This window comes from Methanoplanus endosymbiosus, assembly GCF_024662215.1.
Lineage (GTDB): Archaea > Halobacteriota > Methanomicrobia > Methanomicrobiales > Methanomicrobiaceae > Methanoplanus > Methanoplanus endosymbiosus.
On the sequence record NZ_CP096115.1, the window covers coordinates 345,311 to 575,996 of the forward strand.

Below are 230,686 nucleotides of genomic sequence, written 5' to 3' on the forward strand. Positions count from 1 at the left end.
ATTCTGGGATTTAAAAGGGGAGTTTACAATTCCGCTGTTTTTAAGGGACCTGCATATTGCGGCAACAACTGTGCTTTTTCCTGCGTGGGAAGAAGTTCCAAGGATCATGAGGGACATATTCAGTAATTTATATGATCTGCTCTTAATTTGAGTATTTGTCTTTTGTTTCCCGGAAAAAATACCTGCGGGTTTTGCTTTGACAGATGTGAATTATCATGACTATGGTGAATTTCCGGCTGGTTTTAACAGGGTTCATTTTGCGCGTATCTCAATCGGAAGAGATCTGACGGATATTTTTTACAATTCTTTTATTACATGAGTATTCTGTATAGGAATTGCTGTAACCTGCATGCCAACAAATATATAACCCGAATATTAACGTATCAGGTAATGACTGGTGGTATTTGTCCGAAATGCGGACTGCCAAAAGAACTGTGTATCTGTGAAGAAGTTGCCAAGGAGCAGCAGCAGATCAGTGTAAAGATCAATAAAAGGCGTTATGGAAAAGAAGTAACCGTTGTAGACGGTCTGGACCCTTACGATATAGATCTGGAAGAGCTTCAGAAATTCCTGAAGGGAAAACTTGCCTGTGGTGGCACAATTAAGGGCAATTCTATTGAACTTCAGGGTAACCACCGTGAAAGGGTCAAGAAGTTACTTCTTGACAAGGGATATAAACTTGATAATATAAATTGATCTTTTTTGGAATCAATACAGGCATTTTAAGCTGATTTTTTTGGCATTTGCCAAAATATTGTTTTGTACAGATGTTTGGAATGCCCGCATGATTTGCAGGCAATGATCTTCCCACTGCCGGGTTATCCGGCAGGAAATGGAAAATCAGATTATTTTATGTACTGTCATTACTGAAAGTAAAATTACGATCTAACTGGCAGAAAGCCCATGACTTTAGCCATGGGATAAATACTTTCATAATGCTCTTCTATCTCCGGATCTCTTCTGTAACTCTGACATAAATGTGTACTCTTTTTCCCGGCCAAGACTCTGTACAGTTTGATGCCGCATAAAAATATGGAATTATATAAAGAATCTGAATGACACCCATGCAATGAGCAGCATTATCAGTGAATATTTCAGGCCGGAAAGAGCACTTCCTTCACCCATCTGCCCTGCAACAAGTCCGGAGAAGAAACCCTGAATCATAGCGGCATGAGAAAAAATTCTCCTGTATAGTCCCATATCAACAGACCCACCAAAAGACATTCCGGGCGTATCCCCTCCTGAAGAGGCTGAGGCTGCCTCACCGGCTTCGGCCATTGTATCAAGAAATGTACCTGTCATAATTGCAATAACAAACAGAAAAACAAGGAATGATACAAGAACTATCACCACATATATCATCATATTATTTCTCCTTTCGTCTGCAAGGTTTACAAATTCGTAGGAGTCGTTTGCTGCTGCGTTTAAAACCTCACTGACATTTCCTCCTGCTTTGCTCGCCTTTGCAATAAGATCAACACTTCTTCTTGCAAGCGGAGTGCCGAGATTTTCGCCAAATCTGTATATTGCCTCAACAAAAGGGACATTCCAGGAGATTTCATTGTCCAGTTTTTTTATGTGCTGTGTAAGGCCGCCGTAATCTCCATTTGCTACCGAATGTATGGCAGTAGGCAATGTCATACCGCTCTCGTTCATTCCGGCAACATCCCTGAAAAAATTCGGAAGCGCAACTTCAATGTTTTTTATTCTCATTCCTTCTTTAGTATAAAAAAATGCAAGCGGAGTAAGTGCGACTACGAGCGTGATTACAAAGATATCATCTATAAATGTCGATGTAATCAGTGATTTTATTCCGTAATCTCTTACAGTTGTTATAAATCCGGCAAGAAAAATGATTATTGCTGCGGGTACTGAGACAATTAGAATATTGAGTGGATTTTCGGTCAGGAATTTCAGCGGATTGTGAATAATTCTGTTAATCCCTGTTTTTGCCTTTCGCCTGCTTTCTATCTTATTCAGAATTTCATCCTGTTTTGGATCTGTATCCGAGATCTGATCTTTTTTATCCTTCTTTTTAAATAGTCTCATTTCAGACCTCAGGAGTCATAGAATCTATAAGTATCACAAACATTATACTGCCCATCGGAATTATTCCATATATTACAGCATAGAGAAACAACGGATTTGAAGACCCGCTTATAGTTGACATTATTGACTGAAGAATAATGAGGAATAATGTGCCTGCAACAAGTGCAGTAACATATGATTCTGAGATCAGGCCAAGCGTTTCAAGAAATGTCTTCTGCTCCTGCCTGTTTTCCCTTGTGTACTGTCCGGCTTTGTTTCTGAAATAATCAGAAAGATTACTGCCGCTGGATATGCTTGCAACAGCACCCTGATAAAAATCCTTCATTCTGGCGCTTGGTGTATATTGTCCTGCTATTCTTAAAGCTTCAACAAGATCTTTACCAAATATATCCACATCGCGTGCAACAAATCTTGCCTCTACTGAACTTTCGCCATATATCGGACTTTCTCCAAGGAGCCTGAATACTTCTGCCGGTGTTATCCCTGCTGTGGACATTGCAGTAATATAATTTATTGCATATGGGAGGGTTGCATCAATATTTCTCTTTCTTTCTTTTGCCAGTATTCCGGGATAAATTAAAAACAGAGAGTAGGTAACCCCCCCAAATATCAGAAGTGAGAGTATTACAACCAGAACTGTGCCTATTATAAGATTATACTGGCTGAGGGTGACGACTATGTCAGGAACCTCTCCGCGGTAAACTACCAGACTGGGGAGTTTTAAGGCATATGTGATAATTCCGATGACAAATGCCATAAGAAGTCCTGCAACTATTGCTGAAACATATGCTGTTGCGAGATATGCCTCAAATGGCGTTTTCATTCTGGCTTTTACCATATCAGTTCTGAGAGAGAGATAATCATCCCTCTTTTTCCTGGCGCGGTCGCCCATAAGGTTGAAACAAAATCTCTCCAAACTATTCATACAGATCAGTCCTTACTAGATTCATTATTGTATCAGGATCTCTGTAATACGACATCAGAACTTTTCCGACATCCTTGTAATTCCTGAGTTTCTTAATTCTCATCCATTCAAGAATTTCCTGCCTCCGTTTTAATTCCTCGCGAATTCTCTCTTCGTTCCACCCACGCTCTTCCATTATTTCTTCAAGTATGTATGATTTCCCGGAATAACGGATTTCATCCGTTGCAGGATACCATTTGAAGACATCATTTGTGATTAATTCGCGTGTTCTTGGATCGATGTCCAGAATTTCTATCAGTTGTTTGTTTCTTCTTATTCTCTGACCTCCGACTCTTGACTGAACCTGAACACTGACAAGATGAAGGGCATTTAACATATTTCTTGGTACATTTAGAGGTGGATTTTCAAGTCTGTGGACAACACTTGCAACTGAGTCTGCATGCATGGTTGCATATGTGATATGACCGGTACTCATGGCCTGGAACAGGGTCAGGGCTTCATTTCCTCTCACTTCACCCACAATGATGTATTCCGGTCTTTGCCTGAGTGCGGCCCTCAGGAGTTCATACATATCAATTGAACCCTTACCATCTGAGTCAAATGACTCCCTGGTGATGCTTGGAATCCAGTTTTGATGCGGAAGTTTTAGTTCCCTTGTATCTTCAAGTGATACAATTTTTGCAAGAGGGGGTATAAACAGAGATATTGCATTCAGTGTTGTGGTCTTTCCGGAGGCAGTTCCACCTGCAAAGATACATGATTTTCCGCCCTCTACTGCAAGCCAGATATACGCGATTGAAAGGGGTGTAAATGTTCCCCATTCAATGAGATCTGTTGGTGTAATAGGTTCTTCCTTGAATTTTCTTATTGTAAATGTAGAGCCGTTTGCAGTAACTTCAGTTCCAAGAGTCATCTGTATTCTTGAACCGTCAGACATTGTGGCATCAAGCATCGGTTCTGCAATTGATATATATTTTCCAGCTCTTTGTGCAAGCCTTGTTACAAAAGAATCCAGACTTATGCTATTTTCATATGAAAGGGTTGTCTCCATTGATTCATAATTTGAGTGATAAATAAATATTGGAGTATTAAGTCCATCACATGATATGTCCTCAATAAATTTATCATGCATAATCGGGTCAATAAGACCATCTCCAAGGAATTCCTTATAAATTTGATATAATATTTTTGCCTTAGTGGGAGGATCTGTTTTAATTCCATAATCAGATATTATATCCGAGACTGACACTTTTAAAATCTCATATGATTCTTCTTTAGTGATGTCTTTTGTATTTACATCAAGAGTTTCAAATAATCTCTGTTTGATCTCTTTGAATAGTTCTTCTTCTGCTTTATTAAGGAAAGGTTCAATCACATTATATATATATTCATTTGTATTTTTGTCATACACAATTCTTACATATGCATAAGGCTCATTTACCGGATATAATTCAACTTCCTCAAGTCCTTCCACATTTTCAGAATTAAATGAGAGATCTACAATTGAACCATGAACAGAAGGATTATATTCTGCCTGATATACTTTTTCTGGCTTTTTAAACCTGGAAAAAAACTTCCCTGAGGGTTTGGTTTCTCCGGAAATCTGATCCTTCTTCTTTCTTTTAAAATCTGTTAATCTGCCGGAGAGAACCGTTTTTTCATCAGGGAAATTTTTTATGTAAATTGAATCAATTTTGGAGAGAATCTCTTCCTTTTCTTCCGGCAAAAAGGCCTTATCTTTTGATTTAAACTTAAAATCTTCAAGTTCAAAAGTTGCACCTTCCGGAAGAATAAGATCTGAAAATTCCTCATTTGAAGAATATGAAATCTCCTTATCTTCAAATTCTTCTTTCCCGGACCACCTTGTTTTTTTTGCAGGAGGATATATTTTTATTCCTTTATTTTCAGGAGATTCTGCATTTATTCTTTTTTCAAAGTCCTGTATCTTATATTCTGTAGCATTTTCATCCGCTTCTGCCACTACGCCGGAATCTTCAGGTTCTTCTTTGTATTCTTCATCCGCTTCTGCTAATACGCCGGAATCTTCCGGTTCTTCTTTGTATTTTTCATCTGATTCTGTTACTACGCCGGAATCTTCAGGTTCTTCAGGTTTTTCAGTGCTTACCACTTCATTTATTCTGGTTTCAGTTTCCTTTCCGATTTCTTCTCCGGCTTCTGCTACTACACCAGAATCTTCAGTTTTTTCAGGCTGTCCTTCGTGATCGTCTTTTTCAGCCGGATTTCTTTCTGATTTTTTCTCCTGGCTTAAGCTGTACCTGCCGGCAAGCTCATGCAGTTCTGAAGAGATTCCAAAACTGACCTTTGAAGACGTTATCTCTTCATTTTCTTCATTTTCTTCAGTTTTAATTTCAGTTCTAATATTGACAGGGGTTATTCCGGCAGAATGTTCAGGCAGTAATTCATCTGATTCTTCATCTGACAGTTCTTTATATCCCTCAGGTTTTTCAGAATCATCATCTGCTTCAGGCTTACGATATATATTATCATCAGATAATTCCTCTTTATCCCCTTCATTTCCGGCATACACTCTGTGTATAATCCGGTTTTTTTCGTTGACAGAATTTTGGGAGTCTTTTAAATGTTCTTTAATGCCAGTTTTTTCTTCAGCTGTTCTGATTTTTTTTAAAATATCTTCAAGGCTTTTTTCAGCCTGAATTTTATCAGGCTGCTTTTCCGGACTGCTTACTAATAAATTACTTAATTCCGGTTTACTCTTATCAGGATCATCTTTCTTTGGATTGTCTGGTATAAGGTTATTTAAATAAGATTTGTCATTTTTATTTCCGGAAAGTACATCCACATTACTTCTGCCAATTAATTCCTCGATATTATTTTTATTTTCAATTGGAATATTTATTAAAATTTCTTCTTCCGGGTTACTGTTTTTTCTGGATTTCCTTTTAAATAGTGATTTAAATCCCTTATTTTTCTCTTCATCAGACATATTTTCTCCGGTTATAATTCTATTCTGAAATATTCATCCGGACCAGATATTGATAATTTGGTCTTAAAATCAGTATGATCTTTTATCATAACAGTACATATATAATCTCCTCTTGGAATCACAAATGCTGCCATTCCTGAAGACGGTGTTATTGCATGGCTGTATGAGGCTCTTCCTTTTTTTTTCATAATTACTTTGGCACCTTCAGCCGGATTATCATTTAAATTAACATAAATGACAACTTTTGATGTTTTAATTCCAAAATTTCCCATATGTGGAACTGCACTTTCATCCATGTGCTCATTTAAAATACTATTTTTATATATTCTTGATCTGGATATTACAGATGAGGCAAGCTTTTCCCCGATTACAAATACTCTGAAGTTCAGTGATTTATCAAGTTTGTAAAGGGCTTTATCTCCATAAAGGATACCTAATTTATCTATAAATACTGCCCCTTCAATTTCTCCGCTTTCTGAAATTAAAAGCAGTCCGGTTTCATCATTTTCTGACAATATTATGGCTGACAAATTATTGTCATAAATATATCTGAGCATATTGTTATAGGAATATTCCCCCACATATTCTGAATTTTTTAGAATTTTTTCAAGTTCCTGAGTAATTTCCATTTTATTCCCCATAAGGACATTATTCTATCCGGGTACTCCCGTATTGATACCATGCTGGTTTAGAACAATTTATCCGGATAATTTATTGATGATAATCTGTATTATCTGACAGATTAATATCACTTTTTGTACCTGAAGGTGCACTATATTATATTTTACTTTGTCAAAACTATAATACAGATGCAGTATATTGAGCCTCTGGTTATCTCATCGGTTGTTGTAATAATAACCCTTCTATATGCGTCATACAGAGATATTCTTGAGCGGCGGGTGGCCTTTAAGACATGGTACCCTATGCTGGCTGTCGGAATTCCAATGACATTGTGGGCTTACCTGATCTTTTTTGGCATTCAGACACGCTTTGCCACGGGTATGATCATCATGACTGTGATCTTCTCTTTAATGTTTTACTTCATGTCAGCATATCTTCATCTTTTTGGAGGTGCAGATGCCTGGGCAATGATCTTTATATCCATATTAATTCCATTCTATCCCCTACAGCCATTATGGGGAGTTCCGCCATACCAGTTTTTCCCATTCAGTGTTTTTGTAAATGCAGTTATTCTGAATCTTGCAGTGCCGGTGGCACTGCTGTTTTATAATATTCTAAAGGGCAATATAGCACCTCTCAAATACATGATGATAGGTTATCCGGTAAAAGGAGACTCCCTTACTGACCATTATGGATTTATTATGGAAGAATTTGAAGAGGACGGTGATGAGATCAAAAGACGTTTTGTGACATATGGCGGCTCACTAAAACGGATGGTTAAAGGGAAGAGAAGGATGTACACCGTAGATATAAGAAAAAATCCTGAGGATTATTCTGAAGAAATCAGACTGTATAAAAAAGCAGGATCTGTCTGGATCTCCTATGCAGTTCCTTTTATCATCCCAATCACTGCCGGATTTATTACAGCGCTGATATTTGGAGATATTCTCATTACATTGATCAATATTCTTTTAGGCATTTAAAAATTGATAAAATAAATCACAAGTCATTTTCTGAGAGAGTAATTCAGAATCATACAATAATATTATTTACAGGTGTTTAAATGGAAATTAAGTACAATGACAATGGCCTTGTTCCTGTTATCGTTCAGGACTATAATACAAAGGCTATACTGATGCTTGCGTATGCCAACAAAGAAGCGATCTCCCTGACCAGAGAAACAGGATTTGCCCATTATTATTCAAGAAGCCGGAGAAAGATGTGGAAGAAAGGCGAGGAGAGTGGGCATACACAGGAGATCGTCAGGATTCTTAAAGACTGCGACTGCGACACTTTAATATACCAGGTTCACCAAAAAGGGGCACCGTGTCATACCGGATACGATTCATGCTTCTACAGAACGATTGAAGGGGAGGTTATCGGCAAAAAAATGTTTGATCCTGATAAGGTCTATTCCGGTTCAAAAAAAGACTGATCTTAATTCCGGATAATTATAATTTATATCTTTTTCTGTTAGTATGACTCTATTAAATTAATTATGTATTAATTACATGAGTTTATACGGTGGTTTTTTAATGAAACTTGTACCAGATACCAGCGTCGTCATAGACGGACGCATCACTTCGATGATTAAAGAATCGAGTGAATATAAAGGGGCCACAATAATTGTTCCAGAGGCCGTAATAGCAGAATTGGAGGCACAGGCAAACCAGGGGCGTGAAATAGGTTTCAGCGGTCTTACCGAGCTTCAGGAATTATCAAAACTTGCAGAAGAGGAAATAATTGTTCTTAAATATGAAGGTGTAAGACCAAGCCTTGATCAGGTTAAACTTGCAAGCGGCGGAGAAATTGATGCTCTAATAAGGAAAGTTGCTCTTGATAATGAAGATGCAAAATTTATAACCAGCGATATTGTCCAGTCAGAAGTCGGAAAGGCAAAAGGTCTGGATGTACTCTATCTCAAACCACAGTCAGGTGAATTTTCACCACTATCAATAGACAAATATTTTGATGAAAATACACTTGCAGTCTTTTTAAAAGAGAGGGCAAAACCTGTGGCAAAGAAGGGATCATTAAAAGAGAGCACTCTTGAAATTCTAAGTGAAGATCCTGTATCCGAATATGAACTCAGAAGAATTTCACTTGAGATTCTTGAAAGAGCAAAGAGGGACCCTGACGGTTTTATTGAGCTTGAAAAGAGAGGAATTACCATTGTTCAGATTGGTTCAATGAGAATTTCAATTGCGAGAAAACCTTTCTCAGACGGAATGGAAATAAACGCCGTAAGGCCTATTGTTGACCGGAAACTTTCTGACTACACTCACTCTGATATTATAGCCAAAAGGCTTCTTGAAGGGCGGCAGGGAATGCTGATTGTGGGAATGCCAGGCACCGGAAAGACAACCCTTGCACAGAGTGTTGCTATATTTTTATCAGATAAAGAATACTCTGTCAAGACGATGGAAGCGCCAAGGGATATTCAGGTTCCGGATGAGATTACACAGTACACTGCGCTTGACGGAAGTATGGAGAATACCGGAGAGGTGATGCTTCTGATAAGGCCGGATTATGTAATCTTTGATGAACTCAGAAAGAGCGATGACTTCAGTGTCTTTGCTGATATGCGCCTTGCGGGTATTAACATGGTTGGCGTTTTACATGCAGATGATGTTGAAGATGCACTTCAGAGAGTAATAAGCAGAACAGGATTTGGAGTAATTCCACAGATAATTGACACAATTGTCTATGTCAGTGAAGGAGATGTCTCCGGAATATATGATCTTAAATTTGAGATCAAAGTTCCGGATGCGATTCCTGATGATGAAGAGGATTTCATGTCAAGGCCTGTAATTTCTGTCAGGAATATTATCAGTAAAAAGACTGTATCCGAGATATTCCTTTATGAGGGAGAGACTATCTTCTTTTCAGGAGAAAGTGAATCTGAATCATTATCATCAGGAAAAGAATCTGAAGCACCGGAAACTGAAGCACCTCCGGAGGAGGACATCTCCGTTAAGCTTGTGGAGCGTGAAATCCAAAGAGAGATAGGAAGATTCACTGAGGGCGTTGTGGATGTCAGAATGCAGAATGACAGCAAGGCAGTAGTATATATTGACGACCGTGATGTGCCGGCAGCAATAGGCAAAGGCGGAAAGAATGTAGCTGCCATTGTAAACAAACTCAGCATTGGCATAGACATAAAACCAAAGAGTGAACTGCCTTCAAAGGAAATAAGTGAAGAAAAGGAGAAGCCCGCAGTTTCGCTTCCAAAAACTCCAGACAAAAACGGAAAGGGCAATGGTCTTGATATTCGTTTTGATAAGAAATATCTGATCATTCATACTCCGGAGAACAACGGAAAAATAGTTGATGTCTTTGGCGGAAGAGAATATCTCTTTACTGCTACTGTAAATGAAGACGGTGATATTCATATGTCAAAGAATAACAGCATAGCACAGGAAATGATAAGAAGATATAATGAAGGGGAAGAGATCAGGCTGAGACCTGTATAAAATTATTTTTTTGGAGTGAGCGTAAGTGAGCAGGTTTGAAACAGAAGTTTACGAAGATAATTACAGAGAGTCCTGGTCGCATATATTTGAGGCTGATCCGGGCGAGGCAGACAAATTCTATCTAAATGTCGCATATCCCTACCCCAGCGGAGCAATGCATGTCGGGCACGGAAGGACATATATTGTGCCTGATGTCATTGCACGTTTTTGGAGAATGAAAGGAAAGCACGTCCTTTTTCCTATGGCATTCCATGTCACAGGAACGCCTGTTATAGGAATTTCCAGGAGGATTGCAAATGGGGATGAGAAGACAATAAAGCTGTACAGTGAACTTTACAGAGTTCCTGCTGATATTTTGGATAGATTCACTGATCCTGATGAGATTGTAAGATATTTCAGCAATGAATATGAGCGCGTAATGAGGTCATGCGGTCTTTCAATCGACTGGAGGAGGCGTTTTACCACAGTCTATCCTCAGTACAGCAAATTCATTGAATGGCAGTATCTGCACCTTATGGAACAGAACCGTGTCATCAGGGGTGCACATCCGGTAAAATACTGTCCGCAGTGCGACAATCCTGTAGGCGACCATGATCTTTTAGAAGGAGAAAAAGCAGAGATTGTCAAATATGTCCTTGTAATGTTTAAATGGGGCGAATATACAATTCCCTGCGCCACACTCAGGCCCGAAACAACATATGGTGTAACAAACCTCTGGATTAATCCGGATGTTATATACAAAAAAGTTACTGTTGATGGGCAGAAATGGATTTTGTCCCCTGAAGCGGCAGATAAAATCCATCTTCAGGATCATGAGCTTACAATAGAGGGAGAGATTTCCGGCAGTGAGCTGATAGATGAGAAAGTTTCCCATCCGTTTTCAGGAGAAGTGCCCATTCTTCCGGCAACCTTTGTGGACCCTGATATGGCCACCGGAATCGTGATGAGTGTCCCTGCCCATGCGCCTTTTGACTATATTGCACTTCGTGATCTTCAGAGCAGTGGTAAATATACGGACATTGCACCGGTTGCTCTCATCAGTGTGAGCGGTTATGGCGAATTCCCTGCAAAGGACGCTGTTGAAAAATCCGGAATTAAAGATCAGAATGACCCCGGCATGGAAACCTTAACACAGGAAGTGTACAGTGCTGAGTTCGCATCCGGAAGAATGCTCCCACAGTATGGCGGCCAGCCTGTCAGGGTGGCGCGCGATGAATTTTCTGCAATCATGCTTGAGCAGCATGGCTCAATGGCAATGTATGACTTTGATGTCAGGGATATCATGTGCCGCTGCGGAGGCAGGGTTTATGTCAGAATTCTGAAAGATCAGTGGTTCCTGAAGTACAGTGATCCTGAATGGAAAGAGGAAGTTCATGAGCAGATAGGAAAAATAAATCTTGTACCTGCTGAAGTCCGTGCAGAATTTGACAGGACTGTTGACTGGCTTAAAGACTGGGCATGTACCAGGAAAGTCGGTCTCGGAACAAAACTTCCGTGGGACAAGAACTGGCTTGTTGAGCCGCTCTCTGACTCCACAATCTATATGGCATTTTATACAATTGCCCATAAGCTTGTAAATCTGGATGCAGAGAAACTGACTCCTGAGGTATTTGATTATATATTCCTCGGAAAGGGCAGTCCGGCAGATCTTCCTCTTGAGGAGGAGACTGTATCTGATCTCAGGTCCGAATTCTTATACTGGTACCCGTATGATTTCAGATTCTCGGCAAAGGATTTAATCTCAAATCATCTGACATTCCAGTTATTCCACCACAAAGCACTCTTCCCCGAAGAACTTCAGCCAAAAGGAATGGTTGTCTTTGGCATGGGCCTGTTAGAGGGTGCAAAGATGTCTTCATCCAAAGGAAATGTAATACTTCTTGAGGATGCAGTACAGGAAGTCGGTGCCGATACTGTCAGAATGTTCCTTGTTGGCAGTGCAGAACCCTGGCAGGACTTTGACTGGAGAAAAGAGCTTGTATCTTCAACAAGGAAACAGATCGAGCGTTTCTGGAATACGATACATGAAGGCATTGATTCAAAAGAAAGCTATCCGGTGGACAGGTGGCTCATCTCAAGAACGCAGGAGAGAATTAAAAATACTAACTTCTGCATGGAATCATTCCAGACAAGGCAGGCACTTCAGGAGGCATATTTCGGAATTGAGTCTGATCTCAAATGGTACCGCCGCCGCCTGCCTGAGAATGTCAGATCGTCATCTGCAATTTCAGAGATAAGTTCTGCATGGATAAGACTTCTTGCACCGTTCATTCCGTTTACTGCACAGAAACTCTGGGAGATTACCGGAAATGAGGGTGAGATTGCCTTTGCAAAATGGCCTGTGGCTGAAGAAGCAAAGACGGACATCTCACTTGAACTGTCAGAAGAGCTTCTTGCAAGGACAGTTGAAGATGTTGAATCTATCCTGAAGCTCATCCAGATTGACGCTGAGAAGATTATTCTCATTATTGCACCGGACTGGAAGCGTGATGTCTTTGAGATGATTGCAAAATCGGAGAACAAAAAGAAGGTAATCTCTGAGATCATGAAAGATGAGGGTATGAGGAAGCGCGGCAAGGATGCAACTGATGCTGCAAAGCAGATTACAAATCTTATACACAGGCTTCCGCCATGGCTTACATTAAGAATTGCTGAAAACAGTATGGATGAATACTCTGTATTTGAGTCAGCTGCTGAATTTTTGAGGCATGAATTTAATCTGCCTGTTGAGGTTGTCCGCGCTGATGACTATCCGGGCAAAAAATCCGGCCAGGCATTGCCATTTAAACCGGCAATTGTAATTGAATAATTAAAATTATCCTTTTTTTAAACGATCAGAATAAGCAGACGGTTGGTTTAGACACCAAATTTCCGTTGAAAAAAACAGAGTTTATTTTTAATCAGGTTTAATTACCTGCTTTTCTTTGCTGCATCTGCTGCTTTCTTTTTCCTCTCTTTTGTATTGTAACCGGTTACAAATTCCAGATATTTATTGTATTTTCTTGAAGTTTCAAGGACTATTTTGTCTGCTTCTTCTTCAGGAAGATTGTCATACAGAGTTATATCAGATTCAGTATCAACAACAATGGTTTTTTCATTTTCTCCGAGTTTTACAGACAGCTTCCTGAATGCACCGCTGCTTATGGTAAGAACACCATCATTATCTTCAGGTTTTATACCAAATGATTCCTCCAGACCATCATACATCCTTTCCTTTAAGCCTTCTTTAAATCCTCTTTTAATTTGATATTCCTGCATACCTAACTATCTGTCGTTAAAGTTAATCAGATTTTTTGAATGTCATTTGTTGTGGAGAAACTGTTTTGTGAACATTATATTTTGCCGGAATGAAATTCAGATAAATAATATCACCGATACGACTATAATCAAAGTCAGTATAAGATATTAATTGAGTAATCAGATAATGAGGTGTTTTTATTGGAAGATATTACTATTATATCAAAACCACCATCCGACCGTGGAATTAAAGGTATAGTCGGTTTTCCGGGGAGTGGACTGGTGGGCAGTATCTCTGTTCAGTATCTTGTGGATAATGCAGGATTCAACTATATTGGCAGCATTACAAGTAAGTATTTCCCGCCAATTACTATGATGATCGAAGGTGTCATCAATGCACCCGTAAGAATTTATGAAAAAGATAATATTGTCGCTTTTGTTGCCGATATTCCGATCCATCCTTCGATATGCTATGAAATTTCATATAAGATTATTGAATGGCTTATGGAATATGACCTAAAGGAGATTGTTGTAATTGCCGGGCTTATCACTAATATGCCTGAAAAGAGGGTATTTGGTGTCGGCACTGAAACAGAAGTACTTGATATTATCAAAGACAAAGCAGAAATTCTGCCTATGGGCAGTATTTCCGGCATTCCGGGAAGTATTCTGACAGAGTGTAAAATCAGAAATATTCCGGCTGTCGGACTTTTGGGTGAGACTGTCAATACTCCGGACCCCAGATCTTCAGTCTCGGTTTTGAGTGTAATAAATGATCTCTATGGTTTTGATGTTGATGTCAATCCCCTTATGGAGCAGGCTGAGGAGATTGAGGCATCCATGCAGAAGATGGCAGAACAGGTGCGCGATACAGAGGATTCAGGGGCGCCAAAGAAAGAGCATCTTCCGATGTACGGGTGATTTAAATGATTATTTCAGCATTAACGGGAATTTCTCCAAATATAATTACTGAGCTAAAGAAGGGTAAACCAAGAACTCTTGAGTTATACAGCGCTCATAATATCATTACGCTGACTGACATTCTCCCCGGAGATCATATATTTATGACCGATGTTGATCTTGATGATGTCTGCACAGGTGACAGGGGAATAATTGCAGAGGTTCAGTCAATCAATATTACTATGAAGAGAATGACTGAATGGATTAATCCTTTATTCTGTGAGGAAAAAGAGAGAATGTCTGCCCGTATAAAGCTCAAATATATAGATGTGGCTCTTGCAAAGAGAGTTGAGGGCCGAGAATGGGCAAAACCAACATCTGTCTGCCTGTATGAATCTTCGGTTTACCATGCCGGATAAATCCATTCATTTTTTCAAAGTAAAAAAAGAGCATTTATATGGTACAAATACCAATCTAATAGAGCAGAAGATGACTGCATGGATCTGTGGCTTAGCCAGGATATAGCGCCGGGCTTCTAACCCGGATGTCGGGGGTTCGAATCCCTCCAGGTCCGCTCGTTTTTCTAATTTTATCGGGGTTATTATTACAGTCTGCTGACTATAAAGTACAATTTGTTTTAAACCAATAATTCGACTTTTTCTGAGATAGGATAATATTTTTGCTGAATTTTGGAAAAAAGTGTTTTTTGTTTTTTAATCTGTTGGTGCTGAATTATAATACCTTTGTTCCGGCCTCCACATCCCTTAAGGATGTCAGAAGTGATGCGTCATCCCCTGCCGCAAGTATCATGCCGTTTGATTCCACGCCAAAGAGTTTTGCCGGTTTAAGATTAGTCACTACAACCACGCTTTTGCCAATCAGTTCTTCCGGCGTGTAAAACTGTGCAATTCCGGATACTACCTGCCTTTTTTCATCGCCGAGATCAACCTGTATCTTAAGAAGTTTCTTTGATCCTTCAATCTGTTCAGCTTCGTAAATTTTTGCGACTTTAAGTTCAACTTTTGCAAATTCGTCAATTGTTATCATATTATCTTCCTTATTCTGTCTGTTTTCCTTTCTTACTGCTTCTTCGATTCTGACATTCAGTATCTTCTCACATTCCTCCACCTTCCCGTCCTCAATTTTTTCAAAGAGAATGGCAGGTTTTGGAAGTTTTTCAGTTTCAAAACCGGTTACTGCCTCAGATAGGTTCTGATCCTTAAGCAGAGTTGTAAATCCTAACATCTCCCAGGCCTTCTGCGCTTTCTCCGGGATTAAAGAATCAAAGAGTATTACAAGACCTTTTGCAATCTGAAGGCAGTTTCTGATAACTTTTTCAGCCTCCTTTGGGTCATCCTTTATCAGTTTCCAGGGGGCGTTATTCTGGATGTATATATTGCCATATGAAGCCAGAGACATTACTGAATCCACTGCGGACTTGAATTCATAACTGCGTATTGCAGCTTCAGTTTCCGTTATGGCTTCTTCAATTCTCCTGGTTATTTCTTCATCAGGGTTGTAATCCGGAACTCCGCCAAGTTTTTTTGAGGCGAAGTGCAGGGTTCTGTAGAGGAAATTTCCAAAAGTATCGACAAGCTCATTGTTTACACGCGCCTGGTATTCCTTCCATGAGAAGTTCAGTTCTTTTGTATGGCTTGTGTAGGAGAGTATGTAATATCTCAGATAGTCAGGAGAGAGGCCAAGGTCAAGATAATCATCATTTGTCCAGACGACATATCCGCGGCTTTTGGAAAATGTCTTATCATCTATCTTCACCATCCCGCTTGCCACTACAGCATCCGGCTTTGAATATCCGGCACCTTCCAGAAGAGCCGGCCAGAATACGCAGTGGTGGTATATAATGTCCTGACCGATGAAATGAGTGACCGGTGCATCTCCCTTCCAGAATTGCTCCCAGTTGCCGCCGGTCTTCTCTGCCCACTCCTCTGTAAAGGCCATGTAGCCTATAGGTGCATCAACCCATACATAAACCACAAGATCATCATGTCCGGGGAATTTTACACCCCATTTCAGAGTTCTGGTGATACACCAGTCATGAAGACCTTCTTTGATCCAGCCAGAGGCATAGTTTCTGGCATTCGATGTGCCTTTGAGATTTGGAAGATAATCTTCAAACATATCATTGAAATCTGATAATTTAAAGAAAAAGTGCTCCTGATCGCGCAGTTCAGCTCTGCCTCCGCAGATTTTGCATACCGGATCTTTGATCTCACCAGGTTCAAGGTGTTTCCCGCAACCCTGATCGCACTCATCGCCACGTGCTCTTTCACCGCAGAATGGACAGATTCCTTCCACATATCTGTCCGGCAGGAACATATCACATTCCGGGCAGTAGCTCTGGCTTATTATCTTTTTATAGATATGATCATTTTTGATGAGCTTCTCAACGACTTCTTTGGTTCTTGCATGATTTGCCGGATCATCTGTCATGCCAAATCTGTCAAAACCGATGAGCATTTTTTTAAAGGTCTCATCAAAATGCCTGTGATATCTCTCAGACATTTCACGCGGGGTTATCCCCTCTGCCTCGGCACTGATTACTATCGGAGTTCCGTGGTTGTCTGAACCGCAGACAAAGACAACTTCATCCCCGCAGTGGCGCAGAAACCTGACATAAAAATCAGCAGGCACATATGTGCGCAAATGTCCTATGTGGCATGGGCCGTTTGTGTACGGCAGTCCGCATGTCACAAGAACCGGTGTATCACTCATGCCTATTTTTTTAGCTTTTGATGTTATAAATACATAAATATCAGATGAAAAAAAAAGTAGCCCTGAAAACAGAATCCTTTGGTGCAGAGGATATTAAAAATCCGGATATAAAAGAACTCTCAGCGTGGATCTCAGGCCAGCGCAGAGTATCCTGTGACCTGATAACATATAAGACTGAAACTCTCCTTAAATCACAGAAAAATATTGACAGACCATGCACAGGTGGAGTATTTTACAGAAAAAGAATTGAAGAGTCTATTGACGGTCTTAAAGGTGGATTTTTAAAGTCAGAACCTGATCTGTCAAAGGAAGACCTGATCTATGATGCCAGGAGGGTTGCAAAGATCAGAAAAAGGGCGCGTGTCGCACTACCATCACCCCTCTCCCTTGGCATTGAGGATGTTTATTACGGAGATCATGAGGAGTTTGTATCATCATTATGCGAAATATATTCAAAGCTGATGAGAGAGCAGAGGGATGCCGGGGTTTTGAGCCATATTATCATAGCTGACAGGTTCAGCCCGGTTGAACTTGAAGAATTATCAAAGTCAAAAACGTCCTTTTTTTCACCTTTAGCCAATGCTTCCGTATTGTCTTTGATACTGGATTACAGGCAGGATATTGCTATTTATCCAAATAAAATTCCGGTGATAAAAGAGATAATGAACAGATATGAAGTAAATTCGCTGACTGTGATTGATGGTGAGAAAAGTCATTTTAAGGAATTAATGAATTATTTTGACCCTGAAAATGTCATATCCGGAGGTTTTGAAAAGCCCGGAAATCCGGATTACTGGAAAAAAATATCGGAATTTTCCGAATTAGAACTATAATTTATTATTACTTTGGGAAATAAGTGACTTAACTTTCTGCAATTATTTTTTCAGATTTTTGTGAAAGAATTTTAAAATATCTGCTCTTTTTTAATAGTTTAAAGACCATTTTATCTGTAAATTTAAAATCAAAATTCCCCCCGGCAGCAGGTGGGTGCCCGCCTCCGTTAAACTCCTTTGCTATCAGGTGACTTACAGGCGGTTCTGATCTTATTGAAAATCTTCCGTTTTCAGAGACTATTACTTCTATATCTGTCCCCATCCTGTCCCTGATTGCATGGGCAGTTTCACTTGGGTATCCATACAGAGGAGCAAAGGCAATTTTGTATTTACCACTGTATATCTTCGTTTTTTTGATGCTCTTCTCAATTGCTTCGTTTCTTTCCTTCTCAATATGTGAATATATCCGTTCGATCTCTTCATCGATCATTATGCCTTCTGTAAGGCGGTCACGCACATAATTCAGGTTTTTCCTTTTGGAGCAGACCTCTCCAAGAATTTTTGACCTTGGATCATTATGCTTCCAGAGGTCATAATCACAGACAACCTTTGCAATCTCTGATGAGGATTTGTCTCCAGGCATCAGGTCCTTTGCAACAATTCCTGTTGCGCATACCGATGTGTCCACCTGAAGGTATTCAACAAGATCTTCTGTCTCCTTAATTTCCTCATCTGTCCACCTGTGATGATCACGCCATTCAATCTTCCACCCTTTTGAGACGGCTTTTCTGACATATCTGTCAATTCCTTTCTGATAGCCAAGATCTGAAATGCTGAGTATGTCCCCTTTTCCTTCGGTTTCTGAGATGTTTTTTAAATTACTGATAAAACCTCCGACTGACGACCAGACGGTGAATATATCTCCTCCGTATTTTCTTCTGTGGATTGCATCACATCCGGCAGCATCCAGATCGTTGTGGGTCAGGTGAACAATACCCGATCTTCTCTGCCTCACTGCACTGATAAATTTCTCTTTCTTATCTTTTTTTTCTTATTATTGCCCATCTGATACTCCTGACTATTATTCTACCATGTACCTGATAAAATCAGGGTTTTCCTGGTAATATTTATGTTTTCTTCTCCGGGATATTATCTCCGGCAACTGATGATCCGGGGGTTTACACTGTTATTTATTTTGAAATAATGGAGTATATTGTTATGCGTGCTTATCTGTTTGCTGCGGCCCGGTCTGAAAAGCTGATGCAGCATTCCGCGTTCAGGCATGATTAGGGGGTTTTTTGAACAAAATAATGATCACCTCCGGAGATCATATTTTACAATTCCGGTTTAAAATCAAATCATTTATTAGTCCGGACATCCCATTCTATTTGCTCACATGAGTAAGTAAGCCTCAATAGCTCAGCCTGGGAGAGCGCCAGACTGAAGATCTGGTTGTCCCCGGTTCAAATCCGGGTTGAGGCATCCCGGCAACATGGTTCAAAGCCCTGTTGTTTAAACACACACTTTTCGTAAATTTTTCTGTTAATCTTTTTTATCTATTAATAATTTTCAGTTCTCACTCATCAGATTATTGTTATCAAAATCCCGGAAGACAAAATTATTCATTAAATAGATCAAAAACTGCTCTGATGAAAAACCCTTTTCATGTTATGCTGATTCCGACATTAGGATGTCCGGCAAACTGCGAATACTGCTGGAGTTCTGAGGTGGGTTCTCCGGTTATGCCCATTGAGACAGTTAAGGAGATTGTTGAATGGCTTAAGGACTTCAGAAAAGATGACCGGGTGACTATTACATTTCATGGAGGTGAACCTCTGCTTGCAGGCGAGGAATTTTACAGGCAGGCACTCCCTCTGCTTTCCGAAGGTCTAAGCCACCTCAGTCCTGAATTTGCAATACAGAGCAATCTCTGGCTTATGACAACCGAAATGGCAAAGATCTTTGCAGAATACAGTGTACCTGTAGGCTCAAGCATAGACGGACCTGAGGAGATCAATGATGTTCAGAGGGGAAAGGGATATTACAGAAAAACCCTCGAGGGATATAAAATTGCAGTTGAAAACGGACTTAATGTCAGATTCATCTGCACCTTTACAAATCAGTCCACAAAGAGAAAGGAAGAGATCTTTGAATTCTTCTATGAAAACGGCCTTGTGCTGAAACTTCACCCGGCACTTCCCTCGTTAAGAGGCAGTGATCCTGATAAATGGGCGCTGCCACCTGAGGAGTACGGCGAACTGTTAGTATATCTTCTGGACATGGCACTTGAACATCTGGATGATATGGAGATTATGAACATCAATGATCTCTGCCGGGGTGTCTTTACAAGAAGGGGTAATGTATGTACATTTGCCGACTGCATGGGGACAACCTTTGCAATCGGGCCTGACGGTGCAATTTATCCCTGTTATCGTTTTGTAGGCATGCCTGAGTATGTCATGGGCAATGTATATGATCATCCGACAGTAGAAGATCTCTCTGAATCTCCAGCCTGGAAACTGATGTATGAGTTTAAGGATTATGTTGATTCTGCATGCAGTGAATGCAGACATATAAGGTACTGCCGTGGCGGCTGTCCATATAATGCAATAGTTCCCTGCGGCGGAAAGGTTGCCGGAGTTGATCCACATTGTCCGGCATATAAGAGAATATATGATGAGATAACTGACCGTATGGATGACGAAATGTTCAATTCACCACCTCCCGGAATGTCTCCTTTTGGCGCGATGAACGGCGAAAAAACAGCCCCCGGAGTGATGTCACTTATCAGAAAAATTGTCATGAATCAGTAGGAGTTCCAGCAGGAATTCCGGCTGATAATCCGGATTTTTCCGATAAAAACGTCAGTTGGTCAGTAATTCCGGAATATAATTCCCTCTCTTTTCAGTCCGGATTTATAAATTCCGGTGAGATGATTAAAATTCCGGTGACAAATAAAGCAGGGAAATTTACGAAGTGTTTCTGGGCATTACTGGGATTTTTACAGTAAATGTACTGCCAATGTCCTTTTCTGAGGAGACAAGAATTTCTCCGCCATGGAGTTTGATATATTTTTTGGCAATCGAGAGATCCAGACCGATTCTTCCGTATTCACGGCTTAATGAGCTGAGATTGTCTATATAAAACGGCTCAAATATGAGTGCCAGTGATTCATCGGCGATTCCTTTTCCATTGTCAGTAATTTCAATGTAACTATAACTTTCATCCTTTCTGAAACCTATCTCAACAATCCTTGGATCTTCATTGTATTTTACTGCGTTTGAAATGATTCCGTTTAATACCTGGTATATTCTGTCTCTGTCAGCACATATTACTGCATCTGTATTTATTTTGTTGACAATGTCCGCATTGTCAGAATAATGACCAATATTAATAATTTTTTCAGTCATTTCATGCAGTTTAATTTCAGAGATCAGAAGGTTAACGGGGTAATTTTCACATATGCCCATCTCAAGTATTCTCTCAACTATTACGCACTCCCTCTCAACACTGCTGAGACATTTTCTGAGCATATCAGCACTGTACTCGTTTAGGCCTGAATCTTCAGGGTCATCCAGCAGAAGATTCAGATATCCGACAATAGGCTGAAGAGGTGTGCGCAGTTCATGTGCGGCATTGTTTACAAAAAAATTCCATCTGTGCATTTCGGGATTTATTCCGGAGTTACCAGTCTCCTTAAATGTCTCACCATGACTGTTCCGGATGAATTCAACAGTGCCGATAACACCTATAATTTTGCCTGCTGAATCATTCAGAGGTCCTGATATAACAGAACAGGATTTTTTCAAGCCATCAGATGTGGTGATATAAGACTTAAATGAATTTGTATCCCCTGAACGGATAGTATTTTCAGTGTATTTTATACACTCCTCATCTGTGCAGTTACCAAGTATCTGTGACAGATATCTACCGGATAATGACTCTTCACTTATGTTATTTTCCTCTGCTTTTGACCAGTGGATCTTAAATATTTTTCCGGTTTTATCGAGCATGAAGAAAATATTATCAGATGAGTCAACAAACCGCCTGAATAGTTCCCTCTCTTCAACTGCATGTCTCTTCTCCCTCTCACTCTCTGTAATATCACAGAAGGTGCATTCAATACTGCCCTCTTCATTATCCTGCACTGATGTTATAAGGAATATTCTTTCTTCATTTCCAAAACATTTTACTATTATTTTTTCATTGATTCTGCCGGGTTTATCTATGATTTTATTTGCTCTTGAACTGTCAAGCCCCAGATTGCAGAGAAATACTGCAAGGTTTGTATTAATCAGCTCTTTATGTTTCTGACCGGAAATATTACAGATTTTTGGATTGGCATCAATAATATTCAGATCAGATGCTTCAACAATGAGTATCCCGTTCTTTGAATTGTTAAAATAACCAAAATATCTAAAATTAAAAAGGCCGGAAGTTTTAGCAATATATGTGGACGCAAGACCAACCCAGAAGAATAATGCGGTGTTAATTCCTGCAATGAAAGGGTCAATTATGAGGCCCTGATAATAAAAGTATGTTACAGCAAGTAAAAAACCTGTAATTATCAGAACTGATGCCAGTATTCCACGTTTTGGGTACCAGATTGTGATAAGAATTATTGGTATGTAGTACAACTGGGGTATGAGAAATATCACTGCTTCATATGTACCGGAAAAATTGAACTGGAAATATATTGTTGTTATCAGAACTGAGAATATAATCAGGCATGTTATAACCAAGAGTTTTACGATGTCCTTCTGTTCAATGGAACTAAATAGTCCGGACTTTGCCACTGTATTGGTAAAACTCATTTATATTATATCTTTAATTATCTCTTTTAAAGTTAATGTATGTATTCATTACTGCATATCCATAATGTCGATCAAAACATGATCTCCGTATAAAACCAATTTAGTTATACTGCACTAAAGACAAATACAGATTTGAAATGAGACCTTTTGTTTTTGTTAATCTTGCAATGAGTGCAGACGGTAAGCTTTCCACAACTGAAAGAAGGCAGGTAAAAATTTCCGGTAAGAGCGATTTTCTGCGTGTTGATGAAATTAAAGCCGGAAGTGACGCAATTATGGTTGGAATCGGGACTGTTACTGCCGATGATCCATCACTTACAGTAAAATCCGAGAAACTAAAGAAGGAGAGGACTGAGCGCGGGTGTGAGGAAAACCCAATCAGGATTGTTATTGACAGTGAAGGCAGAACTCCTGAAAATGCAGAAATCCTTCATAAAGGCCCTGGCAGAAGAATAATTGCAGTCTCTGAAAAGGCATCTGACAAGAATCTTGAACGTTTAAGTCCATATGCAGATATAATTGTAGCCGGTAAAGATAAGGTTGATCTCGCAGGAGTCATGGAAGCCCTCTCAGATATTGATGTGAAAAGAGTGATGGTTGAAGGTGGTGGTACTCTAATCTGGTCCCTATTTGAAGAGGATCTGATTGATGAATTTTACACCTGTATAGGCAATATTATAATCGGAGGAGATAGCGCCCCCACACCTGCGGACGGCACTGGTTTTATCAAGGAAGAAAATTTCACCAGGCTTGAATTAATTGATATGGAGAAGGCCGATGAAGGTGTTCTTCTCAGGTGGAGAGTTAAAAGGTAATATTTCCGGAATAAAACCCGTTTTTTTAAATCCGGAATTATAGCGACATGATAATGACAATGACTGTGTCATCACTATCTCAGGTTTTTGCTCTGCCTGACATACCTCCATGACTAAAGTCACGGGCTTTCTGCATGCCTATTATAAAAAGGAGTCACTCACTTATTGTCTGTTCTCTCCCTGTATTTCAGCAGTTCATCATATATCCTGTAATTTTTTCCGTTTACGTAATAAGCCTCCACTAATATTCTGTCATCGCCCTTTGTTCCCTCTTCAATGATGAGTTCTGAATTTACATCTCCGCTGATCTGTTTTTCAATGATTTCACCATTGGAAAGATATGCCGTAACCTTCAGGTAATCGACCATATACTGCCCGGCACCACCATTTGAAGTTACTGTTATCTCCCCGGTTATTGGATCTTTAACTGCCCCTGCATGAACCTGGAGATTGTCAGGAACAGTTTCTACTGGCAGTGGATTAAGAGAGAAACCTTCAGGAACTCCTGAAGATGATGCCACAGTTGCAGCAGAATTTGTCCCCGTTCCGTCCGGACTGATCTGTGAAGAATCCGAGCATCCGGCGGAGAGAAGAAATACTATAATCAGCAGTAACGCCGGAAAAATATACTTTATGCTCATGATTTAAAATAGCTCATATCATATTTTAAACTTATCTGCTCTTGGCACAGTCGGATTTTTCAGATATATGTCTGAAACAGACAATACCAGCTTAAATCAGATGAAAAACTAATTTGTGTTTTAAAATGATCAGCCACCACTGATTTTTCAGACAGTGTCCTGTTTTCTCCTGTTTTTCCGGTAGTTTTTTTGTGAGATAATTCAATGATAAATGATGAAAGTAGCTGACTGGGAGATAAAACTCGGAGTTATTCTTATATGTATTACTCTGACAGTATATTCCTTAAAATTCATAATACTGCAAAATCCCGGAGATACAGTCAATTATATCTTTAATTCTCTTGGTTTTCTGCCGATGAATGTTCTTCTGGTAACAGTTGTGCTGAATAAACTTCTTTCAATAAGGTCAAAGAAGGATAAACTGGACAAACTGAATATGGTCATAGGCACGTTCTTCTCTGAAGTCGGAAGCGGCCTGATGTCAGAACTGTCATCCAGAGATCCGGCAATTGATGAGATAAGAAAAGAGCTTGTAATAAAGAGTGATTTTTCAGAGGCTGATTTTGAGAGAGTCAGAAAGAATATTAAGTCTCACAGTTTTTCAGTAAATATTTCAGATATTGATATAGTTTCGCTTGAGAACTATCTGAGAGGAAAAAGGGATTTTATGATGAGACTCCTTGAAAATCCTGTTCTTCTTGAACATGAAGATTTTACTGAGCTTTTAAGGGCAGTATTTCATCTTGAAGAGGAGCTGCAGTGCCGTGATGACTTAACATCTCTGATATGCACAGATTCAGACCACCTTACCGGAGATATAAACCGGGCATATGGAAAACTTGTATTTCAGTGGCTGGATTATATGTCTCACCTTCAGGAACGCTATCCATATCTCTTCTCCCTGATGATCAGGACAAATCCGTTTGACCTGAATGCCTCTCCGGTTGTGAAATAAATATTTTTTTTGCATAAATTATTTATGCATACCCAAACCATTTCCAGACTGGAGATTTAGGTAAATGGGTCTGGATTTTTCAGTTATTATCGGCGGTAAAGCCGGTGAGGGAATCAGCAGTGCAGGGCTGACAATTGCCAGGATATTCTCACGGCTTGGTTACTATGTTTATATGGATTTTGATCATCCTTCACTTATCAAAGGCGGCCATAACTTCTCTGTAATCAGGGCATCTGAAGAAAAGACTGGTTCGCTAAGAGAGGGAATTGATATTCTGATTGCACTTGATAAAAATACCGTTAATATTCATAAAAAACGGCTCAAACCGGAATCAACATTAATTTTTGATTCCGACAGTGTAAAAAAAGTTTCAGGGACACCAGTTCCGGCAAAGCAGATCGTTATAGATTCAGGCGGAATTCCGGTTATGATAAACTCATGCCTGCTGGGTGCATTTTGCAGAACCATCGGGCTTGAACGCGGATTCACCCGTTCAGTTATCAGAGATGAAATGCCCGTAAAAACTGAAAAAAATCTTGAGATTGCCATGAAAGGATATGATTATGTCTCAGAATTATGTAATATTCCTGACATCTCTGAAGCAGCCGGACGGAAAAAAATATTATCCGGAAATGAAGCAGTTGCACTTGGGCTTGTTTATGCCGGACTTGATGCCTATATTTCTTATCCTATGTCTCCGGCTTCCGGAATCCTGCACTTTCTCGCCGGAAATTCAGATAGTTTCGGGATAAAGGTTATACATCCCGAAGGGGAGATCGCTGCCGTTTTAATGGCAGAAGGCTTTGCATGCGCCGGCAGGAAGGCTGCAACCGGAACGTCGGGAGGTGGGTTCTGTCTGATGACAGAGGGGCTTAGCTATGCCGGAATTGCAGAAATTCCTCTGGTTATAGTTCTGGCACAGAGGCAGTCGCCAGGTACGGGAGCGCCGACATATAATGCACAGAGCGATCTTTTATTTGCATCATATGCAGGACATGGTGAATTTCCCAGGTTTATTGCTGCGCCTGCGAATTCCATGCAGGCATTCTCATGGTCTGTAATTGCAATGGATATCGCCTGGGATTTCCAGATCCCCTCAATAATCCTTATGGACAGAACTGTATGTGAAGGCATTTACACATTTGAATGCGATCTCTCTTCAGCCGGCGAAATTTCAGAAAACAGGAATATATCTGAATCTTCTGTTATTCATTCAGTGCCAAAAGGTGAGAAATATGAGAGATATGCAGACTCAGAAGACGGAGTCTCCCCATTTGCGCCATTAGGAACAAAAAATGCCGTAGTCAAGATCAATGGCAAAACTCATTTCCGGTCCGGAATTTCAACAGGTGATCCTGAAATGCTTCAGTGGCTTGCCGACAAGAGAGAGAAGAAGGAAAATTCCTTAAAATCTGCACTTGATAAAATAAAATGTGTTCATGCAGGAGGTACATCTGATTCAGAGACTGCACTGATCTGCTGGGGTTCTTTATCAATGCTCTGTGAGGAGGTTGCAGAAAAGTTTTCCTTAAAACTCATACAGCCGGTTGTTATGGTTCCGTTCCCTGAAAAAGAGATGAAAAAGGAACTTTCCGGAATTAAGAGAATAATTATTGCGGAGGACAATTCAACCGGACAGCTATCCCTGATTCTGAAAGGGATGGGTATTCATGCAGATAAACAGATTCTAAGTTACAAAGGCAGGCAGATGACTGTTGAGGAACTGAGTTCAAAGATATCAGAGGTGCTGTAAATGACCGGAGAACAGCACCATAATACTCCGGAGGTGATGTAAATGGTAAAAAACCTGATTACAAGTGAACAGAATACCTGGTGCATGGGCTGCGGGAATTTCTCGGTTGAACACAGCTTAAAAGAAGTATTTGCAGGCATGAGGGACGATAGTAAGAGCCTCGATGAGGTTGTTTTAGTTGCCGGAATCGGATGCCATGGTAAAATTGCCGATTATCTCAATGTAAATTCAGTTTATTCCCTTCATGGACGGGCAATTCCCTTCGCAACCGGAATTAAGCTTGCTGATAATAATCTTAAGGTCATATGCTGCGTTGGTGACGGGGATGCCTATGCAGAAGGACTTGAACACCTCATATTTGCCGCAAAAAGAAATATTGATATTACGGTTATTGTTCATGACAACCGGGTGTACGGCCTGACAACGGGGCAGTACACACCTACATCCCCATATCATTTTAAGGGGAGATCCACACCGGGCGGTTCTCCTGAAAGGCCGGTAAATCCCCTGAGTTTAATGCTTGTAAGCGGAGCCACATATATTGCCCGGAGTTATTCCGGAAGAAAAGAGCACCTCGCCGGAATTATCAGGGCCGGTATTGAGCATAAAGGATTTTCATATATTGAAGTACTCCAGATCTGTGCAAGTTATTGTGATATGACTGATTCTTATGAGGAGAAGACAGAGATCCGCAATAATGAAAACCTTACATCTTATTCCGGTGCGGAAGAGATAATAAATATCTGGAATTATGATAACGGTAAAGAGATTCCACTGGGAGAATTTTACCAGGTGAATAAATCTGCATATGAAGATGAATTCTCTCCGGTCTCTGATGTTAATTCCGGAAAAACTTCTGTAACAGAGTTTCTGGACGGAATCTGAGGATTATAGTGTGAATATAACTGTGATTTATCCACAGAATCAGGTAATTATTACGCTGAAAATCTGATTAATTCACCGGATATATTTCCGGTGGAAAAATTATTATATCATCGTGCTCAATCAGAAAATCAAAGGGATAAGAGGCTGAAAAAAATGGCGATGAATCCAAAAATTGAGAAAGAGCTTAATGAGCAGATCATGTGGGAATTGTATTCGTCCTATATGTATCTATCAATGTCGTCCTGGTATGAGTCTATTGGACTTAAGGGCTTTGCAAACTGGGAGTCTGTTCAGGCTCAGGAAGAACTTGAACATGCAATGAAGTTTTACAGTTATATTATTTCAAGAGGCGGAAGGGTGAAACTTCAGGCAATAAAGGAACCCCCAACAGAGTGGGAATCCCCTCTTGATGCCTTTGAGGCATCCCTGGAGCATGAGAAATTTGTAACCTCCAGAATTAACCTCCTTGTTGATCTTGCAATTGAAGAACGGGATCATCCGACAAATAACATGCTTCAGTGGTATGTTGATGAACAGGTTGAGGAGGAGGCAAATGCAGAGGAAATTCTGAACCAGCTCAGACTTATGGGGGTTCAGGGAAATTCAGGCCTGCTCTATATGCTTGATAAGGAACTTGCAACGCGGGTTTATACTCCTCCTGCCACAGATAAGAAGAACTGAATTCAGGGATACTGGTATGCCGGTCAGGGAAGTTTTTTTTAATTTCCCCGTGATTACCGGCAGATCAGATCATCATCTTTTATTATTCCGGATTTAATCAGGTTTATGGTGCTTAATCTCCATCTGGTTCTGTCAGGGCGTTTTTCTGTTTTTTGACTGATATGCCACACACTCTGTATAAATTCCGTCATTTTCTCTGCCAATACCATATAATTTTAAGGTTACTCAGGTTGAATTAAGAAGAATAATTTCGGAGTATATTCAAGTGACAGGTCAGTTTGTTCCAAAAAAAGTATTTTTCACATCCGGCGCTGGTTCTCATCCGGATAAGCTGACATCTTTTGAGATGGCATTAAGACAGGCATCAATCCACTGCTACAATATCGTTGAGGTAAGTTCAATATTACCACCCAAATGCAGGATTATACCTAAAGATGAAGGTGTCGGGATGCTGTTTCCGGGTAGTATTACATTTGCAATTCTCTCCCGTCTGTCATCCAGTGAGGCAGGAAGGAGAATAACTGCATCGGTAGGTATGGCAATTCCACGTGATGTTGATAACGACTGGGGGTATTTTGCAGAATATCAGAGTTTTGATGAAAGTAAAGAGACTGCCGGTGCCTATGCAGAAAAAATTGCAGACAATATGTACAGGAGCATCTCTGATAAGGTTCCTGAGAAGACTATGAACAGAACCAAATCAGCAGTTGTAAATGATGATGGTGACTGGTCAACAGTCCTTGCGGCAGCTGTTTTCATAATGGAATAATCTATTTCTCAGTTTTTTTAAATTTTCAGCCGGAAAAATCTATTTCTTCCCGCCGGAATTCACCTGATTTTTCGATCTTTGGCCGGCAGTATCAGCTCTCTGATCGCAGAACCTGAAGCATCTTTTCTGAAATTTCTGCCGGATTAATTACGGCTTAAAAAAAGAATATTATTAAATTAATATGATCTTGCAACCAGTGCCGGCTTTCCGGCTTTTTTGCAGATTATACATTCGCCTTCGCTGTCGCCGATGTATTCAGATCTTATCTCATTGCCTAGTATGCTTACGTTTAATCTCTTTTCGATCTCATTGGCACACTCTTCACATCCACACCAGTGGACAACAGCAACACCGTCTTCAACTGCTTTTCCGGCCTCATCAGGTGTATCTGCATGCCTTATCTTCTCCTTTACTGTCTCCTCAGCTCTGTTAAGAAGGCTTTCACCAAATGTTTCAAGACTTATCTTTACCTCTTCCGTAATATTTTCACGGCTCAGGCTGGCTTTATCTCCGAGGCGGTTTGCTGACATAACAACATTGTTGTCAATATCTCTGGGGCCCAATTCAAGCCTTAGGGGGACACCCTTCATCTCCCAGTGGTAATATTTTGCGCCGGGCCTGAGTGGCCGATCATCGATCTTTACCCTGAGTCCTGCGTCCTTTAACTCCTTCTCAAGAGCTTTTGCAGATTCCAGGATCTCATCGGCCCTCTTCTTCATAATAATAGGAACAATAACAACCTGCACCGGTGCCATTTCAGGCGGAAGTACAAGGCCCTTGTCATCCCCGTGAACGGATATGAGTGCCGCAATGCACCTCTCTGAGATGCCATAGCAGGTCTGGAATGCCAGCTTCTGATCTCCATTCTCATCCTCAAAACTGATGTCAAAGGTCTTTGAGAAATTATCACCCAGATGGTGCACAGTGCCGACCTGAAGCGTTCTTCCGTCAGGCATAATCGCATCGGCTGCCATGGTGTAATCCGCGCCCGGAAATTTGTCCCAGTCCGGTCTTTTGGAGATTATCACCGGAACACAGAGCCTACGGTAAAACTCAGTGTAGATTTTAATGGCATCTTCAACCTGATTCTTTGCATCCTCCCAGGTTGCATGAACTGTGTGTGCCTCTTTAAACGATGTAATCTCACGCAGACGTATCAGAGGTCTGGTATGCTTTGTCTCGTACCTGAATGTATTGACAATCTGGTACAGCTTTAACGGAAGGTCAGCATGTGATCTCACCCACAGCGCATACATAGGATAGATTGCAGTCTCACTGGTCGGCCTTAATGCAAGAGGCACATCAAGTTCGGATGTCCCTCCGTGAGTAACCCAGTAAACCTCTTCTTCAAAACCCTTGATATGCTCCGCTTCCTTCATGAATTCGTTTTCCGGAATTAAAAGCGGAAAGAGCGTTTCCTCGTGATCCCTGTCAAGAAGCTCTCTCAATACTGAATATACAGCCTTACGGACTGCAAAACCATGCGGGTACCAGACATAAACACCCTTAACCGGGTACCTGACATCCATCACCTCAGCGCGCCAGAGTATTTCATTGTACCATTCGCTGAACGTTTCTTTTGAAGGCAATGTGCCCTTCTCTTCGGACATGTATGAAAAACTCCTAAATACTAACTAAATTTATGATTTGAGGCGTAATAAATGCCTCTGTGATTGCCGCAGCAATGAGAAGCGGTATAACAGTCATAACGAATATTTTTCCCAGCCTTCCGGCCTCAGCTGCTGCATCACCGCGTCCTCTGAATTCTCTCCAGATGGATTCGGACAGTATAAATCCAAGTCCTGCTGCCGTTATGAATGCCGGAATTTCAAATATACCATGGGGAATAATTCCGGCCAAAACCACCGGCAGACCCTTCTCAATCATTGTAAACTGAAGGACAAAACCAACAATAATTCCGTTTGTCATCAGAATAAACATCGTAACAATGCCAAATGTTGCACCACCGATGAAGAGCAGAACGGATGCCTCTGTATTGTTTATAAAGAGATTTATGGCCAGTAGTGCACTGTTGTCAGTTAAAATCGGCAGAAACACATTCTGGCTTATAGTCTCAACCATCGCCTTACCGGATTCAGGATTCTGCGAAAAAGCAAGTGCTCCGAATATTAAAAATAAAAAGAAAAAAGAGAGAGAAAAAATAAATGCCCTCTTAAGATTACCTTCAAACATACAGAATCATCCTGACCATATCCCTGATTCCGGGGGCCATTCCAACCATTATCATTGCAAGAATTATCAGATGCCACAGTGCTTTGTTACCATCTTTTCTGTACATCTCAAGGATATAAATCGCAGGAATTACTACTACAAGCTTCAGTCCGAACATTGAAAATGCAGTTCCGGTTGCCTCAATCAGTGCAGAGCCTACAACATGCTGTTCAACATATGCTATCTCATGGAGATCGATTCCAAAGCTCGTGGCGCTGGCATCAAGCATATGCCCGAATATCAGCAGTTTGTAGAGAATATCGGATGCAAAATCCCATTTAAAGACGTATTTTATCACTGCCCAGACTGCTGCTGATGATGCAAAAGCCATAGCCAGAATAAAAACCATAACCAATATGTGAATGCCTGAAACAGTCATTCCATACCAGACAAGCGGGATGAGTGAAGCAATAACGGCGATTATTCCTCCGGCTGCGAAACCATGAGTATATCTCCTGATAATTCCCTTCTTTTCGAGAAATCTGGATATTATCAGGGCAATTATTGCATAGAAGAATATTGCAAAGAATATCACCGGAGTTATCAGCAGAACATACCACGGGTACGGAATAATTCCTGTATCCTCTACAACCCTGAGCGTTCCTCCAAGTACAACATAGGGAATTACTGCAAGAATAAAATCCCTGTCAATTGAGATCCCTGTCTTTTCAAGCCATCTGTACACAAGATATACCGAAAGTATCAGTATCAGGGCGTAGGTAAGGGTGTCAACAATCGTATAGGCCTCACCGTTCACAATCGGACCTACATAATATTTGTATATAAAATCCCCTATCATTTATTGATAAAATAATGAGCGCAGAAGGTATAAAAGTACTCAAAAAACCGCAATTTGACAAATCCAAATGGCTTCAGATGCCTCGCGATGTCATAATCGGTCATGATTCGGTGGAACAGATTCCAAAAGTCTGTGAAGATCTGAGAACCGGCAATTCTGCGCTGATAATATCCGGCAGAAATACCATGAAAGCCGCAGGAGGGCGTGTCCGGGATCTTTTAGAAGAGAAATATGACGTATCTGTCTTTATAATTGATGCAATATCAGAACAGAGCATAGTGGACGCTGAAGATGCCGCATCTGATTCCGATTTTCTAATAGGTGTGGGAGGCGGAAAACCGATAGATGTAGCTAAAATTGCCTCATATAATCTTGAAAAACATTTTATCAGTGTCCCTACAGCGGCATCCCATGACGGGATCGCCTCTTCGCGTGCGTCAGTACCGATTGAAGGGGGCAGGGTCTCGCTGGATGCGCACCCTCCGATTGCAATCGTGGCTGATACTGCAATAGTTTCAAAGGCACCGCACAGGCTTACTGCATCAGGGTGCGCAGATGTCATCTCCAATTATACAGCCATTCTTGACTGGGAACTGGCACACAGACTGAGGGGCGAGACTATCAGTGAATATGCCATTGCTCTCTCAAAGATGACAGCAGAAATTCTTGTAAAAAATGCAAACGTGATAAAACCCGGTTCTGAAGAAGGGGCATGGATGGTCTTAAAGGCGCTCTTCTCGTCCGGAATTGCGATGAGTATTGCAGGTTCATCAAGGCCTGCAAGCGGCGGTGAGCACAAGTTCAGCCACGCGCTGGACATACTGTCTCCCAACATCGGTCTTCACGGGGAGCAGTGCGGGATAGGTTCAATAATGACAATGTACCTGCATGGCGGAGACTGGCGGTGGATAAGAAACTCCCTTCGCGCAATTGGTGCACCAGTAACTCCAAAGGAACTTGGCATTGAGGATGAAGTTGCAGTTGAGGCTCTTATGATGGCACGAAATATCCGCCCGGAAAGATTTACTGTTCTTGATATGGGCCTTGAAAGGGACTGTGCCGAAAAACTTGTAAAAATGCTTTACAAGGATTAAATTCTATTAGAAATAATATAGAAATAATCTGTCTGCTTAAAGGGAGTTACTGAAAATATGTCTGAAAATGCTGTAATTATAACGCTGATTGGCAAAAACCTCACAGAAATGGGCCTTGAATTTATTTATAAAGGGGAACTTGAAACATGCGAAGGATGCAGGATGTTTAAGGTCTGCAATAATCTGGTACCAAAAAGAAGATATCGCATTGTCGGAATCAGGGGAAATACAGTCCATTCCTGTAATATCCATAACTCCGGAGTCTGTGCTGTAGAGGTCATTGAACCTCCGGTCATTGCCCTCATTGAATCAAAACGGGCAATTCCAAAATCTGAAATAATATTCAATCAGACATGCCCGAATCTCACATGCGAACTTTACGACCTCTGTTTTCCGGAAGGTGTAATTGAGGGTGAACGATATCTTGTATCGGGAGTATTTGAGGAGAACGATCAGCCATGTGCGATGAGCCGGAAGTTAAGAAAAGTTGAACTGACACCACTCTGAAAGAAATTTCCGGTTTGTTGCAGGATTCAGAAAAACAGCTCCCCACTTCACCCTACATTTATCACCATCCAAGAATATATTCGCCAGAGGTTTATTTTTCAGAGACTTCTGCAAGTTCAAAAGCCGTTTTTTGGATCTCTTCCCTGATTATCAGCCTGCACAGCCATCTTTCCGGGATGGAACTATAGCCATATTCAGCGCCGCACAATGCTCCGGTAATTGCAGCTATGGTATCAGTGTCGCCTCCGACAGATGCTGCATCTGAAACCGCCTCTTCAAATGAATTTCCCTGCATAAAAAAAGCGACTGCACAGTGCGTTGCATCCAGCGCATCAATGGAAGGATTAAGTCTTATTTTCTTAAGCTGCGAAAGTTTTCCCAGTACGTCTTCATTTCTGCATTCTGAAAGTGCGCGATAGTATGCCTCTCTCCTGTTACAGCCCCTGCACATGCAGCTAATCATCAGATTCACAAAAGCCGAGCATTCACAGGCCACAGGATGATAATGTGTCATCTGTGAATAAAGAATACTCATGGTCCTGACTTTTGCCGGACTGTAGAAAATCCCCACCGGCGCACCCCTCATAACACTGCCGTCTGTCCTCCCGCCCCCTGCTTCGTAAACCTCTTTAGAGATGCGAAATGCAGATTTGCCAGCTAATACTGCTTCAAATACTTTTGCAGATGTAGGGCCGAAGAAGTTCCTGTGAATCCTGAAACTTTCAGCCATTAAGAGCGCAGTTTCATCATATACGAGTTTTCCATACTTAATCAGCGATTTTGCGACTGCTAAGGCAAGATATGTGTCATCTGTAACCTCTCCGCCCTTCAGTTTATGCACACCCCCCGGAATTATATCATATACTGGCTTATTTTCCGGTTTTAAGCCCTCAAAGGCCGCACCTAACGCATCGCCAACAGATAAACCCACCAGTGCCCCCGCTTTTTTCATTATCTCTGATATAAAGCTCACCAATAAATTATATGTGGTTTCGGCTGAACTAAATCTTAAGGATTGGTGATCTAGTGCAGAAAGAGGAATTACTACATCTACACATGCTTTTAGTTCAGGTAAAAAAATATTATGAGTCCATAAACTGTGACGAAGTTCTGACCGAGAGATATGACAATCTAAAAATATCGCCGGTTCATATCCACAAGAACAAGATCTGTCATAAAGAGGCCATTTTAACTCTTGGTGATGAACTTGTCGGATATATTCGGAGCAGAGGTATGCCCGCGGTTGAATACTTACCGGGTGCAGGTTCAGAAGAGGTTGCTGTTGAACACTGACCCCAAAAATCAGGATTTTGTTTTAAGGGAATTAATCTCCCGAATTTTATCGGAAGCCAAAGATGCTTCAGATGTTCCGCGAATAAAGACATCTGTTGCAAAAAAGTACAGGCTTCATTCTATCCCGCGCAATTCAGAGATCTTTGTTTCTGCGACTGAGGAAGAGAAGACACTTCTAAGACCTATAATTCAGGTTAAACCCTCAAGAACCATCTCCGGAGTTGCACCTGTGGCAGTTATGACCTCGCCGCATACATGCCCCCATGGAATATGTCTGCCATGCCCCGGAGGTCCAAATCATCCGTTTAAATCACCACAGAGTTATACCGGTGAGGAACCGGCGGCTCTTAGGGGCAGACAGCTTGAATATCAGCCTTATGTTCAGGTTCAGACAAGGCTCAGACAGTTTGAGATGCTTGGTCATCACATTGACAAAGCCGAGCTTATTGTGATGGGCGGTACGATGACTGCGAGGGATACTGACTATCAGGAATGGTTTATGAGATCCTGCATCCGTGCAATGAATGAATATGGTTCAGAAGACAGAGGAGATATATTCACATTTGAAGAGCTTTGCAGGGAGAATGAAACATCCAATGTACGGTGCATTGCAGTAACCTTTGAAACAAGACCTGACTGGTGCAGAAAAGAGCACATTGACAGCATGCTTTCACTTGGAGTTACAAAAGTTGAAATCGGTGTGCAGCAGCTTGATGACCGGATTTTAGACTTCAACAGAAGGGGTCATCACGTAAGTGAATCTGTAAAAGCTAACAGACTTCTGCGCGATGCAGGAATTAAGGTTGGTTTTCATATCATGCCAAATCTTCCATCGGCAACGATTGAGGATGATATGAAGATGTTTGACACTCTCTTTACTGATGAAAGATTCTGCCCCGACTTTCTGAAGATATATCCGACACTTGTAACCCCGGGTTCGGAGATTGAGGATATGTGGAAGAAAGGAGATTATGATGTCTATGATGAGGACAAACTCGTTGATCTCGTAGCTTATGGCAAATCCTGCCTTCCTGAATATGTGCGCCTGCAGAGGGTTCAGCGTGACATTCCCGCAAAGCTGATCGTTGCCGGATCGCACTTCAGTAATTTCAGACAGCTTGCGGGCAGCAGACTGACTGAAAAGGGCGGGAAGTGCCACTGCATACGGTGCAGGGAAGCCGGAAGAAACAGAATAGATGAAGAACCGCATATTGAGGTGACTGAATATCCATGCTGTGGCGGCAGGGAATTTTTCATTCAGTTCACTGCAAATGATGCGCTCATTGGTTTTGCAAGGCTCAGGCTTCCGAACATGCCCTGGAAGAATGAACTTAAAGGTGCGGCACTGCTCAGGGAACTCCACGTGTACGGCTCTGTTGTGCCGATATCCGGTTCTGCCGGAGACGGAGAGTGGCAGCATAAGAACTTTGGTGATCGCCTCCTCAAACACGCAGAGAGTATTGCAGCGGAGAATGGCTATGAAAAGATTGCTGTGATGAGCGGAATCGGTGTCAGGCCATATTATCTGAAGAGGGGCTACAGAAGAATCGGCCCTTATATGGTGAAGGAAATCCGATGAATGCCGCAACTCTGGAATATTTAAAACAGAATTTCCAGAATTACTACAAAAAAGCCACAATAGAGATACCTCCGGCTCTTGAACAGCGAGAATGGGGATTCATATTTTTTGATACTTCCGACGAGGTAAGGATGAAGCGCCACATATCATTCAGCTCAAAGCCTGAAGTTGAGAATTATCTCCGCGCCATGATTCCACGCCATGTCTATCATTCGACAGCATACTACCGCACTCCGTCAGCAGGGACAATGCCCGATAAGGAATGGTGCGGAGCAGATCTTATATTTGATCTTGATGCCGACCACATAGTCCGGGGCGCATATGATCTGATGCTTGCCCGTGTGAAGGAGGAGGTATTCAAACTCATTGCTATGCTGCGCGATGAACTTGGTTTTTCAGAAAAGGATATGTTCCTTGTCTTCTCCGGAGGAAGGGGCTATCATATCCATATCAGGAACCTTGAGGTTTTGGGCTGGAGCAGTGCTGAGAGGCGCGGGATTGTTGATTATGTCTGCGGGACAGGAATTGATCCGCAGATTATGCTAAAGTCCCGTATGTCCGGTTCAGGATGGCCTGAGAGGTACAGAGAGATCCTCTCTGAGTACCTTGCCGGCCTCTCTTCCGTAGAAAAAAAGAGCGCAGTCAAAAAAATTACTGCACTCAGAGGAATTGGTGAAAAATCCGCTCTGAACTTCATTGAATCATCTCCGGCATTATCAAAGGCCCTAACATCAGGCAGGGAAGGCATTGTTCTCTCCGAAACGCAGAAAAAGGTATTTGAGGTACTTAAAGGAGATTCAGAAGAATTTAAAGAGATATTTAACAAACGTGCTGTCCTGACCGATGAACCGGTTACAACTGATATAAAACGCCTTATACGGATGCCCGGATCGCTTCACGGCGGAAGTTCGATGAGAGTTGTGTCAATGCCGGTCTCCGAACTTGACGGGTTTGATCCTCTGACCGATGCAGTGGTATTTGGTGAGGACGAGATCATTGTCGATTCAAAATTCCCTGTGACAATGCCCATACTTGGAAATAAATATTCTCTCGATAAAGGAATAAACAGAGTACCTGAAGCACTGGCCCTCTTTCTATGCGCAAGAGGAATTGCTGAGTATTCAGGTGCTAAAAGGTAAATTGGCAGGCAAATATTGTTCGGCACATGCAATATGGACCTTGATTATTTAAGGCTCATAGTACTTGATGAGAGAGGGAGCGGAAAGTTATCCGAAATTCCGGATGACATCTATAGCGAAGCGCTTGAATATCTGTCAGAGCTGTACTCTGAAGCAAGTTCAATTGATCACTTCATGACTGAGCGCGGAAGTGAACTGCTGAATGAGATAGAGAGTGTTCAGGCTACTCTGCAGGATATTACAAACCAGAGGATAAGAAAAATAATAAAGCTCGCTGAAATTCAGGCAGACTGCGGCAGAACCGATAAAGAAGAACTCAAAAGGATGCTTCCTCCTGAAGAGGAGATGTATGACAAAATTCTTCTTGCAATTGGCGAATGCCGCAGGAAATTTACAGAGCCGGAATTTCTGAGAGCAACAAAGAAAAGCGCGGGTGGAAATGTGCAGCCTCCGCCCTGCGTGGACGAGGTTATATCACACGACAATTATGCTGCCGAAATTATTCCTCAGAATGACGGAATTATACAAAACGAGTCCGAATATGTGCCCACATCAGAAATATCCTCCCCGGAAAAGGGTGGAGATATTGAATATGAACCGGTTTATATCATTGATAAAATTGATTCTTTTATGGGCATTGACGGCAGAATATATAATCTCTCAGCAGAAGATGTTGTTACACTTCCCAGGAAAAATGCTGAAGTCCTTTATAATCGCAACATAGCCTTAAATATAGGCATTAGCAAATGATAATGGGATTTAACAGGTAAATCAAATATCTGATATACGTCTGTAATTGCCGCTTCAATGCTCCAATAATTGTAGCGGCTTATTTCCAAAGAACAGGGGCCTGATATTTTATGAAAATGCCAGTAAAATTCAAAACATATTGTCCGTACTGCAGAACCCATGAGGTTCACGAAGTAGAGAAAGTAAAGAAAGGCCGCGATCTACACTTACACTGGATTGACAGGCAGAAGGCACGCAGAAGTAAAGTAGGAAATATGGGTAAGTTCTCAAAAGTGCCTGGTGGAGACAAACCTACAAAAAGAATCAATGTGAGATACCGCTGCACAAAATGTGGCAAGGCGCACCTTCGCGCTGGTGTCAAAGCAGGAAAATTCGAGCTTACGGAGTGATTTAAGAATGGTTCGTGTAAACAGAGAAAACAGATCAAAATTTTATACAGTGAAATGCCCGGACTGCGAAAATGAACAGAAGATCTTTCAGAGGGCAAGCTCAGTCGTGGACTGTGTTGTCTGCGGAAAGATTCTTGCAGAGCCAAAGGGCGGAAATGCGGATATAAAGGCAGAGATTATTGCCGAACACGAGTAATATTAACTATGTACGAGAGAGAATGGCCGGACGAAGGTGAACTTGTAGTATGCACGGTTACAAATGTGAAAGATTTTGTCTCATTTGTTTCACTTGATGAATACGATGACCGTGAAGGTCTGATACCTATTGCTGAGATTGCACGTGGATGGATTAAGCACATACGTGATTATGTCCGTGAAGGGCAGAAGGTTGTGTGTAAGGTTCTCAACGTGAACAAAAGCCGCGGGCACATAGATCTCTCTCTGAAAGATGTTAACGATCATCAGCGCAAGGAAAAGATCCATGAGTGGAAGAATGAGCAGAAGGCAGAGAAATGGGTTGGATTTATATCCGAAAAATCCGGTGTTCCTGCTGAAGAGATTATCTCAAAATTCTTCCCGGAATATGGCGCGCTTTTCCCTCCTTTTGAAGATGTGCTGATCGATGAGGAGAAAACACTTTCAAAACTCAAACTTGATGAAAGTGTTGCAAAGGCTTTTGTTGAAGTTGCAAATGAAAATGTAAAACTTCCTAAAGTTACTATCTCCGGCACTCTCGTTCTGACATCCGATAAACCTGACGGTGTTAATGTTATAAGAAGGGCACTCAGAAGTGCACAGCCAAAGATCGAAGGAGTCGAACTTGAGCTTGTGTACGTTGGTGCCCCGAAATACCGTGTAAAGGTGACTGCACCGGATTATAAATCCGCTGAAAATGCAATCAACAAGGTTGCAAAAGCAGCAATTGGTGTTATGGAGCGGGCAGAGGGTGAAGGTAAATTCATCAGAAAGCAGCGTTCCGGTAAAAACTGATTAGACAGTTTAAATGACCAGACACATAAGATGCTGTCCTAAGGACAGCAGATATTCTCTTTCCTCTGTCTGTCCTGTTTGTGGTGGCAGTACTGTTATTGCACACCCCCCGCGTTTTTCTCCTCAGGACAGGTATGGGAAATACAGGAGGGAGGTTAGAAGAAATGAAGGATATAACTATTGATTTTTTTGAAGAGAATCCTGAAGACAACAGATGCGATATAATGATCGAAGGTCTTCCGGGTGTGGGGCAGGTGGGTAAACTCGTAGCAGAGCACCTGATTGAAGAACTTGGTGCAGAAAAGGTAGCTGAGATCCAGTCTGTTTTCTTCCCTCCGCAGGTTATTATTGATGAAACCGGCGTAGCACATATGCCAAACAACGAAATTTTCAGATATTCCGGAGAAGGAGTTAGTATTCTCTTTCTGACAGGAGATTTTCAGAGCAGTTCATCTGAAGGTCATTATCTGATGACTGATGCATATCTGGATGTCGCTGAGAAATACGGAGTTAAACGAATATACACCCTTGGTGGATATGGCGTAGGGCACCTCATAGATGAGATCAGGGTTTTAGCCGCAGTGAACGGTGAAACTCTGAGAGATGAGGTTGAAAAAGCCGGCGCGATATTTGCAAAGGAAGAACCAGGCGGGGGCATAATCGGAGCATCAGGTCTTCTGTTAGGTCTTGGTGCCAGAAAGGGAATTGAAGGGATCTGCCTTATGGGCGAGACCTCCGGATATCTCGTAGATCCGAAAAGTTCCTCCAGTGTTCTTGAGGTTCTTTCAAAATTAACCGGAATAGAAGTTGATCCAACAAAACTTGTTGAAAGGGCGGATGAAATGGAAGTCTTTGTTGAACGCCTAAAAGCTATGGATCAGCAGAAATCCGATGAAGAACTGAGTTATATCGGTTAAAGAGGATCATTTAAATGATTCTTAATGCTGATTTTCATATTCATTCTCTTTTTTCAATGGCGGCTTCAAAGAGTATGAAGCCTCAGAAATTACTTGATTCCTGTGTTGTTAAGGGCATTGATGTAATTGGCAGCGGTGATGCCATACACCCGAAATGGCGGAATATGTGGGATGATTCAGATATTGACTATCGTGGTGTGACCGTTATTCCGACAGCCGAAGTTGAAGGAAAGGGAAAGGTGCACCATCTTATTCTGATGAAGGATTTTGAGACCGCAGAAAATATTTATTCTGATATGGCTCCCTTCAGTAAGAATATCAGTACCGGAGGCCGCCCACATGTAGCTCTCACCGGTGAAAAGATAGCTGAGATCGTTCATAATAATGGCGGATATGTCGGCCCTGCTCATGCCTTTACTCCATGGACCGGGATGTACGGCAGATTTGACAGTATTACTGAATGTTATGGCGATGAGCCTGTGGATCTTCTTGAGCTTGGCCTTTCAGCGGATTCTTCCTATGCCGCCGGAATTGAAGAACTTAAAGGTATCCCGTTTCTCTCTAATTCCGATGCGCACAGCCCCGCAGTGAATAAGATTGCAAGGGAATTCAACAGGATTGATGTAAACAATAATTCTGTAAAAGATATTATCTCAGCCGTTCTGAATAACAGAATAGTTCTCAATGCAGGTTTTTTCCCTGAGGAGGGAAAATACAACCGGACAGCATGCTCACGCTGTTTCAGACAGTTCAGTGCCGCAGAGGCAGAACACTGCAAATGGAGATGTCCGGATGACGGCGGTGCGATAAAGAGAGGAGTTTATGACCGGGCAAAGTATCTCTCAAAAGAGGGATTTACTACAGAACGGCCGGATTATATCCATATCGTTCCGCTTGGTGAGATAATCAGTAATGTCCTTAAAACCTCTTCTCCCAATACAAAGGGCTGCCTGAAGCTTTATGATGAGTTCATCCGGAAATTTGACAATGAGATAAATGCCCTGTTAAATGCCGATACCGGTGATTTGTCAGAGTTAAATGAAGGAGTTGGTTTTGCTGTGGAGAAGTTCAGGAGAGGTGAAATTATTCTTAATCCCGGCGGCGGCGGAATTTACGGGACTTTTGAAATCCCACAAAAATGAAAGAGATTTTTTTGGAATATTTAAATAACTCAGATATTTATTTTATTCATCTTTTTGGTTGCCGGCGCTTTCAACAATCTGACCGGTAATCTGTTTTCTGATCTCCCTGATTTCATCTAGAGCAGAGTCTCTTCGTTTAAAGTCGCCTCTTTCATGTGCTGAAGCAGCAATATCAGTAAGTTGTATGAGGAGAGAAAAAGTATCTTTATCCTCAAGGAGTTTCCTGGAAAACATCTTTTTTATGAGTTTTGTTTTCTCTATGATATATATATTGGGTAAATGCCGCGACTTTCTGTATGCCGGAAAATATCATCTTTCGGAATATTTCACTGCATTATTAACAAATGCCTCTGCAAATCTGTCTGTAAAATATACATGAGTATATCCTCCTATTGTATTTCCTGAGTATATCCCGTCTCTTCCGTCTTCAATCCCCTTCCCGCGTGTTAACTCCATGGCAAATTTTGTGTCAGAATCACAGTTAAGTTTTGTATAATGAAATTCATGTCCTTTAACTGAAATTCCGGATGGCAAAGGAGAGTCTTCTGCCCTGCATGTAGCCTCAACATATCCAAGTGCCTGAAACCTGTTCATTTTCACTGCATCTGCCGGAAGGATTCCGCACATATCTGACTTTCTGCCTTCGTAATCAATACTCCTTGAGAGATAGATCAGTCCGCCGCACTCTGCATAGATAGGCATATCATCATCAGCACACTTTTTAATCAGAGTGCGGCACTTTGATTTCTCAAGCTTTTCCATATAGATCTCAGGGTAACCTCCACCGAAATATAGTGCATCAACTGCGGGCATCTCATCTTTCATCGGGCTGAAATAAATGATATCTGCTCCGTATTTTTCAAGCCTGTCAAAATTATCCTGATAATAAAAGTTAAAGGCACTGTCATATGCAACTCCTATTCTTGCCTTTTTATCTGTATTGGTACTTATTGAATTTTCAGAATTTCTGAGTGGTACAGGGATTTCTTCTCCTGTTCCTGCAATCTCAATAATTCTCTTTAGATCTGTATTATCCTCTATTATCTGTGTAAACGCCGCTGGTGATTCTTCAGGTGGTGTTTCATGAGCCATTTTAAGACCAAGATGTCGGCTGTTAAGTGATTTTTCCCTCTCCCAGGGAATCCATCCTACAGCCTCTCTCTTAAGTGATGCACTAATCATTGCCCTGTGCCTCTCACTGCCGATCCGGTTGAAGATTACACCTTCAACTCTGACATTTCTGTCAAATTCTGTAAATCCAAGGACTGAAGCGTTTGCACTTCTTGAAGATCCTTTAACATCAACAATGAGAATTACCGGAGCATTGAGTATTTTTGCAACGTGGGCGGTGCTCCCGGCATCTGTTCCTTCAAGGCCGTCATACAGGCCCATAACACCTTCAATAACAGAGATGTCAGCATCCTTTGAGGCATCAGCAAATGTTCTTAAGACACCATCCTCACCCATCATAAAAGGGTCAAGGTTTCTTGACACCCTGCCACATATATCTGTATGGTGTGTCGGGTCTATAAAGTCCGGACCAACCTTAAATGGCTGAACCCTAAGTCCTCTTTTTTTCAGTGCAGACATAATTGCGGATGAGATGGTTGTCTTCCCGCACCCGCTATGCGTTCCTGCAATAATTATTGTTGGTGTCATCTCCGGTTATTCCTTAAATTTGTTCTTTTTAATGTTATGTTATTACTTCCAAATACAATTTATTTTGATCTAATTTAATTAATAATGGTATTGAGGAGAACCAAAGAAAGAGGTGGATTTTAATTTAAAATCCGGCCACAATATTGAGGTTATTGAAGTTATGCAGGAAATTCATGGCCCTGCCGTATAATCTCCCGCAATCACTACAAAAAGTCCGGATCTGTTTTTTGGCGGACTTTGCACATTTCCGGAGGTAATTCTTTCATCAGGATAACCAAGATTTTCACATACTGAGATATTACAGAGGATATTTTTATCTGCCAGATATTCAGCAAATCTGCCAATATCAAAATCGGGGTCCGCAATTATAAAAGAAATGTGGCCGTTTTCAATATCAGCAGATGCCTGTTTTATTGCTGACATATGCTCTTTTCCATGTGCATTTGATACTGCAACCTTTGAAAGCGGAATTTTAAGCCTGGCAAAGGCATAACTCATGGATGAAATTCCGGGTACAACCTCTCCTTTAAGATAACCAAGCCCTGCAAACATCGGATCGCCTGTTGAGAGCACAACAGCATCTTCAGGAAGTTTTCTCAGTGCTTTGTAATCCGTAATTTCAACAACCTCTGCTTTCTCCGGTATGTATCTCCGGCATATCTCAATAGCCCGTTTTGATCCATAGATCAGGGTTGCTTTTTTTATCGAATATATGGCTTCTTCTGTCAGCATTCCCTGTCCGCATCCCGCCCCAATAATTATCATTCCGGAAATTCTCCCTCTTCTTCGCCTGCGGATGAATCAATCTCAATTCCGCCGTTTCTGTTTATAATCACGATTCTTACTCCAGAATGATCTCTGCGGTAGTGTGATATGGATTTCTTTGCCCTGATTTTCCATTCAGGATCAATAGTCATCTCCTCAACTGTCAGGTATGGGGTGCCGGAGAGAATTTCAGGGTCAATGAACTTCAGTATAAGTGCCGGAAGTCCGCAGAGAATCAGATTATCTTCTGCTGCCAATATGCCCTTCTCCATATATTTACCTACAAGGACTGCCTCATAATCCGGAAACAGCATTCTTGAAAAACGAAGGCCGATTCTTCCGGTTGTGATAACAACCTTTTCGGCTGCCCTAATCCTGTCAAAAACAGATTCTGAGAGATGGTCATCCCAGGGTTCAACAAATCCGGTTGAGCCGAGAACTGATATCCCGCCTTCAACTCCTACTTTTGGGTTGAGTGTCCTTCTGCCGATCTCCTCACCATTGGGAATGGAGAGAGTGACTGTCACACCCGGAATTTTTGTTTCGTAAAGAGCCTCATCTATTGCCTCCGTGATTGTTTTCATAGAGGTATTGCTGATAGCAGGACTGCCCTCCCCATATCGTGGTGTATCCCTTGAGAACCTGCCTATTCCCTCTCCGGCAATAAATTCATTTCTTTCCGGATTTTCTTCAGCTATGGCAATGAAGAGAAGTTCTGAGGTGATGTCATTCTTATAATCGCCTGAGTATTTAGCCGACCTGCCGGTTCCGGATTCTCCGGATGCCTTTATATTCACCCGGATTCCTGATGCAGTTCTGATGCTGACTGAGTCAGTGACGTATTTTTTGAGGGATAATACGGCAGCCTTGCATGCCGCAGCAGCAGTGCTTCCGGTTGTAAATCCTCTCATCAGAATATTTCCGTCTGATGTCAGCACTGCAAGCCCCTCCCTTACCAGCCTGAGATCTCCAGTATTGCTGCATCTCTCAGACCATTCTTCCGGGTAGAGAAAATCCGAGACCGGATCCCTAATCCTCTTTTCTGTTTCTTTCGGCATACATTGTGATTATCTCATTCATGGCTGCGACTGCCGGTGGTGTGCCACCTCTTGTGCCCCTGTTCGATACTGAGGGCACATCAAGAGTTCTTAACAGCTCTTTTGACTCAGCGGCATTTACAAACCCTACAGGACTTCCAATAACAAGTGCCGGAACAATTCCCTCTTTGATCATATCACAGACTGTGAGGAGCGCAGAGGGTGCATTTCCGATGACAATAACTGAGCCACTTACTTTTTCTCTGAGCGCAATGAATCCTGCCGAACTTCTTGTGATGCCTCTCTCTTTTGAGATATCAGCACCATAATCCAGTGCACAGATAATCTCACTGCCGTGCTCTTTTTTCCGGATTCCGGTCTGAACCATTCTGATATCAGTGATAACCGGCGCTCTTATCTCAAGTGCAGACAGTCCTGCATCCACAGGGTTATTTTTAAATGCTGTCAGATCTGCCATCACAAAGTCACCAACGGAAATTGCGCATCTCTGCCTGATTCTGTCCTCTAAAGTTCTGTCACCAACCACCTGCCTTGCAAGTTTTCTGCTGGTCAGGGAGATCTTATAACCCTCTTTTGTATCCGCACCCGGATCAATATACGTATTTTCTGTCATATCCTCTTGGTGTGATAATTCCGCTGATATCTTCACCTTCTCCAATAAATTCCGATTCTTCACCGCCGATTGTCACAACTGAACGCATATCCACAAATCCATCATCTTCAAAAAGTTCAGCAAGTGTGTAATACCTGATCTCCTCCCCCTCTCTGTGAGAGTTTTTAACCACTGCAACGGGGGTATCTCCGCTTTTATATTTCAGGGCAGTCCCAAGTGCCATGGCAAGGTTATGCGGCCTTCCATTGCTCTTTGGGTTGTACAGTACAACCGGAACACCCATCTGAAATGCAAGGTCAAGTCTCTTCTCAATAACCTCAAGGGGTGTTAAGAGATCAGAGAGAGAAATTGTTGTATAATCTCCTGAAAGCGGAGATCCCGTCCTTGATGCCGCGGCGGTTGCTGCTGTGACACCCGGAATTACCTCATAGTCAACTCCGGAACTGTCCTTTTTGATAATCTCAATGACAATGCCTGCCATGCCGTAGATTCCGGGATCTCCGCCGCTTATCATTGCGACTTTCTTTTTCTCTGCAAGTTCAATGCATCTTCGTGCCCTCTCGACTTCTTTACCCATTGAACTGTAAATTACTTCTTTATCTTCCACAAGCGGTTTAATGAGATTTAAATAAAAGTCATTCCCGATAATTATGTCAGATTCCCTTATGGCATCGGATGCCCGCTTAATCATGAAATCTGTATTTCCGGGGCCGATACCTATTATGAAAAGTTTTCCTCTATTCGATGACTGCAATTGTAACTCTCCCGAATACTGTTTTTTTAAGAATTATTTTTTTATTCTTTGAAAGCGCCAGTGCCGAAGGTTCGGCAACGCCTTTAAGCCCGATCTTATCTGTAGCCCGTGAACCCGATTCCGGGTTTTCACTGTTTATGTCTTCATCAGTGACAAATACGAGGTTTCCGGAAAGATTCCGGATGGCGCTGATAAGTCCCTTCTCATCCTTTTTCAGAACTGCTGTAGAATATACCAGCACATCATTCTTTTCGATGCCTGCCATATCCAGAGCCTTAAGGATGGCACCTGTCACTTCATCCGCACTCACGCCTCTTCTGCATCCTATTCCGACAATGTATCTGCCATTACTGAGAAGAACCGACACTCCGGGAGAAACGACCGCCATAGAAGGTTCATTTAGAAGATAACACGGGATGTCACCATCAAGAATCTCTGCATTGACCTTCCTTGTGGAATCCTTGTTGAGGATCTCAAGATTATTTATCTTTGCATAACCCTCGACTGAACCGCGGTTCATAGTCTCTGTGGCAGTTGTGATCACCGGTTCAATGCCTATTTTAGCCAGCATCACTGCAATTTCATTGCCTCCGTGGTGCCCGCCTGTAACAGGAATGGCATATCTCATATCCGGACTTACAACAACAACAGGAGGATCAGTCCATTTATCCTTTAGAAGGGGTGCGATGTTTCTCACCGCAATTCCGGCTGACATCACCGCAACAATCCCTTCATAACGGTCAAATGCCTCCCTGAAGGCATCTCTGGAATATTCTGTGACATCACCGCCGATGACTTCGGCTATTATTTCTGCACTGTCTCTGAATCTGTCAAGCGAGATTACGATGTATTTTTTCATCCGTACAGGTGCGAATTAATGTATTCTGAGTTGCAGGCCTTAACGACATCACCGATAATTATCAGTGATGTTCTCTCTATGCCCTCTGCCCTTGCTTTTTTGGCGATGTCTCCAACGGTTCCCTTAACAACTATCTGGTCAGGCCAGGTTGCCCTATAAACGACTGCCGCAGGTGTTTCCGGCGGACACCTGACCCTTGAAAGTATATCCTCCATATGCTCAGTACCAAGAAAGATAACCATAGTCTCTCCAAGTGCAGACATCTCTGCAATCTTATCTCTATCAAGAGTGTTTCCTGCGGGCCGCGTGATTATTACCGATTCAGATACTCCCCTTAAGGTGAGCTGAGTCTCAAGCGCTGCCGCGGCACCAAACATTGAGGATACTCCCGGTACTCTCTCTGCACCAACACCTTTAGCCTTAAGCAGTGTACACTGCTCAACAATTGCACCATAAAGAGCCGGATCTCCTGAATGAAGCCTGACGACAGTTTTACCTTCAATTGCAGCTTTTGCCATTATCTCAGTCATCTCATCAAGCTTCATGCCCCAACTGTCATATTTTTCCTCTGCGGGACAGTTATCAACAAGTTCCGGATTTACAAGTGAACCTGCATAAACTAACAGATCGGCTCTGTCAAGGAGATCTTTTCCTTTAACGGTTATCAGACCAGGATCACCGCATCCGGCACCGACGATGTATATTTTAGGCATAATCATCAGTATTTTTCCTCTTTATGCCGGCTATCTCCGGCATAATTATTTTTCCGTGCAAAAAGAATACTGAAGTAAGGGCTTTTCTCCGGAATTTCATCATCTCTTAAGATATTCTGATCTTTCATAAATATCTTCTCTGCAAGAATGAACTCATTATATCCTTCAGCCTTTAATTTAGCAGAAATATCCTTTGGTTTTCTTACTTTAAGCATTAATTTTGAGTTGATCTCCGATCCGTCTGAGATCTCAACTCCTCCGTTAATGGCTATACCTGCGGCGGATGCAAAGGCTGTAATTGAACTTATGCCCGGAACGGTCTCAAAAGAAATGTCCGGATGGGTTTTTTTCAGTACTGAACATAATCTCCCAAATGTCCCGTAAAAATTGGGATCGCCAAGTATGCAGAATACTGCGAGGCCTTTTTCGGCAACAGGTGCAATAATTTCTGTATTTTTCCGGATACATCTGCTGATGTAATCCTCATCGTCTGTCATGGGAAATGAGAGTACTGTTACATCCTTTCTGTATGGCGATATTATCTCCTTTGCAACATTTCCGGGAACATATACAGCGTCCGCTTTTTTAATCAGGTTAACTGCTTTTACTGTCAGCAATTCCGGATCTCCCGGACCAATTCCAACTGCAACAAGCATTTACTTATTCACGCTCCCTGAAATGATGTAAACCGGATTTATAGGCTTAAACATTGTTCCGCCTGCAATATCATACGACCTTGCAACCTGTACATAAACCACTTCTTCAAATATGCCAAGTTCTCTCATTTTACTAACTGTTTTACTGGCTGTCTCAAGCATTACAGCATTTATCACAATTCTGCGCTGCACAATATCATACAGCCTGTCAAGAACTGCCTCAATATTAACCGAACCACCAATGAAGGCACAATCAAGATAATCTATCTCCAAAAGCGCTTTTGATGCTTCCTCTTTTATGAGTGAGATATTTTCTGCTGTGGATTTTTCAATTTCCCGGTCCGCAAATTCAATGGCTTCTTCTCTTTTGTCAATTGCAATTACTGCTTTACAGTATTTTGAGGCTTCAACTGATATTTTGCCGGTTCCGCATCCAATATCTACAAAAATATCATCCTTTAACAGTCCGAGTTTCTGCATGGATATGGCCATAATCTCATCCTGAGTCGGACCTCCGGTAAGTTTCATATTATAAATAATGTTAATTTTTCTTATGTTAAATTATACTGAATTGATTTTCCGGATGTCCACAGAGGCTGTTGCATGGCTATTTTCTAATTAAACATGGGATAATTAAATGGGATATTTTGATCAATCATCACAACATTTGTGCCAATTGTACCTGTAAATCATACAATTGTCCATTAAATTTTATTTGTGCAACAGCCTCCACTGTATTATTTTTGTGAGCCGTCACACAGGGTAAATACCAGATGGTATTCTGCGATAATTTCATAATAAATCACAAATATTAACAGATAAATCAATAAGTCTCCCTGCGAAAGCGTGGCGTAGTTCACTTAAGTCAGTATATAAACAAATCTCTTATATTCAAGATCATGTCGTAAAGGTTAAAGAGCGTATCAACTCAATATATAAAGAATGATCAAAGTAAGAAGAGAGGTCTGTGGATATTGCGGTGCCTGTGTTTCTGTCTGCCCGGAAGGAGCACTCGAACTCGTTGATGCGTACCTTTCAGTTGATTATGATAACTGCAAAAATTGCAATATTTGTGTGAAAGTCTGCCCCCTTGGCGCTCTGGAGGTGGCCGATGAAGAGTGAATATGATGTTTTAATTATCGGTGGAGGTCCCGGTGGGGCACTCGCCGCGAAAACTGCCGCAAAAAATGGCCTTTCCGTTGGCCTTATTGAAAAACGCCCTGCAATTGGTGCACCAGTGAGGTGCGCAGAGGGAATAGGTGAGGATTTAATCGGTGAATTTTTTGATGAAATCGATCCTAAATGGATCTCTGCAAAGATAGAAGGAGCAAAGCTCATTGCACCCGATGGTTCTTATTTTTACTTAAGTCCTGAGATGGCCGGCAATGAAGTAGGATTTGTTCTTGACAGGAAATTTTTTGACCGTGATCTTATCTGGCAGGCAGTACATGCCGGCGCAGAGATCTTTGTAAAGGCAAGAGCCGTTGATGCCATTGTTGAAGGCGGCGTTGTCTGTGGTGCAAAGGTAGAGTACAATGGCAGGGTCCAGGAAGTCAGAGCAAAGATTACAATTGCCGCTGACGGTGTAGAATCAAAATTCACACGCTGGTGTGGTATTGATACAACAGTGCCTCTTGGTGAACTTGAGACATGCGCACAGTACCTGATGACCGATATTAATATTGAACCCAATATCACCGTATTTTACGTTGGAAGGGATATCGCACCTGAAGGTTATCTGTGGATCTTTCCAAAAGGAGAACGCACTGCCAACGTTGGTCTTGGTATTTCCGGCACGCAGTCAGGAGATGGACATCGCGCAAAGGATTATCTCGACAAATATGTCAATGAATTCTTCCCCGAAGGAAAAATTATTGAACAGATTGCAGGCGGAGTTTCAGTATGTGAACCTCTTGAATGCACTGTGTCAGATGGCCTGATTATCATTGGTGATGCTGCAAGGATAAGTGATCCAATGACAGGTGGCGGAATTTACAATGCGATGTACACCGGACGTCTGGCTGCCGAAGTTGCTTCAAAGTGTATTGAATCAGGTGACCTTTCAAAGGGAGCACTTATGGAATATGATTCCATGTGGCGTGATTCAAAGATGGGCAGGGCACTTGAACGCAATTATCAGATGAAAGAGATATTTGTAAAATTAAGCGATAAACAACTGAATGCGATTCTTACATCTGTAAAGAATCTGAAGATGGCAGATTTCTCCACACTTTCACTTGTAAAAGAAATTGTAAAGTTAAATCCTAAACTGATCAGGGACCTCACCGGTCTGAAAAAATATTTTGAATAATTTTTTTTATTTTGATTTTTTAATATATTTATTCGCTTAACTGTGCATATCCTGACCCGATCATGCTGCTTTTCCGGATTTTTGTCATCCACATTTTCTGTTTAAAAATCCATGCAGATTCAGGTATATCTGTATGTATGTGTATTGGTGCAACATGCACCATACCGTCACCTTTCTCCCGTTCGTCAGGGTATGGATTAAAGTAATATATCTGCCGTAGGATGTTTGTGTTTATTTCCTTCCGGCAGGGTTTTTATCCGGTGTTTTAAGCTGTCTGTTAAGTTGCTTTAAACATTCTTCTTCTGCTTCCTTCTTTGACAAAACTATTATGTTGTCATCCTGCCTGATTCTGACGCTTCCGTTGGGTATGATCAGATCTTTTCCCGGCCTTATTATCGCAATAAAGACAAAATCCCTGACATTTAGTTCTTTAATCTCATGATTGACAAAGGGTGCATCCTTATCAACTGCAATCTCAAAGATTGTCCCACCCGGAATTGAAGCAAGCTGCTCCATATTAGGATTTTCTGACCAGTAATACAGACGATTCGCAACAAGTTCGTCAGGATTTTCGCTGATTCTGACCCCCACTTCCTTAAACAGATCTGAATGCTCTATCTGGTTTACTATGGATACAAGGTTTTTCACATTGAATCTCTTTGCAAGCCAGCACGTCATCAGGTTTACTGCATCGTCACTGGTCGTTGTAACAAGAGCATCTGCCCTGTCAATGCCTGCATCTTCAAGAATTGACTTGTCTGTTGAATTGCCTGTGATTGCAAGGACATCATAATGTTCAAGTATCTCATTACACCTGTCCTCATCCTTATCAATAACGACAACACTGTCACCATGCTGTGCCGCAATTGCTGCCAGGCTTCTTCCTATTCCGCCAAGGCCAATAACTATGATATACATCAGGATAACGTATCAAACAAGGCTATAGATATAATTTATGAATTACCATAACTAAGTAGTGATCTGCGGCATAGATGAAGCGGGAAAAGGTTCAGTTCTTGGCCCTATGGTAATTGGGGGAGTGAGCGGCGCAAATATTTCTGACTTTGAAGAGAGAGGTTTTGCAGACTCAAAAAAACTGTCTCCAAAGAGAAGGGAGAGCCTTTACAAAGAGATAAAGGAAGAATTTAAAACTTCAGTGCTTATTCTCTCAGCAGAGGATATTGATCTTAAAAGAGAAACAGTCACAATGAACGATATTGTAGCCTGTGGCCATGCGTCAGTAATCAGGCAGTTGTCTGCCAGTACTGCCTATGTGGATGCCTGTGATGTCAATGAGATCAGGTATGGAAATAGAATATCTGAGTTGCTTGAGAATAAGGTTACAGTACATTCCAGGCATAAAGCGGATGATATTTATCCTGTTGTTGCCGCAGCTTCAATAGTTGCCAAGGTTACAAGGGACAGGTTAATTAAGGAATTATCTGAGGTTTATGGTGACATTGGGAGTGGTTATCCGTCTGATTCTGTAACAGTCTCATATCTTGAAGATTATATCAAAATAAACAGAGAAGTACCGGATATTGCAAGAAAAAGCTGGAAGACAGTATCAAATATTATCGCACGGGGAAAACAAAAAAGCCTTTTTGATTTTTAATCTGTTTTTTCCGGAATATTATTCAGGAGACACAAAGAGAAGAACAAATGCCGCTGCCAAGAGAAGAACAGCCATAGCTTTTCTGACATCATCAGGATATTCAGCAGTTTCTGCGGGGAAAACAGGTACGTTTCCGGTTGGATTCATAACTGAGAACGTTGCAAAAAAGTCATACATGAGCCTGCGGGTTCACAGATGGCAGATGAAACAAATGTTTCATAGGAGAAATTTATCAGAAATGCGGTCTCTGTCACATATTGCTTTCATTATATAGCTTCACTGGTGAATTGTTTGCCGAAAAATCTGTTCTCTTAAGAACTTTCATCTGCTATAGAATTCAAATCATTGTAGATGGATTTGCTATTGATTGCAGTTTTTTTGGTTGCACTATATTTTCTAATAGCGGGTTATATTAAGGTAAATAATCTCTGGGAAGATCATATCAGATTTTATGGTCCGATACTTGCCCTGAAGACGGATAATGTTGGATTTTTTGATAAATTTCTGCCATACTCAAAATTTCTGAAGCTATACGGTACTGCCGGTGCGGTTATGGTGGTTATTGTATCCCTTCTGTTTACAGTGCTGATGTTCTTCTCGTTTCAAAAGACGCTTGCCTCACCACCGGCACCAACGGGGATTTATGAACCGCAGAATATTCTGGCAATTCCGGGAATAAATGAATTTCTTCCTTTAAGTGTTGCAGTAATTATAGCATTTATTGCAACTCTGGTTGTTCATGAGTTCGGCCACGGTATTCTTGCAAGAATTGAGGGTATGCGGGTTGAAAGTACCGGAGTATTGTTTTTTGTAATTCCAATCGGGGCATTTGTTGAACCATGTGAAGAGGATGTCGAAAAAGCGAGCGGCCGGTCAAGAATAAGGATGTTTGGCGCAGGAATTACCAATAATCTCGTACTTGCACTTATTGCATTTCTGCTTCTGGCGCTCTTTATGGGTATGGCACACCCGGTTGATGCACCGTATGTCAAGGCAGTATATGCCGACTATCCGGCAGATGAAGCAGGTCTTTTTCCAAACTCACTGATAATGTCTGTAAATGGCATTGATGTCACTTCAAGAGAGGATGTTTCATCCATAATGTCAGGCACACAGCCGGGTGACACTGTTTCAGTTACATCAGTTCATGAAGGAATAACCAGTACCAATGATCTGAAACTTGCAGAATGGCCGACAGAATATGGAGATAAAAATTCCGGTTTTATGGGAGTATCATATTATGATTCTTCCAGGGCAAAAGAGCTGTCAGACAAGTATATCAGGTCTCCTTTAGGGCCGCTTTTACTGATCTATGTGCCGATAAATGCCGTAATTGATGATGACAGCCTAGGCCTTGGCATACTTGCGTTTGATTCCCCTGACACAGTTGCATGGAGTGAACCGTTTTATGGCTACTGGCAGTTGATTCAGATACTGTTCTGGCTCTTCTGGTTCAACTTTGCGGTTGCGACCTTCAATGCCCTACCTCTGATTCCGCTTGACGGCGGTTATATTATGCAGGAAGGGGTTAAGCAGTTTTTTGCAGCCAGAAATAAGGAAAAATATGCAGATTATGTTGTATCCGGAATTAGCTGGCTCATGATATTTGTGATAATATCACTGATTATGATACCATACATTGCATCGTTTTAACCCGGAAAATAATATCTGTTAAAAAAGTGTTATTTTTCATCAAGATCTCCGATGTCCTTAACATTGACATCACTCAGATCTTCAATTTTCTTCTCAATTATCTTTACAGTCTTTGCGGCATTCTCAACATCCTCATCTCCGGCCATACTGCCAAGAATTGATTCGTCAAGATTGGTATTTTTCCAGTCTTCATCTGTGAACTCCTCGTCTTCAGCGCCGAGAAACTTCGCGCTCTGTTTTATGAGACTGGAAATCTCAAACGGAAATATGATCTTGGTTGCCTGTCCGTCTGCCATCTGCTTTAAGGCATCAAGGGAGAGGACGGTTATTGCCTTTTTATCAAGCGGACGTGAACCAAGCGCAAGAATTCTGAGTCCCTGCGCCTCGCCCTGTGCCTGAAGTATTCTTGATTTACGGTCACCTTCGGCACGCAGTATTTTGCTCTGCCGATCACCTTCTGCTTCCAGGATCATCGACTGCCTCTTTCCTTCGGCAGAGAGAATTGCTGATCTCTTCTCACCGTCTGCACGTAAGATTGCAGCTCTTCTTTCCCTTTCGGCTGCCGTCTGTTCTGTCATTGCCTGTTTTACCGCGCCGACAGGATCGACTTCCCTTATCTCAACCCTCTCAACCTTGACACCCCACTGATCGGTTTCCCGGTCAAGAGAGTCGCGCAGGCGGTTGTTGATGAGATCCCTGTTGTAGAGGACTTCATCAAGCTCAAGGTCACCGATTATTCCCCTCAGGCTTGTCTGGGCCAGTGCCAGGGTTGCCATCCGGTAATTTGAGACCTCAAAATAGGACTTTTCAGGGTCAACCACTCTTGTATATACAATTGCATCCACATTGGTTGGTGAATTATCTTTGGTTATCACTTCCTGCTGTGGAACGTCCATAACCTGTGTTCTCAGGTCAATCTTTACAATCTCCGTGATAAATGGTACAACCCACCTAAATCCCGGATTTAACCGACCTATATACTGTCCCAGACGAATCTGGAGAGCCTGTTCGTACGGCTGAATAATTACAACGCCCTTTGCAAAGATAAGAACAATTGCAAGGACGAGAACTATTGTCAGAAATATATTACCTAAATCAACAAATGCCATAGTTAAATCTCCTCTACAGTTACATGCACTCCTTCTGAATGAATTACTTTAACCTTCCTTCCGGCAGGAATGTTTATCCCTTCCGTTGTTGCGCTCCAGTCAACATTTTCGACTGTAACTTTTCCGGATATCGAATCAGCACTGATCTCCTTTGTGACAATACCGGTCTTTCCAATCAGTGAATCTTTACTGGCAGTAAACGGAGATCTGCTGTCAGTAGTGATTCTGCTGTATATGAGCACAGAAATTCCGGCAGAGAGAAGTGCAACGATTATCCCGATCACAATTATCAGAGGTGAGTTAAAGAGTTCAGGAAACAGAAGTGAGATAATTCCGATTATTATCAGGGTTGTTCCGGGCACTGCGATGAAAAATCCCGGATTAAATGCTTCAATAAGCAGCATTAGGACACCGATCACTATCAGAATCCATCCGATGGCAATTATATCCATTACCATGATGAAGAAAGGATGGTTTCCGATTATATATAATATTTGATCAGTCCGCGCTGAAAATAAGTAATGATTTATCCGGATTTGCATCTGAATAAATCATAATAAGTTATCTATCTAACAAGCATTGCAATACGTGAACCTTTGCTGATGCCAATATCCTCTGCAATAGGCTGGCATTTCACCATCATCAGGTACAGAACAGGCGGGAGTTTTTCTGTCTTTTTATGCTCACTTAACGATTCATAGTTTGCCATTCCCTTTGATATTATAAGGGTTGCATCGTCTATTGCTTCGTTAACATCCTGCGGGAGCAGATCCAGGTTTACTCCGAGTTCTGCTGTATCATCTGCATTCGTAAGCAGCCGGTCTGCAATTTTATCAAGTCCGAGACTGAGGGCATCCTCCATCGTTGCATCGTTTATAATTGGAAGACCTCTTACTACTACCGTAATCTCAGAACCGTTATTTTTAAGATGCTTAATCAGGTGTCTGTCAAAAACAATTTCACCGCAGTTGTCACAGAGGAAAACAATTTTTTTACATAATTTTGATGCTTCATCCGTGTCGTCTATTGAAAGCCCTTTTCTGAACTCTTCCATGAAAAAAGCGCTGAAATCCTCTGAAACTTTGTGCTCCACTGAACCGTGATCAAGGGTGTTTGCGATGATTGTTCCAAGGCAGATGTCCCGGAAATCTGATAAATTATCTTTTACATCCTCAAGGACAATTCCAGCTGTTTTATTGTCTTCAGATTTTATTTTTCTGTAAGGATCACTGTCAGATATACATTCACAGACAAGCCTGTGAATCATGCTGGAGATCTGCGGTGACGGATTATCGTCATTCAGATGTTTTATCAACAGATCTTTACATTTTTTTGCAGTTTCTTCAATAAGTTTATCGTCATCTGTTGCAAGTCTGCATTCATATTCAACTCTTCCGAGAAGGCAGTTAAAACAGGTATTATTTATCTTCATATTGTTTTTCACAACCGCTTGCGCTGATAATTTTTGAACTCAGGCAGAAATAGTATGTTCGGTTTAAAAAAAGTTATTTGGGGTATTTTTTTTCAGAATCTGTATAATGATTCAATATAACTTTCAAAAAGATTGTTGCAATGGTATTCGGTCATTTTTGTCACCGGACTATTATTGGTATTATCAGGCAATAATATTATTTGTCAACAATAAATAATTATAATTATTAATCATCATAATTATTAATAAAAAGAATGGGGCCACCGCGATTCGAACGCGGGTCAGAAGACCCCCAGCCTCCTAGGATGGTCCAGGCTACCCTATGGCCCCAGTGCAGAAATGCTATTTCATATTGTCAGTGCCAACTTAATTAACTTGTCTTTTGTCTCCACCGGTTCTTCAGAACTTTAATTTTTTGAACTCTTCAACATTTTTTGTCAGTTCTTCAAGTTCTGTACATGTGACATTCATTGTGCTGCCCAGTTCATCAACTTCTGTCAATAGCTGTCCAATCCTTCTCTGCATCAGGTAAATCAGAACCAGAAGGAAGATAATTACAATCCCAAACAGTACTATCAGCCCGGATTCTATCCCAAAAAACATACTCATTTTTTCCTGCCCTTAACTATCGATTTTGCAAGTCTGTCAATAAATTTATCGCCGGAGACCTCGGGTTTAATCTCTGGATATTCTTTTCCGGCAATCTTCGCAGCAATTTTACTGATTTCTCTTGAAGCAGGAGAATCAGGATACTTTATCACAATCGGTGTTTTATAAGCTGCTGCTCTTCTTACATTAGGGTCTTCAGGTACCAGGCCGATAACTTTCACTCCCAGTACTTCCTCAATTTTATGAACACTGACTTCAGTGTTTTCAAGTGTTGCCCTGTTCAGTATTGCCCCCATTACATGGCCGCCTATTAATTCGGTCAGAATTTTGGTCTTTAAGGCATCAACCATTGATGACAGTTCAGGATTTACAACAAGAATAACTTCATCAGCGATGGCAAGAGGAATTACGCCATCCCTGCTGATTCCTGCCGGCGCATCAATTATCAGGAAATCACAGTGATTTACTATCTCACTCATTACATCCCTTAAATGTTCGGGATCTGCATCCTGAAATCCCTTAAGTGATATTCCGCTTGGCACAACTTTCACGCCAGATGGCCCGTCATAAACAGCCTCTGAAACGGGCGCTTTTCCGGCCAGGACTTCGTGCAGAGTTACCGGTACATTTTCAAGTCCGAGAAGAATTGCCATGTTTGCCATCCCCATATCTGCATCCATTATGTACGTCTCTTTTCCATAGGAAGCAATAATTGTACCGAGGTTAACTGTGAGGGTTGTTTTTCCAGTTCCGCCTTTTCCGGAAGCAATTGTATAGGTTGTGACCATATTTTTCTCTGCTTTAAGTTATAATTGCTGAATCAGTACTCCGGATAATTAATTTTGCCGGAGATTATATGTAAAGATTCCTTTCTCAATTATTATAATTAATTCGTTCGTATTTGTGTATTATCCGGAATAAAATTTAGTTCAGCAAAATAATATATTACATCTCTCCTGAAGACAGATAATTGCAGAAGACTGACAGACTCTGCATTTACAATAATTTTTGAACACATGATAATAAGCCATAAATTATATGCTGATTTTCGAACACACAATGATTAATCATAACTCTCCAAAGATGAAATCTTCAGCGTAAACAGGTGGCAGTTTTTACGAGATCAGTCTTTCTTTTCATTCAGAATTTCACCGGCTAAATTCTCCATTTCACGTTTTAATTTTTCTTTCATTTTTATTATTGAAGCGCTGTCAAGTTTTGACAGTTCCTCCTCAAAAAGCGAATCTGGATCATCTGTTATTTTTTCTGCCGGAAATTCACTGATTTTGCACGCTTCTACTGCTGCATTATTATCAGATTTATTTTTTATATTTTCTGCCCCTTTAACACTGATAAGCATTTTATTTTCTGAATTATTCTGCGTGTAGAGTCTGATCTCTCTTCCAACAGGGTTGATCTCAGTTATTTTTTTGATTAGGAGACTCTCTTTTAATCCACTGAAATCAGATGGAATGGCATCATATTCAGATTCAGTCCATGCGTCCCGGCAGACCCCTTCTGTTACAGTCAGTACGATCGTCAGACTATCTGTTTTAATCCGGCATTCTCCGGTGAAATTTATCATTTCCAGAATTTCAAGAATTCTGACTGAATCTGTATTGTATATGCAGGCTTTCAGAGTCCTGTATTTTTCATTCATAAACTGCCTGATTAAAGTATTGCCGCAGGTTAAATTATAATTCTCTGATATGTATCCGTGCCGGAGAGGAGATCTGCACTCCTGCCACATAAGATCTACAGTATATTTAATTATTATGGATCTAAATATGATAATTGTACAAACTTTGTATGCCGGGCTGAAATACAGGGATAATATTTACATATTTCTGCATCAATAACTCTAATAAGTAGTAATTTGAGATAAGTTGATTATAGTAATCTTATACTCATTGGGATATGATCTATTATTTCACATAATATTTACTCCGAGGTGCCTTAACAGATGAATGAAATTGGTCCGTTAAAAGTTAAAATAAAAGGCTATATTGATGAAATTATGTCTTTTAATGGTATTGTGGCATGTGCCATAGTAACGACAGAGGGACAGATTATTGGAAAATCGGAATCAGAAAGGGCACCTTCATCATTTTTGGGGATAACAGCTGCTACCATGTATGCTTCATCGGAGGCGGCCTGCAGCACCTTTCATATCAGCCGTCCGGAATGCGTACAGGTGGACACATTAAATGGAGATGGCAGAATATTAATAAAAAGTTCAGGGAGAAAGATTTTAATCGCCACAGTTATTAACGATTCTGCTGATATTAATGAAGTAAGAAAGATGCTCATACCCATTTCAGAGAAAGTAGGGGAGAATTTATAAATGAACACAATTTTAGTTGTAGATGACAGCCCCATGATAGTGGATGTTTTTGTAGCCATGCTTGAGAGGGGTGGTTATAATCCGGTTGCTTCTTATAGTGGCCCTGAATGTCTGGATAAATTGAAGGATATCAGCCCCGATCTAATACTTCTGGATATTATGATGGAACCTATGGATGGATGGGAAACTCTTGAAAATATTAAGACAAACCCTGAAACCCGTGAAATTCCTGTCATGATGCTGACTGCAAAGCAGCTCACTCCTGAAGAGGCGCAGGAGTATGGCGCATATATCGAAGATTATGTCATGAAGCCGACGACTCACCGCCAGTTGTATGATGCAATAGAATATATCCTTAAAAGGCGTGAAAAGATAAGCCTTGGCGTTGAGATGGCAAAAAAAGCAGGCATTGAAGATCAGATAATTGATGAATTTGAACGTCTGAGCAGAAGTGTTGATGTCTCAAAAAGACTTCTTCGTATTCTTGAATCAACCTACAGTCTTGATGACGATGACATCAGGGTTGGCGAGAATATTGAAAGAGCAATTAAGAGTATGGAGATGTCAATCAGACTTCAGGAAGAAAGGCTTGAACAGATCAATAAATTATTCGGTATTGAAAAATAACAATCCTGAATTCCTTCCGGATATAATTTATAAATTCGATATATCTATCCTTTTTCTCGTTAGTCCTGCACCATAACGCACAGGAAGGCTCCCACCCAAAGCATTGGCGACATAGAATCAGGTGAATTGAGCAGTAATTTATCTTCCGGCTACAGGGCACAGGTGACTCTTATTATGTGGGGTAAGTATTTATCCTTTGAAAATCATTAGTTTGTCGGGTTGATATAAGGTATTTCGGGGTTACCGGGCAGGTGTTTGCGCGTAGGAATTTAATTTTAGATGTGTTAAAAATAAATACATTTAAAATGAAAGATACATTTAAATAATCATAACGCATTTTAATAATGCTGAATTAATTTCAATAATGGGCCTGTAGCTCAGTTAGGCAGAGCGCCTGACTTTTAATCAGGTGGTCGGGGGTTCAAATCCCCTCGGGCCCGTTAGCCACCAAATGTCAAAGACTGTGGCGCTTTGTATTTTTTTATGGTGATGCATCTGAACAAAACTCAATATTTCAGCAGGTATTATTGATGAGCACCAATTATTCTGTATTAAAACATGTGATGGTTCCGGACCATCAGGTTATGAGCGAGGAGGAAGTAAACGAACTTATGTCCTTCTACAGGATCACCCGTGATCAACTGCCAAAAATTTATCATGACGATCCTTCCATTAATGACATCAGGGATGAAAATGGAAAAGAAGTCAAAGTGAAAATCAATAACGTGATTCGTATTATTCGTGAAAGTCAGACTGCAGGCAGGGCAGAAGCGTATCGTCTGGTCGTAAAACGACCTAAGAAATAAGTTAAATTCTTTTTAAGGGTGGTCATTTTTGTTGGATAGAAAAATTTTATCACAATCATATTTTTCCCGTGCCCATGTGGCAAGGCATCAGCTTGACTCATACAATCATTTTCTTGAATTCAACCTCCAGAAAGTTGTTGATGAACAGAGAATAATTGAAACTGATGTAGCGCAGAGAGGGAAGGATAATGAACCTGTCTGGGTTGAGCTTGGCACTATCAGGGTTGAAAAACCTGTGGTGCGCGAAGCTGACGGTTCACAGTCAAGCCTGTACCCAAGTGAGGCAAGGCTTAGAAATCTCACATATGCAGCACCAATTAAGCTTGATATGGTTCTTGTGCAGGGTGATGTAAGACATGATCCTGTAACTACAACTATAGGTCAGCTTCCTGTGATGATAGGGTCTGCATCGTGCAACCTTTATGGTCTTTCTGACAATGAAAGGATTGAACATGGTGAAGATTCACACGATCCCGGAGCATATTTCATTGTAAATGGTTCTGAGAGAGTACTTATGACTCTTGAAGATCTTGCATCTAACAAGATCATGACTGAGTTTACCGAACGTTACAGTGAAAAGATCTACGTGGCAAAGGTATTCTCGCAATACAGGGGTTACAGAGCACTTGTGATAGTTGAGAGAAACAAAAAGAATCTTCTTGATGTTTCCTTCCCGTCTGTTGCAGGACATCTTAAATTTGTAGATCTGATGCGTGCGCTTGGACTTACAAGTGATCATGATGTTGTAAATGCAGTTTCTACTGATGAGGATATACTGACCTTTATGCTTCAGAATCTTGAAGAAGGTGAATGCGCAGATACCGAAGAGGGCATAATGTATGTCGGAAAAAAACTTGCTCCAAACCAGACGCGCGATTACCAGCGTAAACGTGCGGAGTTTGTTCTTGACAATTATCTGCTCCCGCATCTGAATGAACTCATGCCCTCCGGCATGAAAGAAGAGGATCCAGGATATCAGGACGCTTTAGAAGGTATAAGGCTTGCAAAAGCTCATTTCCTTGGCCGTATGGCAGAAGCCTGTTTTGATCTTGTTCTTGATAAGAGAAGAATAGATGATAAGGATCATTACTCCAATAAACGCCTTAAGCTTGCAGGTGATTTAATGGAAGATCTCTTCAGGATTTCACTGAACCGCCTCACGCGCGATGTCAAGTACCAGCTTGAAAGGGCCAGTATGAGACACAGGGATCTCTCAATTGCAACTGCTGTAAGAGCAGATGTCCTTACAGAACGCCTGTTGCATCCTCTGGCCACCGGAAACTGGGTTGGCGGAAGAACAGGTGTGTCTCAGCTGCTGGACAGGGTTGATCACATGGCTGTACTTTCTCATTTAAGACGTGTCATTTCCCCTCTGTCCCGATCACAGCCTCACTTTGAAGCACGTGATCTTCACCCAACACAGTGGGGCCGCATATGTCCGTCGGAGACTCCTGAAGGACCTAATTGTGGTCTTGTAAAGAACTTTGCACAGATGGTTGAGATCTCCAAAGGTGTAAAAGACGAAAAAGCCGTGTCAAGAACACTCTACAATCTCGGTGTAGAAGAGCTTAAAAGGGAATTAATATGAGCACTGCAGTTACTAAAAAATCAAGGGTTTTCGTGGACGGTGCTCTTATCGGCCTTTGTGACGGACCTGAAGAACTTGTAAACAATGTCAGGAAGATGAGACGTCATGGTGAACTCTCCAATGAAATAAATATTTCATATAAAGATTTCAATGGCGACATCATTATCCACACTGACCGTGGAAGAGCAAGAAGACCTCTTATTGTCGCTGAGGGCGGAAAACCCCTGATGACAAATGAGGATCTCGATGTTCTCAGGGAAGGAAAATGCGATTTTCTTGATTTTATTGAGAAAGGACTTATTGAATTCATTGATGCAGAAGAAGAGGAAGATCTGTTAATTGCAATTAATGAAGAAGATCTGACTCCCGAACATACACATCTTGAGATTGATCCTGCTCTGATTCTTGGAATCGGTGCAGCGCATGTTCCGTTCCCTGAACACAATGCATCTCCGCGTGTCACAATGGGTGCCGGAATGGTCAAGCAGGCCCTTGGTTTTGGCGCTTCAAATATGAAACTCCGTCCGGATACCCGTGGGCATCAGCTGCATTATGTTCAGAAACCTCTTGTGCACACGCAGACCTCCCAGGTTATTGGATCTGATGATCGTGCAGCCGGACAGAATCTTGTTGTTGCTGTTCTTTCGTACGAAGGTTTCAATATTGAGGATTCACTCATATACAACCGCGCTGCAATAGATCGTGGTGTGGGACGCTCTCATTTCTTCAGGACATATGATGGTGAAGAGAGGCGCTACCCAGGTGGTCAGCTCGATAAAATAGAAGTTCCTGACGAAGAAGTATCAGGATCACGCGGACCTGAATATTATCAGAACTTAGACTCTGATGGTGTAATTAATCCTGAAACTGAAGTTCATGAGAAGGATATCCTTATTGGAAAGACATCCCCTCCAAGATTCCTTGAAGAACCAAGCGGAGAATTAATTGCTGTTGAGAAGAGGCGTGACACATCTGTCACAATGAGAAGCAATGAGTGCGGCATTGTTGATACCGTCATTGTAACCGAAGGTGAAAATTCATCCCACCTTGTTAAAGTAAGGACAAGGGACTTACGTGTCCCTGAAGTCGGTGATAAGTTCGCATCAAGGCACGGTCAGAAAGGTGTTGTCGGACTCATTGTTCCTCCGGTTGACATGCCCTTTACAGAAGGTGGCATTGCTCCTGATCTTGTCATCAACCCTCACGCAATTCCTTCACGTATGACTGTCGGACATATGCTTGAGATGATTGGTGGAAAGGTTGGTTCACTTGAAGGCCGCAGAATTGATGCAACTGCTTTCAGCGGCGAACCTGAGGCTAAGATTCGTAAATCCCTAAAAGTTCTGGGCTTTTCACACAATGGCCGTGAAGTCATGTATGACGGAATTACAGGCCGTCAGTTCAAGGCAGATATTTACATCGGTGTGATTTATTACCAGAAGCTGTACCATATGGTTTCGTCAAAGATGCATGCACGTTCAAGAGGTCCTGTTCAGGTTCTTACCCGCCAGCCGACAGAAGGTCGTGCACGTGAGGGAGGTCTGAGATTCGGAGAGATGGAGCGTGATGTTATGATAGGACACGGCGCTGCAATGGCTCTTAAAGAGCGCCTCTTAGATGAATCTGACAAGGTTGAACAGTACGTCTGTGCAAAATGCGGAATGATTGCATTCCTTGACAAAAACCGCAATGTGACAAGATGTCTTGCATGTGGCAATGAGACAGACATATATTCTGTTGAAATGAGTTACGCATTCAAACTTCTGCTGGATGAGATGAAGAGTATGTGCATAGCTCCAAGGATGCATCTTGAGGATCAGGTATAAGGGGGGTTAAAAGATATGACAAGTCCAAAAAGGGTAGAAAAGATTGAATTCGGCCTTTTATCTCCAAAGGATATACGCCGGACAAGTGTCAGAAAGATTATCTGGGCTGATACATATGATGATGATGGATTTCCCTATCCCCAGGGACTTATGGATCTCCATCTTGGTGTCATAGATCCTGGTCTGCGCTGTAAAACCTGTGGAAACAGGGCGAGCGAGTGCCCAGGTCATTTTGGCCATATTGAGCTTGCAAAGCCTGTCATCCATGTTGGTTATACAAGGCTTATCAGAAAACTTCTCAGGGTATCATGCCGTGAATGTGGCCGCCTGCTTCTAAGCCAGGATGAAGTTCAGAAGGTTTTAGGACCCGAAGAAGAGAGAAATGACGATGTCATCTCTGAGAAAGATATCAAAAAGGAGCGCGTCTGCCCATACTGCGGTGAACAGCAGCTAAAGATCAATTTCGAAAAGCCAACAACATTCTCTGAAGTAATGACAGATGAGAACGGCAAAAAAATTGACCATAAACTGACACCATCTGACATCCGTTCAAGACTTGAGAAGATTCCCGATGAGGATTTAGCTCTTCTCGGTATTAATGCCAGAGTCGCAAGACCGGAATGGACACTTCTTACAGTCCTTCCTGTGCCTCCGGTGACGATGAGACCTTCGATTATTCTTGAAAACGGTCAGCGTTCAGAGGATGATCTTACGCATAAGCTTGTGGATATCATCCGTATCAATCAGCGCTTTAAGGAAAATCAGGACGCAGGAGCACCACAGTTGATCATCGAGGATCTCTGGGAACTTCTGCAGTACCATGTAACAACATACATGGACAATGAGGTTGCAGGCTGTCCTCCGGCAAGACACAGAAGTGGCAGGCCGTTAAAAACAATTTCACAGCGTCTTAAGGGTAAAGACGGCCGTTTCCGTGGTTCACTCTCCGGAAAACGTGTTAACTTCTCTGCCCGTACTGTCATCTCACCTGATCCAAATCTCTCAATTAATGAAGTAGGCATTCCTCTTGCTATTGCAAATGAGATGAGTGTTCCAATCAGGGTTACTCCTTTCAATATTGATGAAGTCAGGCAGATGGTTATAACCGGACCTGTACGGCCAACCCTGAATTCACCCTGCGGTGCCAACTATGCAATCAGGCCGGACGGAAGACGTGTCCGTCTGACTGATATGACCAGGGAGAGTGTTGCAGAGATGCTTGAGCCCGGATGGACAGTTGACCGCCAGCTCAGGAATACTGACATTGTGCTCTTCAACCGTCAGCCGTCACTGCACAGAATGAGTATTATGGCTCACAGGATGGTTCTGATGGATGGCAAAACATTCCGTCTGAATCCGGCAGTATGTCCGCCATACAATGCGGATTTTGATGGTGATGAGATGAACCTTCACGTTCCGCAGACTGAAGAGGCACGTGCAGAAGCGCACATGCTTGCAAGTGTTCAGGAAAATATTCTCTCGCCGCGTTTTGGCGGCCCGATTATCGGAGGGATACATGATCATATCTCCGGAATATTTATTCTGACCCATACTCTCAGATGGTTTGAAAAACAGGCAACTCTGTATCTTCTTCAGTCCAGTACACCTGAACACCTTCCCAAACCGGGTAAGGTCGAAAACGGAATCGAATACTGGTCCAATAAGCAGATATTCTCAATGATCCTTCCGGATGGCCTTAATATGGTCTATCGTGCAAGTTCCTGCTCCAACTGTGATACGTGCAAACAGGAAGGCTGTGATCGTGATGCATTTGTCAGGATTAAGAATGGAGAACTTATCTGCGGAACAATTGATAAGAAATCAATTGGTGCATTTGACGGAGTTATTCTTCAGAGAATAATCAGGACCGCCAGCCTTGGAAGAGGAAGGCAGTTTGTGGATGATGTTACAAAACTATCTATCCGCGGGATTATGTATGATGGTTTCTCATTCGGAATTGATGATGAAGATCTGACAAAGATTGAATACCGCCAGATTGATGAAGTGCTGGATAATGCAGCAGATGATGTCGAGAGGCGTATCAGAATCTACGAAGACGGTCAGCTTGAACCGATGCCGGGAAGAACTCTTGAAGAGACTCTTGAGATGCAGATCATGCAGGTGCTTGGAAAAGCCCGTGACCGTACAGGAGATATTGCAGGGCGTCACCTTGGTCTCTCCAACAGTGCTGTGGTAATGGCAGTCAGTGGTGCGAGAGGTTCAATGCTTAACCTGACCCAGATGGCCGGATGTATCGGACAGCAGGCAGTACGTGGTGAGCGTATCACAAGAGGTTATGAAGGCAGAACCCTCCCACACTTCAAAAAAGGAGATCGCGGTTCAGAAGCCCACGGTTTTGTCGGCAACAGTTACAAGAGCGGACTTAACCCGACAGAATTTTTCTTCCATGCAATAGGAGGAAGAGAGGGTCTTGTCGATACTGCGGTCCGTACATCACAGAGTGGTTATCTCCAGCGGCGTATGATTAACGCGCTCCAGGATCTGAAGGTTGGTTATGACAAGACTGTCAGAACCTCAGGCGGCCGTATTATTCAGTTTAAGTACGGTGAAGATTCTACTGATCCTGCAAAGAGCTGCTATGGTGATCCTGTGGACGTGAAAGGTATTATTGAGAGTGTACTTGAGGAGGAGGTGTCCTGAAATGGATAAAAAAATGCTTAAAGAGATTGAAGATACCGATCTTCCTTTCAAGACAAAAAATGATCTGCAAAAATACCTTGAAAGCAGAAATATAGAGAGGGATCAGTTTGATGATATTATGGCCCGTATCTGGGTCGAATACAATAATACAAGAGTTGAACCCTGTGAGGCTGTTGGAGTTATAGCCGCCCAGTCAATCGGTGAACCGGGCACCCAGATGACCATGCGTACTTTCCACTATGCGGGTGTGGCTGAGATTAATGTTACTCTTGGTCTGCCGCGCCTTATTGAAATTATGGATGCAAGGAAAAATCCAAGTACGCCTACCATGACCATATACCTTGAAGGGGATTACGCCACAAACAGGGATATGGCACGTGAGGTCAGCTGGCAGATTGAGGCCGCGCCGCTTCATGAATTCGGTGATATCACAACTGATATGCTTGAAATGGTTGTTGAGGTCAGACTTAACAGGGATGTCTGCAAAAAGAGGAAAATTTCGGTTGAGGAAATCCTTGACCGTGCACCTGCCAAGATCAAAGATCGCAGCCATTACAGAGACTTTGAGTTTGACCAGGACGTAGATGGTGCCCTTCTGATATTCAAGCCGAAAAATCATGACAGTTATCAGAACCTCTTTACCCTTGCAGAATATGTAAGAAATGTCATTGTGCAGGGCATAGATGACATTGAGCGTGTTGTTGTCAGAAAAGAAAACGGAGAGTATATTCTATATACTGAAGGCTCTAATATAAAAGGTGTATTTGAGGTTGAGGGTGTAGATACATCCAGAACCAGAACAAACAACATCGCTGAAATTTCGGAAGTGCTTGGTATTGAAGCAGGCAGAAATGCAATAATTGATGAAGCACTGAGCACACTCCGTGAGCAGGGTATCCAGGTTGATGTCCGTCATATCATGCTTGTTGCTGATATGATGTGCATGGAAGGTGAAGTTAAGCAGATTGGCCGTCATGGTATTGCAGGTGAAAAGGAGAGTGTCCTTTCACGTGCTGCGTTTGAGGTTACTGTCAACCATCTTCTTGATGCGGCAATTGCCAACGAAGAAGATATTTTAGAAGGAGTAACTGAAAATGTCATCGTTGGACAGCCGATTCAGCTTGGAACCGGTGATGTAAAGCTTATAGCTAAAAAGAGAGTGGCCTGAATAAGGTCATTTATTAATTTAATCTAAATTTAGGAGAATTTCAATGGATTTCGAAACGTCTCTCAGACGAGCAATCAAATCTGGTGCAGTAGTTAACGGACAGAAAGAGACCAGAAACTGTATAGAAGAAGGAAAAGCACAGATTGTGATTGTTGCTAAAAACTGTCCCGGAGAATTTATAACATATCTTAACGAAAAAGATGTTTTTGTTCACACATACGATGGATCAAGCATGCAGCTTGGAAAAACCTGTGGTAAGCCATTTATGGTCAGCGCTCTGGCAGTTGTGGATGCAGGCGAATCTGACATTCTCACACTTAAGAGGGTCTGATTATTATGGGTGAAATTGTATTAAATGAACAGTCTCTTCAGCTGATGAAGCAGTTTGAAGATATAACCGGCGCAGGAAGCCGTGACTGTATCATTGATGAAAAAAACGATCGTTTAATCTTTGTCATCAACCCCGGTGACATGGGCCGTGCAATCGGTAAGCAGGGTACAAGCATTAAAAAAGCAGCAGAAGATCTTGGTAAAAAGATCGAAGTTGTGGAATTTTCAAACGAAGCTGAGGATTTTATTAAAAACTGTTTCCTTCCGGCAAGAGTAATATCAGTGGACATCTCTGAGAACGACGAAGGAGAATTTGTTGCACTTGTTGATGTTGCAGAAGAAGATCGGGGTATTGCAATCGGCAAAGGCGGAAAGAATATTTTCAAGGCTAACAAGCTTGCAGAAAGGCAGCACGATATTGTAAATGTTCAGATCATCACAGATGAGGACTGAACTTTTATCTTTTTTTATTGATATTTATATCTCAGTCTGCGCTTTTTAAATTACATTTACATTACTGCAAGGGTCAGTATTATCTGTTTTCTGATTTAATAGATCTGTAATACCGGATATCCGGTCAGCTTATTGCAAAATTTATTGAAATTGGATGTTGTTTATTATCATATCAAATTGATAATGATAAATAGTGTGAAATTAGAATATAAAAAACAGAGGGAACGTTGTGGAATCAATAATATTTCTTATTCTCTTTCCGTTGTTTGCCGGATTATTAATGCTGGTCCTTCCAAACAACGGACTTAGGGATACAATTGTCAAAGCAGCGGCAGTTGTAACCTGTCTTGGGTCAATATATCTTCTTTTTGAATATTTTGGTCAGGGTCAGGTATTTTTTTCTATCGAAAGTGCGCTTATAGATCCGATAATCGTTGCAGCTGAAGTTGCAATCGGTCTTTTTATCATCGGTATCAGTGTGAAACATAAAAAATATCTCATTACCGTGCTTGCTGTAGTACAGCTGCTTATTATGGGATATACAGAGATTGTCTTCCATCCGGGTCATATGTCCGGCTATGATCTCTTTATTGATGAATTTTCATTAATAATGGCTCTGATTATAGGTATAATCGGAAGCCTGATCTGTGTATATGCAACCGGATATATGAAGGACTATCAGAGCCATCATAAGGATACACCTGATAACAGGCCGTTATTTTTCTTCCTTATGTTTCTCTTCCTCTCAGCAATGTTTGGAATTGTCTTTTCAAACAATATCATGTGGTTATTCCTCTTCTGGGAGATTACAACGCTTTGTTCATTCCTGCTCATTGCATATGCAAGAGATGAGGTGTCATGGAAGAATGGTTTCTGGGCACTGCTGTTAAACACAGTCGGCGGAGTTGCATTTGCAGGGGCTATTCTCTTTGTCAATGCATATTCTACCGGAAATGATATCTACCTGAATGAACTGTTAAAAGCAAGTCCGGGAGTGGCATTGATGGCTGCGGCACTGATAGGTTTTGCAGGGCTTACAAAATCTGCCCAGCTGCCTTTCTCATCATGGCTTGTCGGTGCAATGGTTGCACCAACTCCTGTCTCTGCGCTTCTGCATTCAAGTACTATGGTTAAGGCTGGTGTGTATGTAATCGTCAGATTTGCGCCTGTTTTTGAGGGCAATCTTGTCGGAATTACATTTGCTGTCATCGGTGCACTTACATTCCTTGTCGCATCCGGAATTGCTATCAGCCAGAGTAATGCCAAGAAGGTGCTTGCATATTCTACAATTGCAAATCTTGGACTGGTTGTTACATGCGCCGGAATCGGTACTGAAGAAGCTGTATGGGCAGCAATACTGCTGATAATATTCCATGCTGTTGCAAAATCACTGCTCTTCCTCTCTGTAGGATCTGTTGAGCACAAAAAAGGTTCAAGGGATATTGAGGATATGGGCGGACTTATTGCAACAATGCCAAAGATTGCCCTTATGATGCTCATCGGAATGGCCGGAATGTTCCTTGCACCGTTTGGTATGCTTATCTCAAAGTGGGCATCTATTCATGCTTTTGTCAGTGCGATGCCACCTTTTGGAATGCTGCTGATTGCAATTATTGCCTATGGCAGTGGAATGACCGTCTTTTTCTGGACGAAATGGATGGGCAGGTTGATTGAGGTGAAGTCTGAGAGAAAGCCATTGAAGGAAGAGGCTTCCGGTGCGGAAATGTCAGCAATATATACACTTGGAGGGTTGACAATTCTTGCATGCCTGATTTTCCCGTTAATTTCTGCGACTATGATTGAACCTTATGTCAATACTGTCTATAATACGGCTTCACATCTGCTCAGCCTCAACAATATGCTGATTATGCTTATGATGATGGTCCTGGTGCTTCTCCTGCCGCTCAGCCTCTCCCACTTTGCAAAGGGAAGGACACTTAAGGGGCAGTATATGGGTGCAAGGGCAACCGGGGATGATCTGAAATTCCTTGGCAGCATGGGCATTATGAAGGAGACAGAATTTTCAAATTATTATTTTGAGGATATCTTCGGTGAGGATAAACTCAATAAAATAGGTAACCTGATGACAATTGTGCTTCTTGTGGTTCTGTTTATTCTGATAACTCTCTTTTTGCCTCTGGAGGTGGTAATGTGAGCTTTACTCAGTTTATATTTGATAATCCGTGGATCGGCGTTCTGCTGTTTATTATACTCTCACCATTTGTTGGGGGTATCATATTCGGGCTTGACAGAATTGTTACTGCAAGAATGCAGGGAAGGGTAGGCCCTCCTGTGCTTCAGCCTGTATATGATATTCTCAAGCTTTTAGAGAAAGAAAAGATGGTTGTGCATGAATCACAGAATTTCTGGATATTTGGCTATCTTGTATTTATTATAATTACAGGTGCGCTCTTCTTTGCCGGAAGTGACATTCTTCTGGTGATATTTGCGCTCACACTGGCTCACGTATTCCTGATACTTGGAGCATTCTCATCGGGATCTCCGTATGCACATATCGGTGCTGAACGTGAACTGATTCAGTTAATGGCAGTTGAACCTATGATAATCATTGCAGCTGTCGGATTTTATGAAGTCACAAAATCATTTAACACATCTGATATTCTGGCTTTCAGTGACCCGCTGATTCTGACACTTCCGGGAATATTCATTGGATTTGTCTATATCCTGACAGTTAAACTGAGGAAATCTCCGTTTGATATTTCCACATCACACCATGCCCACCAGGAGCTTGTAAAGGGACTGAATACTGAATTTGCCGGATCAACACTTGCAATGGTTGAACTTGCTCATCTGTATGAGACGGTGTTTCTCTTGGGTTTCCTCTTCCTCTTCTTTGGAATGGCTGCCCCGATAGTCGGAATTATCGTTATTGCAATAATATATCTCATTGAGATTTTTGTTGACAATGCAACAGCAAGGGTAAAATGGGGCTTTATGTTTAAGAGCTGCTGGATTATCACTGCTGTGGCCGGAGTTTTGAACCTTATGGCTCTGTATATCATCTGAGGTAAAAAGATATGGCATATATTACAAAATCCCCGTGGATAATACATTATGATGCATCGAGCTGTAACGGCTGTGATATTGAGGTGCTCGCATGCCTGACTCCTCTTTATGATATTGAGAGGTTTGGTATCATCAATACCGGAAATCCAAAACATGCTGATGTTTTCCTGGTTACCGGCGGTGTAAACGAACAGAACAGGCCGGTTATAAAAAATATCTATGACCAGATGCCAAAGCCCAATGTGGTTGTGGCAATCGGTGTCTGTGCAATCTCCGGAGGGGTATTTCATGACTGCTACAATCTCGCCGGAGGTGTGGACAAGCTTATTCCTGTGGATGTTTATGTTCCCGGATGTGCTGCCAGACCTGAGGCTATTATTGACGGTGTCGTGAAGGCTCTGGGTATTCTTGGAAAGAAGAGAGAAGATATGAAGAATGCAGGGAGCAAATGAGATGGCAATTGAAGATCAGTTATTGAGGGATATTTCAGTAGAGGAGCTTTTGAGCGAGGTTAAGAAGAAGTCTGATGACGGCTACCGCCTTGTCCAGATGGGATGCACAAGGATCGATAAGATTTTTGAGATAAATTACTCCTTTGAGAAGGACTATAAATTTGAAAACCTGAGAATTACAATATCCGGAGATACGGTTGTTCCAAGTATTTCAGATTCTTACTGGGGTTCTTTTATCTATGAAAATGAGATGCATGATCTCTATGATATAAAAGTTAAAGGCATGAATATTGACTTTAACGGTTATCTCTTTAAGACAAGCGTTCCGCATCCATTTAATAACGATAATATTACAGTAAAGAAAGTTCCTTCAAAGAAGAAAAATGACGGAGGTGAGAAGTAATGGGAAGAAGAACGGTTGTACCTTTTGGACCACAGCATCCTGTGCTTCCTGAGCCGATTCATCTTGATCTGGTAATCGAGGATGAGATGGTTATTGAGGCTGTGCCTTCGATTGGCTATGTTCACAGGGGACTTGAAAAGCTTGTAGAGACGAGGGAATATAAGGATTATGTCTATATTGCAGAGAGGATCTGTGGTATATGCAGTTTTATTCACAGTCTTGCTTTCTGCCAGGGTATTGAGACTATTATGGACGTTGAGGTTCCTGAAAGGGCACATTATCTGAGAACCATCTGGTCTGAGTATTCAAGGATGCACAGCCATCTTCTCTGGATGGGTCTTTTTGCTGATGCTATGGGCTTTGAGAATCTCTTTATGGAAGCCTGGAGAATCCGTGAGCAGGTGCTTGATGCGATGGAGGAGACAACCGGAGGAAGGGTTATTCAGGGTTCATGTAAGGTTGGTGGTGTCAGAAAGGACATCTCTGCTGAAAAGTTAAAGGAGATGTCAGCCAATCTTGACAGGATCTCAGCTGAGGTTACTGATATGAACCACGTCTTCTTTGATGACAGTTCTGTCATTCACAGGACGAGAGGGGTAGGCCATCTGTCAAAAGATGATGCTTATAAACTCGGTGCCTGCGGTCCTACTGCAAGGGGCTGTGGTGTTGGAATTGATATCCGCGAGACCGGATATGCAGCATATCCTGAACTTGACTATAAACCGGTTGTTGAGACTGCCGGAGACTGTTATTCACGGTGTATGGTTCGTGCAAAGGAGGTTGTCCAGTCAGCTGATCTGATTCAGCAGGCAATTGCCAAAATACCTGATGGTGACATTGATGTAAAGGTCAGGGGCAATCCTGACGGTGAGTACTTCTCAAGGGTTGAACAGCCAAGAGGAGAATGTATCCATTATCTGAAAGGAAATGGCACGAAGTATCTTGTCAGGGAGCGTGTCAGAACACCTACGCTTACCAATATTCCTCCGCTTGTGAAGATGCTTGCCGGATGTGAGCTGGCTGATGTGCCTGTAATTGTCCTTACAATCGATCCATGTATCGGTTGTGCAGAGAGGTGATTAGATATGGCTAAAATCACTTTTACAATGGCAAAGAGGATTTTTAAATCACTTTGCAGCGGCCCTGCAACCCGCAGGTACCCCGCTGTGCCGGCAAGGAGATATGAGACATCAAGAGGACATATTGAGATCAATATTGAGGACTGTATCTATTGCGGGCTTTGCAGCCGCCACTGTCCTGCTCATGCCATTGAGGTATCCAAACCGGAGAGGACATGGCAGATTGACAGGGCAAGGTGCATTATCTGCAATTCGTGTGCTGAGGCATGTCCTAAGGACTGTATCTATATGAGCAATGTCTATCATGAACCTGTAACTTCACCAATTCTTATTGAGAAGATACAGGGGCCTGAACCTGCACCAAAACCTGAGAAGAAAGAATAATCAAATATTATAAATCTTTTTTCTTATAATTGCATTAACATCATTTATTAATCATATTACAACCATCATTACATTATGATGCTGACACCGAATGAAAATGTTCTTCAATACCGGGATATTGTATGCAGGATTTTTTGTCCGGAATCTGTATCTATTGTTCTTAATTTTCCGGAAATCACCTCTGACGGCTTAAACAATCCATATACTGAAGATTTTATCTCTGATAAGATGTCAGCTAATGCGGTCTGTCTTGCAGATTTTCTGATTCTGAAAAGAGATGATGATAAATATTTCCTGACTAAATTTGGTGCTGTTCTTAGATCTAAGTATTTTTCCCTGTTGTCTGAACTTAACGGCAGGGAAAAAGCTGTGTGCAGTGATATATCTTCAGGAGATATTGATCTTCTCTCCGGTTATTTACTGTCTGTCTATGACGGAGAAGATTCTGATCGGTTACAGATGGGGCTGATTTCGGCGGATATGATTCCCGGATCTAGAAGAGAAGAATTGTTATATGACATATATAATCTTGTCATCCTGATTGTAGAAAATCCGGAATATTTTATGATCCATAGTTATGACACTCTCCCTGATTTTTCCATTGAGAAGATGGGTATGCTGCGCAGCGCCAGTCTGATATGTGATCCAACAGTAAATTATAAACAGAATCTTAATTATTATCATAAACTGTTAAAGGAGGCAGATCATATCCACGGAATTTCAACCTGGGGTACGGCTGACATCAGCGGCACTATGATTGACTGCCTGAATTCCGGTGCTGAAATAGAGCTGGTTATATCCGAAGAACTTGCATTAATGCTCATAAACCCTCCTTATTTCAACAATATTGATGAGTACCGGTATTTTGAGAAACTGAAATTTTTTGTGACCGATGAGATAATTCCTGTTGGCCTTACGGTTACTGATAAAAAACTGTCCCTTGGATTTTTTTTAAATGACAGGGAAACATATGACTCAATCTATGATTTTATCTGTCAGTCTGATTCCTGCCTTAAATGGAGTGAGGAATTATTTTCATATTATAAAGAGAGATCAGTTAAATATGAGGAATTTATAAGTCTGAACGGGCATCTTTGAGCGGCTGGATCTCCGGAGGACCCAAAGAGCAACCGGATATTTTTTCACCAAAGATTTCTTCGTTTATCCCTCCTATATTGTGAAATATGGAGGTCACAATTCTTGGCACGGAATCGCTTGGGGTTCGTGGGCTTTGCTGCCGGATAAAGACCGGAGATCGAAACATTCTGATTGATCCGGGTGTTGCGCTGGGTTATCTAAGGCACGGCCGTCTCCCGCATCCCTGTCAGGTGGCAGTCGGCGATGCAGTCAGGAAGCAGATTCTTGATGCCTGCTCTGAAGCTACTGATATTGTAATCAGTCATTATCATGGTGATCACCTGCCTCTTGCTGATGCAAACCCGTACCAGATCCCTTTGCAGGATGTCAAATTCCGTGTGGGTGCTAAGTTCTGGTGTAAAGGGCCTGAAGGTTGTTCAAATGTTTCACTAAGGAGGCGGCTGGATCTCATTGCTTATCTTGGAAAGGATGATCTGCCGGCGGCTGAAGGCAGTGGTGATGCGGTTGTGCAGTGTTCACTGCCGGTTCCGCATGGAAAACCGGGCAGCCATCCCGGAACAGTGATGATGAGTAAGATTAGGGATGTTTCTGATGGGGAGAAATCATTTCTTCATGCTTCTGATATTCAGTTGTTAAACAGGGAATCTGTTGATGTTATCCGGAATTCTGAACCAAATGCTGTTTTTGCATCCGGGCCTCCATTATATCTCGGTCGGATTTCTGCTGATGACAGAGATCTGGCATGGGGGAATGCCATTTCAATAGCTGAAATTCCGTCAGTTGAAATTTTCATTCTTGATCATCATCTGCTGCGTTCACATGAGGGTTTTGAGTGGCTAAAGGCACTGTCCGCAGAAACCGATGGAAAAATTATTTCAGCTGCGGATTTTATGGGACAAAAACCTCTCCCTCTTGAAGCTAATCGTGATGAGCTGTACAGCCGGTTTAAAGTGCCGGACAGATGGCATGCCGATTATGCAGACGGCAGGGTTGGTTTTATGGATTTTGTTCGTCAGTGTAAACCGGAGAATGATCTGGGGAGCCTAAAGGAGAACAGGGGTATTGATATCTGATTTATCCGGATGATTTTAAGGATTGGCATTCACTTTTCCGACATAATTTATAATATCAGTGAGAATTATTTTTAAGGTTGAAGATGATGAATAAAATTATTTTTTTTACTGTTCTGGCAGCGATTGGATTAATTTTGTCTGCCGGATGTATTTATGACCGCGACATTCCGGGTCCATCAGAGAATAGTAAGGATTCTGAAGATCCATACGGCCTTGAACAAACAAATGAAACCGTTGAGGATGAAGAGGAAGATTCCGGCTATGAAGAGAGCTACAACACTATGGGCAGTGGCGGTATTCTTGATAAGGCTGAAGGATATTACAATGAAGAGTATGCCAGTGATGCATATGTCAATCAGGCTACTGTGGTCAGTCCCGCCGGCACTGATAATTCAGATGAGGATGAGTATGATTACGCCATTGATAATTATGGTGAGACCGGTAGCAATCCTGTAGATGCCATTAAAAATCCTGAAAATTATTCTGTTCAGGATAGCGGCACAGTAATTCTGAATACAGATTCAGGAGAGATAGATAACTGACCGGAATAAAAATACTGTGGTGGATCTGAAAGAGAGATCCACATCATTACTTTTACTTTACAGGCTAAGTTCTTCCGGAAATAAATTTGTAACCGGATTCATTTCCGGTGTTTCTTTGGATTCTATCTCTTCATTGTCCGGAAATATCCGTTTTTCAGTACTTATCATTATGCTTTCCAGCATATCCTGATAGTCCATTCCTGCAAATCCTGCCATCTTTGCCAGATGTCCGTCCCAGCACCAGCCAGGATTGGGATTGGCTTCAAGAAGCCTTGGAGTACCGTTTTTATCGAGTCGCCAGTCAAAACGGGCATAATCGCGGCAGCCAAGCCTTGCATACAGCCTGATACAGCTGGCTGTAAGGAATCTCAATACATCTTCAGGAAGATCAGCCTTAATTGATTTTAGATTCCAGTATGGACTTTCAGGATCCCATTTTGCCTCATAACCGCAGACTTTTGGCAGGTCCTCAGGAAGTGCAGAATAATCCTCTTCTATTACGGGGAGAACGATGTATTCATCCGGAAGATTGCCTATTATGCCTACGCTGATATCTTTTCCGTTTAAGAATTCCTCAACAAGAATTGGTTTTTCCGCTCCGGAAATTCTTCTGACATTGAGTATTGCATCCTGAAGTTCATTCACATCACTGCATATGCTCTCTTTTGTTATTCCAACACCTGAATCTCCAAAATTTGGTTTGACTATTATCGGAAATTGTATTGGGAATTCAATAAATGAACTGTCTTCGGGGTTTATCATGAATGCTTTTGGAACAGGTATATCAAGCTCCTTTGCAATACCACGCACAAGGGATTTGTCATAGCAGTATGCAAGACACTGAGGGTTTCCGCCGGAGTATTCTATATCCAGCATTTCAAGTAATGCAGGGATATGCAGCTCTTTTTTTGGGTCATTTGAAAAACCTTCATCACATAAATTTAATGCAAATTCAAACCTGTTTTTGTTTTTGATGAGGTAACTCATGAGATTTTTATGGCTGTTTACATAGGTGAATTTATAATTCTTAAGACCGGAAAGTGCATCTTTCAGCTGGGAAATAGTCTTAAAATCATCGTCATCGAATTTGCAGAGAGGTTTTACCTTATCTTCCAGTTCCGGGTCACCCATAATCACAATTACTGATCTTTTTTTATTGGCCTGTTTCTTCTTAGGTGACCACTCTTTCTCTACAGATGAAGTTATGATGAGGCGGCGTGCCATCATACCGAGATCCTGCATTCTCTGTGATTCTGTTATAATGGGTTCATGTATCCGGATATTTTTAAAACCGCATTCTTTAAGCATGGAAGAGATCATTTCAGGGTTGTAAAGCCGTTCCGCATAGAACTGGTCAGCTATTACCCCCTTGCTGACATGAGTGATAACCTCACGGGTTACAAGCCTTTCATTATCGGAAGATAGTGACCTTTCCCTGCATACAAAATAATTTCTGTCTATCCATTCCCAGCTTCTCGGTGTGAAATTTTCTTTCAGATAATCTCCGTCTGATACATCCAGAAGTAATTTACCGCCGGGTTTTAGTGTTCTGAATACTTCAAGCAGGACTTTTTTGTCGTCATCGCATGACTCAAAATATCCAAAGCTGTTTCCCGGAATAATAATACAGTCAAATGTGTCAGTGGAATAGGAAAGCTTTCTTGCATCGCCTTCCCTGAAGTTAATGCTGTAGCCATCTTTTGCAGACTGTTTTTTTGCCCTGTTTATCAGATAATGAGATCTGTCAAGACCATAGAGATTTTTAAAACCCCTTGCTGCAAGCTCAACTGAATGCCGGCCCTGTCCACAGCATAGATCAAGAATTATATCATCTTTTGAGATATCCATCAGAGAGATAAAGCTCTCAGTCTCTTTTGATGTAATTTCATTGTCATCAACAACATCACCGTCTGTTCTGAGATAATTGGCATTGAATATCTCTCTCCACCATTCTGCCCGGACATAACTTTCAAGGCTTTCAACCGGACCAAGAAATGTAGTGATTCTGGATTTACCTTTCGATTTATTCATTTAATTTATCTTCTCGAAATCTGATGTTGATTTCTCAGGATAAATATTTTGCCGGACCGGATGTAAATATTAAATGTTAATAGGTATTTTGAGTCTAAAATAAGCTGGAATTCATAATTTACAGACGGGTGCGCAACAAATTATAAAACAATCCACAAATGAAGTTTATTTCCGGAATATCCTGTGACTTATTTACCTTTTTGCGGGGTGAAACGCACACCCATCTTTCAGTTCCGGAATAATACTATATAATTTTGCACAGGTGTGTATTTATCTGACATCAGAATCATTCAGGCTTTTTTTCATATCAAGCGAAATCTTAGTGCATCTGCCTGCAATTTCGGTTTCAAAATCCGTAACCAGATTATAATTCCGGCCAGTGAGGCAGAGCTGCCGGTTTGTTTCATTATCAGGGATGTTCATCTCCGAAAACAGTTTACAGAGATCTTCTGTACGGTTTTTTTCAGAAAGGACTTTTAATGACTGAAATATAGAGGCCATATAAAGATTGCAGGCATCTTTTAACTCCGGATAATCAATAAATGATGTACGTGATATTGCCAGCATCAAAATTTCAATGGGATGGTGATTCAGAGGATTTGCTCCGAATTTATAATAATTAAAAGCTGTAATATTTCCATTTTTGGTGTCTTCCGGAAAATCACGGAGATCGTCAGGGAGCTGAAATATATATCCTGATCTAAGAGTATGTACCAGAAATTTTTCGGTTATCCGGTATTCTGCAAGAATTGCAGGTATTATTCTTGTATAGGCTCCTTTCAGTGCAGAGTTGATATACAGATCTTCATCTCTGAGGATATTGCCGTATCCCCATTCTGCACCTTTTAATGAAGCATCTGCAATGGCCGAATATGCCTTTGCAAGCATTTTCCATCTATTTTCCGGCAGTTCATCACGCATTTTAATCAGTGCATTTTCGGTATATGCCATAAGATAATTTTCAGATAACTCTATATCATCATCTCTGGTGCTCAACAATATATTTGAAATATTTCTGTAGTATTTCTCTTTCTCTTCTGAAGAGTAGTCAGGATCATCAATGATTTCGTCAAAGAGATAGGTTATACCATAGCAGGAGCCAAGAACAATTTTTTGGCGTAAATTGCTGCTTTTGCTGTCATAACCAAATTTTACAACTCCAAACATAGAACCGATATATTTTGCAGACAGCCCTTTTTTAATGTAAGATTCCGGACAGTTTCTGATAAATTCTGTAATTTCATCTTTGATAAGTGCGGTATCATCAACGGAGATTCCTGCCATTTCACAGCAGATTTCAGCAAGTTTTTCCGGGTCTAAAAGTTCATTATTTCCGCTTATCTTTCCGGAATTTCCGAACCTGAAATATTTATCTTTCAGATCTTTTTTAAAGGCTTTAATCTCTTTATTCTGCCTGATTATTCCTTTATCCCTGACTGAGGCATACCTGTAATAATTTATAGCTTCACTGTACATTTCAGAATATTTTATCAGACTGTCTGTATCTGTTTTGAAGATTTTATCTGTGGATTTTAGGGCATTGTGTATAAAATACCGCTTTTTAAGCCATCTTCTCTCAGACTGGATAATTTTAGTGATAATTTCCGGATTATATGCAGTCCTGCCATAATTCAGCAGATCATCAAAATCATGGAGGAGATATCTGTGGGATACATCATACAGGCTTTCATCTTCGTTATATCCGTTAAGGTTATCCAGTACTGCCTGAATCATTACTGCCACATCTTTTTATCTGAACTTTTCCGGGTTTTGTTAAATCCGGACACTCTTAATGGCCGAAAACGGGATTTTTACTCCACCCGCCCCGTATATTAACGGCAATTTCCGAATGTATTTTTGCAGTTTCAGCTTCAATGTCGATAATGACATCACTGCATCCGGCAATCATTAGAAGTTCTTCTTTGATTTTTCCATCCGGAAAATTCATCTCATTAAAAAGTATATTAAGGTCTTCTTCACCTGATTTGAGCTTTAATAGCCGGATTGAATGCGTTATCCGCATAATCCAGAGGTCTTCTGCATCAGGAATATCTTTCAGATTTTCAGCAGACATTCTGCTTACTGCTGCAAGGAAAATTTCCACCGGATGGATCTCCTGTTCTGTTTTGCCATAGCGGAAATAATTGAAAGGCGTTATACTGCCTTCTGTTATGTCATCAGTTATATCCCGGAGGTCATCTGTAAGCTGATATATCAGTCCGCCTCTCATGCAGTGTGACAAAAATATCTCATCAATTTCATGACCACCAAGAATTGCCGGAATAATTCTTGTATATGCTGCTTTTATAGCGGCAATTGAGTATATCTCACTATCTGTAAGCGGTGTACTGTAATTCCACTGAGAACCTGCCTCAGTTGCTTCTGCAATAGCAAGATATGACTGTGCAACCATACTGCCTCTTTTATCATCAAGAATATCACACATTCCGGCAAATGCAGATTCTGAAAAAGCCATCAGCGGATCTGAGGAATAAATAATTTCATTGGATTTTCCGGCGTTTAAAATATTCAGGACATTTTGGTAGTAATCCTCTTTCTCAGATTTTCTGTATTCTGCATCGTCCAGTATGTCATCAAAGAGATATGTTGCCGCAAAAAAACCCGCCAGCCTCAAAATATTATTGTAATCCGGATTTTCAGCTGATTTTGAAAAGAATATTACCCCAATAATGGATCTCATGAATTTTCCGAATATTCCATTTTCAAGGTATTTTTTCGGGCAGATATCAATATATTCATGAATGTACGAATATAACCAAAGGAAAGACTCTTCATCATTTTTTCTGATGATCTTCTTTGAAATTCTGATAAATTCTTCAGGCGAGTCCAGAAAATTCTGCCTGTTATCTTTTTTTCCCGGAAGTAGTATTTCTATCCACTCTTTAAACTCTTCAGGATTTATATTCGGATTTGAAGCTATGCCCTGATCCCTCATCACTGCGAATCTGAATAATCTATCTTCTGCCTTTAAAATTTCTTTTTCCCTCAATCTCTCCTCATTGTTGAGGCTGAATTTCCGGTCAGAAAAAATAACAATCTCTCTTAAGTATTTAAGTTTCTGAAGCCTTTTGCGTTCTTTTGTAAGCCTGCCTAAGATTATCTCAGGATCATATTCATTCTCCATGAATGCAGTAAGATTTTGATAATCTTCTTCTGCATATTGATATGAAATTTTAAATATGTCATTCTCCGGTTTTTCCCCTAAAAGAGTGTCCATAAGCTCTTTCATCATAAATAATCCTGTTATCCCATTAAGGGTATTGTTACTGATGTTATTAACAATCTTGTTTTTTAAGAGAAATTCCACTTCCAATTATCAGATCGATGATACTGTGCTGGTTTAAAAAATATTATAATTGATCTCTCCTGCTTTTTTGCAGGGAGTTTGTTGTCTGTTTATGATTTATTAATACGGAATTTCCGGGTTAATGCTCTCTTCTAAGCAGAATAAATGCTGCTGCAAGAGAGATGCCGGTTAATACAACAGTTCCCGGAAGTGGTGTTGGTGTTGGTGTTGCTGTTGCTTCTGGGGTCTCAGTCTTTTCAGTTCCGGCTGGTTCCGCAGGTTTTGTGGACTCCGGCTTTACTGTCTTATCCGGAACTTCTGACGGGATTACAGGTCCCGGCCCAAATGGCAGGGTTTCTCCGGTGATAAATTCATCTGTCACTGATCCGACTGCAAACCATCCGAATCCGGGCATCTCTGCTTTTACTGTTACAATTTTATTTCCGTTCTCTTCTGTAATATTCAGAATTTCAAGCATATTCCATGAAAGTGCTGATTCATTGTAATACCAGATTTCCGGGAGTGAACTGTTGTTCTCTTCCAGCCATTTTTCCGGAATTTCTGCTGTATATGCCACATTTTCAAGGGACGCAGATGTTGTATAATACAGAACTGTCTTTACATATTCCATAACTGCTGCATTGCCGCCTTCCGGAACTCCCATACCGCTCTCAGGATTGTTCATAACCTGTGCAGTAATTCTCAGATCAGGTATCTCCTTTACCGGAGTGAGTGCAATTCCTGTAAAAGCAGAGCTGCTCATCGTAAGCGCCACCGTTTTTCCGGTTGCGAGATTCTCTGCATCAGTGATGCCTACAGAGTTGTCATCATCCCTGCTGCTTTCATATGATGACTGTACTGAAAATCCGGCAACGCCATAGACTGAAAATCCGTCTGTTGTCACTTTGAAGAGTGATTCAGTGCCTGAAATTCCAAGATATGTCGGGTTGATGTTCTCACTCATTCCGTCATCCTTCCACCTGACAATGGTAATTCTCTGAGGGCCGCCCATTGAATTTACCCACGAGGTATTGACTGAGAAGCTTATGGTGGCCTCAGATATTGCAGAACTATTGTCAAAGCCGGATTTTGTGAAGTAAATGGTATATGCTACATCTTTTAAGCCTGGCACTGCAACTGAGAAGGCATTCCTTGCATCATCAGCACATCCGGCTGAGATCTCTGTTGATACACTGGCATCTCCATCATATTCATCCATCGTCATTGAAACACCGACTGAGGCATTACCAAGTCCGCTGCCGAGTAATGCGTTAAGTTCAGGCTGCTGCATAGTTACGGATGTTACCTGTCCTGAAACACTGCCTCCTGATTTAGAGGGTGTTTCATTTGTCTTTATTTCGATCTTTGTCCCATCCGGTTTCTCTACTACAATGCCGTCATTGGTTGTCGTAACATTGCCGGCTTTGCTTGTATTTATGAAAATAACCTGTGAACCATCAGGAAGGGTTTCTGTCCTTGTGCCGTTTATTTTAGTACCTGCCTTCTCTGAAGCCTTTGGTTCCGGCGGTGCCTCCATTACACGGATAATCTTAGGGACCGATGTGGTTGTTTTACTGTCCCATACTGCATCAAGGGTTACTGTGTAATTGCCTGTGTCATTGAGATAAGTCTGCACACTGCCTCCATCATATGAATGATCTGTTCCGTCCGGAGAAACTATATGCCACTTCCATGATTTCAGGTCTGCTGAAGTTTTGGTTGCATCTGCCACAAAGTTTAAAGGAGCATGTCCTGAACCGGTTGAACGGAATTTCGGAATATCTGTGAAACTGTATTCAATATATTCTATCTCTCCGGTTTTCACAGGTACTGTATATAATGGTGCATCAAAGTAATTCTGAAGGGTTATATTAACAGAATAATTTCCGGCGGGCATATAATATCCTGCATCTGACTCACGCCCGTAAGTCTTTCCGTCAATTTCTATCTCTGCACCTTCAGGTTCTGTTAACACAATGAGTGTACCATATTCCGGGTTGTAATAGAGTGGCAGTTCATCAACACCGACTATTGTGCCATCTGTATCATTGACAGTATATGTACACGAGTCACAGATTCCGTCAAGGTCAGCGTCAGTGCAGGTCTGTGACATTCCTGTGCCGTCTGGTTTTGCCCATACGCTTCCTCCGCCGTAAGGGCTGCCTGTAACTGTAAATGCCTTATATATTGTATGGTTTAGTAAAGCATCCCATGCAAATGGTGCAGCTTCTGTTGATTTTGCAAGGATATTTTCCTTATTCATGAAGATATTGTTATACTCAGTAAAGCCGCGTGAATCCTGAATATATATGCCGTCACCTTCGGGTGCACTATTGGTTGAAACTGTTGTCTCCACAATTCTGGTATCATTTGAGGCAACAAGAGATATTCCTCCGCCGGATATAGTGGCTGTGTTGTCTGAAACATAGCATCCTATTATATTTTCATATTCAGAACCAATTATGTTAATTCCACCACCGGAACTGGCAGTATTGTTCTCAATAATTGCACTGTATATATTATTACGCATTATAACTCCATCTTCGGAATTAATGTCCGGCTGTAGATACCCGTCATCTTCTGAAGATGCCAGAGTCAGGTGAATTAAATCATTATTGATCTCCTGAATTGCAGTATCAGATGTTATTCCTGCTGCGTCACTGATTTCACGGGCTGCTTCTCCAGAGTAGGCTGCACCAATGATATTAATTCCACCTCCGCCGGATAAGTTTCCGCTTCCCGGAGCCGAGTTGCCACAAATTACTCCTCCGTAATAGTTCACCCAACATTCAAGTAAATTAATTCCTCCACCGCCTGTTCCGGCATAGTTGCCGGATATCTCTCCTTCATAAATGAACAACTGCCCACCAATTGAACTGAGACCACCGCCGTATGATGTTGCGTTGTTATTCTTCAGTTTTGTAAATCCAACTGAGCACTGTGAAGCTATAAGACTTAATCCACCACCACGCACTGCATCGTTCTTCCTGATTTTATCAGAGTCAAATAATGCCCGTGATGCAATTATGTCTGCCGCACCTCCCCTATTGGCACTATTGTCAACAATTATATTTTTCTTAAATTTCACCTTCGAGCCTAAGACTTTAACACCTCCACCTCCGGTGATTGCTGAATTGCTTTCAATTGTATTCCTTCTGAATGTTGCCTTTGCAGTCAATGTTAAACCATCTGAATCTGCTGCAATATCTGAGGATAAAAAGAGATCATCATCTGCATCCAGATCATCATCAGAGTATATATCCCAGAAGAGATCAGGATCTTCGGAGAGTTCTTCTTCATTAATGTAAATGTCGGTTCCGGCTGTTTCAGTTATATAATCTGCAATATTTCCGGTGAAAAACTCTGAGTCCGGATTATTCAATATCTCAGACAGTTTTTCAGGAGCTGATAATAATTCAGGATCAATATACAGTCCGGCAACCATTACACCTCCGCCACCAGAGATAATTTCTGTTCCGTTTCCGGCATCATTTGAAGATATAGTATTATCAATAATTCTGGATTTACCGCCTATCTGGCATATGCCTGCTCCGCCCTCTCCTGCCTTGTTAATTTTAATAATATTGTCCCGGATTATAGTTTTTCCTGTAACAGTCTGAATTCCGGCACCAAATCCTGTAGCATTATTTTTAGAAATTCTGTTGCCGGATATCTCTGCCACTCCTGCCATCTGGCATATACCCGCACCGATCATTGTGGCGTTATTATTTCTGACATTATTGTCAGTAATGCTGGTGGTTGAATTCATACAGAATATTCCCGCACCATAGTCAGCAGAATTACTGTTAATTGTATTATCTGAAATACAGCCGCTGGAGTCCATTAGTGCAACTCCGCCGCCAACTATTAATGAGGTCTGGTTCTCTGTCGGAGCATTGAATCTAATAAGATTGTTGCAGATTGTAATGTTCTCAGATTCTTCTATAAGAATACCAACACCTGACTGCACACCTATATCTTCAGAGATCTCCGGAACTGAAAGATATTGCATTAAATTTTCATCAAAATACTGACTGGATATGCAGTCCTGATAAATTGTTCCCTCCGGAATATTGAGTTTCTCCTGAATAAGATGGAATACTGAATCATTATTATCTGTATCTCTCAATATTCTGTTGTATTGTATATCTGTTCCGCAGATCTCAGAATCTCCGTTAGTTATTGCAATTCCCGCACCCGAATAAGCATAATTTCCGGTGAAATTGCACGAGTAGATTCTGTCTTCACTTGCATCACCTGCATACCCTGCACCTTTGTCAGCTATATTGCTATAGAAATCAGTGTCGTGCAGCTCTGTCTCTGAAATAGCACTATAGATTCCGGCGCCAATATATGCATGGTTATAATTGACATCACACCAATGGACTGATGTCAGACTGGCCACATCAAGGATTCCACCACCAATTATTGCAAGGTTATATGAAATATCAGAATTGAAAATTCTATTTTCTGAATTTATGAAGAGAACTCCGGAGCCCGATAATGCAGTATTATAATATATCTCAGAATTATGAATTTCGGAGATACTATCATATACGACAATACCGGCACCTTCAAAGCCGACATTTTCATGAATTGTGGAATTGGAGATCCATACAGAACTGTTGAATAACAATACAGCGCCACCTGTATCAGCATAGTTCCCTGATAAATCAGTTCCCCTTATGGCACCCTCTGCATTGTAAAATGATATGCCGGCACCCGTTTCTGCGGTATTGTTGATGACAGTACAGCGCTTAATTTCTGTATTTGCACAGTCATGAACAAAAATTCCTCCTCCGGATCTACCCATGTCCGGAACTTCATAAGTGGCATTGCATTCTGTAATTATTAGTTTACAGAGCCAGACGTTGTCAGCCGAAATAATAACCCCGGTGTTTTCAGGATCTGATATTGTCGGATATTCTTTTGGACTGTCGGATTCTGAACGGATGATAACGTCCGGAATTTCCACAACAAATCTGTCATACAAAATTCCTCCGGCATGGGCTATGAGGATGGTATTTTTTTCAGAGGCATTGCAGACATCAAGTGCTGTCTGGACCTGCCTGAAAGGTTCTGCCTTTGAACCGTCTCCACCTTCAGGCGCGCTCGCATCAACATACCAGACAGTTCTGTTCTCAATGTAGGGGAGAGCACCATCGAATGTTCTCTTCTGCATCAGCAGCTGATTTGTGCAGGTTTCCGGCTTATCACTGCTCTTAACTGCATTTGACATCTGTCCGGAGAAAACTTCAGATTCAGTATCAAACCCGTTTTCCGGACTGAAGTCTTCAATATCTGCTGCCAGAGTATTGTTATCCGGCATTTCGTTTACAGTGCCGGTAATAATTCTGGATTCTTCGGTTAATTCCAATGCTAAACTTTGATTTGTATCCAAATCAAAATCTTTTGAACTTAAATCGGATAAATTATCAGTCTGACCGGTCTGATATTTTACTCCCGTAAAAATTGAATTATTCTCATCTGTTAACGATGTTTCTGCCAAAACCGGCTGAATGCTGAATATTAAACATATGGTTAATATCAGAATTACTGACGGCAAAGAAAAATGACGAGCCATAATAAACACAACCTAAATGTATCAGTATGTGTATTTAGTGACTAAAACTATTGCCCCTGTGAATTAACCAGACTCAGGATAAAAAAATTGGGTTGTATGGGATTATTGCCACCATCATTATTACCATTATTATTATTGTTGTCGTTATTATTGTTATTATTCCTGACATTTAAACTGCTGTAACAGATCTTTCAGGATTGTTATGGTCATCTCTTTGTCAGGTCTACGCTCTTCTGCGTCATTATACGAATATATACATGAAATGCACCCGTTTTTACATTTACAGCTCTGGACAATGTTGAGTGCCATCTTTAAAATATTGTACAACTCCTTCTGTGCTTTTTCAGATAATCCGACACCACCCATGTAATTGTCAAATATTATGACTGTCGCCTCGTTTTTCGGTCCGTATTTATCATATACAGCACACCTTATATCATTGTGATCACAGAGGACAAAATGCGGAATCACAACAGAGAGTATATTTTCAACGCCTTTTAACCCTTTGAGGATCTCAGATGTTTTCAGGTCCGGTCCTGATTTATCTATAGCCTCTTTTGGGATTGTAAACCACAGCCCTTTTGTTTCTATTGATACCGGAGGAAGATTCAGGCAATACTCAGATATCTTTCCTTTGTAGTCATGTTCTGAGTATTTTGTATATCTCTCCTGCACTATCATCTGGCTGAAGTTTATCTCAAGTTTTCCCACCGGAATTTTATTTAAAATCCGGCCAGTTTTAACAGTTATATCAGATTCAGCAATGGTATGATTTTCGGTATTCTCTTCTGTGACATATACACTGTGAGTTTTTAAGTCAAGTTTAGAAACACGATATCTGCCATCACCATGAAGTATAATTGCACCTTCATGCCCTTCACGATATACCTGCTCTTTAGATAATGTCTCTATTACTTTATTCCGGCTGATAACTTTGAATGTTTCACCGGATGTCCCGTTTCTGATCTGAACATCGCCCTGAATATGCTTTTTTTCAACAGGATACCACTTATTTTTGTCTTTTTTAATCAGGTGTTTATAAAATGCCGATGCTGCTGCTTTCTCTAATTTTTCATCTATATCACAGTTAAATATGCTGTTATGCTCTGCTGAAAGCTCCCCGTTTTCCATCAGTGCACAGATGAGGTGGTCAGTCAGGATATATTTGTTTGAGGTATCTATCGTTGCATGTTCACTTGGTTTATTAAAGAATTCATCCGGATTGTTGATTATAAATTTCTCAAGCGGGTTGTTAAATCCCATAAATATAACGAGTGAAGAACTGTACTTTCTTCCTGCACGCCCTGCCTGCTGCCAGGTGGACATTATTGAACCCGGATAGCCTGAGATAATTACACAGTCAAGAGAGCCTATATCTATCCCAAGTTCAAGTGCATTTGTTGAAGAAATCCCCATTGTTTTCCCGGATTTTATCCCGGCTTCGATCTCTGCTCTTTCACCTGAGCGGTACCCTGACCGGTAGGATACAATTTTGCAGGGTTTTGTGGAGTTATATGTACTCTCTTCCCTGACGATCTTCTTTGCCGCATCTGCAATAAGTTCTGTGGACCTTCTGGTCTTTGCAAAGCAGAGCGTCTGAATACCGGAAGATGAAAGATATGCAAGCAGTTCAGCGGTCTGTTTTACCTGTGACGGTTTATCTGCCTGATAGAATATGAATGTCTTTTCGTTTGTCTTTGAACCGTTTTTATCAACAAGGACAAATTTCTCTCCTGTCAGGTTTTCTGCATGCTCTACAGGGTTTGCAATGGTTGCGGATGAGAGAATAAAATTTGGATCAGAGTTATATCTTCCTGCAATAAGTTTCAGCCTTCTTGTAAGAAGAGCAATATGTGAACCAAATACACCCCTGTATGTATGTGCCTCATCCATCACCACGTAACTTAGGTTTGAGAAGAGAAACGACCACTGTTTATGATTGTGCAATATTCCTATATGCAGCATATCAGGATTTGTTATTAATATTGAGGGTTTATTCTGCCGGATTCTCTTTCTTTCATCAGGTTTTGTGTCCCCGTCATATTTTTCAACCTTTATTGCCGGATCTATCTTTCCAACCATCTCACGTATTGATTTTAACTGGTCGGATATCAGAGCCTTTGTCGGATAGATCAGCAATGCCCTTGATTTTGGGTTATTGATTATTGAGTTGATTATCGGAACCATGAATGCAAGTGATTTTCCGCTTGCAGTTGGTGTTGTGATGATTACGTTTCTGCCATTAATGGCATGTTCAATCGTCTCAGTCTGGTGACTATATAGCTGAATGCCTTCATTTCTAAGGAATTCATAGATTTTATAAACACAGTGGTGTGGATTTTCAAATACAGCAGGTTTTTCTTCAATAATCTTCTCTTCAACAATTCCGGCTTTAAACATGGAATTTGCCTTTAAGGATTTTATCAGTCCGGGGATATCTCCGCTGAAATCTATTACCTCATATCTCCTGGAATTTTTTATTTTTCCTTCAGACTTCCGGGCATTTTCTTTTAATTTCCGGACTTTATTTTCCTTTTCAATTATAAGGGTCTGCTCTTTGTTCTTCTTAATTACCTCTTCAAGGTCAATTTTGCCATGTATTTTACTCTCATTCTCAATGACAGAAGAGAAATTTTCCAATGGTACTCTGTAAATAACATCTTTTATATGAATTTCAAGCTCTCTTTTGCCACTGCCGGATTTATCTCCGGTTATACTAAGATATCCGGGTTTTTTTGAACCTTTCCAGACATCTGCCCTCTCTGTTTTTCCGGATAAGAGATCCTCAGCAAAAGCGGGAACAATCATATATTCTATATTATTGATGTAAAAAAGAATGACAGGATTGCCGGTTCTTCTTTTGAAATTAAATTCCAGGTTTATATCTTTAAAATTGTCAGTGATTATTCTCATCTCCTGTATTGAAAATTATAGTATCTTTTTTCTGAAGTGTGGAAATATGTATGGCTGAAAAGTCAAATACAGCTATGTACTCACAGATTTCGTTTGTACCTGCACCGGCAGGAGATATATTATTCTCTGTCAGAACTGCTTTTCTCTCTTCCTGCTCTGTACACATCATTTGAATGAATATACCAGACGTGGGATTTTAATTTCAAAACATGCCCCTTCTCCATAGGTTCCACTTTCCATGATTGATATTCCTGTTATTGATAATATCTCCTTTGATAAAAATAATCCCAGTCCGGTATTTTTGCCATATCCTCTCTGAAATATTTTCATCTTCTCTTCATCCGGAATGCCGGTGCCATTATCTCTGCACAATATTATTAATTCATCAGACTTTTCGGTTGCAGTAAAATTAATCTCAGTGATTGTACCCCCATATGATACTGCATTCTGGATGAGATTATAAAATACTTTCTCAACCATCCGGTCTGCAAAAATCCTGAGTCCACTTAAATCTGAATGTACTGCAATCTTTCCCATAGATAATGATAAAGAGGATTTTCTTATTAACTCATCAGCATCCTGCCATACGGGTTTTTCAACCCCTATATCCTGATAGTCTTTAGAGAAGGAGATCTGGTCCTGTATTGAATCTGAGGCTTTTTTCATAATCCTGAAATATTTCAGGTTTTTCTCATCCGGAGCATCTTCTATTAAAATTTCGAGATAGCCCTGTAAAGCTGTCAGATTATTCAGTATGTCATGCCTGGTTATGCTGTTTAAGAGGTTAAGTTTTTTATTTGATTCAATCAGGCTTTTTTCTGAGATCTTCCGGCTGGTTATATTGGAGGAGATCACAGTCACTGCAATGACTTTATCAGTCTCAGGATCTTTTACCGGGCAGAATCTTCTGGAAAAATGGTTTTCACAGCAGCTGTACTCATCAAGGAAATAATCACCGTCAGAGAATACTTTTGTTATAATTTCTGCAAAGGATTCACTTTTTCCTTCCGGATGAAACTCCGCATATCTCTTTCCAGAGTATATATATTCAGGTTTCAGCCCAAGCCTCTCCTGATGTGCCTGGTTTATAGATAAATACCGGCATTCTCTGTCAACTACATATACTGATTTGTCCTCTTCCTCAGTACCTGTATCATTCTCTTCAGTATTACCTGTACCTTCTCTGCCGGACGGACCCCTTCTTTTGGATACAATATTTACTGCAACCACACTGTCATCTTCAATATTACTGACCGGAGTAAAGGTTCTGTTTAACCTGAATCTGTCACAGTTGTACTCTTCCCGGAAAATTTTTCCGGTTTCAAAAACATTGCTGATGATCTCAGAAAATTTTCTGTATTCAGATTCGGCATGGAAGTCCTGATATCTCCTTCCTCTGTACAGTTCACTTGATTTCCCAAGACGCATGAGATGCTTTCTATTCATGTAGAGGTAACGGCAGTCGGAGTCAACCATGTAAATTGAATCATCCATTGACTCTAACAGAGACCGGTATTTTGCATCTTTTAATGATTTAATATTTCTCTCCTCGTAAAGTTCTGAATATTTACTGAGAAATAAGTTTAATTTTCTCAGTTCCTCTTCCGTGTTATCCTCATTAATCAGGTGGATATTCAGCCCATGACTTACACATTCACTGATAAATTCCGGTTTAAAACTGGAGATTAATACTATATGCGGGATTGGCTTTAGTTCTTTTTTTATTCCCCTTAATAAATTATGAACATTAAGATCGCTTTTTCTGCTGTTAATTATAATTATATCCGGATTATTGCTCTTTATCTCTTTCAGGGCTTCCTGAATCTCTGTAATTGTTTTTAACCTGAAGGGATAATTCCTGTCAGTAACAATTTCTTCAATATCAACTACAGGCGGTTTATCATCTATGATAAGTATTGAAATCAAAATCTTCCTCTATCTTTAATTTATGTATATACATACATCTGTTTTTTAAGTGTCCTATATATCTGGGTTATATTTTACCATAAATGTCCGGTTTATGCGTATCACATATGCCACATAAATGTTCATATCACATAAAATTCAGGTTGATTGAGCAGAGCACGCAGGAAGAGCAATAAAAAGTGAAAAAATCTGACTGAATATTAATTAGTAACAGTGCATCAGGTAAACTTCATCTTCTGAGCATCATATCAGCAAGACTTTCTCCGGCAGAGACAATCTCGTCCGGAAGAATAGGGATTTTATTGTCAACCCTTAATTTTATCCGGTCATATAACCTCTTCGCCTTTATTTCTGCCTCACCTTCAGTATATCTTCTCAGTTCTGAGAGGGCTTTCAGTGAGGAAGGAGGGCTGGCACTGTGCAGTTCATTTAATAATGCATCACATGCAGAAATTATCTGACTATAATTATCAGATTCTGGATTATTGTTCCTGTCATCAACAGCACTGCCGGTTCCGGATTTTACTGGTGAATATTTCATATCTGTCCGGTCCGCATAGTTTTTGCTTTTAGTCTCATTATCCATTGTGCAATGTTTGCCGGCTTTTTCATAACTACTGCCATATTTTCCGTCATTATCAATGCCATAAAACCGCGGATGGTCAATCTCTCCTTCCTTCCATCTGCATATGGATTTATAATCACATCTCCTGCATATCTCCCCCGGATTTGGGCAGAACTCCTGGCTGCCAATCTTTTGGATATAATCAACAGCCATATCTTTTGCATTGGTGAGGCTTTCATCACTGACATCGACATCTCTGAGTATGCAGTCTTTAATATAGGCTACAGAGCCGGCATTCACTTTTTCACCTGCACTATTAAATCCAAGCGAATATAACTGAACCTGAAAGGCAACTTCCTCATCTGTGGCAACTGTATCTGATGTTTTGTAGTCCCTGACCTCAATTCCCTCGCCGTCTTTGAGTATGATGTCTGCCCTTCCGGAGATCGTTGTACCGTTGGCAGGAAATTCCACCTTAGATTCAACATTTTTAATGACCCTCATATCCTGTTCATTTTCACTTGCAAACCGTGCAAGCTGTTTTTTTGCAGAAGATTTAATTTTATTAAGCTTCTCTTCGTTTACAAAAGGCATTGTAAATCGTGAATCAACCGAGTGTACAACGGCGTTAACCGGATGGCTGCCGTTTTTGATCTCTTCCGCAGCTTCGTAGAGGCAGTGATGAAGGGCATTACCATAGCCAATCATATCTGCAATCCCTGACTGATATCCCAGAACAGATCTGAGCCTGAACATATAGGGGCATCTTCTGTAATTTACAAGTTCCCCGACAGTATAGATGAGATTTTCATCATTCTCCTGAACTGATAATATTTCAATGTCGGGCAGGTTCTCCCTGTCGTTTATGAATGGAAATGCCCCTGTTTTAAGTGCATCTTTTATAAATAGTCCGGGTTCTTTGCTTTTATTGTTATAGTAAGCATAATAGCTGAGGACCAGAAGATCCTTTGCTCTTGTTGAGGCAACGTAATGGAGTTTTCTCTCCGATTCCATGCTTCCTTCATATCTTTCGGCATCATAAAGTCCGGAGGGAATTAACTTCTCCTTTATACCTCCTTTCTTTGTTGATGGAAATATTCCCTGATTCATTGAAGGGACGAACACAACCGGCCATTCAAGTCCTTTTGCCTGATGTATTGTCACAATCTGAACGGCTTCGGCAGATTTTACATCATCGGAAGTCTGAACGCCGTAACTGTCAGCGGCATAGGCATTGATATATTCAGTCAGCCATGAGAGTATGTTCTCAACCGGATATCGTGAGCCGCCCATGCGGTTTGCCGATTCAAAATCGTTTAAAAGTTCTGAAAACCGGCCAAGGTTTGCAATTATTGTGTATTCATCCGGATTTTCGGGGTTAAGGGATTTATATCCCAGAATTTCAAGCAGAGTATAATAAATATCAATGAGATTCGGAAAACCTCCGGATAATACTACTTTTTTTAATGCACGGATTTTACTCTCATAATTTTCAGAAAATATCTCTCCGGCAGCCCCTTTCCAGTCCGAAATTCCGGAGAATAAAAGGTCATCGCCATTGATGAAATAATCCCGTTTTTTCTTCTTATAGTACCCGTCATTATCAAACCAGATTATAATTTTGGCAATGCCCTCTACCTCAGGACTGTTAAAAAGGTTTACATTGCCTGCAATTATCGCCGGAATTTCCTCTTCCCTGAATGTTTTGATAATTAATGGTGCAGATATTTTGACAGACCTTAAAATGACTGCAAAATCCCTGTACCTGCACTTACCACAGTCCACATATCTTTTTATCTGCTTTGCAATCCATTTTGCCTCTGAAAGATCAGTATTGTTCTCAATAATTAATACTCCTGATTCCGACTCACGTACCGGAATCAGATCATCATAATTTTTAACAGATTTCTTTGCAATGCTGTTTGAGAAATCTATGATCTCTCTTCCACTGCGGCGGTTATTACTGAGGGACAATGACTGCGCATCCTTCCCGAAATTCTCAAAGCATTTATCATCTGAACCTCTCCACTGGTAAATTGTCTGCCTTGGATCCCCCACCACAAAGAGATTTGCCAAAAATCCAATCAGTTTAATTAGTTTCTCCTGTGCATGGTTTATATCCTGGTACTCATCAACTATAAGATGCCTTATATTTCTGATGATTTCAGGTTTTTCCATTATATGGCTGACAGCAAGATCAACCATTCTGTTATAGGAGAGTAACCTGAACTTTGTCATCTCGTTTTCATAGGATTTTACCCATTCTGAAAATTCAGGTGCTTCTCTTTCAAGTTTTGAGGGGTCAATAAGTTCAGAATAATAGATATTAAGTGAATTGAGGAATTTATTGCATTCACCCGCATAATTACCTCTGTCAGTCTTTAGAAATTTCCAGCCTGTCCGGAGAAGAAATGCCATCTCTTTATGTTCATCAAGTTCAGTGTAATTCCTGTAACCACAGTTCTGCTGAAGAAGTTTGAGGCAGAATCCGTGAATTGTGCCGACGTACATCTCTCCCAGTCTGGCACAGGCTTCTTCTCCGGCAAGGTTTTCAATCTGTTCGTAGATTCTGCCCTTCATACTGCGGGCAGCTTTTTTTGTATATGTAAATGCTACAATGGATGAAGGCGGGACTTTCTGTACCAAAAGAAGGTGAAGTATCTTCCTTGTAATTACTTCTGTCTTGCCTGTGCCGGCTCCGGCAATAACCCTCACTTTTCTGCTGTCAGACAAAACTGCCTTTTTCTGGTCATCAGAAAGCGGGTTTGGCCTCTCTGTAATATCTTCTGATGTAAATCCTTCAGCAACCGGAGGTTCGCCTGAGTTGTCCTCCGGAATTCTGAATGACGGGAGGAAATTATTCTTTGGAATTATTCTTTCAGGATTCTTCTCTTCAGGCATTTTATTCCGGATGGATTCTAATCCTGTATCTGATGATGGTGAATTTTCTTTTGGTGTTATAGGTATTATACCGGATATTTGTCCATATTCTTCCGGTATGGATATTGTGTCAGTTGTTGGTTCATCATCTGGTGATATGGATATTATACCAGATGCCAAAGGATCGTCCGGGTAAAAAACACCCGTAAAATCCGTATTTTCATCGTTAGATCCCCCATTTATGTTAGTAGGTATTTGTCCGTCAGGAACTGTTTTTTTACGGACATCAAAATCATATTCATCAAGATAAAGTTCTTTTACGATGACCTCAAGTTCCTCATCGAGAAGTTCATATCCGGTATTGTTATAACAGAGCCTTTCAGCAAGAGAGTCAGCAGTGACAACCGCAAACCAGGGAAATTCCCACTTGTCGATCTGCCCGTCAGGGTAAGTGCTCCCCTTTCTGAAATATCCCCACGCTGCAATTCTTCCTGCTTCTTTCTGATCAATATATCCAAAATGTTTCTCCCTGATCTTCTGATACTGCCGGTTAAATTCCCCCCTCTGGGTTATTAACTGGTCAAAAAGATTTCTGTGGAGCTCAGTCTCCTCTCCGGAATTTGTGACAACTTTCCAGGGTTTCTGTGGATAATCGTCACCATAAACAGTTCCACAGTAGTTTTTTAGATCAAGAATTACAGGCCCGTTCACAGTCAGGATTATGCAGTCAATCTCAGTTTTTGCAAGTTTTATATTTGTTAAAAGAAATACATTTTCGTCCTTAAACTCTCCTTCAAGAACCCCTGCAACTTCTTTTATCTGTTCAAGCTCATGAAAATACTCCCCTCTTCTCCCCCTGAAATATCTGACCGGCATTTTAAATCCCACAAATCTTATATATGGTGTTTATGCCCCTTTCAGGATAATATTTTTGAAATAAGTTTTTTTCCTGCACCAACTCTGATATTTTGACATCAGGCAGATCTGAAGTAATAAAAATCCGGGAAACTGATTCCCCCTGAATCAGTAAAAAGACAGAAATCTTCATTCTGCCTGCCCCATAACAATCTCCGGCTGTCAGGGTACGGCCTGTTAAACAGACCGTACTTCAGGGTTTTTCCGGTGAAGATAGCCCCTTTAACAGATTCCCCCTGCAAATACCCTCACCCACCCGTTTAACTGCCGGAAAAATTTCGGCTTAAACATCAGAAGTGAATATTCAGATATTTTTTCACTCCTGTTCAATATTTGCTCTTCCCATGAATTGTTCATATCTGTTCTTTTCCCCTGATATTGCCCATCAGTTTTTCCGGATATAACTCGCATAACTCACACCCAATTAAAGGATTTTCAGTAATGTCTGATATGTCACTCATTTAATCTCTTAGATTATGGCCGGAAATTATCGTGCATTCTTTCAGGAACTGCATTTTTTGGATCTAAATCACCATTTCTGACTGATTTTATATTTTTGAGGATATGCTCAAGACCCCCATCTATCTCATCATCTCTAATATCCGCAGATTCAGATGTTATACTGATAATTTCGCCAATAATGCCATTGTGATCCTTATCCCTCAGATTCATTCTGGAGAGCCACGATTCCAGTCTTTCCGGATTTGCCCCTGAAAGACTGTTCCAGATGCCGGCATTTTTGAGATCGTTTTCATGCTCTTTTAAGACAATCAGGTTTGAAAGTGCCCTGTATTCATTTTCAAGGCTTATCTGTGAACTGAGTTTGATCTCTCTTCTGTATATCAGCGATTCAATCCGTCTGGCAATACTGACCTCTTCACTCTCTGTCTCTGAATTTCCTGCTTCTTTGTATAATTCTTTGATGCGATCCTCAATCAGGAAAATCTCGTAACCGAGTTCATCAGATTTTTTTGAGAGGTGAACATCACGGATTTTTAAGACATTGAGCGGAAGCTCGTAGAGTTCTTTATTTTTGCCTTTAAACTGGAAAATTCTCATTATTCATAACTCCTGTCAGTTATCTTCATCAAAACTTTTTTCAGGATTTTTTTCAACTGAAAGGAGATATTCTGCATCCCCGGTATTGATTGATCCCGATTCAACACCGCTCCATGCCTCAATAAGCTGTTTTTCAGTCTCACCGAGATCTCCATCTGATTCAGCGACATCCATAAAGAGGATCTGGTTTAAATCATCAATAATTCCCTCAAATCCTTTGGCTGAGAGATTTATCCGTTTTTTAAGTTTAAGCTCCTCTCCCCTCAGATCCCCTGATATTAGTCTGTTCCCCGGATTTTTATGCGGTGTTGTAAGGATATTCAGTTCAATCACCATTCATAATGTTGTTTTTACAACATAATAAATATTTCTCCAATTCGGATGTTTAATATTATTCGCTCTGAAACCACATCCCATATGGAGACAATTATATATGTCCACCCGCCAAATAAATAATATGGATTATATTGTGTTCGTGGATTACTTCTCCGATGCCGAACGCAAACGAATTGATTATACAATTGAGAGATGGCGTGATAAAGCAGATATTGCCCGGGAAAAAGGAATAGTTATACGGTTTAAAGATAAGAATATTGACTCATTTCTGGATGACTTATACTCAAGGCTTGATGCCGGAAAGGAGCAGGTCCAGGTATTTGAAGCAAACACCCATAAGCCTGAGATTAAAGCCCGTGAAGAAGTGCTTAGATACCACTCATCTGCCGGCAGGGATGTAATTGAAAAATTTCTGGGCTACATAATGGCCAAGATAAATGCCCAGTATGAATTCAGAGATAATGGATTTGTCCGGTATGCTGCCTCCACAAAGAAAGGGCAGGCAAAGATAGAGATATCAATAACAGATAATAAGGCAGGCTCTGAAACCATAATAAAAATATCAGGATATGCCAGTTCTGCAAAATTTCTACATGACAGAATTGATGAAGAGATGAAAACTTTTCTTGGAGGCTTTTAGATGAGCAGTGAAGATCCGGCATGCATAACCAAACTGGCAAAGCCATCAAAACAGGTGCTCAATGAGGGCCTTTTCATCCGCCATGAGCCGCCTGAAAAGAGGATTTTACTCTGGAATCGTATAAAGATTAACAGGGAGATGTTTGTTGACGGGGAATGCGGAAATATACTGGATGACCTCGATATTCATTTCAGAGGTATATTTGATGCTTCACTTCTCTGCCTCTCTTCCACATTTAAAGATGAAGGATCTGAAGCTCTAACTGATATTTTTTCCGGAGCTGAGTACAGAGCCTATGAACATTTTGAGAGGATGAGAATAATTGAGATCTATTCCTCTGAAGATTTAAAGAAGAAGATCATCAAAAAAGATAATGATGTAATGGAAATTCTGAGAAATTACTATCTCTTTGGTGATTCACGATTTGATGAAATCCTGGATTCTGCTGAAATAAGACCTTCTCTGAGATATTTTTTCCATAAGAGATGGGATGAAATTAAAAAGAAGATAAATGAGGCAGCTTCGGTTTTAATCATGGATTCTGATTATCTTGTAAAACTGATCAGGATATGGGAAGATGAAGGGAGAAGAATTGCCAGTGTTTCAGGCGAGAACGAGAGAAAAAAGATTTTTGATGACCTCAGATGCCGGGAGGATAAACTCTCCGGGGAGCTAACGGGAAAAGATGAGGAGATATCCCGCTGCAGAGAGGAAATTGAAGGTTTAAAAGAGAGATTAAACTGGGCTGTACCGGATAAAAACCAAAGAGAGGAATATGCTGAAAATCCCGGCAGATATGTGACTTCCGGAGAAGCCAGACAGTATGAAATTAATCTCCTGAACAGATTTGGCCTTAAATTTTCTGACTTTGTATCATCAGTTGAAAAGAAATACAGAGTCTGTGGGATCCGTGAGGATAAGGTTAATCCACCGGAGTACTTTAAGGAGAGATTTGATCTCTCTTCAGATGATTATCTGAATATTCCAAGGAACAGTTCATTAAAGATTGATCTTATTGAGAAGAAGATCTTTGGCAGGAAAGAAAAAGTCCGGATTTATGTTGCTTTTATCTCAAGGCAGGCTGAATATGCAAGGTATTCCTGTGACTGCCTGCCGGCAGGGCTAAAAGACTTAAATATTATTATGGATAATGTCAGGTCTGACTGTACTGGCAATAAAATCCATGCCTTCCTCTTTGCCGCTTCACCGACCGGTTTTGATGATAAATGCAGATCAGTCATATCCGGAAATGAGAGTGCTCCAAACAATTCCTGCGGAAGTATATCCGTCTGCCTTTATGACCCTGAAACAGGATGTATTTCATATAACTCCGGAGATCCATTCTCCCGCACATTTTCAAAACTCTGCAATCCCGAACTTCCGGAAGAGAAGAAATTAAGGCTGAAAGATGAGGTTGACAGAAAAATATCTGAGGAGATTGCAGCTTTTGGCTGGTGCTCTCTTGAATCCTCCTTTGACAAAAAAAGGGACGACATTCTTCTGATAAAGCAGCTATTTTATCGTTTTGCTGAAGAGAAAGGCTACTGTGTTAAATATGTAAAAGATTCCGGACTTGTTATGATGTGATGGGCATATGAACGCAGATCAGCCAAAAAAAATTATGTTATCTGTTCAGTTGTTACTGGTTTACTGCTCTTTGTTTTAATTACCAGTTCATCCAGTATTTTGGCAAGGTCAAGCCATATTATCAGGCTGCTGTAGTTTCCGTGCTGTTCGGAAAATCCGTTTTTGTCACTGACCTTAATAATTCCCTTAACATAGGTGTTTAAATCGGAGGCCATATTCTCATTGATCTGTTCAACATCTTCTTCTGAGATCTGCATTACGCTATGAACAGAATCAACTATAATGCCTATTTTTGACCCTCTGCTGTCTGTATTTGTCAAAACAATGATATTTTTATTTTCAGCATCCTTTTCAGGCAGCTTAAGCAGTTTTGCAAGATTTACAATGTTTGTAATCTCGCCTCTGAGATTTATTATTCCTGAGATGTAATCTGCTGATCTTGGGATTGGTGTTATTGGCATCATCTCGACTATTTCACGGGCCAGATTGATGTCAAGGGCATATAATTCCCCCCCAAGTTCAAATTCAACGATATCTATTGCTGATGACATTTAGTGCATCTCCGGATTATACCTTAAAGACTTCAACTGATTTTTTAAGGTCTTCTGCCATTCCTGCCACTTCGTCAGCTCCGCTTCCGACCTCTTCAGATGAAGCGGAGACTTCCTCAGTCAGTGCTGCAATATCCTCTATTCTCTTCATGTTTTTGTGGGTAACCTGTGTGGTCTTTTCCATTGTCTGCATTACACGGTTGGTGGCATCTGCCTGATCTTCGGTGGCTTTTGCTATTTCATTTATTGCCCTTCCGGCATTGTCAGCACCGATTACCATACTGTTTAAGGCAATAATTGTTTCATTCACGCTTTCAATGCCTGACTGAATTTCATTATATGCAGATTTCATTGATTCAGCAGTCTTAGAGCTGTCTTTCTGAATTCCAATTATGAGTTTTTCAATGTTGTCCGTAGCCTTCTTTGAATCTCCTGCCAGGTTTTTGACCTCTCCGGCAACTACTGCGAATCCGCGCCCGTGTTCTCCGGCCCTTGCAGCTTCAATCGCGGCATTTAATGCAAGGAGATTTGTCTGGTTTGAGATATCTGTTATGAGTTTTATTATATTGCTAATCTCAACCATCTTCTCATTGAGTGCGTCAATTTCTTTCACACTTAATAAAGAGATCTTCTCTACTTCCTGCATCTTGTTATTTGCAATATTTCCAAGGTTTTTAGCTTCCTGACCAAGTGACGTAACCTCCTCGGCAGAGCCTTTGACTTCCTGAGATGTACTTGCAATCTCTTCAATTGAAGCTGACAGATCTGATATTTCCCTTGCAGCATCTTCTATATATTCTATCTGCCTTCTTGAATCCTCTGAAGTCTGCTGGGTATTGACTGCAACCTGCTCTATGGCTCTGGTTACTTCATCTATACCCTTGGTGGTATCAAGAATACTTATGCCAACTCTGTTTGCAATATCTATTACTTTTTTAACCGGCTCCACTATTGCGTCAAGCGTCTCATTTACTCCTCTTACAATTTCTGCAAAGTCTCCTGCATGGCGCGATACATCAGCTCTTATAGTAATTTTTCCTTCTGATGCCGCTTTTGTAAGCATACCTGTGTCTTCCACCAGAAGGTTTACGGCATCAATGCAGAGATTGAGGTTGTTCTTGATCTCGTTGAAGTCGCCGTTGTAGTTGTCAGTAATCCTCTCCGGAATGTCACCCCTGCTTATTCTCTCCACGTATTCGGCTGAGACATTCAGCGGCCCGACAACTGCGTCAAGCGTCTCATTTACGCCCCTGATTATGGCCGCAAAATCTCCGGCATGCCTGGAAACATCAGCTCTTGTATCAAGCCTTCCCTGCACTCCGGCCTCTGCGAGCATATTGGTATCTTCCACCAGAAGGTTTACAGCATCAATGCAGAGATTGAGATTGTTCTTGATCTCGTTGAAGTCGCCGTTGTAGTTGTCAGTAATCCTCTCCGGAATGTCACCCCTGCTTATTCTCTCCACGTATTCGGCTGAGACATTCAGCGGCCCGACAACTGCGTCAAGCGTCTCATTTACGCCCCTGATTATGGCCGCAAAATCTCCGGCATGCCTGGAAACATCAGCTCTTGTATCAAGCCTTCCCTGCACTCCGGCCTCTGCGAGCATATTGGTATCTTCCACCAGAAGGTTTACAGCATCAATGCAGAGATTGAGATTGTTCTTGATCTCGTTGAAGTCGCCGTTGTAGTTGTCAGTAATCCTCTCAGGAATGTCACCCCTGCTTATTCTCTCCACGTATTCGGCTGAGACATTCAGCGGCCCGACAACTGCGTCAAGTGTGTTATTGACACCCCTGATTATGGCCGCAAAATCTCCGGCATGCCTGGAAACATCAGCTCTTGTATCAAGCCTGCCCTGAACTCCGGCTTCTGCCAGCGTATTGGTATCTTCCACCAGGAGGTTTACGGCATCAATGCAGAGATTGAGGTTGTTCTTGATCTCGTTGAAGTCGCCGTTGTAGTTGTCAGTAATCCTCTCAGGAATGTCACCCCTGCTTATTCTCTCCACGTATTCGGCTGAGACATTCAGCGGCCCGACAACTGCGTCAAGTGTGTTATTGACACCCCGGATTATGGCCGCAAAATCTCCGGCATGCCTGGAAACATCAGCTCTTGTATCAAGCCTTCCCTGCACTCCGGCCTCTGCGATCATATTGGTATCTTCCACCAGGAGGTTTACGGCATCAATACAGAGATTGAGATTGTTCTTGATCTCGTTGAAGTCGCCGTTGTAGTTGTCAGTAATCCTCTCAGGAATGTCACCCCTGCTTATTCTCTCCACGTATTCGGCTGAGACATTCAGCGGCCCGACAACTGCGTCAAGCGTCTCATTTACGCCCCTGATTATGGCCGCAAAATCTCCGGCATGCCTGGAAACATCAGCTCTTGTATCAAGCCTTCCCTGCACTCCGGCCTCTGCGAGCATATTGGTATCTTCCACCAGGAGGTTTACGGCATCAATGCAGAGATTGAGGTTGTTCTTGATCTCGTTGAAGTCGCCGTTGTAGTTGTCAGTAATCCTCTCCGGAATATCACCCCTGCTTATTCTCTCCACGTATTCGGCTGAGACATTCAGCGGCCCGACAACTGCGTCAAGCGTCTCATTTACGCCCCTGATTATGGCCGCAAAATCCCCTGCATGCCTGGAAACATCAGCTCTTGTATCAAGCCTTCCCTGCACTCCGGCCTCTGCGAGCATATTGGTGTCCTCCACCAGAAGGTTTACAGCATCAATGCAGAGATTGAGATTGTTCTTGATCTCGTTGAAGTCGCCGTTGTAGTTGTCAGTAATCCTCTCAGGAATATCACCCCTGCTTATTCTCTCCACGTATTCGGCTGAGACATTCAGCGGCCCGACAACTGCGTCAAGTGTATTATTAACTTTGGAGATGATTGAACCCCATCCTCCGGGGAATTCATCAGAGTTCCCTCTGGTATCGAGTTTGCCATCAATTGCTGATTTTGTTATCAGATTCAGTTCATTCAATACATTATTTATAATCGCTCCGGTTTCATTGATGTTATTCTTTAATATTTCAGTATTTCCGGAGTATTCTTCAGTGATGTCTTCTATATTCTCTCCTTTAGAGAGAGCAAGGATAAAATTTCTGGCAAGTCTGAGCTGCGTCTTTAAATCTGCATTCTCCTTTATGTAATCATCCTTTGACATATCCGAATTATACTCCATGAATTCGGAATCAGATCCTGATGGATCCGCTTTGTTAACTCCCATTTCTCTGCCTCCTTTTTAAATTCTCTCCGGATATTTTAGATCCGGATATGCGTCGCAAATATTGCTGCAGAATATATTGTAATCTGCCAGACCAGCAATAAACTTAATTGATACAAAGTATATTTACATATTATACGACGCACAACTTTGTCAGTACCGTGTCTTAACCTCCCGGTGAGTTGAACCTGAATATGAAAGATGACACAGACGAAATAAATATGATACTGGACATTCTCGGATTAAATCCTGACGGGGTCATTATTAAAGATATCGCTGCTGAGCTGAATCTTAACAGAGATACCATTGCACGCCACCTCCGTGTGCTTCTGATGAAGGGAGATGTTGAAATAAAACAGATAGGGCCTGCAAAAATATATTACAGATCCCGGCGAATACCAACATCCGTTCTGAAGAATTTCTGCCCGTACCCACAGGTATATTTCAATAAATTAATGAGGATCACTGAAATTAATACAGAATTCAGGAAGCTGGCAGGCCCTGTGCCTGAAGTAATTGTCGGAAAAAAACCCGATGAACTGGATATTCAGCTGTTTCTGGATGAAACACTGAATATGTACTATAAAACTGCCCTCAATGGATGTAAAACAGTAAAATATCTCAATACGTCACTTAACGGGAATAATTATTATTTTAAGGTTATTCTCCTGCCTGTTGTTCTTGAAGACGGAAGAGCAGGTTTGTGCATTATTTTAATTGATAAAACTGCTTCTGCCAGTTCAAAGGATATAACTGAGAAAAGTGAGGATTTTTACAGGACAATTGTTGAAGATCAGACAGAATATATTTGCCGGGTTATGCCTGACGGAACTTTTACCTATGCCAATCGGGCGTACTGTGAGATGAGGGGCAAAAGTCCTGACGAACTTATCGGACGTAAATTCCTTCCACTAAATCTTAATAAAATAATATCAGGCAATTTTTCAGGGTTCACGGTTGATAATCCGGTCATTACAGAAGAGATACAGGTTGTTCTTCCAAATGGTGAAATATCGTGGCAGCAGTGGAAGATAAGGGGAATATTTGATGATAATCACATTTTAACCGAATTTCAGATGGCAGGCCGGGATTTTACCGAACTTAAACGTGCAGAAGAGCAGATTAAGATGTACCATTCCAACCTTGAAATTCTTATTAAAGAACGTACAAATGAACTTCAGGCAATTAACAGAGAACTTATCGAAGAAATTTCAGAGAGAAAAGAGACAGAAGATAGATTAAATCTTGCAATTGAAGGGTCCAAATATGCTTTCTGGGACTGGGATCTGGTGACAGACAGGGCCGTTTTTGGCCGGAAACTGACTGAAATGCTTGGTCTGTATCCTGAAGATATGAATAATAATATTGACTCATGGAGAACCAGAGTTCATCCAGAAGATCTCCCGCATGTAATTCAGTCTCAGAAAGACCATTTCAGCGGCATAAGTGATTATTATGAAGCTGAATACAGAATGAAACATAAGGATGGTTATTATGTCTGGATGTATGCAATAGGAAGGGTTAGTTCAAGAGGGCTGGATGGCACTCCCATACGAATGTCCGGACTTCAGTCAGACATATCTGAGAAAATTCAGATTAAAAAAGACTTTGAATTTCAGAAATTACTGATAAATTCACTATCTCAGATCTCCGGATTAAAAGAGGCAACAGAGCTGTGCCTGGAAAATGCAGTAAAATATACTGACCTGAATTCCGGCTGTTTTTACACCTATGATAAATACAACGATAAATTCAGGCTTCTTTCATCCTATGGGTTATATAACAGTGAAACAGAATGCCTGAATAATATTGAGTCATATCCGGAAATTAATCTTAAAATTTCAGGCGCAGGACCACAATATATCAGCATAAAAAATTCGTTCCAAAAAGAAAATAACATTCATGAATTAAATGATTATAAATCTGTAGCAATAATTCCTGTAAAGTATAATAATATCCCTGCCGGAATTTTTTGCCTCTTCTCAAAGGAATTTGATGAAATTCCGGATGCCGCCAGAAACACACTTGAATCTGCCTCAGGTCTGCTGAACGGAACATTACTTAGAATAAAAACTGACGGTGAGATTATAAAAACACAGAAACATCTTGCTTTTGCATTAAACGTTGCAAAGATGGCTATTTTTGAAATTAATCTGCAAAATGAAATGATGACATTTTATTATCCCGATAAAAGGGCGATAAAGGGATCTGAATACATATTAAAGAAAGTTCAGATACCCTGGAAGAGATCTCTTCATCCAGAAGACTACGAAAAAGTCACAAAGGCAATTGAAGATCATGCTAACGGTTCAGTTCCATATTATCGATCAATACACAGAGTAATTTCAGATGACGGTTCAGTTGCATGGTACTCAAATTCCGGAAAAATTGTGGAGTGGGATGATAAAAACAGACCTCTGATAATATCCGGAGTTTCTGCAAATATCACAGAAGAAAAGGTAAAACCTTTCATTCAGGAATAAATCTCTCAGATTATTCCCGGAACAATATTTAATTTTGGCAGTACTGTTGCCGGTTGTTGGCTACCGGATTTAATCCCGCTCTTTTCAAACTGACGATGGCTGCGTACCTACTCTCATCCGGTTTTTTGGTTATTAATTGCCGGGTTTAATCCCGCTCTCCAGTATTACTTCCAGTGTTCTTCTCAGCCTTTCATTACAGTTTTTCTCTAAAGGAGGGCCATGACCAAAGAAGATCTTTGAAACCTCTTTCCTGCACAGATATTTCATTGCCCTCACATAATTTTCCTCAAATGACCAGTCACCCGGATTTATTATTACCGGAGTATCGCCCACAAACAGATAACCATTGTCTTTGCAGTACAGGCAGACGGAATCCTGGGTATGTCCGGGAGTATGTATCACTTCAAAATATTTATCTGCAATAAGTAAGGATTCTCCTCCTTTCAGTATAACATCAACTCCTTTAATAAAAGGTGAAAATCCAAATACCGTAGGTGAATATTCCTTCTTGACTACTTCAAGCAGGGAAGTGTGGTCGTAGTGATTGTGGGTGATTACTATCTGATCTATCAGTTTTTTTCCGGGATATACCACAATATCTTTGAACTTTTCAAAAATTATTCTGTCCCTCCCTATGTCTATAATTGTATTATTTGAAGGAACTGAACTGAATTCACTTTTCAGATAATAGACATTGCAGGTATATGTTGTCGGGTTTTCGGTTAGATTTAAGACTTTCAACTGTACAGACCTCCGGTTTAATACCTTATTTTTCTGTATATTCTGGCATTGCTCACAATCTGTTCAAACTTAACTGATAACTGTTCAGGCATCTTCTGGGTCTGTTCGGTGATAAAAAAACCTCCGTCTGTGAGTGAATTATAAAACATATTTATCACATTTATCCGCTGTTCTTCTGAAAAATGGAGAAGAACATTTTTGCATAATATTACATCAAACGGTTTTTCTGCCACAGGTCTCAGTGACAGGAGATCATGATGAATATATTTCACATGATTTCTGATATTATCAGAGATTATGTGATTTCCGTTCTTCTCCGGATCTTTATCAAAGTATCTGTTAAACATTCCGGCAGGTATTTTTGCAAGGGCTTCTTCCGGATATGAACCTCTGTCAATAATGGCTTTAAATCTGTTATTTGGATCTATATCTGTTGCATAAATATTTATCTCTGAGAACCGGAGATCATCCAGAGCCTCTTTAAGAATAATTGCAAGTGTATATGGTTCCGAACCATTTGCACAACCGGCACTCCAGATATTTATCCCGGTTCCGGCATTTATGTCTGTGAATTCCGGATGATTATTCTTATTATATGTACCGGTGCTTTCAGTTTTCTCTTTTAACGTCCCGTGGTATTTGGTCTTATCTTCAGGATCACCCACTGATTTTTTATATCTTATAATTTCAGGGATAATTACCGAGTGTACCATATTCAGGGTGTGAAGATCACGAAAGAAGTATGTTGCACCCATTACTGCACCTCATTTATATTTTCCGTGGTTAATTTTTTTCTGTAGAGATTCTGATCAGGTACAATGCGTGAAAAATGTTTCCGGAAGCATTCCGGCATATCCTGTGAAAATTCGGTCAGTAAAAAACCCTCTTTGGCAAGTGAATTGTAAAACATTTTAATCACATTTTTCTGTTCTTCCGGAGTAAAATGCTGCAGGACGTGCTTGCAGATAATTATATCAAAATTATTCCCTATTGTTTTTAATGAGAGAAGATCATGCCTGTGATAACTGATCTTCTCCCTTAATTCTTCGTCAATGATGAAAACATCCGGTTCATCTTCGTTATGTGAAAAGTATCTCTTCATAATTTCCGGAGGTACTGATGAGATCTGGTTTTTTCTGTACCTGCCTGTATTTATTGCTTCACCAAAAATTCTGCTGCTGTCTATATCGGATGCTACAACAGTTATTTTGCTGAATATTTCTTCATCGGTATTTTCTTTTAAATGAATCAGCAGTGAATAGACTTCAGGGCCGTTTGCACATCCGGCATCCCAGATTGTGATATTCTCCTTATCTGCAACCGTGGGCAGAACATATTCCGGGATCAGTTTTATTGCATCAAGGTCACGGAAAAAGAAAGTAAATGCCATATTCAATGAAATTATAATTGGCTATATATGTTAAAATGATCCTTTTTTACACCTGCCTGGTTGAGATATGCTTAATAATCCGGTATTTCCTGAAATATTTTGGATATTGTTGAAATATTCAGTGCTCAACCACAACTTACAAATAGAATAAATTCTAATTGCAGTCTGTGGTATAAATGGGTTTTGACAGTTCAAAATGTGACTTTTCAAGGTGCAGGGGCGAGTGCCTTACACGCTGCCCTTATGTTTCATATGATGAAAAAATGGCAAAGGATGCAATCCGGACACTTATTTCAGGTGAGGAATCTCCGATTCTCTCTGAATGCATAACCTGCGCAGCCTGCAATGATTTCTGTCCTACAGGTGCAAATCCCTGGGATCTGATTGCATGGCGACAGGAGCAGACAGATATACTTAAAATTCCGGCAGATGCAAAGCCGTCAAGTGACTGGCTTGTAAAACCGTATAAAGTGAGGCGTGGAAAACCCGGCGGCCCGCTTATCTCCATGGGTGGCATTTATGAAGTTGTTCCGCAGGAGGAATTTCTTAAAGGAAAGATGTTTGACGATGCAACTCTGATTGGAGGCGGAGATATTGCCTGTGGTTTTACGGAGACGCATCTTGGCCGGGCTTCAAGGCCGCTTAAAAATCTGCCTGCGTTTATAAAAAATCTGTCCCATGCCGCAGAGGAGTTTGGTGTTGATGAGATTGTATTCACTCATGATGCCTGCTACAATGTGGCTACCACTCTTGCAATGTCGCAGAATATGGAAGTTGAATTCAGACCGGTTCATATTCTGGAGTACATACGCAACTGGTTAAAAGAGCACAAGGATGAGATAACCCCACTTAACCTGAAAGCAGGCCTTCAGGGAGGATGCACCACAAGATATGCACCTGACCGCGGAGACGGTGAGATCTGGTCAGACTGGACTCGTGAGATATTTGAGATGATTGGTGTTGAGTCAGTTGAAGCGAACCGGAAATATACCGGAGAGAACAGGCTCTGCTGCGGCTCAAGTATATTTCACTCCCAGCACGAGAGGGCGCTTAACATTCAGAAGATGAATATTCAGGACGCAATTGATGCAGGAGCTGAGCGTTATGTCTTCATCTGTCCGGCCTGCATCGCAATTATGAGAATGACATGCAGGAAACTTAATCTCGAACCGGTTTATATCACTCAGCTGGTAAGACTGGCTCTTGGTGAGGACATTGGAGAGGCAGGTATGGCAGCTTTTGGCTATCCGGTCAGATAACCGGAACATAATATCATATCTTTGAAAAAGGTGATTAAAAATGGTTAAATTTACTGAAGAGATGAAAGATGGGCTAAGAGTGCCCGGAAAAGGCGGCAGTCTGGTGTACCTCTGTACATCAAGTCTGGACGGAAAGCCGAATATTGCGGCAATGCGTTTTGTTGCAACCCATATGGAGGATAAAATTCTTATTGCAGATATGTTCCTATTAAAGACCAAGATGAACATCAAGGAAAATCCCAATGTAACGGTTGCAATCTGCCACCCGCTGAAAGAGGGCCGATGGTGGGCATTTAAAGGAAAGGCAGTTGATATTGAGTACGGTTTCCCGCGTGATTTTGACTGGTATGGTGCAAATGCAACAGACATCCTGAATGAATGGGGAGACTGGAATAGATCTGAACCTCCGGAAGAAGTGCCGCCTGACATTGTATTTCCAAAAGCCGCCCAGCGTGGTGTTGTTGTAGTGCATGTGGAAGAGGCATACTCAATTGAGCCTGGCCATGCCGGGGAGAAAATTTTGTAGGTGTGATTAAAATGACAGTAAAACTGACAGAAAGGATGCAGGCATGGATCGAAAAGATGGGCTGCCACCTCTGTGTTGCAACACCACAGGGTGTTCCATATGTTGCTCTTGGCCGTTATGCCAGAGTAACAGGAGAGGACGAGGTTGCATTTGCGCTTGCAAAGGATGAACTCTCTGTGATCTATCCGGCATTATCGGTTAATCCGTGGGTTGCCTTTGGGGTATCACATCAGGGAGGAATAAGGGCTTCATTTCAGTTCAAGGGAATTGGCCATCTGGTAAAGGAAGGGCCTTTGTTTGACAATATTGCAAAGGATGCTGAGGCGGTTGATACATATGCAGTGCTGTATGTAAAGATCAGTGAGATATACTGCACAAAACCAGGAGCTGAAGCCGGACAGCGGCTTGATATTATGTCACCTGATGAGGTGTGCGACTGGGAAAAGGTGCGCTGGAAGGATATCCCCAGAAAGTAATTATAGTTACGGAGTGTCAGATGAGCAGTGATAGTACAGAGAATCAGGGATCAGCAGATAAAAAAATTCCAAAGAAATTCCCCTGGATTATTCCTTTCTCCTGTGAGGGATGTGGGGACTGTGTTGAGGTATGCCCAACCGGTTCAATAGAACTCATAGATCTTGGAAAGAAGGTGGATAAAGCATGGATAACAAATCCTGACACCTGTATCGGGTGCGGTAAATGCTCACAGGCATGTGTTGTCGGAGCTGTACAGATGACTGAATATGTAGATCGTGCAATACAGAGATATAGAGATAAGAAAACACCGGAATGATTCTTTCATGTAAATCATTTTCCGGACATCTTTTTTTCAGAGCCGCAGTTATAAAAATTACAGGGGGGCAGAAATATGATCGAAACCAATTTTGGCTGGATAAGAATCAATGGTGAGACTTTTGAGTATGATATTGTCATCCATACTGACGGCAGTATTACCAGAAGAAACAGGAAGGGATCAAAGAAACTTAAAGGAATATATGGTCATACGCCACTTACTTCAGATGAACTTGAATTTCTGAGAGAGGAGAGGCCTGAAGTTGTTTATGTCGGTACCGGACAGAATGGTGCACTTCCGATAACTCCGGATGCAGAAGAAATACTTGCAGATTATAGAGCAGTTATTGGTACTACTCCTGAAATTATTCCTGAAATTAAAGTTGAAACCCGGAAATATTCAGCCATCATTCATGTAACCTGCTGACTATTATTCCGGGCGGCAATTTTACAATCTATACCTTATGCCTGTTTATGCTGATGCAGGCCGAATGATTCCAGAATTACATCTCCGTTTAAAGATCCAAAGCTGAAGACTTCTCCTGTTGAGCAGTCGTTGATCATAATTTCGGCAGGCGAGAACGCAAGTTTTGAGTCAATTTTCATGAAATCGTATCCGGCCTCCTTAAATAATCTGTAAAACGGCCTGCCATAGTCAGGCGAGGACTGCGAGATTATCCCCTCATATACAGGATCATATCCCTCTGTTGTGAGGCATACTGAACCATAGTATATGTTGCAGTCGTTTGTTGTTCCCATCGCCTCCATCTTATTTTTCTTCACCGGAGCAATGGGTGAACGTCCTGTGGCATGCCTTATAAGGCTAAGGTCAGAGCCGTTCTCCTCAAGTGAATGAAGAACCATTGTTGCAACTCTTGCCGAAATCTGGATTGATCCCACAAGGGAGTTTATCGGTGCAATCAGTATTGTGAGTCCTGATGGATCAATGCCGCATTTTTCTGCGATATATTCAGTGGTTTTTATATCCGGAAATCTGTCAGATTCAAGTGCTATGACCGCAGTCTCTGATATGTCACTGTAGCCTATGGTGCTGTAGGTCTTTTTCGGCTTTAGGGCCAGTGCCCTTGCAGGGCCGGAAGCCATCGCAGAATAGCCTTCAGTCTTTATAATCCATCCGGCTTTCTGTGATCCAAGGCATGCTATGGCCGGATGCTGAATGGTCAGGTCGAGAAAAGGGAAAGGAATCCCGTTAATATGGCCGGTTGTGATTCCGGCAGTGGCAAGTCCGCCCAGGCATGCCTGTACGTACATTATTCCTGCCTGATAACTACCCCTGACATTTATTCCGCAGTCAATTATTGTAGCTTTGTTTTCAAGAGTATTGGATGATACTTCAAGTTCTGACTGCCTTATTATCATCTCCTGTACAATTGGCTCTGTAAGCTGGTTTATGCTGATCATAATAAATTCTCCGTTAACAGACCTGTTGTTTCTGATTAGAAATAAGTTTCTGCTAAATTTCCTGGAAATGTCTCCTCTGTTAATTCCAGCAAAAACTAGTGGGACGCTGCCGGTTTTTCCTAATCACCTCCGGATATTATTGTCTTTTTACCGGCTTTCATATCATTTCTGAGCCATTTTATTGCCAGAATCCCGGTGAACAAAGTCTGAACTATAATATAAAATATAATAATTATCAATGCTGTGTGGACAGATTCAAAACTGCTCAGTGTTATCAGAAAAGCAACTCCGGCATTTCTGTTTGCTGAACTTATTGCCATTGATTTCTTCTCTTCTGTAGTTTCTCCCCCTGCATAATAGGATATTATTATTGAGATTAATGTGATCAGAATGATTGCAGTTATCACACCTGTATCTTTAATATCCAGGGAAAAACCCTGTTCTGATCCGGAGATAAATATTAATGTAAGAGATAATACAATCACCACTGCTCCGGAGAGATTGGATGCCCAGAATGCACTGCCTGACAGACGGTCAGCAATTGCAGGTTTTTCTGCCCTCAGAAGCATTCCGGTCAGAATCGGAATTATCTGAATTATTGCCAGGGTTTTTATCACCGGCCAGGGGTCTATTGCTGCTGATTCAGGGATTATCAGCATCAGGGTGAAAGGAGTTGTAAACACTGCAAGAGTACACAGGAGAAACATCAGTCCGGTTGAATGACCTACATCACCGTTTGCAGCTTCAGTAATTCTTGGTGCATATGATGCACCGGGTGCACATGCCATTGCCAGAAAGCCGGACATTACATCGCCCCGGATATAGAGAAACATTATAAGGACAACTGCCACAAGCGGGATTATGAGCAGATTAATGAATAGGGCCGTGGTGAGCACTCCCTTTTTTAAAAGTGCTTTTTCAATGTTTTTAAAGGACAATCCAAGTCCGATTGAAAACATTGAGGATATAATGAAGAGATATATCAGTCCGAGTAATATCTGGCTTATAAACACGTTATAATCACATTTATATCAGAGGTATTAATATTACCTGTTATTAATCGGTATTTCGGACGAATTCCGGTTTAAAAAAGGAGCAACACAAACATACATCCGATTAAATTATACACCACACATGATTAAACTTCAATATCCCAACAATTATTTTATTGTCAATACTATTCCGCATAAGATTATGGATAAATTCCGGAGAATAAATCCCGATTGATCCGTCTCTTAGTATAACTGACCAATACTCCATATTCTTTGAATATTAGCGGTTGTCCGGGAGGAAAATTCATCAAAGTAACCAACAACCATGTTTCTGCTCATCCGTGGCATTTTTATCCTGAATCACCTCTGCACCTTCCGGCCGCCGGTAATCTGTGGAATATGGTTTCATATAATGAAGTTTTAACTTATATTTTAAGATCCTTGTAATTTGTGATGCACTATATTCAACAGAAAATTTCTGAAATACCAGTTCAACAACTTCTTTTACTGTCCAGTGTTCTCTTTCACCCAGTAAGCGATATAACTCTTCCATTTGTTCATCCGAAAGTTTGGAAGGTCGCCCATCACCATATTGACGCTGAAGTCCGTCGCATCCGCTTTCATTCCATGCGTTCTGCCAGTTATAACCTGTAGATTTAGAAGCTCCAACTCTCCCGGAGGCTTTATTTACACTTAATCCGGAATATCTCATTTTTATAAATATAAGGCGTTTGAGAGTATCGCCATCTTTTTCTTTTTTTATCCAGGCTTTCAATTCATCTTCTGAAATATGTTGAATTATATGAACATGCTCACAATTTACCATGTCACGTAATTAGACGGCAATAGTAAAAATACTTTTGCGTAGATCTATAATATTTGTGGAAATTTCAAAGTGCCGCTATTTATTCCGGAGAGGATAACTTAACGAAGCGTAGGTGAATGACTATAATCCTGCAAAGTCAAAACGATAATAACAAATGAGAAAGACTGAACTGTTAGCACCTGCCGGTGACTGGTCCTGCCTGAAGACAGCTGTTTTAAATGGTGCGGATGCTGTCTATTTCGGCATTAAAAATATGAATATGCGGGACAATGCCGGAAATTTTGAGATCAGTGAACTTCCGGTAATTATGGATTATCTGCATGAAAATAATAAAACGGGTTATCTGACACTGAATACTATTTTTTATAACCATGAACTGGAAAAGCTTGAGAAAGTTATTCCGGCTGCCAAATCAGCCGGAGTGGATGCTGTCATCTGCTGGGATATGGCAGTCTTTGATCTGGCAAAAAAAGCCGGAATGTCCATTCATATCTCAACGCAGGCGAGTGTCTCAAATTACCGGGCATTTAAGTATTATGCAGATTTGGGGGCTGAAAGAATAATTCTGGCGAGGGAATGTTCACTTTCTGACATATCTGAAATACACAGACTTGCTGAAGCTGACGGCCTTAACTGTGAGATTGAAACATTTATTCATGGTGCTATGTGTGTCAGTATGTCAGGCAGGTGTTTTCTCTCTGCTGATACATTTGGCAAATCTGCAAACCGCGGGCAGTGCCTGCAACCATGCCGGAGACTGTACAGAATAACTGATGTTGAAGAGGAGGACAACTCATACATTTTAGGGCATAATTTTGTGCTCAGTCCAAAGGATTTATGTTCGGTTGAGATTCTTCCTGAGCTTGTCAATGCCGGAATCAGCTCTTTTAAAATTGAGGGGAGGATCAGACCACCGGAGTACGTTAAAACCACAGTCTCCTGTTACAGAAAGGCTCTGGATGCGGTTTATGCCGGAAATTTTAGTCCGGAACTTGCAGGGGAGCTTAAAGGGGAACTTGCAAAGGCATATAACCGGGGATTTTCACAGGGATTTTATAAAGGGACTGAAAGAGACTGGATCAGCAGTGGGCCGTCTGCGACTGAGTCCAAAGTGTACTGCGGAGAGGTTGTAAAATATTACAGGAAAATTAAAGTTGCTGAAATTCTCATTCGTGCCGGAGATCTGAAAACCGGAGATAAAATTCTGATTTACGGCAGGACAACTCCGGCAGATTACAATATAGTTGATGAAATACAGATTGAACACAAAACTGTAGAGTCTGCCTTAAAAGGCCAGAACTGCGGGATAAAAATACCTTTTACAGTCAGGCCAAAGGATAAGATATTCATCATAAAGAGAAAAGAAGAGTAAAAAAAGAACTATTTAATCCGGCATTATCGTCGGATTATAAATCATATCTAATAAGTCATGACTCGTGAGTGTGCTCTGTTTCAGTTTTAGATTCAGTTTCAGTTTCAGTTTCAGTTTCAGATTTTTGTTCTGAATTACGGGCACTGCTCCTGTCATCACATCCGGCAGATGTATTCTCCACATTATCCGGAATATAATTCTTATTATTCCGGTTGTATTCCTGCCAGAAACTCTTCTCTTTCCTCCAGATTACAGCCTCATACAGCATCAGAACCACCAGTACAAGACATCCTCCAAAGAAGAATGAGAGAACCATCATATGAATCATATCTGCAGGCAGATAATTATCTTCCCAAACATCTGAAACGCCGGCAGAACCTGAACCGGCAGATCTTCCGGTTATAACAGCTGCACTATATTCACTATATTCACCTGATCTCTCATCACCTGTATCGTCAGCGACAACTTCCACCTGTACTTCATTGCCGTTATCAGATGCTGTGGCATATGCCTGCACTTCAGCCCTCTGCCCGTCTTCCGGCAGTCCGGGCGGCAGTGCACCTTTAGCCGCCGGTTCAGGCAGGGCAGTCTCTTCCGTCACATCAGATCTGCTATAACCACCACCGCCGCCGCTGTAGTTATCAGATGCAGATGCGGCAGACACAGCTTCAGATTCGTCATAACCAGACAAACCAAATACCATAGTATCCGGAGAAATACCCTGATTCAGATCTGAAGAGATCATACCCGGAATAACGCCTGAAATGCCGAATACGAAAAGAGAAGCCAGTATCAGGAGGCCAAAGACCGAAGCATACTTTAAAAGAATGGATCTTAAATCCTTATTTCCGGCAGACATAATAACAACCTGCCCGGATGCCCCGTAAACCTTGACCTCACGCCCCTTCTCACTGTATTTTATTCTTCTGATCTCAACCATGCCCGAATCGAGGAGATTTTCAACATGGTACTTGGCAGTCGTCATTGGAATGCCAAGATTATCTGTAATGTCTGAGAGTGTCATATCTTTTGACCGGAGAAATCCCATAATTTCACCCGCGACAGGGCTGGCCATTGCCTTACCTATCTTTTTGGCCCTCTCATCACCCGGTTCTAAAATTATGAGATCTTCAGACATTTATAAAAATTAAGTATTTTTGGAGAGTTTATTTAAGAAGTCTTGTAATCAGTTCCTTTCCGGAAGAGAGGGCATTACCAAGCTGCATTCTGTCATTTCCGACACCCTGTGCAAGACCCTTCTTTCCGCCACCTCTGCCGCCAAGAATGTTGCATACCGTTTTTACAACCTCAGAGGCATCAACATCATCTGTACCGGATGCGGCGACAACATGAAGCTTCTCCTCACCACCGATAATCAGGCCCACACCGCCCTTATTGGCAAAGGATGTGGCAACTGTCATAAGCTCCCTGGGAGTCGCATTCAGTTCATGGACCGCGACAGGAATGCCGTTTATATCCTCTGAAGAGAGCGAGTTAATCCTGAGATCAGCAAGTTCCTTCTGAAGTTTCTCAATGTCCTTTCTCTGCTCTTTCCATTCCGAGAAGAACCTGTCAACCGACTGCGGAAGGTTTTCACGCTGAACACTCAGTGTGGCAGCAGAGGTGTCGGCGATATCCTCAACACCCTGCATATATGATATAGCCGAAAGTCCGGCTGAGAACTCCACTCTCTCAATACCGTCCTGGACATGCTCAACCCTTATAATCTTAATTGAACCTATCTCTCCTGTGCTCCGGCAGTGTGTCCCTGCACAGGCCTGAATATCATCAGCAACCCTGACAATACGTATCTTCTTTCCGGGAGGGACACCACCCTGATAGAGATCAAAACCGTACTTCTGCTCCGCCTTGGTCCTGCTCTTCCATTCAATAATAACCTGAATGTTCTGAAGAACAATCCTGTTGGCCGCAATTTCAATCTTTTTAAGTTCAGAAGGTGTTATGTGCCTGAAATGCCGGAGATCAATTCTTGATGAGTCAAACCCTTTCTGCGCACCTGACTGATGAATATGCTTACCAAGCACCTCCCTTGCAGCACAGAGCAGGACATGTGTGGCAGTGTGATGCCTCATCATTGTCCAGCGGAAACTCTCGTCAACAATTCCCTTAATCTGAACACCGCGCCTGACCGGATCACCTTTCACCTTGTGAAGAATAACGTCCCCTACCTTCATAGAGTGGATTACCTTCACCATGACATCATCAGAGATTATTCTGCCAATATCAGACGGCTGACCACCACCTTCCGGATAAAAGAGCGTCTGGTCAAGAACAATGTAATCGTCAAACTGATCGATGACCATTGCGTCAAATTCGGTATCTGCAACCTGTTCATAAAAGAGCTTCTTTGTCGGCGGGAGTGCGTCAATTCTCTCCCTGAATTCAGCAAAGGGATCTTCTTTGACAGTATCATCTGTTTCAGAGTGCAGGTCGGCAATAGCTGAGTAGAAGTTATCCGGAAGATCGACCTCTGCGCCCTCCTCAGCCGAGACCTCCTTTACAATCTCAGGCGGAATGCCATGTGAATCATACAGTCTGACAATCTCATTTAAGGGGACAGATTCGTTATTTTTGTGATGCTCACGGGCAATCTTCTGGACAATTCTCCTGCCTCTCGCCATCGTCTGGTCGTATTTTACAATCTCATTGCCTATGATCTCTTCAACAATGCTCATATCCTGTGAGAACGAATCCAGGCCGACAGTCTTCATCTGGGCAGCAACGAGATCTGCAAGATTAACTTCCATGCCGGTCTCATTCATCATCCTGAGAGTTCTGCGTATTACAAGCCGGGCAAGATAACCCTCATGTGCATTTGAAGGAACTATGCAGTCGCCAAGCATATAGGCAAGACAGCGGGTATGATCGGCAATTGCATATATGCGTTCAACAGGGTCCATAATACTCTGAAGCTTCTCAAAAGTAACGCCTATATTATTCGCAACTTCCTTTCTCATGGAGATAAGGTTTGAACCGGTTATATCCATCAGACCTGCATACTTTGCGTTAAGGCCGAGAATATTGGTGAATTCAGGATCATCGAGAAAATGATCAATTCCTGCATAACCCATCAGGTCGTTGACAATCTCCGGAAATACCGCGTCGTATATTGTAGGTGAACCTTTGGATGCCCAGACAAGCCTCTCAAGGCCGTATCCGGTATCGACAATCCGTAAGTCCATTGGATAATATGGCACACCCTCAAGCTCTACAGGCGGTTTATCACTCTTGGCCTTGCCAAGGCTCATAAAAACAAGAGTTGCAACCTCAAGGCCGCCTATCAGCACCTCAACACTTGGGCCTGCATTTCCTCCGCCTATCCAGGGATGCTCTTTATAGGTAATATCATTAATATCCGCACCAATAGATGCCAGAAATTCATCACAAAGCCCTACAGTTCTGTCCTTCCAGTAGATCTCTTCCCTTGGCGTATTGAATGCGTGGTGCGCCATCATCTCGAAGGTTGTCAGATGCCTTCCTGAGCGTCCCACAGAATCCAGGTCATTAAGCCTTATACACGGCTGTGAGATCGTAAGCGGATTTGCAGGCGGCGGAACTACTCCGCTTGTAACAAATGGCTGAAAATCAGCGATTGATGCAATTGTGAGATATATATCATCCCTCCACCTTGCAGCTACAGGGTATCTCTCTATTCTCTTATGGCCGTGCCCTTCAAAAAAAGAGAGATATTTTTCCCGCATTTCAGAAATTGAATGAGGTTCAAAGACCGGTTTACCTATGAAATCATAGGGAACACATGGTGCATCCCCGCATGTTTCACGTTCGGGATCCCTTGTCCAGAAAGCTGAACCGCATTTGGAGCAGATCTTTCTGACAAATCCCTTTTCTTTAAAATATTCTAATTGATACTCTTCCTCGAGCATAGGTTACCACGCTTATATTACTAAAATATTCACCTGAAAATGTATTAGGATTTGCTATTCTGACTTATCCCCGAAAAAGCCTGGAATGTCCGAATACCAGCTGTCAATTCTGGTTTCAGAACCAATATACCGGGCAATTCTCGCAGCAATGATATGATAGCACTCATTGCCCCGGAATGTGAAATCATCGCATGTGCAGAATCCATCCTCAACGATGTAGTCGCCAGTCTTTCCCTTCACCACAATAAAATCCCGGTATCTGAGCACTTTTCCCTGATCTACCACATCCAGAGCTTTTTTACCCCTGTTGCCAAATTCACAGGCAATTTCACGCCTCAGTTCCGGAGTCAGCCTGCCGGAGATATCAAGTGCCCTGTAAATATCCATCAGTATATACAGATATCTGGTTTTTCATCAATAAACTCCCAGCCCATTCTTCCGGCAAGAAACTTCATCCCCGGAGATTCAAGGTCATAATGAGTTGATTCTATCAGAGGCAGAGGAGACTCAAGCATGACATTATGCTTCAGCTCTGAAGAGAGAAAGGCATCTGCCCCAAGTTCATATGCCTCGTTTATAAGAGAGAGATCAAATCCACTCCCCCCTGCAACAGCCAGCCTGCTGACATCTTCAGGATTGCCGTAAACTCTCAGGCTGCCGTTAAGCCGCTCAGAAATGCCGTTTAAATCAAGGCCGCAGTCCCCAACAACCCCAAGGCTCATACTGCTGATATTGGTAAGTCCAAGCAGTCCGGAGAGCGCATCATTAATTCCACCTTCTGCATGATCAAAATTGGTGTGCATTGCATAGATGTTAACTCCGGAAATGAGCGCTTTTTTGATTATTGAGGCAGATCTTCCGTTTATTCTGGTAAGACCATTCCATATGGGAGTATGATGAACAACAAGCATGTCGCACCCCAGATCTGCGGTTTTTGCAATGGTGAATTCAGTTGCATCAAGGGCACAGGCGATATTGTCAACTTCGGATTTACCCTCAATAATCAGCCCGATCCTGTTTTCGTCAAAATCTTCGGCAAGTTCAGGCGGCGCAATCTTTTCCATAAGAGCGATAAATTCGGATATGTCCATAGTATTGATCTAATCCTGATGATGTATAATTGTTTGATATTACCCACCGTAATAATCAACACACTTAAATATGCTGAATTAGAGATTAATTGTTATGAAGAAGACCATTGATGAGATCAATGAAAAAATAAGAAACGGCAGCGTGCGGGTCGTCACAGCAGAAGAGATGCCCGACATCGTTGCCGAACTGGGGGAAGAGGGGGCGCTCAGAGAGGTTGATGTTGTCACAACCGGAACTTTTGGTGCGATGTGCTCTTCAGGTGCCTTTTTTAATTTCGGCCACTCTGACCCACCCATCCGGATGGAAAAATCCTGGCTCAATGATGTCGAGGCCTACGCCGGACTTGCGGCTGTGGACGCATATCTCGGTGCAACCCAGATCTCGGAGACACAGGGGACAAAATACGGCGGTGCGCATGTCCTTGAAGATCTCGTAACCGGAAAATCAGTTGAACTGAGGGCTTCATCAAAGGGAACGGACTGTTATCCACGAAGGACTATCACAACCGAAATAACCCTTGAGGATATGAATGAAGCGACAATGTGCAATCCGAGGAATGCCTTTCAGAAATATGCCGCAGCAACAAATACCGGAGATGCAACTCTCCGGACATATATGGGTACACTTCTGCCACTAAACGGAAATGTCAGCTATTCCGGTGCAGGGGTTCTCTCACCCATTATGAATGATCCAAAACTTGAGAAGATCGGAAGCGGTGTCCCTATATTCCTCTGTGGTGCTGAGGGAATGATTGTAGGGCAGGGCACACAGTCGTCCCCTGCGTCACAGTTTGCCAATTTAATGACAACCGGAAATTTAAAGGAGATGTCACAGGATTTCCTCCGGGCGGCAACATTCAACGGATACGGAGTCTCCCTCTATGTCGGTCTCGGAGTGCCGATTCCGGTTACTGATATTGAGACTGTCAGAAATACTGCAATAAGGGATGAGGATATTACGACATCCATAGTTGATTACGGATATTCCGGCAGGGACAAACCGACTGTCAGGGACGTGACATATGCCGAACTTAAGAGCGGCAGGGTTGAGATTAACGGAGAAGAGATCAGGACATCATCACTGTCATCATTCAGGAAAGCAAGGGAGATTGCATCTGAACTTGTTTCCTGGGTTGAATCCGGCAGAATGGAGATGACGCTTCCGACGCGAAGAGCTGATATTACAAGACAGGCCGGGCCGATGAAGGAGTCAAAGCGTACGCCGGCTGTCAAGGAGATTATGAACAGAAATATCACCTGCATCTCAGATACTGAGGAGATTAAAACAGCCGCACAGAAGCTGATGAAGGGTGAGACAAACCACCTGCCTGTGATAAATAAGGACGGAAAACTTGTCGGCATAGTAACAACCTATGACATATCAAAAGCGGTTGTTAAGATGAGAACTGAAAATACTGTCTCTTCAATAATGTCAAAGAAGGTCATCACAACATCGCCCGGAGAAGCGGTTGATATTGCGGCTGTGAAGCTTGAGAAACATAATATCAGTGCACTTCCGGTAATAGACAATGAAGGGAAACTGATTGGCCTTTTGTCGGCAATAGATCTTGGAAAGCTCTTTGGTAAGAGGTGGCTGTAATGAAACTGCTTGTAAGTTTTTCAAAGAAGAAGGGTTCTGAACCTCTGATTGCAAAGATTGTCCGGGATACGGGGGTTTTAATCAATGTCAACCGGGCATATATCGAATCAATGTCAGGGGAGATGTTAATTGAAGTTCCTGATGATGATTCAAAGATAGTCTGTGAGAAACTGATCTCCAGTGGTGCTGATGTTGAAATACTTGAAGATTCTGTTTTCAGGGATGAGGACGAGTGCATTGACTGTGGTGCGTGCATAAGCATCTGCCCGCAGGAGGTCTTTTATTTTGATGAAGACTGGCATCTTCAGATGAATGAGGAGAACTGTGTACTATGCGGCAAATGCACTGAAGCATGCCCGCATGGTGCATTATCCACATATGACTGATTTTTTAAAGGGGTCTTTTTCACAAAAACCCGTTTAATTCTGTGGTTATGATGATTAGGAAGCATTTTCAGTATAAGAGCACCATCACAACGATAATTTCCGACAGACAGGAGTACATTGAGGCGGCAGAGGAGGCAATGGTTGCTGCAAGGCAGGAGATTGAGAGCATAATTGTAAGAGAACCTCTCTTTCTGCCGGCCATTGCTCCCCTTAAGATAAGTTCGGATTCCGGGATTATTATGAAGATGGCAGATGCTGCATTCAGTGCCGGAACCGGCCCTATGGCATCTGTAGCCGGAACAATTGCATGGGAAGGTGTCACTGCCATGAAGAAGGCAGGAGCAGAATGTGCAGTCATTGATAACGGCGGTGATATTGCGATCCTCTCAGACCGGCAGATGAAAATAGGTCTCTTCTGTGGAAATGCTGAGATCAGCGGGAAGATTGCATTTCTGATGCCGCCAAAAAGAGAGATCTGTGGGATATGCACCTCCTCTGCCACAGTCGGCCCTTCGATCTCTTTTGGCATAGCTGATTCTGTCACAGTCTTTTCAGAAAATGTCTCCCTTGCAGATGCCTGGGCAACGGCGCTGTGCAATATCCTGACCCCTGAAAATGCAGACTATGAACTGGAAAATATTGCTGAAAAGGATATTGACGGTGTATTTGTGGTGATCGGGGATGAGATATTCTCATGGGGCAGTGTTCCGGAAGTTGTCAGCGCTGAATTTGATGACAGTTTAATCACATCCGGATAAACAGGCAGATGTTCCGCCCGTTTACGTTATTTACACCCCCGCAGTTAAATGGGGGAATTAACTAAGGGCAGATATTATAGCCGATAAATCTCAGTCTGTATGTGTTCTGGCATATTCCATGGCATTCCAGTATGCCGATTTGCCATAAAATCTCTTCATCTCACGATCCCCGTCACTGACAATTATCATTCCTTTATTATCCTCAACCCTGAAGAATATCTCAAGAAGACTGTACTCATAGATCAGCAGACCTTTCTTTAATTCAGATGCAGACGCTAAGAGCAGCCTGTCCTCAACTATCTCTTCCGGTTTTTGCCGGAAGAAGAAGTAAAAGACCTGATAAGCATTTAAAAAATCTGAATTCAGCATCTCATTTCTGAGATCTTCATCAAGATCGTCCAAAACTTCAGAGAGACATTCATAATTTTCATCCGCAAGGGCCAGTATTTTATCGGCAAGTTCTGCAAGTTCATAATAGTCAGTCATGTCATTTCTCTTAATTCAGAATAGAGGTCAGATTAAAAAAATATATTGTTATTAGAATTCAATATTACTGTTTGTGCGTGAAGAAGAACAGGACTGGATAATATACAGAATAATCTGTTCAGTTAAAAAGATAACATTTTCTGAACTGAAAACCGCTTCCGGTTTTGAAGATGAACAGATAAAAGATTCAATTCAGAGACTTGAGAATAACTGCCTGACATCTGTACATGACAGTGAGATAAGAATAATGTCAGTAAATGAAATGCTTCTGAAAAATCAGATCAAAAATACTATCCGTGATGATAAGAGTCCGGTGATCTTTGAAAACGGGGTTATTAAGGCTAATCCGGATTACAGGAGATGAAATATATGAGAGATGTCTGGATATTAAGAATCGGCCACAGGCCTGAGAGGGATCAGAGAGTTACAACCCACGTAGGACTTACCGGGCGTGCACTTGGTGCAGGAGGTATGTATCTGGCATCAGATGACAAGGGTGTAAAGAAGTCGATAGAAGATGTTGCAGACCGCTGGGGTGGAGACTTTAAGGTCGAGAACAATGTCTCCTGGAAGAAGGTTATCAGGGACTGGAAGGATGCCGGAGGAAAAGTTGTCCACCTGACTATGTACGGCATATCTGTCACGGATGCAATGCCTAAGATACAGGAATGTGAGAAGGTGCTCGTTGTTGTCGGCGCTGAAAAAGTTCCGGGTGATATGTACGGCCTTGCAGATTACAATGTATCTGTCACCACTCAGCCGCACTCTGAGATTTCAAGCCTTGCGATATTTATGGACCATCTCTTTGAAGGCAAAACTCTTGACCTTGATTTTGAAGGTGCTGAAATAAAGGTGATTCCGACAGAATGCGGCAAGAGGTTTGAGAGTTGAAGGGGCGGGTTCTGGTTGCCGGTTTTGCCACCCGCCATGTTGTCTGTTCGGCGTACAAAGCCGGTTATGAGGTACATGCAATTGACTGCTTCTGCGATCAGGATCTCCACTGGTACACAAAGTCATGCCGGACTTTTGAAGAGATGGATGAGATGCCGGACATCATCAGTGAGGAGGCAGGCAGGAAAAAATTTGACTATTTTGTTGTGACATCCGGCGCTGAGGATATATCTGCGGACATTCCTGTCTGGGGCACTGAGAGGAAGTGCGCTGAGAAGTTCATCAGCAAGAGGCAGATTCAGGATTTTTTTGAGGAGCACTCAGTCCCGGTCCCGCCCGTTTCTCCGGAGGGGAATTACCCTGCAATGCTAAAGCCCGTTAAGGGGGCAGGAGGATGGAGAAACAGGATTGTCAGCAATAAGTATGAGGAGGAGGAATGGAGATCACTGTGGCCTGATGTACCCTATATCAGGCAGGATGTGATTGACGGCACGCCATGCAGTGTGTCGTGTATTGCATCAGAGTCCGGCGCAAGGGCCGTATCGGTCAATCTTCAGACTCTGAGGGGCGGCACAGGTGAGAAGGCTTTTGGTTTTTCCGGCGCGGTTACGCCTTTTATTACCGGACATGCAGAGGACCTTAAGAGAACTGCGGAGTTCATCGCTGAAAAGAGCGGCTGCCTCGGTTCTCTTGGTGTTGATTTCATATTATCAGATGAGGGCATATATGCAATAGAGGTAAATCCGAGATTTCAGGCGACCCTTGATATTATTGAGGGTTCTACCGGACTGAACATATTTGAAGCACATATTAACGCATTTAAAGGAGAACTTCCACCCATAATTCCAACTGCGCCGCTTGTATATGCAAGAAGGATTATATTTGCAGACCGCGATCTTGTTGTGAAGGACGACCTTAAAAAATTCCACCCGAATGTGGCTGACATTCCGTGGCCGGGAACTGAAATTGAAGAGGGAAGTGCAATTATCAGTGTGTATGGATCAGGAAAAACAGAGGAAGAGGCTGACTCTTCACTGCATAAAAATATATTAGAAATTAACGGATATATAAACAGATGGTAACTGCTAAAGAATTAATCGACAGGGACTCAACCCGTGCATACCTTTTCAGGCTTATCGGTGAGGTAGGAATAGAACTCCTTTCCAAATTTCCGGAAGGCGGGGAATTCAGCGATGAGGACTTAGCTGAAAAAACTGAAATAAACCTGAATAGTGTGAGGCATACCCTCTATACATTATATGGTAAAAAACTTGCAGAATACCGCAGAATTAAAAATTCGGAGACCGGATGGCTCACATATCTCTGGAAGTTGAAGCCCGGAAATATATATGGTACAATTTCAGAAGAGATGCTTGAAATTCTGGAGACTCTCGAAGCAAGGGCAAAATATGAGGAGATGAATGACTTTTATATCTGTCCGGTCTGCGGTGTCAGATATACTTTTGATGAAGCGCTCGGGTGCAATTTTTCCTGCGGCAACTGCGATGAGAAGATGGATCACTTTGATAATGAACTGATTGCGGAAGCTCTCAGAAAGAGGGTTGATCTGCTGAAGGAAAATCTCAACATTGCCTCCTGATATTACAGCAGATGTGGCAATAGGGATTCTGAGGAATGCGGGCTGTGAGGAGAGGATTATCAGCCACTGCATTGCAGTGAGGGATCTTGCCCTTAAATTTTTAAAAAAATCCGGAGCAGATAAAAATCTTGTTGAAACCGGGGCACTTCTTCATGATATCGGGCGCTCTGAGAGCCACGGGCTTGATCATGCAGCCATCGGTGCGGACATCTGCCGGAATCTTGGGCTTGACGAGAGGGTGTGCAGGATTGTTGAACGGCATATCGGCGCAGGAATTACATATGAGGAGTGTATAAAGGAGGGGCTTGAACCCCGCAATTACATTCCGGAATCTGTTGAGGAGAAGATTGTCGCGCATGCTGATAATCTTATTAAGGGGAGAAGGGAGATTACCATTGAAGAAAGGCTGAAGAGGTCTGATAAGTTATCTGCGGAGTCAAAAAGAAGAATCTTCCTCTTATCTGAGGAGATCGAGAAATTCCGGGACGACTGAACCGGCTGTTGTCAGGGCAGATCTCAGATCTGCCAGAAGTGAACCACCTCTGTGCTAAAGACCAGGGGGATTTACGCTACGCTTTTAAAACTCTCTTTTTTTTGCGGAATCAGACCGGATTATCTGACTGTTATAATCTGTCGCCTCTATTTTATCTGAAAACGGGCAGGAGTCCGGGTATTTATCACAGGATTATCTTTCTGACCTGCGGCAGGGATTTTAAGTCAGTATAGAGATCTGCCGGTGGTGCTGTATCAACTATTATCACAAGCCGTGGCTCTTCTGATAACAGGGGGTCGGTTACAAATATCTGCCTTATTGCAAGTCCGTATTTTGTTATTATATGTACTGCCGAACTGATAATCCCCTTCTCCCTTGCGTCATTGACATAGATGGTGATGACAGTAAGTCCGAGTGCATCTGCAACAGCTGTAAGATCGGGGGTCACTCTCATATTCAGGAAAATTTCCTTTATTGCCGCGCTTTTGACTATCCTCTTTGCGGTTGCGTCCACAACACGCCGGTCTGTGCCTGTCCTCTTTGCAATGTGCGTTGCAGGAATTTCTATGCCATTGCAGACGATTTTTCCACATTCAGAGACTCCAAATCCGTTCTCAAGCAGATATCTGACGACTATTGTCTGTGCCGGAGAATCTGAGAACTCTTCTAATATCCTTGCCCACATTAATATTATTTTGGCATTTTGTCCATAAAATACCATTGTTTTTGGATTCTGAAAGTTCAGAAACAAATTTAAATCCGGAATAATAGCACAAAATCCGGGAAAATAATACAAACAGTAAAAACAGTGAGATTTGTAGAATAAAAAAATAATAAAAATCCACAGGAAATGCAAATCGGAACCTATTTTAAGTGAGAGATCATTCTTTATAGAGTAACAACGCGAGGATTGCCAAGCCTGGTCAAAGGCGCAAGGTTGAGGGCCTTGTCTCGTAGGAGTTCGCAGGTTCGAATCCTGCTCCTCGCATTTTTCAGTCAGGTTCAAATCTGACACACCTGTTCCGGTTTTTTTGATTCTCTGTCAGTAGAGAATTCTGCCGATATTACAATAAAGTATAACAAAAAATGGGGTTTTGTCAGAAAGTCAGTGCAGGTGAAACAAAACTAAGCATAGTTGATGTTTCTTCCGCCACATTCCTATAGCCCTTCGTCTGATTCGGAGGGATGTACGCCGCATTTCCGGCAGTGACCCTTACCGGATTTCCGCCGGGGGCATAAACTTCAATCTCTCCTTTTATAACGCAGATCAATTCTGATGAACCTTTCAGACAGTTGTCTTCGGCAACTCCTCCGGGGAGAAGTTCGGCGTATGCAACGCTGTAATCAACAGGGGCATTCATTTCAGGCATCAGAACAGGATTTACAACCGAATAGATCATCATATCAGAGCCAATGTCCCATTCGCTTCCGTCTCCGGGATCCTGAATTACTATCGGAACTTTGTCTGTCAAAAATTCAGGATTAAATACATTTTCGCCTGTAATTTCAGATTCCGGCGTATAAACCGGATTAACCACATTGATATAAACAAGTTCCTCATCTCCGACTGAAGTTGCGGACTGCAATACTCCCTGTGGCAGTATCACATACTCATTTGCCCCCACAGTTACGGTTGCGTTGTCACACTTAATCTCAGCCTCTCCGCTGATTATGCCAAAGAACTCAGACCTGTCAAGAAGTCTGTGCAGCGTAGTGGTATTTCCGGAAGGGACTGTTACATACCCAAGGCTGTAGTTTGTGCTGATCTCAGGAGTGCCTGCGCCAATGAGTTCTTCATATATAAACCACCCTCCAAAGATTGACAACTCCTCACCCGGAGTTATCAGGCATACTGCCTGTGCTGGTTTCTGATAGTCTGTCTGAACCGGCTGTTCCGGTTCAGCCGCCTGATCTGAACTCCCGGTTATGCACCCGGCAGAGATGCAGATGAGAATCAGAGTAATTGAAAGAATCCTGTACATTATATATACCTCTGTATAAGTAATATTATATTATATTGTCTGCTGTAATCTGTCATAATGTTCTGTCCCGGCAGACGTTATCTCATCAGCTATTATCAGACGTGCATAGGGGTGAGGATTTTAATGTCAGATCTGCCGTTTTTTTCCGGAAATCTGCCTGTTTTGAGAACTCATTGTTGAGGGATGAAAATAACGCACATTTAGGCTTTATTTTGACTGAATCGCACAGATCTCCGGTTGTTAAGGGCACGTGACAGGTGAAATTTTCAGGAGGATGTTTAGTATGGGGTGACATGAAAAAAGGCAGTACAGGCCCTCTGTGAGGGTCGGTTTTTTGGTTTAACACAGTTTATGTGGTTTTTCCGGAAATCTGGTTATTCCTGAATTTGCAGGCATCCCCTCCCGCCGTCATCACAGCTCCCCCCAGGAGCAGTGGCGAAGACAGAAACCTCCACCTGTATTTTCTGAATGTGCCTGCCCTCCTTAGAGTCTGACTTTTTTCCGGACATTAACCCAAAAGAGACCTGACAGGAGTTACCCTTAATTAACAGGGATACCTATATCAGGATATTCTGAGATCAGTAATATCATCTGATAATCTGCAATGTCAGATCTGGGGAAATTATGCCGGAATTATCTCTTCAAAAATATGAACGCAATGAACTTGCCGCCCTCTGCCTGAAAAATGCGCAGGAACTGATTTTTATTACTGATGAGTCAGGTGCTGTTTTTGAGGGCAATAACTGTTTTCTTAAGACTCTTGGCTATTGTGCCGGAGATCTGCCGTCTCTGCATGTATGGGATATTGATGCCAATATTGCAGAGAAAGCCTGGGCGGGGATATGGCAGCAGATTCTTGGCAGAAACGGCTTTACCTTCACCACCTACCGCATTGCAAAAGACGGCAGAGAGATTCCGGTGAAGGTCTCCAAACAGATAACTGAGTACAAAGGGCACAAATATCTCTTCTCCTGCTCGCAGACAATCAAAAAGACTGAAATGGATGCCACTCTTCTGCCACTCTCTGAGGAGAGATACCAGATCTTCATCAGAAACTATCAGGGCATTGCATATGAGTCAACGATCGACTGGGTGCCCCTCTTCTTCAAAGGTCAGGTCAAAGAGATTACCGGATATACAGAGGAAGAATTTCTGGCAGGCACACCCCGCTGGGATGAGATCATATTTCCTGACGATCTCAAAGAGATTATGGCCAATGACAATGATCTCCGGACAATTCCGGGAACAAAAAGGGATCGTAAGTACAGGATTGTGCGAAAGGATGGTGCCCTGCGATGGGTTCACGATACAATTCAGTGCACCACTGATACAGCCGGATCATCCGTAATTCTCGTGGGATCAATAATTGACATTACCGGACGCAGAGAAGCAGAAGCAGCTCTTTTAGACAGCCGGAAAATTTACCGGAATCTTGTGGAAAACATCAATGAGGTCATCTTTACCCTTGATCTGAACGGAAAATTCACCTACTTAAGTCCGGTTGTCGAATCCCTTAAAGGTGGATTTGGCTATACTGCTGACGAACTTACCGGGCGTTCTTTTACTGAGATTCTTCACCCTGACGATCTCGCAGAGGTTGTCCAAAAATACAGACGGACCCTCGCAGGTTTTCCCAAAACCACTGAGTTCAGGGTAATCTCCAAATCCGGAGAAGTTCGCTGGATTCGTGAATCCGGACGGCAGATCCTTGACAATGGGGAGGTTGTCGGTCTGCAGGGACTTTTCTCAGATATAACCGAACAAAAAGAGGCAGAAGTGGCAAAGGTACATTCAGAACTTAGGTACCGCCGTCTTTTTGAAGCGGCGCAGGACGGGATTCTCATCTTGAACTACGAAACAGGAGAAATTCTTGATGCCAATCCATTTATTCTGGACATTCTTGGCTATTCGCTGAATGAACTTTCCGGCCTTCACCTCTGGGACATTGGGATCTTTAAGGATGTTGCCGACTCAAAAGATGCCTTTTTAGAGCTGAAAAAGAGGAAGTACCTCCGTTATGATGACCTGCCTCTCACTACAAAGGATGGCCGGCAGATAGATGTGGAATTAGTCAGTAATGCCTACATGGTCGGATCAGAGAGGGTGATCCAGTCAAATATCCGGGACATCACTGACAGAATTCAGGCCGAAAAGGCGCTGCATAAAAAAGAAGAGGAGTACAGGGCCATTACTGACATCTCAGATGACGCAATCTTTCTTCTGGACAGTGAGATGCGGTATGAATTTGTCAATCCTGCTGCTGCCGCCTATATACACATGAGTGCGCCATCACTGCGGGGCATGTCTCTTCAGGATACCTTCCCAAAAGAGGCAGCTGATTATTATACCTCAGTTGTTCATACGGTGATGCAGACCGGAATGTCATATACTGAGGATATGCTTGTGCCTCTGCCGGGAAATGCCCGCTGGTTCAGGATTCGTGCTGCACCGTTTTTCTCCAACGGAAATCAAGACCGGATATTACTCTATGCCACAGACATTCATGAGCTTACTATTCTAAGAGAGGCTCTTGATCTGACTAACAAAAAGCTCAATATGCTGACCAGTATCCTGCGGCATGATATCCTCAACTATCTGATGGTGATTAAGGCAAGTGCAGATATGATTGAGATGGATTTAAAACCTGATGAAGGAATGGAAAAATCCCTGACGTTTATTAAAAGAAGCACTGATGCGATCGAGCGCCTGCTGAAATTTTCACGGGAGTACCAGTCGCTTGGTGTGGAGCAGCCAAAGTGGCACTCTGTTAGCCAGGTGGTTGAGATGGTGCTGCGTGATGGCATCTTTGCCGGAATAACTGTTGATATGCAGCTCAATAATCTCAGGGTCTTTGCTGATGCTCTCCTCTACCGGGTTATCTTTAATCTCTTTGAGAATGCGGTCAGGCATGGTGAATCGGTGACAACCATTACGGTCAGGTTCTCCTCAGATGGTGCAGTCGGGGTTTTGACAGTCTGTGATAACGGAGTTGGCATTCCTGATGACGAGAAGGAGAATATCTTCAGGAGAGATTTTGGAAAACACACAGGTTTTGGCCTCTACTTTGCACAGGAGATACTGTCCATTACAGGCATTACCATATCTGAAACCGGAGATGCCGGAGAAGGCGCACACTTTGAGATCCGGATACCGGAGGGTTCCTGGCATCAGGATAAGGCATATCAGGCATCAGAGATCTGACTAACAGCATGTATCTGAATGAAATTACGGCTCTGATAAGATTCCGGAGATGAAACTTCAGAAGACGGATAAAAAATATGAACGGAAATAATCCGGATAAGAGAAGGAGAGATAAGCTGGCAGCCCTGTTTAGACGCGGGTTTGGTAAGCACACAGATCCTGGGCTCTTCCTCTCCCGTGAGATCCTCTCAATCACAGGGATAACTATAACTGAGAACGGAGTGCCGGGCATGGGAACCTGTTTTGAACTGAAAGTTCCGGGTGGGATTTTCCTGACCGTTCCTGACGGCGATAATAAATTATGAGATCTGAGAGCAGAATATCTAAAAGGAGAGATAAATATGGGGTCTGACAATAACGAACAGCAGGATTATCTCCGTGAAGAGGAGAGCACCGAGTCACTCCGCAACCGGATTGATAAGATAATAGCTGCAACATCAAACCACCAAAAATTCTCCGATACCGGCGATGAGATGCAGAGGCTCATTCATGAACTTCAGGTGCACCAGGTTGAACTGGAGATACAGAACGAGGAGTTAAGACTGGCAAGAGAGGAGAAAGAAGCCGGATTAGAGAGATATACTGAACTCTATGACTTTGCTCCGGTGGGCTACTTCACCCTTGACGGCATCGGTACAATAAGGCAGGTAAACCTCTCAGGTGCTGCCATGCTTGGCGTGGAACGGGCATTTATAATAGGGAGGAAATTACAGTACTTTCTCCAGTCCAAATCACTCCCTGTTTTCAGTCAGTTCATTCGCAATGCTGCCGGATTTCCGGACGAGAAGATCCATAACACTGTATTGTCCCTGAAGGGTAATCCGCCGGTCACTGTTCAGGCCAGACTGCATATCAATGAAGCAGGGGATGAATATTTCATGGCAGTGACTGACATCACAGAACAGAAGGCATCGGAGGAGCACATTCTGTACCTGAATCAGGTACTTCTGACAGTCCAGAATGTCAACCGGCTGCTCATACGGGAGAAGAACCCCGACCGGCTTCTTCAGGCTACCTGTGAGATAATGAGCAAAAGCGGAGGATTTGAAAATGCCTGGATTGTGCGTGTTGATGAAAACAATACCTTTTTAGCGGCGTATGGATCTGATGCAGGCAGGCCCTTTACAGACCTTGAGTTATTCCTTAAGCAGGACGGCATCCCCTGGTGTCAGGAAGAGGCGCTGAAGCAAAAGGATGTCATATCAATAACAGACCGCCCGGCGGAGTGCTCACAATGTCCCATGTCATCGTTCTACGCCAAAAAGATCTCCCTGATCTGTTCCCTCAGATATGAAGAGGAACTCTATGGCACCCTTTCTGTCATACTGCCGGAAATTGTTGCCCTGAAAAGAGAGGATACTGACCTTTTTAAGGAGGTATGTGATGATGTGGCCTTTGGCCTGCACACCATCGGACTGGAGCAGAAGGGAGCGAGGTCACTGGTCCAGATTCAGCAGAATATGATGCAGCTTGCAACCTTAAATGACGAGATCCGAAACCCCCTTACTGTAATTAAGGCACTCACCGATACTAACCACACTGAAGAGAACAGAAAAATTATAGAAGAACAGATTGACAGCATTGATTATATCATCCGGAAGCTTGATCTGGGCTGGCTGAACTCTGAGAAGACCTGGAATTATCTCATGAAAAATTATGGCATCCCAAAACCGGATAATAACAGTGGTGCAGGACAGGAATTAAATGACCGCAATCCGGGGCACTGACGACAATCTTTCATCAGAAACCTCCTCAACTCTCAGTTTCATCTGAGGTTTAAGGCCGTTCATGACTTTGTGGCAAAACGGTACCCGCCCTTTGGCACAGTCATCTCAAACCGTGCACCCTTCCCCGGCTCTCCGTTTTCAGTGATGGTAATTCCGGTGATGGCCAGAATTTCCCGTGAGAGGAAGAGTCCAAGACCTGTGTGCTTTCCAAATCCGCGTTTAAACAGCTTTTTTTTATCCTCATCACTGATCCCGGCACCATCGTCAGCAAAGACAACAGATAATCCCCCATCTCTTCTCTCACAGGTCACAGTGATCTCTGTGAACGGGGCTGCATAACGGAATGCATTATCAAAGAGGTTATAAAATACCTTCTGCAGCAGAGGATCTGCAAATATTTCGATATCACCACATCTGGTAGTCAGGATCACGTGATCACGGTTAAATGTTGAGCCGGCTGTCACCGCCACATCACTGACATTCTGCCAGGCTGCTGCATTCACACCAATCTCCTGGTACTCTTTGGTAAATTCGATCTGATGCCGGATTGTTTCTGCTGCCTCATCCAGATTGTTTAAATAGCACTTCAATTCCGGATTTGTGGTCTTTTCACTGGCAAGATCAATATATCCAAGCAGAACAGTCACTCCGTTGAGAATATCGTGCCGGGTGATACTGGAGAGCAGGTTAAGTTTACTGTTTGCCTGCCGGAGAGATCTTTCCATTGCCACCCTGTCAGTGAGATCAACAATTGAGACAAGAACCTTCTCCCATGTCTTCTCATACCCGGGTACAACCGAACAGTGAATCAGGATGTCTTTCTCTTCCCCGGATAATGTCTTTATAACGCCTATGCCCTGATAATGGGTAATCCCCGCAGCAAATAAAATTATTTCATCCTTAAATGTGAAATATGACCCGTCCGAAAATGTGGCACTGAGATCTTTATAACAGTCTTCCTCTGACTTTAACCCAATCAGGGCCTTTGTAGTGGAGTTTATCCCGTTCACCCGTACCATCCGGGCGCATGACCTGACATCTTCCGGATGCCGGCTGAAATATGCTTTCAGGTCAGTTATCCCCTCTGCATTTTTTGAGTCAATCCATAATTTAACCGCAGAGAAGTCCTCCTCCCACAGGGAAACCGGAGAGTCCTCAAAAAGAGCGCGGTACCGCTTTTCACTCTCAATGAGGGCTTCTTCCACCTGTTTTTTCTCAGTGATGTCCCGGAAGACACAATGTGTCTGCTTAAACGATCCATCCGGATTAAGTCCAACCTTTCCGTCAAAGGAGGTGAGAATGATGCTTCCATCCTTATTTTTCATCAGGAATTCAATATCAGAGGTTATTTTATTCTTTTTAAATTCCGGAAAATTCCTCTTAAAGCGGCTTACATGCTCCGGTACAAGAAAATCCCCAAACCAGTGACCAATCACCTCATCCCGTCTGTACCCCAGCAGATCAAGCCATGTACTGTTCACCTCAAGGAATCGCCCGTCAGCATCAAGCGACTGATATGGTATTGGAGACTGCTCAAAGAGAATATGAAACCGCTCCTCGCTCTCCCGCAGACTCTCTTCTGCCTCTCTTCGCAATGTGATGTCTGATATTGTCATCCGGATTTTCCCGGAATCTTCTCTCTTTTCCGGCATTTCAGTCCCTTCAACATGGGCAAAAAAACGTTTATCCCCGTCACTGAAGAGTTCCACCTCGCAGATCTCTTTTGTGCCGCTCCCGGTTACATTCCGGCAGAATAAATTGAATGCAGGAATACTCCCCGGAAGCATAAATGTCTGAAGACGGCGGCCAATGACCTTCTGCCTTTCCTGACCTAAAAGCAGGCATCCGGTCAGGTTAACCTCCAGTATGGTCCCTATCCTGTCAATTGTGAAATACCCTACCGGGGCGAAATCATAGAGGTCAACAAATTTTTCATGCAGCATCTCAGCTTCTGACCGGGCACGCTCAAGCTCCTCGTTCTGCATGTCAAGTTCAATCTGATGCACCTGCAGTTCATGTACCAGGGCCACTTCATCGGCACATATATTGTCCTTTGAAGGAACAGGCATTCTCTCCTTTAAGATCTCCTCGGCTTTTCTGCGCAGGAGTGCGGGATCGCAGCAGGAGATATTCTGTTCCTCACCATTCTGACTGTTATGACTCATTTCCGGCCTCATCTCTGTTATTGGTCACATCTTCAATGGCAAGAAGTATCAGTTCCGGCGACAGATCCTCAGAGAAGATCTGCCTTGCATTGAGCTTCATTACCCGTTCTCCTATCTCAGGAAATGTATTCCTGACGATATAATCATCAAAAGATCTCTTTTCAGGAAGAACTTTCTCAAGAAATCTTCTGAGTTCAGGAATGTTCCACTGCCCTTTGCCCACCGAATAAAGGCTTTTTCCTTCAGTCTCTTCGTTACTGACATGAAACATCTGATAAAAAAAGCGGTTTGCTCTGACGATCTTCATACTGCTGTCAAGTACAAGGAGAGGTTCCCGTATGGTTGCAATAATGCCTTCTGCAAGTTTTCTGGCTGCAATGAGTTCTATCTCTTTGTTTTTTACTGATGTTATGTCAATGAAGGTTATCACAAGACCGTCTATTATATTTTCAAGCGTCCTGTAAGGCATAATCCGGACCCTGAACCACTTATTATTACGTGTCTGGATCTCTTTTTCAGAAAATACAAGCGTCTCCAGCACCTCTGTTGCATCCGTTACAAGATCAGGATATATGAGATCAGATGCAATGTCTGTCACAGGCCGGCCCTCGTCTCCGGGAATTAAATTAATTATCCGGGTAGCAGGAATGGTAAAACGCCGGATGCTCATATTTTCATCGACAAATACTGTTGCAATCTCGGTGCTGTTGAGCAGATTCTTCATATCATTGTTGGTCCTGGAAAATTCTTCAACCCGGCCCTGAAGTTCGGCATTGACAGTCTGAAGTTCCTCATTCATGGACTGCATCTCCTCCCTTGACGTTGTCAGCTCCTCATTTGTGGACTGAAGTTCTTCGTTTGTGGACTGCATCTCTTCGTTGGCGGATTTCAGCTCTTCCTGGGATGTCTGCATCTCCTCACGTGTGGTCTGTAGTTCCTCATAATTCCGCTGGAGTTCTCTCTCAAGTTCAGCAATGCGTCCGGTATCAGATCCATATTCTGAACCGGAAATAACAGGCATATCTATCTCCGGAGGAGCTTTTGCCTCCGGAAATACGATAAGAAGCATTCCTTCAAGTGCCTTTGGTTCTTTGATATACTGAACTGTGCAGTCTGTGGGGTGCACCCCTGCGTCTGTCTTCACCTGAAGGTTTCCGGCTGTCATTGTATCCTTTTCCCTGACAGCCTTCTGAAATAATCTGGTCAGTTCATAACGCAGTCCTTCACGGGCCATGACAAATATGTTCCAGTTGGCCTTTCCTGCCGGAGGTTCAATAAATTTCCCTGTACTCCCGTTCAGATAGAGAATGTCTCCTTTGTCAGTTGTCAGAACCGCCGGAGGTGAATACTGACGGAGGATCAGTTCTTCTGCAAGTGCCTGAAGATTTACCTCCTTTTTGATTACAGGGACATTCTGCTCTACACTGTAGAGGGGACGCGGAAAGATGTTAATAGGAAATTCAATCATCTCCGGCAGCAGATATGTCTCCTTTCGTTTATAAAGCCTGAATTTATTATCTATGGTGGAAAAGATAGCTGAATGTCCTCCGATTGTTTCGGAACTGCCAAGGAATAATATTCCTCCGGGCTTTAACGAATAGAAAAATAGGGGGATGATCTTCTTCTGCAGTTCCGGTTCCAGATATATAAGGAGGTTTCGGCAGCTTAAAATGTCCAGATTGGTAAACGGGGGGTCCATAATGAGATTTTGTGAAGCAAATATTATTGTCTCCCTGATCTCTTTCTTTATCCGGTAGCCACCTTTCTCTCTGGAAAAGAAACGATTCAGACGTTCTGATGAGACATCACCCGATATATTTGAGAGGAATAATCCCTGCCTGGCTTTTTCAATTGCATCACGATCGAGGTCAGTAGCAAATATCTGGAGGGTATAATTTCTGTTATGGTTTAACTTATCCATCGCTTCCCTGAATGCAATGGCAAGGGAGTAGGCCTCCTCACCTGTTGAACATCCGGCAACCCACGCCCTGAATGTTGACTCTGTGGGTTTTTCTTTGATAAGCATAGGAATCACATGGTCAATTATATATTCCCATGCCAAAGGATCCCTGAAAAAACCGGTTACTCCAATCAGCAGTTCATGAAAGAGGAGATCCAGTTCAGCCGGATTTTCCCGCAGATAGCGCATATAGGTATTTATACTGTCAATCCGGTGGATTGCCATGCGCCGTTCAATCCGGCGATAAACAGAACTTTTTTTGTAAAAGGAGAAATCATGTCCGGTATGTTCACGAAGCAGAACAAATATTTTGGCAAGAGAGCTGATCGATTTTACCTCAATGATCGGTTTTTGCATATGGACTTTCGGGGCGTGGTGGAGATAGGTGATTATCTTTTCAGGCAGTTCTTCTGCCGCGGCAACAATGTCTGCAAGTCCTGCGTTAATGGCACTGCGTGGCATGCCGTCAAATTTTGCAGAGACCGGTTCCTGCACAAATGCTATTCCTGCCTTCTCCTTGATGGCCCGCAGGCCGATTGTTCCGTCTGTACCCATACCCGACAGAATGACTCCGATGCTCCTGTCCTGCTGATCCTCTGCAAGAGATCGGAAAAAATAGTCTATGGGAAGTCTCAGTCCGCGTGGCTCTGCCGGTTCCATCAGGAAGAGCGTACCATGGAGAAGGGACATATCCCGGTTTGGCGGAATTATATAGACATGGTCAGGGAGGACCTTCATATTGTCTGCAACCTGAAGGACTTTCATTGTGGTGACACGCCGGAGTAGTTCGGGCATTACTCCCTTATGCGTTGGATCAAGGTGCTGGACAATCACAAAGGCCATGCCTGAATCCGGCGGTACATTAGCCAGAAACTGTTCTAAGGCTTCAAGACCTCCGGCTGATGCACCAATGCCAACGATTGGGAAATGCCGGCTGCCGGAATTCTGATAATTATTCTCTGTAACTTCCTGTGTCTCTTCTGATTTGGATTTGTCTGCCATTTATCCCCCTCAAACTGATGGAAATATCTCTGTTTTTTAATGACGGCATTATCCTGTATGCAGGATCAGTGCTTCATCAGAGATGATATCTGCCCCCGGAAATAGTCAGACACTCCCACATATATAAATAACAGAGTATAAGGCTTAATCATTTCGCCTGAATTAAAGAGCAAAGTGTAATATTCACACATCAGAAGCTGCTGCACAAATAAAATTTGATGGATAATTGTATGATTTACAGGTACAATTGGCACAAATATTGTGATGATTAACCAAAATATACCATTTAATTGTCCCATAGTCAGTTAGAAAATAGTCATGCAACAGCCTCATTAGTCATAATTAATTTTTTCTGTTCTTCCGCCTTTTGGAAGTAATATGGCAGGCTCTCCGGAGAGGAGAAAGACCAAATTTCACAGACACAGATGGTTACAGCGACTGAGGAAAAAATTCCCGAACAAAAAATTAAACAAAATATATATTCTGAAAAAACCCAATTGAAAATTATGAAGGACAAAAATCCGGATGATTCACATATATCCGGGAATCATAATGATTCTGTGATTAATGGTGACAGCAGTGACAACATTATCAATATTAAATCCGGAATAAATATCAGAATAAAATCAGGATTAATCGTCTTAATTCTTCTCTTAATCACCGCATCACTCTGCTGCGGGTGCACACAGACAGATAATAATATTTCAGACGGGGAAGATGCACCGGATTTAACAATGAACAGTCAGGAAGGGTTCAAAGAAGAGATTGATGCCATAATCTCAGACAAGAGGTATGATTACTCAGACTGGGGATTTATGGCTAAGGATATGAACTCCGGAGAAGTCCTTGTATCACATAATGCAGAGCAGATGTTCACTCCCGGTTCTACAACCAAGGTCTTCACTGTAACGACAGCTCTGGACACACTTGGCCCTGATTACAGATTTAAAACTCCGGTATATTACACAGAAGACAATCTTATTCTTGTTGCTTCAGGCGACCCTGCAATGGGCGGACGGCTTCTCGAAGACGGGACACTTGAATTCACCAATGAAGATCATGTCGATGCAGGTGCATTTGGATCATGTATTCTGACCAAATCCGATCCACTGGCCGGATTAAACTTACTTTCCGCACAGATTTATGATTCCGGAATCAGAACAGTTGATGATGTGGTAATAGATACCCGCCTGTTTAAAGAAGAAAAGGAGGCTGATAACGGAATAATAACACCCATAATAATCAATGACAACCTGATCGATATCACAGTAACTCCGGATAAGGCAGGCAACCCGGCAGCAGTTGACTGGAGACCAAAATCATCTGCATATACAGTTAAGAGCAGCATCATAACCGGAGATTTCTGTTCACAGAGAGATCTGGTAATCCCTGATTATAACGGTCAGAAAGTTATTGAAATATCAGGCATTATTCCTGAAGGTTCAGAATCAGTGAATGTGACCTCAAATGTCAATGTGCCTGCACAATTTGCACGCGGTCTGTTTATTGATGCACTTGAGAGAGCAGGAATAACAGTCAAATCATCATCAGATAAAAATCCGGCAGATAAACTTCCGGAGAAGGATAGTTATGATAACTCTCAAAAGGTTGCAGAACTGACTTCACCGCCGTTTTCCGAATATGCAAAAGTAACCTTAAAAGTAAGCCAGAATCTCTATGCAAACTGCATCATATCAATTATTGGTGCATATGAAGGGTATGATTCATTTGATGCCGGAATGATAACAGAGGGGGAATTTCTGAGAAATGCCGGAATAAATGTCAGAAGCCTTGCACTTGCAGATGGTGAAGGCAGTATCAACAACAGGATCAGTCCGGAATCTGCTATCGGACTCCTCTCATATGCCTATAAACAGGATTATTATAAAGAACTGAGAGATTCAATGCCACTCTTAGGGGTTGACGGTACCCTTGCAAAAGGAGCAGAACCCGGAGATCCCGGATACGGCAAAATATCCGCAAAAACCGGAACATCGGTGACAATTATAATGACGGGAGATATATTTGTCTATGCAAGAGGGCTTCTTGGATATATGAATACAGAAGATGGCAATGACATAGCCTTTGTAATATATGCCAATAATGTACCCGCAGGATCGGACATGCAGGGTATAGCAGATGTTGTCTCAGATGTGAACGATGTTGCAGTTACAATGTACAGCAGCTTATGATCAATACCCCAAAGATCAGACCTTTCTTTTTTTCCGGAAAGATATTCTACAACTGAAATTATCAGATATTACAGCTTTCATGCACAGGATAAGGATAATCCAGCACAATATAATTGTGTGATAATATCAGTTATGGGCTGAACTTTACAAAAATGAGCTTAATATATAACGCTCCAGAACCGGAATCTGATAACATGCCCTCGCAGCCATCCGGGGATGGAACTTCTATTCTGCCATTATATCGCTCAAGAAGCATTTTTGCAATATACAGAGGAAGATTCTCTCTGTTAAGTCCAGGACTGTAAAATCTGCTGCTGTCAGTCAGGTATTCAAGTCCCGGCGGGAGATTGTTCAGTGAAAATTCCAGTATTAATAATACTCTTTCATCAGCAGATTCTGTCCTGACTGAGACGTACAGCTGATCCTTTGCCTGCCTGGCAATATATGATATAATATTCAAAAATAAGAGATAGAGATAATCATCGGCATAGACAGATTCACCTGAATTCCCCAGAATAAATTTTATATCCGGAAGATAACCCACAACGCACTCCAGAGCAGAATCAAGCTGAACAACCCTGAGATCATTTACTGAAAATGAATCCGCACCTGAGAGCAGAGAGAGATTTTTTATGTGATCTCTGTACTTATCCGGAAAATTAATTACTTCAGAACTGTAACGTCCGGCTGTATTCCCCACTATATCTCCACCGGAATCATCTATGGAATTATTCTGGGAGATCTCTCCGGAAATATCATTATAAATGTCAGATAAATCCTCTATTGCAATTTTAAGGCCATCACATATGTCTGAATATTCCTGGTCGATCTTCTCCTGAATTATGCACCGGACGAGAGCCGTGCCGATCTCCTGACCAATCTTTTCAAGAGTAATCTTTTCAAACTGTGTAAATGATGCTTTTGAATCACGGGCTACAAAGAGAGCACCGACAACCGCATTATCTGAGATGAGGGGTATTCCTGCATAGCAGATAATTCCAAGGTCCTCCATAATTTCCGTATCTGAAATTTCGGGAAGATTATCCGGAAGATTTTCAATATACCGTGGCTGTGCTGCAAAAAATATTATATTATATGGCCATTCCCTGATATTTATCTCAGAATATTTATCCTCAAACCAGGAAGGAATTCTTTTAATTCCAAGAAGGTCGGCTGTTATACCGTCATCATTTTTTGCATATATCCAGGAAGCATCAAGATCAAGCTCAGTAAGGCATGCCTCAAGAAGTGTGTCAAGCATCTCATCGACAAAGACAGATGAATTCGCTGCGCCCAGTATCTGGTTCAGAATAATATTCTTTTTTTTCAGGGACATCTCTTCAGTTCTGGCATTAATTCTCTTACTGATGTCCCGGACTAAAAACTGAATGCCGGAAAGACCTTCATATATTACAGGAAATGAAGAGATCTCTACCAGTTCAGTTCGTCCGTCGTACAGTTTGATCTCGGATTCAAACGGGAATTTAAATATCCCTGCGCAGAACTGTTCATATATCTCAGAAAATCTCTTCCCAGATACCAGATTAATATAATCTTCAGGAGACTTTCCGATAATATCATAGCGGTTTTTAATTCTGAAAAATTCTATTCCGGAATTATTGATATATGATACTTTTCCGCCAACAACAACAAAGACAGTCTCAGGCAGATTCTCCACAAGGAAACTGAAATGGAAATACTGATCAAAGTATGTATTATCCTTTATAGAGATTGCAGTCACTCTTTCAGTTCTCCTGTTTGTCCTTTTGGACATTCTGACCGGCCGTCTTCTGCCTCCTGACAGCATCCTCTGCTTATCTCCGGCATTATCTGTTAAATCTGAAGGAATGGCAGAGATAAGAATATTTTCTGTTCCCGGTATTTTTGCAGCTGTGTAAACAAACCTGTGGTTGCCGCCGCTATTGTCATAAAAATTAATTTCAGTGGTTTTTGGGGAGTTATATCGATCATTTAACCGGGAGTCATTAAATTCTCTTGAATAATCTGAGCTTTTCTCCGGTTTTAGACGATAAAAATTAAGTTTATCATCTAATTTATCCTCAGATATCCCAAAGATATCAAAGAATAACGAATTCGCAATCATAACATTTCCAAATTTATCAATTACTAAATTAACACCTTCAGTGTCAGAAAAAAAAGAACATTTCCCTATATTTTTTTCAACTCCGGAAATATTATCTGATTTAATGTTACCTGATTCAGGATACTCTGGTATAATAACCCCCCCGTAAGGTAATTTATATTATATAATCCGGACATATAAACATACTCATTTACTCTTTTGGGTTTGGCAGACATTGTCCCCAAAAAAAGCCCTGATTTAAAGATTAACCATAATATGTGGCCAAATCCCCACACATCCAGATAAATGCTGTGGATTTCATACAATATTTCTCACTGATCAGATGATCATCAGAAACTGATCAGAATATCCGGTGAATGTTAAATTATAGTTCTGACATATAATAATATAGATGAATAACGGCAAAAACAATAAAAAAATATCACCTGAAGGAATCCTCTTTGATATGGATAATACCCTCTATGACTTTGCCGAAGCCAAAATTACTGCATGCAGCAGAGTTGCGGAGATTGTCGGTTCCGGCACGGGGGAAGAACTGCTCAGGCATTTCCTGACCGGCCCTCACGGTTTTGAAAACCATGAAAATATCCGTGATTTTATGGCATTAAAAGGGGTTGAGTCGCCGGAAATATTTGAAGAGTCAGTCACTGTATATGAGGAGTTAAAACTCTCGTCAATAAAGTTATATCCGGAAGTAAAGGAGACTCTTGAGAAGATCTCGGAGAGTGGCTACAGGATGGCAATTGTTACAGATGCTGATACAGAAAACGCTGAGAAGAGGCTCAACAAAACAGAGATCCGTGATTTTTTTGAATTTATCGTAACTCCGGATGTCACCGGAAAGAGAAAACCCTCGCATGAAAATTTCCACAGGGGCCTGAAAAGCATTGACGCATCGCCTGAAAAATCAATGGTCGTTGGTGACAGTCCAAAGAGAGAGATTGTGCCGGGAAATGAGATGGGGCTTTATACTGTATATGCAAAATACGGTGACTGGCTTAAAATGCCATTTATGAATATTAAACCATGCCATACCATTGAGAGATTTTCAGAACTAAATGATATCATCATTCTTGACTGAGAGATCAATGCTGACCGGACATAGTTCCAAATCCTAAATTCTAAATTATAATTCCAAATTCCAGATTCCGGAATCTTTCAGAAACCTGAATTGGCATAAAGGCTCTTATGCCAAAAGATCACCTGCACTTTTTTGGATATTATCTGCAAAATATGTGATTATAATTCATATCAGAGGTTTTGGGTCATTTCCACCCATATATGGCAGGTTCATACCTTTGACAAAGACCTGCTTATCTGAATTCATAAGTTTATCAAATATTATTTTTCTGCCTCTTTTTGTCATGGCATATACAGGCACTGAATTTCCGGCCTGCACAAGTGCTTTTTTTCCTGCAATATTTCTGAGATGTACAGAGGCACATGCAGATATCAGATCACAGTTATCTGAGAGTATCTCTGCATCCTGAGGCGAAATTCCGGTGGTGTGAACTGCCACAATCACAGCCTCCGGATATTCGCAGCGGATCTCTTCAGAGAGAGCGGCAGAGGCAACTGTCACCGCCGGATTTTTGTATCCGGAATTTACTGCACTTTTAAGAGCAGATAACGGATTGATGGACGCAGTTTCTATGTCTGTTACAATTCCGCCTGCATCTTCGATTCTTTCAATGACCTGCCTGTACGGCACTGTCTTTACAAGCCCTGACATTCTGCCGCCGATTCCCTGCACAAGCAAGGGGTTGTCACAGACAACACTTCCTGCGCCGTCACATGCAATGACTGCACAGTCAATAATTCCGGACCTTAAGGCATTTGACAGCAGTTCTGATGCCCCGAAGAGAACAAAATCATCATCACTGATAACATCCCTTTCGGGCGTGCACATGCCAAAGGATGACATCCTCTCCTCAATATTCTTTTTTATCTCCGGAATTTCCATCTGAATTACAGGGTAACCGAATTTCCGGGCAAGAGGGCAGCTTTTGAGCAGGGGTTCCCCGACACTGACAACAATTCCGTTACTGACAACAACCCTTGCCATACCTGCCGCCTCAATGATATGTTCATCTGTCATAAATACCTGAGAATTATTTGTATAAAGAAGAAATAAATAGTTAGTGCCGGAATGACAGCAAAAGATAACAGCAACAGTAAGCCGGAGAGATTTGGAGAGATTGATTCACTCCGTGGACTTGCCTTAATGATGATGATATTATTCCATTTTGTCTATGATCTCAGTTATTTTGGCATAGCTGACATAAACGTGAGTTCTGGCTTCTGGAAGGATTTTGCCTATGCCACAGCCTTTTTATTTGTATTCATAGCCGGAATTTCAGTCTGGATCAGCAGGAAGAGATCAGAGATTCAGCAGGAGGGTAAGCTGCATGCAGGTGATAATAAGCAGATCCAAAATAATGGCAAAAATCCTGAGAAGGAAGCGTATAATGAAAAATCTGCCGGGAAATTAAACAGGAATAATAAAATAATCAGTTTCTTCAGAGAACCGCTAAATATTAAATTCTTTAAGAGAGGACTGTTCATATACTCCCTTGGCATTCTGATTACAGTTGCCACATATCTGGCTATAGGAAGGGGATTTATAATATTTGGAATACTCCATCTGATAGGGCTGTCCATCATCCTCTCCCCACTATTTTTCGGCCTGAAAAAATATCTGCCCTTAATATCAGCAGCAATAATAATCTCCGGATTTTTTGTTCAGCATATATCCGGCCCGTACTTCCTCTTATTCTCAGGCATACATCCGGCAGATTTTGTATCAGTAGATTACGAACCGCTTCTTCCCTGGTTTGGCTTTTACCTCCTGGGGATGTACGCAGGATCAGTCCTCTACCCGAACGGTAAACGGATATTTGAAATAAAGGAGAGATTGAATCTGAATTTTCTGATAATTCCGGGGAGAAACACGCTGCCGATATATCTGATCCATCAGCCTGTAATAATACTGATTCTCTCGTTGTTATCCGGAAAAATGCTGATTTAATAGTATTCAAAAGAGTAAATTTGTTTTCAGAGCAGGAGAGGTCTTCTCCATAGAAAAAAATCAGGACTTAAAGAGGGGCACATCGGAAAACTCAGAGACATCAAAAAGTCCCCTCTCAGTGATTCTCAGAGACGGAATTACAGTCAGGGCAATGAATGAGAGGTACATAAACGGATCGTATCATATCCAAAATCGGAGAAATAGGTTAAAAATGAATTTTTATAAGTTGGATGAAATGTATCTGTGTTGACCTACCGGTACATTTGAAAGGTCCTCTTTTGCAGCAACTGAATTTTTACCCTCTATTTTAAGATCATCCAAGGTTGCTTTCTGGTTTTTGCATGCTATTATCTCAGCAAGTGATTTTTGTCTATGACCATTTATGATCAAACCGGCTATATGATCAAAGGGATTTATGTCCAACTTCTTAGCAGTTTTAACAATTGTTAAATTTCTGTCTACAACATTTGTTCCTTTCTCATTTCTTGTAAATAAGCTTATATCACGATGTCTGACCTGTGCTCGTGCTCCAAGCTCAGCATCATTATTATGAAGAGGGACGTGAGGGTGATCTAAGAATGTGAGTAAGAAGTCTTTATTCCGGTGTGTCTTCTCAATTCTTAGGTTCAACTCTTTATATTCAGTCTCGCTGTTAAATAACTCATCAAAGTCCTTTCTAATTTTTAATGCCCACTCTGGAGATGGATTGTCTTTATATGCTCTCATCTCTCTGTAAAATGCCCAAAACCGATCCATGAAATCTTCATGGACTTTTCTCATTACAGCAGTTTTAGGTTTTAATTTTTTATAGTGTCTGGCTTCATGAACCCAACATAACTGGTGTTCTTCAGTGATATTGTCGTATTGGGGTGCATCATCTGTAAGAAGAATTTTTGGAACTGGGTAATCTTTCTGTGATCTGTAATAAGCAATCAATCCAGCCTCAGTAACTCGCTTTTTAAGCGTTTTAAACCCTTCTTGACCAAATAACTCAACCAAACTATTTTCTAATTCAAATTCACTAAAGCAAGAGTTGTAAATATTTTCTCTAAGTTTTTTGATCCATTTTTTTGCGGTTCTAAGATTGGATAAATGTTCAAAGGCAAACTCATTGAATAGGTACTTGGGTTCTAAAACTTCCATAATGTGCTTAACTATGCTAATTCTATCCTTTTTTGGAGAAGTTCTAAATGCTGTGAAATTATGGTTTGAAAAGATATGTGTATTATATTGAGTGCCATTTACATTAGCTCCAGTTGTATCTGTCTGGAGGTAATCGGAGGACTTTATTCCTTCTTTTAGTATATCTTCCGATTCTTTATCTAAAACCTCATTCTTTTCAGTTAATTTCCTTGAGATTGTAGATTGGGCTATAAAGATACCATGGTTATTTAAAAAGGCTCTAATTCCATTTTCACTCATTCCACAAATTGCTTTGCATTCAATAATAAGTGCCTTTATTCCAGGACCAAATTCTCCACCATATCCTTGAGGTCGATCAGTTAAGAGATATCTTCCTTCTGAAGGGGAATAATATTTTTCAAGTAAAAACTTTGTATTTCTCGGACGAATTTCAATGTCCTGTATGATTAATTCAGAAAAGCCTTTAAAAACTGCATCTTTCGGAAGTTTATTTTTGTCAGAGTACCAGATCTTTTCTTCATGGATTTCGATTTTATGATTACGTTTTCCTCTGCCTTTATTTGGATTATTTTGATCTGATTTCTCTTTTTTTGAGCGTTCCTCCTCAGTAGAATGATTTTTATTGCCAGAACCCCCTTTTCTTTTTCCTTTTTTTGCGGCTTCCGGCCTACCCTGTTCACCAATTAGATGATTGTAATCATCTCTGAGTTGAAGATGCTCTTCATATAATTTATCGTATTTTGCAGATAGTTCCTCAAAGGCTGAGATGAGCAAATATATTATGTCTTTATCCGGAGAATTATCTATCCGATCAGGAGTTATTACGGATTCTAATTCTTTGAAGATACCATTTGACATAATGTATTCTATATTTTGAATTTATAAGTACAAATTATTATCCATTATCACATTACCTCACATTATGGATATGATACAACGGATCTTTAACTGAACCGGTCTTTTCAGTAATCTCTTCAAGCTTCTTCAGTCCCTCTATAACCTCAGTATAACTTCCGGATGACATTATCCCGCCTATGTCAAGCGGAAGAATGAAGCTCTCATCGCCGCATACAGCCGCCATGCCGCCCGAACTGTCTCTGACAAGGTTCACTGCCCTGACGATATCCGCATCCGATGCCCCGGCTGCAACAATGTTATGTGAGTCATGTGAGATGCTGGCGCAGACTGCTCCTTCTCTTATCCTGAGGCCATTTATAAGCCCTACACCACACCCAGCTGCACGATAACGGTTACAGACTACAGCTTTGATGATGTCACGATCTATATCCGGAATAGTGGATGAATCAATCTCCTCAACAATCAGATCTGTGATTATCTGCCCGGAATTTATCCCGATAATTCTTGCATTTCCCCTGCCGGAGATGTTAAGATCATCCTCTGTAAGTATTCCGGCATTGAAAACGGAATTAAAGCTGACTTTCTCCTCTCTTTGACTGCCGGAAAATTTAACGCCTGCAATATATGTGTCCTGAACCCTGAACTCTTCAGAGTCTGCAAGAGTACAGAAGTCTGCCCTTCTGCCCGGAGAGAGAGCGCCTCGATCCTTTAGTCCAAACCTCTCAGCCGGAGAGAGTGTTGCCATTTTTATTGCAGTTTCAGGCAAAATTCCGGCCGAGATGGCTTTCCTGATGCAGTCATCTATATGTCCGTCGTTATAGAGCATATCGGCATGGCGGTCATCGGTGCATAAAGAGCAGCGGTGTGAATTATGACAGTTTACAATTCCGGCAAGCTCTGCCAGATTCTTCTCAGTCGAACCTTCACGCAGATAGATATACATCCCTTTTCTCAGCTTTTCAAGGGCCTCCTCCTTTCGGGTACATTCATGATCGCTCTCAATTCCCTGTGAGATATAGGCATTGAGTTCCTTACCGGAAAGTTGAGGGGAATGGCCGTCAATAATATCAAAAATTCCCAGTTTCTTCTGTACTTCAGCATCGCCAAAGATGACTCCCGGAAAATTCATCATCTCACCAAGCCCGATTATACTTTTACTGGCCGATAATTCCTTTAACGCTTCATAATCAAGTTCTGCACCCGCCTTATCCATCGGAGTTGCGGGGACGCAGCCCGGAGCCATATAATACAATGCAAGCGGTGTCTTTTCTGAATCATGGATCATGAAATTGATACCCTCAATGCCTGCAACATTTGCTATCTCATGCGGGTCTGCAATCACCGCTGTTGTCCCGTGCGGAATTACAAGCCTGCCATATTCAAAAGGTGTCAGAAGCGAACTTTCGATATGCACATGCGAGTCAATAAGTCCGGGAATTACCCTCATACCCTTCAGATCAATATATTTCTCTGCACTGTAACCGGATTCTGAATTATCTGCGCCTTTATCTTCAGCACTGCCTGAACCAGCCCCGGACTTATTTTCATCTTCTCCGGTATTGCCCAAACCGGAACCTGACTCTTCGTTATCAGCCAGGCCGACAATAATTCCGTCTTTCACATAAAAATCAAGCTTCAGCCATTCGCATGTAAACGGATTGAATAAAATTCCGTTTAAGAAACCAATGTCTGCTTTTTCTTCCCCAAGTGCAGATTTGAGGAGGTTCACATCCGGAGACATTATTCAACACCAATATCCCTGATCTCAGCCACTTTGCGCTCATCGTTCTCGATCAGATACAAATACAGTTTATAATCTCCTTTTTCCAGTTCAATTGGAACTGAAACCAGATTTTGGCCTGTATTTAGATGTACATCCTCAACATATTTTCCGGTTTCAATCTGCCTGAAACCGGAGAGGTCAAATACAGTAACCTGAATATAGGCATCAGCCTCGTCACCGGCATTATTAATCTCAACATTTAATAGAGGATAACTGTACTCCACAGCCCCAAAGGATGTATCAAGACATCCGGCTGAGAATATTGCAAGTATCAGCAGCAGAGGAATTATCAGCAGGTTTTCTTTGGCAGAGATCATAGAATCAAATTAATTATCCCGGAATTTAAAATATTCGGATTAGTTCCGGCACATGGGAAATTACAGTGTTTCAACATTACAGTGTTTCAACATTACAGTCATTCATCTATGCTTCGTTTCATCTATGCTTCGTTAAGTTATCCTCTCAGGAATAAATGGCGGCACTTTAAAATATCCATGAATTTTAAAGTCGGATGCTTAAAGGAGAACAATTTTAATTATTGAAAGTTACGTAAATTGACTATAAACAATCATACGCCTTTGCAATCAAAGGTTTTAGCCTCCGCAGCCATCTTTAACTCCTCCTTCGTTGTTTTGATTCAGAAAACATCAGGCAAAGATATTTCTGGATTGTTGTTACAGTCTGAAAAACCGGCTGCAACGGGGAAATAATGTACAGAATGGAAATAATGGAGATTGGGAAAAATATAAGTTTCCGGAAGACAGATAAAAGCCTCAGTTCTCACTATGGTTCAACTTCAGATCTGAGCTGAGCAATTTTATCTGCGGAAAGTCCGGTCGCTTTCATTATGATCTCGTCATCCATACCAAGTAATATCAGATTCTTTGCACTATGAATAATTCCTTCTTCTCTTCCTTTTTCTTCTCCTATCTCAATTCCTTTCTCAATTCCTATCTCTTCAGCCGCCTGTATCTTTAGATCAACCTCAATAATCTGTGCTATCCTCTCCTCATATAACCGCCTGTTCTCCTCATCATCGCTCATCTCAATCAAACGATTATATGCCTTTGCAATCTTCGGTTCAGCCTCCGCAGCCATCTTTAACTCCTCCTTCGTTGTTGCATTCAGAAACATCAGGCAAAGGTATTTCTGGATTGTTGTTACAGTCTGAAAACCCGGCTGCAACGGGGAAATAATGTACAGAATGGAAATAATGGAGATTGGGAAAAATATAAGTTTCCGGAAGACAGATAAAAGCCTCAGTCCTCACTATGGTTCAACTTCAGATCTGAGTTGAGCAATTTTATCTGCAGAAAGTCCGGTCGCTTTCATTATGATCTCGTCATCCATACCGAGTAATATCAGATTCTTTGCACTATGAATAATTCCTTTCTCAATTCCTTTCTCAATTCCTTTCTCAATTCCTTTCTCAATTCCTTTCTCAATACCTATCTCTTCAGCCGCCTGTATCTTTAGATCAACCTCAATAATCTGTGCTATTCTCTCCTCATATAACCGCCTGTTCTCCTCATCATCGCTCATCTCAATCAAACGATTATACGCCTTTGCAATCTTCGGTTCAGCCTCCGCCGCCATCTTTAACTCCTCCTTCGTTTTTGCATTCAGAAACATCAGGCAAAGGTATTTCTGGATTGTTGTTACAGTCTGAAAACCCGGCTGCAACGGAGAAAGAATGTACAGAATGGAAATAATGGAGATTGGGAAAAATATAAGTTTCCGGAAGACAGATAAAAGCCTCAGTTCTCACTATGGTTCAACTTCAGATCTGAGCTGAGCAATTTTATCTGCAGAAAGTCCGGTCGCTTTCATTATGATCTCGTCATCCATACCGAGTAATATCAGATTCTTTGCACTATGAATAATTCCTTTCTCAATTCCTTTCTCAATTCCTTTCTCAATTCCTTTCTCAATTCCTTTCTCAATTCCTTTCTCAATACCTATCTCTTCAGCCGCCTGTATCTTTAGATCAACCTCAATAATCTGTGCTATTCTCTCCTCATATAACCGCCTGTTCTCCTCATCATCGCTCATCTCAATCAAACGATTATACGCCTTTGCAATCTTCGGTTCAGCCTCCGCCGCCATCTTTAACTCCTCCTTCGTTTTTGCATTCAGAAACATCAGGCAAAGGTATTTCTGGATTGTTGTTACAGTCTGAAAACCCGGCTGCAACGGAGAAAGAATGTACAGAATGGAAATAATGGAGATTGGGAAAAATATAAGTTTCCGGAAGACAGATAAAAGCCTCAGTTCTCACTATGGTTCAACTTCAGATCTGAGCTGAGCAATTTTATCTGCAGAAAGTCCGGTCGCTTTCATTATGATCTCGTCATCCATACCGAGTAATATCAGATTCTTTGCACTATGAATAATTCCTTTCTCAATACCTATCTCTTCAGCCGCCTGTATCTTTAGATCAACCTCAATAATCTGTGCTATCCTCTCCTCATATAACCGCCTGTTCTCCTCATCATCGCTCATCTCAATCAAACGATTATACGCCTTTGCAATCTTCGGTTCAGCCTCCGCCGCCATCTTTAACTCCTCCTTCGTTTTTGCATTCAGAAACATCAGCCATGGTATTTCAGGATTGTTCTTATGTTGACTTATCATATTATTAAGTTTTGGTAGTTCAACAATATGCACCTCCAGCACATCTGTCAGTTCAATCTCATTCTCCCGGTCATAAAACCTGTAAGTGGTGTGCATCGGTTCAACTGAAACAAGAATGTAATCCAGAATTACCAGTGAGATGGTTTTCTTAAGCACCTGATACCCGTCTCCTGATGAGATCTGCGAGGCATACAGCCTTGAGAGATAAAAAAGCACCCTCTCCTTAATTGCAGGGTGATCGCTCAGTTGAATCTCGACATCAACCTGAGCTCCCGAATCCAGCACAATTCTGATGTCAAGAATCCCGGTTTTGTCACCGGATAACTGCTTTAAAAGATAGGGATCCTTAATCGTAATGTCTTGGACCGGAATTTTCAGCATGGTTCTTAAAAAAGAGATCGTTATCTCTTTGTTTTTTTCGTCCCCAAAGAGCAGCCTGAACGCAAAGTCATTCTTTGGAGACATTATAAAACTGCCATCCGGCGTGGTTATTGTGGGCGGAAAGTTATGTTTTGTCATGGCAAAATACAGGAAAATAATATCTGACAATCACTTATATATTGGCATCTGTTCTCTCCGAAAATTCAGGAAAGTATTCATAAATCCAATTTTACTCTTGGTTATTCTCAATATTATAGTCATTTACCTATGTTTCGTTAAGTTATCCTCTCAGGAATAAATGGCGGCACTTTAAAATTTCCACAAATTTTAAAGTCGGATGCTTAAAGGAGAACAATTATTAATTATTGAAAGTTACGTAATTGACTGTATTGCCAATCACATTCAGAGAATGTCAGGGCATACGTGCTATAATTCATCAGATGAATTATTCATGAATCCGGAACATAATAAGAAATAATAAGCCAGAATATAATTCTGCGGACTGGCCTCTGCCGTTAGTTTTTTTAAAGGATAATATCAAAGAAATTATAAAGGTGAAATATCATTTCAGTAATTACTTTTGCTCATCATAAAGGCGGAACAGGAAAAACCACATCATGCCTGAATATTGGGGGTTTTCTTCAGAAATCCGGAGAAAAAGTTCTGATAATTGACTGTGATCCACAGGCCAATGCAACAATTGGTCTTGGAATTAACCCCGATGAACAGGACATTAATATGTATGATGTCTTTATGAACATCTTTGAGGGATTTCCGGATGTGACAATAAAAGATGTCATTAAAGAGACAAAATCCGGAATATTCCTCGCGCCTTCATCACTTGACCTTGTGGGGGTTGAGCCTTATCTGTATAATATTGAAGACCGCTCTTCTGTTCTCAAAGAAGCTTTAAATTCTGTTATTAATGATTATGACCATATACTGATAGATACACCCCCAAGTATGGGACAGTTTGTATTAAACGGACTGATAGCCGCCGACAGGATTATTATTACCCTTGACAGCAGTTTTTTTGCAGGATATGGAATTGAAAGTCTCACAACTATTTTTTCAGATATTGAAGAGAGCATAGGCAAAAAAAGAAGTGCAGATATGGCAATCATCACAAAAACCGGAGAACTTCAGGAGGTAAAAGCACCTGTTGATGAGATGATTCAGTCTTTTAAACGGCTTTTATCCGGAAAGAAGGAAAAATTTGATGAGAATACTCTTCTTGATGAGATTGAATCCGATCTCAGGATAAATATAAAAGAGATCTGCACAGTTCCATATGATTTCAATATAATATATTCACAGAAAGAAAATATGCCCATATCACACACACATCCCAAGTCCAGAGCAGCACAAAAGTACAGTGATATTTCAGAGATTGTCAGAAATTGGTGATTTAATTGAGCAATGATAAGCCAGGAATGAAAAGACCAGGAAGAAAAGCCTTATTTGCCGGGGCACAGACAGAAATTCCGGAGAGAAAGCCTGAAAAAAATGCGGAACTCATAAAATTCATTGATGAATTCAGAAGGGTATCAGGAGAATATGTAAAAGGGAATACTGATGCAAGGCTTAAAGACAGTTATTCTGAGAAGGACCTCTCAGATATTGCATCACTTACAAACTCAATACTGGATATTTCGTCTGAAAAATCTTCAGAAATACTGATCAGTTCAGAGAAGGAGGAAGAATATAAGCAGAAGATCAGTGAACTTGAAGATAAAATAACAGAACAGATTTCTGTTAAAGAGAGGGAAATCGGAATTTTAAAGCAGGAAATAAAGGAATATGAATCAGGTAAACCAAAAATTTCCGGATATGAGAATGATATACAGAGCCTTACGAAAAAGACCGAAGAATTAAAGGATATAATAGAAGAACTTGAGTCAGAAAATAAGGATTTAAAAGATCTGCTCAATGAAAAGGATTCACTGATTGATACATTTAAAAAGGACATTTCTTCAATACGGGATAAAATAGAGGAGGAAAAAAAGGTTTCTTTTGAAAGTGGTCTGAATTCCGGAAGGGAAGAGAAGAATAAGGAAATTTCCGACATTAAAAGATCAATTCAGAGTGAAAAGGATAAATTTTACAGGAAAGGTCTGGATAAAGGTCTTGAAGAGAAAAATAATGAAATAAACAGGCTTCAAAAATCCTTTGAAAAATTAAAGGGCAGTGCATTTGACGAAGGATATAGCAAAGGGGCAAAAGAGGGGTATGAGAAGGGAAATAATGACGGATATAAGAAGGGAAAGAATGATGGATATGAGTGGGGAAACAGCGAAGGGTATGAGAGAGGAAATAATGACGGATATGAAAAGGGAAACAGCGAAGGGTATGAGAGGGGAACTGAAAAGAGTAACGATGAACTGAAATCACAGAATAATAAAATTGAAGAGCTGAATTTACGATTAAAAGATAATCAAAAGGTAATAGAGAATTTAAGTGATGAAATTACCTCAAAAGAATCAGAATTCTCAGTAATATATTCAGAGACTGAAGCTATTAAATCTCAGCTGGCAGAGAAGGATTCAGAAATAAGTAAAATTGAATCTCAGCTTGCAGAGAAAGGTTCAGAGATTGAAGCTTTAAAATCCCGCTATTCAGAGGAAAAAACAGAAACTGAACTGTTAAAATCACAGCTGTCGGAGAAAAATGCAGAGATTGAGCAGATATACTCTCAGTTGACGGGAAAAGATTCAGAGACTGAAGAGATTAAATTACGACTGGCAGAGAAAGATTCAGAGATTGAGACTATAAAATCCCGGTATTCAGAGGAAAAAACAGAAAATGAACTGTTAAAATCACAGCTGTCGGAGAAAAATGCAGAGATTGAAGAGATAAGATCTCAGCTGACAGGAAAAGATGCAGAGATTGCAGAGATTAAATTACGACTGGCAGAGAAAGGTTCAGAGATTGAATCTATAAAATCCCGGTATTCAGAGGAAAACACCGAAATCGAACTGTTAAAATCACAGCTGTCGGAGAAAAATGCAGAGATTGAAGAGATAAGATCTCAGTTGACAGGAAAAGATTCAGAGATAAAAGGGATAAAATCTCAGCTGACAGGAAAAGATTCGGAGATTGAGCAGATAAAATCTCAGTTGACAGGAAAAGATTCGGAGATTGCAGAGATAAGATCACATCTGGCAGAGAAAGATTCGGAGATTGAAGAGATAAGAACTCTGATAGATAATAATAATTCAACAATTAAAGAGAAAGAAAATCTGATTAATGACCGGAATCTTGAAATAAATAAATTAAAATCAGAACTGAACAAAAAAAATTCCGATATAAAAGAGAAGGAATCAGAATTAACCAGAAAGGATTCTGAGATAAGAGAAGCAGAATCAGAACTGAACAAAAAAGATTCTGAGATAAGAGAGAAGGAATCCAAATTAACCAGAAAGGATTCTGAGATAAGAGAAGCAGAATCTGAACTGAACAAAAAAAATTCCGATATAAAAGAGAAGGAATCAGAATTAACCAGAAAGGATTCTGAGATCAGAAAAGCAGAATCTGAACTGACAAAGAAAGATTCCGGGATAAGGCAGAAGGAATACGAACTGGGTGAACTCAGGAAGAGATATGAAAATGTCAGAGAGTCTGCATATAATGAAGGCTTCAGTAAAGGATTAAATGAAGCAGAAAGTAAAACCACAGATGAGATAAGAAGAATTAATCTTGAAAATGAAAGTATTTCCTCCCGGTTCAGTGATTTGAATGAAGAACTGAGGAAAAATGAAGAATTATTCAATATAAAAAGAGACGAACTGGAAAACAGAGCTGAAAGATCAGAACGGTGGTTTGAGACAGTAATCCGTGAAAACCTGATGCCTGTTCTTCTTCTGGATAAAAATTTAAGAATTGTACATAGCAGCAGAGGATTTGAAAAACTGAGTAAACTTACGGAATACAAATTAACCGGAAGAAATATTAGTGAATTTAAAACCACTGTGATAACAGGAGATAAAATCTCATCGGTTATAGAGAATAAATCTGCATCTTCTTCAGAAGTAACAATTCAGTTACCCTCCGGAGAACATACTCTGAATCAGCATGCCATTCCTTTAAAAGAGAGAGACGGGACAGTATCCGGAGTAATTCTAATCTGCAATGACATAACCGCAATCAGAGAGAAGGAAGAGTTACTAAACAGAAAGCTCCGGCAGAACGAAGAACTCAAAAAGCGCTCAGAAACAATTGTACAGGAAAATCCAATGCCAATTCTCCTTGTTGACAACAGATTCAATATCATCGTCACAAACAATGCCTATGAAAAGATGAGCGGAATATCACAGCAAAAACTGCTGAAGATGAATGCCAGGGATTTCACCCTCGCCTCTCAGGAGGGAGAAGGTCTGAATACAGCCCTTAAAAGCAAAAAGAGAAGTTATGGAGAGGTCACAGTTGATCTCCCTTCCGGCCGCCACATCCTTGAACAGTATGGCATACCTGTTCTTGACAGTAATAACAATGTACATGCGCTCCTGATTGTATATAATGAAATTACCAAAATCCGGGCAAAGGAGAGAGAAGTTCAGGAATTAATGGAGAAAGCCAGAACAGAAGCAGAAAAACTCTCAGAAAGTGCAAAAATTCTAAAGGTCCGGATGAAATTAATTGCATCAGGTGATCTGAGAGTGTCAGCAGAGATAACCGAAGATGATCCCCTTCATGACCTGAAAACGGATTTCAACAACTCAATGAATAAAATAAACAGCCTTCTCCTTGGCATAGACGGAAATATTGGTTTAATTGACAAAACATCCAAAGAACTGAGCGGAAACAGCAGTAAAATATCATCTGCAACAGAAAAACTTGCAGTTAATTCAGGAGAATCCGCTGAATCCAACAGTAAGATAATAGATCTCTTCGGTGAGATCAGCAGGGGAATAACTGATCTCTCAGCCTCAATAGAAGAGATCTCCGGAACAAGCCAGGAAGTGATGACGCAGGCAAAGAAAGTTACTGAAGAAGGCAGATCAGCTGCTGAAATCGGTAAAAAAGCATCCGGAAAGATTGAAAATGTGGGTGTTATATCAAAGAAAAGTGTGGATGAAATAAATGCCTTAAACGAGGAGATGTACAAAATAAACGATATTGTCAGGTTAATTGCCGGAATTGCCGAGCAGACCAATCTCCTGGCACTGAATGCTGCCATTGAAGCCGCACGTGCAGGCGAGCATGGCCGTGGATTTTCAGTTGTAGCCGAAGAGATCAGAAACCTTGCCCGTGAATCAAAGGGTGCAACCAGGAATATTGAAGACTTAATTAATAAGATCCAGAAGAACAGTGAGCAGACAACCGAATCCATGAAAAAGGTTGATGAAGAGATAACTGACAGTATTGGCAGTGTAAACCTTGCAATAGATGCCCTTAACAATATTGTAGAGGATATAGGCGGAGCAACAGACGGCATAATTGAAATAACCAGGGCAACAGAAAATCAGGCAGATGAAACCAATAAATTCCTGGAGAATATTGAAAAAGCCAACAGAATGGCAAATGAAAACCTTAAATCTGTACAGAACATATCTGCATTTGCAGATGATATCAGTGTAAGTACAGAGGAAGTCAGCAGTATTTCACACGAACTTCACAAAATGTCATCAAATCTTGAAGAGATGATGAAGAAATTTAAACTGAAATCTCCAAATTAAACAACTTATATCATATTATACCCTATTTTGGACAGAATCAGTATCTTCTATCCCACATCTGACTGACATCCGGCAAAGAGCCAACACCAGATCTCCCACAGATTCCACAGATTCCACATATTTTGTATCTGCCGGAAAATCAGATCTAAAAAAACAGGCATTTATCAGAATATATGAGACAATATTTTGCAGCATTATTTTTTTGCAGAACAAATAATTCCGGGAAACAATACACTGATTAATAAATAAAAAAGAACAAAATATAATCCGGGTTTAAGTGATAATACAATGTCAGATGCAGATTTTCAGAATTTAAAAAGAACAATACAGAAACTGCTGAATATACAGTGCGGAAGTTACAAAGAAGATTATATTAAAAGAAGGGTTCTCTCAAGAATGAGAATTACCGGAAAAACAGAATACAGCGATTATAACAAAATACTGCTCTCAGATCAGAAAGAACAGGAACTCCTAAGAAATGCCCTGACAATAAACGTCACAAAATTCTGGCGTGACAGGGAGGTTTTTGACCTCCTCAAAAGTGACATAATTCCGGGGATCATAAACAAAAAAGGAAGAATCAGAATCTGGAGTGCAGGGTGCGCAACCGGAGAAGAACCCTATACTCTTGCAATAATTCTGTATGATCTAACAAGACTGAAACCTGACACACAGATAACCATCTTTGCAAGTGATCTTGACAGAGAGGCCCTGAATAAAGCAAAAACAGGAATATATGATAAAAGATCACTTGAAAACCTCAGTGAAGGACAGTTAAGAAGGCATTTTTCTGAAATGCCTGACGGGAAATTTGAGATAAAAAAACATATCAAAGATATGATCAGGTTTTCACAGCATGATCTGATGAGCGGAAAACCGGTCAGCAATTACCTTGATATGATTCTCTGCCGGAATGTTACCATATATTTCACTGAAAAACAGAAAAACGACCTTGCAAGAATGTTTCATCCGGCACTTGTCCAGAATGGCTTTTATGTTATGGGCAAAACCGAATTTCTCGGCCGTGAAGTTGAGGAATATTATGAACCACATGACGCACTCCAGAAAGTGTTCATTAAAAAATAAGAGACAATCTCCTGTTTTGGGCAAAAAACAAAATAATACTCAAAGGATTTTGGTATGAAAAGATATGATTGATTATTTTAAATCCTGATTATCTTTGGACATATCCATCTTTGATAATTTTTTCATCAGATCTTTTTTTGTATTTACACTCTGAATCTCTTTTCTTATAAGTACAAAATTAATTCCCAGTACCAGAATAATCAGTGTAAGACCAATACCCAGCAAAAAACCCTGTGTAGTAAAAAAGAGAGTAATCAATAGTACAACAAAGGATATCAGATAAAAAATAATCCATGTGCGAACCTCTGTCGTATTCATACCTCTATTTCACACTTAAAATATATAAATGTTTAAGAAGTAAACCACTTGTGAAATAATCACATATGAATTTTTTTACACCACTATTCTCTTATTCCACCCGTATTCTCTTATCCCGGCAAATTATTACAGATACAGGATAGCCAACCATTCCGGTTAAAAATCCGGTCAACTCAGGGATAAACCTGCATATTACAGCAATAGATCTGCCAAACCAGATATATTGCAAGTTATGATAAATGAAAAAATTATATTAGCTATTCGCAACAGATAATCCCTGTGGATAAAAGGGACATAATCACCTTTCTTGTTGCCATAGGAATCGTTGCCGGAATTGCAGTGATAATAAATCCGCCGGACTTTGGCAATGAAGATGGAAACAACTCAATATCGGGCGCTGCCGCAGGCGGAGACATATGCACTGATTCATCATGCTGCACGGCCGGCCCGCACTATACATACAGCACAACCCCATTAGAACCACCATTCAGAATATTTTACAACTATGATCTGGACTCAATATATTCTCCGGGTCCCTCAGGATATCCAAGGCTGCACCTTCCAAAAAACCAGTACCTGCCTGAAAGTGAAATATTCACTCCGGAACATACCAAATACCATTTTTTCTCCGATATGGACAGATATCTCTCATCAGATCTCTTCTCTTCTTCAATCTGGGGCAGTAAAAATATGGACGTAAAAGAATTTGCATACATGGATGGAAACTACAGTGGCTATTCAGAGATCTTTGGAGTCCCTTATAACCTCTGGCGGATAAATTCAAAGATGACCCCTGCCAGTGGCCAAAGCCTGCTTTACTCCTCATTCCAGTGGATTTTAGTTGATGCGTCAACAGGGGACATAGTAACCGGAGGCAATATCTTATACAATGGAAGCATAGTCAGAAAAGTTGAATCCGGAGACCGGAAATATTACTTCATAATAGAGGCTGAAAATATTTTAAACTTTGAACTAGACCTTGAAACTCCTGAAACCTCTTATTATCAGCAGCAGATCCAGCCGGAGATGTATAATATTAAGGATATGCTCAGCACAATGGAATAAATATCATTTTATCTTAAAATAAAAAATAGGAACCTCTCAGGTTCAGAAATATTATCCTGTCAGGGCTTCAATCCAGTGCCTCAGAAAATTCTGTAGCAAGGTTTCCCATCAGCCTGTTAAGCCCGGAATACTGCACCTTCATTCCTGTAATTTCGCCCTGCATATCAAAGGGCACTTCATTCATATTTATGCCGTTTAAGCGTGTAATTGCGGAATTCAACTTATTCCTTGCAGAAGCAAGAGCCGAATCTGCGGTTTTAATCTCCATCTCCCAGTTATACTTCTCATACGTGGACGCATAATAATCCGCATTATTATAATGCTCTATAACATTTGAGAGATCCATCAGAGAAGAGATCAGTTCCAGATTGGCGCATGAAATGGCCCTCATTGCATAAATATCTTTAGTCTCTTCAAAATTTTCAGGATTTAACAGCGAAAGCGAATCAAACACTATCTTAAAATCCACCTCAGCAGAAGAGAGCTTAGAACGGATGTTCACCGGATTTTCACTATTCCAGTTGATTGAAAAGATCTTCTCAGAACCCTGATCAATTAAATCCTCTGCCTCTTTAAAGGTAATTGCATCCTCAGCATTCTGTGCTGTGCATCCGCCGGCAAACACAGACATTACAATAACCAACGATAATATGCCAAACGCCTTAAAATAAAATCTGTTTTTATCCATCCTGATTAAATCTCCGGTTGAAAAGATTCAGACCTTTTCAATTGTAATCTTTATCCTGTCACCCTGCTTAAATCCATGACCCTTGGGAACATCAATATTATACCAGAGGCCATCGGGATTGCCCTCATCAGCTACAGCCTCATCCTGATTTGTGCTCTGGTTCATAAGGCAGTCCTTCTTCTCATTGATATTTGCAATAAACTCAACAGGAGAGATGAATTCAATAATTTTCTCACTCATATAAATAACTGCATTAAACAGCTTAATTAATCTAACGAAAAAAAACAGAGAAGAGTAACCTTAAGCAGCTCTTGCTTTGACACACCAGGTTGTACTATTGGAATAACTCCAGCGTGATATTTCAAGTTCATCACAGATGTCAGCAAGGATTGCCATATTTGTACCTACTTCTTTTGGGGAGAGACCCAGCTCTTTTGCAATATATTTTGATTTAAAATACTGTTTCCCTTTAACAAGTCCGGATTTCAGATATATCACAATCTTGCCCTGAGTCAAAGTATATCTCTCTTTGATGTCATCCTTTTTACTCATAAATCCCCCTCCCTGATAACTAATAAACAGTGTATATATTTAAACATTTCTGAATTATTCCGGTTCATTCCAATTCTGACAGATAATAAACCTTAGTTCCTAAGAAAACAGATTTAAATTTATTATGCACGAAATCTAATATGTGCATTAATATCCTAAAAATAAAATCACAGTATAAATGGATCAGATAAGGTCTTCAACCCCAAATTCTCCAATCTTCTCAATAAGTTTGCCAATTACAACTTCCTTCATACCTTCAACAAACTTAATCGAACCGACTACAAGGTGGCCTCCGCCATTGACACCACCGCCAACGATCTCCTCACGAAGTTCACGAACCATCTGCGGAATGTTCATCTTAACACCGCGTGACCGTATAACAACAAAATCAGGCCCTACACCAAGTGTAACTACCGGTTTGCCAACATTTCTCTTGCAGAGAATGTCATGAATTTCACCTGATGTCTTTCCGGGCGGCGGGAATGTAAACCTGTGCGCATATATCTCAACATCGATCATAAAGAGATTTGCAGAATTTACAAGAACCCTCTCCTCAACATGAGGCATTGAAGTCTCTAACTGTTCATTAATTGCAAGATTTGCTTCCTGAACAAGGAGTGAGACCAGTTTTTTGTGCCTGCCGGAATTTCCATTGACATTGAGTATGTCCTTTACAATTTCTCTTCCGTCATTAAATCTGAGCCAGAACTGCTCATAATCAAGTGCCAGTGCAATATTCTTACATTCATCTTCAGAATAAGAATCTGCAATGAGATCAAGATACATCTGCCTCTCCGGCGCTTCACTTCTGTCACCCACAGCAGCCACGGCAGGGAAATGCCTGATATCAGATTCAACAGGCGGATGGATCATTCTTGCCAGTTCAGCACCAAGCATACCCGCAGTAACCCCGAAATCCCCGCCGACAAGGTACGGATTTACATGAGCCTCAAGATACGCATCTGTAGATTCATCAGGGTGATGGTGATCTACAACAACAATCGGTATATCATAAACTTTGGCCATCCTGTATGAAGCTTCATCCTCTTCAGTAGAACCGTTATCCATCATAACAATGAGCGGAAACTTCTGCCCGTACTTTACATTGTCCTTTAAGGCGTAATCGAGATCCCTTGTAACATCCTCAATCTCATAAAATGGTGCCTTGGACGGTGCTCTCTTAAAGAGATGGGCTTCACTGTCAAGATCTCCTCCATTATCCTTTATGAGCATTGTTACTGCCCTCTCAACCGAAACTGCGGCCGCGATACCATCTGCATCAGCATGATGCCTGAGAATTATCGGCTGATTGGTGAAGATTGCCTTTCGGATATAATATGCGACCTTCTGCATATCAGGCTTAAGCTTCTCAAGAATATCACTCTCAATCATGAAGGGGATGTCATCCGGACGTGACCTCTCATCAATTGCATCCTGAATCCTCTTTTTAACGGTCAGGATTTCATCATCTGAAAGAGCAGACATATCACTGATCTCAAGCTGGATCTGCCCGTTTCTCATCATGATCTCTCCGCTGACACGGACAAAATCACCCAGTTCAATATCGGGGTAGGCTCTCTTTCCGGCTTCAACGAAACCTGCACCACTCTCAGTACCTGAATCATCGACAAGGGTAAAGATTGTCGGGCCTGAAGTCTGCTTAATCTGTGCTATTTCAACTTCGAGGGTTACATTTCTGCCCACTTTCTTCTTTAAGTCCTTCAGTTTTGTCTGGGACCTGGAACAGTTTACAGCTTCAATCTCGTACTCTTCCGGAATAACCTCTTCAAGGTCAATATTGCCGTTATCTCTGATATTTTTCACTCTGACAAAGAGGAATTCACCCTCATTGTGCTCTGACTTCACATTGCTTATATGAACAAGCCCTTTTATGCTGTTATTTAAATAGACAAATGTTCCGAATTTTGCAAAACCCTGAACTCTGACTTCATAAATATTTCCGGACCTGATGTCTTCAAGCTCGCAGCCTGAACCCAGTCTGTAAACAGTTACTTTATTATTTTCCATATTTTACTTCCTAATGTTATTTTTATGCCCGATTGGCAGAAATTGCTGTAATATCCAAATAATTACAGCAGACATATTCAGTACATCTTCTTTGCCTGAGCAAAAAGGATCATCCGGTATATCCTGCAATTCTATAACCAACCTGGTTTTTACTGATAAATAATGATATTCTTATAGAGATATCAACATCCGCCCCCGGCATATTTGTGCACCCGCGTAAAATGAGCAACAGGCCGGAATCCGGATACATATGATAAATTACAGACAATTATTTTGCCTGAAAATCTATAATATTACCTATGCCGGTCAAAGATCTTTAACATTCCTGTTCTTTGCCAGAGCTAAAAGACGGCACTCCCCGTCCCTTCTGCCTTTTGCAATAATAATATCTCCGGCTTTGAGTATATCATTCTTTCCGGGCCTGTATTTCCAGTTTCCGTTGCTGTTTATTGCAAGTACTACCATTCCTGTAACAGTACCAAGCGATGCCTTTTTTAATGTTTTACCAACAAGAGGGGACTTTTTATTCACATCAATTTTAGTGATGATCTCATCAGACTCACGGACAATCTTTTTAAATACAGGAGGAATCTCAATATCACGGATAATTACATCGACAATTGATTTTGCGGCATTACTGATACTCTCCGCAAAGGCTGACATATACAGAAGGCCTCTTAAATACTCCACATTAGATATTCTTTTTGAAGCCTCCAACACCCATAAATCAAGTTTATAGCTCATATCATCCATTCTTGAATCAAGTGACACCACCTCATCCGCAACTTCACGGCTGTCAAACATAAGTGATGAATATGCAAGCCCTACTGCAAGCTCACTAAGATTCTTCATTTCAATTATGAGTGAGACTGCACGGTCAAGATCAGAGACAACAGCATCTGAAAGCTCATCTTCAGCGGCCCTGACCTCATTTCCTGTCATATCGCTCAGAAGATCAATTCCGGCTTCAAGACCTTTTGCAATCAGAATATCGCCATTAAGAATCCGTGTTTTACGGTCAGGATCATAGATCCACGAGACATCCCTTCTTATAGCAATAATCCTCATTCCGGTAGTGCTCTGAAGTTTCTGCTTTCCAAGGGTTTTGCCGTCAATTTGACTGCTCTTCTGAACCCTCATATGCACAGTAACTTCCTCAGCTTCAGGAAGGGCCTGTTTTAATTTAGCCGGAAATTTTACATCCTTAAGAATCTTTTTTGCAATGTCAGAGGCAGAATTAGAGATGATCTCAGCAGACTCTGCAACCTGAAGCATCCCGCTCATAGATTCTGCCTCTTCAATGCGCCTTGCACCGAGAATGCTCTGAATACGTGCCTGATAGACAAGCTGATTCATACTCTCTTCAAGATTTAAAACCTCACGTGCGATCTCCTTGTTCTCAAAAAGAATTGCGGAATAAGCAAGATCAACCATAAGTTCAGCAATATCCTTCATTTCAATAAGGACATCCTTTAAACTGACAGGCTGATATTCTAGTTCGGTCATCTGTTATAATCCTTTAAAATAATGAAGTTATTGATTATTTATATTATATGCTCTACAGAAGTAAATTAATAACGCTTACAAGCATGGTTGCACCGGCAAGATCAATAAAACTGGTGATGACAGGAATACCAAAATTGTCCGGGTCAAAACCTCTCTTAAATGAGAATACTGCTGTTGCATAGCCGATTATATTTACAAAAGTAACCACAATCAGCCCTGCAATAAGGCTAATTTCAATAATAACCAAAAGTCCGGGTGAATCCATCGAGAAGAAGATGGCCGAACAGTGGGCGATTACAGCCATTAAGGGCAGCAGTATTACTGCATATAAATAGGTTACAGAGAAATAACCGAATATCTCTCTTCCGGGCTTTAGATTATACGGAATTTCTCCCATATGCATTCCGGTGGCAAGCCTTGAGCATAAAATTCCGCCAATTGAACCACAACCACCTGTAAAAGGCGGAATTAATACCAGAAAAACAGAGAAGGTTATCAGTTCCTCCATATCCACTGCATAGGTAATCCCCGCAAAAGTCCCGACAACAGACAGAACAGCAAGTAACGGGAGAATCTCCCTTGTAATCTCAGCTATATCCACACTATTTTTAAAGGCCATATAAAGGCATAACAGCGAGATCAGAAGAACCACAATTCCGGCAATATACTTCACTTCAGCCGGAAGCGAGATGACAAGTATTGCCGTCATCATAAGCGCAGGCAGGGTTATGATGTCCCCTGAAGTGGTGACTGCCGGAGATGCAATCATATCAAGATCAATCTCTCTTTTATAACTCACAATTGTGATCAATATTGAAATTCCGGTTACTAAAAGCCCGGATAAAATTCCGGATATGACAGATATTAAAATAAAATCCAGCAGAGTTATACCTGCCAGTCCAAAGAAGGCAGTGATCACATATGCAATAATTCCAAGCAGAAATGCAATTACTGTTGTAACATAAATGGAAGCACGGACATTATAACCAAGCACACTCGATTTGGAGAAATCGATCTCAAACTCCCCAAGGTGCATTGAAGAGGCAAGCCTTGAGGTTAAGACACCCGTAACACTGCCCCGCATATTGATGGAGGGCGGAACCAGAACGATGAGGCCCGGAATTAAGGCAAGAAGCTCCCTAACCGAGCCTAAATAAACGCCTGCGGCAGTAGCTGCAAATGCAGTTATAAGCAATGCCAGGAGACCTGTCAGAATCATCCTGCAATATCCAGAGTCTACTGCCGTACGGAGATTCATCACCTTCACCTGTCATCATATTCACCTGAAAGGCAGTTCAGTCATATCCAGATCGTCCGGAGAGATTATAGTGCCGCCATAGTATTTTTCTGCATCCTGTATATGGGTTGTTGTTTTGGTATATCGTGAACTGATATGAATTAGTGCCAGCATCCGTGCAGAGATTGCTGTGGCAACCTCCGCAGCCTCACCGGCTGTGGAATGAAATACCTCCGCAGCCCTCTTCCTCTCAGAATCGTCATAGGTTGCATCGTGAATGAGCAGATCAGCATCCCTGGCCCATGTTATCCATTCGCCATCTAACTGCGGCCTTGTATCTCCGGAATAGACGACTTTTCTTCCGGAACGCGCAGGCCCCATTACATCCTCAGGGCGTACAACTCTGACTTCCCCGTCAGGAAGCTCAGCTTCAACATCCTCCCCCCTCTGAAGCCTTCCAAAGAGAGGACCGGGCCTGACACCAAGCTCAATGGCCTTCTCACGGTCAAATTTTCCGGGGCGCATATCCTCTTCAAGAATATATCCAAGACCTGGCATCCCGTGATCTGACGAATAGGCACGCACAGTATAACCGTCAAAGGGCACAACAGAACCATGCCTCAGCTCTGACGGGATTATCCTGAAATTCAGTCTTGTCTTTGATATCTTTTCAACGTAGTCAATAAATTCATATATCCAGGACGGCCCGTACACCGTCAGGGGGTTTTCCCGCCCGTTAAAAGACATCGTCTGCACAAGCCCGCAGACACCAAGATAATGATCGGCATGCCAGTGTGAGATGAAGACTGCATCAACAGTAAAACCTGTCCTTGCCCTCATCATCTGCTGCTGAGCACCCTCACCGCAGTCAAATAACAGAGTGTCAGAACCGCGTCTTATCATATAACAGGCAGGATTTTTGTTGGTTGTCGGAAGTGCACCCGCAGTGCCTAAGAAATATACCTGAAGTGTCTCACCCGCTATAATGCATTCCTCCTGATAAATTCAAGGCTCTTCTCTGCCTCATCAATATTTCTCCCTTCTACAACACATATTCCCCTGTAATCTGATCTCTTTATCGCAGAGAATACATCGTCCCAGTGTATAGTTCCGTCTCCGACTGCCTTATGCTCATCACTCTTCCCGTTATTGTCGTGAATATGCAGATGTGAGATCCTGCTGAGATCTTTCAGGAAACCGTTCAGTGTTCCGGTGGTATTTGCATGGCCGCAGTCAAGGGTTATACCAATGCCTTCGATTCCTTCGGTCATGCCGAATATCTCATCCGGAAATCTGCACAGAAAGTCAGGAATGTCCGGCATATTTTCAAGACATACCAGTACCCCGCAGTCCGATGCAGTTTTGCCAATCTCTCTGAGAGCTTCTTTATGAAGGTCCCATACCTTTCCGGGGAGAAGTTTTGCAGCCGGGGACATATATCCGGGGTGGATGGTCACCCGGTCGGTAAAATCAGCAGCATTTGTCACACATGCCTGCAGCTGACGGATCGACTCATGGTATATCGGATAATTCAGAGAGGCGAGATTTAAGTCTGAAAAGGGCGCATGGACAGATACTGACAGATTCGTATTGCCGAGTGTCTCAGCGATCCTCTCCTTTGATTCCCTGACATCAAGCCTGTAATTGCCTTCAGCCGAGATCTCCCATCCGTCATATCCTTTATCCTCAATGCCGTATATCCACTCTATAGCAGACCAGATCTTACCTGAAGATGCAAAATAAACAGGATTTTTCATACCCTGCTCCGGATATTCTTTATGGTGAGTATGACTTTTTCAGAGAAATCATCAAGCGAACCTTCATTTTCAATCCGGAAATCTGCCATCTTAAATGCCCTGCCAAGTCCCCATCCGGTCTCTCTTTCGTCACGTCTCCTGAGAGATTCTTCATCAGCTGTATCATCTGATCTGCCTCTTGTACCCATCCTCTTAAGCCTTGATTCAAATGAGCTTTCAATGGAGACAAGACAGAAATTATCGAAGTGATCCCTGTACAGTTCCACCTCGGAATCACCCCTTATGCCGTCAACAACCACAAGGTCGCTATCTTTATCTTCGATATCCGGAATAGTCAGTTTTGCAAGGCCGTCCATTCCAAGACCGGCGCGGAGATGCCTGGACATCTCCCCCATATTCAGGTCTGTCCGTTTAAGCCCGGCATCATCAAGAGCCTTTCGTACTACATCACCCATCACAACGACAGGTATGTCCATCTTTGTTGCAATATTTGAAAATTCCCCTTTACCGCTTCCGGGAAGGCCAACAACTCCTATGACTATCATATCAAACATCCTGTAATTTTAAAAACTCAATTTATTAAAAATCCAATATTATTATTAATTTAAGCATTTATGATATTATTGGATATTCGGTAGTTTTGACTGTGCTCCGATACCGGATGAATGCCGGTTCTGATATTGGCAGATCCGGCTGTACCTATGACTGTCTCCGGCTGCCTGTCCTGACATTGTATCATTGTATTAATGCCGGTTCTGACAGTATCAGGTATTTCAGGAAAATATCCGGAGAACATAATATTGACAGATCTCAGGCCGAAATCAGATCAGAGCACCATTCGGCAGATTTTTGCTGCATCAATAACTCCTCCTTGCCTGAAGGATATCAGTCAGCGGGATTGAATCTGCAATAAGTATCCTGCCGTTTTCATAGGCAATCTCACCGTCTTCCCTCGTCTGAATCCGGACCCTTCTCCTCATCTTATCGCCAATCCTCTTTAAGTCCTCAAACATTAGAGGCGGAATCCTGCCTTCAATCCCCTGCTGAAGCACTATATCAATATCATCATCGACTTCCCTGGCAATATATACTGCATCATCCTCACGCCCCGGAAAGAGCGTCACAGCAATTTCAAGTTTTGAGAGTTTTTCCGAATGATAAGCATCTTTGCAGAATTCAAATGACTCCTTTATCTTCCCGACCACATCGCAGTCCACCTTTAAGAGAAGCGGATAATGCTCCCATCTTGTTTTAATATCCAGATGGACAAGATCAAGAAGTCCGGCATCAGTCATCTCCTTTAGGGTATCAGGATAGCCGCCATTGGTCTGGATACCGACCTTCAGACCCATCTTCCGGCATCCCTTTGCCATCTCCATCAGTGCATCCTTCTGCATTGTCGGTTCTCCGCCTGAGAAGATAACACCTGATATAACCAGTGAGGACTCTTTTATCATTTCAAGGATCTCCTTTGTGTCCCTGAAATCCTGCCCGGACTGTATTTCCCTGTTATGACAGTAGTGGCATCTCACCTGACATCCTCTGAGGAATACCACACATACTGACTTACCACGCCAGTCAACTGTACTTAATGGAACAAATCCGCCAAAATTTACCTTCAAAAAAAATCACCAGTCTGAATAATTTTTTATCTGATGAAGCATGAAAGTTTCAGTATGATCCCATACAGATTATGACCGGAGTCATACGGAAATAACAGCAGTTTGCCGGCAATACAGCAATTGAATCAGATAATCAGGATAATATGAATCAGATCAGTTATCCGGACAGAAAATATAATGATTATAATGATGACACCAAAAACCGCAATATCACTGACCTCCTATTCAGAGGAGAACCTAAAGACTGCACAACATGCAGATTATATTGAAATAAGACTGGATTTATGCGATAAAAGAGAAAGAGAGGATTTCATAGCTTATTTTTCAGATGACAATAATAAGCACAATGCTCCGGTCATCGCAACTGTCAGAAGTATAAAGGAAGGCGGAAAATTCTCAGGCAGTAAGAGAGACTGGCTGGATCTTGTCATGCCATGGGCAGATATTGCAGACTATACTGACATTGAAAGGGATTACTCGGAATATGCCGGAGAGTTACGTAAAAAATCAGGGATTATATCCTCAGTGCATCTCAGTTACATGCCTGGTGATGATGAACTAAAGGAGACAGATGATGAACTCAGAAATTACGGCGACCTGCCAAAGATCGTAGTCACACCGGGCAGCACAGATGACATCCTGAAGCTGGCAGAGTTTACACTAAGCTGTAAAAAATCCAGAAAACCGATTATTACCAGCATTATGGGGAGTGAATACTACTGGGCAAGGGTGATTATGCCGCTGTTTGGATCAGAATGTGTGTACTGTCACTGTGGTGAGGCTGCGGCAGAAGGGCAGTATGAACTTGATGTAATGAATGAGATATTTGCCCTAATCTGTGGCCGGCAGACATAATATTAATTTCAGACTGAAATCAAAAAAATCAGATTATACTTTTTTCCGGGCAACAAATTATATATAATCACATTCCGATTAACAGTTAATCCAAAAAAACCGGGGAAATTTGCGGCGAAAAAAACCGGCAGTTACAGACAATAATGTACAGTAATCTGATATATACAGGACTCTGACGATTTAAAAATTTAAATTCAATAAAATTCCGGTGCAGAATCAACAGATTCCATAGTTACAGTTACATTTTAGCTTAAATCAGATAATTCCCCGCCAAAGATACTTTTTGGGGAAATATGATCTGGGACAAAGTATAAATATCATTGGCACTAACCAATGGTGAAGATAAATTGCAGAGGTAATTATTATGACATATTCACATTCACCAGAACTTACAGTAAAAGAAGCTGCACATGAGGACGCAGGACGCGGAATTGCAAGAGTCAGCATAGATATAATGCAGGCACTTGACCTCAGAAGCGGCGATGTAATTGAGATTTCCGGAAAGAATAAAGCAGCCGCAATGGTCTGGCCCGGATTTAACCAGGATACAGGGCGGGGCGTAATCCGGATAGACGGAAATCTCAGAAGTAACATCCAGACCGGAATTGACGAGAAGGTAACCATAAAAAAGGTAGATGCAAAGTACGCTGAGAAGATTGTAATTCAGCCAACCCATCCTGTGGCGCTCAGGGGCGGCGAGCAGTATATGACAAGGCTTCTTGCCGGCAGACCTGTGTACCAGGGACAGGTATTCCGTGTAAACATCATGGGCAATGCCCTGACATTTGTCATATCAAAGATCAAACCAGGCGGGGTTGCAATTGTAGGGCCGGATACGGTAGTAGAGATAAAGGAGACCCCTTACGAACCAAAGGAAGGTGAGAGCAAAAAGGATGTTCCCGATGTCCATTACGAGGATATAGGCGGACTTGGCAGAGAACTGGATCAGGTGCGTGAGATGATTGAACTTCCGCTCAGGCATCCTGAAATCTTTGAAAGGCTTGGCATAGAACCGCCAAAGGGAGTTCTGCTCTACGGCCCGCCGGGTACAGGAAAGACCCTGATTGCAAAAGCGGTGGCAAACGAAGTTGATGCAAACTTCATAACACTCTCAGGCCCGGAGATTATGAGCAAATACTACGGGGAGAGTGAAGGCAAATTAAGGGAAGTCTTTGAATCAGCACAGGAAAATGCCCCCACAATCATCTTTATTGATGAGATCGACTCTATTGCTCCAAAGAGGGAAGAGACAAAGGGCGAAGTTGAGCGTAGAGTTGTTGCACAGCTCCTTGCCTTAATGGACGGCCTTAAGGGCAGAGGTGAGGTAATTGTCATCGCTGCAACAAACCTTCCCGACAGTATAGATCCTGCACTGAGGCGCGGCGGCAGATTTGACCGTGAAATTGAGATTGGAATTCCGGACAGAAAGGGCAGGCTTGAGATCTTTCAGGTGCACACAAGAGGCGTACCGCTTGACCTTTCCGACATTGAAGTCTCAAAGGAAGAGAGTGAGGAACTCTCAAAGACCTTTGCAGAATACGGAGAGGAAGAAGGAAAAAAGTTTGAGAATGAGATTAAAAGAAAGAAATTCCTTGAACCGTTCTCAGGTGTCACTCACGGTTTTGTGGGCGCAGACGTATCACTACTGGTAAAGGAAGCGGCAATGCACGCCCTGAGGGAAGAACTGAAATCCCTTAAAACCGGAGAAGACATACCGATTGAAATTGTTGAGAAACTGAAGGTCACAAGGGCTGACTTTGATGAAGCCTTAAAACATGTCGAACCCTCGGCAATGCGTGAGGTTTTAGTTGAGATACCCAATGTATCGTGGGAGGACATAGGCGGACTTGAAGAGGTCAAGGCAGAACTTACAGAGGCGGTGGAATGGCCGCTGAAGTACCCTGAAATCTTTGAGAAGTTCACAACCAGACCACCAAGCGGCATACTGCTCTTTGGCCCGCCCGGAACAGGAAAGACAATGCTTGCAAAGGCAATTGCAAACAAGAGTGAATCAAACTTCATATCTGTCAAAGGTCCTGAACTGCTCTCAAAATGGGTCGGCGAATCTGAGAAGGGTGTCAGGGACATATTCAGAAAGGCAAGGCAGGCATCACCATCCATCATATTCTTTGATGAAATTGATGCCCTGCTTCCGAAGAGAGGTTCGTACCAGGGTTCATCCCACGTTACAGAGAGCGTCGTAAGCCAGATACTGACCGAACTTGACGGCCTTGAGGAATTAAAGGACGTTATCATCCTTGGAGCGACAAACCGTCCCGATATGCTTGATGAGGCACTGATGAGGCCCGGAAGGCTTGACAGGGTCATATATGTGCCCCCGCCGGACACTGAAGGAAGAAAGAAGATATTTGAAGTATATCTCAACGATGCTGATGAACTCCTGGCAACTGACATCGGCGTGGATGACCTTGTGGATAAGACAGAGGGATTTGTCGGCGCAGACATTGAGATGGTCGTCAGAGAGGCAAAACTTGGTGCAATGCGTGAGTTTATCACCACGATGGCAGAAAGAACAGATGAAGAGAAGACCGATGCACTTGCCAATGTGAGACTTACAAAGAAGCACTTTGAAAATGCTCTTAAGAGAGTGAAAGGGACACTGGACAAGGATTCAGTTGAAGAGTATGAGAGAAAAGCCTGGCCTGTAATATACGGCTATGATGAGAGAAAAGAACTTGAAAACGCAGCATCATTACTGAAGAGATCAGAATACGGAGATAAATCAGATGAGATCACAGCAGTCTCCGGAGAACTCTCAAAGATGGTCTATGCGCCAAAGAAAGATTTCAGTGAGATAAAAAAACTCGCAGAAAAACTTGAAGAGCTGCTTGAAAACCGGTAAACCGGAATCTGGTAATGGAGGTGTTTTAACATGCCCGGAGAAGATGACGAGAACAGAGACGAAATATACAAATTCATCAGAGACACCATTGAATCAGCGATTAAAAGCGGAAAAATGCCGTCAAAGGTAGGCTTTTCCATAACTATCACCGGCGGAAATCTGCCTGAGGAGATAGAAAATCCGGGAGAAGAATCCGGTGAAGACTCCAAAAACAACAGAAATCACGATTCACCGGCAAAGATGCTTTCAGAACAGAAAAGAGGTTTTCACACGGAAGTCCATAAAAACGGCGATGAAATTATTGTATATGCTGAAATTCCCGGAGCAGACAATTCAAACACCGCCGTATCACTGGACGGTGAAAATATGATAATCACCTCCCTGCCGGAAGAGACAAAGTATCAGGAAATTGTCAAAATCCCGCCACTTAAGAAGGAGACATTAAAATTCCGTTCGAGAAACGGAGTTTTAGAATTATCAGCCATACTTGAGTGATAATTCAGAAGACATACCTTTTTTTGCACACTTACATGCACCTGCCCGGACATCTGTCAGACTGCTCCGGTATGAACCTTTACGGATAAATTTAATAGACTCCGGTTCAATAAAGATTTGAATTTGAAATTGTCCGGAGGAAAAGAATATGATAACACTTGAAAATTATCTTGACTCGGCAGAGGTTGCAGAGGACTTAAAAGAATTAATAGTTCTGATCTCAAAGCAGGCGCTTCCGATCAGAAATGCATTTATTGAAAACCAGTCTTACGCAGGCACAGAGAATAAATCAGGGGAAATTCAGGCAGAACTTGATGTCTGGTCTGATGAGCACCTGATAAATGTCTTAAGAAAATCCTCCCTTGTAAGAGAGCTTGCCTCAGAAGAACAGCCTGAGGTACTGAAATTTGACAATGCAAAAGCTGATTATGCCGTTGTTATGGACCCGCTTGACGGTTCGTCACTGATACAGGTCAATTTGTGTGTAGGGACAATTATTGGCATATATGACAACGGAAGAGCACTGAACCGGGGTGAGGAGTTAACGGCTGCCATGTATATGCTGTACGGCCCTATGAACGTGCTTGTCCTTACGGTTGGAAAAGGAGTCTATGTCTTTGCAATGGATGGGGAAAATAGATATAAAATGCTTGACGGCCCTGTTAAAATGCCGGAAGGCAAAATTTACGGCAGCGGTGCACTTCGTAAGGAATGGACACTGAAGCATAAGAGATTTATTGAGGAGATCGAAGAGGACGGTGGGAAACTCAGATATTCAGGTTCATTTGTTGCAGACTTCCACCAGATACTCAGATACGGCGGTGTTTACTGCTATCCGGGCACTGATAAAAAGCCTGAAGGAAAACTCAGGCTTGTATTTGAGGCAAATCCAATTGGTTTTATTGCAAAACAGGCAGGCGGAGCAATATCTGACGGAAGTACAAATTTACTGACAGTAAAACCAAAAAAAGCAGATCATAAAACACCCATATATGTTGGCAGTGCCGGATTGATCAGCAAGCTTGAATCCATGTAATCCGGAGGTTTAAGATGAACAGAAAACCGGATCATGGAAATTATTAATTATTATACAGCCGTATATAAAGGAAGATGGTAAACAGCATTGTATTGCCCATAAAAAAAGTCTATGCCCTGACAGAATCCAGAATTACTGTTGAGATTAAAGATGACGGACGGAAACTAAAGGGAGTATTAGCCGCCGTTGATGAGCATCTCAACATCCAGATGGATCAGGCAACTGAATACACTAATGATGTAAGGGGCAGAAATCTTGGTACAGTTGTTATCAGGGGCAGCAACATTTTAACAATTGCTCCTGAAATCTAAGTGATGGAAGGGTTGCCAATTGGAAATTGAAGATCAGGCATTAAAGCTTATTGTGGATAGCCCTGAGGGCGTGCTCCAGAGTGAGTTATGGAAACTGCTTAAGATAGACAGCAGAAAATGCTCAAGAGTAGTTAAAAAACTGCTGGACGGCGAAAAGATCGAAAGACTTGAACATAAATCAGACGGAATTAAAACATTCCGTCTGAGGCAGAAGAAGAAAATTTTAAATCCTGACCTTATAATGGCCGGCGGAGAACTTCTCCCATGTATAGGCTGTGAAGAGGAATGCAGTTTTGAGGAATGCCCTTACCTCATGGACTGGATGTACCAGCTTGCTATTGAGGGTTATCAGGAAACTTCTGAATAATATAAATAACTTTTTTTAATAGTTCATCCTAATAGATTTTTATTGAGGGGTATATCTGAATTTGGGGATGCGAATTCCAAAGTAATGGCCAATATACTGCTGGTTTTAATTACAATTATCCTTGCAGCTCTTGTACTGTTAATGATTCCTGAGCTTGATTTTTATCAGCCGGAGGATGAACCACCTGTAATATTTGAAATTATGGTAATATATTCAGAAGAACCTGATTACGACAGCAGGATTATTCTGAGAAATACCGGGATAAATATGTATGAGAACAGGCTACTGTCTGCTGAGATACACTTAAGCCGTGGAGATAAGGTCTGTCAGGTAGAGACCTTTAACGGGCATGATTTCATACCGACACACCATTTCGGAGTGCAGACAATGGGAGGTTCGGGATGCTGTGATAATTACTGGTGCACACGGGAGAAAATTGCACTGGATCTCTCAGATAAAAGCATCCGTACCGGAGATGTAGTCGAAATCGAATTTTATTCCGGAGAAAGCACTGACGTTATATCAAGAGATACATATACTCTGAACTGAAACTGCCACATTGCTCCTGTAATAATATCACTCATCTGTCGGCATTTCCGCCTTCAAGCAGATTATGGATGAAATATCAGGATCTCTGATGATAATGTTTCATGAAAATCTGTAATGACAGTTTATTCCGGCCGGCCTGAACTGATATAATCAAAGCAGCTTTTGGCACATATCCGGGCAAGGCGGAGAGGTTCAGGTATTCTTCCCTGAAGGGTCATAATGTTGCATATCATGGCGGCATCTCTTATATCCACACCTGATGTCCGGATAAAAACCCTGTAGCCGGTCTTCAGATCAATTGGTGTTCTTCTGCCAAGTCGTTCATATTCAGCCATTCTCTTACTGTCACCCGGAAAATGCCGCTCAATATCCCCGGCAAGTCCTTCAGAATCCTCATATGTCACTGCAATTACCGGCAGTCCGGTCTTTTCAGCAAGGTCGTCCGGATTTATGATATTGAACCACGAGACCACAGTTCCGGACAGCATTATGCAGTTAATATCACCTCGTTTCAGAGAGAAGAAGAGACCGGCTGCAGAATCTGTTGCATCATAGCCGCCCACCGTTATACTGCCGTAGCAGATCCCGTCCACAATGAGATCCCTTCTCATAACAATGCCGCAGGCAATAGATCTGCCCGCGCCCCTCACTGTGCTTTCAGCAACACCAAGAATTCTTATGCCGGATTTCGCAGTATTCATGAAAGGTCTTATAAAATGAGATTATTAAATAATTTACCTAATGGAAATAAACAAGGATGAGGTCTGCATCTTCATCCCCACCCTTAATGAAGGGCCGACAATAGGCGGGCTGATTGGAACCTTCAAAGAAAACGGGTTTAAACATATTCTTGTAATTGACGGCAAAAGCAGTGACAATACTGCGGAAATAGCTGAATATGCAGGAGCAACAGTAATAATACAGGATTCAAAAGGGAAAGGCAATGCAATAATTGAAGCAATAGAATATTTTGACCTCCCATATATACTGATGCTGGACGGGGACGGGACTTATCTTCCGGAAGAAGCGGAAAATATGTTAAAGCCGTTATTTGACGGCTCTCAGCATGTCATCGGAAACAGACTCAATAATTTTGAAAAAGGAGCACTCAGTACCTTAAATCTCTACGGAAATCAGGTTATAAACTATCTCTTCAAAGTGGCACACGGTACATATCTCTCTGACATTCTGTCAGGCTACAGGGCATTTGATATAGAATCAATAAAAAGAATGAAGCTGAAAGAAGCCGGTTTTGAGATTGAGACAGAGATGGCGGTTGAGGCCGTAAGAAATGGCCAGAAAATTTCAGTCGTGGAGATCTCATACTTAAAGCGGCCAGGTACCGAGACAAAGCTTCATCCGTTCAAAGACGGAGCAAAGATAATATCCACAATATTTAAGCTTGCAAGAGTGAGCAATCCAATCTTTTATTTTGGATTTATAGGGTTTATCATTGCAGTATTTGGAGTATTAATCGGGATTTATGTTGTAATCGACTGGTTTTCAAGCATTACCCACACCGAACTTGCAATTCTGACCGTCCTTCTGATTGTTATGGGATTTCAGATCTTCATGTTCGGGGTTATAGCTGATATGCTGGTATCATTTAACAGGGAGATGAGAGATGAGATTCAGAGGCTTCGGCCCCCAAATCCACCCATATAATATATGACCCTGCACGCATGCTCAGCAATTGATGTCAGGAGATAGGCTTCTTTTAGATTACCGGCACAGGCAAATGTCCCGTGCCCCCTGGCTATCGCTACCGGAGATATGCCTATTACAGATGCAATATTGTCTGCAAGTTCTTCTGTGCCAGGTTCTCCGGTTCTGACCGGAATTTTCGGGCAGAGCATCTTTCCCTCACTGTCGTTCGGGATTATTTCATCATAGTAAAAAGAGGCTGCAACCGACATGGCAGGATGGGCATGCACTATCGCAGATACTTCCGGCGATCTGCTGTAGATTCGGTGATGGACACGCCATTCACTCGATGCCCCGTTTTCCGGAATTCCTTTCAGGTCCACAAATTTAAGGTCATCCTCCTCATCAAGATACGAGCCGGACGAGGTTATGAAAAAACCATTTCTGCCGTCATCTGAAACGCCGCGTACACTCATATTCCCAAAATTTCCACCGACAAGACCTTCGGAAAAAAGCCTCACCCCTATCTCTTTAAATTCTTTATTCTGCATATATCACACATCTCCTTATTACAGTATTTTTTCCCGTACTCAACAAACCAACCATGAAATTTCCTGTAACATGAATTGTCCTGAGGAATAACCATTTCAACTGCCTCTTTGAGTTTCCCCTTTTTAAGCGGAATTCCGGCACAGGAACAGATCCTCTCTGTATAGGCATCGATCACAAAACTGTTTCTGTAAAGGGCATAACAGAGAATGCTGTCTGCCGTCTCTTCGCCCACCCCTTTTATCGAGAGGAGATCCCTTCTTATCGTTGCAGTATCCTCCCTCTCCCAGTATCCGGAAATATCTGACTTTTCACAGTAAAATTCAGCAAATGCCTTAAGGCGCTCAGTTTTCATCCGGTAAAATCCCGTGCACCGTATGCACTCCTGAATGGTCTCATCCGGAGCTTTGGATATATCCTCAAATGTGCATATGCCGCATGACTTCAGATTATCAAGGGCCTTTAGTACATTTCGCCATTTTGTCTGCGGCGTAAGGACTGACCCGGCCATGACCTCCCAGGGGAGAGCAGGCCACCATTCAGTATCGCCGAACTCTTCACCAAAAAGAGAGATTATTCCCAGAATCTGCGAATTAAAATATTCATCCGGCATAAAAAAAAGATTGGTTATTCAGATCAGTTTCTCAAGAAAAGCCTTAAGGGTTTCAAGAGGAGTTACGCCTTCAAGGCGGTGTTCAACCTTGCCATCCTTCTCTATTACAAGAGTTGGCACTACCTGTATGCCGTACTTCACTGCAAGCTCCATATTCTGGTCAACATCGATCTTCTTAATCTCTACAGAATCACCCATGAGATTTTTTAATTCATTTAAAATGGGTGTCTGCATCTTACACGGCCCACACCATTCTGCAAAAAAATCCATTAAAATTGGTTTTGACATTATTTGATTACCTCTTTTTAAGAAGATAGTTAAAAAAGGATATAAATTTTTTTATTTGCTAAATTTAAATTATGACGGTTTTTTTGACAAAATTGCCATAATTATCTTTCCGTATGCCGGTCTTGTGATTAATACACCGATTACCACACCAAGTATTGTAACTATTGCAAAACCCTTGAGTGAGGATAAATCCATTACAATAAGTGGGAGCATTGCAAAGACTACTGTAGCCGCTGCCACCAGTATAATTCCAAGTGCCCTGTTTAAGCGCTTCAGATAAACATTAGGAGACGGCACACGGCCCTCATGCAGCACCTCATCGGTGATAACAATGAGCTGATCAATACCTGTACCCAAAACTGCTATGATTCCGGCTATAGCTGCAAGATCAAGCTGCTGAATATATCGTGCAACCCCAAGCAGAATGATTACCTCTACAACATTTGTCATAACCATAGGAAAGACAATTGAAGGTTCATGATAGCGGTAATATACAGTGATTCCAACTGCTATAAGCGCAAGAATTCCTGCAATTATACAGACCATCTTGAAGTAATCACCAAGCGCTGCCGGAACTGATCCTGAACCGGCTATGCTGACATCAACCGGAAGTGCTCCGGCACGCAGGTGAATCTCAAGTTTCTGAGCTTCTTCAAGGCTTTCCTCGCCGCTTCCGGTGGAGGCACTGAGATCACGGACAGTTCCCTTCAGAAGCTTTGAAGCCAGATCTGTTGAGAGAGGGGCATGATAAACCTCATCACCGTCAAGATACATCAGCAGTTCATGATCTTCAGGACTGCTCACAGCACCGTATTTTATTGCAGATGCACGGAATGCAGCCGCACCACTGTCATCAAGTGTGAATGCAACACCCCAGCTTCCACTTCCCGGAGGTGACTGCTGCGGCCTTGAAACACTTGTTACACTGTCTCCAAAGAGAACATGATCTGTCTCTTCACCATCTGTCTGTATCCTTATCTCAAATTTACCCTGGGAACTGACAATGTCCTGTGCAGTCTTAATGTCAGTGCCTGCCAGTTCAATTCTCATATAATGGACTATGCCATTCATTCCGGCGATGGTGTTAATCTTTGCGTCCTTTGTTCCGAGACTGTTTACTTTATCCTCAAGAATTCTCTTGACATCATCTGCTGTATCAGGTGAGACACCCTGATCATAGGATACTATCTCTGCTCCCAGTTCGTCAAAGATTTTACGAAGTTCATCTTCAGAGATATCTTTTCTGATCTCAATCTGATCCTCACTGAAGGGGATCACCTCAGCATCGATCTTCTTTGATAACCCGGCTGCAAATTCATTTGCAGACATATCAGATGAGAATCTTACAACCTCAGAATCAAATGAGAGCTGTATCCACGATCCACCTTCGAGATCAAGTCCGAGCTGAAGATTACCTTCCAGTCCATTGTCAAAATTCGGCGGCAGGATGTATATGCTTGCAATTGAAAAGATGACAAGCAGGACCATGGCAATTACACGCCAGTCTGAAAATATTTTCTTTAAAGTACTGTCTTCATCATTCATTTCCTTCCACCTCTGGTCATGTACCATTTAAGAAGCCCTGCATTGAGCATCCAGGTATTCATAACATCAACAACAAGTCCGATTAGGAGCACTGCGGATATATCCCTGATTATTACAACATTGCCTATAGCCGAGACGATAAACATCGCAAAAACGGCAGTAAAGGTTGTACTGGTCATGATAATTCCGGTCCTGAATGCTCCGGTCATCTTCTCCTCAAGTTTACCCTTACGTTTCAAAAGGCGCGTTGTAAGCAGAATGTCACTGTCAACCGAATAACCGATGAGCATCAGAAGTGCTGCGGTTGTCCCAAGAGAGAGGGTGATTCCGGCAACATCCATAATCGCAGCGGTAATTACAATATCAGAGAGCGCGGAAATTACAACAGCCACTGAAGGGACAAAATTTCTGAATGCCGCAAATACGACTATTGCCATCAGTATAAAGGATATGAGAATTGCCCACAGAGCCTGCCCCTGCAATGTTTTCCCAAACGTTTCTCCGATCTGATCAATCTTTGCTTCAGGATATCCGGAGATCACATGATCTGTCAAATCCCTGAATTCATCATCTCCCATATTCTGAAAGACGATATAATAACCATTGTTTATGCTTTCTCCAATGCTCTGTATCGGATAACCTGAGAAATAACTCTCAATATCCTCTTTTGAATCATCAGAGAAGACAGTCACAGAGATACCTCCTGCAAAGTCAATACCTGGCTCTATCGGCATTCCGGTAGTAAATAAATTGAATGCCAGAAAAAGAACAGATATAATAAACAGACCTGCAGGGAGTGCAACCATCTGCTTTGGTTCATACCTGTTAATATCGTAGGTAAACTTACCCATGAATAATTTTTGTTTTTTAAGTGAATAAACATTGGTATTTATAAGATTCACTTAAATAATCTCAGATTCTTAGATATTTGAGAAAAACAATAAATTATTGGCATAATAATAAATTCAAAGGCCGTATTTACCCGAAACCGGCAGACTGAAAAAATTAAAGATCGTTACAAATTTAAGAAAGGTATAAATACAATTCAACCAAATAAAGAAATTATGAGGTCAGCGGCCGATCTAAAAAAAGAGATTGAGAAACGTCTCAAAAATTATCTTTCAAGAGATAAAGACGGCATACGTCGTGAGCTGCTGAATATCTTCGTCAGGGTTAAATCAGTGACTGTTGAAGATACACATAATAAGCTTAAAGAAAGATTTGCAATATCTTATCAGTCTGTTGCATCAATGATTGGAATTATTGCCTCAAAGATGGGCATTCTCCACATTATTAAATCAAGGGATAATGATCAGACGCGGTATGTTCTAAAGGATCAGTATGCCGATCTGGTGGCGCGTGTCGTTGACATAAGCACCTGAACTATTACAAAACTATTTTTAACCAAGTTTCAAATAATATGGAAATGATTTTTGAAACAGCAGATTTATCTAAAAATTATATTTCAGTCTCTGATGAAGTAGAGAGGTATATAAAAGACCGCAGATGCGATTTCAGGGTATGTACATCATGCGGAGGGCCGATAATATTATCCACAATGGTAAAGCCTGCCAAATCATCCGACCTTGAAATTCCGGTGGGCGACTATACCCTGTATATATCAATATATCAGGCAAGGTATATTGACAGAATAGATATGAATATGATCCCAAAGTATTCTGATTACTTCTAAGATTTTTCGGAGATTAGATGACATACAATGCCTTTTGAAGAGATAGATCACACTGCGGATTATATGTTCAGATGCTCCGGCAGGACATATGATGAATTATTCACCTCTGCTGCCGAAGCTATGTTTACCCTGATGTTTGATTCCCGGAAATATGCCGGCATATCAAGGAGGATATCACTTGATGCAGTATCTCCTGAATCACTGCTTGCAGATTTTTTATCTGAAATTCTGTTTATATCAGAAGTTGACGGAATTGTCTTTTCAGATGCTGTAATCTCTGTTGAAAACTCTGATGGCAGGTATGTACTCTCTGCACAGGTTAAAGGGGAGAGTTTTAACAGCGACCTTCATGCCGGAGGAACGGAGATAAAAGGGATATCAAGATCAGAGATGAATATTATTAATAGAGACGGGACTTATTACACAGACATAATCTTTGATGTCTGAGGATAGATCAATGCTTGACGGAATAAAAAGAATCAACGAATTTGAATGGGAAATTGAGAAAGGTTTTGTCCCGGAGATGAGAGTTCCCGGTAAATTTTACCTCTCAGAAACCCTTTCAGAGACCCTTGAAGAGGGTGCAGTCAGACAGCTCGCAAATGTCGCCACAATGCCTGGAATTGTCAGATATTCCCTTGCAATGCCGGATGTCCACTGGGGATATGGTTTTCCCATAGGCGGAGTTGCGGCATTTAATATGGAGGAAGGGGTGATCTCGCCGGGCGGTGTTGGTTTTGATATTAACTGCGGTGTCAGGCTTTTAGCCCTCCCTATAACAAAGGATGACTTTTCCGGAATTAAAGGCATTATTAATCAGCTATTTGATACAGTCCCGACAGGAGTCGGAAACAAGAGTGCTCTTAGGCTCTCTGAAAAAGAGCTTGAAGATGTCATGACAGAGGGTGCAGGATGGGCCGTAAATAACGGTTATGGCACTAAAGATGACATTATACGATGTGAAGACGGAGGGTGTATTGATGGTGCTGATACTGAACATGTGAGCAGGAAAGCGAGGCAGAGAGGCATGCCGCAGTGCGGCACGCTTGGTTCAGGCAATCATTTTCTTGAGATACAGTCGGTGGATGAGATCTTTGATGACGGGGCAGCGGAGAAGTTCGGCCTTGTCAGAGATCAGATCTGTATAATGATCCACTGTGGTTCAAGAGGTCTTGGTCATCAGGTCTGCACTGACCATTTAAAGGATCTTGAGGCTGCATCAAAAAAATATAATATTAAACTCCCGGACAATCAGCTCGCCTGTGCACCACTGAAGAGTCCTGAAGGTAAGGCATATCTCTCTGCAATGGCAGCCTCTGCAAATTACGCCTGGGCCAACAGGCAGATAATCACCCACCTTGTACGGGAAGTAATCTGCAAAAAACCCGGCATTGAGTATGACGATATAAAACTCATCTATGATGTGACGCATAATGTCGCTAAATTTGAAGAGCATATTGTAGACGGGAAGAAGCAGACACTATGCGTGCACAGAAAGGGTGCAACAAGGGCTTTTGGTCCGGGATCTCCCGGACTTCCGCCGGAGCTTGACAGTACAGGCCAGCCGGTTCTTATTCCGGGCAGCATGGGCACACCGTCATATGTTCTTAAAGGAACAGAGAAAGCGATGGAATGCACATTCGGAAGCACCTGCCACGGTTCAGGGCGTATTATGTCACGATCACAGGCAAAAAAGAGCAGTGACGGATCAGATATAAAAGAAGAACTTGCCGGAAAGGGAATATATGTCAGGGCCACAAGTAACAAAGTAATTGCCGAGGAATCTCCACAGGCCTACAAATCGAGCAGTGAAGTGGTAAGAACTGTGCACAATGCCGGGCTGTCACTGAAGGTTGCAAAACTTACACCTATGGGAGTTATCAAAGGATGAAATCCAAAGCCGGAATAGCATGGGAATGTGAAGGGTATATTCACAGATATCTTGGCGACTGCGGGATAAACTGTGAAGCTGTAACCCCTCAGCTTATGGCAGCGCCGTTTTTCAGGGGGAATTTTATTGCAGTGATCATCCCGACAGGGTTTGCAAATCCGGTTTATTCCGGACTTTTGCCCGCTCTCAGGGCATCTTCGGAGAGAATAAGGAAGTTTGTGCAGAAAGGCGGCAATGTTATGGTCTTTGGGGCGATGACCGATAAGCCTAAGGTATATGACTGGCTGCCCTTTGAACTTGAGTATAATTATGAGTATTTCTCATCCGGAATTTTGGTGAGGGAGGACCATCAGTTCTCCTCGGTAATGGATGATTTTGATATTACAGACCTTGAAATGGACGGATATTTCTCAGGTTATGGAGGAAATCCCCTTGCAGAGACGAGGGACGGTAAAGCAGTCATGATAGCTGAAAAGTATGGTGACGGCCATTATCTTGTCACATCCATACATGAATTTCCATCCAGGGAATTTCTGAAAAAATTCTGCTCCGGCGATGCGGAAATTTTATTTTAAATAAGACTTATTTTACTTAGTGGAGGATTTAAATTTGAACAAAAACAGAATTAGTGAAGATTCTGATTCATCTGATATTCTGCCGGTTGCAATGGCTGTGCACAGGATAACAGGGCTGCCTGCAACTGCAAGGTCACAGAATAAGAGAGGGGTCAGAATAGAAGAAGGAAATGTTGTTGATGATGACTATTCAGGCCCTGTGCTTGAAGAGGCTATTAAAGCCAACAGCCTGCTGAAGACAACCCCTGTAACCGGCCAGTACAAAGGTGTGCCTGTAATCGTTGCTCCGGTAAGGAACGGGGATAATGAAGCTGTTGCGGCAATTGGTGTGGTTGATATTACAGGAATCTTTGACCTTGCAACCCTGATGGAGCATCAGTCGGTAATCTTAAAGCAGGTCTGCGGCATGAGCCCATGCCCTCTTCCTGACGAACAGACTTCAGCAAAAAGGTAATTGTAATGAATGAAACTGCATTTAAAGTACTGGAAATCCTTGAAAACGGCCAGAATTCTATATCGGGCGAGGAGATCAGCAAAAAACTGGATATTACCAGGTCCGCAGTATGGAAGTGCATAAACGAATTAAAATCTCTTGGTTATGAGATAGAATCATCAAGAGCAGAAGGCTACAGGATTATAAGTTCTTCTGAAAAACTTCTCCCGCATGAAGTTTCAAAATATCTGAAGACTGATTTTATAGGCAAAAATATCAGTTATTTTCAGAGTACGCCATCCACAACATGGATTGCAAAGGATCTCTGTAATAAGGAAGATCCCGATGATCTAAACGGGACTGTTATAATTGCTGAAGAGCAGACCGGAGGTACGGGCAGGCTTGGCAGGGCCTGGTTCTCACCCGAAGGCGGGATATGGGTAACAATAATTTTAAAACCGGACATTCCCATTGACAGGCTCTTCTTTGTAACAATGGCCGGATCAATTGCTGTGGCACGTGCAGTACGGCGGCTGTATGGTATAGGCGCACTGATCAAATGGCCTAATGACATCTATATCGGCGATAAGAAGTTATCCGGCATACTGCTTGAACTTGCAGCAGAGGCTGATCAGATCCATTACTGCCTTCTTGGCATAGGTATTGATGCAAATATTAAGACCGATCAGTTCCAGAGCGGCCTTAGGACACCTATCACATCTATCACAGAGGAGATGGGCCATGATATTAACCGTGCAGAACTGCTTGCAGTAATCTTAAAGGAATTTGAGAGAAGATATCTGCTGATTGAAGACGGAGAGTATGATTCCATTGTCAGGGAATGGAAGAGTCTCTCACTTACAATTGAGAAGAGGGTTAAGATAACCACCCCACGAAGAACATTTGAGGGCGAAGCCATTGATATTGATGAATACGGGGCACTTATCATCAAAAAAGACAATGGGATGATAGAGAAGGTAATTTCAGGGGACTGCACGCCTATCTGAATCAATCCCAATCCTAATCCTAATTTACAGCAAAAACCAGAATAAAATATAGAATATTCTCTGGTGAACTACCTCTGGGCTAAAGACCAAGGGGATTTACGCTAAATTTTTAAATCTGAATGAATATGAGAGAATAGTATGAAAATCTTTTTTGTCAACCGGAACAAAAAATATGGTTGACAACAGGTGAAAATGTTAACATGTACGGCGATGAGAGAAGAACCCTTCTGATTACAGGAACAGCGGCTTTTATTGCCTTAATGGCAGTAGGGGCAAATATAGTCATACCAATGTTTCCTGTGCCCATTACACTCCAGACACTTTTTGTACTCCTTGCAGGTGCTGTAATGAAAAGATATGCCGTAATTCCGGTCATATTATATGTCATCCTCGGTATTGCCGGGCTTCCTGTATTCCATCAGTTCGCATCCGGGCCGGGTGTGCTGATGGGGCCGACAGGAGGTTATATGGCCGCCTTTATTCCGGCTGTTGTCATTGTCGGGCTTGCATATGAGAGAAAAAACCGGAATTTAAGAATATTATCGCTTGTCTTTGCATCTATGCTCATTCTCTTCTGCGGAACCCTGTGGATCTCGGTCTCATCCGGAATCACAGTTCTTCAGGCAGCAGTTGTAGGATTTCTGCCGTTTGTATTCGGTGATCTGATAAAGTCCGGTGCTGCCTTTATTATTGCAGAAAGGCTTGATGAGAGATAGTGTGGTATCATTCAGAGCGGTATTATTCAGGATGGTATTATCCAAAGGAAAACCCGGTTATTCCCGGATTATTCCCGGATATAACAACTAAAAAAAGATCAGTCTGAGAGATTCAGCCGGATTGTGAGTGAAATTACTGAGATATGATAGAGATAAACGGCCTGAATCATGGCATTCTGAATATTGATGAAGCTATAATTCCGGAAGGGATAACAGCAGTTGCCGGCAGAAACGGCAGTGGAAAGAGCACACTGTTAAAGCTTGTCTCAGGCCTTAAAATCCCTGACTCAGGAAGTATTCATATTGACGGAAAAAATCCCCGTAAACTGGATACAGGTTATGTATCCGAATATCCGGATGATAACAGCATCTTCGGGATGGTATATGATGAGATAGCTTCATCACTGAGATTTAAGCATGCGGGCTGCGATGAGACTGACAGGAGAGTTACAGAGATCTCATCGCTCTTTGAGATCAGCCACCTCCTGAAAAGGGAGATAAGAACCCTTTCCGGCGGAGAAAAGGTGATGGTCGCCCTCGCTTCGGCATGTGCAGACCGTCCGGATCTCCTCGTAATTGATGAACCGGATTCACATCTTGACAGGGAGTCAGCAGAGATATTCTTTGAAAGTGTACTGAATACAGGTTCAGAACATATCATAATCTGCACCCACAATATGGAGACTGTATCAAAAGCAGACAATATGATCTTTTTAGAGAGCGGCAGAATAAAATTTCAGGGCACTCCGGAAGAAATATTCGCAAATTTTCTGAAAAAAACCTGTTTTTATCCGCCATTGTGGAGATTTAAGAAATGAAGCTCACCCTGAATAATATCACCATAAAAAACGGTGACTTTATCCTGAAGGCAGACGGGGAATTTGGGAGGGGAATTCATCTCATTACCGGAAAGATCGGCAGTGGAAAGACATCCCTTGCTATGGCAGTAGCGGGATTTCTGAAAATTTCCGGGGGCAGGATGGATAAGTCAGGCATATCTTCAGAGATCTACTCTATGCAGAATCCTGAGCATCATGTAACGGCAGACAGGGTGAGAAAGGAGATCATATCGTGGGGTCTTAAACCGGAATTTATCACAGATAAATATGGTTTTGAAGAAATTGCGGATGACGATCCAGTGCTTCTCTCAAGGGGTGAGTTAAAAAAACTTGAACTTGCCTGCATTATAGAGAGAAATCCTGACCTGCTCCTTCTTGATGAACCATTCAGCTCGCTTGACTGTGTGGAAAAGAAGAGATTCATCAGTGGTCTTCCTGACCGGAAAGATCAGATAACCATAATATTTACACATGAACAGGCTGTACTGCCAAAGGCTGATTATATCTGGGAGACGGAGAAAGGCCGGCTTATCTGCCACGGCAAAACTCCGGAAGCGATACTGAAATGGAAAAATCCCCCGCAATATATAACAGAGGCGATAAGCAGAGGGATAATTCCGGACAATATTACCATTGATGACGTTATGGAGGCATTATGCAGGATGCAAGAGTGAGGTTTTTTTCAGTCATACTGCTCTCTATAGCGGCTTTCACCGGATATGCAGGATCAGCTCTCGCATTTCTCTGGTGGCTTCTCTTCTCTGAGAGGAGGCGTTCACTTCCGGAACTTAAGTTCTTCGCCGGAATTATAGCCATGATCTCTGCCATATCCCTGCTTATGTACATGCAGGGGCTTAACGGCCCGGAATATTTTGTTAAGATGGCCGTTATTCTGCTCATTGCATTTTATGCCTGGTCTGAATTTGTGCCGGGAGAATTTCTGAATATAATGGTCTGGCTTTTTGGCAGCAGGTATGGATTTGAACTTGGAATGATAGCTGAGCTGTCTCTCGAAAATATCAGAAGAATCAGTTATGACATCTCAAAGGCACGCATGGCACTTAAGATAAAATATGAGAAGCAGAAGATCAAAAATATCATTCCGGTTGCAGGAAATATCACCATTCAGGCGGTCAGAAGGTCATATGAACAGGCAGGAATTCTGGCAATGAGAGGGTACAGCCACGGAGGAAGTTTACGTCCTTCATTTAAGACTTCAGGAAAAGATATTGCAGCAATGCTCTTCTCAGCCGGCTTTTTTAGTATTTCAATACTACTGGGGATATTTTAATACTTAACAGATACAAGTAAATAAAGGCTAAAATTCGATTATACAATATCCTTTATTCCCCTGTTTACCGGAGGTAATTTATGAGTGTGACAAATCCTTTAAAAATAACCGACACTACTCTCAGAGATGCACATCAGTCCTTAATTGCCACGAGGATGAGGACTGAAGATATGATCTCTCTCGCCCGGGCAATTGACAAAATAGGCTTTTTTTCCGTTGAAGCCTGGGGAGGGGCTACTTTTGACAGCTGTATCAGATACTTAAATGACGATCCATGGCAGAGACTTTCCGATCTGAATGACGTTTTGGAGAATACTCCAATCCAGATGCTTCTTCGCGGGCAGAATCTTGTAGGATACAAACATTATCCCGATGATGTCGTTGTAAAGTTCATAGAAGCGGCGGGCAGAAACGGCGTTGACATATTCAGGGTCTTTGATGCGCTCAACGACATACGGAATATGGAAAAATCAATGGAGACTGTAAAGGACATAGGCGCACATCTTCAGGGCACAATCTGCTACACAACAAGTCCTGTACATTCAAATGAAAAGTTCATTGAAATGGCAGAAGATCTCTATGCAAAGGGCAGTGACTCAATCTGCATCAAAGATATGGCCGGACTTATTATGCCCGATGATGCGAGGGACATCATAACCGGCATAAAACGGACAATTGATATTCCGGTCGGCCTTCATTCACACTCCACAAGCGGAATTTCACCTATGAGTTATCAGGCGGCAATTGAAGCAGGGGTCGATATTCTTGATACTGCAATGTCACCCTTTGCAATGGGAACATCCCAGCCGCCGACAGAGAGCATTGTTGCAAGTCTCATCGGAAGAGAGAGGGACAGCGGCATTGATCTCTTAAAGCTGAGGGACGTAAGGAACATATGCCTGAAGATCAGGGACAAATATGGCGGGCTTATTGATCCCATCTCAGAACTTGTTGACAGTGATGTGCTGATATATCAGCTCCCCGGCGGAATGATCTCCAATCTGGTCTCGCAGCTCAAAGAGCAGAATGCACTTGACAGAATTGAAGAGGTCCACAAAGAGATCCCGAAGGTCAGAGAAGATCTCGGATACCCACCACTGGTTACACCGACAAGCCAGATTGTAGGTACACAGGCGGTCTTAAATGTCCTGATGGGCGGCGAACGGTATTCCAATATCACCCAGGAAGTCAAGGATTATGTAAGAGGACTCTATGGCAAACCTCCGGGAATAATTCCGGATGAAATCCGCCTGAAGATAATCGGTGAGGAGAAGCCATATGAAGGAAGGCCCGGAGATCTCCTATCACCGGCATATGATAAGATGGCAGCTGAGGCACGTGAAGGAGGATTTGTCAGAAAGGATGAGGATATTCTTACATATATCCTCTACCCTGCAATTGCACCGTCATTCCTGAAAGGAGAGAGGAAACAGGAGTTAATTCCAAAGAAATCAGCACCTGCCAAAGCTTCCGTCCCGGAGATTCCAAGCTGCATGGAAGTTGAGGTTGACGGGGAGATCTTTGCAGTCAGGATTTTATCTGTTGAGGGCAGTGCCATTGAATCACAGAAGAGCATGGGGCAGAAGAAGATACCGCATACCACGATAAAAGGCGGTGTTAACAGCAACATGCAGGGAATGGTTTTAAAGATTGAGACAAGCATCGGTGCACAGGTCAAAGCCGGAGATGTTCTTGTTGTTCTTGAAGCGATGAAGATGGAAAATCCGATTAAATCGCCAAGGGACGGCAAAGTAACTCAGATATTTGTTGATTCAGGCGACACTGTGCAGAATGGTGATGTTCTGCTGGTGGTTGAATGAGATATTTTAATAAAATTCTTATTGCTAACAGGGGTGAGATTGCAATCCGTGTCATGCGTGGATGCAGGGAGCTTGGAATTGAAACCGTTGCAGTTTATTCTGAACCTGATAAGAATTCACTTCATGTAAAGTATGCAGATGAGGCATATCCGGCAGGTGAGGCGCACCCTTCCAAAAGCTACCTGAATAAGGAGAAGATAATCAGTATCGCAAAAAAATGCGGTGCTGAAGCTATTCATCCGGGATATGGATTTTTAGCGGAAAATTCAGAATTTGCAAGGCTCTGTGATGAAGAGGGCATTGCCTTCATAGGCCCGTCTTATAAGACCATTGAGAAGATGGGATCAAAACTTGGATCCAAGCATATGGTATCATCAGCAGGTGTGCCTGTGCTTCCATATACGCATGACGGTGTCCGCTCAATTGATGAGGCAAAGAAGATCTCCTCAGAGATAGGCTATCCTGTAATTGTCAAGGCAAGTGCCGGTGGCGGCGGCATTGGTATGCAGATTGTAGAGGATGAATCCGGCCTTGAGGAAGCAATAGAGAAGGGTATGAGGATTGCCAGATCTGCATTCGGAGATGAAACCGTTTTTATTGAGAAGTACCTTGTCAAGCCGAGGCATATCGAACTTCAGATCCTCTGTGATCAGCAGGGCAACAGGGTGCACCTTTATGACAGGGAGTGCTCAATTCAGCGAAGGCATCAGAAACTTGTGGAAGAGGCACCATGCCCCATAATGACCGATGAGTTAAGGGAGAAGATGACAGGGTCTGCACTGAAGGTCGCAGAGGTTTCAGGGTACTATAATGCAGGCACTGTTGAGTTCCTGTATTCAAATGGTGAATATTATTTTATGGAGATGAATACACGCCTTCAGGTCGAGCATACTGTCACTGAGATGGTTACCGGAATTGATCTCGTAAAGCAGCAGATACGGGTGGCCTCAGGTGAAGATCTGGCAATATCACAGGACGATGTTAAACTGCACGGCCATGCCATTGAGTGCCGGATTAATGCAGAAGATCCTCTGAATAACTTTACAGCTGATCCCGGAAAGATAGTCAGATACAGATCTCCGGGTGGGCCTGGCATCCGTGTGGATTCCGGAATTCACATGGGATATACAATTCCTCCGATGTACGATTCAATGATCTCAAAGCTCTGTTCATGGGGTTTTGACAGGGAAGAGAGCATTAACCGTATGAGAAGGGCAATATATGAATATGTTATTCTTGGTGTGAAGACTACCCTGCCGCTCCACCATGCAATTATGAATAACAGCCAGTTTATTGAAGGGAAAACACATACTCATTTCCTCACTGAAGAGCATGTTAAGAAGAATCTTGCAATGTACTTAAGAGAGGAAGAGACAAGAATGCAGACACTTGCAGCATCAATGAGGCTTGGTAAGGAGGCCGCTGCAATAACTGCTGCTGTAAATGTCTATGTTCAGAACATAAGGAATAATTCCGACAATTAATATCCTTTTTTTATGCAATACAGTTAATGTATTGATTATATCTTAGATTTTTTTTAGTTCTGGTTTGGCAACCGGAATATTGGTGTCTTAAAAAAGAGAGTTGGTTTATTTCCCAAGCCATTCGTTTACAAGGTCAGGATTGTTTTTGATCCACTTTGAAGCGGCTTCAGTCACATCCATTCCTTCATTGACATCAAGCATTATTGATTCCATGTCGGATGATTCCCAATGGTAACGCTCAAGGAATTCATAAAGTTCAGGATAATCATCTTTGAACCCTTCTCTTGTGAAGGTTGTAATGTGCTCTATGCCGCCATAGACATTCTCCGGATCGTCAAGATATTTAAGATCCCATTTTACAAACATCCAGTGGGGGGACCAGCCTGTAACAACAATTGGCTCCTTTTTATCGAGAGCTGATTTAAGTGCAGTACACATTGCAACTTCACTACCGGAGGAAACCTCATAGTCAAGGCCATACTCTTCAGCTGCGATCTCTGTGCTCTTCATAATACCTGCACCAGGCTCAATTCCGACTATTGCTGAATCGAATATATCAGAATGATCCTTTAGTTCTTCAATTGAATTAACATCAACATATGCAGGGACTACAAGTCCGCATCTTGTGCCGACCATGTTTTCTGAGACGAGAACCATGTCGTCCTTGTACTTATCATAGTACTGACCGTGGCATGTCGGCAGCCAGGCACCTACGAAGAAGTCTCCGGAACCTGAGGCTATCCCCTGAAATGCAAGCCCGACATCGACTACTTTAAGGTCAACATCATAGCCGTTTGCATCAAGTACCTGTTTAATGACATTTCCGCTTGAGAGTTCGGTGTCATATGGGGTTGAGACTAAGACAACTTCTTTGCTGCCTGAATCTGCTGCACTTCCTGTATTGCTTTTATCTGATGATTCGGTGCCGGTACAGCCGGCAGCCAGAACAATAGCGAGACAAACCAGAAAGATTATTGAAAATTTTTTGATTCCTTTATAAATCACAATTACACAACCAGATTAAATCAGTCCGAAGGAAGAATTTTTTTTCTGCATCTGTTACAGTTATCCTCCGGACATAATGTGTGGCCGGAAAAATTGTTCCGGAAATTCTTTTGATTATAAGAATAAACAGAATTTTCCAGCATTTATTCTGTTATTCCGGAATAATACACATTATGTTATTAGCGTTACAAAAAGCATTATATATGTGTTGTCTTTGACATTTTTTAAATTTGGCCTCTATATTGCTTTATTTCAAAATTTAAGGACATATCCCGATTATATTCATATTGTAAGAACCGGAAACCATTAATATTGTGTTTTATTGTGTGTGTATCTCCTAAAACGAAATTAAAGGAGTTATTTTCCATAAATATCAATATTAGCAGGATATTTTCCAGTATATTAAATAATATCAGTATAGTTACGCACAATATGAATATAAAGGCCTTATGGCTCCCAGATCCGGATAATCCCCCCAAAAACAGGTCTGATAGGAATATAGCGGATAGTCTGTGCTTTTCGGATAACCGGTCGCGCACAGAAAAATCTCCTGATTTTCTGTTTAGAAATGAAATTTCAGAGTGTGTAACCGGTGGTATTTCTGTCTCAGACATCTGTTCTCTGAGAGTCTAAGTCAGAATTTAGTGAACTACCTCCGGGCTAAAGACCCAGAGGATTTACGCTAAATTTTTAAAATGATAAAAATATAATATAAATTCAGTGCAGAGTGGGGTTTTCAGGTATGAAGTGCCTGAACTGATTTATGGAAGTACTGTGGTCGTATGGATGAGACAATAAAGATCGAAGGAAACTGGCAGATCCGGAAATCCGGTGGTTATGATATTAACAGGGATTTTCCCGGACTTTTAACTGTTAAGCCATATGATTATGCAGTGCTTGAATGCAGTATTTTCCGCTCCGGAGCTGATGGTATTGGTGCAGATAGAGTGTATTCTCCGGATGGCAGTAAATACTGCATAATTAACAGGGTTCCTCTTATCTCCGGAAGAGGAATCAATGGTTCGGAAATAACCCTTGTCAATAACAGAATGGTCTATAAAGAGAGATTGCATTCTTTTCCTGGCAGAGAAGACAGCGACAGTAATATTCTTTTTCTCCCGGAGATTGTGATAGATGGTTATAACTTTAAGGATAATGATGAGATTAAATTCTGCAGGGTTGTGCTGGTTCCGGATGATTTTGTTAACTGGGTTGGTTTTGGGCATTTTTCCGGAGATGGTGATAACGGTATAATCATTTATTCTTCCAGAGACTTTAAAATAAAAATCAAAGTGTGTGGAGGTGAGTCTGAGTATAATTTAGTTATTGAATATCCGGAGGAGAAGATATTAACAGATATCATCTCTGATCTTCAGGTTATTCAGAATATGATCACATTTTTTATGAATAAACCGGCATTTTTTATTTCAATTACGGGAGAGCATGAGAAAAATCCTTATTTGTCTGATTATGCCGGTGAGAAAATTATGAGCAGTTGCACTATTTATTTTAATAATAACAGGCTTACGAACCGGAAATTTACTGATTATTCCCGTTATGGCAGTTTTTTGATTTCTTTTGATGAGCTGGAGGATTTTTCGGGAGATATTATTGGACGTTGGAGAGAATTTTGTGAAAATTACGTTTCAATGGTGAGGCTTTATTTTTCTGTTGTCTTTAATCCGGAGATGTACACAGAAAATGTTTTTCTGGGATTTACGGAGTGTATTGAGATTTACCACCGGAAGAATGACTATTTTAAGGATTATACTACTGATCCTGAGGAATATAAGGAAAGGACTGATGCAGTAAAGAGACTTCTTGGTGAGAAGCATATCTTTACAAAGAAGGTACGTGAGTCCATTGTAAATACCCTGAAGTTTGGAAATAAACCAAATCTTGAGAACCGGTTAAATGATATATGTGATCATTTCGGGGTCTATCTTGAGGCACATATACCGGATTTTAAGGAGTTTTCATCTGCTGTTTCGGTTAACAGGAATTATATTGCACACAGGGATGCTAAGGAAGATTTTTCATATGCAGAGGGGACTGAACTCTGCGGTTTTGTTGCAAAGCTTGAAATGGTAATATATGTGATATTTCTTCATGAGTGTGGTTTTGAACCGGAATTCATAAAGATAGCTTTGAGCAGGTTTATGAAACGAAAGGCTCTGGAATGTTTTGGTTGAATTAAGGGTATATATATGAAAAAAATTCTTATTAATGCCAGATATGAGGATTATCCGGGTCTAAAGCCCCTTCTGGATGGGTACCTTCATGTTGACAATGAACAGAAGAATTACGTTGAAGTGAGAGTCTTTGTTCCTGATGCCGAGATTAACGATGCAATAGAGAAGCTCAGGCAGCCGCTTGATCTGAGGTATAAAGAGTCACTGATTGTAGTTTCAACTCCGGATTTTGTTATCTCGTCTGCACTTCAGAGGGCAGAGAAGAAGGTCAGTACAGGTCTTAAGACTCCTGTTGAAAAGCTGATTGATACGGCTAAGGACTATACAAAAATTGATTACTGGTATCTTGCCCTGGCCGGTATTGCAGGACTTATTGCACTTATGGGCCTGTTTCTCAATAATGTTGCAATAATTATCGGGGCAATGCTTTTATCTCCGATTCTTGGCCCGATTCATTCATTTGCGATCTATTCTGCTACCGGAAAGGTAAATGAGGCATTAAGGAGTATTTTTGTTCTGGCTGTAAATCTTGCGCTCATCTTCCTGCTTGCTCTTACTGCTACATTTTTAATGTCGCTTTTCACCGGATTTTTTACGGGAGCTGTTCTTAATCTCTCTCTGACTGAGGAGATTATGATCAGGACAATCTCAAACCCGATATACATAATTATGGCAGTTCTTCTGGGTATTGCGTCAATAATTGCACTTACTAAAAACATATCCGAACTTATTGCCGGAGTCGCGGTTGCTGCGGCACTGCTTCCGCCGACGGTCGTTGCCGGAATTACTGTTGTTCTTTTGCCGGAGAGATCTCCGGGTGCGGTGCTTTTAGTCCTGGATAATGTAATCGGGCTTATTGCCGGTGCGCTCATTGCCACACTTGCACTTAAGATTGCGCCGAGAAAAGGCAGTGATATTAAGACTGCAAAGAGTTTCATCCGGAGAAGTATTATTCTGATACTGATTTTAATCGGCATTCTGGCCGTTTCATCAATAATGATTTGATTTTTGCCGGAATTTTTATGGATGGTGATCCTGGATATACAAAATATCCGTGATCTCGTTTATGGGTAGAATTACTGTATCATGTCTGAAGATGCAATAATTCCGGAGAAAAATTGAAAGTCAAATCATAACTTTTAACTGTTTAAAGATCCTTTTTGTTATGCACACTGTGTGTAACTGCCGACAAACAGAATTTAGTTGCTGTCGTGGCCTAGTCGGTTAGGGCGCCAGACTCATAGGGTTTTGAGCACATTTCGGAGGCGCTGATATCTGAGATATCTGGAGGCCGTGGGTTCGGATCCCACCGACAGCACTTTTAAGCCAGATTTACTTTTGTTTTTCGATTCTAAGCCCATCCTGACGTTTTTCTAATTACTACGTTAACTTTAACGTTAATAAATGTTTCTGCTCTCTCACTGCTCTGATTTTTTTATGTCATACCCCAATCGCGCAGAACTTCGTACTAAAAAACAGTATTCTGAAGTTCTTTTGTTCAGATATCTGAGTCGCCGCAGATGGTTTGTGTAGGCGGTATATGGGATATGTCTGAGTTATGCGCCGGATTATATGCGCACTTTTCTGTGGCGAATTATAGTGAATTATCCTTAATCTGCTCCTGATTCTGTGGATAGTCCATGTTATCTGCAAAAGGATTTTGTTATGGAGCTGTGATGAATTTATACCGGATTTTGTGGTGTCATGGTGAATCTGTGACAGATGTGTGAACAGTGCCCGGACGCTTTGGTCCTGACACATGTAAATTACTATAAAATGCTGATATTTTGATTTAACGTTAAAATTAACGTTAAATTCTGCCGGAAAAATTTTTAACGTTAATTTGTGAGACAATTGTATCTGAATATCTGATAAGACATCATCCAGGTATCCGGAAGGAAGTTTAAGGAGAGGGTTTCTTCCGGGGATGTTTTGGTGGAGGAAAACAGGCGAACGGTGGCTTATAGGGAACAGTCTGGGGGACATTCATTTCCCGGTGACTGAAGCGAAATCATACTGTTAGTGAAAGGATTCTGTTTCCTTTTTGGGAATGCCTGTGGCCTTCATTTCCGGGTTTTAAGCTGATGAAGAAGAATCAGAGATATTCAGATTATAATAACGAACCGGTTGTCATAATGAAATTCCGGATGTGATAACCGGAATTATAGATCAAGAAGATCTCTTATCAGTTCTTTTATGCATTCCAAGTCTGTTTCCGACAATATGCCGTTTTTTTTGATAAATCTCTCTTTATCAAGTGCTGAAATTTGAAAACAGAGTGCAAAGCTTAACCTTGAAAGACCATTTTTTGAGTCTGGTCCAACCATATGGGTATGGGGAAAGCGGGCGGCTTTTTCTGAAGTTGTAAATGGGACAACTGTGTACATTCCAACCGATTCTGCAAGAATGACTGCCGGACGTATGCCGGACTGCTCATGCCCGCGGGTACCTTCAGGTTCAATCAGCCATACTTCTCCGGACTTCCTGAAATTCATTTAAATTCCTTCATTGATTTCAGGGAGGCACGCTGCATCGGCCCGGTCTCTTCTTTAAGCCAGTCAAGATCTTCTAAAGTTGGTTCAAACAAAAACTCCTTTGCTTTTGATATTCCTTTTGCGATTTTTGTATCCGGATAAAACCCTTTCTCCTGTTTTACTATTCCAAAAGCTTCGATGGGTGATTTGCCCAGATTTTCGGTCAGATAGGCATATGTTGCTCCTATCTCAAGAAGAGACGGACTTTTTTTAAAGAGGCTGTCAAGTGCATTGACTGTTATTTTCTCATCTTCCGATAATGTGGTATCGGTGATGAGATTTTTAAATTCGTGATTGTAGTTATAGTAATCCCTGGTAAACTCTTTGGAGTATGAACCCCTGATATTCAGTCTGAAGGGATAATTCAGGTTCATGCCTTTTAACTGAAGCATGCAGATAATCTTTTGTGCTGCCAGTTTCTCTTCAAATCTGTTGCAGTCAATGGGAAATTTCATTTCCTTAAAGACTGCAACGGCTTTCTTCCAGTCGCCCATTTTATTTCTCCTCTCCTATGAGCATAACGAGCCATTTTTTTATTTTATTCCATTCTTCAAGGCCGGACGGGGTAATGGTATATAATTCAAGGTTCTCTTTTGATTCAAATGGTACTTTTTGCATCCGGAGATAACCCATATCTGTGAGTGCGTTTAAATTTGAATAGGTTGAACCGTCATTTCCGATATTAAGACCGTTTTTTATCTGTCTTGCTGTTGCTCCGTCTTCACCAAGTTCAGATAAGGCCCAGAGTATTTTTATCCGGATTAGTGAGAATAATTTAGAGTTTAAATTCCCGGATTCATCTACAATTTCAAGAAATTTTTCTTCCATGTGTCTCCACGCACCCGTTATACTTTTTGTAATATGATTATTCATAATAGTAACTTGAAGTTTAAATTAATTTTTGAAGAAACATTGTTCATAAAAATGGGGCCGCATGAGGTCATGCCGGAAGCCTTCACCATAGCAAAGGGCCGGGGGTATTCAGATTAATGACGGGCTGGTTGTTTTACTGAAAAGAGGTTTTCCGAAGCAGTGCCTTCTTTTACTTACCAGGTATTCTAAACGCCCAATACCTCTGATTACCTCAGAGTCACCCGGCTGCTCTCACCCGCGTATCACAACCCTGCGGGAGGGAGGGAATGTAAATGAGGGGGTATGTTTTTTTCGTTGAATTTACCGGATACAGACCACCTCATTCACAGGCAGATGACAATGACCCCCAGGAAAGCCGCACTGTAGTAAAACGCAGATGCAGGTGTTAGAAAACTCAAAAAAACATAGCCTGACATAACAGGTGAAAGGACAGTAAAAAGGAAATTAAATAGCATAGGGAGCAGTCACCTCCAAACTATACCACTTTGGATATTAAGTTAGTAAAATGTGTACATGATCCACATAATAAGTTGCAATAATGTGTACTTTACACACATAATATATACTTAAAGGTGCAAAATTCATTTCATGAAGCGGCTCATTTACGGTACTCTGCTTGAATGGAAAGAGAGTGAGGATCGTAAACCGGTTATTCTTGAAGGAATCCGGCAGTGTGGGAAAACCTGGATATTAAAGCATTTTGGCGAGGCGGAATTTAAAGATGTCGCATATTTTAACTTTGAGTATGACGACCGTCTGCAAAAAGTATTTGATGGTGACCTGAATGTTTCAAGAATTATCAAAGACCTTGGCATTCTGAGGAATAAATCCATCCGGCCTAAAACAACCCTCCTCATATTAGACGAAATCCAGATCTGCCCCCGTGCGATAACTTCTCTCAAATATTTCTGCGAAAACCTCCCCGGACTCCATATCACTGCCGCCGGTTCCCTGTTGGGAGTGGCTGTTGCACAGATGGGAAAAAACATCTCATTTCCGGTTGGTAAGGTGCAGATGCTTAAGATGTATCCTCTTAGTTTCCCGGAATTTCTCCTGGCAAAGGATGAAGAACTCCTTTACGGGTACCTGAGTGATTTGTCCCATGACGAAGAGATATCCTCTGCATTTACCGGCAGACTGGAGGAGGCATATCGTGAATACCTGATCACCGGAGGTATGCCGGAGGTTGTCAGCTCATGGATAAATAACCATGACATCGTAGCTGTAGAGACGATACAAAGCGAAATTCTCAGTGATTATGAAAAGGATTTTGTGAAATATGCATCTGTATCCGAATTTCCAAAACTTACCCTTATCTGGAACGCTATCCCTGCACAGCTTGCAAAGGACAATCAGAAATTTATATTCTCCCACGTTAAGCATGGAATGCGTGCACGCGATCTGGAAGATTCCCTTCAGTGGCTTATCTCGGCAGGCCTCATATATAAGGTCGGGAAGATTGAGCGGCCATATATTCCGGTTACAACATATGCGGACACTACATACTTCAAGATCTATTTCTCAGATGTAGGTCTTTTACGCAGGATGAGCAAATTTCCGGCAGATGTAGTTTTTGACACTTCTTCACTGACCGCCGACATGCGGGGTATTCTCACAGAAAATTTCGTGCTGACAGAACTGATTGCAAACGGATTCCAAAGGCCTTATTTCTGGAAATCCGGCGGGATTGCCGAGGTTGATTATATCATACAGGAGGGTATCGATGTCATTCCGGTAGAGGTTAAATCAGCAAAAGGGACCCGTTCAAGAAGTCTTACAGAGTACAGGAAAAAATACAGACCAACTGTTGCCATCCGGACCAGCCTTAATAATATTGCCAGACATTCGGATGAATACGGTGAAGTCCTGGAGATGCCATTATACCTTATCTGGAGATTAAAGGCATATATCTGAAGATTTACTATTTGCTGATTTTTTATCCGGAAATAACAGTTCAGGAATTATTTTTGAAGGTGGAGTCAATCTGCCGGTGCCCTGATTCCCTAAACTCTTTTGTGCCGGAAAAGGCTGCCGGGATTCCTGGGGGATGTTTTGGCCTCTCTGCTGATGCCGGTTAGGTGTGGTCCGGCCGGAGGTTTAAGGGCCAGGTAACTTCAGAAGAGGTTTTGGGGGTTTTGGAAAGGCAGGGTGTTTTTGTTGATGGACGGAAGTGCGGCGGGGAGCTGCTTTGGGCCTGAGTTTTTGAGGAGAGGGTTGGTTTTGATGTCTGCTTTTCTCCGGTTGAGACTTTGATTGGGGAAGAAGATTGAGGGGTTTTGGAGGGGGTGAGGTATTGAGGCATAGGCTTCTGCCGCAGCAGGAGGCGCAGTGGCGTAGTTCACTTTGTTATCCATCCCAACTTAACTTGTATCATAATCAGTAAGTGTATATGTCCGGTTTTTGCTCTCACCGACTCTTCTTTCCAGTAGCTGAATGGTTGCCGGCATATTGAGATTCTGATTAATCAAATCTGCTTTTTCAATTACAGAGTCCACTCTGCCTGAGATAATTTCCTCTGAATTATCTTCAAAAAATTCAAAAATCCTTTTTTTAGGGAGATAACCGATAAAATGACCTTTCAGTGTGATCTCTTCCTGACGTATATTGTCCTCACTGAGTCTGCTTTCACTTTGACGAATCTGACCTACATCGGTGAAACCAAAGGCATCTCCTTTTGACTTCAGTGTGCATATAGCATCCTGATCTGCAAGAGTTTTTAAAAATTCACGAATGGTTTTAATCGCCCGTGGATCAGCTTCCGATAGTGCTTCGTTCAACTCCTCATCAGTTCCGGTTGACGCTTTGAATATCGCCATAGTTGTACTTATAGCAAGTTCGACAGGAGAGGGTTCATTGTTTAACTTAGGATTTTGTGACACTTCTTCTATTACAAATCCAAATGACCCCCTGGTTGTTCCGGTTATCAACATCTTATATTCTTCACGGTTTGGCAACATACCCCGCGATCCCAGAGTGTCTGTCTGACTTGCTCCGACTGCTGCGACTGCATCAGTGAATAGTCTGATGGCATTTCCTCCAAAGTCTGCCTGAACTCCATGGCTGTTGATAACAGGAGCGCCCCGGAATGTTATACTGAATTGAGCAGGATTATAAAATTGACTCTCAAATGAGGCAAGTGAGGCCTCAATATCATCTTTTCTGGATTCCAGACTGAGTCGCTCAATGACGCTGGACCTTGGTAGTTGTATAAGCATTTTATTTAATGTGGATAACTCCGCTTTTAAATGCTGATAATTCTGATTGGTCATCATAAAGAATCCTCCTCTTTCATCATTGCATCAAGGTTGCTCATAGCAACCTGATCTTCTTTACCGGAAAGTTCTATTTGTATAAATCCTTTCCACTGTCCGTCTCTTCGGTGTGACCAGATGCTGTACCAATACGTGATTTGCCTGATAAGCATCTCGTATTCATCTGAGTTTAATTGTACAAAATATGCATCAACATTATATTCATCTTTCGTCCTTTTGGGGTTGAAGAGATCTTGGTTAGAGGATAAAAGGGTCTCCTGACTTGTTTCTTCAGGCAGAATAAAAAATGTGACAAGATCGATATCATTGGGATTTCTTTCTTCTGTTTTCTCAACATTTTCAAGGAAACTTCCATCAATCCACTGAAAGCCTTCAGTAAGCCCTGATTCATGCAGAGCAGAACGGAAATTCATAAAACCTTTTATGATCTCTCTACGGTGTTTGGTATTTGCAAACCGGAGAATTAAGTCAGTTAAAGAGATTGAATAGGGGGACCTTTCAAAACCTGTTGGATCAGCCATATTTATGGGTGGTAAAATCCCGTCAGTGTTCCAGTCCGGTATCACGTCTTTATTCATTAACGTCTCCTTTGAAAGTTCTGCTTTTACTCATTATTTTATCCCCTATGTGATTTCTTTCTGTTTTCTGAATATCTCTGCCAGTTTTATGATCCATATAGAATCTGACTAAGGGTTATTGAGTTGTATTTAGTTCCCGGATAAAACACGCAGTTTAGCCAAAAGCCACGTCCATCCGTGTGATATAGATCTCCCCGTGGAACCGTGACTGAATCTCCTGCAAAGATGCGGTTTTTAAAAAAAGCTCCAAAGCCTCATGAAGGTTATTACGGGCCTCTTCTACAGTACTGCCCTGGCTTGCAATATCATATTCCGGGCAGAATGAAACATAGCCATCGCCTTCCTTTTCAATAATGGCTGTAAGCTGTTTTCGCATTATTTTTTATCTCCCGTATTTTGTAATAATATCTGTTACTATATCATAATAATTCCGTAACAATTCAGTAACAATTCAGTAACAATTCAGTAAAAGAGAGAGGAGGAACTAAAGAGGCTGAGGCTTTTTTGAAGGTCAGTCTTGTCTGCCGGCGGCTTGACGATCTCAATTGTTTTGTGCCGGGTAAGGTTGCTGGAATTCCTGGGGGATGTGTTTTGGTATCTCCGCTGATGCCGGTTATTTCTTCCTTGCTGCCTGGTCGGTGTGGTCTGGGCGGAGGTTTAAGGGCCAGGTAACTTCAGAGGAGGTTTTGGGGGTTTTTAAAAAGGCAGGGTGTTTTTGTTGATGCCTCCGGTTCTGCCGGAAGTGTGGTGAGGAACTTTTGAGGGCCGGAGTTTTTGAGGAGAGAGTTGGTTTTGATGTCTGCTTTTCTCCGGTTGGGACTCCGGCTGGGGAAGAAAGTTGAGGGATTTTGGAGAGGATGAGTGATAATATCCCTCTAAAAAAGCTTTGAAATTTATCTGTCCAACGATTTAATTATTTCATCAGCAACTTTTAGGGAGCTTTTCAGATTTGATTCCAAATTATAAACTGGTTCAATATAATCTGCATCCTTTCGCCATTGATGAAGACGTAGTAATTTCCTTTTTATGTCGGGTTTTCCCTGTGACTGATAGAATTCTCTGATTAATTTATGGTCTGCTCCTGTATTTCTGGGAGCATATCCCATAGTATCTTTTGCATGACTGAGGGAATATCCAAATGCTGCATAATAGGCCCTGCTTATTGAGCATCTGTATGCCGCTTCCAAAGGCAAGGCATCGTTTTCAGCCTGTGCCTTTAAAAATCTGGCAACATCCAGAAACTGAGACCAGCAAAACATCATACTTTATTCTGAGGGGGTTTATAATCGGTTGTCAAAAGAAGCCACCCCGACTGACCAGCCAGTTCACCCTCAAATTCCTCACAGATTCTGTCCATTTTTTCTATGATGTCATCTGCATAATTTTCCTGACGGATATATAATGTGAGATACTTGTCCTGACTTTCATCATCATAATATAATTCAAGGGAAACTTCAGAGTTCTTAATAAATTCTTCACATGCAAGAAGACAGGCATAGAGAACAGCATCACAGATTCCGGGATGCTTAGTTATGTAATCGATTACTTCTCCGGGATTTGGAATGCTCATATCAAGATATTCTGCCAGGTGAAGCAGGGTTGATTCAGTATAGGCATAACTACATGAACTATTATATGTGATATCTCCCGGACCTGTCTGAACAGACAGGAAGTTAAGATGCTCCGTACTGGTTTCGCTGAAGAGTTCTATCAGAAGTGTCTGAAGCTTTTGTCGTAGCGAATCCTTACCTTCTTCTGAATAATACTCTTCCAAAGTCAGGTATCTTTTTTGATTTCCGATACCACAACCGGAGAAAGAATCAGAATATAACATTTATTCGGCTCCTTTAAACAATGATTCTGTTTTTTCTGTAATGCAATTCCTGAAGATATTTTTTATTTCAGTATGGGCCACTTCTGTCCAGAGCAGAGCATCATCCGGTTTCACAGATCCCGGTTTTGCAGTGAAGAAATCGGTGGTGAGAAGGAATGCTATATCTTCCTTTTTTTCAGGAACTGCTCTTGTCAGCTGAACTCTGCATATGTCTTTTCCGTGATTGTAAAGAAAATCAGATGCCATATTGATATTTCCAACGGTCAGGTTCAGCTTTTCAGGCATATTTGGGTAAAATGTGAAATATTCTTTTAATTCCACAGGTTTGTCTGAGATTTCAATCTTATTGACATATAACAGTCCTATTCTTTCAATTCCGTTAATATCTGTCAGTTCACCCAATGTATTATAGGCTAATCTTATTTTTTCTTTAAACACTTCCCATGAAGGATAAGGCTTTAAACAGCTTATTGAAAGAACTCCCTGAGTAATCTGAATTATATATCTTCTGTCGTTGTCAAAGAACAGATGTCTGTCATTTAACTCATTTTTACTGTTCTGAATGCCTTTTATTGTTGCCTCTACCTGGAAGTGATGAACTTTATTTACTTCCTTTTTAGGAAATTCCGATTTTATCTTTTCGTAAAATTTCAAAGACAGGTCTTTGTCCCAGCCGGTCTTTTTTGAAAACCTAAATTCACATACAGCTTCTCTTATTGGTGAATTGCTATAATCAGTCATTGGTTTTCACTTCTGCTATCTGGAATATATTTCCGGGGATAATTAATATAACTTATCTTACGGATTCACAGGAGGGTTATTTGGGCAAGCCACAAGCCTTCTGCCGCAGCAGTAGGCGCAGTGGCGGTCGTCCATCAGCCGGAAGGGACTCCGGGGAACCCGGAGTCACTTGGGCGTTAATAATCCAGCTTAGCGATAAAACCAGCGAACCGTTCACGGCTAAAGTGTAACGAGGCCGGGAATCGTGAGCGGTATAATACTTTTATTTCTTCCGGAAAGGCCCTGTTATTTCATCTGAATCCAACACATAACCGGAGTCTTGCTGAACTGGACTCTTTTGTGCCGGGTAAGGTTGCCGGAATTCTTGCGGATTGTTTTGGTATCTCTGCCGATGCCGGTTATTTCTTCCTCGCTGCCTGGTCGGTGTGGTCCGGCAGGAGGTTTAAGGGCCGGGTAACTTCAGAGGAGGTTTTGGGGGTTTTGGAAGGGCAGGGGGTTTTTGTAGATGACCGGAGTGATGGGTGTCCTGGTGCTTCCGGTTCTGTTGGTTGTGTCGGGGAGTTATTGAAGGCCGGAGTTTTTGAGGAGAGAGTTGGTTTTGATGTCTGCTTTTCTCCGGTTGGGATTCGGTTGGGGAAGAAGATTGAGGGGTTTTGGGGGGGGTGAAACAATATTTTTGATGCACGATAATTTCCTTATTTATTTTAGGATATTTCTAACTGTTATTTCTATATAGATCTAGAATTTCAATTCGACAGTATTATTTTAGATTCCCACATTAACAAAAATATAAGGGATTGGGGAGTAATTTTTTTTGAAACTTTGATATGTATAATAATCTAATTTCAAAATGAGTTCCCTGGTATTTCCGGTTTTTCAGCGTCCAATCTCTGGAGAATGAAAAATTTTTATGAGACTTATCGTAGCTCTGAAAAACTCGCACCACTGGTGCGAGAAATAGGCTGGAGTCATAATATCATTATTATGGAGAGATGCGGGGACAATTTGGAATATGAGCGATATAATGTTACCATCTGGAAAAAGCCTATATGTTAATGTGCAAAATTCATGAAACAATTATCTGTTATTGAATTGTATTCTATTAAGGATTCACCATAAATATGACAGATATTCTTAAAATACCAAATATTCTCGATAACACTTCTGGTTTTATGCTACTATTTGATGTCTGGGATGAATACAATCATTCCGCAGATCTCACATTTGATTTTTCTGAGTGTACTTTCATAAAACAGAACGGCGTTGCTTTCCTTGCAGGTCTGGCATGTCATATCCGGAAGAATGGTGGAGTGGTCTTTATTGATGAGAGTACAATTATCCCGAAAGTCATGATGAATCTTGCACAAAATGGATTCTTAAAAGAGATTACGGGGGAAAGTGAACCCTGGGATGGTAATTCTGTTCCTTTAATGCAGTACTTCGCACATGATATTAATTCAATTGAGAAGTATCTGGAAGATAAATGGATTGGCAGGGGGTGGATTTACACAAGCAGTCTTTTATCTGAAAAAATCATCGGTAATATCTTAGAACTTTACGAAAATGCTTTTGAACACAGTTTCTCTGATGTCGGAGTATTTACATGCGGGCAGCGTTTTCCAACAAAAAATGAATTGGTCCTGACAATAATAGATTTTGGTATAGGCATTCCACAGTCATTAAATAAATATTTTAAAGAGAGCAAAGAGTCATTTGACGGAAATTACCGGTTAGAAAAAGCTTTCCAGGATGGTTTTTCCACAAAAAGAAGAGAACAGCCAAGGGGCGTTGGTCTTGATCTTCTTAAAGATTTTATTTTAAAGAATCATGGACAAATGGATATATACAGTAATAATGAGTGTGCCCGTATCAAATCAGGCAATATCAGATATGCAATTAAGGACTTTTATTTCAATGGAACTGCGGTAAACATAAAGTTGAAGTGCGATGAGAAGTATTATCTTATTGAAGGAGAGCCTGTAGATCAACCCTATTTCTAATGATAATATGACAATAAATGTTCAAAATATAATCGGGGAAAACTGCATAACGCTTGAGGATGGTGAAAAAGTTTACAGACTGATTCTATCTGCTCTTAATAATAATCAGAATGCAGAACTTGATTTTACCGGCGTGCGTATTTATTCATCACCTTTTTTCAACGGTGCGGTTGCTAAACTATTGGGCAGTTTTACACCGGAGGAACTCAATGCGAGGGTTAAATTTGCTGGTCTTACTAAACATGGCGATCAGGTTTTAAGGCGTGTCATTCAAAATGCCCGTAAATATTATTCCAATGATAAGTTTCGGAGTGCAGTCAATAAAGTAGCAGCTGAGCATTCTGAAAGTTGTTAATGTGATCTGATGGCTTTTGAAGATCATATCAAAGCGTCTGTTGTAGATGTCAGGACTGATGTTCCGAAACGAACAGATGCCTTTTTTGTGGATACCAATGTCTGGTACAATTATACAACAACCTATACGACATTGCCTGATTCATATCAAAAGAAGTACTATCCGGCATATCTTTCAAAGATGCTTCACGCAAATTCCGGAATATTCAGAAGTGAACTTGTTCTCGCTGAACTATCCAGTGTGATTGAAAAATCTTTGTACAGGATTTTTATTGGGGAAAATGATTTTGGCCCGGATGACGTCCCTATAAAGAATTTCAGATATGATTATCCGGATGAGAGGGATAATTTTATTGATGAGTTAAGTATGGCCTGGGACAGCATAAGGGATGTTTCTGAGTCCTTTGATTCCGTTATTGACAGTTCAGTGTCTGAATTTATTCTGAAGGGTTTTTATAATTCATATCTGGACGGGTATGACCTTTTATTTCTTGATTTAATTCAGAAGAAAATGGACAAACCATATATTTTAACAGATGACAGGGATTTTGCAACCGTTCCGGCCATCACTGTTTTTACAGCGAATAATACAATAATCAATGCCGCAGATAGCATAGGTCTGCTTGTTGTGCGATGAAATTTAAATGTTATTTGCCGCAGCAGGAAGGTAAGTGGCGCCCCTCAATATCACTTTTTTATTCATTATAGGCTCATATCCAAAAATATTACTTGCATTACAGATAATGATTTTATATGGTGGGTTCTATCTCCTCTCCGGAGCAGATTATTGAGATTGTCAATGATGCTTTACAGGTCAGGGAAAACAGCACAGTAAATATTCTCAACGATAAACTAACACTTACTGTATTTTCAGAACTTGAAAAAAACCTGAAAAATGTCCGGGAAATAAATTTTATAATACGCGGGACTAATTCCGGTCCAAAAAATAAAGAAATGGTGCAGGAGTTTGAACTTGCTGCATCTCCTTCAGATGTACTTTTCAATAACTACGAAATTGTTAAGAAAAACAAGCTGAAATACTTCCACAAAGCCAGGGCAATGCATGATTTCATCGAATCTCATGTAAATGTCAAGAAAGTCAAATCTCCGGAAATGGTCAAAGGAAATATCTTAATAATTGACGAGGACATCCAGATTCAGGGGACATCCTCACTTGAAATAACCAAATCCAAAAAAATTAAAGGTCTGCCCCAGATAAATTTTGACACATTCATCAATAGTTCGATGGACACTGATCAGATAAAGCGATCTGTTCAGTCATTCTATACTCTGTGGAATAACAGAGGCTATACCTCAGAATATAAAGAAGAACTTCTTGAAGGGTTAAGGTACATCTATAAGGATTATTCTCCGGAATTTTTGTATTATTTTACTCTCTACTCACTTTTTGGAGATCAGCTTGACTCAAGTGTTGAACATTTTGAAAATGACAGTACCCGGTTTAAACAGACAAAGATCTGGAATACCCTTTATAATTTTCAGAAAGATGCAGTTGTTTCAGGCATTCAGAAAATCAATAAACACAACGGCTGTATCATTGCGGACAGTGTCGGTCTTGGAAAAACATTTGAGGCCCTTGCAATAATAAAATATTTTGAGATGAGGAATGACAATGTATTAGTCCTTGCCCCGGCAAAGCTCTACGATAACTGGGATTCCTTCAGGAGTCCGTATAAGGACAACCCTCTTGCAGGAGACAGATTAAACTACAAAATTCTTTCTCACACAGATCTCTCCCGGAATAAAGGGTTCTCCCGTTCAGGACTTGACCTATCAAGAATAGACTGGGGCAGTTTTGATCTTTTAGTCATTGACGAGTCACATAATTTCAGAAACAGAATAGAGAGTGAAGATCACGTCACCAGATACCAGAAGCTGCTTAGAGATATTATTCATAAAGGAGCCAATACAAAAGTCCTCCTCCTATCCGCAACTCCGGTGAACAACTCCTTAACAGATCTTAGAAACCAGATTAGTATAATCACATCTGACCGTGACTATGCATTTGAGGAGGATGGCATTTCCAGTGTTCAGCATCTGTTAATACGTGCCCAAAAGGACATTAATGAATGGTCTAAAACCTCACGAAGAAATAAGACTGAACTTCTGGACCGGCTGCCTTCTGAGTTCTACAAACTTCTTGAGATGGTTACGATTTCAAGAAGCAGAAAACATATCACCCGTTATTATGGCACCGAAAACATCGGTGTATTCCCAAAGAAACTTACACCCATGATTTTTAGGCCGGAAATCGACTCGGAATCCGAGATTATGCAATTTGCGGATGTAAACGAAGAATTAGAAGGTCTGCTCCTCTGTGTTTATTCTCCTATGGCTTACATTCTTCCGAAGTATAAGGAGATGTACAGGGAGAGGTTTGCAACCAAAATTAATGGTAAGAGAATATTTGATCATGAGCAGAGAGAGGCCATAAATGTCAAACTCAACCGTTTTAATCTGTGCAAAAGACTTGAGAGTTCAGTTTATTCATTCGGAAAAACGGTTGAGAGGCTGCTTGGCAGAATTGATTCACATATATCGAGGATGTCTTCGGGAACAGGCACTGTTTCTGATGAATATGATTTGGAGGATGAAGAGGAATTCTTCCTGGAGTATAAGTATGACATTGATGTCAGGCACCTTGATGTAAGGAATTATCTGGAGGACCTGAGATCTGATAAGGAGAAACTTGAGAGGATTTCAGGCCAGGTCAGGATCATTCTTGATGAAAAACGGGATTTTAAGCTGCATGAAATTACAGCATTTGTCAGGAATAAGATTAATGAGACTCCTTACAATCCGGGAAATCAGAAGGTTTTGATATTTACAGCATTTGCCGATACTGCCAATTATCTGTATGATTCTTTATGGCCAATTTTAAAGGAGGAAGGGGTTCATACTGCTATTGTTACAGGCACCGGAAGTCCTAAGACGACAATTAAGGGTGCAAATCTGAAGTATAATGAGGTCTTGGCCAGGTTTTCGCCAAGGTCTAAGGGGAGATCAGGTGATACAGATACAGAAATTGAAGTTCTGGTTGCAACGGACTGTATCTCTGAAGGTCAGAACCTTCAGGACTGCGATTGTGTGATTAATTTTGATATTCAGTGGAATCCGGTTGTTCTGATTCAGCGTTTTGGAAGAATTGACAGGCTTGGAAGTATCAATCCTCAGATACAGATGGTTAATTTCTTCCCTCATATGGACCTGAATGACTATCTTCAGCTTGAGGAGCGTGTGAAGCGGAAGATGGTTGCAGCAAATATTGGTTCTACAGGGGATGAGGATCTCTTAACTCCTGATCTCAATGATCTGGAGTTTAGGCGTACCCAGCTTGAGCGTATTCAGGAGGAGGTTGTTGAGCTTGAGGAGATGGGTGATACAATATCCCTGACTGATCTGAATATGAACGGTTATCTCAATGAGCTGTATGAGTATGTGAAAGAAAATCCTGATGTTAAGAAAGTTCCGGCAGGGGTATTTTCGATTACAAAAGGAGAAGAGAAGGGGTGCCTCTTCTGTTTCCGGCATAGTGAGGACTTAGCCAAACCAAAGAGTGACAGTTCTCTCTATCCGTATTATCTTATGTATGTGCAGAATTCCGGTGAGGTATATATCGGGATGCACAATGCCCGTGAGGCCCTGGCTGAGTTCCGCCGGATTTCTTATGGTAAGTCTGAACCGGATGATGTTCTTATCCGGAATTTTAATAAGAAGACGCATAATGCAGAGGATATGACAAGGTATTCAAAGCTTATTACAAAGGCAATTTCAGGAATTACAGGGGCAGAAAGAAAGCGGGCTGAGGAGAGTATCTTTGACTTTTCCGGGTTTAGTGATGAGTTTTCAGATTCCGGTGAGGATGATTTTGAGCTTATCTCTTTTCTGATTGTGGAGTGATTGCGTGTTTAAAATTCCGGAAGAATACAATACAGGACTTGTTACAGATAAAAAGAGGTTTCCTCTCTCTCATTTAAAACAGGCTGAGAGGCAGCGTTTCCGCCGGACTCTTAAGGAACTGGTTCTTGATGCGGTTGTAAAGGATGATATTATTCCCTCTTTTGTAAGTGATACGGACTCTGTCAGGGCAGTTCAGTTTTTCACAGCAGATGTAGATTCTGTACGCTCGGCACCTTTTGTCTGCGGAATTTTGCAGCGGATGACAAAGACTCCTTCTGTTATTAAGGTCAGGGATGATAAGAAGGAGTTGTATTCTTTTGCTCTAAAGCGGCTTAATCTTCAGGATAAGGATTTGGTTGTTGTGACTGATGAATTTCTGACCCATTCTCTTACACGGGGTGTGTCCGGAACGGAGGACCGGCTGATTCAGGACTTTGCCGGGTGGGACTGTATTGTGAATAAGACGGATCTGTATTCGTGGTATCTGGAGATGATGGTTAAGTGTTATATTATTACGAACCGGGATTTGTGGTCCGGGATGAATGACCTTCTCTCATCTAAATCTAAAGTCTGGTATAACACAGAGGACGTTTTACTTCTCTTTGAGGACGTTAAGGTTCTGGTCAGACTTACGGATGAGAGGAGCCGGTCAGTAACAACCGGAAATGCCTCCCGGATTAACGGCGAATTGAAGAGAACATACGCTAAGCTGAAAGGTTATGTCTGAAGGTGAATTCAGAGGTTGTTGATTAATTTTAATGAGTTCTTTTCAGATTTTCTTCAGAGTTCCTTCCGGATTGCTCATACAATATTCTGTAACAGGCTCAGAATTACAGAGATGTCAAAATCACAGGCATATATTCTCTAAATATCAGGTGGCTAATATATGGACGTTCTAAAGGAGATTAAAGGAATTTTAGTCTTTGCCCTTAAACAATTTCCCCTCTTAGTTTTTGTATTATTTGCTATTTATCCAGTCTGGGCATATTATGGAGAGTTCTATGGAATGATACTCTTAGTTATAATTACATATTTTCTTTATTTTATTCTCTTTTATCTTCATCAAAAAAACCTGCTATTCAAACGTGACCACATTTTAATTAATATGGGTATTATTCTGTTATTTGCTGTTGTTCTGATAGTTCCACAGTTATTTGTAATAAATACTATAGAGTGTGAGGCCCAGGATGCTATTGATGAATATTCATTACTTGCGGATGAGATATTTAAGGATGATACTCTTGGAATCTGCTGGAGTCTGACAGGTGCTTACAGAGGTGATTATTCTTCGGGATTTCATGTAAAAGATAGTGTAATTCCGGCGAGAAATCTTGCAGAATTCTGTGTAAAGCCGTTTTATGCTCCATTCATATATTATTTCATCCATGAGTTTTACAATGAAGATTATGGTTATGGTAAAGCTGCTTTATTAACCCGGACAGGCAATTGCGGAGAGTTTTCACAGGCAGTTGTGTATATGATAAATGCCACAATGGGACTTCCGACAAGGTCTGTTCACTTTAAAGGTCATGACCATGAATTTCCTGAAGTTTTTGTTAATGATGACTGGTATGTCTTTGACAGGACATTTAAAACAACGGAATTTCCGGTAAAATCAGAAGATTATGCCGGATATATTGAAGATAAAGATGAAGATTTTTCAAAATGCATTTCAGATATTAAGCAGGTTAAAAGTGATATTTCCTTACTTGACGAACATGGATTTAACACTACAACAATTGAGGTTCAGTTGGCTTACTGGGATAATATGACATTTGGGGATGTCTTCATAACTCTCTATGTAATGGACAATAATGCGACAATGCCTGTTCTTAACCGGAAACATCCGGATGATAACGGACACTGTAATTTCTCAGTTCGTTCTGATATTAGATACCTGATATTTGCTGAAAAGAGCAGTTTATTCTCAAAATATAAAGGATTTAAGGATCTGTTTGCAGCTAACCGGACAGAGTTTATGAATGTCAGTCTGTATGAGGTCCCCTGCTGATCATTTGCATACTTATTGATTGCCATATTAACAAACTGCAATACCAACCTTACACCCATAAATCATCAAAAGGGCAAATACTACATTAGCAATTGCAACAACAAATCGCCACATTTAAACAACAATATTACAAATTCTCATATATTAATCAAACGTGATTGTCATGGAATACAATAAAACTGAAATCAATAATCCTGAAAAAAGCGATTATGGAAGCACTAAAACTGAAAAAAATAAAATATCATCATCTGTTTTTAATCCGGCATCTGAAAACCTAAAGCGCCTCTCTGCCATTTTCCCGTCAATCATTAAAGACGGTCAGGTTGATTTTGAAGCCCTCAAAGCTGAACTTGGCGAGTTTGAGGAAGTTGATAAAGAACGCTATGAGCTGACATGGGCCGGAAAGCAGCAGGCAAAGAAGACTGCTGCCGAAGGTGTTTCTGGACGGACTTTAAAGTATGTCCCGGAGGACTCCAAAAATCCGGAGACAACAGAAAACCTCTACATTGAAGGGGACAATCTTGAGGTTTTAAAACTCCTTCAGAACAGCTACATGGGCAAAGTCAAGATGATCTACATCGATCCCCCGTATAACACCGGGAAAGATTTTGTTTACGATGATAATTTCAAAGAAAGTAAAAAAGAGTATGAAAAAAAGACCGGGCAAAGGGATGAAAATGACAATCCACTTGTACTAAATCCTGAAACTTCTGGTCGTTTTCATGCCAACTGGCTTTCAATGATGTACTCTCGTCTTAGAATTGTAAAAAATCTCCTTAGTGACGAGGGTGTTATTTTTATCAGTATTGATGATCATGAATATGATAATCTGAAAATAATATTGGATGAAATATTTGGAGTTTCTTCTCATGTGGCTACTGCCATTTGGAGATCTACGGATAACAGCAATAATGATGCAAAGCAATTCTCTTGCGATCATAATTATACTTTAGTTTATTCAAAATGTTCAAATTGGCAACCTCAAAAAATATCTGATTTGTCTAAGAGAAAGCATTTTAAAAATCCCGATAATGATCCAAAAGGTCCATATTTTGATGGAAATCCTGTGAATTCTCCAAATTATCGGAAAAATTTAATTTATGATTTGGTTTCTCCTCAGGGAGATGTTATAAAACCCCCTAAAAATGGTTGGAGGTGGGCAAAAGAAACATTGGAGGAAAAACTCTCAAGTGGAGAAATAATATTCAAATTGGATGGTTCAGGCATTCGTAGAAGAACTTATCTTTGTGACATGGGGGGATTACCTCCTTCTTCTCTATGGATTGAATTTGATAAAACAGGTCACAATCGTCAAGCAAAATATGAATTATTGGAGCTTATTCCCGAAGATGTTTATGATACCCCAAAACCAACAAAACTTATAAATTATATAATGAACTTATCCAATGTCAAAAATAATGACATAGTGATAGATTTTTTCTCTGGGTCAGCCACAACAGCCCATGCAGTAATGCAGCTTAACGCAGAAGATGGCGGCAACCGGAAATATATCATGGTTCAGTATCCTGAAGAACTGGACGATACAGAAAAAAGGGAGAAAGATAATAAAGAGGCAATAGCCTTCTGTGATAAACTTGGAATTCCCAGAACAATATCAGAGATAGGAAAAGAACGAATCCGCCGGGCAGGAGAGAAGATAAAAGAAGAGGCCGGCGGGAAAGGTAAGAATGCAGATGATCTGGACATTGGTTTTAAAGTCTTTAAGACTGCTGATACAAACGTCCGGTGGATAGCAGAGGAGAACGGAATGGATGTGTCACAGACACAGCTTGACGACAGTTCCGTGTCTGATAAAGATCTCCGGGACTTTATGCCGGATGCAACTGACATTGATGTTGCATATGAAATTCTTCTCCGGCAGTATGACATACCGCTCTCTGCCAGTATGGAGACCCTCACAGATATAGGCCCGAGGACTTACTGTTTTGCCGATGCTGTTGTTGTCTGCCTTGAAGAAGAACTTACTCCGGACATAATTGATAAAATCGCTGCAATCGAGCCAATGCCGCATAAAGTTGTATTCCGTGACAGTGCGTTTGGCAAAGACATCGCTTTAAAGGTCAATACAATGGAGCGTTTTGACGCTATGATGAAGAAGCACAGCGACAGAACAAAACAGTCCTACACCGTTGAATATCTCTGAGGCCGCCGGAAATGTCAGATAAAGTAACATTCCGGTTCGATGACTCACTCGATTATCAGCTTGATGCCATAAATTCGGCAGTTAATCTCTTTGAAGGACAGGAGAAGACCGAAGGCACAACCATATACCGTGAAAGCATAAGAGAAATGGGCGGTTCACTTGAGAGAAACCCAAGAATCACCCTCTCATCCTCACGGCTCTTAAAAAACCTGCATGATGTACAGTTCAGCAGTGGTCTTGACTCTTATGACTCCCCCTTAAACGGAAATTACACCGTTGAGATGGAGACCGGAACCGGAAAGACCTATGTCTATCTCAGAACCATCCTTGAACTGTACAAAACCTACGGACTCAGAAAATTCATCATAGTCGTCCCAAGCATTGCCATCAAAAAGGGTGTTGAAAAGAGTATAGAACAGCTAAACGAGCACTTCAAAGCACTATATGACAGCCTTGACATAAACTCACGCTCATTTGTCTATACCTCAAAAGCAATCGGAAAACTCCAGGACAGTTTTACTTCAAGCCCGGAATTATCCATTGCAATAATGAACATCCAGGCATTCAACAAAGACACAAACATCATCCGGCAGGAAATAGAAGGAAGGCCCGTTCTTTGGGACCTCCTAAAAGACGTCCGTCCTATAATCATAATCGACGAACCACAGAAGATCGAAGGCACAAAAAAGAAGAAAAGCTCCTCTCTTAAGGCAATAGAAGAGTTAAACCCGCAGTTCATCCTCCGGTACTCAGCAACCCACAAAAATCTGTACAACCAGATCTACAAACTTAGCTCATATGACGCCTACGAAAAGGGCATTGTCAAAAAAATAGAAGTCAAAACCATCTATGGAGAAGTGCCAAAAGACTTCCCATATATCCGGTACGTAAACTTCACCAGTGACCTGAAGGCAAAACTTGAGATCTTCTGCCGCGATCCCGATCATGGCATAGTAAAGAAGAAATTTGATGTACAGAAAGGCAACTCAATATCTGAACTCTCCGGCGGACTGTCCCAGTACAAAGATATGTTCGTTCACAGTGACCCCCATAAAATAGAAGGAGTTACCATCAGCAGCAGGTTCGGTCAGCAGACACTCTTTGATCCGGATACATCATCTTCAAAATGGGGCGTTACCATCAAAAATGGACATGCAGACTTCTTCACATTAATTCCGGGTGACTGCACATACAATGAAGAATTAAAGCTAAACGACAGTATCGTCACCCGCGTCCAGATAAGAATAGCAATCAAAAACCATCTCGACAAACAGTTTGCAATCCTCGAAGAAGGAAAAGAGATAAAGGCCCTCTCACTCTTCTTCATAGACTCTGTTAAAAAAGTCAGGGACGATGACGCACCTGACGGAAGAGGACAGTACCTCAAAATCTTTGACGAAGAATATCAAAACCTCATACAGGAAGAAAAATACAGAAGCGGATTTAAAAAATATGCTAAATACTTCCCCGAATACACCGATGTCCTCAAAGTCAGGGAAGGTTACTTTGCCAGGGATAAAACCGGAAAAGTAGTCGAACCGGAAGAGACATCCCGCAAAGGCGACTCAGACGCATCAGTTGAGGACAGCTACAAGGCAAAATCAAAGGAAGACATCGAACGTGGAATATCCCTGATATTGGAAGGAAAAGAAGAGTTAATCTCCTTTAATACCCCACTTGCCTTCATATTCTCCCACTCAGCCTTACGTGAAGGATGGGACAACCCAAACATCTTTACAATCTGCACATTAAAACAGGGCAACTCAGACATCTCAAAAAAACAGGAGTTAGGTCGTGGTCTTCGACTTCCGGTTGATATTAATGGATCACGGTGCCTGGAAGAGAATGTAAACTGGCTTACAGTTATTGCAAATGCGTATTATGAAAACTTTGCAAGAGACCTTCAGGCAGATTTCAATGCCGAAAGTGGATTTGACAGGGAAACAGTTACCCTTAGAGAACTCAGGGAGACGTTAGTTAAATCCGGAATTCCGGGCGAAAAAATCACCCCTAAACTTGTATCTGAATTTAAATCAGAGCTTAAAGATAATGTAATTATCAATTCAAAGGACAGGCTTACCGGAGACGCATCAAAGATCTCCACAGCAGTATTCAAAGATGAAACACTAAAAGAGCATTCATCAGCAATCAGGGAAGCCTTCGTTGAGGTAATGAGAACAAAAGGCTCCAGAAAAATTCTGATCAAAAACGGTGACCAGCCGGATATTGACAATGATCTCTACTCCTATCTTGATGAAGATTCATTCAGAAAACTTTTAAGAGACCTTACATTAAGGATGGAGAAGAGGACATACTATGAGGTTGATATAGACTCTGATAAATTCATTCTGGATGCAGCAGCACATCTTTCCGGTCTGCTTAAAAGACCTGAAATTACCAGTCAGCAGATTTCAATCACTAAATCCAGACTGGATATGAAAGAGACCGGAGAAGCAAAACTCTGTGAACCAACGGCCAGGTATGAAACCGAAGAGGCATCACATTTTCAGCAGAAGAAATCTGATTTCCAGATTGTAAATTATATCATGAGCCAGACCCGGCTTCCCCGTATGGCAATATATGCAGTCTTAGGAGAACTTGAGCCGGAGGAGAAGGAATATCTAAGAACCCAGGACATTCTTGATATTGCTGCAACTGAGCTTAGAAATCTTCTTCAGATGGCAAAAGCGGAGAAAGTGACCGGGTACCATGTGATACAGGGCTATGTCTTTGATGAAAGGACTCTCTTTGAATCCGATGTAATAGATCCTGACCTTTTAGAAGAGGAGAAGAAGATTTACCGGACCAATGCAAAGAGACGTAAAGCCCTTTACCCATATTACCGGACAGACAGTGACGGTGAATATGATTTCGCCCGGCACCTTGAGGATGACGATGATGTCCTTCTCTTTACCAAACTTCATAAAGGCGGTTTTGTCATTGATACCCCGTATGGAAATTACTCCCCGGACTGGGCAATTATCTATCGTAAAGGTGAATCGGCCCGGCTTTACTTCGTTATAGAGACAAAAATAAATAAAGACAAAAGTGATCTTACCGCAAAAGAGGTCTGCAAGATAGAATGCGGAAAATTGCACTTTAAAGCGGTCTCTGATGATGTCAAATCTGACAATATAAAATTCCTGTATGCCAGGAACTATCAGGATTTCAAAGAAAAAATGATTTGATAACTAATATTATCTTTTTTGTTTTTTTATTCCTGATATTGCAGCATTATTCATGCCGGGATAATTCCGGAATGTAAATTATAAACGCTATTAGCCCAAATCTAAACCAATGACAGTCTGGATTGCATCAACGAACCGGGAGAACTGGGAAGTCATAGAAAAGAAGAACCTCTGGGGTGTGCCAAAGAGGAATAAGAACAGCATCGGGAGATCAAATCCCGGCGATAAAATCCTGATATTTGTCCGGCAGGAAAAAACAGATGTCAAAGATGAAATAATTCCATCAGCAATAACCGGAGCCTTTGAGATAGTATCAGAGCCTTTTGAAGATGAATCTCCGGTTTTCAAAAAACCGCCGACAATGCCCGGAGAAGAGTTTTTCCCATACCGAGTAAAGTTAAAGCCGGTTGAGATATTTGATGAACCACTTGATTTTAAGTCTTTAATACCAGAACTTGAGTTTATCACTAATAAGAAGCAGTGGACCGGACATTTACGAACGGCAATGAGGACTATTCCTGATGCTGATTATGAATATATCATGAAGGCTGCAAAGACTCCGAGAGGATGAAAATATCGGAGAGATAAGTATTTTTAGTATGCCTGGTGGAGAGGCGGCAGGACTGAAAGCTATTCAATAGATCTTGTGTCAATGCCGGTTTAAGATTTCTTAAGTTTTATCCGGTAAAAGTTGAAGAACTTCCAATTATATTATATAAACAACCTGAAAAAAGAGATGCAGCAAGCAAAAGAGCCAATATCAAAACTAATTGCTTCTTCTCTAAACCCATTGTCAGTATCTTTGGATATTACTGGTATAAAACCTATTTTGATTTCCGGAGTTGTTTGAAAATAATCATAATTTAAGATGGCATATTTCCGGGGAAAATTATGAATCCCTCTTTATCCAGTGCCATTTCCGGAAGGGGTTTATATTCCTGTAATTCCTTACTAATTTCAGATTTGGCCTTTTCAAATAGTGATAACAGTTTTGCAGGGTCCCGGCCACAAAGAATTAAGATATACCAGGCACTGTTAAGGCTTAAAAATGTCCCTTTTTCTACTCCTTTGCCATTGTTCAGGGTTGCATGGGCCGTCCGTATAATATCCTCCCACTGCCGGTCCGTTAATTTATCATTGGGATATATCTTCAGAATATCAGGCATTCTTCCGGTTGCTGTAGAACTAAACTCCTCAAGAGCAGGTTTAAGATTAAAAGTACCGCTTTTCCCGGAAAATTTATTATTACGATGAGATAACATAAAGTATCTTTCAGCTTCGGCCTGATAATCAGCAAGTTCTGAATCTTTCCATTCAATATTTAAATCAAGTCCCATCTGAAGGGCTGAAGACTGTACCCATGCAAGGTCATCAATAAAAAGTTCGGCATCCATCTCCTCGACATAACATGACCGGTCGGGAATTGCTACAAGCTGGTAAAATGTAGGTTTTTTGTTACCATCCTTTCTTAATATTCGGCCCATACGCTGAATTAGCTGAAGTTTTGATTTTGTGAAGGCTACATTTATCCCTATATCCGCAGATTTTATGTCAATTCCTTCATTTAACATATCAGCACCGATTAAAACACCATGTTCTGCATTGATGAATTTATTTACAATATCTATGGGTTTTTCCTTTATTTTTGAGTGTATTACAAAAACATTGTCCAGATGACTTTTAAGTTGTTGGGCAACAGAGTCACAACTATCAATATTCATGAGGAAAAGAACAATTTTATGCTTATTTCCAAGTTTTTTTGCAAGTTCTATTGCTTTTTCCAGACGTGGCTGTGATGTATGAATAATCTGCCTTCTCTTTAGGAGCAGTGCCTGAAGGGCTTTCCAATGATCAGGGATGAATTTTCCGGTACGGCGGGCCTGGTCAGTCAGATAGATAAAGTCAGCAAGTCCTCTTATTGAAAAATCGTTTTTATTTGTAATTTTAAAGATTGTGTTTCTATCGTTTCTGACATTGTTAAAGAGCTTAATTATTCTATTTGACATCTCTGAAAAATTCTCCTGTTCTCTTATATCAAGATATACAGGATGCACAACCCATGAAAATTCAGGAATAATTCCGTCTTTTAATGCCTGGAGAATTGGATATTCATACACAACTCTTCCAAGTTCTTTTGAAATAATCTGTCTCTTAACTATATCTCCAAGCTGCGCAGTCAGTCCCAAAAGCCATTTATGGCGTACTGCGAGTGCTCTTTTAAATTTTATTCCGCCCATATGGTGGACTTCATCAATAATCATCAAATCTGTGCTGTATTCAGAGTGTCTTGTCATTAATGTCTGAATGGTTTCAAACTGGATTGTAACTCCATCTGCTGAGATCCCTGTCTTATAGGATTTCCCTGTTCCCGCAGGGAGACCCATTTTATTAATTATTTCTCTTCTCCACTGGTTTAGTATGACAGTTGAATGGCAGGTTATGAGAACTTTTTTCCTGTTCCCTGTATTCAGGCTTTCTTTCCACAATTTTTCAATAGCCATCATTCCAACAACCGTCTTACCGGTTGCAGTTGCCATTTCAACAACCCCATAATGTTTTTTTTCCCAGGCTGATATGGCCATTACCTGATGTTTCCAGGGAATCATAGTAACTTTGGGCTGTTCTGCAATTTTCATTGCCTCACTACAATCAGTTCTGGAAATTGTTTCCATAAGATCAAAGAGAAAATCCCTGTTTTTTATTATAAAAAAAAGTTCGAGGAAAAAAAGTCCACTGCCGGCTTCAAATAAATTTGAGACTCTGTCAATTACTTCAGGTCCTGAAAATCCGTTCTGCCCGTTATTTTGTCCTTGTCTGCTTAAATTAGTAATTATCTTTTTCAGAATAATGTTTATTAATGCAATATCGACTGTCCCATGAATATCTGTTTCTTTGTATGATATTTCTGATATGAGATTATTAATAACTTTGAGGAAATTCTCAAAAAGCTCCTTTGTTTCGTCATAATATTCTGGATCATTTAGTAGTGGATTATAGGCTGATTCAGATTCTATTCTGGACGAAAGAAGGGAAAATAAATTATCTTTATACCACTCTCCAAGTTTTCTATGTTCTTCCTTAAAATCAAGCCCCAATAGTGGTTCAAATCGGTATCTGTCCTGCTTATAATAGGTGTACTGAAGAAGTGCCTCATCAGCATAGAAAAACCCTACATAAGGATCTTTAAGAAATTTATCCTTAAAAACCTCAAAGTCAGGAAGTTCTGAATTTTTGTTGCGCCTTTCAGAGAGGCAGACTGAACATAATCCCATGTCCGTTGCATCCCGGATTCTGCACTTGCTACAAAGAACCAGTTTTCTCTTCCCCCAAAAATGAATAAATCATGGTAATATCCCCATTATACTGAATAAGCAAACCATTATTTTAGATTGCACAATCCATTATTAATGAATTATTTATTTACATTATTAACCTTCCTATTTACTAGTATAGCAATATTTCAATGGTCAATATTATCATCCACCACCAAATACCTTAAGTAAAACCGCAACAACCCCTCCGGCCCCGGCTCCGATTCCGGCTGACAACTGCTGCTCTTTCTTCCCGTCACGGGCCGCTTCAGATTTCCGGATTTTTCCGGTCTTCAGGGAGTTCTTATCCGGCCCTCTAAGTCCTCACTCTCACTTATCAATCCTTCTTTTGCGTCTCACACATCCACTTAACATCCCGGCTGTTGATTATGTTGTCATGTAAATGGTCATCCATGATACTTGCTCATTTAATTGTCGCCAATCATACGCCGGAGTTTTAAAAATATTATTAGGGCACAGACTCCGAAGATGGATAAAGCGAAGCGGTGGTTAATGGAGAACGGGCAGCTCTTAGAGGAGGAGATATGAGAGTTGGTATTTATTCCCTCTCTGACTTATATCCATTAAAGGGATTTATTGCTTAAAAATGACATAATTCTCTCTTTAAAGATGATCCGGGTGAAAAAAATATAGGTTGATCTAAAGCCTGGTTGAATTACTCAGAATCTTCTGATTCTTCTTCCTGCTCAGAAATATCTTTTAATGAGTTCAATATCTGCTCTGCTAATTTTTTTGCATTTTTATGATTCATCATAATTCTGTTTGCAGGTATTGTTCTGACACCATCTGCAATAGTTCCGGGCAATGTGAAGAAATCAATAATATATTCGTCATTTGTCTTCATAGTGGACGTTGCATTACTGTAATTATTACTATTATATTCTATATGGAAATCCTTCGATTCAGCCTTATAAATATTCTCTGAAGAGAATTCTAATGTAGTTTTACGCTCTTTTTTTGTCATGATATTACCTCCTCCTCAATCTCAAAAGGATAATTTTCTAACTCTACAGATATATCGTATCCATCCGGTTCAAATTTATCTTTATATACCTTATCCAGGTAGCTCATACTGATTTTTTCACCTGAGTCCTGCCATGACGATATTTCCTTTCTGGCTCTTTTAAGATTGGGTTTAACTAACAGTTCTCCAAGCACTCCACGAATAAGACCTTTACCCATATTCGTAGGCTGATAACATGCTTTTTCTTTAATACCAATCTCAGTAATATTTTTTGCAGACTTTTTTATAAGGCCGGCCCTGCTAAGCTCTTTTAAATATCTGTTGATTTCTCCGGATGATGACGTGGAGAAGCATTTTTTTATCTCGTTAAATTTCAGTTCATCATGTTTTAGAATTGCAATATATATTGCAAATGCCTTATCTTTTGACAATGGCTTCAATGAATTCCTGATTTCCAAAGGAATCTCAGAAAGATATTCATCTACTTTGGCACTATCCATATGCCTTAACACCTCCAACTCTCTAAGTGGTAATTTATAGGTCTCAAAAATCAGACCTATTTCATCTATATGATAGACAAGGTTTAAAAATGTTCTTGTTTAACAATTTAATGAAGGGATATGAAATATAAGATGGGGAATTTTTTTTCAGAATATAAATCAGATATAAAATCTCTTTCTGCGGACAAATCAAAATTAAAAATCGGAATTTTTGGTTCATTTGCTAAGAATAATTTCATATTTCTCGAAAATTTGAAATCCGGACTAATAAAACGTGGCTACAAAAATTGTTCTTTTTCAAAAGATTATGAAATATATGCTGTGAAAGATGACTCTAAAAACGGTGACGATATTAATTTAGCAGCGAGTGAAATGTTAATTGATAATTCACAGGCGCATATACTGTTTTTTTTCAGAGAAGATGATGTTAATACTCCATATAATCAGTCAGCAATTATCGAAATTGCAAAAATAGATGAGAGAAATATGGATAATGTTTTAGTACTCTATGAAGAAGAATTTACAGAAAAGCAGTGTAAAACTCTTTTTAGAGGTATAATCAGCAGGCATGATAAGGATAAGAACTGGGTGCAGGAATCTTTCAGCAAATCAGATGATAATTATACGCTTGATGTTGCCTCTGCTTTTTGCTATAATTGTCTGTTAGAAGATTGAAGAGAATAATTTAGTATCTGTAATCCAAATCTAAACCAATGACAGTCTGGATTGCATCAACGAACCGGGAAAACCGGGAAGTAATAGAAAAGAAGAACCTCTGGGGTGTGCCAAAGAGGAATAAAAAGAGCATTGAGAGATCTAACCCCGGAGATAAGATACTGATATTTGTCCGGCAGGAAATTGCCGGTGAGGGTGGAAATGCAGGTGCAAATGCCGTTGCCACCGATGACATTCTTCCGTCAGCGATAACCGGAGCCTTTGAGATAATATCAGAGCCTTTTGAAGATGAATCTTTGGTCTTCAAAAAACCGTCAACAATGCCCGGAGAGGAGTCTTTCCCGTACCGGGTAAAGCTAAAGCCGGTTGAGATATTTGAAGAGCCACTTGATTTTAAGTCCAGTACTTTAAATTAAGTGCTCGATTAATATTTAAAATTGATGAATATTGTTTTAAAAATGTCTTACTGTATGCCCCTAAATTGAATATTATATCCAAATGTCCTGCATTTCAAATTTGAGGGATAAAAATGTATTTTGTAAACCGATTTTGGTTAACACCATTTTATCCCACTTGAACCACAACACACTGCTTCATATTTCATGAATAAATGTCTGAATAAATGAGTTTGAATCGAAATTATACCGTTTCCAGTAAAGATATTGTAAAATTTAAAATAGCTACCGCTAAACCTGGCCATCTGCATACTCAATTCATGAAGATGTCTGAATATCAGCTTATGGCAATTTCATTAAGGCTCAATAAATGGAAATGCTCCCAAGCCTCTTTAATTAAGATAGTGATAAAATGGTGCAAGGGAAATCGATCTCTATAAATTACCTTTGGTCCCCTCTGAAGTTTTGCAAATCTCTTCCATTTGATTGAAACCCAATGGTTCTGTATTATAAAAGAGATTAAAAAATAATAAAACCTAACTACCGGATCCTTAGTGGATGTCCTTGCACCACTTTTATTAGCAAGGACATATGTGGACTCAATGGCAAATCTGTGTTTATACAATCTTCTAATCGATTTTGGAGATTTACATACCTTATAAACTACAAATGCTCGATGAAGTACACCATTTTTGCCTTTCTTTCCCATTTGATAGACAATACAGTCAACTATTTCTATCTCCACTGGGAACTTTGATTTTGAATTTAGGGTGTGTTTAAAGGATTTTGATTTTTTACCTTTTAGATTCTTTTTGAGTTCCTCACCATGTTGCTTCACCGGCATGAGGTGTGGGACATCTGATTCTTTTAGGTAGCTAAAGATTTTACCTGTGTAGAACTCCCTGTCTAACATTAAACATTTTATTTTCAGACCTAAACTCCGAATTAACTCAACACATGTTTTTATTCCATCTAAATTATTATCATTATCTTTCCAGGGAATAACAAGAAAGGTGAGGTGCTTATCCTGGTCCACAATCGATAAAGTCATGTAAGCAAAGAACTTGGTTGTCGATGCTTTCTTCTTGTTGCGTATAATATTAGGATCTTCTTCTTCGTCTTTAACCCCATAATATGGCTTGAGGGTTTTATCAATAGCAAAATTGTAAGCCCTGCCTTCTATAATTATGCCTTCCCCTGCCAATAAAAGTATTTTAGAGGAATCTGATTCTAATTTCTCCATGTCAATATTATGTAAATATTTCAGACAGGTTGTATGGGATGGCAAACCATCTGTCATTTTTACAAGTCCTGAAATCGAATTTTTAGAACATGCCGCTGCTATTGTTCCTCTTACAATTGTTTTTGAATCATAATATCTGCCATCTGGAAAGGAGATATGATCCTCAATAATATCACAGATCAATTCAAGTTTTCCAAGCTTCAGTCCTGTATCTGACTGGATTTTGCTGTTTTTTTGACCAAATATTGCCACAAGGATGATGTTTTGGAGGCAATATATATCTATTGATTGGCAATTGGTACATCAAAAAAACAAGATCATATTGAACATTTGTCTGATTCAGATTGTGCAAACATTCCACGGCACGCAGCAGAGGTTTTGACACAATATAATATTGAGAAGTACTTAACTATTTGAGTTTAGGCAGAAAACTCCGGGGTCTTATGTGATGAAATTTGCGGAATCTTTAAAGTACTGAAGTCAATGATTCCAAAACTTGAGTTTATCACTAATAAAAAGCAGTGGACCGGGCATTTACGAACGGCAATGAGGACTATTCCTGATGTAGATTATGAGTATATCATGAAGGCTGCAAAGACTCCGAGAGGATAATTACTATTGGGTAATGATTACTTTAGAGGATAATTAAACAGAATCAGGATGGATATACCGGCATACAAAAGAGACAGCATCTTCCGGTCATTTCTATCGTAAAATGTAAATGTTTTTGAATACAGTACTTTAAATTAAGTGCTCGATTAATATTTAAAATTGATGAATATTGTTTTAAAAATGTCTTACTGTATGCCCCTAAATTGAATATTATATCCAAATGTCCTGCATTTCAAATTTGAGGGATAAAAATGTATTTTGTAAACCGATTTTGGTTAACACCATTTTATCCCACTTGAACCACAACACACTGCTTCATATTTCATGAATAAATGTCTGAATAAATGAGTTTGAATCGAAATTATACCGTTTCCAGTAAAGATATTGTAAAATTTAAAATAGCTACCGCTAAACCTGGCCATCTGCATACTCAATTCATGAAGATGTCTGAATATCAGCTTATGGCAATTTCATTAAGGCTCAATAAATGGAAATGCTCCCAAGCCTCTTTAATTAAGATAGTGATAAAATGGTGCAAGGGAAATCGATCTCTATAAATTACCTTTGGTCCCCTCTGAAGTTTTGCAAATCTCTTCCATTTGATTGAAACCCAATGGTTCTGTATTATAAAAGAGATTAAAAAATAATAAAACCTAACTACCGGATCCTTAGTGGATGTCCTTGCACCACTTTTATTAGCAAGGACATATGTGGACTCAATGGCAAATCTGTGTTTATACAATCTTCTAATCGATTTTGGAGATTTACATACCTTATAAACTACAAATGCTCGATGAAGTACACCATTTTTGCCTTTCTTTCCCATTTGATAGACAATACAGTCAACTATTTCTATCTCCACTGGGAACTTTGATTTTGAATTTAGGGTGTGTTTAAAGGATTTTGATTTTTTACCTTTTAGATTCTTTTTGAGTTCCTCACCATGTTGCTTCACCGGCATGAGGTGTGGGACATCTGATTCTTTTAGGTAGCTAAAGATTTTACCTGTGTAGAACTCCCTGTCTAACATTAAACATTTTATTTTCAGACCTAAACTCCGAATTAACTCAACACATGTTTTTATTCCATCTAAATTATTATCATTATCTTTCCAGGGAATAACAAGAAAGGTGAGGTGCTTATCCTGGTCCACAATCGATAAAGTCATGTAAGCAAAGAACTTGGTTGTCGATGCTTTCTTCTTGTTGCGTATAATATTAGGATCTTCTTCTTCGTCTTTAACCCCATAATATGGCTTGAGGGTTTTATCAATAGCAAAATTGTAAGCCCTGCCTTCTATAATTATGCCTTCCCCTGCCAATAAAAGTATTTTAGAGGAATCTGATTCTAATTTCTCCATGTCAATATTATGTAAATATTTCAGACAGGTTGTATGGGATGGCAAACCATCTGTCATTTTTACAAGTCCTGAAATCGAATTTTTAGAACATGCCGCTGCTATTGTTCCTCTTACAATTGTTTTTGAATCATAATATCTGCCATCTGGAAAGGAGATATGATCCTCAATAATATCACAGATCAATTCAAGTTTTCCAAGCTTCAGTCCTGTATCTGACTGGATTTTGCTGTTTTTTTGACCAAATATTGCCACAAGGATGATGTTTTGGAGGCAATATATATCTATTGATTGGCAATTGGTACATCAAAAAAACAAGATCATATTGAACATTTGTCTGATTCAGATTGTGCAAAC

General features: G+C 41.4%; 217 protein-coding genes and 6 tRNA genes (1 of these 223 only partly in view). 119 read left to right on the top strand and 104 right to left on the bottom strand.

Annotation, left to right across the window (positions count from 1 at the left end; genetic code table 11):
* On the bottom strand, window positions 1–117 hold the 5' portion of the coding sequence (locus L6E24_RS01270) for a cobyric acid synthase (RefSeq protein ID WP_257742930.1). It extends 1,356 nt beyond the left edge of the window; 117 of the gene's 1,473 nt are visible here — the first part of the coding sequence; its start codon is at window positions 115–117; its stop codon lies off the left edge, out of view.
* A gap of 273 nt (window positions 118–390) precedes the next feature.
* Between L6E24_RS01270 and yciH the strand changes: the two genes are divergently transcribed.
* Window positions 391–696 carry a stress response translation initiation inhibitor YciH gene (gene yciH / locus L6E24_RS01275; protein ID WP_257742931.1) on the top strand — a complete coding sequence of 102 codons (306 nt, stop codon included), beginning with the start codon at window positions 391–393 and terminating at the stop codon, window positions 694–696.
* 342 nt (window positions 697–1,038) lie between these two features.
* On the opposite strand, the gene L6E24_RS01280 is transcribed toward yciH, so the two are convergent.
* From L6E24_RS01280 to L6E24_RS01295, 4 genes are read right to left on the bottom strand one after another with little or no spacing between them, the layout of a single operon-like run.
* Complete coding sequence (locus L6E24_RS01280; RefSeq protein WP_257742932.1) at window positions 1,039–2,049, bottom strand: type II secretion system F family protein; 1,011 nt, start codon at window positions 2,047–2,049, stop codon at window positions 1,039–1,041.
* A 1-nt stretch (window position 2,050) separates the two neighbouring features.
* On the bottom strand, window positions 2,051–2,974 hold the full coding sequence (locus tag L6E24_RS01285; RefSeq protein ID WP_257742933.1) for a type II secretion system F family protein: 924 nt from the start codon (window positions 2,972–2,974) through the stop codon (window positions 2,051–2,053).
* Complete coding sequence (locus L6E24_RS14695; protein WP_308219134.1) at window positions 2,967–5,939, bottom strand: type II/IV secretion system ATPase subunit; 2,973 nt, start codon at window positions 5,937–5,939, stop codon at window positions 2,967–2,969. Before L6E24_RS14695 ends, L6E24_RS01285 begins: the two co-directional genes overlap by 8 nt.
* Window positions 5,940–5,950: 11 nt before the next feature.
* Complete coding sequence (locus L6E24_RS01295; RefSeq protein WP_257742934.1) at window positions 5,951–6,580, bottom strand: hypothetical protein; 630 nt, start codon at window positions 6,578–6,580, stop codon at window positions 5,951–5,953.
* Window positions 6,581–6,748: 168 nt separating this feature from the next.
* Between L6E24_RS01295 and L6E24_RS01300 the strand changes: the two genes are divergently transcribed.
* The 4 genes from L6E24_RS01300 to leuS all read left to right on the top strand — a co-directional run bounded on the left by L6E24_RS01300 (window position 6,749) and on the right by leuS (window position 12,842).
* Window positions 6,749–7,543 (top strand): A24 family peptidase C-terminal domain-containing protein, encoded by a 795-nt coding sequence (locus L6E24_RS01300; RefSeq protein ID WP_257742935.1) that lies wholly within the window; start codon window positions 6,749–6,751, stop codon window positions 7,541–7,543.
* A gap of 80 nt (window positions 7,544–7,623) precedes the next feature.
* Complete coding sequence (gene hisI, locus L6E24_RS01305) at window positions 7,624–7,995, top strand: phosphoribosyl-AMP cyclohydrolase (RefSeq protein WP_257742936.1); 372 nt, start codon at window positions 7,624–7,626, stop codon at window positions 7,993–7,995.
* A 100-nt stretch (window positions 7,996–8,095) separates the two neighbouring features.
* Window positions 8,096–10,033, top strand: a complete 1,938-nt coding sequence (locus L6E24_RS01310; protein ID WP_257742937.1) for a PINc/VapC family ATPase — start codon at window positions 8,096–8,098, stop codon at window positions 10,031–10,033.
* Window positions 10,034–10,058: 25 nt separating this feature from the next.
* On the top strand, window positions 10,059–12,842 hold the full coding sequence (gene leuS, locus L6E24_RS01315) for a leucine--tRNA ligase (RefSeq protein WP_257742938.1): 2,784 nt from the start codon (window positions 10,059–10,061) through the stop codon (window positions 12,840–12,842).
* Window positions 12,843–12,943: 101 nt separating this feature from the next.
* Here the strand turns inward: leuS and L6E24_RS01320 are convergent, their stop codons facing one another.
* Window positions 12,944–13,291 (bottom strand): DUF5611 family protein, encoded by a 348-nt coding sequence (locus tag L6E24_RS01320; RefSeq protein WP_257742939.1) that lies wholly within the window; start codon window positions 13,289–13,291, stop codon window positions 12,944–12,946.
* 180 nt (window positions 13,292–13,471) lie between these two features.
* Here L6E24_RS01320 and L6E24_RS01325 point away from each other — a divergent pair, with 180 nt between their 5' ends.
* The 3 genes from L6E24_RS01325 (at window position 13,472) to L6E24_RS01335 (ending at window position 14,744) form a co-directional block, all read left to right on the top strand.
* Complete coding sequence (locus L6E24_RS01325) at window positions 13,472–14,191, top strand: proteasome assembly chaperone family protein (protein ID WP_257742940.1); 720 nt, start codon at window positions 13,472–13,474, stop codon at window positions 14,189–14,191.
* A 5-nt stretch (window positions 14,192–14,196) separates the two neighbouring features.
* A complete protein-coding gene (locus L6E24_RS01330; protein ID WP_257742941.1) occupies window positions 14,197–14,589 on the top strand; it encodes a DUF473 domain-containing protein in 393 nt (130 codons plus the stop codon).
* An 80-nt stretch (window positions 14,590–14,669) separates the two neighbouring features.
* A tRNA-Arg gene (locus L6E24_RS01335) sits at window positions 14,670–14,744 on the top strand.
* 158 nt (window positions 14,745–14,902) lie between these two features.
* Here the strand turns inward: L6E24_RS01335 and metG are convergent.
* The gene (gene metG / locus L6E24_RS01340; RefSeq protein WP_257742942.1) at window positions 14,903–16,903 is read right to left on the bottom strand and encodes a methionine--tRNA ligase; all 2,001 of its coding nucleotides are present in this window, start codon (window positions 16,901–16,903) and stop codon (window positions 14,903–14,905) included.
* A 44-nt stretch (window positions 16,904–16,947) separates the two neighbouring features.
* Between metG and L6E24_RS01345 the strand changes: the two genes are divergently transcribed.
* Entirely contained in the window at window positions 16,948–17,736 is a 789-nt protein-coding gene (locus L6E24_RS01345; protein WP_257742943.1) for a hypothetical protein, read from the top strand.
* A gap of 28 nt (window positions 17,737–17,764) precedes the next feature.
* Here L6E24_RS01345 and L6E24_RS01350 read toward each other — a convergent pair whose 3' ends face one another.
* Complete coding sequence (locus tag L6E24_RS01350; RefSeq protein ID WP_257742944.1) at window positions 17,765–18,691, bottom strand: DHH family phosphoesterase; 927 nt, start codon at window positions 18,689–18,691, stop codon at window positions 17,765–17,767.
* Between the two features lie 393 nt (window positions 18,692–19,084).
* Between L6E24_RS01350 and L6E24_RS01355 the strand changes: the two genes are divergently transcribed.
* Together L6E24_RS01355 and L6E24_RS01360 are read left to right on the top strand one after the other, a co-directional pair.
* Window positions 19,085–19,158, top strand: a tRNA-Phe gene (locus L6E24_RS01355).
* 167 nt (window positions 19,159–19,325) lie between these two features.
* Window positions 19,326–20,489, top strand: coding sequence for a TIGR04083 family peptide-modifying radical SAM enzyme (locus L6E24_RS01360; protein WP_257742945.1), 1,164 nt, complete (start codon window positions 19,326–19,328; stop codon window positions 20,487–20,489).
* A gap of 156 nt (window positions 20,490–20,645) precedes the next feature.
* On the opposite strand, the gene L6E24_RS01365 is transcribed toward L6E24_RS01360, so the two are convergent.
* The gene (locus L6E24_RS01365; RefSeq protein WP_257742946.1) at window positions 20,646–22,490 is read right to left on the bottom strand and encodes an ATP-binding protein; all 1,845 of its coding nucleotides are present in this window, start codon (window positions 22,488–22,490) and stop codon (window positions 20,646–20,648) included.
* 137 nt (window positions 22,491–22,627) lie between these two features.
* On the opposite strand from L6E24_RS01365, the gene L6E24_RS01370 reads away from it, so the two are divergent.
* Window positions 22,628–23,305, top strand: coding sequence for a 2,5-diamino-6-(ribosylamino)-4(3H)-pyrimidinone 5'-phosphate reductase (locus tag L6E24_RS01370; protein WP_257742947.1), 678 nt, complete (start codon window positions 22,628–22,630; stop codon window positions 23,303–23,305).
* A 158-nt stretch (window positions 23,306–23,463) separates the two neighbouring features.
* On the opposite strand, the gene L6E24_RS01375 is transcribed toward L6E24_RS01370, so the two are convergent.
* A complete protein-coding gene (locus L6E24_RS01375; protein WP_257742948.1) occupies window positions 23,464–23,946 on the bottom strand; it encodes a hypothetical protein in 483 nt (160 codons plus the stop codon).
* A 211-nt stretch (window positions 23,947–24,157) separates the two neighbouring features.
* Here L6E24_RS01375 and L6E24_RS01380 point away from each other — a divergent pair, with 211 nt between their 5' ends.
* From L6E24_RS01380 to L6E24_RS01400, 5 genes are all read left to right on the top strand, one after another.
* The gene (locus L6E24_RS01380; RefSeq protein WP_257742949.1) at window positions 24,158–24,901 is read left to right on the top strand and encodes an MJ1433 family protein; all 744 of its coding nucleotides are present in this window, start codon (window positions 24,158–24,160) and stop codon (window positions 24,899–24,901) included.
* A 64-nt stretch (window positions 24,902–24,965) separates the two neighbouring features.
* Complete coding sequence (locus L6E24_RS01385) at window positions 24,966–26,654, top strand: 2-oxoacid:acceptor oxidoreductase subunit alpha (protein WP_257742950.1); 1,689 nt, start codon at window positions 24,966–24,968, stop codon at window positions 26,652–26,654.
* A gap of 42 nt (window positions 26,655–26,696) precedes the next feature.
* On the top strand, window positions 26,697–27,539 hold the full coding sequence (locus L6E24_RS01390) for a thiamine pyrophosphate-dependent enzyme (protein WP_257742951.1): 843 nt from the start codon (window positions 26,697–26,699) through the stop codon (window positions 27,537–27,539).
* Between the two features lie 90 nt (window positions 27,540–27,629).
* Complete coding sequence (locus L6E24_RS01395; protein ID WP_308219135.1) at window positions 27,630–28,220, top strand: ferritin; 591 nt, start codon at window positions 27,630–27,632, stop codon at window positions 28,218–28,220.
* 265 nt (window positions 28,221–28,485) lie between these two features.
* The gene (locus tag L6E24_RS01400) at window positions 28,486–28,989 is read left to right on the top strand and encodes a pyruvoyl-dependent arginine decarboxylase (protein WP_257742952.1); all 504 of its coding nucleotides are present in this window, start codon (window positions 28,486–28,488) and stop codon (window positions 28,987–28,989) included.
* A gap of 176 nt (window positions 28,990–29,165) precedes the next feature.
* On the opposite strand, the gene proS is transcribed toward L6E24_RS01400, so the two are convergent.
* Genes proS through L6E24_RS01415 form a run of 3 tightly spaced genes read right to left on the bottom strand, consistent with a single transcriptional unit; the run spans window position 29,166 to window position 32,020 of the window.
* A complete protein-coding gene (gene proS / locus L6E24_RS01405; protein ID WP_257742953.1) occupies window positions 29,166–30,599 on the bottom strand; it encodes a proline--tRNA ligase in 1,434 nt (477 codons plus the stop codon).
* A 13-nt stretch (window positions 30,600–30,612) separates the two neighbouring features.
* A complete protein-coding gene (locus L6E24_RS01410; RefSeq protein ID WP_257742954.1) occupies window positions 30,613–31,182 on the bottom strand; it encodes a stage II sporulation protein M in 570 nt (189 codons plus the stop codon).
* Window positions 31,175–32,020 carry a DUF63 family protein gene (locus L6E24_RS01415; protein ID WP_257742955.1) on the bottom strand — a complete coding sequence of 282 codons (846 nt, stop codon included), beginning with the start codon at window positions 32,018–32,020 and terminating at the stop codon, window positions 31,175–31,177. Before L6E24_RS01415 ends, L6E24_RS01410 begins: the two co-directional genes overlap by 8 nt.
* 14 nt (window positions 32,021–32,034) lie before the next feature.
* On the opposite strand from L6E24_RS01415, the gene L6E24_RS01420 reads away from it, so the two are divergent.
* Together L6E24_RS01420 and L6E24_RS01425 are read left to right on the top strand one after the other, a co-directional pair.
* Window positions 32,035–33,114, top strand: coding sequence for an NAD(P)-dependent glycerol-1-phosphate dehydrogenase (locus L6E24_RS01420; RefSeq protein ID WP_257742956.1), 1,080 nt, complete (start codon window positions 32,035–32,037; stop codon window positions 33,112–33,114).
* A gap of 57 nt (window positions 33,115–33,171) precedes the next feature.
* The gene (locus L6E24_RS01425) at window positions 33,172–33,621 is read left to right on the top strand and encodes a UPF0179 family protein (protein ID WP_257742957.1); all 450 of its coding nucleotides are present in this window, start codon (window positions 33,172–33,174) and stop codon (window positions 33,619–33,621) included.
* Between the two features lie 91 nt (window positions 33,622–33,712).
* Here L6E24_RS01425 and L6E24_RS01430 read toward each other — a convergent pair whose 3' ends face one another.
* Window positions 33,713–34,594: an ADP-ribosylglycohydrolase family protein gene (locus L6E24_RS01430; protein ID WP_257742958.1), complete on the bottom strand. Its 882-nt coding sequence runs from the start codon at window positions 34,592–34,594 to the stop codon at window positions 33,713–33,715.
* An 83-nt stretch (window positions 34,595–34,677) separates the two neighbouring features.
* Between L6E24_RS01430 and L6E24_RS01435 the strand changes: the two genes are divergently transcribed.
* The 10 genes from L6E24_RS01435 to L6E24_RS01480 all read left to right on the top strand — a co-directional run bounded on the left by L6E24_RS01435 (window position 34,678) and on the right by L6E24_RS01480 (window position 41,820).
* Complete coding sequence (locus L6E24_RS01435; protein WP_257744057.1) at window positions 34,678–34,914, top strand: UPF0058 family protein; 237 nt, start codon at window positions 34,678–34,680, stop codon at window positions 34,912–34,914.
* The gene (locus L6E24_RS01440) at window positions 34,904–36,493 is read left to right on the top strand and encodes a tRNA uridine(34) 5-carboxymethylaminomethyl modification radical SAM/GNAT enzyme Elp3 (protein WP_257742959.1); all 1,590 of its coding nucleotides are present in this window, start codon (window positions 34,904–34,906) and stop codon (window positions 36,491–36,493) included. Before L6E24_RS01435 ends, L6E24_RS01440 begins: the two co-directional genes overlap by 11 nt.
* A complete protein-coding gene (gene priS / locus L6E24_RS01445; protein WP_257742960.1) occupies window positions 36,490–37,632 on the top strand; it encodes a DNA primase catalytic subunit PriS in 1,143 nt (380 codons plus the stop codon). The genes L6E24_RS01440 and priS overlap by 4 nt, the downstream gene beginning before the upstream one ends.
* Window positions 37,633–37,665: 33 nt before the next feature.
* On the top strand, window positions 37,666–38,382 hold the full coding sequence (locus L6E24_RS01450) for a hypothetical protein (RefSeq protein ID WP_257742961.1): 717 nt from the start codon (window positions 37,666–37,668) through the stop codon (window positions 38,380–38,382).
* Window positions 38,383–38,492: 110 nt separating this feature from the next.
* Window positions 38,493–38,771: a 50S ribosomal protein L44e gene (locus tag L6E24_RS01455; protein WP_257742962.1), complete on the top strand. Its 279-nt coding sequence runs from the start codon at window positions 38,493–38,495 to the stop codon at window positions 38,769–38,771.
* A 7-nt stretch (window positions 38,772–38,778) separates the two neighbouring features.
* On the top strand, window positions 38,779–38,967 hold the full coding sequence (locus L6E24_RS01460) for a 30S ribosomal protein S27e (RefSeq protein ID WP_257742963.1): 189 nt from the start codon (window positions 38,779–38,781) through the stop codon (window positions 38,965–38,967).
* Window positions 38,968–38,975: 8 nt separating this feature from the next.
* Complete coding sequence (locus L6E24_RS01465) at window positions 38,976–39,761, top strand: translation initiation factor IF-2 subunit alpha (RefSeq protein WP_257742964.1); 786 nt, start codon at window positions 38,976–38,978, stop codon at window positions 39,759–39,761.
* 13 nt (window positions 39,762–39,774) lie between these two features.
* Window positions 39,775–39,945, top strand: coding sequence for an RNA-protein complex protein Nop10 (locus tag L6E24_RS01470; protein WP_257742965.1), 171 nt, complete (start codon window positions 39,775–39,777; stop codon window positions 39,943–39,945).
* Window positions 39,926–40,678 (top strand): proteasome assembly chaperone family protein, encoded by a 753-nt coding sequence (locus L6E24_RS01475; protein WP_257742966.1) that lies wholly within the window; start codon window positions 39,926–39,928, stop codon window positions 40,676–40,678. The genes L6E24_RS01470 and L6E24_RS01475 overlap by 20 nt, the downstream gene beginning before the upstream one ends.
* A gap of 14 nt (window positions 40,679–40,692) precedes the next feature.
* Window positions 40,693–41,820 (top strand): endonuclease Q family protein, encoded by a 1,128-nt coding sequence (locus L6E24_RS01480; RefSeq protein WP_257742967.1) that lies wholly within the window; start codon window positions 40,693–40,695, stop codon window positions 41,818–41,820.
* Window positions 41,821–41,862: 42 nt separating this feature from the next.
* On the opposite strand, the gene L6E24_RS01485 is transcribed toward L6E24_RS01480, so the two are convergent.
* From L6E24_RS01485 to cbiT, 10 genes are all read right to left on the bottom strand, one after another.
* Window positions 41,863–42,054: a hypothetical protein gene (locus L6E24_RS01485; protein WP_257742968.1), complete on the bottom strand. Its 192-nt coding sequence runs from the start codon at window positions 42,052–42,054 to the stop codon at window positions 41,863–41,865.
* A gap of 75 nt (window positions 42,055–42,129) precedes the next feature.
* The gene (locus L6E24_RS01490; protein ID WP_257742969.1) at window positions 42,130–43,479 is read right to left on the bottom strand and encodes a cobyrinic acid a,c-diamide synthase CobB; all 1,350 of its coding nucleotides are present in this window, start codon (window positions 43,477–43,479) and stop codon (window positions 42,130–42,132) included.
* Between the two features lie 171 nt (window positions 43,480–43,650).
* A complete protein-coding gene (locus tag L6E24_RS01495; RefSeq protein ID WP_373021129.1) occupies window positions 43,651–44,211 on the bottom strand; it encodes a cobalt-precorrin-7 (C(5))-methyltransferase in 561 nt (186 codons plus the stop codon).
* Between the two features lie 29 nt (window positions 44,212–44,240).
* Entirely contained in the window at window positions 44,241–45,302 is a 1,062-nt protein-coding gene (locus tag L6E24_RS01500) for a cobalt-precorrin-5B (C(1))-methyltransferase (RefSeq protein ID WP_257742971.1), read from the bottom strand.
* On the bottom strand, window positions 45,274–45,915 hold the full coding sequence (locus tag L6E24_RS01505; RefSeq protein ID WP_257742972.1) for a precorrin-8X methylmutase: 642 nt from the start codon (window positions 45,913–45,915) through the stop codon (window positions 45,274–45,276). Before L6E24_RS01505 ends, L6E24_RS01500 begins: the two co-directional genes overlap by 29 nt.
* Window positions 45,893–46,669, bottom strand: coding sequence for a precorrin-3B C(17)-methyltransferase (gene cobJ, locus L6E24_RS01510; RefSeq protein ID WP_257742973.1), 777 nt, complete (start codon window positions 46,667–46,669; stop codon window positions 45,893–45,895). The genes L6E24_RS01505 and cobJ overlap by 23 nt, the downstream gene beginning before the upstream one ends.
* A complete protein-coding gene (gene cbiG, locus L6E24_RS01515) occupies window positions 46,653–47,528 on the bottom strand; it encodes a cobalt-precorrin 5A hydrolase (RefSeq protein WP_257742974.1) in 876 nt (291 codons plus the stop codon). The genes cobJ and cbiG overlap by 17 nt, the downstream gene beginning before the upstream one ends.
* A complete protein-coding gene (locus L6E24_RS01520) occupies window positions 47,525–48,241 on the bottom strand; it encodes a cobalt-precorrin-4/precorrin-4 C(11)-methyltransferase (protein WP_257742975.1) in 717 nt (238 codons plus the stop codon). The genes cbiG and L6E24_RS01520 overlap by 4 nt, the downstream gene beginning before the upstream one ends.
* A 5-nt stretch (window positions 48,242–48,246) precedes the next feature.
* Entirely contained in the window at window positions 48,247–48,897 is a 651-nt protein-coding gene (locus L6E24_RS01525) for a cobalt-factor II C(20)-methyltransferase (RefSeq protein WP_257742976.1), read from the bottom strand.
* Window positions 48,898–49,425: a precorrin-6Y C5,15-methyltransferase (decarboxylating) subunit CbiT gene (cbiT, locus tag L6E24_RS01530; protein ID WP_257742977.1), complete on the bottom strand. Its 528-nt coding sequence runs from the start codon at window positions 49,423–49,425 to the stop codon at window positions 48,898–48,900.
* Between the two features lie 414 nt (window positions 49,426–49,839).
* Between cbiT and L6E24_RS01535 the strand changes: the two genes are divergently transcribed.
* A complete protein-coding gene (locus tag L6E24_RS01535) occupies window positions 49,840–50,019 on the top strand; it encodes a 4Fe-4S binding protein (protein ID WP_257742978.1) in 180 nt (59 codons plus the stop codon).
* Window positions 50,009–51,208: an NAD(P)/FAD-dependent oxidoreductase gene (locus tag L6E24_RS01540; RefSeq protein WP_257742979.1), complete on the top strand. Its 1,200-nt coding sequence runs from the start codon at window positions 50,009–50,011 to the stop codon at window positions 51,206–51,208. The genes L6E24_RS01535 and L6E24_RS01540 overlap by 11 nt, the downstream gene beginning before the upstream one ends.
* 231 nt (window positions 51,209–51,439) lie before the next feature.
* Here the strand turns inward: L6E24_RS01540 and L6E24_RS01545 are convergent, their stop codons facing one another.
* Window positions 51,440–52,126 (bottom strand): potassium channel family protein, encoded by a 687-nt coding sequence (locus L6E24_RS01545; protein WP_257742980.1) that lies wholly within the window; start codon window positions 52,124–52,126, stop codon window positions 51,440–51,442.
* Window positions 52,127–52,184: 58 nt separating this feature from the next.
* Here L6E24_RS01545 and rnhB point away from each other — a divergent pair, with 58 nt between their 5' ends.
* Window positions 52,185–52,823 (top strand): ribonuclease HII, encoded by a 639-nt coding sequence (gene rnhB, locus L6E24_RS01550; protein ID WP_257742981.1) that lies wholly within the window; start codon window positions 52,185–52,187, stop codon window positions 52,821–52,823.
* Between the two features lie 18 nt (window positions 52,824–52,841).
* On the opposite strand, the gene L6E24_RS01555 is transcribed toward rnhB, so the two are convergent.
* Complete coding sequence (locus L6E24_RS01555) at window positions 52,842–53,000, bottom strand: MarC family protein (RefSeq protein WP_257742982.1); 159 nt, start codon at window positions 52,998–53,000, stop codon at window positions 52,842–52,844.
* 174 nt (window positions 53,001–53,174) lie between these two features.
* Between L6E24_RS01555 and L6E24_RS01560 the strand changes: the two genes are divergently transcribed.
* Window positions 53,175–54,476: a site-2 protease family protein gene (locus L6E24_RS01560; RefSeq protein ID WP_257742983.1), complete on the top strand. Its 1,302-nt coding sequence runs from the start codon at window positions 53,175–53,177 to the stop codon at window positions 54,474–54,476.
* Between the two features lie 29 nt (window positions 54,477–54,505).
* On the opposite strand, the gene L6E24_RS01565 is transcribed toward L6E24_RS01560, so the two are convergent.
* From L6E24_RS01565 to L6E24_RS01595, 7 genes are all read right to left on the bottom strand, one after another.
* Window positions 54,506–55,585, bottom strand: coding sequence for an SPFH domain-containing protein (locus tag L6E24_RS01565; protein ID WP_257742984.1), 1,080 nt, complete (start codon window positions 55,583–55,585; stop codon window positions 54,506–54,508).
* A 2-nt stretch (window positions 55,586–55,587) separates the two neighbouring features.
* Window positions 55,588–56,037 (bottom strand): NfeD family protein, encoded by a 450-nt coding sequence (locus tag L6E24_RS01570; RefSeq protein ID WP_257742985.1) that lies wholly within the window; start codon window positions 56,035–56,037, stop codon window positions 55,588–55,590.
* Between the two features lie 113 nt (window positions 56,038–56,150).
* Window positions 56,151–57,017, bottom strand: a complete 867-nt coding sequence (locus L6E24_RS01575) for a damage-control phosphatase ARMT1 family protein (protein ID WP_257742986.1) — start codon at window positions 57,015–57,017, stop codon at window positions 56,151–56,153.
* Between the two features lie 255 nt (window positions 57,018–57,272).
* Window positions 57,273–57,347 (bottom strand) — tRNA-Pro (locus L6E24_RS01580).
* A 69-nt stretch (window positions 57,348–57,416) separates the two neighbouring features.
* Entirely contained in the window at window positions 57,417–57,620 is a 204-nt protein-coding gene (locus L6E24_RS01585) for a hypothetical protein (protein WP_257742987.1), read from the bottom strand.
* Window positions 57,621–57,622: 2 nt separating this feature from the next.
* On the bottom strand, window positions 57,623–58,414 hold the full coding sequence (gene minD, locus L6E24_RS01590) for a cell division ATPase MinD (RefSeq protein WP_257742988.1): 792 nt from the start codon (window positions 58,412–58,414) through the stop codon (window positions 57,623–57,625).
* 335 nt (window positions 58,415–58,749) lie between these two features.
* Window positions 58,750–59,286: a hypothetical protein gene (locus tag L6E24_RS01595; protein ID WP_257742989.1), complete on the bottom strand. Its 537-nt coding sequence runs from the start codon at window positions 59,284–59,286 to the stop codon at window positions 58,750–58,752.
* A gap of 303 nt (window positions 59,287–59,589) precedes the next feature.
* On the opposite strand from L6E24_RS01595, the gene L6E24_RS01600 reads away from it, so the two are divergent.
* The 19 genes from L6E24_RS01600 to L6E24_RS01690 all read left to right on the top strand — a co-directional run bounded on the left by L6E24_RS01600 (window position 59,590) and on the right by L6E24_RS01690 (window position 77,487).
* Window positions 59,590–59,970, top strand: a complete 381-nt coding sequence (locus L6E24_RS01600; protein ID WP_257742990.1) for a roadblock/LC7 domain-containing protein — start codon at window positions 59,590–59,592, stop codon at window positions 59,968–59,970.
* Window positions 59,971–60,597: a response regulator gene (locus L6E24_RS01605; protein WP_257742991.1), complete on the top strand. Its 627-nt coding sequence runs from the start codon at window positions 59,971–59,973 to the stop codon at window positions 60,595–60,597.
* Between the two features lie 366 nt (window positions 60,598–60,963).
* Window positions 60,964–61,037 (top strand) — tRNA-Lys (locus tag L6E24_RS01610).
* Window positions 61,038–61,127: 90 nt separating this feature from the next.
* Entirely contained in the window at window positions 61,128–61,403 is a 276-nt protein-coding gene (locus L6E24_RS01615; RefSeq protein WP_257742992.1) for a DNA-directed RNA polymerase subunit H, read from the top strand.
* A gap of 28 nt (window positions 61,404–61,431) precedes the next feature.
* Entirely contained in the window at window positions 61,432–62,991 is a 1,560-nt protein-coding gene (locus L6E24_RS01620; RefSeq protein ID WP_257742993.1) for a DNA-directed RNA polymerase subunit B'', read from the top strand.
* Window positions 62,988–64,817, top strand: a complete 1,830-nt coding sequence (gene rpoB / locus L6E24_RS01625) for a DNA-directed RNA polymerase subunit B (RefSeq protein ID WP_257742994.1) — start codon at window positions 62,988–62,990, stop codon at window positions 64,815–64,817. Before L6E24_RS01620 ends, rpoB begins: the two co-directional genes overlap by 4 nt.
* Before the next feature lie 15 nt (window positions 64,818–64,832).
* Window positions 64,833–67,478 carry a DNA-directed RNA polymerase subunit A' gene (locus tag L6E24_RS01630; protein ID WP_257742995.1) on the top strand — a complete coding sequence of 882 codons (2,646 nt, stop codon included), beginning with the start codon at window positions 64,833–64,835 and terminating at the stop codon, window positions 67,476–67,478.
* A 13-nt stretch (window positions 67,479–67,491) separates the two neighbouring features.
* A complete protein-coding gene (gene rpoA2 / locus L6E24_RS01635) occupies window positions 67,492–68,646 on the top strand; it encodes a DNA-directed RNA polymerase subunit A'' (RefSeq protein ID WP_373021282.1) in 1,155 nt (384 codons plus the stop codon).
* Between the two features lie 43 nt (window positions 68,647–68,689).
* The gene (locus L6E24_RS01640) at window positions 68,690–68,977 is read left to right on the top strand and encodes a 50S ribosomal protein L30e (protein ID WP_257742997.1); all 288 of its coding nucleotides are present in this window, start codon (window positions 68,690–68,692) and stop codon (window positions 68,975–68,977) included.
* A gap of 5 nt (window positions 68,978–68,982) precedes the next feature.
* Window positions 68,983–69,429 carry a NusA-like transcription termination signal-binding factor gene (locus L6E24_RS01645; protein WP_257742998.1) on the top strand — a complete coding sequence of 149 codons (447 nt, stop codon included), beginning with the start codon at window positions 68,983–68,985 and terminating at the stop codon, window positions 69,427–69,429.
* A 280-nt stretch (window positions 69,430–69,709) separates the two neighbouring features.
* Window positions 69,710–71,584 (top strand): NADH-quinone oxidoreductase subunit 5 family protein, encoded by a 1,875-nt coding sequence (locus tag L6E24_RS01650; protein ID WP_257742999.1) that lies wholly within the window; start codon window positions 69,710–69,712, stop codon window positions 71,582–71,584.
* Window positions 71,581–72,456, top strand: coding sequence for an NADH-quinone oxidoreductase subunit H (locus L6E24_RS01655; protein WP_257743000.1), 876 nt, complete (start codon window positions 71,581–71,583; stop codon window positions 72,454–72,456). The genes L6E24_RS01650 and L6E24_RS01655 overlap by 4 nt, the downstream gene beginning before the upstream one ends.
* Before the next feature lie 11 nt (window positions 72,457–72,467).
* Window positions 72,468–72,908, top strand: coding sequence for an NADH-quinone oxidoreductase subunit B family protein (locus L6E24_RS01660; protein WP_257743001.1), 441 nt, complete (start codon window positions 72,468–72,470; stop codon window positions 72,906–72,908).
* Window position 72,909: 1 nt separating this feature from the next.
* Window positions 72,910–73,311, top strand: a complete 402-nt coding sequence (locus tag L6E24_RS01665; RefSeq protein WP_257743002.1) for an NADH-quinone oxidoreductase subunit C — start codon at window positions 72,910–72,912, stop codon at window positions 73,309–73,311.
* A complete protein-coding gene (locus L6E24_RS01670; protein ID WP_257743003.1) occupies window positions 73,311–74,390 on the top strand; it encodes a hydrogenase large subunit in 1,080 nt (359 codons plus the stop codon). Before L6E24_RS01665 ends, L6E24_RS01670 begins: the two co-directional genes overlap by 1 nt.
* Window positions 74,391–74,396: 6 nt before the next feature.
* Complete coding sequence (locus L6E24_RS01675) at window positions 74,397–74,774, top strand: 4Fe-4S binding protein (RefSeq protein ID WP_257743004.1); 378 nt, start codon at window positions 74,397–74,399, stop codon at window positions 74,772–74,774.
* A 75-nt stretch (window positions 74,775–74,849) separates the two neighbouring features.
* On the top strand, window positions 74,850–75,872 hold the full coding sequence (locus tag L6E24_RS01680) for a transcriptional regulator FilR1 domain-containing protein (RefSeq protein ID WP_257743005.1): 1,023 nt from the start codon (window positions 74,850–74,852) through the stop codon (window positions 75,870–75,872).
* A gap of 86 nt (window positions 75,873–75,958) precedes the next feature.
* Window positions 75,959–76,945 (top strand): MBL fold metallo-hydrolase, encoded by a 987-nt coding sequence (locus L6E24_RS01685; RefSeq protein ID WP_257743006.1) that lies wholly within the window; start codon window positions 75,959–75,961, stop codon window positions 76,943–76,945.
* 83 nt (window positions 76,946–77,028) lie between these two features.
* Window positions 77,029–77,487 (top strand): hypothetical protein, encoded by a 459-nt coding sequence (locus tag L6E24_RS01690; protein WP_257743007.1) that lies wholly within the window; start codon window positions 77,029–77,031, stop codon window positions 77,485–77,487.
* Between the two features lie 57 nt (window positions 77,488–77,544).
* Here the strand turns inward: L6E24_RS01690 and L6E24_RS01695 are convergent, their stop codons facing one another.
* From L6E24_RS01695 to L6E24_RS01745, 11 genes are all read right to left on the bottom strand, one after another.
* Window positions 77,545–79,518 carry a methyltransferase domain-containing protein gene (locus L6E24_RS01695; RefSeq protein ID WP_257743008.1) on the bottom strand — a complete coding sequence of 658 codons (1,974 nt, stop codon included), beginning with the start codon at window positions 79,516–79,518 and terminating at the stop codon, window positions 77,545–77,547.
* Between the two features lie 270 nt (window positions 79,519–79,788).
* On the bottom strand, window positions 79,789–81,261 hold the full coding sequence (locus L6E24_RS01700) for a class 1 isoprenoid biosynthesis enzyme (protein WP_257743009.1): 1,473 nt from the start codon (window positions 81,259–81,261) through the stop codon (window positions 79,789–79,791).
* A gap of 46 nt (window positions 81,262–81,307) precedes the next feature.
* Window positions 81,308–82,771 (bottom strand): isoprenoid biosynthesis enzyme family protein, encoded by a 1,464-nt coding sequence (locus L6E24_RS01705; RefSeq protein ID WP_257743010.1) that lies wholly within the window; start codon window positions 82,769–82,771, stop codon window positions 81,308–81,310.
* A gap of 193 nt (window positions 82,772–82,964) precedes the next feature.
* A complete protein-coding gene (locus L6E24_RS01710) occupies window positions 82,965–88,226 on the bottom strand; it encodes a right-handed parallel beta-helix repeat-containing protein (protein ID WP_257743011.1) in 5,262 nt (1,753 codons plus the stop codon).
* Window positions 88,227–88,565: 339 nt separating this feature from the next.
* Window positions 88,566–91,322, bottom strand: coding sequence for a DEAD/DEAH box helicase (locus tag L6E24_RS01715; protein WP_257743012.1), 2,757 nt, complete (start codon window positions 91,320–91,322; stop codon window positions 88,566–88,568).
* Window positions 91,306–91,491 carry a hypothetical protein gene (locus L6E24_RS01720; protein WP_257743013.1) on the bottom strand — a complete coding sequence of 62 codons (186 nt, stop codon included), beginning with the start codon at window positions 91,489–91,491 and terminating at the stop codon, window positions 91,306–91,308. The genes L6E24_RS01715 and L6E24_RS01720 overlap by 17 nt, the downstream gene beginning before the upstream one ends.
* On the bottom strand, window positions 91,488–93,248 hold the full coding sequence (locus L6E24_RS01725; protein WP_257743014.1) for a PAS domain-containing protein: 1,761 nt from the start codon (window positions 93,246–93,248) through the stop codon (window positions 91,488–91,490). The genes L6E24_RS01720 and L6E24_RS01725 overlap by 4 nt, the downstream gene beginning before the upstream one ends.
* A 229-nt stretch (window positions 93,249–93,477) precedes the next feature.
* On the bottom strand, window positions 93,478–97,569 hold the full coding sequence (locus L6E24_RS01730; RefSeq protein WP_257743015.1) for a UvrD-helicase domain-containing protein: 4,092 nt from the start codon (window positions 97,567–97,569) through the stop codon (window positions 93,478–93,480).
* Window positions 97,570–97,667: 98 nt separating this feature from the next.
* Window positions 97,668–97,850 (bottom strand): hypothetical protein, encoded by a 183-nt coding sequence (locus tag L6E24_RS01735; RefSeq protein WP_257743016.1) that lies wholly within the window; start codon window positions 97,848–97,850, stop codon window positions 97,668–97,670.
* 232 nt (window positions 97,851–98,082) lie between these two features.
* Window positions 98,083–98,667 carry a hypothetical protein gene (locus tag L6E24_RS01740; protein WP_257743017.1) on the bottom strand — a complete coding sequence of 195 codons (585 nt, stop codon included), beginning with the start codon at window positions 98,665–98,667 and terminating at the stop codon, window positions 98,083–98,085.
* Between the two features lie 15 nt (window positions 98,668–98,682).
* The gene (locus L6E24_RS01745) at window positions 98,683–99,003 is read right to left on the bottom strand and encodes a hypothetical protein (protein WP_257743018.1); all 321 of its coding nucleotides are present in this window, start codon (window positions 99,001–99,003) and stop codon (window positions 98,683–98,685) included.
* Between the two features lie 121 nt (window positions 99,004–99,124).
* On the opposite strand from L6E24_RS01745, the gene L6E24_RS01750 reads away from it, so the two are divergent.
* Both L6E24_RS01750 and L6E24_RS01755 read left to right on the top strand, forming a co-directional pair.
* Window positions 99,125–99,643 (top strand): hypothetical protein, encoded by a 519-nt coding sequence (locus L6E24_RS01750; protein WP_257743019.1) that lies wholly within the window; start codon window positions 99,125–99,127, stop codon window positions 99,641–99,643.
* Window positions 99,644–101,230 (top strand): hypothetical protein, encoded by a 1,587-nt coding sequence (locus L6E24_RS01755; RefSeq protein ID WP_257743020.1) that lies wholly within the window; start codon window positions 99,644–99,646, stop codon window positions 101,228–101,230.
* A gap of 32 nt (window positions 101,231–101,262) precedes the next feature.
* On the opposite strand, the gene L6E24_RS01760 is transcribed toward L6E24_RS01755, so the two are convergent.
* Both L6E24_RS01760 and L6E24_RS01765 read right to left on the bottom strand, forming a co-directional pair.
* Window positions 101,263–101,781, bottom strand: coding sequence for a chemotaxis protein CheW (locus L6E24_RS01760; protein ID WP_257743021.1), 519 nt, complete (start codon window positions 101,779–101,781; stop codon window positions 101,263–101,265).
* Window positions 101,782–101,797: 16 nt separating this feature from the next.
* The gene (locus L6E24_RS01765) at window positions 101,798–105,016 is read right to left on the bottom strand and encodes a methyl-accepting chemotaxis protein (protein WP_257743022.1); all 3,219 of its coding nucleotides are present in this window, start codon (window positions 105,014–105,016) and stop codon (window positions 101,798–101,800) included.
* Between the two features lie 191 nt (window positions 105,017–105,207).
* Here L6E24_RS01765 and L6E24_RS01770 point away from each other — a divergent pair, with 191 nt between their 5' ends.
* Window positions 105,208–107,496, top strand: a complete 2,289-nt coding sequence (locus tag L6E24_RS01770) for a PAS domain-containing protein (RefSeq protein ID WP_257743023.1) — start codon at window positions 105,208–105,210, stop codon at window positions 107,494–107,496.
* A gap of 132 nt (window positions 107,497–107,628) precedes the next feature.
* Here L6E24_RS01770 and L6E24_RS01775 read toward each other — a convergent pair whose 3' ends face one another.
* The 3 genes from L6E24_RS01775 to L6E24_RS01785 are packed head-to-tail and all read right to left on the bottom strand — an operon-like array spanning window position 107,629 to window position 109,627.
* On the bottom strand, window positions 107,629–108,237 hold the full coding sequence (locus L6E24_RS01775; protein WP_257743024.1) for an MBL fold metallo-hydrolase: 609 nt from the start codon (window positions 108,235–108,237) through the stop codon (window positions 107,629–107,631).
* A 17-nt stretch (window positions 108,238–108,254) separates the two neighbouring features.
* A complete protein-coding gene (locus L6E24_RS01780; protein WP_257743025.1) occupies window positions 108,255–108,992 on the bottom strand; it encodes a CheR family methyltransferase in 738 nt (245 codons plus the stop codon).
* Window positions 108,992–109,627, bottom strand: coding sequence for a CheR family methyltransferase (locus tag L6E24_RS01785; protein WP_257743026.1), 636 nt, complete (start codon window positions 109,625–109,627; stop codon window positions 108,992–108,994). Before L6E24_RS01785 ends, L6E24_RS01780 begins: the two co-directional genes overlap by 1 nt.
* 176 nt (window positions 109,628–109,803) lie before the next feature.
* On the opposite strand from L6E24_RS01785, the gene L6E24_RS01790 reads away from it, so the two are divergent.
* The 5 genes from L6E24_RS01790 to L6E24_RS01810 all read left to right on the top strand — a co-directional run bounded on the left by L6E24_RS01790 (window position 109,804) and on the right by L6E24_RS01810 (window position 112,631).
* Window positions 109,804–110,886, top strand: coding sequence for a heterodisulfide reductase-related iron-sulfur binding cluster (locus L6E24_RS01790; RefSeq protein WP_257743027.1), 1,083 nt, complete (start codon window positions 109,804–109,806; stop codon window positions 110,884–110,886).
* Window positions 110,887–110,926: 40 nt separating this feature from the next.
* The gene (locus L6E24_RS01795; protein ID WP_257743028.1) at window positions 110,927–111,412 is read left to right on the top strand and encodes a pyridoxamine 5'-phosphate oxidase family protein; all 486 of its coding nucleotides are present in this window, start codon (window positions 110,927–110,929) and stop codon (window positions 111,410–111,412) included.
* A gap of 11 nt (window positions 111,413–111,423) precedes the next feature.
* Window positions 111,424–111,888 carry a hypothetical protein gene (locus L6E24_RS01800; RefSeq protein WP_257743029.1) on the top strand — a complete coding sequence of 155 codons (465 nt, stop codon included), beginning with the start codon at window positions 111,424–111,426 and terminating at the stop codon, window positions 111,886–111,888.
* A 20-nt stretch (window positions 111,889–111,908) separates the two neighbouring features.
* Entirely contained in the window at window positions 111,909–112,205 is a 297-nt protein-coding gene (locus L6E24_RS01805; RefSeq protein ID WP_257743030.1) for an NADH-quinone oxidoreductase subunit I, read from the top strand.
* A 75-nt stretch (window positions 112,206–112,280) separates the two neighbouring features.
* Entirely contained in the window at window positions 112,281–112,631 is a 351-nt protein-coding gene (locus L6E24_RS01810) for a hypothetical protein (RefSeq protein WP_257743031.1), read from the top strand.
* Window positions 112,632–112,666: 35 nt separating this feature from the next.
* Here L6E24_RS01810 and mch read toward each other — a convergent pair whose 3' ends face one another.
* From mch to L6E24_RS01825, 3 genes are all read right to left on the bottom strand, one after another.
* A complete protein-coding gene (gene mch, locus L6E24_RS01815) occupies window positions 112,667–113,626 on the bottom strand; it encodes a methenyltetrahydromethanopterin cyclohydrolase (RefSeq protein WP_257743032.1) in 960 nt (319 codons plus the stop codon).
* 119 nt (window positions 113,627–113,745) lie between these two features.
* Window positions 113,746–114,639 carry a bile acid:sodium symporter family protein gene (locus L6E24_RS01820; protein ID WP_257743033.1) on the bottom strand — a complete coding sequence of 298 codons (894 nt, stop codon included), beginning with the start codon at window positions 114,637–114,639 and terminating at the stop codon, window positions 113,746–113,748.
* 286 nt (window positions 114,640–114,925) lie between these two features.
* The gene (locus L6E24_RS01825; RefSeq protein ID WP_257743034.1) at window positions 114,926–115,393 is read right to left on the bottom strand and encodes a helix-turn-helix domain-containing protein; all 468 of its coding nucleotides are present in this window, start codon (window positions 115,391–115,393) and stop codon (window positions 114,926–114,928) included.
* Window positions 115,394–115,598: 205 nt separating this feature from the next.
* On the opposite strand from L6E24_RS01825, the gene L6E24_RS01830 reads away from it, so the two are divergent.
* Window positions 115,599–116,816, top strand: coding sequence for a U32 family peptidase (locus tag L6E24_RS01830; protein ID WP_257743035.1), 1,218 nt, complete (start codon window positions 115,599–115,601; stop codon window positions 116,814–116,816).
* Window positions 116,817–116,871: 55 nt separating this feature from the next.
* On the opposite strand, the gene L6E24_RS01835 is transcribed toward L6E24_RS01830, so the two are convergent.
* The 4 genes from L6E24_RS01835 to L6E24_RS01850 are packed head-to-tail and all read right to left on the bottom strand — an operon-like array spanning window position 116,872 to window position 121,812.
* A complete protein-coding gene (locus L6E24_RS01835) occupies window positions 116,872–117,954 on the bottom strand; it encodes an ArsR/SmtB family transcription factor (RefSeq protein ID WP_257743036.1) in 1,083 nt (360 codons plus the stop codon).
* Between the two features lie 28 nt (window positions 117,955–117,982).
* Window positions 117,983–120,721 carry an alanine--tRNA ligase gene (alaS, locus tag L6E24_RS01840; protein ID WP_257743037.1) on the bottom strand — a complete coding sequence of 913 codons (2,739 nt, stop codon included), beginning with the start codon at window positions 120,719–120,721 and terminating at the stop codon, window positions 117,983–117,985.
* Window positions 120,722–120,775: 54 nt separating this feature from the next.
* On the bottom strand, window positions 120,776–121,108 hold the full coding sequence (locus L6E24_RS01845) for an SWIM zinc finger family protein (RefSeq protein WP_257743038.1): 333 nt from the start codon (window positions 121,106–121,108) through the stop codon (window positions 120,776–120,778).
* Window positions 121,108–121,812 (bottom strand): Nif3-like dinuclear metal center hexameric protein, encoded by a 705-nt coding sequence (locus L6E24_RS01850; RefSeq protein ID WP_257743039.1) that lies wholly within the window; start codon window positions 121,810–121,812, stop codon window positions 121,108–121,110. The genes L6E24_RS01845 and L6E24_RS01850 overlap by 1 nt, the downstream gene beginning before the upstream one ends.
* 94 nt (window positions 121,813–121,906) lie before the next feature.
* Between L6E24_RS01850 and L6E24_RS01855 the strand changes: the two genes are divergently transcribed.
* Genes L6E24_RS01855 through L6E24_RS01865 form a run of 3 tightly spaced genes read left to right on the top strand, consistent with a single transcriptional unit; the run spans window position 121,907 to window position 124,556 of the window.
* Window positions 121,907–123,412, top strand: a complete 1,506-nt coding sequence (locus L6E24_RS01855; RefSeq protein ID WP_257743040.1) for a homocysteine biosynthesis protein — start codon at window positions 121,907–121,909, stop codon at window positions 123,410–123,412.
* On the top strand, window positions 123,412–123,798 hold the full coding sequence (locus L6E24_RS01860) for a 4Fe-4S binding protein (RefSeq protein ID WP_257743041.1): 387 nt from the start codon (window positions 123,412–123,414) through the stop codon (window positions 123,796–123,798). The genes L6E24_RS01855 and L6E24_RS01860 overlap by 1 nt, the downstream gene beginning before the upstream one ends.
* Before the next feature lie 47 nt (window positions 123,799–123,845).
* Window positions 123,846–124,556, top strand: coding sequence for a UPF0280 family protein (locus tag L6E24_RS01865; protein WP_257743042.1), 711 nt, complete (start codon window positions 123,846–123,848; stop codon window positions 124,554–124,556).
* A 90-nt stretch (window positions 124,557–124,646) separates the two neighbouring features.
* Here the strand turns inward: L6E24_RS01865 and L6E24_RS01870 are convergent, their stop codons facing one another.
* Window positions 124,647–125,042 (bottom strand): hypothetical protein, encoded by a 396-nt coding sequence (locus L6E24_RS01870; RefSeq protein WP_257743043.1) that lies wholly within the window; start codon window positions 125,040–125,042, stop codon window positions 124,647–124,649.
* 73 nt (window positions 125,043–125,115) lie between these two features.
* Here L6E24_RS01870 and L6E24_RS01875 point away from each other — a divergent pair, with 73 nt between their 5' ends.
* The 5 genes from L6E24_RS01875 to L6E24_RS01895 are packed head-to-tail and all read left to right on the top strand — an operon-like array spanning window position 125,116 to window position 128,026.
* On the top strand, window positions 125,116–125,406 hold the full coding sequence (locus L6E24_RS01875) for a hypothetical protein (RefSeq protein WP_257743044.1): 291 nt from the start codon (window positions 125,116–125,118) through the stop codon (window positions 125,404–125,406).
* 5 nt (window positions 125,407–125,411) lie between these two features.
* A complete protein-coding gene (locus L6E24_RS01880; RefSeq protein ID WP_257744058.1) occupies window positions 125,412–125,933 on the top strand; it encodes a tRNA (cytidine(56)-2'-O)-methyltransferase in 522 nt (173 codons plus the stop codon).
* On the top strand, window positions 125,930–127,015 hold the full coding sequence (locus tag L6E24_RS01885; protein ID WP_257743045.1) for an ATP-grasp domain-containing protein: 1,086 nt from the start codon (window positions 125,930–125,932) through the stop codon (window positions 127,013–127,015). Before L6E24_RS01880 ends, L6E24_RS01885 begins: the two co-directional genes overlap by 4 nt.
* Window positions 127,009–127,533, top strand: coding sequence for a transcription factor (locus tag L6E24_RS01890; protein ID WP_257743046.1), 525 nt, complete (start codon window positions 127,009–127,011; stop codon window positions 127,531–127,533). Before L6E24_RS01885 ends, L6E24_RS01890 begins: the two co-directional genes overlap by 7 nt.
* Window positions 127,523–128,026: an HDIG domain-containing metalloprotein gene (locus tag L6E24_RS01895; RefSeq protein ID WP_257743047.1), complete on the top strand. Its 504-nt coding sequence runs from the start codon at window positions 127,523–127,525 to the stop codon at window positions 128,024–128,026. Before L6E24_RS01890 ends, L6E24_RS01895 begins: the two co-directional genes overlap by 11 nt.
* 184 nt (window positions 128,027–128,210) lie before the next feature.
* Here L6E24_RS01895 and trpY read toward each other — a convergent pair whose 3' ends face one another.
* Complete coding sequence (gene trpY, locus L6E24_RS01900) at window positions 128,211–128,711, bottom strand: TrpY family transcription regulator (protein WP_257744059.1); 501 nt, start codon at window positions 128,709–128,711, stop codon at window positions 128,211–128,213.
* Window positions 128,712–128,929: 218 nt separating this feature from the next.
* Between trpY and L6E24_RS01905 the strand changes: the two genes are divergently transcribed.
* Window positions 128,930–129,014, top strand: a tRNA-Leu gene (locus tag L6E24_RS01905).
* 109 nt (window positions 129,015–129,123) lie between these two features.
* Here L6E24_RS01905 and L6E24_RS01910 read toward each other — a convergent pair.
* Window positions 129,124–130,008: a cupin domain-containing protein gene (locus tag L6E24_RS01910; RefSeq protein ID WP_257743048.1), complete on the bottom strand. Its 885-nt coding sequence runs from the start codon at window positions 130,006–130,008 to the stop codon at window positions 129,124–129,126.
* Window positions 130,009–130,632: 624 nt separating this feature from the next.
* Between L6E24_RS01910 and L6E24_RS01915 the strand changes: the two genes are divergently transcribed.
* From L6E24_RS01915 to L6E24_RS01925, 3 genes are all read left to right on the top strand, one after another.
* Entirely contained in the window at window positions 130,633–133,209 is a 2,577-nt protein-coding gene (locus tag L6E24_RS01915; protein ID WP_257743049.1) for a PAS domain S-box protein, read from the top strand.
* 77 nt (window positions 133,210–133,286) lie between these two features.
* The gene (locus tag L6E24_RS01920) at window positions 133,287–133,514 is read left to right on the top strand and encodes a hypothetical protein (protein WP_257743050.1); all 228 of its coding nucleotides are present in this window, start codon (window positions 133,287–133,289) and stop codon (window positions 133,512–133,514) included.
* 36 nt (window positions 133,515–133,550) lie between these two features.
* The gene (locus L6E24_RS01925) at window positions 133,551–134,936 is read left to right on the top strand and encodes a GAF domain-containing protein (protein ID WP_257743051.1); all 1,386 of its coding nucleotides are present in this window, start codon (window positions 133,551–133,553) and stop codon (window positions 134,934–134,936) included.
* 59 nt (window positions 134,937–134,995) lie between these two features.
* On the opposite strand, the gene L6E24_RS01930 is transcribed toward L6E24_RS01925, so the two are convergent.
* Both L6E24_RS01930 and L6E24_RS01935 read right to left on the bottom strand, forming a co-directional pair.
* A complete protein-coding gene (locus L6E24_RS01930; protein WP_257743052.1) occupies window positions 134,996–137,101 on the bottom strand; it encodes a PAS domain-containing sensor histidine kinase in 2,106 nt (701 codons plus the stop codon).
* Window positions 137,091–140,063, bottom strand: a complete 2,973-nt coding sequence (locus tag L6E24_RS01935; protein WP_257743053.1) for a chemotaxis protein CheB — start codon at window positions 140,061–140,063, stop codon at window positions 137,091–137,093. The genes L6E24_RS01930 and L6E24_RS01935 overlap by 11 nt, the downstream gene beginning before the upstream one ends.
* A gap of 506 nt (window positions 140,064–140,569) precedes the next feature.
* Between L6E24_RS01935 and dacB the strand changes: the two genes are divergently transcribed.
* On the top strand, window positions 140,570–142,255 hold the full coding sequence (gene dacB, locus L6E24_RS01940) for a D-alanyl-D-alanine carboxypeptidase/D-alanyl-D-alanine endopeptidase (RefSeq protein ID WP_257744060.1): 1,686 nt from the start codon (window positions 140,570–140,572) through the stop codon (window positions 142,253–142,255).
* Between the two features lie 130 nt (window positions 142,256–142,385).
* Here the strand turns inward: dacB and L6E24_RS01945 are convergent, their stop codons facing one another.
* On the bottom strand, window positions 142,386–144,359 hold the full coding sequence (locus L6E24_RS01945; RefSeq protein WP_257743054.1) for a GAF domain-containing protein: 1,974 nt from the start codon (window positions 144,357–144,359) through the stop codon (window positions 142,386–142,388).
* A gap of 391 nt (window positions 144,360–144,750) precedes the next feature.
* Here L6E24_RS01945 and L6E24_RS01950 point away from each other — a divergent pair, with 391 nt between their 5' ends.
* The gene (locus L6E24_RS01950; RefSeq protein WP_257743055.1) at window positions 144,751–145,440 is read left to right on the top strand and encodes an HAD family hydrolase; all 690 of its coding nucleotides are present in this window, start codon (window positions 144,751–144,753) and stop codon (window positions 145,438–145,440) included.
* Between the two features lie 165 nt (window positions 145,441–145,605).
* On the opposite strand, the gene L6E24_RS01955 is transcribed toward L6E24_RS01950, so the two are convergent.
* Window positions 145,606–146,457 carry a methanogenesis marker 8 protein gene (locus L6E24_RS01955; protein WP_257743056.1) on the bottom strand — a complete coding sequence of 284 codons (852 nt, stop codon included), beginning with the start codon at window positions 146,455–146,457 and terminating at the stop codon, window positions 145,606–145,608.
* Window positions 146,458–146,508: 51 nt separating this feature from the next.
* Here L6E24_RS01955 and L6E24_RS01960 point away from each other — a divergent pair, with 51 nt between their 5' ends.
* On the top strand, window positions 146,509–147,387 hold the full coding sequence (locus L6E24_RS01960) for a heparan-alpha-glucosaminide N-acetyltransferase (protein ID WP_257743057.1): 879 nt from the start codon (window positions 146,509–146,511) through the stop codon (window positions 147,385–147,387).
* Between the two features lie 60 nt (window positions 147,388–147,447).
* Here L6E24_RS01960 and L6E24_RS14725 read toward each other — a convergent pair whose 3' ends face one another.
* The 8 genes from L6E24_RS14725 to L6E24_RS01995 all read right to left on the bottom strand — a co-directional run bounded on the left by L6E24_RS14725 (window position 147,448) and on the right by L6E24_RS01995 (window position 154,324).
* Complete coding sequence (locus tag L6E24_RS14725; RefSeq protein ID WP_373021141.1) at window positions 147,448–147,555, bottom strand: adenine deaminase C-terminal domain-containing protein; 108 nt, start codon at window positions 147,553–147,555, stop codon at window positions 147,448–147,450.
* A gap of 51 nt (window positions 147,556–147,606) precedes the next feature.
* Window positions 147,607–149,388, bottom strand: coding sequence for an IS66 family transposase (locus L6E24_RS01965; protein ID WP_257741442.1), 1,782 nt, complete (start codon window positions 149,386–149,388; stop codon window positions 147,607–147,609).
* A gap of 52 nt (window positions 149,389–149,440) precedes the next feature.
* Window positions 149,441–151,129 carry an adenine deaminase gene (gene ade / locus L6E24_RS01970; RefSeq protein ID WP_257743058.1) on the bottom strand — a complete coding sequence of 563 codons (1,689 nt, stop codon included), beginning with the start codon at window positions 151,127–151,129 and terminating at the stop codon, window positions 149,441–149,443.
* Window positions 151,129–151,488, bottom strand: a complete 360-nt coding sequence (locus tag L6E24_RS01975; RefSeq protein WP_257743059.1) for a hypothetical protein — start codon at window positions 151,486–151,488, stop codon at window positions 151,129–151,131. Before L6E24_RS01975 ends, ade begins: the two co-directional genes overlap by 1 nt.
* Window positions 151,489–151,954: 466 nt before the next feature.
* Window positions 151,955–152,305, bottom strand: coding sequence for an Rpn/YhgA-type helix-turn-helix domain-containing protein (locus L6E24_RS01980; RefSeq protein WP_257743060.1), 351 nt, complete (start codon window positions 152,303–152,305; stop codon window positions 151,955–151,957).
* A 135-nt stretch (window positions 152,306–152,440) separates the two neighbouring features.
* Window positions 152,441–152,803 carry an Rpn/YhgA-type helix-turn-helix domain-containing protein gene (locus L6E24_RS01985; protein ID WP_257743061.1) on the bottom strand — a complete coding sequence of 121 codons (363 nt, stop codon included), beginning with the start codon at window positions 152,801–152,803 and terminating at the stop codon, window positions 152,441–152,443.
* Between the two features lie 135 nt (window positions 152,804–152,938).
* Complete coding sequence (locus tag L6E24_RS01990; protein WP_257743062.1) at window positions 152,939–153,313, bottom strand: Rpn/YhgA-type helix-turn-helix domain-containing protein; 375 nt, start codon at window positions 153,311–153,313, stop codon at window positions 152,939–152,941.
* A gap of 135 nt (window positions 153,314–153,448) precedes the next feature.
* Window positions 153,449–154,324 (bottom strand): Rpn family recombination-promoting nuclease/putative transposase, encoded by an 876-nt coding sequence (locus L6E24_RS01995; RefSeq protein ID WP_257743063.1) that lies wholly within the window; start codon window positions 154,322–154,324, stop codon window positions 153,449–153,451.
* Between the two features lie 489 nt (window positions 154,325–154,813).
* On the opposite strand from L6E24_RS01995, the gene L6E24_RS02000 reads away from it, so the two are divergent.
* The 3 genes from L6E24_RS02000 (at window position 154,814) to L6E24_RS02010 (ending at window position 160,947) form a co-directional block, all read left to right on the top strand.
* Entirely contained in the window at window positions 154,814–155,593 is a 780-nt protein-coding gene (locus L6E24_RS02000) for a ParA family protein (protein ID WP_257744061.1), read from the top strand.
* A 5-nt stretch (window positions 155,594–155,598) separates the two neighbouring features.
* On the top strand, window positions 155,599–159,861 hold the full coding sequence (locus L6E24_RS02005; protein WP_257743064.1) for a methyl-accepting chemotaxis protein: 4,263 nt from the start codon (window positions 155,599–155,601) through the stop codon (window positions 159,859–159,861).
* 288 nt (window positions 159,862–160,149) lie between these two features.
* Window positions 160,150–160,947, top strand: coding sequence for a CheR family methyltransferase (locus L6E24_RS02010; RefSeq protein ID WP_257743065.1), 798 nt, complete (start codon window positions 160,150–160,152; stop codon window positions 160,945–160,947).
* A gap of 72 nt (window positions 160,948–161,019) precedes the next feature.
* Here L6E24_RS02010 and L6E24_RS02015 read toward each other — a convergent pair whose 3' ends face one another.
* On the bottom strand, window positions 161,020–161,172 hold the full coding sequence (locus L6E24_RS02015) for a hypothetical protein (RefSeq protein ID WP_257743066.1): 153 nt from the start codon (window positions 161,170–161,172) through the stop codon (window positions 161,020–161,022).
* 372 nt (window positions 161,173–161,544) lie between these two features.
* Here L6E24_RS02015 and L6E24_RS02020 point away from each other — a divergent pair, with 372 nt between their 5' ends.
* Window positions 161,545–162,330: a hypothetical protein gene (locus L6E24_RS02020; protein WP_257743067.1), complete on the top strand. Its 786-nt coding sequence runs from the start codon at window positions 161,545–161,547 to the stop codon at window positions 162,328–162,330.
* A gap of 67 nt (window positions 162,331–162,397) precedes the next feature.
* On the opposite strand, the gene L6E24_RS02025 is transcribed toward L6E24_RS02020, so the two are convergent.
* The 10 genes from L6E24_RS02025 to L6E24_RS02070 all read right to left on the bottom strand — a co-directional run bounded on the left by L6E24_RS02025 (window position 162,398) and on the right by L6E24_RS02070 (window position 171,720).
* On the bottom strand, window positions 162,398–163,018 hold the full coding sequence (locus tag L6E24_RS02025; protein ID WP_257743068.1) for a hypothetical protein: 621 nt from the start codon (window positions 163,016–163,018) through the stop codon (window positions 162,398–162,400).
* A 27-nt stretch (window positions 163,019–163,045) separates the two neighbouring features.
* Window positions 163,046–163,258 (bottom strand): hypothetical protein, encoded by a 213-nt coding sequence (locus L6E24_RS02030; RefSeq protein WP_257743069.1) that lies wholly within the window; start codon window positions 163,256–163,258, stop codon window positions 163,046–163,048.
* A 60-nt stretch (window positions 163,259–163,318) separates the two neighbouring features.
* A complete protein-coding gene (locus tag L6E24_RS02035; protein WP_257743070.1) occupies window positions 163,319–163,570 on the bottom strand; it encodes a DUF7123 family protein in 252 nt (83 codons plus the stop codon).
* Between the two features lie 183 nt (window positions 163,571–163,753).
* Window positions 163,754–165,598, bottom strand: a complete 1,845-nt coding sequence (locus L6E24_RS02040) for a DHH family phosphoesterase (protein WP_257743071.1) — start codon at window positions 165,596–165,598, stop codon at window positions 163,754–163,756.
* Window positions 165,599–165,904: 306 nt separating this feature from the next.
* Window positions 165,905–167,104 (bottom strand): potassium channel family protein, encoded by a 1,200-nt coding sequence (locus L6E24_RS02045; protein ID WP_257743072.1) that lies wholly within the window; start codon window positions 167,102–167,104, stop codon window positions 165,905–165,907.
* 52 nt (window positions 167,105–167,156) lie between these two features.
* Entirely contained in the window at window positions 167,157–168,323 is a 1,167-nt protein-coding gene (locus tag L6E24_RS02050) for a magnesium transporter (RefSeq protein WP_257743073.1), read from the bottom strand.
* 60 nt (window positions 168,324–168,383) lie between these two features.
* Window positions 168,384–169,325 carry a ribonuclease Z gene (gene rnz / locus L6E24_RS02055; RefSeq protein WP_257744062.1) on the bottom strand — a complete coding sequence of 314 codons (942 nt, stop codon included), beginning with the start codon at window positions 169,323–169,325 and terminating at the stop codon, window positions 168,384–168,386.
* Window positions 169,322–170,098 (bottom strand): sugar phosphate isomerase/epimerase family protein, encoded by a 777-nt coding sequence (locus L6E24_RS02060; RefSeq protein WP_257743074.1) that lies wholly within the window; start codon window positions 170,096–170,098, stop codon window positions 169,322–169,324. Before L6E24_RS02060 ends, rnz begins: the two co-directional genes overlap by 4 nt.
* Complete coding sequence (locus L6E24_RS02065) at window positions 170,095–170,643, bottom strand: AAA family ATPase (RefSeq protein ID WP_257743075.1); 549 nt, start codon at window positions 170,641–170,643, stop codon at window positions 170,095–170,097. Before L6E24_RS02065 ends, L6E24_RS02060 begins: the two co-directional genes overlap by 4 nt.
* Before the next feature lie 312 nt (window positions 170,644–170,955).
* Window positions 170,956–171,720: an anaerobic ribonucleoside-triphosphate reductase activating protein gene (locus tag L6E24_RS02070; RefSeq protein WP_257743076.1), complete on the bottom strand. Its 765-nt coding sequence runs from the start codon at window positions 171,718–171,720 to the stop codon at window positions 170,956–170,958.
* 177 nt (window positions 171,721–171,897) lie between these two features.
* Here L6E24_RS02070 and L6E24_RS02075 point away from each other — a divergent pair, with 177 nt between their 5' ends.
* From L6E24_RS02075 to L6E24_RS02105, 7 genes are all read left to right on the top strand, one after another.
* On the top strand, window positions 171,898–172,575 hold the full coding sequence (locus tag L6E24_RS02075) for a type I 3-dehydroquinate dehydratase (RefSeq protein ID WP_257743077.1): 678 nt from the start codon (window positions 171,898–171,900) through the stop codon (window positions 172,573–172,575).
* A gap of 364 nt (window positions 172,576–172,939) precedes the next feature.
* Window positions 172,940–175,438, top strand: coding sequence for a CDC48 family AAA ATPase (locus L6E24_RS02080; protein WP_257743078.1), 2,499 nt, complete (start codon window positions 172,940–172,942; stop codon window positions 175,436–175,438).
* Between the two features lie 30 nt (window positions 175,439–175,468).
* Window positions 175,469–175,933, top strand: coding sequence for a hypothetical protein (locus L6E24_RS02085; protein WP_257743079.1), 465 nt, complete (start codon window positions 175,469–175,471; stop codon window positions 175,931–175,933).
* Between the two features lie 148 nt (window positions 175,934–176,081).
* Window positions 176,082–176,969: a class 1 fructose-bisphosphatase gene (locus L6E24_RS02090; protein WP_257743080.1), complete on the top strand. Its 888-nt coding sequence runs from the start codon at window positions 176,082–176,084 to the stop codon at window positions 176,967–176,969.
* A 74-nt stretch (window positions 176,970–177,043) separates the two neighbouring features.
* A complete protein-coding gene (locus L6E24_RS02095) occupies window positions 177,044–177,280 on the top strand; it encodes an LSM domain-containing protein (protein WP_257743081.1) in 237 nt (78 codons plus the stop codon).
* Window positions 177,281–177,299: 19 nt separating this feature from the next.
* Window positions 177,300–177,647 carry a helix-turn-helix domain-containing protein gene (locus tag L6E24_RS02100; RefSeq protein ID WP_257743082.1) on the top strand — a complete coding sequence of 116 codons (348 nt, stop codon included), beginning with the start codon at window positions 177,300–177,302 and terminating at the stop codon, window positions 177,645–177,647.
* Between the two features lie 84 nt (window positions 177,648–177,731).
* Complete coding sequence (locus tag L6E24_RS02105) at window positions 177,732–178,196, top strand: hypothetical protein (protein ID WP_257743083.1); 465 nt, start codon at window positions 177,732–177,734, stop codon at window positions 178,194–178,196.
* A gap of 122 nt (window positions 178,197–178,318) precedes the next feature.
* Here the strand turns inward: L6E24_RS02105 and L6E24_RS02110 are convergent, their stop codons facing one another.
* Window positions 178,319–178,897, bottom strand: a complete 579-nt coding sequence (locus L6E24_RS02110; protein WP_257743084.1) for an endonuclease dU — start codon at window positions 178,895–178,897, stop codon at window positions 178,319–178,321.
* A gap of 40 nt (window positions 178,898–178,937) precedes the next feature.
* Between L6E24_RS02110 and aglJ the strand changes: the two genes are divergently transcribed.
* Window positions 178,938–179,861, top strand: coding sequence for an S-layer glycoprotein N-glycosyltransferase AglJ (gene aglJ / locus L6E24_RS02115; RefSeq protein WP_257743085.1), 924 nt, complete (start codon window positions 178,938–178,940; stop codon window positions 179,859–179,861).
* On the opposite strand, the gene L6E24_RS02120 is transcribed toward aglJ, so the two are convergent.
* The 5 genes from L6E24_RS02120 to L6E24_RS02140 form a co-directional block, all read right to left on the bottom strand.
* Complete coding sequence (locus L6E24_RS02120) at window positions 179,828–180,391, bottom strand: class II aldolase/adducin family protein (protein WP_257743086.1); 564 nt, start codon at window positions 180,389–180,391, stop codon at window positions 179,828–179,830. The genes aglJ and L6E24_RS02120 overlap by 34 nt on opposite strands.
* Complete coding sequence (locus L6E24_RS02125; RefSeq protein WP_257743087.1) at window positions 180,364–181,002, bottom strand: endonuclease III domain-containing protein; 639 nt, start codon at window positions 181,000–181,002, stop codon at window positions 180,364–180,366. The genes L6E24_RS02120 and L6E24_RS02125 overlap by 28 nt, the downstream gene beginning before the upstream one ends.
* Window positions 181,003–181,020: 18 nt before the next feature.
* Entirely contained in the window at window positions 181,021–181,290 is a 270-nt protein-coding gene (gene trxA, locus L6E24_RS02130) for a thioredoxin (protein ID WP_257743088.1), read from the bottom strand.
* A gap of 69 nt (window positions 181,291–181,359) precedes the next feature.
* Window positions 181,360–182,835: a preprotein translocase subunit SecD gene (locus L6E24_RS02135; protein WP_257743089.1), complete on the bottom strand. Its 1,476-nt coding sequence runs from the start codon at window positions 182,833–182,835 to the stop codon at window positions 181,360–181,362.
* On the bottom strand, window positions 182,832–183,686 hold the full coding sequence (locus L6E24_RS02140; protein WP_257744063.1) for a protein translocase subunit SecF: 855 nt from the start codon (window positions 183,684–183,686) through the stop codon (window positions 182,832–182,834). Before L6E24_RS02140 ends, L6E24_RS02135 begins: the two co-directional genes overlap by 4 nt.
* Window positions 183,687–183,899: 213 nt before the next feature.
* Here L6E24_RS02140 and L6E24_RS02145 point away from each other — a divergent pair, with 213 nt between their 5' ends.
* The 13 genes from L6E24_RS02145 to L6E24_RS02205 all read left to right on the top strand — a co-directional run bounded on the left by L6E24_RS02145 (window position 183,900) and on the right by L6E24_RS02205 (window position 194,584).
* Window positions 183,900–184,217 (top strand): DUF2551 domain-containing protein, encoded by a 318-nt coding sequence (locus L6E24_RS02145; RefSeq protein ID WP_257743090.1) that lies wholly within the window; start codon window positions 183,900–183,902, stop codon window positions 184,215–184,217.
* Between the two features lie 44 nt (window positions 184,218–184,261).
* Complete coding sequence (locus tag L6E24_RS02150; protein WP_257743091.1) at window positions 184,262–184,528, top strand: hypothetical protein; 267 nt, start codon at window positions 184,262–184,264, stop codon at window positions 184,526–184,528.
* Between the two features lie 27 nt (window positions 184,529–184,555).
* Window positions 184,556–184,975: an archease gene (locus L6E24_RS02155; protein WP_257743092.1), complete on the top strand. Its 420-nt coding sequence runs from the start codon at window positions 184,556–184,558 to the stop codon at window positions 184,973–184,975.
* Window positions 184,976–184,985: 10 nt separating this feature from the next.
* Entirely contained in the window at window positions 184,986–186,419 is a 1,434-nt protein-coding gene (locus tag L6E24_RS02160) for an RtcB family protein (protein ID WP_308219163.1), read from the top strand.
* Window positions 186,416–186,994, top strand: a complete 579-nt coding sequence (locus L6E24_RS02165) for a hypothetical protein (protein WP_257743093.1) — start codon at window positions 186,416–186,418, stop codon at window positions 186,992–186,994. The genes L6E24_RS02160 and L6E24_RS02165 overlap by 4 nt, the downstream gene beginning before the upstream one ends.
* A 34-nt stretch (window positions 186,995–187,028) precedes the next feature.
* Window positions 187,029–187,448, top strand: coding sequence for a DUF2111 domain-containing protein (locus L6E24_RS02170; protein ID WP_257743094.1), 420 nt, complete (start codon window positions 187,029–187,031; stop codon window positions 187,446–187,448).
* 5 nt (window positions 187,449–187,453) lie between these two features.
* Window positions 187,454–188,434 carry a biotin--[acetyl-CoA-carboxylase] ligase gene (locus tag L6E24_RS02175; RefSeq protein ID WP_257743095.1) on the top strand — a complete coding sequence of 327 codons (981 nt, stop codon included), beginning with the start codon at window positions 187,454–187,456 and terminating at the stop codon, window positions 188,432–188,434.
* 176 nt (window positions 188,435–188,610) lie between these two features.
* The gene (locus L6E24_RS02180; protein ID WP_308219136.1) at window positions 188,611–189,150 is read left to right on the top strand and encodes a biotin transporter BioY; all 540 of its coding nucleotides are present in this window, start codon (window positions 188,611–188,613) and stop codon (window positions 189,148–189,150) included.
* A gap of 143 nt (window positions 189,151–189,293) precedes the next feature.
* Window positions 189,294–189,968 carry an energy-coupling factor ABC transporter ATP-binding protein gene (locus tag L6E24_RS02185; protein WP_257743096.1) on the top strand — a complete coding sequence of 225 codons (675 nt, stop codon included), beginning with the start codon at window positions 189,294–189,296 and terminating at the stop codon, window positions 189,966–189,968.
* Window positions 189,965–190,663: an ATP-binding cassette domain-containing protein gene (locus L6E24_RS02190; protein WP_257743097.1), complete on the top strand. Its 699-nt coding sequence runs from the start codon at window positions 189,965–189,967 to the stop codon at window positions 190,661–190,663. Before L6E24_RS02185 ends, L6E24_RS02190 begins: the two co-directional genes overlap by 4 nt.
* Window positions 190,645–191,280 (top strand): hypothetical protein, encoded by a 636-nt coding sequence (locus L6E24_RS02195; RefSeq protein WP_257743098.1) that lies wholly within the window; start codon window positions 190,645–190,647, stop codon window positions 191,278–191,280. The genes L6E24_RS02190 and L6E24_RS02195 overlap by 19 nt, the downstream gene beginning before the upstream one ends.
* A gap of 80 nt (window positions 191,281–191,360) precedes the next feature.
* The gene (locus tag L6E24_RS02200; RefSeq protein WP_257743099.1) at window positions 191,361–193,100 is read left to right on the top strand and encodes a pyruvate/oxaloacetate carboxyltransferase; all 1,740 of its coding nucleotides are present in this window, start codon (window positions 191,361–191,363) and stop codon (window positions 193,098–193,100) included.
* Window positions 193,097–194,584: an acetyl-CoA carboxylase biotin carboxylase subunit gene (locus L6E24_RS02205; protein WP_257743100.1), complete on the top strand. Its 1,488-nt coding sequence runs from the start codon at window positions 193,097–193,099 to the stop codon at window positions 194,582–194,584. The genes L6E24_RS02200 and L6E24_RS02205 overlap by 4 nt, the downstream gene beginning before the upstream one ends.
* A 105-nt stretch (window positions 194,585–194,689) precedes the next feature.
* Here L6E24_RS02205 and L6E24_RS02210 read toward each other — a convergent pair whose 3' ends face one another.
* A complete protein-coding gene (locus tag L6E24_RS02210; protein ID WP_257743101.1) occupies window positions 194,690–195,589 on the bottom strand; it encodes a glycine betaine ABC transporter substrate-binding protein in 900 nt (299 codons plus the stop codon).
* Window positions 195,590–196,371: 782 nt separating this feature from the next.
* Between L6E24_RS02210 and L6E24_RS02215 the strand changes: the two genes are divergently transcribed.
* From L6E24_RS02215 to L6E24_RS02225, 3 genes are all read left to right on the top strand, one after another.
* On the top strand, window positions 196,372–197,781 hold the full coding sequence (locus L6E24_RS02215; protein WP_257743102.1) for a HEPN domain-containing protein: 1,410 nt from the start codon (window positions 196,372–196,374) through the stop codon (window positions 197,779–197,781).
* A 15-nt stretch (window positions 197,782–197,796) separates the two neighbouring features.
* Window positions 197,797–198,786, top strand: a complete 990-nt coding sequence (locus L6E24_RS02220; RefSeq protein WP_257743103.1) for a TIGR00341 family protein — start codon at window positions 197,797–197,799, stop codon at window positions 198,784–198,786.
* Between the two features lie 200 nt (window positions 198,787–198,986).
* Window positions 198,987–199,099: transfer RNA gene (locus tag L6E24_RS02225), tRNA-Met, on the top strand.
* Between the two features lie 844 nt (window positions 199,100–199,943).
* Here L6E24_RS02225 and L6E24_RS02230 read toward each other — a convergent pair.
* From L6E24_RS02230 to L6E24_RS02240, 3 genes are read right to left on the bottom strand one after another with little or no spacing between them, the layout of a single operon-like run.
* Window positions 199,944–200,276 (bottom strand): type II toxin-antitoxin system PemK/MazF family toxin, encoded by a 333-nt coding sequence (locus tag L6E24_RS02230; protein ID WP_257743104.1) that lies wholly within the window; start codon window positions 200,274–200,276, stop codon window positions 199,944–199,946.
* On the bottom strand, window positions 200,273–200,809 hold the full coding sequence (locus L6E24_RS02235; RefSeq protein ID WP_257743105.1) for a hypothetical protein: 537 nt from the start codon (window positions 200,807–200,809) through the stop codon (window positions 200,273–200,275). Before L6E24_RS02235 ends, L6E24_RS02230 begins: the two co-directional genes overlap by 4 nt.
* A gap of 1 nt (window position 200,810) precedes the next feature.
* Window positions 200,811–201,143, bottom strand: a complete 333-nt coding sequence (locus L6E24_RS02240) for a transcriptional regulator (protein WP_257743106.1) — start codon at window positions 201,141–201,143, stop codon at window positions 200,811–200,813.
* Between the two features lie 633 nt (window positions 201,144–201,776).
* Between L6E24_RS02240 and L6E24_RS02245 the strand changes: the two genes are divergently transcribed.
* The gene (locus L6E24_RS02245; protein WP_257743107.1) at window positions 201,777–203,102 is read left to right on the top strand and encodes an ATP-binding protein; all 1,326 of its coding nucleotides are present in this window, start codon (window positions 201,777–201,779) and stop codon (window positions 203,100–203,102) included.
* A 200-nt stretch (window positions 203,103–203,302) separates the two neighbouring features.
* On the opposite strand, the gene L6E24_RS02250 is transcribed toward L6E24_RS02245, so the two are convergent.
* The 7 genes from L6E24_RS02250 to L6E24_RS02280 form a co-directional block, all read right to left on the bottom strand.
* Window positions 203,303–203,542 carry a hypothetical protein gene (locus L6E24_RS02250; protein ID WP_257743108.1) on the bottom strand — a complete coding sequence of 80 codons (240 nt, stop codon included), beginning with the start codon at window positions 203,540–203,542 and terminating at the stop codon, window positions 203,303–203,305.
* A gap of 6 nt (window positions 203,543–203,548) precedes the next feature.
* On the bottom strand, window positions 203,549–204,460 hold the full coding sequence (locus L6E24_RS02255) for a hypothetical protein (RefSeq protein WP_257743109.1): 912 nt from the start codon (window positions 204,458–204,460) through the stop codon (window positions 203,549–203,551).
* Window positions 204,457–205,038, bottom strand: coding sequence for a DUF6932 family protein (locus tag L6E24_RS02260; protein WP_257743110.1), 582 nt, complete (start codon window positions 205,036–205,038; stop codon window positions 204,457–204,459). Before L6E24_RS02260 ends, L6E24_RS02255 begins: the two co-directional genes overlap by 4 nt.
* A gap of 154 nt (window positions 205,039–205,192) precedes the next feature.
* Window positions 205,193–205,414: a type II toxin-antitoxin system HicB family antitoxin gene (locus L6E24_RS02265; protein ID WP_004078044.1), complete on the bottom strand. Its 222-nt coding sequence runs from the start codon at window positions 205,412–205,414 to the stop codon at window positions 205,193–205,195.
* A gap of 517 nt (window positions 205,415–205,931) precedes the next feature.
* A complete protein-coding gene (locus tag L6E24_RS02270; RefSeq protein ID WP_257743111.1) occupies window positions 205,932–206,225 on the bottom strand; it encodes a hypothetical protein in 294 nt (97 codons plus the stop codon).
* A 71-nt stretch (window positions 206,226–206,296) separates the two neighbouring features.
* The gene (locus L6E24_RS02275) at window positions 206,297–206,872 is read right to left on the bottom strand and encodes a hypothetical protein (protein WP_257743112.1); all 576 of its coding nucleotides are present in this window, start codon (window positions 206,870–206,872) and stop codon (window positions 206,297–206,299) included.
* Window positions 206,873–207,613, bottom strand: coding sequence for a TIGR04255 family protein (locus tag L6E24_RS02280; protein ID WP_257743113.1), 741 nt, complete (start codon window positions 207,611–207,613; stop codon window positions 206,873–206,875).
* Window positions 207,614–207,952: 339 nt separating this feature from the next.
* Between L6E24_RS02280 and L6E24_RS02285 the strand changes: the two genes are divergently transcribed.
* The 11 genes from L6E24_RS02285 to L6E24_RS02330 all read left to right on the top strand — a co-directional run bounded on the left by L6E24_RS02285 (window position 207,953) and on the right by L6E24_RS02330 (window position 221,822).
* Window positions 207,953–208,279: a hypothetical protein gene (locus L6E24_RS02285; protein WP_257743114.1), complete on the top strand. Its 327-nt coding sequence runs from the start codon at window positions 207,953–207,955 to the stop codon at window positions 208,277–208,279.
* Window positions 208,280–208,510: 231 nt separating this feature from the next.
* Complete coding sequence (locus L6E24_RS14730) at window positions 208,511–208,669, top strand: DUF1016 N-terminal domain-containing protein (protein ID WP_373021150.1); 159 nt, start codon at window positions 208,511–208,513, stop codon at window positions 208,667–208,669.
* Window positions 208,670–208,734: 65 nt separating this feature from the next.
* The gene (locus L6E24_RS02290; RefSeq protein ID WP_257743115.1) at window positions 208,735–209,613 is read left to right on the top strand and encodes an ATP-binding protein; all 879 of its coding nucleotides are present in this window, start codon (window positions 208,735–208,737) and stop codon (window positions 209,611–209,613) included.
* A gap of 7 nt (window positions 209,614–209,620) precedes the next feature.
* Window positions 209,621–209,968, top strand: a complete 348-nt coding sequence (locus L6E24_RS02295; RefSeq protein ID WP_257743116.1) for an STAS-like domain-containing protein — start codon at window positions 209,621–209,623, stop codon at window positions 209,966–209,968.
* Window positions 209,969–209,977: 9 nt separating this feature from the next.
* Window positions 209,978–210,604: a hypothetical protein gene (locus tag L6E24_RS02300; protein ID WP_257743117.1), complete on the top strand. Its 627-nt coding sequence runs from the start codon at window positions 209,978–209,980 to the stop codon at window positions 210,602–210,604.
* A 116-nt stretch (window positions 210,605–210,720) separates the two neighbouring features.
* Window positions 210,721–213,888, top strand: coding sequence for a helicase-related protein (locus L6E24_RS02305; RefSeq protein WP_257743118.1), 3,168 nt, complete (start codon window positions 210,721–210,723; stop codon window positions 213,886–213,888).
* Between the two features lie 4 nt (window positions 213,889–213,892).
* Window positions 213,893–214,615, top strand: a complete 723-nt coding sequence (locus tag L6E24_RS02310) for a DUF4391 domain-containing protein (protein ID WP_257743119.1) — start codon at window positions 213,893–213,895, stop codon at window positions 214,613–214,615.
* Between the two features lie 159 nt (window positions 214,616–214,774).
* Window positions 214,775–215,899 carry a transglutaminase-like domain-containing protein gene (locus L6E24_RS02315; RefSeq protein ID WP_257743120.1) on the top strand — a complete coding sequence of 375 codons (1,125 nt, stop codon included), beginning with the start codon at window positions 214,775–214,777 and terminating at the stop codon, window positions 215,897–215,899.
* A 163-nt stretch (window positions 215,900–216,062) separates the two neighbouring features.
* On the top strand, window positions 216,063–218,063 hold the full coding sequence (locus L6E24_RS02320) for a site-specific DNA-methyltransferase (protein WP_257743121.1): 2,001 nt from the start codon (window positions 216,063–216,065) through the stop codon (window positions 218,061–218,063).
* Between the two features lie 11 nt (window positions 218,064–218,074).
* The gene (locus tag L6E24_RS02325; protein WP_257743122.1) at window positions 218,075–221,251 is read left to right on the top strand and encodes a restriction endonuclease; all 3,177 of its coding nucleotides are present in this window, start codon (window positions 218,075–218,077) and stop codon (window positions 221,249–221,251) included.
* Between the two features lie 109 nt (window positions 221,252–221,360).
* The gene (locus tag L6E24_RS02330) at window positions 221,361–221,822 is read left to right on the top strand and encodes an EVE domain-containing protein (RefSeq protein ID WP_257743123.1); all 462 of its coding nucleotides are present in this window, start codon (window positions 221,361–221,363) and stop codon (window positions 221,820–221,822) included.
* Between the two features lie 292 nt (window positions 221,823–222,114).
* Here L6E24_RS02330 and L6E24_RS02335 read toward each other — a convergent pair whose 3' ends face one another.
* The 3 genes from L6E24_RS02335 to L6E24_RS02345 form a co-directional block, all read right to left on the bottom strand.
* The gene (locus L6E24_RS02335) at window positions 222,115–224,523 is read right to left on the bottom strand and encodes a DEAD/DEAH box helicase (protein WP_257743124.1); all 2,409 of its coding nucleotides are present in this window, start codon (window positions 224,521–224,523) and stop codon (window positions 222,115–222,117) included.
* A 715-nt stretch (window positions 224,524–225,238) separates the two neighbouring features.
* Entirely contained in the window at window positions 225,239–225,547 is a 309-nt protein-coding gene (locus tag L6E24_RS02340; RefSeq protein ID WP_257743125.1) for a DUF3467 domain-containing protein, read from the bottom strand.
* A complete protein-coding gene (locus tag L6E24_RS02345) occupies window positions 225,544–225,978 on the bottom strand; it encodes a hypothetical protein (RefSeq protein WP_257743126.1) in 435 nt (144 codons plus the stop codon). The genes L6E24_RS02340 and L6E24_RS02345 overlap by 4 nt, the downstream gene beginning before the upstream one ends.
* Window positions 225,979–226,167: 189 nt before the next feature.
* On the opposite strand from L6E24_RS02345, the gene L6E24_RS02350 reads away from it, so the two are divergent.
* Both L6E24_RS02350 and L6E24_RS02355 read left to right on the top strand, forming a co-directional pair.
* On the top strand, window positions 226,168–226,722 hold the full coding sequence (locus tag L6E24_RS02350; RefSeq protein WP_257743127.1) for a hypothetical protein: 555 nt from the start codon (window positions 226,168–226,170) through the stop codon (window positions 226,720–226,722).
* Window positions 226,723–226,760: 38 nt separating this feature from the next.
* Window positions 226,761–227,138, top strand: a complete 378-nt coding sequence (locus tag L6E24_RS02355) for an EVE domain-containing protein (protein ID WP_257743128.1) — start codon at window positions 226,761–226,763, stop codon at window positions 227,136–227,138.
* Window positions 227,139–227,454: 316 nt separating this feature from the next.
* Here L6E24_RS02355 and L6E24_RS02360 read toward each other — a convergent pair whose 3' ends face one another.
* Window positions 227,455–228,612 (bottom strand): transposase, encoded by a 1,158-nt coding sequence (locus tag L6E24_RS02360; protein WP_257743129.1) that lies wholly within the window; start codon window positions 228,610–228,612, stop codon window positions 227,455–227,457.
* A 231-nt stretch (window positions 228,613–228,843) separates the two neighbouring features.
* Here L6E24_RS02360 and L6E24_RS02365 point away from each other — a divergent pair, with 231 nt between their 5' ends.
* Window positions 228,844–228,972 carry a hypothetical protein gene (locus L6E24_RS02365; RefSeq protein ID WP_308219137.1) on the top strand — a complete coding sequence of 43 codons (129 nt, stop codon included), beginning with the start codon at window positions 228,844–228,846 and terminating at the stop codon, window positions 228,970–228,972.
* A gap of 454 nt (window positions 228,973–229,426) precedes the next feature.
* Here the strand turns inward: L6E24_RS02365 and L6E24_RS02370 are convergent, their stop codons facing one another.
* Complete coding sequence (locus L6E24_RS02370; protein WP_257743129.1) at window positions 229,427–230,584, bottom strand: transposase; 1,158 nt, start codon at window positions 230,582–230,584, stop codon at window positions 229,427–229,429.
* Between the last annotated feature and the right edge of the window lie 102 nt (window positions 230,585–230,686).

Coding starts and splice junctions, on each gene's coding strand:
- yciH (WP_257742931.1), top strand. CDS start 391: ATGACTGGTGGTATTTGTCCGAAATGCGGACTGCCAAAAGAACTGTGT.
- L6E24_RS01280 (WP_257742932.1), bottom strand. CDS start 2,049: ATGAGACTATTTAAAAAGAAGGATAAAAAAGATCAGATCTCGGATACA.
- L6E24_RS01285 (WP_257742933.1), bottom strand. CDS start 2,974: ATGAATAGTTTGGAGAGATTTTGTTTCAACCTTATGGGCGACCGCGCC.
- L6E24_RS14695 (WP_308219134.1), bottom strand. CDS start 5,939: ATGTCTGATGAAGAGAAAAATAAGGGATTTAAATCACTATTTAAAAGG.
- L6E24_RS01295 (WP_257742934.1), bottom strand. CDS start 6,580: ATGGGGAATAAAATGGAAATTACTCAGGAACTTGAAAAAATTCTAAAA.
- L6E24_RS01300 (WP_257742935.1), top strand. CDS start 6,749: ATGCAGTATATTGAGCCTCTGGTTATCTCATCGGTTGTTGTAATAATA.
- hisI (WP_257742936.1), top strand. CDS start 7,624: ATGGAAATTAAGTACAATGACAATGGCCTTGTTCCTGTTATCGTTCAG.
- L6E24_RS01310 (WP_257742937.1), top strand. CDS start 8,096: ATGAAACTTGTACCAGATACCAGCGTCGTCATAGACGGACGCATCACT.
- L6E24_RS01320 (WP_257742939.1), bottom strand. CDS start 13,291: ATGCAGGAATATCAAATTAAAAGAGGATTTAAAGAAGGCTTAAAGGAA.
- L6E24_RS01330 (WP_257742941.1), top strand. CDS start 14,197: ATGATTATTTCAGCATTAACGGGAATTTCTCCAAATATAATTACTGAG.
- metG (WP_257742942.1), bottom strand. CDS start 16,903: ATGAGTGATACACCGGTTCTTGTGACATGCGGACTGCCGTACACAAAC.
- L6E24_RS01345 (WP_257742943.1), top strand. CDS start 16,948: ATGAAAAAAAAAGTAGCCCTGAAAACAGAATCCTTTGGTGCAGAGGAT.
- L6E24_RS01360 (WP_257742945.1), top strand. CDS start 19,326: ATGAAAAACCCTTTTCATGTTATGCTGATTCCGACATTAGGATGTCCG.
- L6E24_RS01365 (WP_257742946.1), bottom strand. CDS start 22,490: ATGAGTTTTACCAATACAGTGGCAAAGTCCGGACTATTTAGTTCCATT.
- L6E24_RS01370 (WP_257742947.1), top strand. CDS start 22,628: ATGAGACCTTTTGTTTTTGTTAATCTTGCAATGAGTGCAGACGGTAAG.
- L6E24_RS01375 (WP_257742948.1), bottom strand. CDS start 23,946: ATGAGCATAAAGTATATTTTTCCGGCGTTACTGCTGATTATAGTATTT.
- L6E24_RS01380 (WP_257742949.1), top strand. CDS start 24,158: ATGATGAAAGTAGCTGACTGGGAGATAAAACTCGGAGTTATTCTTATA.
- L6E24_RS01385 (WP_257742950.1), top strand. CDS start 24,966: ATGGGTCTGGATTTTTCAGTTATTATCGGCGGTAAAGCCGGTGAGGGA.
- L6E24_RS01390 (WP_257742951.1), top strand. CDS start 26,697: ATGGTAAAAAACCTGATTACAAGTGAACAGAATACCTGGTGCATGGGC.
- proS (WP_257742953.1), bottom strand. CDS start 30,599: ATGTCCGAAGAGAAGGGCACATTGCCTTCAAAAGAAACGTTCAGCGAA.
- L6E24_RS01410 (WP_257742954.1), bottom strand. CDS start 31,182: ATGTTTGAAGGTAATCTTAAGAGGGCATTTATTTTTTCTCTCTCTTTT.
- L6E24_RS01415 (WP_257742955.1), bottom strand. CDS start 32,020: ATGATAGGGGATTTTATATACAAATATTATGTAGGTCCGATTGTGAAC.
- L6E24_RS01420 (WP_257742956.1), top strand. CDS start 32,035: ATGAGCGCAGAAGGTATAAAAGTACTCAAAAAACCGCAATTTGACAAA.
- L6E24_RS01425 (WP_257742957.1), top strand. CDS start 33,172: ATGTCTGAAAATGCTGTAATTATAACGCTGATTGGCAAAAACCTCACA.
- L6E24_RS01435 (WP_257744057.1), top strand. CDS start 34,678: ATGCTTTTAGTTCAGGTAAAAAAATATTATGAGTCCATAAACTGTGAC.
- priS (WP_257742960.1), top strand. CDS start 36,490: ATGAATGCCGCAACTCTGGAATATTTAAAACAGAATTTCCAGAATTAC.
- L6E24_RS01450 (WP_257742961.1), top strand. CDS start 37,666: ATGGACCTTGATTATTTAAGGCTCATAGTACTTGATGAGAGAGGGAGC.
- L6E24_RS01455 (WP_257742962.1), top strand. CDS start 38,493: ATGAAAATGCCAGTAAAATTCAAAACATATTGTCCGTACTGCAGAACC.
- L6E24_RS01460 (WP_257742963.1), top strand. CDS start 38,779: ATGGTTCGTGTAAACAGAGAAAACAGATCAAAATTTTATACAGTGAAA.
- L6E24_RS01465 (WP_257742964.1), top strand. CDS start 38,976: ATGTACGAGAGAGAATGGCCGGACGAAGGTGAACTTGTAGTATGCACG.
- L6E24_RS01470 (WP_257742965.1), top strand. CDS start 39,775: ATGACCAGACACATAAGATGCTGTCCTAAGGACAGCAGATATTCTCTT.
- L6E24_RS01475 (WP_257742966.1), top strand. CDS start 39,926: ATGAAGGATATAACTATTGATTTTTTTGAAGAGAATCCTGAAGACAAC.
- L6E24_RS01480 (WP_257742967.1), top strand. CDS start 40,693: ATGATTCTTAATGCTGATTTTCATATTCATTCTCTTTTTTCAATGGCG.
- L6E24_RS01485 (WP_257742968.1), bottom strand. CDS start 42,054: ATGTTTTCCAGGAAACTCCTTGAGGATAAAGATACTTTTTCTCTCCTC.
- L6E24_RS01490 (WP_257742969.1), bottom strand. CDS start 43,479: ATGACACCAACAATAATTATTGCAGGAACGCATAGCGGGTGCGGGAAG.
- L6E24_RS01495 (WP_373021129.1), bottom strand. CDS start 44,211: ATGCTGACAGAAGAAGCCATATATTCGATAAAAAAAGCAACCCTGATC.
- L6E24_RS01500 (WP_257742971.1), bottom strand. CDS start 45,302: ATGCCGAAAGAAACAGAAAAGAGGATTAGGGATCCGGTCTCGGATTTT.
- L6E24_RS01505 (WP_257742972.1), bottom strand. CDS start 45,915: ATGACAGAAAATACGTATATTGATCCGGGTGCGGATACAAAAGAGGGT.
- cbiG (WP_257742974.1), bottom strand. CDS start 47,528: ATGAAAAAATACATCGTAATCTCGCTTGACAGATTCAGAGACAGTGCA.
- L6E24_RS01520 (WP_257742975.1), bottom strand. CDS start 48,241: ATGCCTAAAATATACATCGTCGGTGCCGGATGCGGTGATCCTGGTCTG.
- L6E24_RS01525 (WP_257742976.1), bottom strand. CDS start 48,897: ATGCTTGTTGCAGTTGGAATTGGTCCGGGAGATCCGGAATTGCTGACA.
- cbiT (WP_257742977.1), bottom strand. CDS start 49,425: ATGAAACTTACCGGAGGTCCGACTCAGGATGAGATTATGGCCATATCC.
- L6E24_RS01535 (WP_257742978.1), top strand. CDS start 49,840: ATGATCAAAGTAAGAAGAGAGGTCTGTGGATATTGCGGTGCCTGTGTT.
- L6E24_RS01540 (WP_257742979.1), top strand. CDS start 50,009: ATGAAGAGTGAATATGATGTTTTAATTATCGGTGGAGGTCCCGGTGGG.
- L6E24_RS01545 (WP_257742980.1), bottom strand. CDS start 52,126: ATGTATATCATAGTTATTGGCCTTGGCGGAATAGGAAGAAGCCTGGCA.
- L6E24_RS01555 (WP_257742982.1), bottom strand. CDS start 53,000: ATGTATGACTTTTTTGCAACGTTCTCAGTTATGAATCCAACCGGAAAC.
- L6E24_RS01560 (WP_257742983.1), top strand. CDS start 53,175: ATGGATTTGCTATTGATTGCAGTTTTTTTGGTTGCACTATATTTTCTA.
- L6E24_RS01565 (WP_257742984.1), bottom strand. CDS start 55,585: ATGGCATTTGTTGATTTAGGTAATATATTTCTGACAATAGTTCTCGTC.
- L6E24_RS01570 (WP_257742985.1), bottom strand. CDS start 56,037: ATGGATATAATTGCCATCGGATGGATTCTGATAGTGATCGGTGTCCTA.
- L6E24_RS01575 (WP_257742986.1), bottom strand. CDS start 57,017: ATGAAGATAAATAATACCTGTTTTAACTGCCTTCTCGGAAGAGTTGAA.
- L6E24_RS01585 (WP_257742987.1), bottom strand. CDS start 57,620: ATGTTTTTTGGGATAGAATCCGGGCTGATAGTACTGTTTGGGATTGTA.
- minD (WP_257742988.1), bottom strand. CDS start 58,414: ATGGTCACAACCTATACAATTGCTTCCGGAAAAGGCGGAACTGGAAAA.
- L6E24_RS01595 (WP_257742989.1), bottom strand. CDS start 59,286: ATGAATGAAAAATACAGGACTCTGAAAGCCTGCATATACAATACAGAT.
- L6E24_RS01600 (WP_257742990.1), top strand. CDS start 59,590: ATGAATGAAATTGGTCCGTTAAAAGTTAAAATAAAAGGCTATATTGAT.
- L6E24_RS01605 (WP_257742991.1), top strand. CDS start 59,971: ATGAACACAATTTTAGTTGTAGATGACAGCCCCATGATAGTGGATGTT.
- L6E24_RS01615 (WP_257742992.1), top strand. CDS start 61,128: ATGAGCACCAATTATTCTGTATTAAAACATGTGATGGTTCCGGACCAT.
- rpoB (WP_257742994.1), top strand. CDS start 62,988: ATGAGCACTGCAGTTACTAAAAAATCAAGGGTTTTCGTGGACGGTGCT.
- L6E24_RS01630 (WP_257742995.1), top strand. CDS start 64,833: ATGACAAGTCCAAAAAGGGTAGAAAAGATTGAATTCGGCCTTTTATCT.
- rpoA2 (WP_373021282.1), top strand. CDS start 67,492: ATGCTTAAAGAGATTGAAGATACCGATCTTCCTTTCAAGACAAAAAAT.
- L6E24_RS01640 (WP_257742997.1), top strand. CDS start 68,690: ATGGATTTCGAAACGTCTCTCAGACGAGCAATCAAATCTGGTGCAGTA.
- L6E24_RS01645 (WP_257742998.1), top strand. CDS start 68,983: ATGGGTGAAATTGTATTAAATGAACAGTCTCTTCAGCTGATGAAGCAG.
- L6E24_RS01650 (WP_257742999.1), top strand. CDS start 69,710: ATGCTGGTCCTTCCAAACAACGGACTTAGGGATACAATTGTCAAAGCA.
- L6E24_RS01660 (WP_257743001.1), top strand. CDS start 72,468: ATGGCATATATTACAAAATCCCCGTGGATAATACATTATGATGCATCG.
- L6E24_RS01665 (WP_257743002.1), top strand. CDS start 72,910: ATGGCAATTGAAGATCAGTTATTGAGGGATATTTCAGTAGAGGAGCTT.
- L6E24_RS01670 (WP_257743003.1), top strand. CDS start 73,311: ATGGGAAGAAGAACGGTTGTACCTTTTGGACCACAGCATCCTGTGCTT.
- L6E24_RS01675 (WP_257743004.1), top strand. CDS start 74,397: ATGGCTAAAATCACTTTTACAATGGCAAAGAGGATTTTTAAATCACTT.
- L6E24_RS01680 (WP_257743005.1), top strand. CDS start 74,850: ATGATGCTGACACCGAATGAAAATGTTCTTCAATACCGGGATATTGTA.
- L6E24_RS01685 (WP_257743006.1), top strand. CDS start 75,959: ATGGAGGTCACAATTCTTGGCACGGAATCGCTTGGGGTTCGTGGGCTT.
- L6E24_RS01690 (WP_257743007.1), top strand. CDS start 77,029: ATGATGAATAAAATTATTTTTTTTACTGTTCTGGCAGCGATTGGATTA.
- L6E24_RS01695 (WP_257743008.1), bottom strand. CDS start 79,518: ATGAATAAATCGAAAGGTAAATCCAGAATCACTACATTTCTTGGTCCG.
- L6E24_RS01705 (WP_257743010.1), bottom strand. CDS start 82,771: ATGATGAAAGAGCTTATGGACACTCTTTTAGGGGAAAAACCGGAGAAT.
- L6E24_RS01715 (WP_257743012.1), bottom strand. CDS start 91,322: ATGAGAATAATCACTGACAATTTTAAAGATATAAACCTGGAATTTAAT.
- L6E24_RS01720 (WP_257743013.1), bottom strand. CDS start 91,491: ATGATGTGTACAGAGCAGGAAGAGAGAAAAGCAGTTCTGACAGAGAAT.
- L6E24_RS01730 (WP_257743015.1), bottom strand. CDS start 97,569: ATGCCGGTCAGATATTTCAGGGGGAGAAGAGGGGAGTATTTTCATGAG.
- L6E24_RS01740 (WP_257743017.1), bottom strand. CDS start 98,667: ATGAGAATTTTCCAGTTTAAAGGCAAAAATAAAGAACTCTACGAGCTT.
- L6E24_RS01745 (WP_257743018.1), bottom strand. CDS start 99,003: ATGGTGATTGAACTGAATATCCTTACAACACCGCATAAAAATCCGGGG.
- L6E24_RS01750 (WP_257743019.1), top strand. CDS start 99,125: ATGGATTATATTGTGTTCGTGGATTACTTCTCCGATGCCGAACGCAAA.
- L6E24_RS01755 (WP_257743020.1), top strand. CDS start 99,644: ATGAGCAGTGAAGATCCGGCATGCATAACCAAACTGGCAAAGCCATCA.
- L6E24_RS01760 (WP_257743021.1), bottom strand. CDS start 101,781: ATGTCATCAGCAATAGATATCGTTGAATTTGAACTTGGGGGGGAATTA.
- L6E24_RS01765 (WP_257743022.1), bottom strand. CDS start 105,016: ATGGGAGTTAACAAAGCGGATCCATCAGGATCTGATTCCGAATTCATG.
- L6E24_RS01770 (WP_257743023.1), top strand. CDS start 105,208: ATGAAAGATGACACAGACGAAATAAATATGATACTGGACATTCTCGGA.
- L6E24_RS01780 (WP_257743025.1), bottom strand. CDS start 108,992: ATGGGTGCAACATACTTCTTTCGTGATCTTCACACCCTGAATATGGTA.
- L6E24_RS01785 (WP_257743026.1), bottom strand. CDS start 109,627: ATGGCATTTACTTTCTTTTTCCGTGACCTTGATGCAATAAAACTGATC.
- L6E24_RS01790 (WP_257743027.1), top strand. CDS start 109,804: ATGGGTTTTGACAGTTCAAAATGTGACTTTTCAAGGTGCAGGGGCGAG.
- L6E24_RS01795 (WP_257743028.1), top strand. CDS start 110,927: ATGGTTAAATTTACTGAAGAGATGAAAGATGGGCTAAGAGTGCCCGGA.
- L6E24_RS01800 (WP_257743029.1), top strand. CDS start 111,424: ATGACAGTAAAACTGACAGAAAGGATGCAGGCATGGATCGAAAAGATG.
- L6E24_RS01805 (WP_257743030.1), top strand. CDS start 111,909: ATGAGCAGTGATAGTACAGAGAATCAGGGATCAGCAGATAAAAAAATT.
- L6E24_RS01810 (WP_257743031.1), top strand. CDS start 112,281: ATGATCGAAACCAATTTTGGCTGGATAAGAATCAATGGTGAGACTTTT.
- mch (WP_257743032.1), bottom strand. CDS start 113,626: ATGATCAGCATAAACCAGCTTACAGAGCCAATTGTACAGGAGATGATA.
- L6E24_RS01830 (WP_257743035.1), top strand. CDS start 115,599: ATGAGAAAGACTGAACTGTTAGCACCTGCCGGTGACTGGTCCTGCCTG.
- L6E24_RS01835 (WP_257743036.1), bottom strand. CDS start 117,954: ATGTCTGAAGATCTCATAATTTTAGAACCGGGTGATGAGAGGGCCAAA.
- alaS (WP_257743037.1), bottom strand. CDS start 120,721: ATGCTCGAGGAAGAGTATCAATTAGAATATTTTAAAGAAAAGGGATTT.
- L6E24_RS01845 (WP_257743038.1), bottom strand. CDS start 121,108: ATGGATATTTACAGGGCACTTGATATCTCCGGCAGGCTGACTCCGGAA.
- L6E24_RS01850 (WP_257743039.1), bottom strand. CDS start 121,812: ATGGACATATCCGAATTTATCGCTCTTATGGAAAAGATTGCGCCGCCT.
- L6E24_RS01855 (WP_257743040.1), top strand. CDS start 121,907: ATGAAGAAGACCATTGATGAGATCAATGAAAAAATAAGAAACGGCAGC.
- L6E24_RS01860 (WP_257743041.1), top strand. CDS start 123,412: ATGAAACTGCTTGTAAGTTTTTCAAAGAAGAAGGGTTCTGAACCTCTG.
- L6E24_RS01865 (WP_257743042.1), top strand. CDS start 123,846: ATGATGATTAGGAAGCATTTTCAGTATAAGAGCACCATCACAACGATA.
- L6E24_RS01870 (WP_257743043.1), bottom strand. CDS start 125,042: ATGACTGACTATTATGAACTTGCAGAACTTGCCGATAAAATACTGGCC.
- L6E24_RS01880 (WP_257744058.1), top strand. CDS start 125,412: ATGAGAGATGTCTGGATATTAAGAATCGGCCACAGGCCTGAGAGGGAT.
- L6E24_RS01890 (WP_257743046.1), top strand. CDS start 127,009: ATGGTAACTGCTAAAGAATTAATCGACAGGGACTCAACCCGTGCATAC.
- trpY (WP_257744059.1), bottom strand. CDS start 128,711: ATGTGGGCAAGGATATTAGAAGAGTTCTCAGATTCTCCGGCACAGACA.
- L6E24_RS01910 (WP_257743048.1), bottom strand. CDS start 130,008: ATGTACAGGATTCTTTCAATTACTCTGATTCTCATCTGCATCTCTGCC.
- L6E24_RS01915 (WP_257743049.1), top strand. CDS start 130,633: ATGCCGGAATTATCTCTTCAAAAATATGAACGCAATGAACTTGCCGCC.
- L6E24_RS01920 (WP_257743050.1), top strand. CDS start 133,287: ATGAACGGAAATAATCCGGATAAGAGAAGGAGAGATAAGCTGGCAGCC.
- L6E24_RS01925 (WP_257743051.1), top strand. CDS start 133,551: ATGGGGTCTGACAATAACGAACAGCAGGATTATCTCCGTGAAGAGGAG.
- L6E24_RS01930 (WP_257743052.1), bottom strand. CDS start 137,101: ATGAGTCATAACAGTCAGAATGGTGAGGAACAGAATATCTCCTGCTGC.
- L6E24_RS01935 (WP_257743053.1), bottom strand. CDS start 140,063: ATGGCAGACAAATCCAAATCAGAAGAGACACAGGAAGTTACAGAGAAT.
- dacB (WP_257744060.1), top strand. CDS start 140,570: ATGAAGGACAAAAATCCGGATGATTCACATATATCCGGGAATCATAAT.
- L6E24_RS01945 (WP_257743054.1), bottom strand. CDS start 144,359: ATGATTGCGAATTCGTTATTCTTTGATATCTTTGGGATATCTGAGGAT.
- L6E24_RS01950 (WP_257743055.1), top strand. CDS start 144,751: ATGAATAACGGCAAAAACAATAAAAAAATATCACCTGAAGGAATCCTC.
- L6E24_RS01955 (WP_257743056.1), bottom strand. CDS start 146,457: ATGACAGATGAACATATCATTGAGGCGGCAGGTATGGCAAGGGTTGTT.
- L6E24_RS01960 (WP_257743057.1), top strand. CDS start 146,509: ATGACAGCAAAAGATAACAGCAACAGTAAGCCGGAGAGATTTGGAGAG.
- L6E24_RS14725 (WP_373021141.1), bottom strand. CDS start 147,555: ATGTACCTCTCATTCATTGCCCTGACTGTAATTCCGTCTCTGAGAATC.
- L6E24_RS01965 (WP_257741442.1), bottom strand. CDS start 149,388: ATGTCAAATGGTATCTTCAAAGAATTAGAATCCGTAATAACTCCTGAT.
- ade (WP_257743058.1), bottom strand. CDS start 151,129: ATGTCTCCGGATGTGAACCTCCTCAAATCTGCACTTGGGGAAGAAAAA.
- L6E24_RS01975 (WP_257743059.1), bottom strand. CDS start 151,488: ATGATCTCTGCCAAAGAAAACCTGCTGATAATTCCTCTGCTGCTGATA.
- L6E24_RS01980 (WP_257743060.1), bottom strand. CDS start 152,305: ATGTTTCTGAATGCAACAACGAAGGAGGAGTTAAAGATGGCTGCGGAG.
- L6E24_RS01985 (WP_257743061.1), bottom strand. CDS start 152,803: ATGTTTCTGAATGCAAAAACGAAGGAGGAGTTAAAGATGGCGGCGGAG.
- L6E24_RS01990 (WP_257743062.1), bottom strand. CDS start 153,313: ATGTTTCTGAATGCAAAAACGAAGGAGGAGTTAAAGATGGCGGCGGAG.
- L6E24_RS01995 (WP_257743063.1), bottom strand. CDS start 154,324: ATGACAAAACATAACTTTCCGCCCACAATAACCACGCCGGATGGCAGT.
- L6E24_RS02010 (WP_257743065.1), top strand. CDS start 160,150: ATGTCAGATGCAGATTTTCAGAATTTAAAAAGAACAATACAGAAACTG.
- L6E24_RS02025 (WP_257743068.1), bottom strand. CDS start 163,018: ATGGATAAAAACAGATTTTATTTTAAGGCGTTTGGCATATTATCGTTG.
- L6E24_RS02030 (WP_257743069.1), bottom strand. CDS start 163,258: ATGAGTGAGAAAATTATTGAATTCATCTCTCCTGTTGAGTTTATTGCA.
- L6E24_RS02035 (WP_257743070.1), bottom strand. CDS start 163,570: ATGAGTAAAAAGGATGACATCAAAGAGAGATATACTTTGACTCAGGGC.
- L6E24_RS02040 (WP_257743071.1), bottom strand. CDS start 165,598: ATGGAAAATAATAAAGTAACTGTTTACAGACTGGGTTCAGGCTGCGAG.
- L6E24_RS02045 (WP_257743072.1), bottom strand. CDS start 167,104: ATGACCGAACTAGAATATCAGCCTGTCAGTTTAAAGGATGTCCTTATT.
- L6E24_RS02050 (WP_257743073.1), bottom strand. CDS start 168,323: ATGATTCTGACAGGTCTCCTGGCATTGCTTATAACTGCATTTGCAGCT.
- L6E24_RS02060 (WP_257743074.1), bottom strand. CDS start 170,098: ATGAAAAATCCTGTTTATTTTGCATCTTCAGGTAAGATCTGGTCTGCT.
- L6E24_RS02065 (WP_257743075.1), bottom strand. CDS start 170,643: ATGATAGTCATAGGAGTTGTTGGCCTTCCCGGAAGCGGTAAAGGGGAA.
- L6E24_RS02075 (WP_257743077.1), top strand. CDS start 171,898: ATGATTATAATGATGACACCAAAAACCGCAATATCACTGACCTCCTAT.
- L6E24_RS02080 (WP_257743078.1), top strand. CDS start 172,940: ATGACATATTCACATTCACCAGAACTTACAGTAAAAGAAGCTGCACAT.
- L6E24_RS02085 (WP_257743079.1), top strand. CDS start 175,469: ATGCCCGGAGAAGATGACGAGAACAGAGACGAAATATACAAATTCATC.
- L6E24_RS02090 (WP_257743080.1), top strand. CDS start 176,082: ATGATAACACTTGAAAATTATCTTGACTCGGCAGAGGTTGCAGAGGAC.
- L6E24_RS02095 (WP_257743081.1), top strand. CDS start 177,044: ATGGTAAACAGCATTGTATTGCCCATAAAAAAAGTCTATGCCCTGACA.
- L6E24_RS02105 (WP_257743083.1), top strand. CDS start 177,732: ATGGCCAATATACTGCTGGTTTTAATTACAATTATCCTTGCAGCTCTT.
- L6E24_RS02110 (WP_257743084.1), bottom strand. CDS start 178,897: ATGAATACTGCGAAATCCGGCATAAGAATTCTTGGTGTTGCTGAAAGC.
- aglJ (WP_257743085.1), top strand. CDS start 178,938: ATGGAAATAAACAAGGATGAGGTCTGCATCTTCATCCCCACCCTTAAT.
- L6E24_RS02120 (WP_257743086.1), bottom strand. CDS start 180,391: ATGCAGAATAAAGAATTTAAAGAGATAGGGGTGAGGCTTTTTTCCGAA.
- L6E24_RS02125 (WP_257743087.1), bottom strand. CDS start 181,002: ATGCCGGATGAATATTTTAATTCGCAGATTCTGGGAATAATCTCTCTT.
- trxA (WP_257743088.1), bottom strand. CDS start 181,290: ATGTCAAAACCAATTTTAATGGATTTTTTTGCAGAATGGTGTGGGCCG.
- L6E24_RS02135 (WP_257743089.1), bottom strand. CDS start 182,835: ATGAATGATGAAGACAGTACTTTAAAGAAAATATTTTCAGACTGGCGT.
- L6E24_RS02140 (WP_257744063.1), bottom strand. CDS start 183,686: ATGGGTAAGTTTACCTACGATATTAACAGGTATGAACCAAAGCAGATG.
- L6E24_RS02145 (WP_257743090.1), top strand. CDS start 183,900: ATGAGGTCAGCGGCCGATCTAAAAAAAGAGATTGAGAAACGTCTCAAA.
- L6E24_RS02150 (WP_257743091.1), top strand. CDS start 184,262: ATGATTTTTGAAACAGCAGATTTATCTAAAAATTATATTTCAGTCTCT.
- L6E24_RS02155 (WP_257743092.1), top strand. CDS start 184,556: ATGCCTTTTGAAGAGATAGATCACACTGCGGATTATATGTTCAGATGC.
- L6E24_RS02160 (WP_308219163.1), top strand. CDS start 184,986: ATGCTTGACGGAATAAAAAGAATCAACGAATTTGAATGGGAAATTGAG.
- L6E24_RS02165 (WP_257743093.1), top strand. CDS start 186,416: ATGAAATCCAAAGCCGGAATAGCATGGGAATGTGAAGGGTATATTCAC.
- L6E24_RS02175 (WP_257743095.1), top strand. CDS start 187,454: ATGAATGAAACTGCATTTAAAGTACTGGAAATCCTTGAAAACGGCCAG.
- L6E24_RS02185 (WP_257743096.1), top strand. CDS start 189,294: ATGATAGAGATAAACGGCCTGAATCATGGCATTCTGAATATTGATGAA.
- L6E24_RS02190 (WP_257743097.1), top strand. CDS start 189,965: ATGAAGCTCACCCTGAATAATATCACCATAAAAAACGGTGACTTTATC.
- L6E24_RS02195 (WP_257743098.1), top strand. CDS start 190,645: ATGCAGGATGCAAGAGTGAGGTTTTTTTCAGTCATACTGCTCTCTATA.
- L6E24_RS02200 (WP_257743099.1), top strand. CDS start 191,361: ATGAGTGTGACAAATCCTTTAAAAATAACCGACACTACTCTCAGAGAT.
- L6E24_RS02205 (WP_257743100.1), top strand. CDS start 193,097: ATGAGATATTTTAATAAAATTCTTATTGCTAACAGGGGTGAGATTGCA.
- L6E24_RS02215 (WP_257743102.1), top strand. CDS start 196,372: ATGGATGAGACAATAAAGATCGAAGGAAACTGGCAGATCCGGAAATCC.
- L6E24_RS02220 (WP_257743103.1), top strand. CDS start 197,797: ATGAAAAAAATTCTTATTAATGCCAGATATGAGGATTATCCGGGTCTA.
- L6E24_RS02230 (WP_257743104.1), bottom strand. CDS start 200,276: ATGAATTTCAGGAAGTCCGGAGAAGTATGGCTGATTGAACCTGAAGGT.
- L6E24_RS02235 (WP_257743105.1), bottom strand. CDS start 200,809: ATGGGCGACTGGAAGAAAGCCGTTGCAGTCTTTAAGGAAATGAAATTT.
- L6E24_RS02240 (WP_257743106.1), bottom strand. CDS start 201,143: ATGGAAGAAAAATTTCTTGAAATTGTAGATGAATCCGGGAATTTAAAC.
- L6E24_RS02245 (WP_257743107.1), top strand. CDS start 201,777: ATGAAGCGGCTCATTTACGGTACTCTGCTTGAATGGAAAGAGAGTGAG.
- L6E24_RS02250 (WP_257743108.1), bottom strand. CDS start 203,542: ATGGATAACAAAGTGAACTACGCCACTGCGCCTCCTGCTGCGGCAGAA.
- L6E24_RS02255 (WP_257743109.1), bottom strand. CDS start 204,460: ATGATGACCAATCAGAATTATCAGCATTTAAAAGCGGAGTTATCCACA.
- L6E24_RS02260 (WP_257743110.1), bottom strand. CDS start 205,038: ATGAATAAAGACGTGATACCGGACTGGAACACTGACGGGATTTTACCA.
- L6E24_RS02265 (WP_004078044.1), bottom strand. CDS start 205,414: ATGCGAAAACAGCTTACAGCCATTATTGAAAAGGAAGGCGATGGCTAT.
- L6E24_RS02275 (WP_257743112.1), bottom strand. CDS start 206,872: ATGTTATATTCTGATTCTTTCTCCGGTTGTGGTATCGGAAATCAAAAA.
- L6E24_RS02280 (WP_257743113.1), bottom strand. CDS start 207,613: ATGACTGATTATAGCAATTCACCAATAAGAGAAGCTGTATGTGAATTT.
- L6E24_RS14730 (WP_373021150.1), top strand. CDS start 208,511: ATGAAAAATTTTTATGAGACTTATCGTAGCTCTGAAAAACTCGCACCA.
- L6E24_RS02290 (WP_257743115.1), top strand. CDS start 208,735: ATGACAGATATTCTTAAAATACCAAATATTCTCGATAACACTTCTGGT.
- L6E24_RS02295 (WP_257743116.1), top strand. CDS start 209,621: ATGACAATAAATGTTCAAAATATAATCGGGGAAAACTGCATAACGCTT.
- L6E24_RS02300 (WP_257743117.1), top strand. CDS start 209,978: ATGGCTTTTGAAGATCATATCAAAGCGTCTGTTGTAGATGTCAGGACT.
- L6E24_RS02305 (WP_257743118.1), top strand. CDS start 210,721: ATGGTGGGTTCTATCTCCTCTCCGGAGCAGATTATTGAGATTGTCAAT.
- L6E24_RS02315 (WP_257743120.1), top strand. CDS start 214,775: ATGGACGTTCTAAAGGAGATTAAAGGAATTTTAGTCTTTGCCCTTAAA.
- L6E24_RS02320 (WP_257743121.1), top strand. CDS start 216,063: ATGGAATACAATAAAACTGAAATCAATAATCCTGAAAAAAGCGATTAT.
- L6E24_RS02325 (WP_257743122.1), top strand. CDS start 218,075: ATGTCAGATAAAGTAACATTCCGGTTCGATGACTCACTCGATTATCAG.
- L6E24_RS02330 (WP_257743123.1), top strand. CDS start 221,361: ATGACAGTCTGGATTGCATCAACGAACCGGGAGAACTGGGAAGTCATA.
- L6E24_RS02335 (WP_257743124.1), bottom strand. CDS start 224,523: ATGGGATTATGTTCAGTCTGCCTCTCTGAAAGGCGCAACAAAAATTCA.
- L6E24_RS02340 (WP_257743125.1), bottom strand. CDS start 225,547: ATGACAAAAAAAGAGCGTAAAACTACATTAGAATTCTCTTCAGAGAAT.
- L6E24_RS02350 (WP_257743127.1), top strand. CDS start 226,168: ATGAAATATAAGATGGGGAATTTTTTTTCAGAATATAAATCAGATATA.
- L6E24_RS02355 (WP_257743128.1), top strand. CDS start 226,761: ATGACAGTCTGGATTGCATCAACGAACCGGGAAAACCGGGAAGTAATA.
- L6E24_RS02365 (WP_308219137.1), top strand. CDS start 228,844: ATGATTCCAAAACTTGAGTTTATCACTAATAAAAAGCAGTGGACCGGG.